Origin of the sequence: Bartonella bovis 91-4, assembly GCF_000384965.1 — a bacterium.
Lineage (GTDB): Bacteria > Pseudomonadota > Alphaproteobacteria > Rhizobiales > Rhizobiaceae > Bartonella > Bartonella bovis.
In genome coordinates, this window is the sequence record NZ_CM001844.1 from 788,911 (window position 1) to 969,941 (window position 181,031).

146 protein-coding genes, 7 tRNA genes and 2 pseudogenes (1 of these 155 running past the window's edge) are annotated in these 181,031 nt (G+C 36.0%); 70 read left to right on the top strand and 85 right to left on the bottom strand.

Translation table 11 applies throughout. The features are described 5' to 3' along the window. The 21 genes from BBBE_RS03435 to mfd all read left to right on the top strand — a co-directional run. Nucleotides 1-107, top strand: the final stretch of a protein-coding gene (locus BBBE_RS03435) for an NADH-quinone oxidoreductase subunit A (RefSeq protein ID WP_010701208.1). Its footprint begins 259 nt before the window's first position; the window shows 107 of its 366 coding nt (coding positions 260-366); its start codon lies beyond the left edge, outside the window; its stop codon occupies nt 105-107. Continuing rightward, the gene (locus tag BBBE_RS03440) at nt 98-679 is read left to right on the top strand and encodes a NuoB/complex I 20 kDa subunit family protein (RefSeq protein WP_010701209.1); all 582 of its coding nucleotides are present in this window, start codon (nt 98-100) and stop codon (nt 677-679) included. The genes BBBE_RS03435 and BBBE_RS03440 overlap by 10 nt, the downstream gene beginning before the upstream one ends. 11 nt (nt 680-690) lie before the next feature. Next, complete coding sequence (locus tag BBBE_RS03445; RefSeq protein ID WP_010701210.1) at nt 691-1,299, top strand: NADH-quinone oxidoreductase subunit C; 609 nt, start codon at nt 691-693, stop codon at nt 1,297-1,299. 179 nt (nt 1,300-1,478) lie between these two features. Continuing rightward, a complete protein-coding gene (locus tag BBBE_RS03450; RefSeq protein WP_010701211.1) occupies nt 1,479-2,669 on the top strand; it encodes an NADH-quinone oxidoreductase subunit D in 1,191 nt (396 codons plus the stop codon). Then, complete coding sequence (gene nuoE / locus BBBE_RS03455) at nt 2,669-3,322, top strand: NADH-quinone oxidoreductase subunit NuoE (RefSeq protein WP_010701212.1); 654 nt, start codon at nt 2,669-2,671, stop codon at nt 3,320-3,322. The genes BBBE_RS03450 and nuoE overlap by 1 nt, the downstream gene beginning before the upstream one ends. A gap of 163 nt (nt 3,323-3,485) precedes the next feature. Further along, nucleotides 3,486-4,793 (top strand): NADH-quinone oxidoreductase subunit NuoF, encoded by a 1,308-nt coding sequence (gene nuoF, locus BBBE_RS03460; protein ID WP_010701213.1) that lies wholly within the window; start codon nt 3,486-3,488, stop codon nt 4,791-4,793. A 64-nt stretch (nt 4,794-4,857) separates the two neighbouring features. Next, the gene (gene nuoG / locus BBBE_RS03465) at nt 4,858-6,927 is read left to right on the top strand and encodes an NADH-quinone oxidoreductase subunit NuoG (protein ID WP_035464650.1); all 2,070 of its coding nucleotides are present in this window, start codon (nt 4,858-4,860) and stop codon (nt 6,925-6,927) included. A 23-nt stretch (nt 6,928-6,950) separates the two neighbouring features. After that, the gene (gene nuoH / locus BBBE_RS03470) at nt 6,951-7,997 is read left to right on the top strand and encodes an NADH-quinone oxidoreductase subunit NuoH (RefSeq protein ID WP_010701215.1); all 1,047 of its coding nucleotides are present in this window, start codon (nt 6,951-6,953) and stop codon (nt 7,995-7,997) included. 16 nt (nt 7,998-8,013) lie between these two features. Then, complete coding sequence (gene nuoI, locus BBBE_RS03475) at nt 8,014-8,505, top strand: NADH-quinone oxidoreductase subunit NuoI (RefSeq protein WP_007477255.1); 492 nt, start codon at nt 8,014-8,016, stop codon at nt 8,503-8,505. Between the two features lie 97 nt (nt 8,506-8,602). Continuing rightward, nucleotides 8,603-9,223, top strand: a complete 621-nt coding sequence (locus BBBE_RS03480; protein WP_010701216.1) for an NADH-quinone oxidoreductase subunit J — start codon at nt 8,603-8,605, stop codon at nt 9,221-9,223. Between the two features lie 13 nt (nt 9,224-9,236). Beyond that, nucleotides 9,237-9,545, top strand: coding sequence for an NADH-quinone oxidoreductase subunit NuoK (gene nuoK, locus BBBE_RS03485; protein WP_010701217.1), 309 nt, complete (start codon nt 9,237-9,239; stop codon nt 9,543-9,545). Between the two features lie 6 nt (nt 9,546-9,551). Beyond that, complete coding sequence (gene nuoL / locus BBBE_RS03490) at nt 9,552-11,516, top strand: NADH-quinone oxidoreductase subunit L (protein WP_010701218.1); 1,965 nt, start codon at nt 9,552-9,554, stop codon at nt 11,514-11,516. Continuing rightward, nucleotides 11,516-12,985: an NADH-quinone oxidoreductase subunit M gene (locus BBBE_RS03495; RefSeq protein ID WP_010701219.1), complete on the top strand. Its 1,470-nt coding sequence runs from the start codon at nt 11,516-11,518 to the stop codon at nt 12,983-12,985. The genes nuoL and BBBE_RS03495 overlap by 1 nt, the downstream gene beginning before the upstream one ends. A gap of 17 nt (nt 12,986-13,002) precedes the next feature. After that, entirely contained in the window at nt 13,003-14,457 is a 1,455-nt protein-coding gene (gene nuoN / locus BBBE_RS03500) for an NADH-quinone oxidoreductase subunit NuoN (protein ID WP_010701220.1), read from the top strand. Next, nucleotides 14,457-15,260: a biotin--[acetyl-CoA-carboxylase] ligase gene (locus tag BBBE_RS03505; protein WP_152023181.1), complete on the top strand. Its 804-nt coding sequence runs from the start codon at nt 14,457-14,459 to the stop codon at nt 15,258-15,260. The genes nuoN and BBBE_RS03505 overlap by 1 nt, the downstream gene beginning before the upstream one ends. A gap of 53 nt (nt 15,261-15,313) precedes the next feature. Next, the gene (locus tag BBBE_RS03510) at nt 15,314-16,990 is read left to right on the top strand and encodes a ribonuclease J (RefSeq protein ID WP_010701222.1); all 1,677 of its coding nucleotides are present in this window, start codon (nt 15,314-15,316) and stop codon (nt 16,988-16,990) included. Nucleotides 16,991-17,229: 239 nt separating this feature from the next. Continuing rightward, nucleotides 17,230-18,555, top strand: a complete 1,326-nt coding sequence (gene proS, locus BBBE_RS03515; RefSeq protein ID WP_010701223.1) for a proline--tRNA ligase — start codon at nt 17,230-17,232, stop codon at nt 18,553-18,555. Between the two features lie 12 nt (nt 18,556-18,567). Continuing rightward, entirely contained in the window at nt 18,568-19,836 is a 1,269-nt protein-coding gene (locus BBBE_RS03520) for a lipoprotein-releasing ABC transporter permease subunit (RefSeq protein WP_035464653.1), read from the top strand. Beyond that, nucleotides 19,836-20,516 (top strand): ABC transporter ATP-binding protein, encoded by a 681-nt coding sequence (locus BBBE_RS03525; RefSeq protein ID WP_010701225.1) that lies wholly within the window; start codon nt 19,836-19,838, stop codon nt 20,514-20,516. The genes BBBE_RS03520 and BBBE_RS03525 overlap by 1 nt, the downstream gene beginning before the upstream one ends. A gap of 74 nt (nt 20,517-20,590) precedes the next feature. Further along, a complete protein-coding gene (locus BBBE_RS03530) occupies nt 20,591-20,881 on the top strand; it encodes an FAD assembly factor SdhE (protein WP_010701226.1) in 291 nt (96 codons plus the stop codon). Between the two features lie 5 nt (nt 20,882-20,886). Continuing rightward, entirely contained in the window at nt 20,887-24,387 is a 3,501-nt protein-coding gene (gene mfd, locus BBBE_RS03535) for a transcription-repair coupling factor (RefSeq protein WP_022708670.1), read from the top strand. A 662-nt stretch (nt 24,388-25,049) separates the two neighbouring features. On the opposite strand, the gene BBBE_RS03540 is transcribed toward mfd, so the two are convergent. After that, entirely contained in the window at nt 25,050-26,867 is a 1,818-nt protein-coding gene (locus BBBE_RS03540) for an extracellular solute-binding protein (protein WP_010701228.1), read from the bottom strand. Between the two features lie 308 nt (nt 26,868-27,175). Here BBBE_RS03540 and BBBE_RS03545 point away from each other — a divergent pair, with 308 nt between their 5' ends. After that, entirely contained in the window at nt 27,176-27,787 is a 612-nt protein-coding gene (locus tag BBBE_RS03545; protein WP_010701229.1) for an invasion associated locus B family protein, read from the top strand. Nucleotides 27,788-27,878: 91 nt separating this feature from the next. On the opposite strand, the gene BBBE_RS03550 is transcribed toward BBBE_RS03545, so the two are convergent. Next, nucleotides 27,879-30,473, bottom strand: coding sequence for an Rne/Rng family ribonuclease (locus tag BBBE_RS03550; RefSeq protein WP_010701230.1), 2,595 nt, complete (start codon nt 30,471-30,473; stop codon nt 27,879-27,881). 617 nt (nt 30,474-31,090) lie between these two features. Between BBBE_RS03550 and BBBE_RS03555 the strand changes: the two genes are divergently transcribed. The 3 genes from BBBE_RS03555 (at nt 31,091) to prfB (ending at nt 36,245) form a co-directional block, all read left to right on the top strand. Continuing rightward, nucleotides 31,091-32,320 (top strand): N-acetylmuramoyl-L-alanine amidase family protein, encoded by a 1,230-nt coding sequence (locus tag BBBE_RS03555; protein WP_010701231.1) that lies wholly within the window; start codon nt 31,091-31,093, stop codon nt 32,318-32,320. Nucleotides 32,321-32,530: 210 nt separating this feature from the next. Next, nucleotides 32,531-34,936 carry a penicillin-binding protein 1A gene (locus tag BBBE_RS03560; RefSeq protein ID WP_338024767.1) on the top strand — a complete coding sequence of 802 codons (2,406 nt, stop codon included), beginning with the start codon at nt 32,531-32,533 and terminating at the stop codon, nt 34,934-34,936. Between the two features lie 180 nt (nt 34,937-35,116). Next, a protein-coding gene (gene prfB / locus BBBE_RS03565) for a peptide chain release factor 2 (RefSeq protein ID WP_152023182.1) occupies nt 35,117-36,245 on the top strand; the annotation gives its coding sequence in 2 pieces (ribosomal slippage) (nt 35,117-35,185 and nt 35,187-36,245; 1,128 coding nt in all). A gap of 145 nt (nt 36,246-36,390) precedes the next feature. Here the strand turns inward: prfB and BBBE_RS03570 are convergent. The 3 genes from BBBE_RS03570 to BBBE_RS03580 form a co-directional block, all read right to left on the bottom strand. Beyond that, nucleotides 36,391-36,873, bottom strand: a complete 483-nt coding sequence (locus BBBE_RS03570; protein WP_010701234.1) for a peroxiredoxin — start codon at nt 36,871-36,873, stop codon at nt 36,391-36,393. 170 nt (nt 36,874-37,043) lie between these two features. Beyond that, a complete protein-coding gene (gene tyrS, locus BBBE_RS03575; RefSeq protein ID WP_010701235.1) occupies nt 37,044-38,297 on the bottom strand; it encodes a tyrosine--tRNA ligase in 1,254 nt (417 codons plus the stop codon). A gap of 297 nt (nt 38,298-38,594) precedes the next feature. Further along, on the bottom strand, nt 38,595-39,275 hold the full coding sequence (locus BBBE_RS03580) for an alpha/beta hydrolase (RefSeq protein WP_010701236.1): 681 nt from the start codon (nt 39,273-39,275) through the stop codon (nt 38,595-38,597). A 177-nt stretch (nt 39,276-39,452) separates the two neighbouring features. On the opposite strand from BBBE_RS03580, the gene BBBE_RS03585 reads away from it, so the two are divergent. The 6 genes from BBBE_RS03585 (at nt 39,453) to BBBE_RS03610 (ending at nt 46,009) form a co-directional block, all read left to right on the top strand. Beyond that, complete coding sequence (locus tag BBBE_RS03585; RefSeq protein ID WP_010701237.1) at nt 39,453-40,598, top strand: cysteine desulfurase family protein; 1,146 nt, start codon at nt 39,453-39,455, stop codon at nt 40,596-40,598. 155 nt (nt 40,599-40,753) lie between these two features. Continuing rightward, the gene (gene sufB, locus BBBE_RS03590) at nt 40,754-42,265 is read left to right on the top strand and encodes a Fe-S cluster assembly protein SufB (RefSeq protein WP_010701238.1); all 1,512 of its coding nucleotides are present in this window, start codon (nt 40,754-40,756) and stop codon (nt 42,263-42,265) included. 60 nt (nt 42,266-42,325) lie between these two features. Beyond that, on the top strand, nt 42,326-43,081 hold the full coding sequence (sufC, locus tag BBBE_RS03595) for a Fe-S cluster assembly ATPase SufC (protein ID WP_010701239.1): 756 nt from the start codon (nt 42,326-42,328) through the stop codon (nt 43,079-43,081). A gap of 11 nt (nt 43,082-43,092) precedes the next feature. Beyond that, a complete protein-coding gene (gene sufD, locus BBBE_RS03600; protein ID WP_010701240.1) occupies nt 43,093-44,361 on the top strand; it encodes a Fe-S cluster assembly protein SufD in 1,269 nt (422 codons plus the stop codon). 9 nt (nt 44,362-44,370) lie between these two features. Then, nucleotides 44,371-45,615, top strand: a complete 1,245-nt coding sequence (locus tag BBBE_RS03605; RefSeq protein ID WP_010701241.1) for a cysteine desulfurase — start codon at nt 44,371-44,373, stop codon at nt 45,613-45,615. Next, nucleotides 45,608-46,009, top strand: a complete 402-nt coding sequence (locus BBBE_RS03610) for an SUF system Fe-S cluster assembly protein (RefSeq protein WP_010701242.1) — start codon at nt 45,608-45,610, stop codon at nt 46,007-46,009. The genes BBBE_RS03605 and BBBE_RS03610 overlap by 8 nt, the downstream gene beginning before the upstream one ends. A 142-nt stretch (nt 46,010-46,151) precedes the next feature. On the opposite strand, the gene sodC is transcribed toward BBBE_RS03610, so the two are convergent. After that, complete coding sequence (gene sodC, locus BBBE_RS03615; protein WP_010701243.1) at nt 46,152-46,664, bottom strand: superoxide dismutase family protein; 513 nt, start codon at nt 46,662-46,664, stop codon at nt 46,152-46,154. A gap of 441 nt (nt 46,665-47,105) precedes the next feature. Here sodC and BBBE_RS03620 point away from each other — a divergent pair, with 441 nt between their 5' ends. Beyond that, nucleotides 47,106-48,341: an outer membrane protein gene (locus tag BBBE_RS03620; RefSeq protein WP_010701244.1), complete on the top strand. Its 1,236-nt coding sequence runs from the start codon at nt 47,106-47,108 to the stop codon at nt 48,339-48,341. Nucleotides 48,342-48,542: 201 nt separating this feature from the next. Here BBBE_RS03620 and BBBE_RS03625 read toward each other — a convergent pair. The 4 genes from BBBE_RS03625 to BBBE_RS03640 all read right to left on the bottom strand — a co-directional run bounded on the left by BBBE_RS03625 (nt 48,543) and on the right by BBBE_RS03640 (nt 51,460). Further along, nucleotides 48,543-48,632: transfer RNA gene (locus tag BBBE_RS03625), tRNA-Ser, on the bottom strand. Nucleotides 48,633-48,829: 197 nt separating this feature from the next. Continuing rightward, nucleotides 48,830-49,135: a hypothetical protein gene (locus BBBE_RS03630; protein WP_010701245.1), complete on the bottom strand. Its 306-nt coding sequence runs from the start codon at nt 49,133-49,135 to the stop codon at nt 48,830-48,832. Next, on the bottom strand, nt 49,132-49,473 hold the full coding sequence (locus BBBE_RS03635) for a hypothetical protein (RefSeq protein WP_010701246.1): 342 nt from the start codon (nt 49,471-49,473) through the stop codon (nt 49,132-49,134). The genes BBBE_RS03630 and BBBE_RS03635 overlap by 4 nt, the downstream gene beginning before the upstream one ends. A 796-nt stretch (nt 49,474-50,269) precedes the next feature. Continuing rightward, the gene (locus tag BBBE_RS03640) at nt 50,270-51,460 is read right to left on the bottom strand and encodes a UbiH/UbiF family hydroxylase (protein ID WP_010701247.1); all 1,191 of its coding nucleotides are present in this window, start codon (nt 51,458-51,460) and stop codon (nt 50,270-50,272) included. 163 nt (nt 51,461-51,623) lie between these two features. Here BBBE_RS03640 and pcsA point away from each other — a divergent pair, with 163 nt between their 5' ends. Further along, complete coding sequence (pcsA, locus tag BBBE_RS03645) at nt 51,624-52,433, top strand: phosphatidylcholine synthase (RefSeq protein ID WP_010701248.1); 810 nt, start codon at nt 51,624-51,626, stop codon at nt 52,431-52,433. A 572-nt stretch (nt 52,434-53,005) separates the two neighbouring features. Here the strand turns inward: pcsA and BBBE_RS03650 are convergent. The 5 genes from BBBE_RS03650 to BBBE_RS03670 all read right to left on the bottom strand — a co-directional run bounded on the left by BBBE_RS03650 (nt 53,006) and on the right by BBBE_RS03670 (nt 55,911). Continuing rightward, nucleotides 53,006-53,082, bottom strand: a tRNA-Arg gene (locus BBBE_RS03650). Nucleotides 53,083-53,112: 30 nt separating this feature from the next. Continuing rightward, nucleotides 53,113-53,421 (bottom strand): ETC complex I subunit, encoded by a 309-nt coding sequence (locus BBBE_RS03655; protein ID WP_010701249.1) that lies wholly within the window; start codon nt 53,419-53,421, stop codon nt 53,113-53,115. 93 nt (nt 53,422-53,514) lie between these two features. Further along, nucleotides 53,515-53,591 (bottom strand) — tRNA-Pro (locus BBBE_RS03660). A gap of 419 nt (nt 53,592-54,010) precedes the next feature. Then, the gene (gene hdaA / locus BBBE_RS03665) at nt 54,011-54,700 is read right to left on the bottom strand and encodes a DnaA regulatory inactivator HdaA (protein ID WP_010701250.1); all 690 of its coding nucleotides are present in this window, start codon (nt 54,698-54,700) and stop codon (nt 54,011-54,013) included. Next, entirely contained in the window at nt 54,697-55,911 is a 1,215-nt protein-coding gene (locus BBBE_RS03670) for an AI-2E family transporter (RefSeq protein WP_010701251.1), read from the bottom strand. The genes hdaA and BBBE_RS03670 overlap by 4 nt, the downstream gene beginning before the upstream one ends. A 169-nt stretch (nt 55,912-56,080) precedes the next feature. Between BBBE_RS03670 and purM the strand changes: the two genes are divergently transcribed. Both purM and purN read left to right on the top strand, forming a co-directional pair. Beyond that, on the top strand, nt 56,081-57,163 hold the full coding sequence (gene purM, locus BBBE_RS03675; protein ID WP_010701252.1) for a phosphoribosylformylglycinamidine cyclo-ligase: 1,083 nt from the start codon (nt 56,081-56,083) through the stop codon (nt 57,161-57,163). Continuing rightward, the gene (gene purN / locus BBBE_RS03680; protein ID WP_010701253.1) at nt 57,160-57,771 is read left to right on the top strand and encodes a phosphoribosylglycinamide formyltransferase; all 612 of its coding nucleotides are present in this window, start codon (nt 57,160-57,162) and stop codon (nt 57,769-57,771) included. The genes purM and purN overlap by 4 nt, the downstream gene beginning before the upstream one ends. Before the next feature lie 396 nt (nt 57,772-58,167). Here purN and BBBE_RS03685 read toward each other — a convergent pair whose 3' ends face one another. After that, nucleotides 58,168-60,708 (bottom strand): ATP-binding protein, encoded by a 2,541-nt coding sequence (locus tag BBBE_RS03685; RefSeq protein ID WP_010701254.1) that lies wholly within the window; start codon nt 60,706-60,708, stop codon nt 58,168-58,170. Between the two features lie 222 nt (nt 60,709-60,930). Here BBBE_RS03685 and BBBE_RS03690 point away from each other — a divergent pair, with 222 nt between their 5' ends. Next, a complete protein-coding gene (locus BBBE_RS03690) occupies nt 60,931-61,473 on the top strand; it encodes a flagellar biosynthetic protein FliO (protein ID WP_010701255.1) in 543 nt (180 codons plus the stop codon). Between the two features lie 51 nt (nt 61,474-61,524). On the opposite strand, the gene dksA is transcribed toward BBBE_RS03690, so the two are convergent. Continuing rightward, on the bottom strand, nt 61,525-61,941 hold the full coding sequence (gene dksA, locus BBBE_RS03695) for an RNA polymerase-binding protein DksA (RefSeq protein ID WP_010701256.1): 417 nt from the start codon (nt 61,939-61,941) through the stop codon (nt 61,525-61,527). Between the two features lie 1,182 nt (nt 61,942-63,123). Further along, nucleotides 63,124-63,657 (bottom strand): flavin reductase family protein, encoded by a 534-nt coding sequence (locus tag BBBE_RS03700; protein WP_010701257.1) that lies wholly within the window; start codon nt 63,655-63,657, stop codon nt 63,124-63,126. 158 nt (nt 63,658-63,815) lie between these two features. Between BBBE_RS03700 and rpe the strand changes: the two genes are divergently transcribed. The 10 genes from rpe (at nt 63,816) to BBBE_RS03750 (ending at nt 73,057) form a co-directional block, all read left to right on the top strand. After that, nucleotides 63,816-64,487: a ribulose-phosphate 3-epimerase gene (rpe, locus tag BBBE_RS03705; protein ID WP_010701258.1), complete on the top strand. Its 672-nt coding sequence runs from the start codon at nt 63,816-63,818 to the stop codon at nt 64,485-64,487. Nucleotides 64,488-64,500: 13 nt separating this feature from the next. Then, nucleotides 64,501-65,802: an adenylosuccinate lyase gene (purB, locus tag BBBE_RS03710; protein ID WP_010701259.1), complete on the top strand. Its 1,302-nt coding sequence runs from the start codon at nt 64,501-64,503 to the stop codon at nt 65,800-65,802. Nucleotides 65,803-65,878: 76 nt separating this feature from the next. Next, a complete protein-coding gene (locus tag BBBE_RS03715; RefSeq protein ID WP_010701260.1) occupies nt 65,879-66,427 on the top strand; it encodes an RBBP9/YdeN family alpha/beta hydrolase in 549 nt (182 codons plus the stop codon). Nucleotides 66,428-66,730: 303 nt separating this feature from the next. Continuing rightward, nucleotides 66,731-67,495 (top strand): phosphoribosylaminoimidazolesuccinocarboxamide synthase, encoded by a 765-nt coding sequence (gene purC / locus BBBE_RS03720; protein WP_010701261.1) that lies wholly within the window; start codon nt 66,731-66,733, stop codon nt 67,493-67,495. A gap of 83 nt (nt 67,496-67,578) precedes the next feature. Next, on the top strand, nt 67,579-67,818 hold the full coding sequence (purS, locus tag BBBE_RS03725) for a phosphoribosylformylglycinamidine synthase subunit PurS (RefSeq protein ID WP_010701262.1): 240 nt from the start codon (nt 67,579-67,581) through the stop codon (nt 67,816-67,818). Between the two features lie 12 nt (nt 67,819-67,830). Further along, nucleotides 67,831-68,499 (top strand): phosphoribosylformylglycinamidine synthase subunit PurQ, encoded by a 669-nt coding sequence (purQ, locus tag BBBE_RS03730; protein WP_010701263.1) that lies wholly within the window; start codon nt 67,831-67,833, stop codon nt 68,497-68,499. A 348-nt stretch (nt 68,500-68,847) separates the two neighbouring features. Continuing rightward, nucleotides 68,848-71,058 carry a phosphoribosylformylglycinamidine synthase subunit PurL gene (purL, locus tag BBBE_RS03735; RefSeq protein WP_010701264.1) on the top strand — a complete coding sequence of 737 codons (2,211 nt, stop codon included), beginning with the start codon at nt 68,848-68,850 and terminating at the stop codon, nt 71,056-71,058. A gap of 17 nt (nt 71,059-71,075) precedes the next feature. Continuing rightward, nucleotides 71,076-71,309, top strand: a complete 234-nt coding sequence (locus BBBE_RS03740; RefSeq protein WP_010701265.1) for a BolA/IbaG family iron-sulfur metabolism protein — start codon at nt 71,076-71,078, stop codon at nt 71,307-71,309. A 97-nt stretch (nt 71,310-71,406) separates the two neighbouring features. Then, a complete protein-coding gene (gene grxD / locus BBBE_RS03745) occupies nt 71,407-71,739 on the top strand; it encodes a Grx4 family monothiol glutaredoxin (RefSeq protein WP_010701266.1) in 333 nt (110 codons plus the stop codon). A gap of 73 nt (nt 71,740-71,812) precedes the next feature. After that, on the top strand, nt 71,813-73,057 hold the full coding sequence (locus BBBE_RS03750) for a multidrug effflux MFS transporter (protein WP_010701267.1): 1,245 nt from the start codon (nt 71,813-71,815) through the stop codon (nt 73,055-73,057). 117 nt (nt 73,058-73,174) lie between these two features. On the opposite strand, the gene parC is transcribed toward BBBE_RS03750, so the two are convergent. Further along, complete coding sequence (parC, locus tag BBBE_RS03755) at nt 73,175-75,424, bottom strand: DNA topoisomerase IV subunit A (protein WP_022708673.1); 2,250 nt, start codon at nt 75,422-75,424, stop codon at nt 73,175-73,177. A 178-nt stretch (nt 75,425-75,602) separates the two neighbouring features. Further along, nucleotides 75,603-77,393, bottom strand: a complete 1,791-nt coding sequence (aspS, locus tag BBBE_RS03760) for an aspartate--tRNA ligase (protein WP_010701269.1) — start codon at nt 77,391-77,393, stop codon at nt 75,603-75,605. A gap of 142 nt (nt 77,394-77,535) precedes the next feature. Here aspS and rnd point away from each other — a divergent pair, with 142 nt between their 5' ends. Further along, entirely contained in the window at nt 77,536-78,687 is a 1,152-nt protein-coding gene (rnd, locus tag BBBE_RS03765) for a ribonuclease D (RefSeq protein ID WP_010701270.1), read from the top strand. Nucleotides 78,688-78,793: 106 nt separating this feature from the next. Here the strand turns inward: rnd and ppx are convergent, their stop codons facing one another. Both ppx and BBBE_RS03775 read right to left on the bottom strand, forming a co-directional pair. Next, nucleotides 78,794-80,305 carry an exopolyphosphatase gene (gene ppx, locus BBBE_RS03770; RefSeq protein ID WP_010701271.1) on the bottom strand — a complete coding sequence of 504 codons (1,512 nt, stop codon included), beginning with the start codon at nt 80,303-80,305 and terminating at the stop codon, nt 78,794-78,796. A gap of 7 nt (nt 80,306-80,312) precedes the next feature. Next, nucleotides 80,313-82,496 carry an RNA degradosome polyphosphate kinase gene (locus BBBE_RS03775; protein ID WP_010701272.1) on the bottom strand — a complete coding sequence of 728 codons (2,184 nt, stop codon included), beginning with the start codon at nt 82,494-82,496 and terminating at the stop codon, nt 80,313-80,315. Nucleotides 82,497-82,682: 186 nt separating this feature from the next. On the opposite strand from BBBE_RS03775, the gene BBBE_RS03780 reads away from it, so the two are divergent. After that, nucleotides 82,683-82,931: a zinc-finger domain-containing protein gene (locus tag BBBE_RS03780; RefSeq protein WP_010701273.1), complete on the top strand. Its 249-nt coding sequence runs from the start codon at nt 82,683-82,685 to the stop codon at nt 82,929-82,931. A gap of 21 nt (nt 82,932-82,952) precedes the next feature. Beyond that, a complete protein-coding gene (locus BBBE_RS03785) occupies nt 82,953-84,179 on the top strand; it encodes an FAD-binding protein (protein WP_035464656.1) in 1,227 nt (408 codons plus the stop codon). Nucleotides 84,180-84,240: 61 nt separating this feature from the next. On the opposite strand, the gene dnaE is transcribed toward BBBE_RS03785, so the two are convergent. Then, complete coding sequence (gene dnaE / locus BBBE_RS03790) at nt 84,241-87,729, bottom strand: DNA polymerase III subunit alpha (RefSeq protein ID WP_010701275.1); 3,489 nt, start codon at nt 87,727-87,729, stop codon at nt 84,241-84,243. Between the two features lie 336 nt (nt 87,730-88,065). Here dnaE and recG point away from each other — a divergent pair, with 336 nt between their 5' ends. Beyond that, on the top strand, nt 88,066-90,174 hold the full coding sequence (gene recG, locus BBBE_RS03795) for an ATP-dependent DNA helicase RecG (protein WP_010701276.1): 2,109 nt from the start codon (nt 88,066-88,068) through the stop codon (nt 90,172-90,174). Nucleotides 90,175-90,533: 359 nt separating this feature from the next. Here recG and glmS read toward each other — a convergent pair whose 3' ends face one another. The 5 genes from glmS to BBBE_RS03820 all read right to left on the bottom strand — a co-directional run bounded on the left by glmS (nt 90,534) and on the right by BBBE_RS03820 (nt 96,080). Then, nucleotides 90,534-92,357, bottom strand: coding sequence for a glutamine--fructose-6-phosphate transaminase (isomerizing) (gene glmS, locus BBBE_RS03800; protein WP_010701277.1), 1,824 nt, complete (start codon nt 92,355-92,357; stop codon nt 90,534-90,536). 171 nt (nt 92,358-92,528) lie between these two features. Beyond that, the gene (gene glmU / locus BBBE_RS03805) at nt 92,529-93,878 is read right to left on the bottom strand and encodes a bifunctional UDP-N-acetylglucosamine diphosphorylase/glucosamine-1-phosphate N-acetyltransferase GlmU (RefSeq protein ID WP_010701278.1); all 1,350 of its coding nucleotides are present in this window, start codon (nt 93,876-93,878) and stop codon (nt 92,529-92,531) included. A 14-nt stretch (nt 93,879-93,892) separates the two neighbouring features. Beyond that, nucleotides 93,893-94,681 carry a cytochrome c biogenesis CcdA family protein gene (locus tag BBBE_RS03810; protein ID WP_010701279.1) on the bottom strand — a complete coding sequence of 263 codons (789 nt, stop codon included), beginning with the start codon at nt 94,679-94,681 and terminating at the stop codon, nt 93,893-93,895. A 47-nt stretch (nt 94,682-94,728) separates the two neighbouring features. Then, entirely contained in the window at nt 94,729-95,697 is a 969-nt protein-coding gene (locus BBBE_RS03815; RefSeq protein ID WP_192812756.1) for a carboxypeptidase regulatory-like domain-containing protein, read from the bottom strand. A gap of 59 nt (nt 95,698-95,756) precedes the next feature. Next, nucleotides 95,757-96,080 carry a HesB/IscA family protein gene (locus tag BBBE_RS03820; protein WP_010701281.1) on the bottom strand — a complete coding sequence of 108 codons (324 nt, stop codon included), beginning with the start codon at nt 96,078-96,080 and terminating at the stop codon, nt 95,757-95,759. Between the two features lie 107 nt (nt 96,081-96,187). Here BBBE_RS03820 and BBBE_RS03825 point away from each other — a divergent pair, with 107 nt between their 5' ends. From BBBE_RS03825 to BBBE_RS03840, 4 genes are all read left to right on the top strand, one after another. Next, nucleotides 96,188-97,390: a deoxyguanosinetriphosphate triphosphohydrolase gene (locus BBBE_RS03825; protein WP_010701282.1), complete on the top strand. Its 1,203-nt coding sequence runs from the start codon at nt 96,188-96,190 to the stop codon at nt 97,388-97,390. 30 nt (nt 97,391-97,420) lie between these two features. Then, nucleotides 97,421-99,178 carry an arginine--tRNA ligase gene (argS, locus tag BBBE_RS03830; RefSeq protein ID WP_010701283.1) on the top strand — a complete coding sequence of 586 codons (1,758 nt, stop codon included), beginning with the start codon at nt 97,421-97,423 and terminating at the stop codon, nt 99,176-99,178. Between the two features lie 172 nt (nt 99,179-99,350). Next, nucleotides 99,351-101,804 (top strand): SPOR domain-containing protein, encoded by a 2,454-nt coding sequence (locus BBBE_RS03835; RefSeq protein WP_010701284.1) that lies wholly within the window; start codon nt 99,351-99,353, stop codon nt 101,802-101,804. 746 nt (nt 101,805-102,550) lie between these two features. After that, a complete protein-coding gene (locus tag BBBE_RS03840) occupies nt 102,551-103,654 on the top strand; it encodes a branched-chain amino acid aminotransferase (RefSeq protein WP_010701285.1) in 1,104 nt (367 codons plus the stop codon). 115 nt (nt 103,655-103,769) lie between these two features. Here the strand turns inward: BBBE_RS03840 and glpX are convergent, their stop codons facing one another. Beyond that, nucleotides 103,770-104,759 carry a class II fructose-bisphosphatase gene (gene glpX / locus BBBE_RS03845; protein WP_010701286.1) on the bottom strand — a complete coding sequence of 330 codons (990 nt, stop codon included), beginning with the start codon at nt 104,757-104,759 and terminating at the stop codon, nt 103,770-103,772. Between the two features lie 167 nt (nt 104,760-104,926). Further along, nucleotides 104,927-106,243, bottom strand: coding sequence for a homoserine dehydrogenase (locus BBBE_RS03850; protein WP_010701287.1), 1,317 nt, complete (start codon nt 106,241-106,243; stop codon nt 104,927-104,929). Between the two features lie 1,014 nt (nt 106,244-107,257). On the opposite strand from BBBE_RS03850, the gene BBBE_RS03855 reads away from it, so the two are divergent. Next, nucleotides 107,258-107,332 (top strand) — tRNA-Glu (locus BBBE_RS03855). Between the two features lie 1,101 nt (nt 107,333-108,433). Next, nucleotides 108,434-113,413, top strand: coding sequence for a DEAD/DEAH box helicase (locus BBBE_RS03860; protein ID WP_010701288.1), 4,980 nt, complete (start codon nt 108,434-108,436; stop codon nt 113,411-113,413). Between the two features lie 614 nt (nt 113,414-114,027). Here BBBE_RS03860 and BBBE_RS03865 read toward each other — a convergent pair. After that, nucleotides 114,028-114,669 (bottom strand): hypothetical protein, encoded by a 642-nt coding sequence (locus BBBE_RS03865; RefSeq protein WP_244428343.1) that lies wholly within the window; start codon nt 114,667-114,669, stop codon nt 114,028-114,030. 273 nt (nt 114,670-114,942) lie between these two features. Between BBBE_RS03865 and BBBE_RS03870 the strand changes: the two genes are divergently transcribed. Next, nucleotides 114,943-116,157, top strand: coding sequence for an NADP-dependent isocitrate dehydrogenase (locus BBBE_RS03870; RefSeq protein ID WP_010701290.1), 1,215 nt, complete (start codon nt 114,943-114,945; stop codon nt 116,155-116,157). A gap of 899 nt (nt 116,158-117,056) precedes the next feature. On the opposite strand, the gene tgt is transcribed toward BBBE_RS03870, so the two are convergent. The 6 genes from tgt to ssb form a co-directional block, all read right to left on the bottom strand. Next, the gene (tgt, locus tag BBBE_RS03875; protein WP_010701291.1) at nt 117,057-118,190 is read right to left on the bottom strand and encodes a tRNA guanosine(34) transglycosylase Tgt; all 1,134 of its coding nucleotides are present in this window, start codon (nt 118,188-118,190) and stop codon (nt 117,057-117,059) included. Nucleotides 118,191-119,112: 922 nt separating this feature from the next. Further along, entirely contained in the window at nt 119,113-119,625 is a 513-nt protein-coding gene (locus tag BBBE_RS03880) for a peptidylprolyl isomerase (RefSeq protein ID WP_010701292.1), read from the bottom strand. Between the two features lie 16 nt (nt 119,626-119,641). Further along, the gene (locus BBBE_RS03885) at nt 119,642-120,223 is read right to left on the bottom strand and encodes a peptidylprolyl isomerase (RefSeq protein ID WP_022708675.1); all 582 of its coding nucleotides are present in this window, start codon (nt 120,221-120,223) and stop codon (nt 119,642-119,644) included. A gap of 7 nt (nt 120,224-120,230) precedes the next feature. Next, the gene (gene coaD, locus BBBE_RS03890) at nt 120,231-120,728 is read right to left on the bottom strand and encodes a pantetheine-phosphate adenylyltransferase (protein ID WP_035464512.1); all 498 of its coding nucleotides are present in this window, start codon (nt 120,726-120,728) and stop codon (nt 120,231-120,233) included. 27 nt (nt 120,729-120,755) lie between these two features. Then, entirely contained in the window at nt 120,756-123,533 is a 2,778-nt protein-coding gene (gyrA, locus tag BBBE_RS03895; protein ID WP_010701295.1) for a DNA gyrase subunit A, read from the bottom strand. Between the two features lie 518 nt (nt 123,534-124,051). Continuing rightward, nucleotides 124,052-124,561: a single-stranded DNA-binding protein gene (gene ssb, locus BBBE_RS03900; protein ID WP_010701296.1), complete on the bottom strand. Its 510-nt coding sequence runs from the start codon at nt 124,559-124,561 to the stop codon at nt 124,052-124,054. 227 nt (nt 124,562-124,788) lie between these two features. On the opposite strand from ssb, the gene uvrA reads away from it, so the two are divergent. From uvrA to BBBE_RS03920, 4 genes are all read left to right on the top strand, one after another. Then, nucleotides 124,789-127,704 carry an excinuclease ABC subunit UvrA gene (gene uvrA / locus BBBE_RS03905; RefSeq protein WP_010701297.1) on the top strand — a complete coding sequence of 972 codons (2,916 nt, stop codon included), beginning with the start codon at nt 124,789-124,791 and terminating at the stop codon, nt 127,702-127,704. Nucleotides 127,705-127,983: 279 nt separating this feature from the next. Continuing rightward, nucleotides 127,984-128,322, top strand: coding sequence for a P-II family nitrogen regulator (locus BBBE_RS03910; protein WP_010701298.1), 339 nt, complete (start codon nt 127,984-127,986; stop codon nt 128,320-128,322). Nucleotides 128,323-128,378: 56 nt separating this feature from the next. Beyond that, entirely contained in the window at nt 128,379-129,788 is a 1,410-nt protein-coding gene (gene glnA / locus BBBE_RS03915) for a type I glutamate--ammonia ligase (protein ID WP_010701299.1), read from the top strand. 151 nt (nt 129,789-129,939) lie between these two features. Continuing rightward, nucleotides 129,940-130,485 carry a hypothetical protein gene (locus tag BBBE_RS03920; RefSeq protein ID WP_010701300.1) on the top strand — a complete coding sequence of 182 codons (546 nt, stop codon included), beginning with the start codon at nt 129,940-129,942 and terminating at the stop codon, nt 130,483-130,485. 42 nt (nt 130,486-130,527) lie between these two features. On the opposite strand, the gene BBBE_RS03925 is transcribed toward BBBE_RS03920, so the two are convergent. Beyond that, the gene (locus BBBE_RS03925; protein ID WP_010701301.1) at nt 130,528-131,313 is read right to left on the bottom strand and encodes an ATP12 family chaperone protein; all 786 of its coding nucleotides are present in this window, start codon (nt 131,311-131,313) and stop codon (nt 130,528-130,530) included. 635 nt (nt 131,314-131,948) lie between these two features. Beyond that, the gene (locus BBBE_RS03930) at nt 131,949-132,887 is read right to left on the bottom strand and encodes an RluA family pseudouridine synthase (protein ID WP_051093587.1); all 939 of its coding nucleotides are present in this window, start codon (nt 132,885-132,887) and stop codon (nt 131,949-131,951) included. A gap of 274 nt (nt 132,888-133,161) precedes the next feature. Here BBBE_RS03930 and BBBE_RS03935 point away from each other — a divergent pair, with 274 nt between their 5' ends. After that, nucleotides 133,162-134,949 (top strand): glucan ABC transporter ATP-binding protein/ permease, encoded by a 1,788-nt coding sequence (locus tag BBBE_RS03935; RefSeq protein WP_010701303.1) that lies wholly within the window; start codon nt 133,162-133,164, stop codon nt 134,947-134,949. A gap of 102 nt (nt 134,950-135,051) precedes the next feature. Here BBBE_RS03935 and alaS read toward each other — a convergent pair whose 3' ends face one another. The 35 genes and pseudogenes from alaS to rpsL all read right to left on the bottom strand — a co-directional run bounded on the left by alaS (nt 135,052) and on the right by rpsL (nt 161,188). Beyond that, complete coding sequence (alaS, locus tag BBBE_RS03940) at nt 135,052-137,718, bottom strand: alanine--tRNA ligase (protein WP_010701304.1); 2,667 nt, start codon at nt 137,716-137,718, stop codon at nt 135,052-135,054. Nucleotides 137,719-137,919: 201 nt separating this feature from the next. Then, the gene (gene recA / locus BBBE_RS03945) at nt 137,920-138,963 is read right to left on the bottom strand and encodes a recombinase RecA (protein WP_010701305.1); all 1,044 of its coding nucleotides are present in this window, start codon (nt 138,961-138,963) and stop codon (nt 137,920-137,922) included. A 618-nt stretch (nt 138,964-139,581) separates the two neighbouring features. Beyond that, the gene (locus BBBE_RS03950; protein WP_010701306.1) at nt 139,582-140,913 is read right to left on the bottom strand and encodes a replication-associated recombination protein A; all 1,332 of its coding nucleotides are present in this window, start codon (nt 140,911-140,913) and stop codon (nt 139,582-139,584) included. Between the two features lie 8 nt (nt 140,914-140,921). Then, entirely contained in the window at nt 140,922-142,316 is a 1,395-nt protein-coding gene (locus BBBE_RS03955; RefSeq protein ID WP_010701307.1) for a DegQ family serine endoprotease, read from the bottom strand. Nucleotides 142,317-142,557: 241 nt separating this feature from the next. After that, nucleotides 142,558-142,986, bottom strand: coding sequence for a 50S ribosomal protein L17 (gene rplQ / locus BBBE_RS03960; protein WP_010701308.1), 429 nt, complete (start codon nt 142,984-142,986; stop codon nt 142,558-142,560). 24 nt (nt 142,987-143,010) lie between these two features. Beyond that, nucleotides 143,011-144,024: a DNA-directed RNA polymerase subunit alpha gene (locus tag BBBE_RS03965; protein WP_010701309.1), complete on the bottom strand. Its 1,014-nt coding sequence runs from the start codon at nt 144,022-144,024 to the stop codon at nt 143,011-143,013. Nucleotides 144,025-144,122: 98 nt separating this feature from the next. After that, nucleotides 144,123-144,512: a 30S ribosomal protein S11 gene (gene rpsK, locus BBBE_RS03970; RefSeq protein WP_010701310.1), complete on the bottom strand. Its 390-nt coding sequence runs from the start codon at nt 144,510-144,512 to the stop codon at nt 144,123-144,125. Between the two features lie 125 nt (nt 144,513-144,637). Further along, nucleotides 144,638-145,006 carry a 30S ribosomal protein S13 gene (gene rpsM / locus BBBE_RS03975; protein ID WP_010701311.1) on the bottom strand — a complete coding sequence of 123 codons (369 nt, stop codon included), beginning with the start codon at nt 145,004-145,006 and terminating at the stop codon, nt 144,638-144,640. A 180-nt stretch (nt 145,007-145,186) separates the two neighbouring features. Then, a complete protein-coding gene (locus BBBE_RS03980) occupies nt 145,187-145,765 on the bottom strand; it encodes an adenylate kinase (RefSeq protein WP_010701312.1) in 579 nt (192 codons plus the stop codon). After that, nucleotides 145,762-147,108: a preprotein translocase subunit SecY gene (secY, locus tag BBBE_RS03985; RefSeq protein WP_010701313.1), complete on the bottom strand. Its 1,347-nt coding sequence runs from the start codon at nt 147,106-147,108 to the stop codon at nt 145,762-145,764. Before secY ends, BBBE_RS03980 begins: the two co-directional genes overlap by 4 nt. A gap of 168 nt (nt 147,109-147,276) precedes the next feature. Next, entirely contained in the window at nt 147,277-147,744 is a 468-nt protein-coding gene (gene rplO, locus BBBE_RS03990) for a 50S ribosomal protein L15 (protein ID WP_010701314.1), read from the bottom strand. Between the two features lie 21 nt (nt 147,745-147,765). Next, entirely contained in the window at nt 147,766-147,972 is a 207-nt protein-coding gene (gene rpmD, locus BBBE_RS03995) for a 50S ribosomal protein L30 (protein WP_010701315.1), read from the bottom strand. A 31-nt stretch (nt 147,973-148,003) separates the two neighbouring features. Further along, a complete protein-coding gene (gene rpsE / locus BBBE_RS04000) occupies nt 148,004-148,564 on the bottom strand; it encodes a 30S ribosomal protein S5 (RefSeq protein ID WP_010701316.1) in 561 nt (186 codons plus the stop codon). A gap of 114 nt (nt 148,565-148,678) precedes the next feature. Next, nucleotides 148,679-149,041 (bottom strand): 50S ribosomal protein L18, encoded by a 363-nt coding sequence (gene rplR / locus BBBE_RS04005; RefSeq protein WP_010701317.1) that lies wholly within the window; start codon nt 149,039-149,041, stop codon nt 148,679-148,681. A 12-nt stretch (nt 149,042-149,053) separates the two neighbouring features. Beyond that, nucleotides 149,054-149,587 carry a 50S ribosomal protein L6 gene (gene rplF, locus BBBE_RS04010; RefSeq protein WP_010701318.1) on the bottom strand — a complete coding sequence of 178 codons (534 nt, stop codon included), beginning with the start codon at nt 149,585-149,587 and terminating at the stop codon, nt 149,054-149,056. A gap of 38 nt (nt 149,588-149,625) precedes the next feature. Beyond that, nucleotides 149,626-150,024 (bottom strand): 30S ribosomal protein S8, encoded by a 399-nt coding sequence (gene rpsH, locus BBBE_RS04015; protein WP_010701319.1) that lies wholly within the window; start codon nt 150,022-150,024, stop codon nt 149,626-149,628. 14 nt (nt 150,025-150,038) lie between these two features. After that, the gene (rpsN, locus tag BBBE_RS04020) at nt 150,039-150,344 is read right to left on the bottom strand and encodes a 30S ribosomal protein S14 (protein WP_010701320.1); all 306 of its coding nucleotides are present in this window, start codon (nt 150,342-150,344) and stop codon (nt 150,039-150,041) included. Nucleotides 150,345-150,368: 24 nt separating this feature from the next. Then, nucleotides 150,369-150,926, bottom strand: coding sequence for a 50S ribosomal protein L5 (gene rplE / locus BBBE_RS04025; protein ID WP_010701321.1), 558 nt, complete (start codon nt 150,924-150,926; stop codon nt 150,369-150,371). After that, entirely contained in the window at nt 150,919-151,233 is a 315-nt protein-coding gene (rplX, locus tag BBBE_RS04030) for a 50S ribosomal protein L24 (RefSeq protein WP_010701322.1), read from the bottom strand. The genes rplE and rplX overlap by 8 nt, the downstream gene beginning before the upstream one ends. 14 nt (nt 151,234-151,247) lie before the next feature. Next, entirely contained in the window at nt 151,248-151,616 is a 369-nt protein-coding gene (rplN, locus tag BBBE_RS04035) for a 50S ribosomal protein L14 (RefSeq protein WP_010701323.1), read from the bottom strand. 148 nt (nt 151,617-151,764) lie between these two features. After that, nucleotides 151,765-152,004, bottom strand: coding sequence for a 30S ribosomal protein S17 (rpsQ, locus tag BBBE_RS04040; protein ID WP_010701324.1), 240 nt, complete (start codon nt 152,002-152,004; stop codon nt 151,765-151,767). Nucleotides 152,005-152,015: 11 nt separating this feature from the next. Continuing rightward, a complete protein-coding gene (gene rpmC / locus BBBE_RS04045; RefSeq protein ID WP_010701325.1) occupies nt 152,016-152,216 on the bottom strand; it encodes a 50S ribosomal protein L29 in 201 nt (66 codons plus the stop codon). A gap of 12 nt (nt 152,217-152,228) precedes the next feature. Further along, nucleotides 152,229-152,642: a 50S ribosomal protein L16 gene (gene rplP / locus BBBE_RS04050; protein WP_007477072.1), complete on the bottom strand. Its 414-nt coding sequence runs from the start codon at nt 152,640-152,642 to the stop codon at nt 152,229-152,231. Between the two features lie 36 nt (nt 152,643-152,678). Next, a complete protein-coding gene (rpsC, locus tag BBBE_RS04055) occupies nt 152,679-153,389 on the bottom strand; it encodes a 30S ribosomal protein S3 (protein ID WP_010701326.1) in 711 nt (236 codons plus the stop codon). Next, a complete protein-coding gene (gene rplV, locus BBBE_RS04060) occupies nt 153,389-153,778 on the bottom strand; it encodes a 50S ribosomal protein L22 (protein WP_010701327.1) in 390 nt (129 codons plus the stop codon). The genes rpsC and rplV overlap by 1 nt, the downstream gene beginning before the upstream one ends. A 2-nt stretch (nt 153,779-153,780) precedes the next feature. After that, complete coding sequence (rpsS, locus tag BBBE_RS04065) at nt 153,781-154,059, bottom strand: 30S ribosomal protein S19 (protein ID WP_004855734.1); 279 nt, start codon at nt 154,057-154,059, stop codon at nt 153,781-153,783. A 15-nt stretch (nt 154,060-154,074) separates the two neighbouring features. After that, on the bottom strand, nt 154,075-154,908 hold the full coding sequence (gene rplB / locus BBBE_RS04070; RefSeq protein ID WP_010701328.1) for a 50S ribosomal protein L2: 834 nt from the start codon (nt 154,906-154,908) through the stop codon (nt 154,075-154,077). Nucleotides 154,909-154,929: 21 nt separating this feature from the next. Continuing rightward, complete coding sequence (locus BBBE_RS04075) at nt 154,930-155,223, bottom strand: 50S ribosomal protein L23 (RefSeq protein ID WP_010701329.1); 294 nt, start codon at nt 155,221-155,223, stop codon at nt 154,930-154,932. Then, nucleotides 155,220-155,840, bottom strand: a complete 621-nt coding sequence (gene rplD / locus BBBE_RS04080; protein ID WP_010701330.1) for a 50S ribosomal protein L4 — start codon at nt 155,838-155,840, stop codon at nt 155,220-155,222. The genes BBBE_RS04075 and rplD overlap by 4 nt, the downstream gene beginning before the upstream one ends. Further along, complete coding sequence (gene rplC, locus BBBE_RS04085; protein ID WP_010701331.1) at nt 155,840-156,580, bottom strand: 50S ribosomal protein L3; 741 nt, start codon at nt 156,578-156,580, stop codon at nt 155,840-155,842. Before rplC ends, rplD begins: the two co-directional genes overlap by 1 nt. A 27-nt stretch (nt 156,581-156,607) precedes the next feature. Next, the gene (rpsJ, locus tag BBBE_RS04090; protein WP_007477064.1) at nt 156,608-156,916 is read right to left on the bottom strand and encodes a 30S ribosomal protein S10; all 309 of its coding nucleotides are present in this window, start codon (nt 156,914-156,916) and stop codon (nt 156,608-156,610) included. A gap of 62 nt (nt 156,917-156,978) precedes the next feature. After that, a pseudogene (tuf, locus tag BBBE_RS04095) lies at nt 156,979-158,152 on the bottom strand (elongation factor Tu). A 62-nt stretch (nt 158,153-158,214) separates the two neighbouring features. Next, nucleotides 158,215-160,299, bottom strand: a complete 2,085-nt coding sequence (fusA, locus tag BBBE_RS04100; RefSeq protein WP_010701332.1) for an elongation factor G — start codon at nt 160,297-160,299, stop codon at nt 158,215-158,217. Between the two features lie 27 nt (nt 160,300-160,326). Then, nucleotides 160,327-160,797, bottom strand: a complete 471-nt coding sequence (gene rpsG / locus BBBE_RS04105; RefSeq protein ID WP_010701333.1) for a 30S ribosomal protein S7 — start codon at nt 160,795-160,797, stop codon at nt 160,327-160,329. 19 nt (nt 160,798-160,816) lie between these two features. Continuing rightward, nucleotides 160,817-161,188, bottom strand: coding sequence for a 30S ribosomal protein S12 (rpsL, locus tag BBBE_RS04110; protein WP_010701334.1), 372 nt, complete (start codon nt 161,186-161,188; stop codon nt 160,817-160,819). Between the two features lie 505 nt (nt 161,189-161,693). Here rpsL and xth point away from each other — a divergent pair. The 5 genes from xth (at nt 161,694) to BBBE_RS04135 (ending at nt 165,895) form a co-directional block, all read left to right on the top strand. Continuing rightward, entirely contained in the window at nt 161,694-162,485 is a 792-nt protein-coding gene (gene xth, locus BBBE_RS04115; protein ID WP_010701335.1) for an exodeoxyribonuclease III, read from the top strand. Nucleotides 162,486-162,611: 126 nt separating this feature from the next. Beyond that, complete coding sequence (locus tag BBBE_RS04120; RefSeq protein WP_010701336.1) at nt 162,612-163,520, top strand: transporter substrate-binding domain-containing protein; 909 nt, start codon at nt 162,612-162,614, stop codon at nt 163,518-163,520. Between the two features lie 144 nt (nt 163,521-163,664). Beyond that, the gene (locus BBBE_RS04125; protein ID WP_010701337.1) at nt 163,665-164,417 is read left to right on the top strand and encodes an amino acid ABC transporter permease; all 753 of its coding nucleotides are present in this window, start codon (nt 163,665-163,667) and stop codon (nt 164,415-164,417) included. A gap of 2 nt (nt 164,418-164,419) precedes the next feature. Next, complete coding sequence (locus BBBE_RS04130) at nt 164,420-165,136, top strand: amino acid ABC transporter permease (protein WP_010701338.1); 717 nt, start codon at nt 164,420-164,422, stop codon at nt 165,134-165,136. A gap of 12 nt (nt 165,137-165,148) precedes the next feature. Next, entirely contained in the window at nt 165,149-165,895 is a 747-nt protein-coding gene (locus BBBE_RS04135; protein ID WP_010701339.1) for an amino acid ABC transporter ATP-binding protein, read from the top strand. 99 nt (nt 165,896-165,994) lie between these two features. Here the strand turns inward: BBBE_RS04135 and BBBE_RS04140 are convergent, their stop codons facing one another. The 6 genes from BBBE_RS04140 to BBBE_RS04165 form a co-directional block, all read right to left on the bottom strand. Further along, nucleotides 165,995-166,786 (bottom strand): tetratricopeptide repeat protein, encoded by a 792-nt coding sequence (locus tag BBBE_RS04140; protein WP_010701340.1) that lies wholly within the window; start codon nt 166,784-166,786, stop codon nt 165,995-165,997. Nucleotides 166,787-166,979: 193 nt separating this feature from the next. Then, nucleotides 166,980-169,703: a valine--tRNA ligase gene (locus BBBE_RS04145; RefSeq protein ID WP_010701341.1), complete on the bottom strand. Its 2,724-nt coding sequence runs from the start codon at nt 169,701-169,703 to the stop codon at nt 166,980-166,982. A 166-nt stretch (nt 169,704-169,869) separates the two neighbouring features. Continuing rightward, nucleotides 169,870-170,433 (bottom strand): DUF2497 domain-containing protein, encoded by a 564-nt coding sequence (locus BBBE_RS04150; RefSeq protein ID WP_010701342.1) that lies wholly within the window; start codon nt 170,431-170,433, stop codon nt 169,870-169,872. A gap of 230 nt (nt 170,434-170,663) precedes the next feature. Further along, nucleotides 170,664-171,884: a TolC family outer membrane protein gene (locus BBBE_RS04155; protein ID WP_244428344.1), complete on the bottom strand. Its 1,221-nt coding sequence runs from the start codon at nt 171,882-171,884 to the stop codon at nt 170,664-170,666. Between the two features lie 114 nt (nt 171,885-171,998). Then, nucleotides 171,999-172,673, bottom strand: coding sequence for a protein-L-isoaspartate O-methyltransferase family protein (locus tag BBBE_RS04160; RefSeq protein WP_010701344.1), 675 nt, complete (start codon nt 172,671-172,673; stop codon nt 171,999-172,001). A 210-nt stretch (nt 172,674-172,883) separates the two neighbouring features. Continuing rightward, nucleotides 172,884-172,957 (bottom strand) — tRNA-Cys (locus BBBE_RS04165). A gap of 188 nt (nt 172,958-173,145) precedes the next feature. On the opposite strand from BBBE_RS04165, the gene BBBE_RS04170 reads away from it, so the two are divergent. Both BBBE_RS04170 and BBBE_RS04175 read left to right on the top strand, forming a co-directional pair. Further along, nucleotides 173,146-173,220 (top strand) — tRNA-Asn (locus BBBE_RS04170). A 558-nt stretch (nt 173,221-173,778) separates the two neighbouring features. After that, on the top strand, nt 173,779-174,603 hold the full coding sequence (locus BBBE_RS04175) for an outer membrane protein (protein ID WP_010701345.1): 825 nt from the start codon (nt 173,779-173,781) through the stop codon (nt 174,601-174,603). A 1,654-nt stretch (nt 174,604-176,257) separates the two neighbouring features. Here BBBE_RS04175 and BBBE_RS04180 read toward each other — a convergent pair. From BBBE_RS04180 to ilvA, 3 genes are all read right to left on the bottom strand, one after another. Next, entirely contained in the window at nt 176,258-177,652 is a 1,395-nt protein-coding gene (locus BBBE_RS04180) for a DEAD/DEAH box helicase (protein WP_010701346.1), read from the bottom strand. Between the two features lie 259 nt (nt 177,653-177,911). Beyond that, entirely contained in the window at nt 177,912-178,442 is a 531-nt protein-coding gene (locus BBBE_RS04185; RefSeq protein ID WP_010701347.1) for a hypothetical protein, read from the bottom strand. Between the two features lie 36 nt (nt 178,443-178,478). Beyond that, the gene (ilvA, locus tag BBBE_RS04190) at nt 178,479-179,744 is read right to left on the bottom strand and encodes a threonine ammonia-lyase IlvA (RefSeq protein ID WP_010701348.1); all 1,266 of its coding nucleotides are present in this window, start codon (nt 179,742-179,744) and stop codon (nt 178,479-178,481) included. Nucleotides 179,745-179,903: 159 nt separating this feature from the next. Between ilvA and BBBE_RS04195 the strand changes: the two genes are divergently transcribed. Continuing rightward, nucleotides 179,904-179,989: transfer RNA gene (locus BBBE_RS04195), tRNA-Leu, on the top strand. A gap of 116 nt (nt 179,990-180,105) precedes the next feature. Here the strand turns inward: BBBE_RS04195 and BBBE_RS04200 are convergent. Together BBBE_RS04200 and BBBE_RS04205 are read right to left on the bottom strand one after the other, a co-directional pair. Then, a complete protein-coding gene (locus tag BBBE_RS04200) occupies nt 180,106-180,291 on the bottom strand; it encodes a helix-turn-helix transcriptional regulator (RefSeq protein WP_010700825.1) in 186 nt (61 codons plus the stop codon). 80 nt (nt 180,292-180,371) lie between these two features. Beyond that, a pseudogene (locus BBBE_RS04205) lies at nt 180,372-180,993 on the bottom strand (lambda exonuclease family protein). Nucleotides 180,994-181,031: the final 38 nt, after the last annotated feature.

Genomic DNA, 181,031 nt, shown 5'->3' on the forward strand with positions numbered 1-181,031 from the left:
TTGGTTCAATAGGTATGTTGGGTTTTTGGTCAATGATGATATTTTTAGCAATTTTGACGATTGGATTTATATATGAGTGGAAAAAGGGGGCTCTTGAATGGGATTAATATTAAATAATTCAACAGTTGTAACTCCAAAGTCAAAAAAGGTGATAGGGTTGAATACTGGTGAGTTGATAGATTCTCATGATAAATTTTTTCATGATATAAATACTGAATTGTCTGATAAGGGTTTTTTAGTAACTTCAACAGATGCTTTGATAACTTGGGCGCGTACTGGCTCATTGATGTGGATGAGTTTTGGTTTAGCTTGTTGTGCTGTTGAGATGATGCAATGTTCGATGCCTCATTATGATAATGAGCGTTTTGGGTATGCACCGCGTGCTTCACCTCGTCAATCAGATGTGATGGTGGTTGCTGGTACTCTAACCAACAAAATGGCTCCTGCTTTACGTAAAGTTTATGATCAAATGCCTGAACCGCGTTATGTAATTTCCATGGGATCGTGTGCAAATGGTGGTGGCTATTACCATTATTCTTATTCAGTTGTGCGTGGATGTGATCGTATAGTACCGGTAGATATTTATATTCCGGGGTGTCCTCCTACAGCAGAAGCGTTGCTTTACGGTATATTGTTATTGCAAAAAAAAATCCGTCGTACTGGGTCTATAGAGCGATAGAGGTTTTGGAGATGTTTGAATCGTTAAATGAGCTTGCTGCCTATTTGAAAAATCAATTAGGAGATAAAGTGGAAGAAAGTGTGCTTGCGTTTGGCGAATTGACGATTGTGTCACGTCTTGATGCAATTACTGATGTCTTAATGTTTGTGCGTGATGATTCTCGCTGTCAGTTTGTTAATATTACAGACGTTAGCGGTGTTGATTATCCTTCTCGAAATAAGCGTTTTGATGTTTCTTATCAATTATTATCTCCTCGTCACAATTTGCGGTTGCGTATTAAAGTGCGGACTGATGAAAATGTGCCAGTTCCTTCTGCGTGCTCAATTTATCCTGGGGCAGAGTGGTATGAACGTGAAACATACGATATGTATGGTATTTTATTTTCTGGTCATCCCGATTTGAGGCGTATTTTGACTGATTATGGGTTTGAAGGGCATCCTTTACGTAAAGATTTTCCGGTGACAGGATTCGTTGAATGTCGTTATGATAATGAAGTTAAAAGAGTGATCTATGAGCCTGTTGTTTTGCGGCAAGAAATGCGTAATTTTGATTTTCTTTCACCTTGGGAAGGTACTGAATATATTTTGCCGGGTGATGAAAAGATAAGCAGTGAAAAATGATATTAAGACTGATAAGAATAACATTGGGGCAAGTAGATTTTTAGATGATTGAATGTTTTCAGTAGGGAGGGATAAGTGTTTGTATGTGGTAAATCGTTACCTTGTGCTTTGCGGTACGGTAAGCAAAACTTTATTGACGTTCAACTAGGAATGTATTTTGAAAAAGCAAGGAGTTGATTGTGGCTGAAGTCAATGTCCGAAACTTTAATATCAATTTTGGTCCTCAACATCCTGCCGCGCATGGTGTTTTGCGTATGGTTCTCGAGTTGGATGGTGAAGTTGTTGAACGTGTAGATCCGCATATTGGGTTATTGCATCGTGGTACTGAAAAGTTGATGGAAACAAAAACTTATCTTCAGGCGTGCCCTTATTTGGATCGTTTGGATTATGTTGCTCCTATGAATCAGGAGCATGCTTTTGTACTTGCTATTGAAAAATTATTAAGTGTTGAGGTTCCTAAACGAGGACAGCTAATCCGTGTTTTATTTTCTGAAATCGGACGCATTCTTAACCATTTACTTAATGTGACAACACAGGCGATGGATGTTGGTGCTTTAACACCACCACTTTGGGGATTTGAGCAGCGTGAACGTTTGATGATTTTTTATGAACGTGCATGCGGTGCACGTCTTCATGCCAATTATTTTCGTCCTGGTGGTGTGCATAGAGATTTGCCGGAATCTTTAATTGAAGATATTGGTAATTTTATTGATCCATTTCTTGTTGCTCTTGGTAATCTTGATGCGCTTATAACGCCAAATCGAATTTTTAAACAACGAAATGTAGATATTGGAGTAGTAACTAGTGATGAGGCTTGGGCGCGTGGTTTTTCTGGGGTAATGATTCGCGGTGCGGGTGTTGCGTGGGATTTGCGTAAAAGCCAGCCTTATGAATGTTATGATGAAATGGAATTTGATATTCCTGTTGGTAAAAATAGTGATTGTTATGATCGTTATCTCATTCGTATGGAAGAAATGCGTCAATCAGCAAAAATTATGTGCCAGTGTGTGAATCGTCTGCTTAGTACTGAAAGAAATGGGCCGGTTTCAAATTTGGATCATAAAATTGTGCCACCAAAACGTAATGAAATGAAAAATTCAATGGAGGCACTTATTCATCACTTTAAACTTTACACGGAAGGGTTTCATACTCCTCCTGGTGAAGTTTATGCTGCTGTAGAAGCTCCAAAGGGTGAATTTGGTGTCTATCTTGTTTCTGATGGTACAAATAAGCCTTATCGTGTTAAATTGCGTGCTCCTGGTTTTGCACATCTTCAAGCTATGGATTTTCTAACTCGGGGTCATATGCTTGCAGATGCAACAGCTATTTTAGGTTCAATTGATATTGTTTTTGGGGAGGTTGATCGCTAATGTCTGTACGTCGTCTCGCAGATGACGTCCACCAACCATCAAAGTTTTCTTTTACAAAAGAAAATCAAGTGTGGGCGCAAAATACTATAGCAAAATATCCTGTGGGTCGTGAGCAGTCAGCTGTAATTCCCCTCTTAATGCGCGCTCAAGAGCAAGAAGGTTGGGTAACACGTGCTGCAATTGAGTATATTGCTCAAATGCTTTCAATGGCTTATATCCGCGTTTTAGAAATTGCTACTTTTTATACTCAGTTTCAACTTAAACCAGTTGGAACAAAAGCTCATATTCAAGTTTGTGGTACTACTCCTTGTATGTTACGTGGTTCTGATGACTTAATTAAAGTTTGCCAAAAAAAAATTCACTCTGAGCCTTTTGTTACTAACAAAGATGGAACCTTATCGTGGGAAGAGGTAGAGTGTCTTGGTGCCTGTGTTAATGCCCCAATGGTTATGATTTTTAAGGATACTTATGAAGATCTTACAGCAGAACGTCTTGAAGAAATTATAGATGCATTTAAGGCAGGGAAAAATTCTGATATAGCTGTGGGGCCGCAGAATGGTCGTAAATCATCGGAACCTATAGATGGTTTAACTTCTTTAATTGATGAGAATGAGGGGAAGAAGAAGTCATCAAAACTTTCAAAGAAAAGATAATAAAAAATAAAAACAGAATAAATAACACTTTATTAATAAAGTGTTTAGTGCTTATTTATTTAGAAATATTTTAGTATAAGTAATAACTTTTTTAAATACTGAAAAATTATTGGATTTAGGGAAATGTTGAGAACACATTCAATGTTAGAGGAAAAGGTGGGGTATGCTAACTGATAAAGATCGCATTTTCACTAACATTTATGGTTTAAAAGATAAATCATTAAAAGGTGCAATGCTGCGTGGGCATTGGGATAATACTAAGACGATTATAGAAAAAGGCCGTGACTGGATTGTTGATGAGGTAAAAAAGTCGGGGTTGCGTGGTCGTGGTGGTGCTGGTTTTCCTACTGGCATGAAGTGGTCTTTTATGCCGAAACAGAGTGATGGTCGGCCACATTATTTAGTCGTGAATGCAGATGAATCAGAGCCTGGAACATGCAAAGACCGCGATATTTTGCGGCATGATCCTCATACTTTAATTGAAGGATGTGTTATTGCTACTTTTGCAATAGGGGCAAATGTTGCTTTTATTTATATTCGTGGTGAATATATTCGTGAGCGTGAAGCGCTTCAAGCTGCAATTGATGAATGTTATAATGCTGGTTTGCTCGGTAAAAGTACTAAATATGGGCATGCTTGCGATATTATTGTTCATCATGGTGCTGGGGCGTACATTTGTGGTGAGGAAACAGCTCTTTTAGAAAGTCTTGAAGGAAAAAAAGGGCAGCCTCGGCTTAAACCACCATTTCCTGCAAATATGGGGGTTTATGGTTGCCCGACGATCGTTAACAATGTGGAATCTATAGCAGTTATTCCAACGATTTTGCGTCGGGGTGCTTCATGGTTTTCATCAATCGGTCGTTTAAATAATGTTGGAACAAAATTGTTTATGATTTCTGGTCATGTCAACGCTCCTTGTACATTTGAAGAAGCTTTAGGTGTTTCGTTCCGTGAATTAATTGAAAAGCACACCGGAGGTATTCGTGGTGGATGGAGTAATCTTTTAGCGGTTATTCCAGGTGGGGCTTCTTGTCCGGTTGTTCGGGGTGAAGATATGATAGATGCAGTCATGGATTTTGATGGAATGCGTGATGTTGGGTCTTCTTTTGGCACAGGTGGTGTGATTGTTATGGATAAATCAACAGATATTATTAAGGCAATCTGGCGTATAGCAGCTTTTTTTAAACATGAAAGTTGTGGACAGTGTACACCGTGTCGTGAAGGTACTGGTTGGATGATGCGCCTTTTAGGGCGTATGGTTGAAGGAAGAGCTCAAAAACGTGAGATTGACCTTTTATTTGAAGTTTCTAAACAGGTTGAGGGGCATACTATTTGCGCACTTGGTGATGCTGCAGCATGGCCTGTACAAGGATTGATACGTAATTTTCGTTCAGAGATTGAGCGAAGAATTGATAATTATACGCGAAATGTGGTTCAGAGCAGAAATGTTGCTTTGGAAGTAGTAGAATGAAAATTTTATTCTAATGAACAATAAAATATAAATTTAGGTAAATTATCTGCGGACTAGATTAATGATGATAAGTATCAAAGTTGATGGTAAAGAGATTGAAGTTCCTGACTACTATACATTGCTTCAAGCCGCTGAAGCTGCTGGCGCTGAAGTGCCGCGTTTTTGTTTTCATGAAAGTCTGTCAATCGCTGGGAATTGTCGTATGTGCTTAGTTGAGGTCAAAGGTGCTCCTCCAAAACCTCAAGCTTCTTGTGCGATGGGAGTTCGCGATTTACGATTAGGACCTAATGGTGAAATACCTGAAATATTTACCAATAGCACGATGGTTAAAAAAGCTCGTGAAGGTGTTATGGAGTTTCTCCTCATTAATCATCCGCTAGATTGTCCTGTATGTGATCAAGGTGGGGAATGTGATCTTCAAGATCAGGCAATGTTTTATGGTCGTGATTGTTCTCGTTATTCGGAAAACAAACGTGCTGTAGAAGATAAATATATCGGTCCGCTTGTAAAAACTGTTATGACACGGTGTATTCATTGTACCCGTTGTGTTCGTTTTACAACAGAAGTTGCAGGTGTTTCAGAACTTGGTTTAATTGGTCGTGGTGAAGATGCTGAAATTACAACCTATCTTGAAAAAGCAATGACATCTGAATTGCAGGGGAACGTTATTGATCTTTGTCCGGTGGGTGCTTTAACCTCAAAGCCTTATGCATTTCACGCACGTTCATGGGAATTGGCTAAGACAGAATCAATTGATGTAATGGATGCACTTGGTAGTGCCATTCGAATTGATAGTCGGGGGCGTGAAGTTATGCGAATCATACCACGTACGAATCAGGACATAAATGAGGAATGGATTTCTGATAAGACCCGCTTTATTTGGGATGGATTACGCACTCAGCGACTTGATAAACCATATGTTCGTAAAAAAGGAAAACTTCAACCTGCAAGTTGGTCGGAAGCTTTTGCTAGTATTAAAACAGCAATATTTAAGACTCCAGCAGAAAAAATTGGTGCAATTGCAGGAGATCTAGCGTCTGTTGAAGAAATGTATGCGCTTAAAATATTGCTCACTTCATTGGGGTCAAAGGTATTTGATTGTCGTCAAAGAGGGATGGCATTATCACCTGAATTAGGTCGCTCAAGTTATATTTTTAATCCAACTATTGTGGGTATTGAGCAAGCCGATGCATTGCTCATTGTAGGGTCTAATCCGCGTACTGAAGCTGCTGTTTTAAATGCGCGTATTTTAAAGCGTCAACGGATGGGGCAATTTCCGATTGCATTAATTGGAGAACAAGTTGATTTACGTTATCCATATTCTTATCTTGGAGCTGGTACTGAAGCATTGAATGCACTTATTAGTGGAGAGAATGCGTTTTTTGATGTTCTGAAAAAAGCTAAAAGGCCACTTATTCTTATTGGGGAAGGTGCTGTTTCAGGTAAAGAGGGTTTATCTGTTTTAAAAAGTCTCGCAAAATTATCTGATATTGTTGGTGCTCTTAATAAAGAATGGAATGGTTTTGGTGTTCTTCATAATGCTGCCTCGACTGTTGGGGGGTTAGATATTGGTTTTGTTTCTAAGATTGGAACTGAAAATATTGTTAAAACTTGTGAAGTCTTATTTTTACTTGGTGCCGATGAAGTAGAATTAACTCATAAAAAGGCTTTTACAATTTATATTGGTAGTCATGGTGATAATGGTGCGCATGCTGCTGATGTAATTTTGCCAGCGTCAGCTTATACTGAAAAGTCAGGACTTTACGTTAATACGGAAGGTCGTGTTCAAATGACGAATCGAGCTGGTTTTGCTCCGGGTGAAGCGAAGGAGGATTGGGCAATTTTGCGTGCTTTATCTGATGTTTTAGGAAAAAAGCTTCCTTTTGATTCTTTATCACAATTAAGACAGAATTTATTCAATGATTTTCCACATCTTTGCGCCATTGATGATATAGCTCCTTCATGTGTAAATGATATCAAAGTGCTCGGTTCACAATTAATTGTTCTAAGTAAGCAAACATTTGCTTCTATAATTAAGGACTTCTATTTAACAAATCCAATAGCGCGTTCTTCTGCAGTTATGGCTGAGTGTTCTGCTCTTGCAAAAAGTTGTGCTGCTGGATTTGTAGAGTAAGAATAGAAGGGAAAAGGAATATTATGTATGATTTCTTTATGACCTGGCTATTACCATTGCTGATTATAGTAGGCAAAACACTTTTCCTTTTGGTTGTTCTTTTAGTTTTAATTGCCTATCTTCTTTATGCAGATAGAAAAATTTGGGCTGCTGTGCAATTGCGACGGGGGCCGAATGTTGTTGGCCCATGGGGGTTATTACAATCTTTTGCGGATTTAATTAAATTTGCTGTTAAAGAACCTATTATTCCTGCTGGTGCTAATAAAGGTGTTTTCCTTTTAGCTCCTTTTGTTTCTGCTACGCTTGCATTGTCAACTTGGGCTGTTGTGCCAGTTAATGAAAATTGGGAAGTTGCTAGTATCAATATTGGTTTGCTTTATATTTTAGCTATTTCATCTCTTGAAGTTTATGGCGTTATCATGGGGGGGTGGGCGTCAAATTCAAAATATCCTTTTCTAGGAGCTCTTCGTTCAGCGGCACAAATGGTTTCTTATGAGGTTTCAATTGGATTTGTTCTTGTAACTGTTGTTTTGATAAGTGGTTCATTAGACCTTACAACAATTGTTCGTGAACAAAGTAGGGGACTCGGAATGAATCTTGGTCTACCTTTTAACAGTTTTCTTGACTGGAATTGGTTAGTTCTTTTTCCAGTGTTTATTATATTTTTTATTTCTGCACTTGCTGAAACAAATCGTCCTCCCTTTGATTTAGTTGAAGCAGAATCTGAGCTTGTTGCTGGTCATATGGTAGAGTATTCCTCAACTCCTTATATGCTTTTTTTTCTTGGTGAATATGTTGCTATTGTTTTAATGTGTGCATTAACAACCATTTTATTTTTAGGTGGTTGGTTACCTCCTTTAGATGTTTGGTGGCTTAATTGGGTTCCAGGTGTTATTTGGTTTGTTTTAAAGGTTTGTTTTGTATTTTTTGGTTTTGCTATAGTTAAAGCATTTGTACCGCGTTATCGTTATGACCAATTAATGCGGCTTGGTTGGAAAGTGTTTCTTCCTATTTCATTGGCAATGGTTGTGATAACTGCTGCTGTTTTAAAATATATTAGTTTTGCTTAAAGAGGGGGTGTTTCTTATGTCAGGTCTTATTCAAGCGGCAAAATCACTGCTTCTATTAGAATTTATAAGTGCCTTTTTTTTGGCGATGCGTCAGTTTTTTTCGCCAAAACCTACAATTAATTACCCTTATGAAAAAGGTGTTGTTTCTCCACGTTTTCGTGGTGAACATGCTTTACGTCGTTATCCAAATGGTGAAGAACGGTGTATCGCATGTAAATTATGTGAAGCAATTTGTCCTGCACAAGCTATTACAATTGAGGCGGGACCACGCTGCAATGATGGTACACGTAGAACTATTCGTTATGATATTGATATGGTTAAGTGTATTTATTGTGGTTTTTGTCAGGAAGCTTGTCCAGTTGATGCTATTGTGGAGGGGCCAAATTTTGAGTTTGCAACAGAAATGCGTGAAGAACTTTATTATGATAAAGAAAAGCTTTTAAGTAATGGAGATCGTTGGGAAAGAGAAATTGCTCGTAATATATTGATGGATGCGCCTTATCGTTAAGTGTATCTTCAAATAAATAGCCGGATGATTCTATCTAGAAAATTGAGTCTGGTATGAATTTTATGCTAATTAGTGATTATTAATCGAAGGAAATCCTATGCTAACAGGTTCAGCAGCGGTATTTTTCTATATATTTTCTTTTATCATGCTTGTAAGTGCAGTTACTGTTGTTGCTGCACGTAATCCAGTGCATTCAGTGTTGTTTTTAATCTTGGCATTTTTTAATGCAGCGGCTTTGTTTGTGCTTTTAGGGGCCGAATTTTTGGGGCTTATTTTGCTTGTTGTTTATGTTGGTGCTGTAGCAGTTTTATTTTTATTTGTGGTTATGATGCTTGATGTGGACTTTGCTGAATTAAAAAGTGGGGTGCTCCGATATATCCCTATTGGTGCTTTTATTGGTGTTATTATTGTTGTAGAATTAATTTCCGTTTTTATTAGTAGCCATTTTTCTCCGACTTTAAGATCTTATGTTACACAACCAATGCCAGATTTAACGCGGCGAACAAATACGCAAGCGTTAGGAGATGTTCTTTATACAGATTATATTTTCTATTTCCAAATTGCTGGAATGATTTTATTAGTTGCAATGATTGGCGCTATTGTTTTAACACTTCGTCATAAATCTGGTGTAAAACGACAATCAATTGCAGTGCAAGTCGCTAGAACGGCAAAAAATGCAATTGAAATCAAAAAAGTTGAATCAGGTAAGGGTATTTAGCGGGGAAACGACTATGCATATTGATATTTCTCATTATCTCACTGTTTCTGCGGTAATGTTTACAATTGGCATTTTTGGCATTTTCCTAAATAGGAAAAATGTGATTATTATTCTCATGTCAATTGAACTCATATTACTTTCAGTCAACCTCAATTTTGTTGCGTTTTCAGCATTTCTTCATGATCTGGTTGGTCAAATATTCGCTTTATTTATCTTGACAGTCGCGGCTGCTGAAGCAGCAATTGGTTTAGCAATTCTTGTTGTTTTTTTCCGTAACCGCGGTTCTATCGCAGTTGAAGATGTTAATATGATGAAAGGCTGATAAGTAATGTATTATGCAATTGTCTTTCTGCCGCTTTTGGGCTTTTTAATTGCTGCTGTCGGCGGAAAAACTATAGGGTCTCGTGCAAGTGAGATTGTCACATCTAGTTTCATGATAATTGTTGCTGCATTATCATGGATAGCTTTTTTAAATATTACTATTGGTCATACTTCAGCAGTTAGTGTGCCGGTCTTACATTGGGTAACTGTTGGTAACTTGATTTTTGATTGGGCCTTATATATTGATACATTAACAGCCGTTATGCTTGTTGTAGTTAACAGTGTTTCAGCATTGGTGCATGTTTATTCAATTGGCTATATGCATCGTGATCCTTCAAAATCCCGTTTTTTTGCCTATCTTTCTTTGTTCACATTTATGATGCTTATGCTGGTGACAGCTGATAACCTAATCCAAATGTTTTTTGGTTGGGAAGGTGTTGGGCTTGCTTCTTATTTACTAATTGGTTTTTGGTTTCAGCGAGCTTCTGCTAACAAAGCAGCAATGAAAGCTTTTGTAGTTAACCGTGTTGGTGATTTTGGGTTTCTTTTAGGTATTTTTAATATTTTTGTTTTGTTTCAGTCAGTTAATTTTGCACATATTTTTGCAAAGGCTGTAGATGTTAACTTTGTACAAAATGCAACATTTTTAGGTTGGCAGCTTGATGGACAAACAGCAGTTACCGTAACGTGCCTTCTTTTGTTTATCGGTGCCATGGGTAAATCAGCACAATTTCTTCTGCATACATGGCTTCCTGATGCAATGGAAGGACCAACACCTGTGTCTGCTCTCATTCACGCAGCAACAATGGTGACTGCTGGCGTTTTTATGGTTGCACGTATGTCGCCAATTTTTGAACTTTCTTCAACAGCTTCTACCATGATTATTATTGTTGGAACAATGACTGCACTTTTTGCGGCCACTGTGGGGCTTGTGCAAAATGATATAAAGCGCGTTATTGCTTATTCAACATGTTCACAGCTTGGTTATATGTTTGTTGCTTTAGGTGTTGGAGCTTATGGAGCAGCTGTTTTTCATCTCTTTACACACGCTTTTTTTAAAGCTTTATTGTTTCTCGGTGCGGGTTCTGTAATTCACGCAGTATCTGATGAACAAGATATGCGAAAAATGGGGGGATTGCGCAAACATATACAAGCAACTTATTGGATGATGATTATAGGAACTATTTCATTAACAGGTGTTGGAATACCAGGCACATTTTTTGGTACAGCAGGTTTTTTCTCAAAAGATGCAATTATCGAATCCGCTTTTGCATCACATAATATTGCCTCAGGATATGCTTTTTGGCTTCTCGTTTTGTCTGCTTTATTAACAAGTTTTTATTCATGGCGACTTATATTTATGACATTTCATGGTAAGCCACGTGCAACTGTTGATGTTATGCATCATGTTCATGAATCACCTCCGGTTATGTTGATTCCTCTGCTTGTTTTGTCTGTTGGAGCGCTATTTGCAGGTATAGTTTTTCAGCCTTACTTTTTTGGTAATTTGTATGATACTTTTTGGAAAGGCGCGTTGTTTACAAATAGCCATAACCATATTCTTCATGAAGCGCACAATGTGCTAAATTGGGTAAAATGGTTACCATTTACAGCAATGGTTTTTGGATTTATTTTAGCTTGCCTATTCTATATTTTTGTTCCATCACTTCCTAAGAGACTTTCTGAGTTGATGCCTGCATTCTACCATTTCCTTTACAATAAATGGTATTTTGATGAACTTTATAATTTTTTATTTGTCCGTCCTGCTTTAAGAATTGGTCACTTTCTTTGGAAGGTATGTGATGGTAAAATTATTGATGGCTTGGGTCCAAATGGTATTGCTGCACGTGTTGTTGATATTACAAACAAAATTGTCCGACTGCAGACGGGGTATCTTTATCATTATGCGTTTGCGATGCTTATTGGTGTCACAGCGTTAATCACGTGGGTAATGATCGGGGGAATAAATTGATGAACGACTGGCCTATTCTCTCTACAGTTACATTTTTACCGCTTGTTGGTGTATTTTTGATTTTATTAATCAAAGATGATACTGAGGCTGAAAAACATAATATACGTAATGTAGCATTTTTTACATCTGTCTTTGTCTTTATTATCTCTTTAATTATCTGGATGGGATTTGATAATACAAATTCCAACTTCCAGATGATCGAGAAATTCGATTGGTTAGATGGTGGCATTAGTTATCATATGGGTGTTGATGGCATTTCTATCCTTTTTGTCGTCCTTTCAGCTTTTTTATTTCCGTTCTGCATTTTGGCAAGTTGGGAGAATATTAAAGACAGATTAAAAGCTTATATGATTGCTTTTCTTCTCCTTGAAGTTGCAATTATCGGAGTCTTCTGTGCTCTTGACGCAATATTATTTTATATTTTTTTTGAGGGTAGTCTCATTCCAATGTTTATTATTATTGGTGTTTGGGGTGGGGCGCACCGTGTTTATGCGAGTATGAAGTTTTTCCTATATACTTTGCTTGGTTCGGTGCTCATGTTAGTTGCTATTATGGCTATGTATTGGGAGGCGGGAACACTTGATATACCAACTTTATTGACCTATCAATTTTCTGCACATATGCAAATGTGGTTATGGCTTGCATTTTTTGCTTCTTTTGCAGTTAAAATGCCAATGTGGCCGGTCCACACATGGTTACCTGATGCGCACGTAGAAGCACCAACAGCAGGCTCTGTTATTTTGGCTGGAGTATTGCTCAAATTGGGTGGTTATGGTTTTCTCCGTTTTTCTTTACCAATGTTTCCTATTGCTTCAGCTGATTTTGCTCCTTTAGTTTTTGTATTATCGCTGATTGCAATTATTTATACATCGTTGGTTGCACTTGTTCAAAATGATATAAAAAAGCTTATTGCCTATTCGTCAGTCGCTCATATGGGTTACGTAACAATGGGCATTTTTGCTATTAACGAGCAAGGTATTCAAGGTGCTATTTACCAGATGTTATCACATGGGATTGTTTCTGCAGCTTTGTTTCTTTGTGTTGGAGTTATATATGATCGTTTACACACGCGTGAAATTTCGGCTTTTGGTGGTTTAGTAAATAATATGCCAAAATATGCGGTTGTATTTTTGGTCTTTACTATGGCGAATGTCGGTTTACCTGGAAGTTCAGGTTTTTTAGGTGAATTTTTAACTCTAATAGGTGTTTTTCAAATTAATAAACTAGTTGCAATTTTTGCTACAACGGGTGTTATTTTATCTGCCGCTTATGCACTTTATCTTTATCGACGTATGATTTTTGGTCCCTTAGATAAGGAAGGTTTGAAAGTGCTCCGTGATCTCTCTCTAAGAGAAAAAATTATCCTTTATCCAATGGTTATTCTTACAATATTTTTTGGTGTTTACCCAATGCCGATTCTTAAAACAACGGCGTTTACAGTAGAAACCCTTATTAACCAGCTGCACTAAATAAGAAATAAATGCTCATGCAAACTGATATAATAACTCAATTAATATTAATTTTTCCAGAAATTCTAATAGCACTGGGAGGCATAGTACTCCTTTTAATTGGTGTTTATTCCGGTGCACGTTCATATTTAACTATTACTGGTTTAGCAATTGCCCTACTTGTTGCAACTATTACTATTATGGTCATCTTTCCGCAAAATGGCCTTTTCTATACCAACACGCTCATTATTGATTCCTTTAGCCGCTATATGAAAGTGTTGACTCTTGTCGGTGCACTCTTTGCTCTCATTATGTTTGTTGGTTTTGCTTGTTCTCAGAAATTTGATATATTTGAATTTCCCGTATTAGTCCTTTTTGCGACTTTGGGTATGATGTTAATGATTTCAGCTGGGAATATACTGTCACTTTACATGGGGTTAGAATTACAATCTTTAGCTCTATATGTTCTCGCTGCAATTAATCGTGACAATATAAAGTCTTCTGAAGCTGGTATAAAATATTTTGTTTTAGGTGCGTTATCCTCAGGTTTTTTACTTTATGGTATTTCATTACTTTATGGTTTTACTGCTCAAATTGGTTTTCGCGAAATTGCTTTTGCTTTAAATAATGAAGTTTTACAATTGGGTGTTGTTTTAGGCATTGTTTTTATTCTAGCTGGTTTGGCTTTCAAGATTTCTGCAGTTCCATTTCACATGTGGACACCTGATGTTTATGAAGGAGCACCAACACCTATTACAGCATTTTTTGCTTGTGCTCCTAAAATTGCAGCAATGGCATTAATTATTCGTATCATTGTTGTTACTTTTATTCCATTAGGAAGTCTTGATAGTTCTATGCCTGCATGGCAGCAGATTTTAATATTCATGGCAATTGCGTCAATGGTATTGGGCGCATTTGCAGCAATTGGCCAGAGTAACATTAAGCGTTTAATGGCTTACTCATCCATCAGTCATATGGGGTATGCACTTGTTGGTCTAGCTGCTGGAAGTATGCTTGGGGTGAAAGGTGTTATTCTCTATATGACCATTTATCTTGGTATGACTCTTGGTTCATTTGCTTTTATTATTGGAATGCGGACCAGTGACGGAAATGTTGAAAATATTTATGACCTTGCAGGGTTGGTAAAAACTAATCCATTTATGGCTATTATGATGACGATACAGCTTTTTTCTTTAGCAAGTATACCTCCTATGGCCGGTTTTTTTGGTAAATGGTATACATTTTCTGCAGCTGTTCATGCAGGTCTTACCCCACTTGCCGTCATCGGTATGGTGGCTTCTGTTATTGGTGCATTTTACTATTTACGGATTATTAAAATTATGTGGTTTGACACTGCAAAAACTAGTTTCATTGTTTTATCAAACGAACTTAAGCTTTGTCTTGGGCTTTCTACATTATTCATTTTATTTTATGTATTTTTTGGAATTTGGTTTGCTGAATTTGCAGAAAAAGCAGCAACATCATTATTTTAATAAGCATGGTTTATGCATTATCAGATTTTGCCTTAAAACAAGGGTATGTTCTTGAATCATATGAAAGTGTAGATTCCACAAATCTTATTGCACAACAAAAAGCAGGTGCTGGTCATTGTGGTTATCTTTGGGTTGTTGCAGAAGAACAAACGCAAGGAAGAGCAAGAAGAGGTAGGACATGGTATAGCCCGAAAGGGAATCTGTATTCCAGCCTTCTGTTAGTCGATGAGATTGTCTGCCAAACTGCTGCTCAACTTGGTTTTGTTACTGGAATAAGTATGACAGAAGCCATAAAACATTTTATAAAAGATAGAGAAAGTAATATTGTTAGTTTAAAATGGCCAAATGATATTTTACTAAAAGGAATTAAAAGCTCTGGAATCTTACTTGAGCTCTTTACATTAACCCCACAAAAATATGCATTGGTTATTGGTATTGGCATGAATGTAAAACATCATTTTAAAGGTGCACCCTATTTAACATCAAGTATAAAGAATATTGGATTAGATATTGATAAAGAAGAATTATTTATGGTTCTAACAAGATGTTTTGCTGAAAATTATCTCCTTTGGAAACAGTCAGGAGGTTGTGATATAATCCGCAAAAAATGGCTTTCATATTCAGCTCATCTTGGACAACCTATCAAAATAGTCAATGGTAAAAAGCTTACCGAAGGTATTTTTGATGGTCTTGATCATGATTTCAGCTGCATTGTCAAACAAAAAGATGGTCAGAAAGCAATTATAACAGCTGGAGATGTTTATTTTGGTTTGGCTGCTTCTGCTAATACAAATCATTATTAACTTATAAAATTTTATTTCACCATGAGATTATCTTAATAGTTTAGGAGATATTTATGGTTTCTGCCAATGAAAGTGAATTGGTTTTTCTGCCTTTAGGAGGGGTAGGGGAAATAGGAATGAATTTGGCTGCTTATGGATTTGGTCCAAAGGATTGCCGAGAGTGGTTGCTTGTCGATATGGGGGTCAGTTTTGCAGGGCCTGAATTGCCAGGAGTCAATCTTATTTTGCCAGATATTCATTTTCTGGAAGATGAAAAACATAATGTGCGTGGTCTTGTTTTGACACATGCTCATGAAGATCACTATGGTGCTGTCCTTGATTTATGGCCAAAACTTCAGGTTCCTCTTTATTGTACTCCTTTTACAGCAGGGTTATTAGAGAGTAAAAAGCGATCAAATTTCAAATTTCATAAAATTCCATTAAATATTTTCCAAGCTGGCGATTGTTTTCAGATTGGGCCATTTACAATTGAAGCTATTGCGGTCAATCATTCAATTCCAGAGTCTGTTTCTTTAGCAATTACGACATCTTTAGGAAATTTGATTCATACTGGAGACTGGAAAATTGATCATACACCTTCGCTTGGCCCCATAACAGATGAAAAAAGATTACGGATTTTAGGGAACAAAGGTATTTTAGCGTTGATATGCGATTCTACTAATGCTCTTCAAGACGGTATAGCGCCATCAGAACAACAAATTCGGGAAAGTCTTTCTGAAATTATTTTGAAGGCCGAAGGCCGCGTTGTTATTGTGACTTTTTCGTCGAATATTGGTAGAATACGTTCAATTGCTCTTGCGGCAGAATCTGCTGGACGTCAAGTTCTTTTAGTCGGGCGCTCTATAAAACGTAGTGTTAGTGTAGCACAAGAGCTTGGTTATTTGAATAGTTTAGCGCCGTTTATAATGGAAGATGATTATAGTCATACTCCACGAAAAAACTTGGTTTTGGTAGTAACAGGAAGCCAAGGTGAACCGTGTTCTGCAGTAGCAAAACTTTCACGAAACGAAATGAAAAATATTGCACTCTCTCCTGGTGATACAATTATTTATTCATCACGCAGTATTCCAGGAAATGAAAAAGCTATTCTTGAAATACAAAATCGTTTTATTGATCAGGGTATTAAAGTAATTACAAATAATGATGCTCTTGTTCATGTTTCGGGCCATCCTCGCCGTTTAGAACTTCTACAAATGTATGATTGGGTAAAACCACAAATACTCGTTCCTGTGCATGGTGAAGCAGTACACCTTGTGGCTCAAGCAGCTTTAGCGCGTCAAGCTAATATTAAGACTATCGCTGAAATTAGAAATGGCGATATGCTCCGTCTTGCTCCCAAACCAATAGAGATTATTGAAAAAGTACCTGTCGGTCAAATTTACAAAGATGGTTACCTAATTGGTAATGAGGATGAAGTAGGGATTAATGAGCGTCGCAAATTAAGTTATGTTGGTCATGTTGCAATTTCTCTCCATATAAATAGCAAACACGATTTACTTGATGATATTGGTTTTACAGCATTTGGATTACCTAAAAACGACGGAAAAGGGAAATCATTAAATGATATCCTTTTAGCTGTTGTAGAAAATACTATTAATAATATTCCACAGATTAAAAGAAAAGATAATGAACTTATTCGGGAAGCAACACGTCGTGCTGTCAGAGCAGCTGTTAATGAAATTTGGGGCAAAAAGCCTGTCTGTACAATTTTCTTACATCGTTCAAAATAAAATTTATTCTTACAATTATTTCTTTTTAGTTAAATTAAGCTAAAAGAATTATCAAGTTAGCTTTAACTAGTGTATTCGTGCTTTACTGAAGATAAGTAAATTAGAAAATATAGCGCAATAAAACTTTTAATATGCTGGTTTGTTATATTTGCAAGCTTTCAGAATACAGCTATGATTAATGCGTAATATTATCTGAGTTGCTCTGATTTGATGAGCTTAATTAGGAGTTAATAATTTCAATGCGCCTTTCTCAATATTTCATACCTATTTTAAAAGAAAATCCTAAAGAAGCAGAAATTGTTTCACACCGACTTATGTTGCGTACAGGCATGATTCGTCAACAAACAGCAGGGATTTATTCTTGGTTACCATTAGGTAAAAAAGTACTTGATAAAATTTGTACGATTATTCGTGAAGAACAAGAACGAGCTGGTGCTTTAGAAATATTAATGCCCACAATTCAATCCGTTGATCTTTGGCGTGAAAGCGGTCGTTATGATGATTACGGTTTTGAAATGTTACGTATTAAAGATCGCCAAGAACGTGACTTGCTTTACGGCCCAACTAATGAAGAAATAGTAACGGATATTTTTCGTTCATATGTTCGTTCTTATAAAGATCTTCCTCTCAATCTCTATCAAATTCAATGGAAATTTCGTGATGAGATTCGTCCGCGTTTTGGTGTGATGCGTTCACGAGAGTTTTTAATGAAAGATGCATATTCTTTCGATCTTGATTATGAAAGTGCAAAAATATCCTATAATCGTATGTTTGTTGCTTATTTACGTACTTTTTCTCGCATGGGATTGAAAGTAATTCCGATGCGTGCTGATACCGGCCCAATTGGTGGCGAACGTAGCCATGAATTTATCATTCTAGCTGAAACGGGTGAAAGTGCTATATTCTGCGATAAACAATTTCTTGACATTACTGTTCCACTTGTTTCGATCGATTTTACTGATAAAACTGTTTTAGCTGATATCGTTAAGCAGTGGACAACTTTTTATGCTGCAACGGAGGAAATGTATAATGAGGAAGAGTGGAATAAAATTTCTAACTCTAACAAGCTTTCAGCACGCGGCATTGAAGTCGGGCATATTTTTTACTTTGGCACTAAATATTCTATACCAATGGAAGCAAAAGTAATGGGGAAAGACGGAAAAGAGCATCCAGTTTTTATGGGATCCTATGGAATTGGACCTTCACGTCTTGTTGCAGCAGCAATTGAAGCTTCTCATGATGAAAATGGTATCATTTGGCCAAAGCCAATAGCGCCATTTGATTTTGGTATCATCAACATGAAACCAGATGATGAAAAATGTAACCATATATGTGAAATACTTTATCAGGGGCTCATACGTGCTGGCTTTGACCCATTGTTAGATGACAGAAATGAGCGTCCTGGTGTAAAATTTGCAACAATGGATTTGATCGGCTTACCAACACAAATAATTGTTGGGCCCAAAAGTGTTGCACAAAATGAGGTTGAAATTAAAGATAGAAAAACAAGCGCTAAAGAATTTTTAACAATTGAATCTGTATTTAACCGATTTTCTACAACTTAGATGGGCAATGTTATGAATGGTTTGAGAAGAACATGGTTTTCATCTTATGAATGGATGATTTCATTTCGTTACATGATTCCTAATAAAAAACATATGTTTACATCAGTTGTTTCAATCATTTCTCTAATTGGAATTATGTTAGGGGTTTTTGCTTTAATTGTTGTTATGGCAGTAATGAATGGTTTTCGTACAGAACTTCTTAATCGCATTCTCGGCATGAATGGACATCTTATTGTTCAAACAACTGATTCTGGTTTTTCGGATTATAATACCTTTATTTCTTATTTGGAATCTATAGACGGTGTAAATTCTGCTTTGCCTGTTGTTGAAGGTCAAGCACTTGTTCAGGGTGATGTTGGTGCGGGAACTGGTGCTTTAATTCGTGGTATGCGTCAAGAAGACTTGGAAAAGCTTAAAATAGTAACCCAAAACATTAAGTCAGGTACACTTGCTCAATTTGAAGAAGAAGAAGGTATCGCGATTGGAAGTGGTCTGGCAGAAAAGTTGGAGCTAAAAATTGGAAGTGATCTGCGTATTATTACGCCAGATGGTGATGTAACACCTTTTGGAGTTATGCCACGTATCAAGGTTTATAAAATAATTGCTATTTTTGAAGTAGGTATGTCTGAATATGATTCAATATTTATTTTTATGCCTCTTTCTGAAGCACAAGCATTTTTTAATTTAGGACAAAAAATTCAATCACTAGAGCTATTTCTTAATGATCCCGATACTGTTGATCAAATAAAGCAGGTAATAGAAAAAGAAGTGGATCAACAAATTTATTTAATTGATTGGCGCATGCGCAATCAGGCTTTCTTTTCAGCTTTACAGATTGAGCGTAACGTCATGTTTTGTATTCTTTCTCTTATTATCCTCGTTGCTGCTTTGAATATTATTTCTGGGCTAATTATGCTCGTGAAAGATAAAAATCATGATATTGCAATTTTGCGCACTATGGGGGCACACCAGAACTCAATCATGCGTATATTTATCACTACCGGCATGATGATTGGGTGCATTGGAACAATATTGGGGGTAGTTTTAGGTATTATAGCTGCTACGAATATCAATTATATTCAGAATTTTGTATCTTGGCTTTTTAATGTTGATGTTTTTAATCCTCAACTTTATTTTTTAACAAAATTGCCAGCACGGATTGAATGGGAACAAACTGTTATAGTAGTGGCGATGGCTTTACTTTTATCGTTTTTTGCAACACTCATTCCAGCGTGGCAAGCTTCTAAGTTAGACCCTGTACAAGCTCTGAGGTATGAATAATGTCTGTTGTTTTAGAACTTGTCGAGATTGAGCGACGTTTTTTTGACAACGACAAACCTTTAATTATTTTAGATAAAGCTAATTTTATTCTTAATCGCGGAGAGCTTGTAGCACTTGTTGCACCATCTGGTGCTGGAAAATCAACGCTTCTTCATATTGCTGGCTTACTGGAAAAACCAACAGCTGGTGATGTTTTATTACATGGTGTTTCTTGTGCAAAATGCTCTGATAGCGAACGAACAGTTATGAGACGAAACAATATTGGTTTTGTTTATCAATTTCATCATTTGTTACCAGAGTTCACAGCTTTAGAAAATGTAATGATACCCCAAATGATAGCAGGATTGAAAAAATCGACTGCAGAAAATCGCGCACTTAAATTATTAACATATCTTCGGGTTTCCCATCGCGCTAAACATCGTCCATCAGAATTATCAGGCGGCGAACAACAGCGTGTTGCTATTGCGCGTGCAATAGCAAATGCTCCTTCTGTATTGTTAGCTGATGAGCCTACAGGAAATCTTGATCCTGTAACTTCAGTTTATGTATTTCAGGCTTTATCAGCACTTGTTCGTCAATCTGGGCTTGCTGCACTTATTGCAACACATAATTATAGTTTGGCCAAGTTGATGCACCGTCGAATTACACTAAAAGAGAGAAAAATTATTGAACTTCCTTAAAAATACAGTACACAATCTATTATAGAAAATTAATACTATAGCGTATGTCTATATTCACCTATTGAAGAGTTTTTATGACAAATTTTGTAATTGATAAAAATCAATTAAATGCACGGCGTCGGCGACTGATTTTTCGGGCGTGGCATAGAGGCATTCGTGAAATGGATTTAATTTTAGGACAATATGTTGATTCACATATCATTGAAATGAGCGATGAAACAATCTCTGAACTTGAATATATTATGTCTTTTGAAGATCGCGATTTACTTATGTGGATTACCGGGGAAATTTCTACACCATCTGATGTAGATAGCCCACTTTTTCGTGACATTGCAAATTATCGTATTTGCACAAATTTTAATTGATCAAAATGTCCATGTTTCAAAATATTATTATTCCTAAAAATGTACAGGATTTAATAATTCTTGATGGCATTATCGATGGATTTGAATCTTTCGCACTTACCCAATTGAGTTCAGAAATTTCTCAAGATAAGCCACTTGTCTATATTGTTCGTGATGGAACAAAGATTCCTCATTTACAACAAGTTTTAAATTTTATTGAACCCAATTTACCTGTTATTCAATTTCCTGCATGGGATTGTTTGCCTTATGACCGTGTATCGCCTGGAATAGCAATTACTGCGCGGCGCCTTTCAGCTTTGGCACATATATCACATTTACGTAAAAATCCACGTTCTGCAATTATATTGACAACAGCAAATGCGATTATTCAAAAATTACCACCTCATGCAATAATCGATGATCAAACTATTCATATAAGCATTGGTCAATGCGTTAATATGGATAATTTAATCCATTATTTAGAACGTAGCGGTTTTGAACGTGTTGCAATTGTACATGATATTGGTGAATTTGCTATCAGAGGGGGAATTATTGATATTTTCTCTCCCAGTGATAGTGAACCTTTGCGTCTTGATTTTTTTGGTGACACCTTAGAAACTATTCGCATATTTGATTCCGTTACGCAACGTACAACAGGCAATAAAACTGAATTTTTTTTACAACCAATGAGTGAGGTTATCCTCACACCTGAGCAGATTAGTCGATTTAAAAGTAATTATATTCGTACATTTAGTATATCACAAAGAAATGATATGCTTTATGAGGCTATTTCTCAAGGGCGACGTTTTGCTGGTATGGAACATTGGTTGCCATTTTTCTATGAGAATCTTGATAATTTCTTTGATTATTGCGGTAATGTACCTATTGTCTTTGAGCACCTTATAGAAGAAGTGCTGACTGAACGCTATCGTCTTATTGAAGATTTTTATAATGTTCGCAAAGAGCAAGAAAACGATCAAGAAAGTAATACTTCTTATCATCCAATAGAACCTAGCCTACTTTATCTAACACCAGAGAAAGTTTTAACACGTGTACAACAATCAGGACAACGTATTGATTTTATATCCTTCAATGTTCCACAAACCTCTGGACGGACAGTTATTCATACAAATGTTGTACCGGGATATGATTTTGTAAAAGAACGTAACGCACAGGAAAAAAATGTCTTTGCTAATGTGGTTGATTATATTCTTTCACTACAAGCATCTGGCAAAAAGGTACTCTTAGCCTGTTGGAGTGAAGGATCTATGAATCGCTTGTTGCAGATTCTTGATGAGTACGGATTAAAAAAAATAAAAGTTGCAAAGTCATTAAAAGCTGTACAAGCAACATCACGTGATCAGGTATCGGCAGCTATCATAGCAATCGAGCACGGTTTTGAAATTGGGGATTTTGTTATTATAGCAGAACAGGATATTCTTGGTGATCGATTAATAAGATCATCAAAACGGCGTAAGCATAATGCGCATTTTATTTCTGAAATTGCTACATTAAATTCTGGTGATATTGTTGTGCATGTTGATCATGGTATTGGACAGTTTATCGGTCTTAAAACCATCATGACAGCTGGAGTTTTACGTGATTGTCTTGAAATTAATTATGCTGAAGGCGATAGATTATTTTTACCTGTTGAAAATATCGAACTTTTATCACGTTATGGATCAGAGGATACACATGTAACGTTAGATAAATTGGGTGGTGTTGCTTGGCAAACACGTAAAGCGCGGCTAAAAAAACATTTGTTGAAAATTGCTGGCCAATTGATCCGTATAGCTGCAGAACGTGCCACACGTTCTGCGCCTGCGTTAATTCCACCGATTGGATCGTTTGACGAATTTGTTGCATGCTTTCCTTATGAAGAAACAGAAGATCAAATAGATGCAATTAATGCAGTTTTAGGTGATTTAGCAGCAGGAAAACCAATGGATCGCTTAATATGCGGTGATGTTGGTTTTGGAAAGACAGAAGTTGCCATTCGAAGTGCTTTTGTTGCAGCATTAAATGGTTATCAAGTTGCTGTTGTTGTGCCTACAACTTTGCTTTCACGGCAACATTACAAGACTTTTGTTTCACGTTTTCAAGGGTTACCTGTTAAAATCGGTCATGTTTCAAGGCTTGTAAAAGCTAAAGAATTAGCACAAGTGAAAAAAGATATTTCAAACGGTACAATTGATATTGCCATTGGAACACATGCCTTACTTAGTGAATCAATTAATTTTTCACGGTTGGGGCTACTTATCATTGATGAAGAACAACATTTTGGTGTTAAGCACAAAGAACGCTTAAAAGAAATTAAAAGTGATATTCATGTTCTTACGCTTTCAGCCACTCCCATACCACGAACCTTAGGACTTGCTTTATCGGGATTACGTGAACTTTCATTAATAGCAACTCCACCTATTGGTAGAACACCGGTTCGAACTTTTATTTCACCTTTCGATGCACTTGTTATACGTGAGGTATTGCTTCGCGAATATTATCGTGGTGGACAAAGTTTTTATGTTTGTCCTCGTATTTCTGATCTTCCCTATGTAGAAGAATACCTCAAAACGCATGTACCTGAAATTAAATTTGCCGTAGCCCATGGTCAAATGCCAATTACGCAATTTGATGATATTATGAATGCATTTTATGATAGGCAATACGACGTACTGCTTTCAACAACCATCATTGAATCAGGTCTTGATATTCCAACAGCAAATACATTAATTGTACACCGTGCTGATATGTTTGGCCTTTCTTCGCTTTACCAGTTACGCGGCAGGGTAGGGCGTTCAAGACAGCGCGCTTATGCACTTTTTACTTTTCCTGCTGGTAAAGTTTTAACACCCACTGCTGACCGCCGTTTTAAAGTCTTGCAATCTCTCGATACATTAGGTGCAGGTTTCCAATTAGCTAGTTATGATATGGACATTCGCGGTTCAGGTAATTTCTTAGGTGAAGAACAATCAGGGCACGTTAAAGAAGTCGGATTCGAGCTCTATCAAAAAATGCTCGAAGAAGCTATTGCTGAATTAAAGGATGGTAAATACAATGAATATGGTCAATGGTCACCTCAAATTTCACTTGGTATAACAGCAATAATACCAGAAAGTTTTGTGCCTGATTTATCATTGCGTATGAGTCTTTATCGCCGTTTAGTAGAACTTGATGATTTACAACAAATCAATCAATTAGGCGCTGAATTAGTGGATCGTTTTGGTTCTCTTCCAGCTGAAGTTCAACATCTTCTTAAGATTGTTCATATTAAAGCATTATGTAAAAAAGCGCATGTAGAAAAATTGGATGCTGGCCCAAAGGGTATTGTTGTGCAATTTCGTAATAATTATTTTGAAAACAGCTCTGATCTTATTAAATGGATTGGAGAACAAGGCTCTATGGCAAAAATCCGACCAGATCAAAGCATTATTTTTATTCGTGATTGGTCAACAGTTGATGAAAGACTTTCAGGTGCAGAAACTATTATGACACAACTTGCAACAATGAAAGAACAATGTCCTGCTTAAACAATTTTTGTATTTACTAGCTTTATTTAAAGCATGACTATGATTAATTTGTTGCGGTAATTCTGAAAAAAATCTGCTTGTTACTCTTTCAGGTAAATATTTTTGATCCACGATAAAAGCACAAAGCCTTTTCCAATATCTAATAGGTACGTGTTTGTATAATAGTATTATCTTTAAGTTTATACGATTTTATTTATAGTATGCTTTATAGTTTTAAAAACTGCTATAGAGATATTTTATATTCAAAATATTTCACTTTTTCTCGAAATAACATGAGAATAATGTAGTTAGTTTATGGTGTGCACTCTCTCATGATTTACATGGACACTCTTCAATAAGACTTAAAATAATATAGCAAATACCAAATGTATGAAACACTATTATAAACTGAGCAACTAGACCTTAATATTCTTCTTTTAAAGCAATTAATATGCTTTAAGATTTATATAAAGATTTTTATTTCGTATAATTGTTTCATTATGTATCTACTAAAGTTGTGTACTAATTTCTCTTTTTTATTAACCGAAATTGTGACCAAAGCAGCTAACAGCACAAATAGTTTGAACAATAAAATCTCTTTTTATAAATATTGTAACCTAGATAAAATCACGAACAAATGAAATAATAGAACAATTATAAAATTGTTTGCACTTGTTTTTCTTTTACTCACGCCACCAAGTTGGAAGATAATATCCATATAAGGATGTATAAATAGGGTGTTTAATATATGACCAACGTGCTACTCGTTGTTCAGGCAAGTGGTATAACGGTATATAATAACTACCAGAAATAAGAACTCTATCTAAAGCACGCACTGCCGCAATAAAGTGAGTATCTGAACGTGCATTGAGCATTGCAGTTATCATCGCATCTATGGCAGGATCAGCTGTTCCAGCAAAATTAAAACTTCCTTTCAAATTTTTAGAAGCAGAACCCCAGCGATTTATTTGTTCATTACCTGGTGATAGAGAATTTTTTAATTTTGCAATGATCATATCATAATCAAATGTACTTAAACGATTTTGATATTGGGTATCATCTACGGTTCTTATCTCAATATTAATACCAAAACGTGATAACGTACTCTGAAATGCAAGAGCAATCTTTTCTTCATCAAGTGATTGAGTCATGATCTCAAATTGAAAGGGCAAACCATTCGGGGCAAAAACCTTATTGTTTTTTCTGGTAAAGCCTGATTCTTGCAAAAGTTTCCAAGCTTTTTGCATGACATATCGATCCATACCCGAACCATTTGTCTTAAGAAGACGCCAGTTTCCATTCATTACTTCAGGAAGAACTGCATCAAAATAAGGTGCTAAGAGCGTCTTTTCTTCTTCGCTTGCTGGTTTTCCTACAGATGAAAGTATAGACCCTGCCCAATAACCTTCCGTTCTGGTATAAATATTATTAAAAAGATGGCGATTAACCCATTCAAAATCGAAAAGCATTGATAATGCTTGTCGTACTTTTTTATCTTTAAAAATAGTGCGACGCGTATTAAAGACAAAACCAACAATATCTGCAGGTGTCCCTTTTGAAAAAGATTCTTTGATAACGCGTCCCTCGCGAACAGCTGGAAAATTATAAGCAAGTCGCCAGCGATTTGGATTAGAAGATCCTTCAATAAAAATATCAACAATGCCTTTTTTAAAAGCTTCAAAGTGCGCTGTATCATTTCGAAAATATTCGATTTGAATAATATCAAAGTTATGTAATCCTTTATTAACGGGAAGATCTTTCCCCCAATAATTGGGATTACGTTTATAGATAATTCGTTCACCAGGATCGGTATGTTCAATAATATAGGGACCACTTCCTGGAATTTTAATTAAGCCGTTTTTTTCAAAATCATCAACATTGATAGCATGTTTAGGTAATATTGGCATTACACCAGCTAAAATAAGTGGAAACTCACGATCCTTTGATTGTGGAAAGCGCATCTTAATACCGTGATTATTAACTACTTCGATAGATTCTATACGCTTCATATACCTATCAAATGGAGGTCTTCCCTTATTTTTAAGAAGGTTAACCGTAAATAAAACATCTTCAACCGTTATGGGCTTTCCATCTGAAAAACGCGCTTTTGGATTTAAGAAAAAAGTAATCTCCGTACGTTCGTCATTTAATTCAACTTTTTCTGCCAAAAGAGGGTAAAGTGTAAAAGATTCATCACGGGAACGTATCATCATTGTTTCGTAAACAAGGCCAGAAAACTGCTCATCAGAAAAAAGTCCTCTTGCAGTTGTTCTAAAACTACGAATAACAAAAGGGTTTAATCCATCAAATGTTCCAACAACACCATAAGTGATTTTACCTTTATTATTTGCATTGGAAGAAGCGTAAGGAAAACAGTCAAACTTTTCTGGTAATTTTGGTATTCCACGCATTGCAATGCCATTTGCTATCACGTTATGGCACAAAAGAAAAATTATAAAAGTAAGAGAAAATTTTAAATAATACGAACTGTAGAATAGCATTTAACAATAGCGTAATAATAATTAATTTATATAAATTTAGTTTTGTTTATTATGCAAACAATTTTATTAATAAATTTTATCAAAAAATAAAGCAATTTAGAAAAAAATAAATTGTATAAATTGTATAAAAATTTAATTAATTATTTAATTGTTTTCTCTCTCTAGATTTTACTTCTCTCTTTGTATATAATGGAAAATACAAAGAAATGTTATTTTTTTGATTAATTCAAATACATTTGATAAAAAATCAATTTAATATCCTTATATTGGGATCATCATACAAGTACACTGAAAGGATTAACTTAATTATGTCGCATAAAAATACCTATACTGCTATTTCAGTATTGGCTGGAGCCGCTAGTTTTCTTCTCATGGCCTATACTTCAGCAGGTGCAGAGAATTTATCTCAAGGTTGGTACAAAGTTTGCAGTAAGCAGAATGATATTGATATTTGTAACACAATGAACTCTGTTATATCAGAGACTGGTCAACCTTTGATTGCTGTTAATTTAGTTGAAGTAAAAGGGAAAAAGAATGAAAAACGTATAGGTATTCAAGTACCTACGAATCGTCTTTTACCAGAAGGTGTTCATATTCAAATCGGAAATGACTTTTCTATGAAAATTCCTTACGTTGTTTGTAATCCAACAAGTTGTATTGCCAATGATGTTTTAAGTGATAAGTTAATTTCTGCCATGAAATCTGGTTCGAAAATGATTGTAACCACAACCAATATTAGAGGTGATACTAATCCTATCGAATTTTCTCTTAGCGGATTTAAAGCTGCATACACAGGTTCTGGTATAGATGAAAAAACTTTTCAACAAAAACAAATGAAGTTACAACAAACTATTCAAGCAAAGCAAAAAGAAATTGAAGATCGTATGCGAGCTGAGCAAGAGAAGGCTCAGAAAAAATAATAACAAGTAATATAAAAGACTTTGAAAGTTTTTTATATCTTTGTTTATACTAAAAAACGCTATAGAATATTCTATAGCGTTTTTTAATTGTTTAACTCTTAGAGAAAACTTTGCGTTTCCACCATCCAATACGCCCAGTTTTGCTTTCTCCCTCAGGTACTGAAGATGTAATAACAGGTCCGGTGGAAACTTGTTTGACAGCTTGTTTTGTTACGGGTTCTTTTTCTAATTTTTTAGTTGTTTGAACCGATTCTTTCATAACAGCTTTTTTTCGTATTTGAAGTGTTGTTTTTTTTGTATCTGTCGAGATTTCTTCAGTTATTTCACCAGTTGGTTTATTTATTTTTTTTGTTTTAGATTTATGAACAGAGTTGGTAGTATTTTTTTCTCCAACAAGTGTCGATGTTGTCACACTTTTATTATTTTCAAGATTTTTTTGGCCTTGAGATACTTTTGGGGAACGTACATTACGCCTTTTTTTAGATTTTAAAGCTGAATTTTGTTGCACACTTATATGATGTTTTGCATCACTGATTTGTTCATCAAACCCTACAGGTTCAGCAGCTGGAATAGAGTGTAGGCGATGCGCTGCTTTAATTTCTTCTAAAGCTTGTTTGGCAAATTCTCCGACTGGTTCAGCGTAAGGAACACGAGATGGATAAAAACCGTTATTTTGATTACGCCGCCCTCTACGGTGTCCACGACGACGTCCACGACGACGGGTATCCTCACTATTTTGAATATCATCTTTATGAGAAGATGTTGAAGAACTGTCGTGTAATTCATTTTGATGTTCTTTACGTCGACGCCGTCGATTATTTTCAACAGAGGTTTCGTCACGAGGCAATTCATTTTCTATCAAGATTACGTCTTCGGCTTCCTCTTTATTATCATCTTCAATAACTAATGGAAACTCGTGTTTTTTTTCTGCCATTGTTCCTTTAGAAATAATTAAATGCTGTACTCCAACACTTTCATCTGCTTCAATACTAATATTAAGCTTAAAGCGTGTTTCTAAATCAACAAGAATACTACGTTTATGATTGAGCACATAAAGCGCTATCACTGTAGATGTGCGCACAATGATATTATATTGCGAATTACTAAGAAGATATTTTTCAATTGAACGCATAACATGCAAAGCAATTGATGATTCTGAACGTACATTTCCAGTTCCAGCACAATGAGGGCAGGACTGCATTGTACTTTCTAGAACTGATATACGAATGCGTTGACGACTCATTTCCATAAGGCCAAAATGTGAGATACGACCAACTTGAATACGAGCACGATCATTTTTTAAACAATCTTTCAGTTTTTTTTCAACAAGCTTAATGTTACGATTTTCAAGCATATCAATGAAATCAATTACTATTAGGCCTGCTAGATCACGTAAACGTAATTGACGGGCTATTTCTTCAGCAGCTTCAAGATTGGTTTGTACAGCTGTTTTTTCAACAGAGTGTTCTTTGGTAGAACGACCAGAATTTACATCGATAGCGACAAGTGCTTCTGTCTGATTGATAACAAGATAACCACCAGATTTTAAAGCAACTTGTGGTTGCAGCATTTTATCGAGTTGAGCTTCAATATTATTACGCGTAAAAATAGGTATAGGATCACGATAAGGTTGAACAACTTTTGCGTGACTTGGCATCAACATGCGCATAAAATCTTTAGCTTCACGATATCCTTTATCACCAGACACGAGAATTTCATTAATGTCTTTATTATAAAGATCGCGAATAGAGCGTTTTATCAGGTTGCCTTCTTCATAAACTAGATATGGTGCAGTTGATTTGAGTGTTAAAGTACGGACAGTTTCCCATAACCGCATGAGATATTCATAATCACGTTTAATTTCAACTTTTGTTCTATTGGCTCCAGCAGTTCGTAAAATAACACCCATACCTTTTGGAACTGCTAATTCTTTTACAATTTCTTTAAGACGTTTACGATCTTGTATATTAGTAATTTTTCGTGAAATACCACCACCGCGCGCTGTGTTTGGCATTAAAACTGAATAGCGACCTGCTAATGATAAATAAGTTGTGAGTGCTGCACCTTTATTGCCACGCTCTTCTTTAATCACCTGTACTAATAAAATTTGACGTCGTTTGATAACTTCTTGAATTTTATATTGACGTATCGGTTTACGCTGATAAGTAGGAAGTTCTTCAAGAGCATCTTCCGCACCGACCATTTCAATATCATCGTTGAAAGCATTTTCATCAAGTACTTCTTCTCTATCATCACTTGCCATTGGTTCGGATATAATATTGTTTTCGCTATCCATAGCAAGAACACTAAGATTCTTATCTTTTTTTGTTTTTCTTGAACCTTTTTTATTTTGTTTTATTTCCTCAACAAGATCCTCTGCTTGATTTTCATCAATAGCAGCTTTTTCTTCTTCTTCAAGAAGAGCAAGACGATCAGCAATAGGAATCTGGTAATAATCAGGATGAATTTCTGAAAATGCTAAAAAACCATGGCGATTGCCACCATATTCTACAAAAGCTGCTTGAAGTGACGGCTCAACACGTGTGATACGTGCGAGATAAATATTTCCCTTAAGCTGTTTTTTATGCTCTGACTCAAAGTCAAGTTCTTCAATTTTGTTGCCGTGGACAACAACAACACGTGTTTCCTCCGGGTGAGAGGCATCGATAAGCATTTTGTTTGACATAAGTTAAAATCCTAAAGGTGACACGCACAATTTTATCTAAACAAACAGTATCATTATTTGCAAATATAAAAGGCTGTCTGCCATAAAAGGGGAGTGCCGACATAACATAATGGCTTTTTGTTCGCAAACACATTACAGTGTTTGCAATATTTATAATCATAAGCTCTATCTGTTTTGTATGACTCACGTTTTTATAAGTCTCCGGCAAAACAATTTCAAAAACAGTTCGGATATCCAAACCAGTGAATTTAAAATAACAAAATTCTGCTTTTTAAGGCATAAAAATTTATCACCTATAAAAAGCCTAAACGCACTATAATATGCGATAAACCTTCAAAGATAACTTAACAAAATTATTGATAATTTAAGTCAATAGTAGATGGTTGTATCGCTTAAGAAGCGTAAATATTCTTTTATGTTGATATCATGCTTTTGGCAAGTCACAACTATAAATACGCACTGTTAAATTAAATGCACTATTCTCTTAGTTTGATTTATTTTTAATATTTGTGATTAAAAGATTCAGCATTTATTTAAATAATATAACCTATATTTACGGTAGCAATTTTACACGATAAAACCATTTAATTAATATAGAAATAAAGTATTTTTCTTAAATGATTAAACAATTCCCCATCAGAATACTGAAAGAAGTTTATTGGAATATTATTTGGTATTTTATATGCTGTTTATTCTTTTTTTTGACATTTCAAACACACATTCAAGGTGCGGATACATTAAAACTTATTAACCTGCGGACTATTGGTGATAATACATCTACACGTATTATTGCAGTTTTTAATACCGAACCAAATTTTCATTTACAAATTTTAGATAGTCCCTCACGTTTAGTTATCAATTTACCTCTAGCTGATTTTTCAGCGCAAAATCTGTCTCCAAACAAACAGAATATATTATCAAACATGCTATCCAATGTGCATTATAGTTTTTCTGATACACAAGCCTCACACATCATTTTGACAAGCAAAAATACTTTTATTATTGAAAACAGTACAGTGCAAAAATTAGATAATGGTTTATGGCAGCTGCTGATTGATATTACTCAAAATACACAGAAAAAATCTAATGAAATTTTGATAAAACAACAAAAAGCCAACCAAAACACAAAAAAACAATTCAATCGAAAGCATTGTTTTCATGTTGTACTTGATCCTGGTCATGGTGGAATTGACAGTGGTGCACAAGGTATTACTGGAATTTTAGAAAAAAATATAACACTAGCTTTTGCGCGTGCATTGCAAGATGAATTAGAAAAAGACCCTTATATCAATGTGACTTTAACACGCAATTCTGATATCTTTTTAAGATTAAGCGAAAGAATTAAAAAAGCACAAAATTTTAATGCTGATCTTTTTATATCTATTCACGCAGATAGTATTAATATTCCTTCTCTTCGTGGCGCTACAATTTACACTTTATCTGATAAAGCATCTGATGCGATCGCAAAAACTTTAGCTGAAATTGAAAATAATGCAGATCTCCTTGGTGGATTGTCCGCAGAAGAATCACATGAAGTTACAGATATTTTGATAGATCTCGCTAAACGCGAAACTCATATACTTTCGCTTAATTTTGCTGATCGTATTATTTTAAATTTATCAAAGAGTAATATTAATCTGATCAAAAATCCTCATAGATACGCTGATTTTCAAGTTTTAAAAGCTCCAGATATACCTTCTGTGTTGATAGAAGTAGGTTATTTATCTAATAAAGAAGATGAAAAATTATTAAATAATTCTCAATGGCGAAATCAAATAGTTGGTTCCCTTGCTCATTCTATTCGTCAATTTGCCCAATATCGGAAAAAAATTATGCAATTTCCTTAAATATTTGAAAAAGTAGAGTATGATATTAAATTCTGATAATAAAATAATAGAAAATAATCTTGCATTTGTTTCAATTTAATAACACCTATTCATGATAAGAATAAAATATGTTTCTTTTGATTAATTTTAAAGAAAGCGATATTCGTTTCAATGATGATTTTTTTTAGATATCTGCTTAGTCCCTTCGTAGCTCTTGGAATTTTTGAAGTTATGGTATGGGCAGCAATAACGAGTAGTCAAGCTAACGAGCTTCCTGATTATGAAGTTCTTTCGTTGTATGAACCACCTGTGATGACGCGTGTTCATGCAGCTGATGGTAGTCTTATGGCAGAATTTGCCACGAAACATCGTCTCTATTTACCAATCGAATCAATTCCAAATCTTCTTAAAGAAGCTTTTATTTCAGCTGAAGATAAAAATTTTTATCACCATTTTGGTTTAGATCCTGAAGGTCTTTTTAGAGCTTTAATCAACAATATTATTAATATTGGTTCTGGTAGACGCCTAGAAGGGGCATCAACCATTACACAACAAGTTGCTAAAAATTTCCTTTTAAATTCAGAAGCAACACTTGAACGTAAGTTAAAAGAAGGTATTCTTGCGATACGTATTGAGAAGACTTACTCAAAAGATCATATTCTTGAGCTTTATCTTAATGAAATTTATCTTGGTCGTGGTACCTATGGTGTCGCAGCAGCTTCATTGACTTACTTTAATAAATCTGTCCATGAACTTACTTTAGAAGAATGTGCTTATCTAGCTGCTCTTCCTAAGGGGCCAGGAAATTATGATCCATTTAAAAATACACAACGTGCTATTGAACGGCGTAATTGGGTTATAGATCGGATGGTGGCAAATAAATATATAACACCAGAGCAAGGTAAACAGGCTAAAGAAAGACCTTTGGGAGTAAAAGTACGTGGCAGCGATAGTTATGTTTTTGCTGCTGATTATTTTACTGAAGAGGTACGTCGTTATTTAATGCATCACTATGGGGCTACAACACTTTATGAAGGTGGTCTTTCAGTTCGTACAACACTTGATCCGCATTTACAGCTTATTGCGCGGCGTTCCTTGCAAGATGGTTTAATTAAATTTGACCATTCGCAAGGATGGCGTGGAGCTTATAAACATATCGATGTTACAAATGATTGGGGTATAGAGCTTGCAAATATCACTGGACTAAGCGATGTTCCTGAATGGAATTTAGCAGTCGTTTTGTCTTCTAATGCTGATAAAGTAGAAATTGGTTTGCAACCACAGCGTGAAAATTCAGGTTTACTATCAAAAGAGCGGATAATTGCTGCATTATCTATAGAACAATCAAAATGGGCATTGAACGTTATTGGTGAAAATAACCATCGAACAACTGCTCATGATTTATCAGATGTTCTACATGTTGGTGATGTCATTTTCGTTGAAAAAATACCAAATACAAACAACATTTATCGTTTGCAACAAATACCAAAGATTGAAGGTGCGATTATAGCTATGGAGCCTCATACAGGGCGCGTTCTTGCAATGGTTGGAGGTTTTTCTTTCGCTGAATCTGAATTTAATCGTGCAACACAAGCTTATCGCCAATCTGGTTCTGCGTTTAAACCCTTTGTTTATGCAGCAGCGCTAGATAATGGGTATACACCAGCATCAGTAGTCTTAGATGGTCCTGTTGAAATTTTTCAAGGTAATGGTCAAATTTGGCAACCCAAAAATTATGGTGGTACTTTTGCAGGGCCTTCAACATTGCGTTACGGCATTGAACATTCTCGTAACCTTATGACCGTACGGCTTGCTCATCATATGGGAATGTCATTGGTAGCTGAATATGCAGAACGTTTTGGAATTACAGATAAATTGCCGCCTTATCTTTCCATGGCTTTAGGAGCTGACGAAACTACAGTTTTACGGATGGTAACAGCTTATTCAGTTATTGCAAATGGAGGACATTCGATTAAACCTTCTTTTATAGATCGAATTCAAGACCGTTATGGAAGAACTATTTACCATCATGATGATCGTCTTTGTGAAAATTGTAATGTTCAATCATGGAATAATCAAATTGAACCAACATTAATTGACAAACGAGAACAAGTTCTTGATCCTATGACAGCTTATCAAATTACATCAATGATGGAAGGGGTTGTCCAGCGTGGAACTGCTGCACGTTTGCGTTATCTTAATCGGCATATTGCTGGAAAAACAGGTACAACTAATGAATCGAAAGATGCTTGGTTTATAGGATTTACACCTGATCTTGTGGTTGGTGTTTTCATTGGTTATGATCAACCAGCTTCATTAGGACGCACTGGAACGGGAAGTTCATTGGGAGCACCTATTTTTGGTGAGTTTATGCAAGCTGCTCTGAAAGACAAACCAAATGTACCATTTAAGATACCAAAGGGTATGATTTTAATGAAAATTAATCGTAAAACTGGTATGCTCGCTAAAGCTGATGATAATGATGTTATTTTTGAAGCGTTCAAACCAGGAACTGGGCCTGCTGATGTATATCAAGTCATTGGTGAAACCAATTCTTTCCAAGAAGGTGTTCCCACAGTAACTACTTCTCCGCAGGTTAATAAAGCTCTTCAAAATGGTTCTGGTGGGTTATATTAATTGAAAATATTTTTTTATGGTAGATATATATGAATAATGTTCAATTATTTCTATGCTGCAATTATAATCAAACAAATTTATGAGAACGTAATATCCATTCTTACAACTATATAATGGGTATAAAACAAAAGAATCGTTTGTAACAAAAAATATTAAAATTAAAAACGAAGGGGTTTAATTGTGCGAGTAGAAATAGAGTCATTAGTTGATGAAATCCAACAAGCTATTAAATTGCTAAGGAGGCATCTTTGACTGGGATCAGTCATTAAAACGTCTCGAATATCTTAATCAAAAAGCTGAAAATCCGTCACTTTGGAATGATACACAGCAAGCACAAAATATGATGCGTGAGCGTCAATGTCTTGAAGATTCAATAAATGATATTCAATTATTTACGCAAACACTTGAGGAATGTATTGAATTAATCGCAATGGGTGAAGAGGAAAGTGATGAAGAAATTATCACTGATGCAGAAAATACAATACGTAAACTTAAAAGTGAGATAGATAAACGACAAATTGATCTTCTTCTTTCAGGAGAAGCAGATTCAAATGATACTTATTTAGAGATTCATGCTGGAGCAGGGGGGACAGAAAGCCAAGATTGGGCTTCTATGCTTTTACGCATGTATATCCGCTGGGCTGAACAGCATAAAATGAAAGTTGAGGTATTAGAAATTCATGATGGAGAAGAAGCTGGTATAAAATCAGCTACGATTCTTGTAAAAGGGCATAATGCTTATGGTATGTTAAAAACAGAATCAGGTGTTCATCGCCTGGTACGTATTTCACCTTTTGATTCGAATGCAAGACGTCATACTTCTTTTGCAAGTGTTTGGGTTTATTCCGTTGTTGATGATAATATTGAAATTGATATCTCAGAGTCAGATATTCGTATTGATACCTACCGTGCATCAGGAGCTGGAGGACAACATGTCAATACAACAGATTCTGCGGTCCGTATTACTCACATAAAAACGGGTATTGTTGTTCAATGTCAAATAGAGCGTTCTCAGCATAAAAATAGGGCAACAGCTTGGTCTATGTTGCGCGCACGTCTCTACGAGGAAGAACTTAAAAAGCGTGAAGCAGAAAACAATGCTATTGAAGCTTCTAAAACGGAAATTGGATGGGGGCATCAAATTAGATCTTATGTTCTTCAACCCTATCAGCTTGTTAAAGATTTACGTACAGGTATTGAAAATACTGATCCACAAACTGTCCTTAATGGTAATTTAGATATGTTTATAGAAGCAGCGCTTGCTCAACGGATTTACAAAAAAGAACCCATAATTGAAAAAACTGAGTAATGATCCAAGTCCATCATATTTAAATTTTACTTGGCATTATTACTCAATCTTTTAATTTTTAATCTACATATCAAATCATTAATTGATAAAACTGAATTAAATTCAGAATAATAATATTGAACTCTTATCAAAAATGTTAGCTCAATTAGCAATCATTATTACACAATGTACGTGCGGCGATTAAAACATTTTCGGCATGTCCAGGTACATTAACTTTACGCCATTCTTCTGCTATTTTTCCTGTTGAATCAATGAGAAAGGTGCTCCGTTCGACACCCATATATTTGCGTCCATACATGCTCTTTTCAACCCAAACACCGTAAGCTTCAAGTGCAACCTTTTGCTCATCTGAAACAAGGATGATATCAAGTCCATGTTTTGCTTTGAATTTATCATGTTTGCCAACATTATCTGGAGACATTCCAATAATGATAACCCCTATTTTATCAAATTCTATTTTTAATCGCGTAAAATCAATTGCTTCACTTGTACACCCACTTGTATCATCTTTTGGATAAAAATATAAGACAACTGGTTTGCCTCGAAAATCAGAAAGACATAACTGCCCTCCACCATCACGTGGCAAGTCAAAATCTGGGGCGATATCACCTTTTGTTGGTCTTGTCATTGCGCTTTCTTTCTTTTTTACACAAGTATCAAATCCTACATTACATAACAAAGTAACTCTATAATTATACACGATAGTGTTATTATATTATAATTGAAATAATAAAATGAATTACAAGAATTTGTTCAATATAAGAGATTACAAAAAGAGATTAAGAATCTAGAGACAGCCTATAGCGGCTTAACTAAAACATGTTTCTTCTTACCAAAGGAAAGCTTAATCATTCCTGTCGCGTTAACATCATTGTCCACAATAAGACGCGTTTCATCTTCAACAATTTTATCATTCACACGTACACCACCACCTTGAACATGTCGGCGTGCCTCACTATTGGATTTAGCTAATCCTGTTTGTACTAAAAGAGAAAGCAACCCAGTGCCTATTTTCAATTCTGTAGCACTGACTTTAATAGTTGGAAGATTATCTGCAAGTATTCTTTCTTCAAAAGTCTTACGTGCGGTTTCTGCAGCTGCATTGGCAAGAGCTTGCCCATGTAACATGGCTGTAATTTCTGTCGCAAGAATCTTTTTTGCTTCATTAATTTCGCTACCTTGTAACATGGAAAGTCTGGCAATTTCATTCATTGGCAATGTCGTATACAATTTTAAAAACGGTATAACATCAGCATCCTCTGTATTGCGCCAATATTGCCAAAATTGATAAGGCGAAAGCATATCTGAATTAAGCCATATTGCACCATTTAATGACTTACCCATCTTTACACCAGAAGAAGTTGTAAGTAGGGGTGAGGTTAATGCATATAACTGCGGTGCTCCCAAGCGATGTCCTAATTCAATGCCGTTAATGATATTACCCCATTGATCTGAACCACCCATTTGCACACGCAATCCATAACGCTTATTAAGTTCAACAAAATCATACGCTTGCAAAATCATATAGTTAAATTCGAGGAATGACAAAAAATTCTCACGTTCAAGTCTGAGTTTAACAGAATCAAATGATAACATACGGTTGACTGAAAAATGTTTTCCTATATCGCGCAAAAATTCTAGGTACTTTAAATCGCACAACCATTCAGCATTATTGACAATGCACGCACCAGTTTTTCCATCACCAAATGTCAAATAATTAGCAAAAACTTTCTCAATGCCAACGATATTTTTAGCAATATCATCTTGTGTTAAAAGACGTCGCGTTTCATCTTTAAAAGAGGGATCACCGATTATACCTGTTCCACCCCCCATTAAAACAATGGGACGATGACCTGTCTTTTGCAGCCAATGAAGCATCATAATTTGAAGAAGACTTCCGGCATGAAGACTTAAAGCAGTGGGATCAAATCCAATATAAGCAGTCACAATCTCTTTTGAAAAAAGATCATCTAAGCCTTTTTCATCGGAAATTTGATGGATAAAACCACGTTCGCTCATAATATGTAAAAACTCGGATTTAAAAGCAAACATGGATTTCTTTCCTAATAAACATTACATCCGCTTCTATCGCTTCTATAGCTGAAAAGCTCATCACTATCTTTATCATAATACATAGTACGTAATTCACAAGAGAACTAAAAATGTTAGCTATAAAAAATGCATGAAAAAAATTTCAAAAAATGACATTGCTATACTTTGTTTAACAATTGATGATGTTCGTACTATTAATTGCAAAACATAATTTTATATTTATAAAAATACACTAAAAATTCAAAATACTTCTTATGATACGTTGTTTAGCCATTAGAATGATCTTTTTTAACATTTTCAAGAAAGTGCCAATATTTCACGTGAACAACCTGACAACTCGTCCGTAAGATGATTGTCTAAATATTGTGAGCATCGTTCAATAAGCTCTTTATGACATCCACTAAAAAAGTGGTTAGCACCTTCTAGTGTTTCTTGTGTAATAGTAATACTTTTTTGTGTCTTCAGTTTATCTACAAGAGCTTGAACATCTTTTGGAGGAGCAACTTTATCGATATCACCATGAATTATAAGACCAGAAGAAGGACAAGGGGCAAGAAATGAAAAATCATAAATATTAGGTTGAGGAGCAACGGATATAAAGCTCTCAATTTCTGGTCGACGCATTAAAAGTTGCATACCAATCCACGCACCAAACGAATATCCCGCTACCCAACAATTTTTGGAATCAGGGTGTTGTGTTTGCACCCAATCAAGTGCCGCAGCAGCATCTGAAAGCTCTCCCGTTCCATAATCAAACTCACCTTGGCTTCGACCAATACCACGAAAATTGAAACGTAAAGTAATAAATCCGCGCTGTTGAAACATATAAAATAAATCATAAACGATTTTATTATTCATTGTTCCACCAAATTGAGGATGAGGATGCAGAATAATTGCAATTGGTGCATTTTTTTGTTGCGAAGGTTGATAACGCCCTTCAAGACGACCTGCAGGACCGTTAAAAATGATTTCTGGCATTTACTGCTCCTTAAGTTTAAAGAGGCTCTCATTGACCTTGATTAATTTTCAACATAAAATTTATTTATATGATTTTACTTCATTAATCGTTAGATATTCTGTTTTAGGTGCATTTTTCAAGAAAATTGCATTATTTTTCTTAAAATCAATTGATAAAATTAATAGTTGGAATTTAAAATGGCCGTAAAACGCCGGTATTTTGATCATAATGCAACAACACCGCTCACAAAAAAAGCGCAAATAGCATTACTTGAATCTTTAGAAATATTTGGTAATCCATCATCTGTTCATGCAGAAGGTCGCGCTGCTAAAGCTTTATTGCAAAAAGCACGTCGGCAAATTGCCAGTAGACTTCATGCAAACCCAAATCACATCATATTCACATCTGGTGCAAGTGAAGCAGCGATGACATTATTAACCCCTTTTTATAACATGGGGTATTCTAAAGTTCAATTTTCTCACCTTTATATTGGTGCAAGTGAACATCCATCTATTGCGCAAGGGGGGCGTTTTTCTAAAGAATTGATCAGTGTAGTTGCAGTTGATCACAATGGTTTAATTCAACAGGACAATTTAAAATTTTTATTGGCTTCTCACGATAATACAAAAGGTTTACCCCTTGTTGCTATTCAAGCAGCTAATGGTGAAACTGGTGTTGTTCAAAAAATGAAAGAAATAGCTGCTATTGTCCGAAATGCTGGAGGTATTCTTATCGTTGATTTGGTGCAATATGTGGATAAAAATCCTATTGAAATCAATCAGTTCGGTGGTGATTTTTTTATACTATCAGCCCATAAGATCGGTGGACCTAAAGGGATTGGTGCTTTTGTTTCATGCGGAAACCTTCTCATGCCTCAACCCCTTATTATTGCTGGTGGACAAGAAAAAGGACTGCGTGGTGGAACAGAAGCGTTACCGCTTGTTGCTTCTTTTGGAGCCGCAATGAGCGATCCCTTTACACAAGAAGAGATAGAAAAACTACTTTATTTACGTGATAAATTAGAAAATGGTCTCCAACAAATTAGTAATGATGTTAAGATTTTTGGTAAACACGTTCAACGTTTGCCTAATACCACTTATTTTTCTGTACAAAATATAAAAGCAGAAACAATGCAAATTAGTTTTGATTTGGCAGGATTTGCTGTATCAGCAGGTTCTGCTTGTTCTTCAGGGAAAGTCAAACAAAGTAAAATCTTAGAAGCAATGGGGCACCATATTCCTAACGGTGCAATTCGTGTTTCCACAGGACGCTGCACAACTTCTCAAGACATTGATGATTTTTTATTGGTTTTTTCTCAAATAATAAGTAATAGTAAAAATTAAAATTTGTCATTAAAAAAAACTAAAGCTAATTTTAAAGCTTGATTGAAATTTTCCTCTTTTGCATATAACCTAAAGACTGAAGTGCTCACTTTAGTCGTGTAAAAATAAAATCTTTAATCACCGGTCCTTGACGCCGGCAAGAATGGAGAAAATTGATGCCGGCAGTACAAGAGACGATACGCCAGGTACGTGAGATAGACGTTGACCAATATAAATATGGCTTTAAAACCAACATTAAAACAGATAAAGCACCAAAAGGCTTAAATGAAAATATTATTCGATTTATTTCTGCAAAAAAACATGAACCTGAATGGATGCTGACATGGCGTTTACAAGCTTTTCATCGCTGGATTGCAATGGAAGAGCCTCATTGGGCGCGTATTGAATATCCAAAAATTAATTTTCAAGAATTTTATTATTACGCTGCTCCTAAAAATCATACAGGACCAAAATCTTTAGATGAAGTTGATCCTGAGTTATTAGCAACGTACGAAAAGCTTGGTATTCCTCTCAAAGAACAGGAAATCTTGGCAGGAGTAAGAAAACAAGCTGATCGCTCTCCTCTTAATGACAATACTTACGGATCAGGACAAGTGGCCGTTGATGCAGTCTTTGACTCCGTTTCTATTGTGACGACATTTAAAAAAGAATTAGCACGTGCCGGTGTTATTTTTTGTTCTATTTCAGAAGCAATTATTGAACATCCTACCTTTATTAAAGAATATTTAGGGACAGTTGTGCCAACTGGTGATAATTATTATGCTGCTTTAAATTCTGCTGTCTTCACAGATGGTTCATTTGTTTACATTCCTAAAGGGGTTCGTTGCCCTATGGAACTTTCAACCTATTTTAGGATTAATGAACGCAATACAGGCCAATTTGAACGAACATTGATTATTGCAGATGAAGATTCCTATGTTTCTTATCTTGAAGGATGTACAGCACCTCAACGCGACGAAAATCAACTTCACGCTGCTGTTGTTGAACTTGTTGCACTTAAAAATGCGGAAATTAAATATTCTACAGTACAAAATTGGTACCCTGGTGATAAAGAAGGGAAGGGGGGTATTTACAACTTTGTAACTAAACGTGGAGATTGTCGGGAAGACAATTCCAAAATTTCATGGACACAGGTTGAGACTGGTTCCGCAATTACTTGGAAATATCCGTCTTGTTTGTTACGTGGTGACAATTCACGTGGAGAATTCTATTCTATTGCTGTTGCAAATGGTCATCAACAAATCGATTCCGGTACTAAAATGATCCATTTGGGCCAAAATACATCAAGTCGTATTATCTCTAAAGGCATCTCTGCCGGTTTTTCAAATAATACTTACCGGGGCCAAGTTACTGCGCATAGAAAAGCAAAAAATGCACGTAATTTTACTCAATGTGATAGCTTACTAATTGGAAACAACTGTGGTGCTCATACAGTCCCTTATATTGAAGCAAAAAATGCAACAGCTCAACTTGAACATGAAGCAACAACATCTAAAATTTCTGATGATCAGCTTTTTTACGTTATGCAGAGGGGAATTCTTGAAGAAGAAGCTATCGCATTAATTGTTAATGGTTTTGTAAAAGAAGTCATTCAAAAACTTCCAATGGAGTTTGCTGTTGAAGCGCAAAAACTCATCGCTATCAGCCTTGAAGGTAGTGTAGGCTAATTTGTGCATTTGGTAAAATTGATGGATTAGATTATAAAACAGCAAGACCAGGATTAAGTTATGTTAGAAATAAAAAATTTACATGCCCGTATTGTTGGAACCAATACAGAAATTATTCGCGGTTTAAACCTAACTGTTCAAAACGGTGAAGTTGCAGCCATTATGGGGCAAAATGGAGCAGGAAAATCTACTTTATCTTATGTGCTTGCTGGCCATAATGACTATGAAGTGACAGAAGGCGATATTCTTTATAATGGGCAATCTATTTTAGAAATGGACCCAGCAGAACGTGCAGTATATGGCATTTTTTTGGCATTCCAATATCCAATGGAAATACCTGGTGTTGCAACAATGGAATTTTTAAAAGTTGCAATAAACTCTCAGCGTAAAGCTCGTGGTGATGAAGAACTTAAAATTCCTGAATTTATCAAGCGCATAAAAGAAATTGCCTCTAAACTTGAAATAGATATGGCCATGCTCAAGCGCCCATTGAACGTTGGCTTTTCTGGTGGAGAAAAAAAGCGAGCTGAAATTCTTCAAATGGCTTTGCTTGAACCTACTCTTTGTATTCTAGATGAAACAGATTCTGGCTTAGATATTGACGCGCTAAAAATTGTTGCTAATGGCGTTAATAAATTTCGCAATTTAGAGCGCTCATTTTTGGTCATTACTCACTATCAGCGTTTGCTTGATTATATTGTTCCAGATACAGTACATGTCCTTTATCAAGGTCGCATTATTAAAAGTGGAGATAAAACACTAGCGCTTTATCTAGAACAAAATGGATATGCTGACATCATCAGTAAAACAGCTTGAGGCCATTGAATATGAGTATGAACGTACAGCAAAAATTGATAGCTGTCGAACAAGATATTATCAATAAGTTTATCCAGCGTATTGATCATTTACCTGGCAACAGGGCAGTACAAGCAATACGTAAGCAGGCCATTGAATTATTTCAAAAAATAGGGCTTCCTTCCCGTAAAATTGAAAATTGGCATTATACTAATTTGCGTACTTTATTAAAATCTATTAGTGACTTTTCAGAAATAAACAATGAACAACTGATTGATGCATTACTTTCAGAAAATGTTGTCTTTTCTATTGAAAATGGCAAAATACGTACGCCATCAAAAATAGCAGGTGTCACAGTAGAAAGTCTTGCAGATGCATTGAAAGAAAATCGTGCAAAAATAAATCAAGTCACGACAGATAAAGATTTTATTGCACAATTAAATACGGCTTTTGTCACAGATGGTTGGCTTTTTCAGATTCCTGAAAATACAAAATTAAATAATCCAATTGAATTACAAAATATTCAAATGGATGGACAGTCACATACTTTTTCAAAGATTAAAATTGGCAAAAATAGCCAAGCTATGATTATTGAGCGTCAAATTGGTGGCAATAAAGATACTTTCGTCAGCTCGATATTTTCATTACATGTTGCAGCACATAGTAATGTTGCGTGGATTCTTATCCGAGATCGAGGTTTTGATTCTACACAATTTAGTCAATTTCGTGCAGTGCTTGATAAAAATGCTCAATTAATGCTTTACGTGATTAATATAGGTAGCCAACTTAATCGCCAAGAAATTGATATTGAATTGCAAGGACAAGAATCTAATTTTCAACTACGGGCAATGAATTTATTATCAGAACAAACGCACAGCGATCTTACAATGACTGTTCGTCATATTGAAGAAAAATCAACTTCTACAGAAATTATACGTAATGTTGTCACAGATAAGGCGCATGGTGCTTTCCAAGGAATGATACATGTTGCACAAAAAGCCCAAAATACAGATGCACGCATGGCTTGCAATAGCCTTATTCTTTCTGATGATGCAGAATTTAATGCAAAGCCTGAACTAGAAATTTTTGCTGATAATGTTGCATGTGGTCACGGTGCGACAGTTGCTAAAATTAATCATGAATATCTTTTTTACCTAATGGCACGTGGTATCCCTCTTAAAATTGCTCGCGAACTTTTAGTTAAAGGATTCGTTTCTGAATTAATTGATGAAATTAAGCAAGATAATATTCGAGTTATTTTGGATGATATCATTGGTGAGTGGTTAAAAAAGAATATTTAAGGCACAAAAATGGAAAATCACGGACAAACATTGGATTATAATGTAGAGGCAATTCGGTGTGATTTTCCTATTTTACAACGTGACATTTATGGTAAGCGACTGGCTTATTTGGATAGTGGAGCATCTACTCAAAAACCTCAATCAGTTCTTAATGCAATGAATAATATCTATCAATGCCATTACGCCAATGTGCATCGAGGAATGCATTTTTTATCAAATACGATAACACAATCTTATGAAGATGCTCGTGAAACAGTTCGTACTTTTTTAAATGCTCAATCAGCTCAAGAAATTGTTTTTACGAAAAGCGCCACAGAGGCTATTAATACTGTAGCTTACGGCTGGGGTATGCCTAAATTGAGTGAAGGCGATGAGATTGTTCTCACAATTATGGAACATCACTCAAATATTATTCCTTGGCATTTTATCCGTGAACAAAAAGGTGTTAAACTTATTTTTGTGCCAGTCGATGAAAATGGTATTTTACATATTGAAAACTTCCAAAAAGCTTTAAGTGATAGAACGCGCCTTGTTGCAATTACGCATATGTCCAATATATTAGGAACTGTTCCTCCTATCAAAGAAATAGTTAAGCTAGCACACCAAAATTCTATTCCTATCCTTATTGATGGTTCTCAAGGGGCTGTACATCTAACGGTCGATATGCAAGATCTTGATTGTGATTGGTATGTTTTTACTGGTCATAAGATTTATGGCCCTACGGGTATCGGTGTTCTTTATGGCAAAAAATGTCGGCTAGAAGAAATGCATCCTTTTCAGGGAGGAGGGGAAATGATTAACGAAGTGACAGTTGATAAGGTTTCTTACAATAGTCCTCCATATCGTTTTGAAGCTGGCACTCCTCCTATAGTTGAAGCTATTGGATTAGCAGCTGCCATTGATTATATACAACAGAAAGGTAGAGACACTATTTACGCGCATGAAATGGCACTTTCAACATACGCACACAAAAGACTTGAAAACATCAAATCATTACATATTTATGGTCGTTCTCCCAATAAGGGCGCTATTATATCTTTTCAAATTGAAGGTATTCATGCACATGATATTGCGATGTTTATTGATCGGCAGGGGGTTGCCATACGTGCAGGAACACATTGTGCGCAACCTTTATTACAGCATTTTGGTTTAACATCTACTTGTCGTGCATCATTAGCTATGTATAATAATCATGAAGATATTGATCAATTAGTTGAAGCATTGGAAAAAGCGAGGAAATTTTTTAATGGTTAAACCAATTGAATCATGTCACTTTACTGAATCTGTTGACATACAAGACGAAAAAGAGAAAACTTGTATATCAACAATTCCAAAAGCTGAAATTGAGCGTATGACAAATGATATCGTCTCTGCTCTTAAAACGATTTATGATCCAGAAATACCTGCTAATATCTACGACTTAGGACTAATTTATCGCGTCGATATTGAAGATGATCGTTCAGTAAAAATTGAAATGACACTTACTGCACCTGGTTGCCCTGTAGCAGGTGAAATGCCGGGATGGGTAGAAAATGCTGTAAATGCAGTTGAAGGTGTTTCATACGTTGAGGTGATTATGACATTTGATCCACCATGGACACCTGATTGTATGTCAGAAGAAGCACAAGTTGCTACCGGATGGTACTAAAAAACATAAAAGAAGATGGCATTTTCTCCCTTAATTTATCTTTTGAAAGATAATAAACGAAATGCCATCTTTATAATTTCACCTATATCTCTTTAGAAAAAATATGGTAGAAAGCTAAAGTAAACAAAAGAACATTTTGAATTTATTTTATAACACCACACGCAAAACGCGCACCACCACCACCCAATGGCGAGAAAGTGTCTTCTCCTACATGAATCATTAACGAACGATTTCTAATTTCAATAAGTTTTTTTATACGTGGAGCAAGAACACTCATGGTTGCCCGGCCTTGTGCATCAACATAAAGCATAGGCAAATCACCAAGATGGCCATTTATATTGTAAGGTCCAAGATGTTTATTAGTGTTTTGTGGATCATAGTGCCCTCCTGCAGCGCCACCAATCACACCATCTTTCGTATCACATGAAGGATACATATGTACGTGAAAACCATGAAAACCTTCTGGTAATGAAGATAAATCTGGTATAAAAATCAAACCATATTCATTTTCTTGAATTGTAACCTTACCAATAGACTTCTTTACATCATTTTCTTCCAGCCTATAGATTGTTACTTGAGTTGATGCAGCTAAAGCAAAAATGCTAGAATATAAAAGCATGAGTAATGCTAATAAGGGAAAAAAGACTTTATTCATAAAGCACCTTTCATATCTAATTTAAATTAAACAAAAAAGCTTTCTTCTTAATAATTTATATATTAACTCCCCCATCTCATATTCTATCTGTTACAATATTTTTATAAATTTGTAAATTTTGTGATCCATTTTTCTTTTTCTACTATAAAATCAATATCTTAAATCCTATCTTTATTAGTCTTTAATTTTAAATACTTCCCAAGCATATAGAAAATCTCCTCACGCATTTCTTAAGCTAATCTACACTAGTAATCCACACCTGCTAAAAGCTAGCAGTCAATCTTAATCTCCCGACTTATAATCACAATTAATTGTTTAAGATACTATAGAATATATTTTTTTATGATTGTGTCATTTTTATTATAGCTCTTTTTGAAAAGATTCTGTAATGGAGATAAATGTATCATTATGTGGTTCTCAACATTATCTTCGGAGTAACTTATGAACACAAAATGTTTAATTAGCACATCTATTATCACTCTATTTACAGCTTCTGTAGCACAAGCAGCAGATATTATAGTACCTCAAGAATCGAGGCCTGTCGTTTCACCTCCTGCTAAAATGTCAAAACAAGTTTTACCACCAGTTGAAATGAATCCGAATTCTGATGCTCCACCAGTTATCTCTGCACCTACTTTCTCTTGGAATGGTTTTTATCTTGGAGGGCAGATTGGTGGCTTCTCAGGTAAAACTGGCATCAGTGTATACGCTAAAAAAGAGACCGGCACGAGAGAATGGACTCCTGTTGAAAAAGATAAATTACCTCAACTTTCTGGTTTCATGGGTGGTCTTTATGCAGGAGCCAATGTCGATCTAGGAAATAGCCTTGTTCTAGGTGTTGATACGGATATAGTTTGGTCCAATAAACAGGATACAAAAATTGTTGCTAAAGGGCAATTTGAAAAACCAGAGCTACCAGAAAAGCCAGGAGAAACGGAAGAGAGAGAATTAAATGAAAGAAGGGAAAGAACAATAAATCTAAAACGTGTACTTTCACCACAGCGGATACAACATGAAGATAATCACCTCCCTCAACAAGAGCTATATTCTAGCCAAACTCTTATGAGAGAATCACATTCCTCCCGCTCATCCTCACAACAACACTTATCCACCACATCAGGATTGGGGAGTAATTTGAGACAAAAGAGGAGTGCGCGAAACTCTTCAGAGGAACTCCAGAGACAGCAACGTTCACAACCAGAAGTAAGTGATTTTCCAATTTTAAGATCTGATAGAGAATCTTCGCCTGTAAGGCGGCGGCATGTAAGAGAAGTGGAGTCAGTAGATGAAGATGAACTGGTGGGATCTATCAAAAAAACTGATAGTAACACTTTAAAACAAAAATGGTCTGGTGCTACACGGGTACGTATAGGTTTTGCAGCTGATCGTATTTTGCCTTATATCGCTGGTGGTATTGCTTATACACAGCTTCAAAATACCTATTCACGATCAATTGAAATATTTGGTAGAGAAATACGTTCTTCTAGCGTATCAGATACAAAAATGATGGTAGGTTATACTCTTGGTGGTGGTGTTGATTTTGCAATGGTTGATAATGTTATCTTACGTGCGGAATATCGTTATTCAAATTTTGGTAAACAGAAATTCGCTAAGGATAAACTAGAAATTGATTATCAAACCAATGATTTTCGTGTTGGTGTTGCTTATAAATTCTAATTTATTATACAGTACTCAAATCACTTAAAAAGCTCTATCAAAGGGTAGGGCTTTTATTTTTATTTGTTCCAGATCAAGAGAGAGAAATTATCAAGTTATATTTGATAAAAAATAAGTCAGAAAATTCTCTTTCCTAACTTTACACTTAGCCTATAATACAAAATATACTAATAAAATTAATCATTATAACCAAAAATTTAGTGGCGGAGGGGGTGGGATTCGAACCCACGGTACAGTTCCCTGCACGCCGGTTTTCAAGACCGGTGCCTTAAACCGCTCGACCACCCCTCCAAAAAAATATGCTTTTTAAAACAATATATTTTTTATAAATTTCTTGCAAAAGGTCAATCACTTAAATGCGATTTCAAGTGTTTTAATTAATTACTTTAGTAGCTTAATTAAACTTAATCTGTGAACTATATACTTTTCTATAACGCATTTCAATTAAAACTAACAATTCCACTGCCTTTATTAATGGTTTGGTAAAATCAAAATTGCCAGCTATTCATAAAACTAAAAACTATACCAATAATAGTACCTATTATTAACCCTATCATTGCACCAGTTATCATACCAATAGAAAGCGCTATACCTATACCCATTGCAATAATTGGGCCAAATCCCGGTAGGGCAATATAACCATAAGTAGCAAGAATTGCTGCAATTGCTCCTGAAATGCTACCATTTAAACTTCCAATGAGTGCAGATTTTTTAATAAAATGACAAATCTTCTTTAGAGAAATTCTTCCATGGTTATTTGGATTAACACCATTATAAATTTTAAAATCAATCATACTTTTCTTCTTTCACTTTGAATGCTAATTATCCCAGAATAATCGATTGATATGAGAAGATTACAATTTTTAAATTCTACTAAAGCACGCCAAATACCCTTGTCATCTAAATATAATTGTTTAATATGCTGAAAACCATTTTTCATGAGGAGGTTTTTAACTTGTGAAACAGTAAATGAATTTTGACCTGCTTTAGTGACCTGTTGAATCACAACATACTTTGAAGTTTGATAATAAGGGTCATAGAAAATTTTATGTGATGAAGCTATAGCTATAGATGAAATACAAATAATTATTACAAAAAAAGTAATTAATCTAAAATCTTTACCTAATCTCATCTTGTCACCATTTATTTAAACGATGCTTTTCTATTTTGCACGCATAATTAACCCTCGTATTGCTGACAAGTTCCAATCTATTTTATTTTTAATAGTTACGCTTAATAAAGAAGTATAAGTTTTTTAAAATTTAAATGACTTTACTATCCAAACTACTTTTCTCGTTTATTATTTTGAGGGCATAAATTATATGAGCACCAACTTTAAATAGTTTGTATTTTTATATATTCTATCAAATTAGAATTTATAGAATATATATTGGCAAATGAAACCAATAAAAAAATGTATATGGTCATGCACTAAGTTAAACATGGTTTATAGCGCAGTAAGATTTTTTTAGTTGCGGTTCATTAACATGTTTTACCGCTTCCGAAGCTATACATGCGTTGATTTTATTCTGGCCATTTTTTTCTTGATAAGAATAAAGTATAACAAAAACACAAATACAGAATTTACTTTTTTCTACTGATAAATCTAATTTTTCATATTCTTACGTCCTCATAGAAATGTCTTCACGACACCTTGTACTCCAACTTCTTCAAAAGCTTCTTGTAATACTGATTGTAAAAAGACTTTTTTGGAATTGGCTATCCTTTTGGTATAAACTACCGATCAGATTCTCTGCTGGTAATAAGAAGAAATTCAAAACTTCCATTCTTTATGCGACAAACCTAATGCACCAACTTGCAAAAAACGTGTATCGTCTATCAAATATATTGACTATAAACTATATCAGCACCGTTCATTTTTTCTTAATCTAATAGTCACTCTTGAGAATTAATTGTATTGTAAATATTTACATTATTGCTTTTAATCCATCACCAGGATGCATTCCTTCCCGCATCAATAAATTACGTAACGGTGAGAAATTACATAATAATTCAAGTCCAACGCTTCGTATAATATGAACAGGCAGCATATTGGAAAGTAAAGTATGATTAAGTGTATGAACAAATCCGCTGCGAATAAATACATCAGGTTTGCGACGTCGGTTATATTGTGCAATAATTGTCTTAGAATTAGAATTGGATATCTGTTTAGGTAAAATATCAACCAAAGTTTGGACATCACGAAACCCTAAATTAAATCCTTGTGCCCCAATAGGGGGGAAAACGTGAGCTGCTTCACCCACCAAAATTGTTCTGTTTGCAGCAAAACAGTAAGGGATAAGACCAAAAAGAGGCCATGTTTGAACCGCTGTTTCTACTGTTATTTCACCAAGCATTGATTGCATTTGATCTTCAATCACTTCTGCTATCATCTTCGGTTTCATATTTAATAGCTCTTTAGCACGCAAAGGATTAGTAACCCATACAAGACTAGATGTATTTCCTGGTAACGGAACCTGTGTAAAAGGGCCACTCTCTGTGTGAAATTCAGTTGATATATTTTGATGAGGCAACTTATGTGCAAAATTTAAAACAAGTGTTGTTTGCGGATAATTCCACCGTTTAACTTTAATTCCAGCCGCCGCTCGTGTTGGAGAATGACAACCGTCAGCTGCAACAACAAACGATGCTTGAATAATTTTACCATCCGAAAGAGTAATATTCACATGATCTTGCTGGTGATGAAAGGATTTTGCTAAAGAAAAAAATCTTATAATACCTGATGTGCGCTCAATGGCATTCATTAAAGCATTGTTTAGTTTTAAATTAGGAATATTATAACCAAAAGCCTTTTCACCAATTTCAGAAGAACAAAAATTTACAGTAGGAGCACGTACAATCCTAGAGGTTGCATCAATGATTCTCATTAAAGATAAAGCTGCAGCATGAGATTTGATAGTTTCCCAAATATTTAATTTTTGAAGCGCATGAATTGCCGGCATCATAAGAGCAGTTGTTCGTAATTCATCTGCACGAGTAGGGGGGCCAATGAGAAAAATAGTGTAACCTTTATGAGCAAGACTAAGAGCTGCTAACATACCAACAGGACCTGCACCAATAACAGCTACATCTCTGCGTTCATTTTCTTCAAATATCACAACAGTTTAAATCTCTCTAATTTACTAATTGCTTTAACGATTTTAAATAAAGAAATTCTTTTCTTATTACATAATGTAATAAATATTGCGATACAAAAAAGTGGTAATCTTGTACTCTTTTTACAGATTAATCATATAATATAAACAGAAAAATAATACACGAATGAAGCGAACAAAGATTAAAAATGAGGATAGAAAAACATTGAAACGTAAACTAACAAGAAAAATCAAAACCAACGCTGATCAATTGCGATCCAAAACAGTAACAATGCCACAGGCAAGGGCTTTTTCTGTCCATTTGCTAACAGCTTCAGGTTCGTTTTTAGCATTTCTTTCTTTAATAGCTGCATCTAAAAAAGAATGGATAGCTATGTTTTATTGGCTTGGACTTGCACTTCTTGTTGATGGTATTGATGGACCAATAGCACGTAAACTTAATGTAAAATCTATACTTCCAACATGGTCTGGCGAATTGCTAGACAATATTATTGATTATGTGACTTATGTTTTAATTCCAGCATTTGCGCTTTATCAAAGCGGTTTTATGGGGCCAGGATTATCATTTTTCTTAAGCGCTGTTATCGTTATTTCATCAGCTATTTATTATGCAGATACAGGAATGAAAACTAAAGAAAATTTCTTTAAAGGATTTCCTGTTGTTTGGAATATGATAATTTTTACACTTTTTGTGGTAAGACCTGAAGAGTGGATTGCCCTCATTATTATTTTCTTATCGGCAATTTTATCCTTTTTACCAATTTATTTTATCCACCCAGTAAGAGTTATTCGTTTACGTATGCTCAATCTTTCAGTTTTTCTCACATGGTGTTCCTTTGGTATTGCGGCATTTTTCTATCAACTCAACGCTCCATATTGGATTAAAATAGGAATTTCAATCACTGGTATTTATATTTATTGTATTGGTGCCATCATGCAGTTATTTCCTACATTAGGGGAACAAAAAAATAATTAAAAGTAATTTATAAATATTGTCAGAAAATATAGAATAGAATGTAAAAACACCTAAAATCTTCGATAAGTGTTTTTGTCATCAGTTATTATCAGTAGATTTTAAAATCAGGTTATTTTCCTATTATATTTATTTATGAAACATTGATTATTTTAACTTCTTTTTGTTTGTTATAGTCTAAAAAGTTCCATAATATATATTATGCGATTTTAGTATATTTACTTATATTTTTCTTTTGAAGTTTTTCTCTTTATTAAGCCACAAAAAAACTTTGATAATTTATTCAGAGATGCTTGATTGCAGCGGAAGTAAAAAATCAGCCCCTGAATTGGGAAAATTGGTGGCAACAAGAACTATCAATGCAAATCGCTCTACGTTTCTATAACTCAAAGCAATTCTTGGATGAACTGAAAACCGTAGCCATTACTCTTTACTCTATACAAAAGGCACCTGATCATAAAAGTTGACTTTTGAATCAATCGAAAAATTCAAAAGGCACGAGATAGCAAAAAATAAGATAATAAAATCAACGGAATAAAAGACCCCTAACCTCTATACATAACATATTGATTTTTTGGTGATCCCGACAGGATTCGAACCTGTGACCCACGGCTTAGAAGGCCGTTGCTCTATCCAGCTGAGCTACGGGACCAACTGATCATCTTGAAAAAACATCTTTTTGTTAGTGCGTCCAAGATTGTTGCCGATCACTGCGAAAATTATCAGAATAAGAAATAGCACGACGAAAAAAAGATTTACATGAATTCTCTACACGGTAAGGAATAGAATTTTTGAGAGCAAAGGCAATGGCTTCTTCTTTCATCTTAAACCGGATTTTTATCTGACTATTCATATCCGATGTCGCTGTATATCCCATAAGAGGCTCAAGCATTTTTGCTTGCTCCGGCTCATATTGAAGAATCCAAAAACCAATATTCGCCTTGCCCGACTGCATTGATGCTTTTGCCGGACTATAAATACGTGCAACCATATTCTCTTCCCTTTAGATGACACAACATTTGAATAACAATTTTTATTGTATGTTATTCAATGAATCCATTATCTTACATCAAATAAAACACAATGGTCGGAGCGATAGGATTCGAACCTACGACCCCCTGATCCCAAATCAGGTGCGCTACCAGACTGCGCTACGCTCCGCGATTTATATTTGATGTCCCTTCCCTAAAATTTTCACAATAGAAGTGCAAGTATAAAACACATTTTTTTAAATTTTGTTCTCTTTTTTTATGGATAATAACTTTTTTCAAACATTTCCTTTGCCGATAACATATCATGAGCAGAAAAAAAATGATATTTCTTAAAAAGTTTAATCTGTGCAAATTAAAAACTTCCATACATAATTTTTTAGCTAATCTTCCCACTTATCCATAAAATGTTGGTTAATACAACTTAAAACACAAAAAATTTAAACACAATAAAGATTGCCCCCTACTTTCACAATTTACAAATAATTCTACCTAACAAAGTTTACAAACTTCTTTCCCGCATTTATGTAATTTAAGATCCGTAACATAACCATACTTTTTATTAAATACCTGACATCATCAAAGTAATATTTATTGCATTTGCATATTGATGACTTCACCAATGACAGCACGCGTTATTTTGCTTTTTCTTTGTAATGCCAATTTGTCAACAGAATCAATAACACGTCTTAATGAAAATAAGGAACGTTCACAACGACTCACAAGATAGCGGACAATATCTGGATGAACAGTAATCTGCCGATCTGAAAAAAGTTTAAATGCGGTAGCTATTAACAGTGCATCATCAGGTTGATCAATTTCAACTAACATAACTGAATTAAGACGACTTTTTAGATCATTTAACTTTAAATCCCATGTAGACGGTAATGTACAAGCAGTTATCAATAAAGTAGCTTGACATACATTGAGATTTGCTTGTTTAACACTATTGATCAAATGAAAAAGCCCAGTTTCATTGATTTTCCCCGCATCAATATCCTCAATTAAAAATGATCTACCTGAAGAAGCTACAGTAATTACTTGGTCAATTTCATCACGATGAACAATTAAAGCATTAGCTTTTTGTACCCACACACTAGAAAAATGCGTTTTTCCAGATCCTTCTTTTCCCACCAAAACAGCTACAGGCAATGCCCAATTTGGCCAATGATCAACCAACTGAAAAGCCATACGATTACTATCCGTAACCACCAAATCATCCACTCGGAAAACCGACTCATAGGAAAAGTTTAAAGGTAATTGTATTTCATGTTCATTCATTCTACAGACCCCGAATTCCCACTTTGTGAATACATCTGAGAATTAAGATAAGTATGAAGAGCAAAACGAACCAAAACACCAATAGCAGCAGCAGCAGGAACAGCAACCAACATGCCCGTGAAACCAAACAACGAACCAAAAGCAAAAAGAGCAAACATCAACCATACCGGATGAAGCCCCACTGATGAACCTACAAGTTTTGGTTGAAGAATATAGCCTTCAATAAATTGGCCAATGAAAAAAACAGTCATAACAATAATAATCCGACCCCAATTATCTGGATAAAACTGGACCCACGCAACACCACCAGATAAAATAAAACCACTCATTGTACCAATATAAGGAATAAAACTGATGAGGCCAACAAACATACCAATTAAAAGACCAAAGTTAAGTCCTGTAATAGTCAGACCAATAGCATAATACCCCCCCAATATCAAACAAACCGTTCCCTGCCCACGAACAAAGCCCGCAATAGCTCTATCCATTTCGTAAAAAATACTGCGAACAGTTTCAAGATGATCCCGCGGTATCCAAGAATCAACGGCTTCAACCATACGCTGCCAATCCAGTAACATATAAAACGCTACCACAGGTGCTATCACGAACAGACTGATAATATTAACAATAGATTTGCCTGATCTTAAAAGTGAATTTAAAAGAGATGTAATAAAATCAGAGCTTTGCCCCAAAAGAGTTTTAATATTGGTTTGTAATTCATTTGGATCACTACCAAAATAACGCCCTATCCAATCAAAATTAGATTCAGTTAAAAAATTTTGAATGCGACTAATATAAACTGGTAAACCACTACTCACAAATTGTTGTATTTGCCAACCGATAACAGGAATTAAAATTGTTAAAGCAACAACAAAAATGATAACAATAAATAAAGTAATGAGAATCGTACCAAAAACACGACAAATACCAACTTTTTCAAGCAATTGTACAATTGGATTAAGAAAATAAGCCAATACAATCCCTGCTACAAAAGGAAGTAAAATCGATCCAAAAACAAACATAAAGATAACGAAAAAAATTAATGTCCCAAGCCAGAAAAAAACTTGCTTTTTCATACTATTTGGTAATGTCACCTGAGCATAAGCTGGAATATAAGAAGTATAACGGCCTTCAAGGCTACTTTCTTTGATTTTCTCTTTCATTGACTGTAAAGTAGTAGGGTTATTATGACTATCTGATATTTTATTCATCGATATCCTCAAAAATCCTTTATAAAAGATTATGCAACTTCTTTCGTTTAGGTCAAGGTAAACAATCATTTATTTCTGGATATTAAATATCAATATTTCTTGCAGAGATAGCGTTATCATGGCATTGTTTAAACAACATTAAAATTGATTTTTCATAAAGAAGGCTCCAATGAGCAACAAAAATCCGGCAAATAATAAATCCAATAATCTTACTTATGCAGAAGCTGGTGTCGATATTGATATGGGCAACACCATGGTAGAAAATATCAAACCCTATATACGCTCAACAAAACGGGCAGGTGCAGATGCAGAAATTGGCGGTTTTGGTGGCTTATTTGATTTAAAAGCAGCAGGTTTTATAGATCCCATTCTCGTGGCAGCTAACGATGGTGTGGGTACAAAATTAAAAATTGCTATTGAAATAGGCATTCACAATACTGTTGGTATTGATCTTGTTGCCATGTGCGTTAATGATTTAATTGTCCAAGGCGCTGAACCTCTTTTTTTCTTAGATTATTTTGCAACTGGGAAACTTGATGCTACACAAGGTGCTGAAATCGTTTCAGGTATTGCAATAGGATGTCAGCAAGCAAACGCTGCTCTTATTGGAGGAGAAACTGCAGAAATGCCCGGAATGTATGCAAATGGAGATTATGATTTAGCAGGTTTTGCTGTAGGAGCTGTTGAACGCAATTCATTGTTGCCTTCAAAAGATCTTACAGAAGGTGATATTATTTTAGGTCTCAGTTCATCGGGTATTCATTCTAATGGTTTCTCTCTTGTCAGGCGAATTGTTAAACAAAGTGGTTTAAAATGGAATAGCCCTGCTCCTTTTAACCCTAAAATAAACCTTGGGGAAGCACTTCTCACACCGACTCGCATTTATGTCAAATCACTATTGCCAATTATACGAAATTATAAAGGAATCAAAGCTCTTGCCCATATCACAGGTGGTGGCTTTTCAGAAAATATTCCACGCATACTTCCCCCCTCCCTTTGCGCTGAAATTAATCTTTCTGCTATTAATGTTTCGTCAGTATTTTCATGGATTTTTAGACAAGGTGAAATACAGAAAACAGAAATGCTACGAACATTTAATTGTGGTATTGGTATGGTTATTATTGTAGCACAAAATTCAGTTGAAGCTATTATACAAGCACTCAAATCGCAAGGAGAAACAGTTACCTCACTCGGTGTTTTAACAAAATGCCAAAATAAAAGAATTGCTTATAAAGGTGAGCTTCATTTATGAAAAAAAAAGTAATTATTTTTATTTCCGGTAATGGTTCCAATATGGTTTCCCTTGCTAAAGCAAGCAAACAAACTGATTACCCTGCTGAAATCATTGCAGTTATTTGTGATAGACCCCATGCTGCTGGTATTGAAAAGGCACGTGACAATGGCATACCTACTCATATTGTAGATCGTAAAAATTACCCAACTAAAGAAGCCCATGAAGAATCTATTCTCACTACTTTGGCCCAATATCAACCAGATGTTATTTGCTTAGCTGGTTATATGCGACTCATTTCATCGCATTTTATAAAATCCTATGAAGGACGAATCCTTAACATCCACCCTTCCCTTTTACCTTCATTTAAAGGTTTAAACACCCATGAAAGAGTTCTACAAGCAGGCGTTAAAATTACTGGTTGTACAGTTCATCTTGTTACAGAAGAAATGGATGAAGGAAAGATACTTGCCCAAGCTGCTGTTCCAGTATGCTTTAATGACACCCCTGAAATGTTAGCGCAAAGAGTCCTTCAAGTTGAGCATAAACTCTACCCACATGCTTTAAAAGCATTCATAAAAGATAATGATAAAATAATAGATTCCCAACAACAACTTTTATCATTTTAAAACAATATCTTATATCAAATATTTCTTCTAAATTCACTTATCTATTTTTCTACATTAATGAGTACAAATTTTGATATAAAATTATTGTTTTCATCAATTATTTTGCAAATATTAGAATGCTTTTTTATTTTTTATTTGTAAGTTCTTATTCATTTTCATTTGATCATTAAATGAATTATCTTTTCTTATTTGCTGTAAAATAAGAGAATAATCTATAAACTGATTTTAGCTTCTTGTATATTTGAAACCACACTATTTATCTCACATTCAAATTTTTAGGTTCTGATCGCTTTGTGGCGATTACCTTCATTTACAATCTTTTACTTTTAATTAGATAAAATGTGTAAGATTTGCGCTTTATTTCTTTTTCATAGATTGCGTATGACCAACTGTTTTTTACTGCGCTAACATTTCTTTAACTACTAGAGCTAGCTGTTTAAGTGTAAACGGCTTAGATAAAAATCCGAAAACAGCATCTTTTGGAAGATTCTTAGTAAAAGCGTCTTTTGCATATCCCGAAACAAAAATAAATTTGATGTCAGGATATTTTTTACGCACTTCCTTAAGCAAAGTAGGCCCATCCATTTCCGGCATAACTACATCGGAAACAATAATATCAACAGCCCCTTTATTTTCTTCAAGTACAAAAAGCGCCTCTACCCCACTTGCAGCTTCTAAAACGGTATATCCTCTCATTTGAAGAGCTTTTACTCCACCTATTCTAACAGCGTCTTCATCTTCAACCAATAAAACAGTTGCAAAACCTGTTAAATCTGCATCTTTTTCCTGCTCTTCTACTTTTTTAATTTGTGGAGAAATATCATTATTGATATCAGAAATATAACGAGGTAGAAAAATATGAAATGTCGTTCCTTTTCCTTCCTGGCTATCACAGTAAATATAACCGCCTGTTTGCTTAACAATGCCATAAACCATTGATAAGCCAAGTCCTGTTCCTTTCCCAACTTCTTTTGTTGTAAAAAATGGCTCAAACATTTTTTCTTGCACAAAAGCAGATATACCTTCTCCTGTATCTGAAATAGTCAATTGCACATACTCACCACTCACAAAGCCAACATAATTAAATTCAGCACTTTGTTGTTTTGTAATATTGTTTGTTTTAATTGTTATCAGACCTCCATTCGGCATAGCATCACGCGCATTAATCACCAAATTCATAATAACACGCTGAAAAGAAGCTTGATCAACTTTAACGCTCCACAGATCTCTTCCATGAATAATTTTCAATTGAATATTATTTCCTAAAAGAGGCAAAATAAGATTGCGAATATCGGATAAAAGTTCTGTAAAATCAACTTTCTCAGGTTTAAGTGTTTGCTTTCTAGAAAAGGCTAATAATTGCTGCACAAGTGCAGCAGCACGATTAGCATTATTTTTGATATTGATGAGATCAGCATGCGCTGGATCAGAACTACGGTGTGTGTTTAAAAGGAGGTCACACGACATTAAAATTGCTGTTAAAACATTATTAAAATCATGAGCAATACCACCAGCTAACTGCCCAACAGCTTGCATCTTTTGATTTTGTACCATTTTATCTTCAAGTGTTTTTTGTTCTGTTGTTTCTATGACAGATACAACCACCAAATCTTGTAATATATCATTATGATATTGTATTATAGGCATAAGATGAAGACGAAAATGGCGCTCTTTATTATTTTCCAACACTGTGTCTATTGAAATTGGATTATTTTTATTCTCCCTAAACTTCTGAAATGCATGCTCTAACTGAACACAACCTTGGCGAGATATAATATCGTAGAAATTGATAGTCTTACTAGAACACCCCATCAACACTGAAAAAGAGTTATTAATATGAATAAATTGCCCTTTCTGATCAACTACAGCTATTGCAAAAGGGCTTGCATCAAAATACTTTAATGTATTTGGCAATTTTAATTGATAATCGCTTTTGCTCTTTTGTATCGATTGCGGCATCATAACAATGCGATAGATAGCGTCATCTTTTAAGAAAGAAGAAATACACATAAAACAATCCAATATTTTCTTATCACCAGTCTGTGAAGTTAAAAACAAAGAAAACGTATAAGGTGTAGTACAATTTGAATTATAATGTTTGTGACTTTGTAAATAGATATCACTCCATACACTATTAACTCCAGAAACATCAAAGAACTGATCAAAACTATATTGACCAATAGTAAAATTTGCCAAATCGATTGAAAACCATTCAGCAAAAACCGCATTGGCATAGATAATAGCTCCTTGTACATTGACAGATAAAAAGCCAACAGGAGCTTGATCTAAATGATTAATAGCTTCTTGAAGGTTCAAGCAAAAAGCTTCACGGCATTCCTCCAAATGTGAAATATCAGCGATACGCCAAAATAAAAATCTTTTTCTCCACTGTAGTATTGGTTGAACAGAAATATTATACCATACAATGTCTTTCTGATTAGAATGAATAAAAATTGATCGATCTATCTTTAATGTTTCTTGAGCTGCAAGATTATTAAATGCTGCAACTTTTAAACGATATAAAAGTGCACTAGCACCCGGAAGATCAGCAATAACTGCATAACAAGAAGCCTCAGGTTTATAGGTAAAAATTTTCTGATAATTCTGATTAGAATAATAAACAAAACCTGATAAATCAGATATTATAATTGCATCATCTATCTCATTAAAGACACTAAAATCTAAGCTTTTATGCAATGGCCCGATATCATATCTCAAAAAACCCATTCCTATCAGAAAAAGTGCAGCAATGCCTATAATTGCTAACACTAAAAAAGATATCAAAGCAGCTTTATGAAAATAGCTTTGCGGATAAAAAATACCCAAAAACCCCACAATGAACAAAAAAACTATAACAAAAAAGAGCCCCCAAACCATACCCCCCCATCGCATGGAAGGAGGCAATATTTTGTCCACGCCATTAAAACCTTTATTCATCTCTATCTGTCTCAATTGCAGATGCTTCATGAAGCTTATAAAATATTTTCAATAATCACTATTATGAAGAATGTGCTATAATCCCTCTATTATACATAACATAAGTATATTTGCTCAATGAAAATGACTCAACACTTTACATTTTATTGAACTTCTTAAAATGATTTATAAACTTACATAATAAAAAAATAATGATCTCATTATGAAATAGGAGAAAACAATATGAATATTTGGTTATCAAACTATATTGGAACATCTGCAGCAAATATAATTACAAGCCTTGTGTTTCTTATAATAATAATCACAGCAATTGTTATAGTCATAACGCTTTTGCGCTATTTAAATAAAGGAGGATTCAATTTTAATAGAAAAAAACACCCATTGCGATTAATCATATCTGACATAATTGCTATTGATCGTACACGCCGCCTTGTTCTAATACGTCGCGATGATGTAGAACATTTAATTCTCATCGGTGGAGCGGCAGATACAGTTATAGAATCTAATATTGTCAAAACACAGATCTCATACGAAAATTATAACAGACCACAAAAAGACATACAGCCAACATCAAAAATGGCAGAAACTAATTTCAATGCTGCCTTTACTGAACAAACCTCTCTACACACCAATACAATTAAACCTGCACAAGACAATATCCCCTCCCCCTCCTCTCAACAAAATCAGCATTTAAAAGATTCGGCAATTACAGCTGAAATTGAAGGGCGGCAAGAACCGTCTTTCTTTATTCCTAGCTCAAAATAAAGTATTTCATTCTGATATCGAGTATCTTGCTTTTATGATAATAAATCGATTTTAATCATCACGATAGACTTTTTCTCGTCGTTCATGGCGTTCTTGCGCTTCTAATGATAAAACTGCAATTGGTCGTGCTTCAAGACGTTTTATACTAATAGGTTCTCCAGTTTCTTCACAAAACCCGTAAGTACCATTATCAATACGCTCCAAGGCTGCATCTATTTTTGCAATGAGTTTTCTCTGACGAGCACGAGCACGCAATTCGATTGCACGATCAGTTTCATAAGATGCTCGGTCAGTCAAATCAGATTGATTAGTATTTTCTCTTTGCAAACTTTCTAAAGTTTCACGAGTTTCTTTCAATATATCGCATTTCCAAGAAATTAATTTAGCGCGAAAATATGCTTTTTGTCGCTCGTTCATAAAAGGTTCATCTTCACTAGGACGATACTGACCACTAACGACTTTATTCATGCCACAAAATCTCCACATATGGTATGGGTGGTCTATATATTGTGCAATACCAATTAAAACAAGTGTAAAACATAATCTCTATAAAAATAAGAACATATTGAATTCATTATTCAAATTTTTAGCTCATTTTTTGTGTAGTATGTTGAAACTTTATAATATTTTCATTTAAAGAAGCTTTATAAATTTTTTTATTCCAGCATAAACCATAAAATCTGCCATATTAACTCTAAAAAAATAATTTTCTTAATTGAATGTAAAAAGTTCTCCGCAGAAATAAAAGGATAGTTTTTTAGTTTTCTATTATCTTCAAAAATGAAGCTTCAAGTGCCCTTAAATCATTAGAGAGAGTTGTATCCTCCACTCTGCAATTAAGTCTCATCACCTTATTCAAAACTAAAAAACAATTTTCCTAAGCAATATACAAAACACACAAGAATTGCGTAATGGATATATTAATCTGCCTTTCTTTTAGTAAAAACTTAAGACTAAAAAACCTTATAAAAAATTTGGCACGCTTTATTTATTCATACAAAAATCAAACACCAATACAATACAAAAACTTGAATGCCATATAAAGCATTAATTATTTTCTTATATAATTTCTGTAGGAAAAAGTTGGTGTAGAAAATATTGAACACTCTATATTACTTAACGTAAAGCGGGATCTGAAATAAGAATCTATTATACCTACGTTTCATATTTTTATTGTCAATTTTGATAAAAATTACAAAATAAAAATTTTTTATCCAGTCTCTTGTATATAGTTAGATTTGACGAAAATGCATCTGCAATATAAAAAGACGCTTTACCCATTTCTTTTCTGGAAAGAGCTACCTTTAAAACCTATTAATACCTGATTAAACGGTAAATATTATATTAATATTTTTTCCAACCCGTAAAAACAGACATTTTTCAAAAAGAATTAAGTTTCACAAATATATACAAATCGTAGCTTAAAAATCAGTAACAGTAGAATATTTTTATTTTAAATTACCCCAAATTATATAGCTATCGCGATTAAAAAAAACAGACTAATTAAGCATTTACATTAAAAATTTTAAATAGAAACTTGATAAATATTATTATTTTAATTTAAAGTTTACGCTAACTTAAGACTGATCATTAAAAATTTAAACATGATAAAAATAAATAACCAAAATTCACCTAATAATAAAACAGCAATTATAAAGACAAAACATGATAGTCACGATTAAAATACATTAAAGCGTCTTTTTCTTGATTGCGGTTTATCGCAACAACTTCACCAATCAAAATATAATGAGTCGCGTGTTGGTGCCAACAAATCAAACGGCAGTCAAATGAAGCCAAAGCACCTGATAAGCTAGGTGCGCCAGTCTGTAAAACATTCCATTGAGCTGTATTAAAGCGTTCAGTTTGTGTAAAACCACAACGTCCAGAAAAAATTTCCGACAATGAACGATGTTTCCCTGCTAAGCTATTGACACAAAAATTTCCATTTTCCACAAATAACTTATTTTTAGAATTATGTCGCATTAAGCAAACAAGAAGCATTGGAGGATCATCTGATAAAGAACAACAAGCCGAAACTGTTACCCCACGTCTTCCTTTAGCACCATTTGTCGTTACAATATGCACAGCTCCTCCTAAACGACTCATAGTATCGCGATATTCTTGTGAAGAAACCGTAGCAATTTTTTGAAATTTAGGCATTAAATCTTTTGTACGATTTTGCATATTTTTCACTTATAGATAGCTTTCAAAAATTCAATGGATATTTCAATAAATTGATTTATTACGTATTCTTATTCTTTTATATCATATATGAACAACAAAAATGTATATTTTATCACACAATATTATACGCTAAAAGGGCTTAAACTTAGGAGATCTTAATGCCCCGTCCCCATTTCATTTCACCTTCACTTTTGGCTGCTGATTTTTCTAAACTCGGTCAAGAAGTATCAGATGTTGTTGATGCTGGTGCAGATTGGCTTCACCTTGATATTATGGATGGCCACTTTGTCCCTAATATTACCTTTGGCCCTGATATTGTTAAAGCACTGCGCCCACTAACCAAAACAATATTTGATGTTCACCTCATGATAGCACCTGTAGATCCTTATCTTGAAGCCTTTGCGCAAGCCGGTTCAGATATTATAACCATTCATGCAGAAGCAGGTCCTCATATTCATCGCTCACTGCAAACAATTAAAGCAATGGGAAAAAAGGCAGGAGTTTCAATCAATCCAAGCACACCAGAGCATGTGCTTGAATATTTTCTTGATCAACTAGATCTCATTCTTATTATGACTGTCAACCCAGGTTTTGGTGGACAAAACTTTATCTCAGAAATGAAAAATAAAATCGAACGAGTAAAAAATATGATTGCCAATCGGCCTATTGATCTTGAAGTTGATGGTGGCATTACAGTTGATACAATTGGAATAGCTGCAAAAGCTGGTGCAAATGTATTTGTTGCAGGATCTGCAGTTTATAAAAATGGTAACAAAGATCTTTATAAAACACGCATTAACGCACTGCGCCAAGCCGCAAAACTCTCATAATAAGGAAAAAATCATGATCGAGCGTTATTCTCGCCCTGAAATGGTAACAATTTGGTCACCAAAGACTAAATATCGTATCTGGTTTGAAATTGAAGCACATGCCTGTGATGCGTTAGCTCAGCTCGGTGTTATTCCAGAAAAATCAGCTAAAATTATTTGGGAAAAAGGTGAAGCTGCTGAATTTGATGTTAATCGTATTAATGAAATTGAAGCGACTACAAAGCATGATGTCATAGCATTTTTAACCCACTTAGCTGAATTTATTGGACCAGAATCTCGTTTTATTCACCAAGGCATGACATCATCAGATGTTTTGGATACAGCATTTAATGTTCAATTAATGCGCGCTAGTGATATTCTTCTAAAAGACATAAATCAACTTCTTGAAGTATTAAAAAAACGTGCCTTTGAACATAAAGAGACGATTACTATTGGACGTAGTCATGGCATTCATGCCGAACCTACAACATTTGGAGCTAAACTTGCCCTTGCATATGCCGAATTTCTGCGTTGTCACAAACGTCTTCTTGCTGCGCGAGAAGAAATTGCCACTTGTGCCATTTCAGGAGCTGTTGGCACTTTTGCTAATATTGATCCCCGTGTTGAAGAACATGTAGCACAAGCACTAGGTATGCGTGTTGAACCTGTTTCCACCCAAGTAATACCACGTGATCGTCATGCTATGTTCTTTGCAACACTTGGAGTTATTGCTTCATCTGTTGAAAGGCTAGCCATAGAAATACGCCACCTGCATAGAACAGAAGTTCTTGAAGTAGAAGAATATTTCTCACCTGGGCAAAAAGGCTCATCTGCTATGCCTCACAAACGCAATCCAGTTTTAACAGAAAATCTCACTGGATTGGCACGTATGGTGCGCACATTTGTAATGCCTGCTATGGAAAATGTTGCGCTTTGGCATGAACGTGACATTTCACATTCATCTGTTGAACGTTATATTGGCCCTGATGCTACCATTACCCTTGATTTTGCGCTTTCTCGATTAACATCTGTGATTGAAAATTTAATTGTTTATCCAGAAAATATGCAAAAAAACCTCAATAAATTTCGTGGTCTTATTCACTCACAACGCGTGCTTTTAGCACTCACACAAGCTGGTATAAGCCGTGAGAATGCTTATCACCTTGTTCAACGAAACGCGATGAAAGTTTGGGAACAAGGAAAAGATTTTTTAGAAGAATTGCTAAAAGATGAAGATGTCACAAAAGCTTTAAATGAAGCAGATCTTCGTGAAAAATTTGACCTTGCTTACCATACTAAACATGTTGAGACAATTTTTAGACGTGTATTTGGATAATAGCAAAAATTGTACAAAAAATAAAAATTTTCTGTTTTTGTTAATTCAAAACACGTTTTCATAAAGAAAGACATTCATGAAAGCAAATCAACTCGATATTCTTATTGTCCCCGGCTACAAAGGATCTGGTCCAGATCATTGGCAAACACGTTGGGAACAAAAACTATCTACTGCCCGCCGTGTCCAACAAACTCATTGGTCAAAACCCGTATGCGAAGAATGGATTAATGCAGTAAAAAATGCCATTGCACAAGCCAATAAACCTGTTGTTATCATTGCTCACTCATTGGGAGTGCCAACCGTTATTCACGCAACTGCTCAAAATGCAGAAAAAGTTTGTGGTGCTTTCCTTGTTGCCCCACCAGATGTAGAAAATGAAAAAATACGCCCCAAGCATCTAATGACATTTGGTCCATATCATCGCAAAAAACTCCCCTTTCCTTCAGTGCTCATAGCAAGCCGCAATGATGAATTCTGCCAATTCTCAGTAGCAGAAAATCTTGCTAAAGATTGGAATGCACTTTTCGTTGATACTGGACAGTCTGGGCACATTAATGTAGAATCTGGTCATGGTCCTTGGCCTGAAGGGCTTATAATTTTCTCCCATTTTCTTGCAAAACTTTAAAGATAATATGAACCACTTTCAAAAATACATTCTATATTACTCTACCCTACATTATTAATGCATACCCTATAAGAGGATTAAATATTTTTACCGTGCACTAGTCATGCTGAAAAACTGAACAAATTATTCACTTTGCCTGATTGCATTAATGTTTTTGCCAGACTATAAAAGTTTAAATTTCATTTATATGCTTTAGATAACAAAAATTGTAATAAACATATAGCAATTCATTGAGAATTGTTGCTAATTAAGATAATACTTTCATCAACAATATTAAGACTTTTCAACGAATAGAGAATTATGATGAACCGTCGTCACCGCATTTATGAAGGTAAGGCCAAAATCCTATATGAAGGGCCTGAACCAGGTACTTATATTCAGTTTTTTAAAGATGACGCAACTGCATTTAATGCTAAAAAACATGAAATCATTGATGGTAAAGGAGTTTTAAATAACCGTATTTCAGAGCATATTTTTACTCAGCTTGGCCGTTTAGGTATCCCAACACATTTTATCAAACGTATCAATATGCGTGAACAGCTTATCAAAGCAGTTGAAATTATTCCGCTGGAAGTTGTTGTACGTAACGTTGCTGCAGGTTCCCTTTCTAAGCGCTTAGGATTAGAAGAAGGAACAGTTCTTCCTCAGTCTATTATTGAGTTTTACTACAAAAACGATTCCCTTGACGATCCAATGGTGACGGAAGAGCATATCACTGCTTTTGGGTGGTCTGCCCCACAAGAAATAGAAGAAATTATGCAACTTTCAATTCGTATTAATGATTTTCTTTCTGGGCTTTTTGCAGGTGTTGGTATTCAATTGATTGACTTTAAAATGGAATTTGGCCGTTTATGGGAAAGTGAAACAATGCGTATCGTTCTTGCTGATGAAATCTCACCTGACTCTGCCCGCTTATGGGACATGCAAACGCGAGAAAAAATGGATAAAGATCGTTTCCGCCGCGATATGGGTGGGCTTATTAACGCTTATCAAAATGTTGCAAAACGCCTTGGTATTATGAACGAAAATGATCCTCCACGACCAAGTGGTCCAGTTTTAGTTAAATAAGAAACAAAGTAATGCAACGTTGCCTTGCTTTAAAAAGAGAGAGTTAATTCTTCAAAAAAATGTTTTAAAAACAGGAAATAAAAATGAAAGCACGCGTTATAGTTACCTTTAAAAGCGGCGTTCTTGACCCTCAAGGAGAGGCGATTACTAGCGCTTTAAATAGCTTAGCTTTTACCGGCATTCAATCTATTCGCCAAGGAAAAGTGTTTGATATTATTCTCGATGACATACCCACTGAAACAGCAAAACAAAAACTTGAACAAATGTGTAAACAATTACTTGTAAATACTGTTATTGAAAATTACACCATAGAACTTCTGTGAGCGGATCACTCGATGAAAACTGCTATCATTCAATTACCCGGATTAAATCGCGATCAAGATATGATTACAGCATTATATCAAATAACAGGTATTCAACCGCTTAAAATTTGGCAAACAGAAACAACAATTCCTCAAGTTGATATGATTGTTATCCCTGGTGGTTTTTCCTATGGTGACTACTTAAGATGTGGTGCTATTGGTGCGCGAATGCCAGTTATGCAAGCTGTGCGTGAAAAAGCACAAAAAGGTGTTATGATTATGGGGGTATGTAATGGTTTTCAAATTTTGCTAGAATCTGGATTGTTACCAGGCGCTTTAATGCGCAATACTTCATTAAAATTTGTTTGTCGTGAAATAAAACTTGAAATCATTAACGCTGATACAAAATTTTCTCGATGCTATTCCAAAGGACAAATCATTCGCTGTCCTGTTGCTCATCATGATGGAAATTACTTCGTTGACAATAATACATTGAAACAAATGGAAGACAATAAGCAAATTATTTTCCGTTATGCAGAAAATACAAATCCCAATGGTTCGATTAATGACATTGCTGGTATTGTCAATAAAGCTGGCAATGTTCTTGGTATAATGCCTCATCCTGAAAATTTCATTGAGGCCGCACATGGTGGTGATGACGGCCGTTTATTGTTTCAAAGTATTTTAGCTTCGAAAAATTAATGTGTGAAGTGAACTTTGCCAAGAAAATTTTTACACTTACAATAATAAATTATGTTATCCTAAACACATCAAGTGTGGTTTAAAAGTTCAAAGTCTTACTATAAATTTGTTTGTCTTGCTTTTAAATTTTATGCTTATTATTCAAGTTCAAATCATTTTCATATTTTAATCGCGCTTTATAATATTTTAAAAAATTGACCACTAGAATCTAAAGCATAACTAACCAAAGCCTCAATTTTCAGTTCTTTAATAGCTTTATTATCAAATAATGAAAATACCAATATATTAAACAGCTTGGATTAAAAGTGATAACAAAATTAAAATCTGATCAATACAACGGAAATACTAATGAACTTTTGCAATAACATTGCCATTACACCAGAATTAATCGCACAACATGGCCTAAAACCCGATGAATACCAACGTATCTTGGAGTTAATCGGTAGAAAACCAACACTAACTGAGCTTGGAATTTTTTCTGCGATGTGGAACGAGCATTGTTCTTATAAATCTTCTAAAAAATGGCTCAAAACTTTACCGACAAAAGGAAAGTGTGTCATTCAAGGCCCAGGTGAAAATGCTGGTGTTGTTGATATAGGCAACAACCAGTGTGTTGTTTTCAAAATGGAAAGTCATAACCACCCCTCTTACATTGAACCTTATCAAGGTGCAGCAACAGGTGTTGGTGGTATTCTGCGTGATGTTTTTACAATGGGTGCTCGCCCTGTCGCAAGTATGAATGCATTACGATTTGGATCTCCTGATCATCCCCGAACGCGTTATCTGGTTTCAGGGGTTGTTTCTGGAATTGGTGGTTATGGCAACGCTTTTGGTGTTCCCACTGTTGGTGGAGAAGTCAATTTTGACAAACGTTATAATGGTAATATTCTTGTCAACGCTTTTGCAGCTGGCATTGCAAAAACAGATTCTATTTTTTATTCCAAAGCGCAAGGTGTAGGACTTCCTATTGTTTATCTTGGTGCCAAAACAGGGCGTGACGGTGTTGGTGGAGCTACAATGGCTTCTGCTGAATTTGACGACACAATCAGTGAAAAACGTCCAACTGTTCAAGTTGGTGATCCTTTTACTGAAAAGTGCCTGCTTGAAGCTTGTTTAGAATTAATGGCATTAGGAGCCGTTATTGGTATTCAAGATATGGGAGCAGCAGGATTAACATGTTCTGCAGTTGAAATGGGTGCAAAAGGAAATCTAGGAATAGAACTCAATCTTGATAAAGTGCCTGTTCGCGAAGAAAACATGACAGCCTATGAAATGATGCTTTCTGAAAGTCAAGAGCGTATGCTTATGGTTCTAAAACCAGAACTCGAAAAACAAGCATCTGAAATCTTTAATAAATGGGGACTTCATTTTGCCATCATTGGAAAAACAACGGATGATTTACGTTTCCGCGTATTACATCAAGGGAAAGAAGTAGCTAACCTGCCGATCAAAGAACTTGGCGATAAAGCCCCAGCTTATGATCGCCCTTGGATAGAGCCTCCCCAAAAAACAACTCTTAGAGTAGAAGAAGTTAAAAAAGTTGAAAATCTCGGTGATGCATTACTTGCCTTACTAAACTCTGCCAATCAAAGTTCACGGCGATGGGTTTATGAACAATATGATACAATTATCCAGAGTAATACTCTTATTTGCCCAGGGGGTGATGCAGGTGTTATCCGCATAGATAATAGTGACAAACGTGCTCTTGCTTTTTCTTCTGATGTAACACCTCGCTATTGTGAAGCTGATCCTTATGAAGGAGGGAAACAAGCCGTCGCAGAGTGTTGGCGTAATATTAGTACCACGGGTGCAACACCACTAGCTGCTACTGATAATCTCAATTTTGGCAATCCTGAAAAACCTGAAATTATGGGGCAGCTAATTTTTGCCATTAAAGGTATAAGTGAAGCTTGCAGAGTACTCGATTTTCCAATCGTTTCAGGAAATGTTTCCCTTTACAATGAAACTAATGGAGTAGAAATTCTTCCTACGCCTACAATCGCTGGTGTTGGTATCCTTAATGATTGGTCAAAAATGGCTACAATAAATAATATGCAAAATGGAGATATTATAGTTTTAGTTGGCCCTTGTGGTTCACATTTAGGGCAATCAATTTATGCACGCGATATTTTAAATATTGAAGCCGGCGCGCCGCCTTATGTGGATTTACAGCTTGAAAAAAAGAATGGTCAATTTGTTCGCAACGCTATTAATTGTGGTTTTATTCATGCTGCTCATGATATTTCCGATGGAGGATTAGCCATTGCTCTTGCAGAAATGGTAATTAAAGCAAATAAAGGAATTAGAGCAAAATTAAGTAACAAATTACCACATCATGCTGAACTTTTCGGTGAAGATCAAGGGCGTTATTTATTAGCAGTTACCCCCAATAAACTTAATGACCTTAAAACACTTGCTCAAACAAGCGAAGTTTCTTTAATGGAGCTTGGTATAGTTGAAGGCGACACGCTTGACATAAAAGACGTATTAACACTTTCAATATCTAAGCTAACACAAGCTTATGAAAGCTGGTTTCCAAAATTTATGGAAGAAAAATAAATAGAGGAGAATAACTCATGGCAATGAATGCTCATGCAATTGAAACTCTTATTCGTGAAAGTATCCCCGATGCAAAAGTGACAATCCATGACCTTGCGGGAGATGGTGAGCATTATGCTGCAGAAGTTATTTCAGAAAGTTTTCGGGGTAAAAGCCGTGTTCAACAACACAAGATGGTTTATGATGCTCTTAAAGGCAATATGGGAAATGCACTTCATGCTTTAGCTCTTCAAACAAGTGTACCTAAATAATTAAAAAATTTCTTCTTGCATTCACTTTGCTAATACGATTTAAAATAAAACCAATACACTATAATCCCTAAAATGTCACCAATATAAAGGAATAAAAATGACTATTGCTTACGATTTTATTGATAATGAAATTAAAACAAATGATGTCGTTTTATTCATGAAAGGAACACCTAATGCTCCGCAATGCGGATTCTCTGGTCAAGTTGTTCAGATCCTTGAGTATTTAGGAATAAACTATAAAGGAATTAATGTTTTAACTTCTGATGAATTGCGTCAGGGAATAAAAGATTATTCAAATTGGCCAACAATTCCACAACTTTATATCAAAGGTGAATTTATTGGTGGTTGCGATATTATTAAAGAAATGTTTCAAAATGATGAGTTACAAGAACTGCTCAAAGAAAAAAACATCACCTTTAATATATCATAAAATTAACTTTAATCTTATTAAGCCTTTTATAGACTGTTATTTAGTCAGATTTTTTTTATTTTAAAGGGTGTATATGTCATATTCGGTTGACGAACAAAAGCATATAGATGCAATCAAAAAAAGAATTGGATATAAAGAATTTGTCATTATCATTGCAGCACTGATGGCAATTAATTCTATAGCCATTGATATTATGCTGCCAGCTATGCCCAATATTTTAAATAGCTTTCATATTATTAACGAAAATGATCAGCATTATATCATTTCTTGTTATCTTATCAGCTTTGGTCTTACTCAAATATTTTTTGGGCCAATAAGTGACCGTTTTGGGCGGCGTAAACTTGTTCTCATAGGCCTTACCCTTTATTCATTAACAGCACTTGGTTGTGCATATGTAACAAGTTTTCCCTTATTACTTATTTTACGTATTTTGCAAGGCATTGGGGGCGCTGCAATGCGTGTGCTTACAATTTCCATGGTACGAGATCTCTACAACGGTCGAGAAATGGCAGAAGTCATGTCCATAGTCATGATGGTTTTTCTCATTGCCACAATGCTTGGACCAATAATAGGACAAACAATTTTATTTCTCGAGCATTGGCAACTTATCTTTATATTCATGGCATTTGTTGGTTTTGGATTGATGATTTGGATTTACCTGCGCCTACCTGAAACTCTTCATACACAGCGTTCTCTTTCCTTTTCTTCTATTAAAGATGGTTTATGCCTTGTCATTACCAACCGGACTGCACTTTGTTACACGCTTGCTACTTCCATTATGTTAGGATGCATCTTTATTGCTGTTAACACATCGCAACAAATATATGAAGGAATCTATAACTTAGGTTTTTTATTCCCTGTAGCTTTTGCAGCTAGTGCTGCATTTCAAGCGGTATCAGCTTTCTTAAATTCTCGACTTGTTCATCGTCTTGGGATGCGATGCATTGGTCACAGTATGCTTCTACTATTTTGTACCACTTCATGTATCTGGTTTATTGCATCAATTTTAACAGGTGGTATCATCTCTTTTTCTTTTTATATGCTATTGTATTCTATATTAATGTTTACGTGCGGTGGTATCATGGCTAATTTCAATACACTCGCTCTTGAACCTTTAGGAAAAATTGCTGGAACAGCAGCTTCTGTATCCGGTTTTCTTCAAATATCCATTGCTACAGGTCTCGGTTTTTTCATCGCACAACGCTTTGACGAAACAATGATTCCGAATTCAGCAGGATTTTTCTTTCTCAGTCTCATCGCTATCTTTCTTGTATTATGGGCTGAGCGTGGAAATCTTTTTAAAGATCACTCTAAATAAACATAGCTCTCAAAGGGATTTTATAATAATCCTTTTAAATTATACTGCCGATAAATCTAAATTTAAAAGAGCTTTTTGTTGTGCACTTTAAGTTAATAATTTAATATATTTACCATATTAATTAGTAAATCTTCCTGATTTTGGAAATCCTTTTGGAACCAAGCGTCCTACTCCAGCACGTGTTCCTATCCACTCAACAAGCTCATCAGCCTGGCGATTAAAACTGCGTTCAGCTGTATCTTGCCAACTTAAACCTTCTGATAAATTAAAGGTTTTGGCATCAACGATGCCACCATCTTTGTAACGCTGTAAACGAACACCTTTACCACGGCTCATTTCTGGTATTTGCTCTATGGCAAAGACAAGCATTTTGCGGTTTTCCCCCACTACTGCAACATAATCACCCTTTACCGGAACGCAAAGTTTTACCTTATCAGGAGATTTTACATGCATAATTTGCTTTCCTTTTCGTGTATTGGCAATCACTTCATTTTCAGAGACAATAAAACCATTTCCATATGCTGAAACCAAAAGCCGCTTTTCTTGCACATTATGCACAAAAGCCGTCAAAATATCGTGTTCACCATCCATATCCACCAAAATCCGAATTGGTTCACCGTGCCCTCTTCCTCCAGGTAAAACATTCGCATTAATAGTAAAAAATTTTCCACCAGTACTTACCACCACAATTTTATCTGTAGTAAACGCTGGCAATGCTAATTTTAAGCAATCACCTTCTTTAAAAGAAAGCATTTTGTAATCATTCAAATGACCCTTTAAAGCTCGCATCCAACCTTTTTCGGAAATAACAATAGTTACCGGTTCTTTTTCAATCATTGCTTGCTGAATATCATTAACATCGTGCTTTGGAGCATCCTCAAATGTTGTACGTCTTTTACCTAAAATAGTTTCAGGCCCAAAAATTTTTCGAACTTTTGTGATTTCATCTGAAATCACTTTCCACTGTTTTATATTGGAGGCTAATAAGGCTTGTAATTGCGCTTCTTCAGTCTTAAGAGACTCAAATTCTTTACGAATTTCAAACTCTTCAAGTTTTCGTAAAGAACGTAGCCGCATATTAAGAACAGCTTCAGCTTGATTATCCGTTAATCTGAAATGTTCAATCAATTCCTTTTTGGGTTCATCCTCTTCACGAAGAATTTTGATCACTTTATCAAGATTCAAATATGCGATAAGATATCCATTAAGAATTTCCAATCGATGATTAATCTCATTAAGTCGATAACTTGAGCGACGAACAAGAACTTCTTTACGATGGTCAAGCCATTGTTGTAAACTTTCACGCAAAGAAAGAACATTAGGTACTTTACCTAAAGTCAAAACATTGAGATTAAGGGGAAATCTCACTTCAAAATCAGTCAATTTAAAAAGTGACTCCATTAAGAGTTCAGCATCAACTGTACGATTTTTGGGAATAAGGACAATACGGATATCTTCTGCAGATTCATCATGAATGTCTTCAAGCATCGGCAAACGCCGTGCAAGTAATAATTCTGCCGTTTTTTCAATAAGGCGTGATTTTTGCACTTGATATGGAATTTCAGTAACAACAATGACATAAGAACCACGGCTACTTTGTTCTTGATGCCAACGCGAACGTAACCTAAATAATCCACGCCCCGTACAATATGATTCTTTAATGCTCTTTTTAGGTTCAACTAAAATACCACCTGTTGGAAAATCAGGCCCAAGTACAAACTGATTTAAATCCTCATTATTTGCAGTGGGATGAGCAATCAAATGCAATGCCGCATCACATAATTCAGCAACATTATGCGGTGGGATAGATGTCGCCATACCAACAGCAATCCCTGATGAACCATTGGCTAAAAGATTAGGAAAAGCTCCTGGTAAAACAACAGGTTCTTCATCTTCTTCATTATAAGTCAAACGAAAATCAATAGCATTTTCATTAATCCCTTCAAGTAACAACGCTGCAACTTCAGTCATACGTGCTTCTGTATAACGCATAGCTGCAGCATTATCACCGTCAATATTACCAAAATTGCCCTGCCCATCAATTAATGGGTAACGAACAGCAAAATCCTGAGCTAAGCGCACTAACGCATCATAAATAGATGCATCACCATGAGGATGAAATTTACCCATAACATCACCCACAATCCGCGCACATTTAGCATAAGACTGTCCCGGATTAAGCTTTAATAAACGCATTGCGTGGATAATACGTCGATGTACTGGCTTCAATCCATCTCGTACATCAGGTAATGCACGGTGTGTAATGGTAGAAAGCGCATAGGCCAAATAGCGTTCCTGCAAAGCAGAACGTAACTCTATTGGCTCAACACATTCTTTATCAAAAGACTCATTCATTTTAGTTGACATAGTACATGAATAAAAATTTTCAAAATAACAAATAAGTATGCCATAAGGCCTATAAGTGCAAATTTTTAATATCTGAATATTTTAAAATTATATTATGTAAATAGCTATTGTGAGTAAAAATAATAAGGAAATATATTAATCCTAAAAATTTAGAAAAAAATGTTTACTATTTATTTTATCAATCATTTTTAGCACTACGAGCAATTCTAATTCCTAAATCAGATAGCTGTACAGCAGAAACTTGAGATGGAGCACTCATTAAAAGGTCAAGCGCTTGTTGATTCATAGGAAATAAAGAAATTTCACGTAGATTTTTTACACCTTGTAAAAGCATTACAATACGGTCAATACCAGCCGCCATACCACCATGAGGTGGAGCACCATAATGAAATGCACGATAAAGACCACCAAAACGTTCTTCGACCACCTCTTCACAAAGACCTGCAAGCTTAAAAATCTTCAACATCATTTCTGGTGAATGATTACGGATTCCACCTGACGCAATCTCATAACCATTACAAACAAGATCATACTGAAAAGCTTTGATAGTGAGAGGATCTTGACAATCAATAGCCTCTTCTCCTCCCTGAGGCATTGAAAAAGGATTATGTGCAAAATCAATCTTTTTCTCATCCTCATTCCATTCAAAAAATGGGAAATCAACAATCCATGCTAAAGAAAAACATTCACGATCAATAAGATCTAACTCCTCTCCTACTCGTGTCCGCGCAGCACCAGCAAAAGATGCAAATTTTTTCGGATTTCCTGCAACAAAAAAACAGGCATCACCACTTTCAAGTCCAAGTTGCACACGAATAGCTTCAGTTCTCTGCTCACCAATATTTTTAGCGATAGGGCCAGCTCCCTCAAAGATTCCATTTTCTTGACGCCAAAAAATATAGCCGAGACCAGGCTGCCCCTCACCTTGCGCCCACGTATTCATACGATCACAAAAAGCACGACTACCACCTGTTTTAGCGGGAATAGCCCATACCTGTGCATGTTTGTCATTAGCTAAAATCTGAGCAAAAACCTTAAAATCAGAATCGTAAAAATGTTGAGAAACAATTTCCATAATAATTGGATTACGTAAATCAGGCTTATCCGAACCATATTTTTGAATTGCTTCATCGTATGAAATACGAGGAAAATTTTGCGTCACAGACTTTCCATCTGCAAACTTTTCAAAAACAGAACGTATAATGGGTTCCATCGTTGCAAGAACATCTTCCTGCTCAACAAAACTCATTTCAATATCTAATTGATAAAACTCACCTGGCAAACGATCTGCACGTGGATCTTCATCTCTAAAACATGGAGCTATTTGAAAATAACGATCAAAACCAGAAACCATCAATAATTGTTTATACTGCTGAGGTGCTTGAGGTAGTGCATAAAACTTTCCTTGATGTATACGACTTGGAACCAAAAAATCACGTGCTCCTTCTGGTGATGATGCTGTTAAAAGTGGAGTCGTAAATTCTGTAAAGGCACAATCTTGCATATGCTTTCTTATGGAAGCAATAATTTCAGTGCGACGCATTATATTCTTGTGCATAGTTGTTCGACGCAAATCAAGAAAACGATATTTCAATCGAATATCTTCTGGGTAATCAGGTTCGCCAAAAACTGGTAAAGGAAGTTCATCAGATTTTGAAAGAATTTCCACCTCACTCGCAAAAACTTCAACCTCACCCGTTGGTAAAGCGGCATTAATAACCTCATCAGCACGTACACGTACTTCTCCATCCACGCGAATAACTGATTCAGCACGTACCTTCTCAACAGTTTTTAAAGCAGGTGAGTGAGGATCAACAACAATCTGTGTAATTCCAAAATGGTCTCGTAGATCAATAAAAAGAATTCCGCCATGGTCACGAACACGATAAACCCACCCTGAAAGACGGACTTGTATTCCTACATCACATTTACGAAGTGCGGCGCAATTATGACTGCGATAACGGTGCATAGTTTTCTGCCTTTAAATTATAATTGTTGTCATACGCGTTACAAACGATTTTTGGCAGCTACTTGTCAAGATATCCCCCCAAAAACCTAGAAAAAAAATACAATAAAAGACAAATTTAACCTATTTATGCTATAATGAAGTAATGAAACTTATTACACAAACAACAGAACTTGAAATTGCAATTGCCACTTTAAGTAATTCTGATTTTGTAACCGTAGATACTGAATTTATCCGCGAAACAACTTTCTGGCCTCAACTGTGCTTGATTCAGCTTGCATCTCTAAATACTACAATACTTATTGACCCAATGGTACCAGATATTAATCTACAATCATTTTTTAACCTGATGGTAGATGAAAAAATTGTTAAAGTTTTTCACGCTGCACGCCAAGATATAGAAACTATTTATCATCTCGGAGGAATCATTCCCTACCCTCTATTTGATACTCAAATAGCAGGATCAATTTGTGGATTTGGTGATTCTATCTCCTATGATCAAATTGTACAACGCTGCACCGGACATCATATTGACAAATCATCTCGCTTTACAGATTGGAGCCACCGCCCCCTTTCTGAAAAACAATTGCTTTATGCACTTGCTGATGTAACTTATTTAAGAGACGTTTATCTTTCATTAAAAAAGAAATTAGAAAAAAACAAACGAACCCACTGGATGAATGATGAACTTGAGATTCTTTTAACACCGACAACCTACGATATACCAGAAGAAGACGCATGGAAAAAAGTGAAAGGAAAAGTTAAAGCCCCTCGTGAACTGGCTGTGTTACAAAAAGTCGCTGCTTGGCGTGAACGTGAAGCACGTAAACATAATGTTCCGCGCCGTCATATTATGAAAGATGAATGCCTTATAGAACTTGCTATTCAACAACCAAAAGACGAACTTGAACTAAAACGTTTACGCAGCTTAAAAAAAAGCGGACATCACCCCTCAACCACACAGACATTAATTAAAGCTATCCACGAAAGTTTTGAAGTTGACATTGCTTCTTTACCTGACCTTCCCAAGCATAATCCCATTCATGATAAAACAGCTGCTGCAATTGACCTACTTAAAGTATTATTAAAACTTGTTGCAAATGAAAACAATATTGCTCCTAAGGTTATCGCAACTTCCAATGATTTAGAAAAAATCGTTCATGGTGGTATAACAGAAAATATCCCTGCTATGAATGGTTGGCGTTATGAAATATTTGGCCAAAAAGCAGAACAAATGCTAAAAGGCCAACTAGCATTTTATTTTCATAATGGAGAAATAACAACTAAGCAGCTTTAATTTGAAAAAGGTATATCTATATAGAGATACACCCATTAAACAATATAATAAGTCTGAATGTATTATAATTTTATCAAAGACAAAACTCATTCTATCTATAAAAGAATCATGAAATTTCAAATGTCAGAGGTAATTTTGTTATTTTCGATAATTGTTTCAATCGCCCCAAAGGCCGTTCTCCTATTAAATCAGCATGACGCATTGGAATGCGCAATATAACATGATCTTGTTTTTTCTGCCATAATAGATCAAGTAAAATACCTGTAGTAAAAGCGCTAAAAAGATTAGCAATACGCATAACCCCCCCAAGAATACGTGCCTTTTCAACCATATCACAAGTCGCTAATTTAAGAACATCTGGAATTTCTTTATCGGCAAATAAACCCGCATTACGAAAAAAAATAGCTAATGCAGCATAAATGCGCCCTTCATGAGAAATCCCTGGGTAGGATCCTAACGCTATCTGGTTAGCTGCTTCATTACCTCGATAATCTGGATGTATACGCCAACCAATATCAGAAAGAAGACAAGAAGCTTTACGATAACGATATTCATCTTCAGTTTCTGAAATTCCAAAAGTTTCAAATGCATTTGTAGTAAAACTAATAAGTTCATCTGCCTGCTTTGGTGAGCGTGCCCGTAAAATAGCCATCTCTTTACACGCTACAATTAAAGGATCAGAAATGCGAACTTCTTGCAATAATTGTGAATAGAGAAAACCTTCACGAACTCCAGCGCCAGAAAAAACTATTTTTTTAAAACCTATATACTGGATAAGTTCAATAAGAACGACCGCTCCATAAGCTAAAAGTTGACGACGATTTTTTGAAATAGCTGAAATACCTTTCAAGTTATCAATATTATCGCTAACTACACGGTACAAAAAATCTTTCATCTCAAGTGCATCAACTTCATAGCCGTGAACAACAGGTAACAAATAATGTTTAGCTGCCATATGAAGTTTTGCTAGATTACGCCATGTACCACCTATTGCATAAAAATAAGATGGCATACTTTTATGCATAAAAGAAGCTTCATAAAGTTTTTCATGAGCGATCTTTGCTGCTGCAGCAATATTGTTATTAGACATATACTGCAGCCGCAAACTACCCAATGGTAGTGTTATCCCTTCACCTAAGTTAGAATCACAGACATTAATAAGTTCAAGACTTCCACCACCAAGATCACCAGAAACACCATTTGGCCGATAAAAGGTGGAAATAACTCCATAAGCGGAATAAACCGCCTCTTCATTTCCTGAAAGAATGCGTACTCTATCGTGTAAGATTTTTTCAGCACTTTGAATAAAAGCTTCCCCATTTTTAGCCTCTCGCACTGCTGCTGTTGCTAAAGCGTGAATCTTATCTACACCAATTTGTTGGCAAAGTGCACAAAATCGTTTTAATGTGTGCAACACCATTTCAGTTGATTTTTCTTCTAAAAAGCCAGTTTTTGTAACACCTTGACCAAGGCCACAAAGAATTTTTTCATTAAATAAAACTGTTGGTGAGCGTACAAGACCTTCATAAACAACAAGCCGAACAGAGTTTGAACCAATATCGATCACAGCAACGGGTTTACGCCTTTTAAGCCGACCTTGAGCATTTGTATATGTCATTGATATCTCAGTCTTTATCTATCTTTTTTTTCTGCCGACGCAATGCAATTAAACGTAAAGCAGAAGACTTAAAAGATTTGCCCCCCTCAAAAAGACTTGCATTGGTCATAAAATACTCCTGCGCATTAAATGGTTTTTCACCTTTTAACGGTATTATACGTTTTGATGTTCCATCACTCAATATATCAAAGCTTTGTTGGTTATCAATAATATTAGCCAACATAATTTGTAAAAGAATTTGTTGATGAACTGCCTTATTAAAAATTGGAATCAATACTTCAATACGATGATCAAGATTACGTGTCATCATATCGGCTGAACCAAAATAAACTATGGTATTTTCACTCGGTAAATCTTCACCATTACCAAAACAGAAAATACGGCTATGTTCAAGAAATCGCCCTATTATTGATTTTACACGAATATTATTCGAAATTCCTGGAATACCAGGTCTTAAACAACATATACTACGGACAACTAAATCAATCTCTACACCGGCTTGACTGGCGTGATATAAAGCATCAATAATTTCAGGATCAACCAACGAATTTACTTTCATCCAAATAGCAGCAGGTCGCCCTTGTTGCGCATTGATAGTTTCCTCTTCGATATGCTCAAGAATACGATTGCGCAATGTTAATGGAGAAAAAGCAATTTTCATTGCTTCCTTTGGTTGTTTATATTGAGTAATATAATCAAAAAGTAATGCAACATCATGACCAATGCCATCATCAGTGGTAAAAAAAGAAAGATCAGTGTAAATTTTAGCGGTAACTGGATGATAATTACCCGTTCCAAGGTGCACATAAAAGCGAAGACGATTATTCTCTTCACGTCTCACTACTAAAGACATTTTAGCATGTGTTTTAAGCTCAATAAAACCAAAAACAACTTTAACACCCGCACGTTCAAGATCACGTGCCCAACGAATATTAGCTTCTTCATCAAAACGTGCTTTAAGTTCCACCAAAGCGATCACTGATTTACCCTGTTTGGCAGCATCAATCAAAGCACCAATAATCGGACTATCATTCGATGTACGATAAAGAGTTTGCTTGATCTCAATAACATCAGGATCTTGAGCAGCTTGACGTAAAAAATGCACAACAAAATTAAATGACTCATAAGGATGGTGAATAATAATATCACTTTCACGAATAACTGCAAAACAATCACCATTATACTTACGAATACGTTCAGGAAAATAAGGATTATAAGGAACAAACTTCAAATCATCACGTGGGATAGAAGCAATTTCTGATATCATATCAAGCGCTAACAACCCATTTAAAGTACTGATACAATTATCAGGAACTGCAAGTTCATTTGTTATAAATTGACGCAAATCTTCAGGTGTTTTTACATCAAATTCAATTCGAATGACTTGCCCACGATGACGTTTTTTAAGTGCAGTTTCAAAAAGGTGAACAAGATCTTCAGCCTCTTCTTCTACCTCTATATCACTATCACGGATAATTCTAAATATACCTTTTCCCTTAACTTCATAACCAGGAAATAAATGGCTAACAAAAAGACCAATAACATCTTCAAACGCAATAAAACGAAAACTATTTTTCTCTTGGGGAAGTAGAATAAAACGTTTCAGATCAGTCGGTATATACAATAATGCTGTTACAAGGCGTTGATCAACATGACGCGATAATTGGAATACAATAGAAAGCCTTAAATTAGGAATAAACGGAAAAGAGCAAGAAGAATCAATGAATAAGGGCATTAAAATAGGAAGAATCGTGTTAAGAAAATGTTTTTCAAGCCATAATTTTTCAATTTTTGAAAGGCTATCAGAGCAAATAATTTCAATATTATTTTGTTTTAATTCATGACGTAAAATGCAAAATTTTTGTTGTTGATTAGTTTGCAGATATGAAATCTCAGCTAATATAAAATCAAGTTGTTCCTGCGGGGTGCGTCCATCTGCACTGCACTCTACAATCCCTGCACAAATTTGACCAACAAGACCAGCAACACGGACCATAAAAAACTCATCAAGATTAGTCGCTGAAATCGCAAGAAAACGTAGGCGCTCTAATAAAGGATGCTTCGAATTAGCAGCCTCCATTAACACACGATTATTAAATTCTAACCACGAAAATTCTCGATTAATAAATCGTGCTGGATCTTGCATTGTTATATTTTGAGTAGCAATTTGATCCGTTACCGTCTGTTTCATATACCTCAGATAATCCGCCTTTATATTAATTTAAAATAATTAGAAGAATCCTCATTTGCAAATTGTCCTAAAAAGCATCTTGCATTATAGTGGATTTGATTACAAACTAATAAAGTTAACGTGTGATTTAAAATATTTAATCCCAATCACGTCTTATCAGACAATTTATCTGGAGGCTTGTACACAATGTCCGACCACAATATTCCCTATTTCCAAAATGACCGTGGATATAAAATAATTGAAATTGGTGTAAAAGAATTCATGTGCGTAGGTGCTACAGAACCATTTGATCATCCTCATATTTTTATTGATATGGGAGCAGATGACGAAAAAATTTGTCCTTATTGCTCAACACTTTACCGTTATAATCATTCATTGTCTTTTGACCAAACAAATCCTGTAGGATGCATATATCACGTAAATAATCCTCTATAACTTTTAATGCAAATGGCTATTATTGATCAACCGCCAATCATTATCGGAGCAGGAATTGCTGGTTTAAGTTCTGCCTTAGCACTCGCTCAGAAGGGAATTGCAAGTACTCTTATTGAAAAATGTAAACAACTCGATAGTGCAGGCGCTGGTATTCAACTCACCCCAAATGCAACACGCATTCTTGCCCGCTGGGGAGTTCTAAAAAAATTAATCGAATTAGGTCTTAAACCGCATTTTCTTGAGCTAAAAGACGGTATATCTTTAAAAACGTATTTTCATGTTGATCTTATCAATTTATCTGAAAAACGCTGGAAAGCTCCTTATATTACGATTCATCGAGCTAATTTGCAGAAAGTTTTATACAATGCTGTTCTTGAAAACCCTCTTATCACATGCAAATTAGGTGAAAATATCGTATCGTCTACTCCAACTACAAATCACAGTATTAATATAGAAACTATAAAAGTAAAAGAATTAACTAAGCAATTTTATTCAACATCACTTCTTATTGGGTGCGATGGCGTTTGGTCAAAATTACGCCAACTTGCCCCTTTTTATGAAATGGCAGATTTTAGTGGTTTAATTGCTTGGCGTGCAACGGCAACATTCGAAAATCTTCCTCAAAATTTTTGTTCTTTATTACAAAATATCAAAACAATTACTGCATGGATGGGACCTAAAAACCATCTTGTTGTCTACCCCATTCAATCAGCAAAAATTTTTAACTTTGTAGCTATCACTCATGGAGATAATTCACAAAAAGAATGGAATCAAAAAGGAGATAAAGAAAAGCTCAAAGCCCTTTTCAATAACTGGAATCTTAAAATCCTTGAAATTTTTGATCATATTGACAATTGGAATTATTGGCCACTGTTTCAAATGAATTATGATCGTTTTGTAGGTTTAAAACATCAAATATTCGTTGGTGATTGTGCGCACGCCGCCTTACCTTTTGCAGCACAAGGCGCTGCTATGGCAATAGAAGACGCTGCCACATTAGCAGAAGTACTCTCAATCAGTGACCTTTCACTCACTGAAGCCATTTCACTTTATGAAAAAATACGCAAGCCCCGCGTTACAGCCATAAAAAAACGTGGAGATTTTAATAGACTAGTCTATCACGCAACTGGTCCTTTAGCAGTTGCACGCAACTTTATAATGAAAATTCGTTCATCAGAAAATATTATATCCGACCTTGACTGGCTTTACACTTATGATGCCATGAATCTGGCAAAAAATAACATTTAAAAATAATATAGTAAAAAATTACAAAATCTGCACTCTAAATAACAGTCACTTCACTGTTTTTTTAACTCAACTCTACATTGATCACACCATGAATTGCTTTTATAGCATTCGCTACTTGTAAATTCACCTTGTATCGCTTTGGAAGCATAACTTCAACTTCCCGTAACCCATCTTCTTGAATTAGAATAAACGCTACTTCTCCATTGCCACCAAATTTTAAATATTGCTCAATTTGTGGAAGAATATCTGCTGCTTTTACAAAAACGCGCATTGTTTTACGATCCCTTATTGATTCTTTTTCTAAGGACTGAACAGTTTCAATACGTAAACCAATTCCTTCAGAGCGATCTTCTGCAATCACTGTAACAATAAAAGATTTTCCCGGTTTTAACATATCCTCATAAATAGAAAGCCCCTCAGAAAATATAACTGCCTCATAGTGCCCACTTGTATCAGAAAATTGGATAACACCCATTTTCTTACCAGATTTTGTTTTACGAATTTGTTTTGCCACAACAGTCCCAGCAAGCCGAGCAGCAGTTGCACCTTTTTTAACTGCATCAGCAAAATCACTCCAAATTTGAACGCGTTTTTTCGTAAGAATAGTTTGATACTCATCCAAAGGATGAGCAGAAAAATAAAAACCTATTACCTGAAATTCATGATGAAGTTTTTCGGCCAAAGACCATGGAGATGCTTGCGATAAAATCAAAGGTTCTTTCGGCCCACCCATCATTCCAAATATATCAGTCTGCCCACTAGAATTATTATCCAGAATACGAATAGCACGCGCATTAAGAGTTCCAAGACTTGCCAATAAGACCTCACGTGTAACCTGAAAACAATCAAGAGCACCTGCATAAATCAAACTTTCCATCGCACGTTTATTAACAATACGAGGATCAATACGCTCACAAAAATCTTCCAGATCTTTAAAAGGCTTATCTCCCCGACAAGCAACAATATGATCAACCACTAAATCCCCTATACCTTTAATTGCAGCAAGGGAATAATAAATACATTCTTCACCAATTTCAAAAACACGACACGATGTTTGTACGCAAGGTGCAATAACCTCAATTCCTAGCCTTAATGCTTCGCGTCGAAAATCATTCAATTTATCCGTATTTGTCATATCACATGTCATGGAAGCAGCTAAAAATTCAACTGGATAGTGTGCTTTCATATAAGCTGTTTGATATGAAACAATTGCATAAGCGGCAGCATGCGATTTATTAAAACCATAGTCTGCAAATTTTGCCAAAAGGTCGAAAATAATATCAGCCTGATCTTTATCAATACCGCCATCAACAGCACCACTTACAAAACGTGTACGCTGTTTTTGCATTTCCTTGTGGATCTTTTTACCCATAGCTCGGCGCAATAAATCTGCTTCTCCAAGAGAATAACCAGAAAGTACCTGCGCAATCTGCATAACCTGTTCTTGATAAACAATAACACCTTGTGTCTCTTTAACCAGGTGATCTATTTTAGGGTGAATAGAAATAATTTCCTCTTTCCCATGTTTTCGTGCATTATATGTTGGAATATTCTCCATTGGACCAGGGCGATAAAGTGCTACAAGTGCAATAATATCTTCAATGCGGTCTGGCTTCATCCCAATAAGTGCCTTACGCATACCAGAACTTTCAACTTGAAATACACCAACTGTCTCACCACGTGCTAACATAGTATAAGTCGTTTCATCATTAAGAGAGATATTCGACAAATCTATTTTTACACCTTTTCGTGCAACAAAATCCGTAACCATTTTTAAAACAGTAAGTGTTTTTAAACCAAGAAAATCAAATTTTACCAAACCAGCTTGCTCAACACATTTCATATTAAATTGGGTAACTGGCATATCAGAACGTGGATCACGATACATTGGTACGAGCTCTGACAACGGTCTATCGCCGATAACAATTCCTGCAGCATGAGTTGATGCATGGCGATAAAGCCCTTCAAGCTGAAGCGCTATATCCAACATACGCCCAATAACAGGATTCTTCTTCTTTTCTTCCTTAAATTTAGGTTCATCTCGAATAGCCACCGCTAATTCAACATTACTACCAGGCATAGCAGGAACCAATTTGGTAAGGTAATCAACCTGACTATAAGGCACTTCCAAAACACGTCCAACATCACGTAACACCGCACGTGCCTGTAATTTACCAAATGTAATAATTTGAGCTACTTGATCACGACCATATTTTTCCTGAACGTAATGAATAACCTCCTCCCGTCGATCTTGACAAAAGTCGATATCAAAATCTGGCATGGAAATACGATCTGGATTGAGAAAACGCTCAAACAAGAGAGAAAAGCGTAAAGGATCAACATCGGTGATAGTTAAAGCATAAGCAACAAGTGAACCAGCGCCAGAGCCACGCCCTGGACCGACAGGAATATCATGGATTTTTGCCCATTTTATAAAATCCGAAACGATAAGAAAATAACCCGGAAACTGCATACGTGTAATAACTGAAATTTCATAATCCAGTCGTTGCTCATAATCTTCAACTGTATAACCTTCAGCCAAACCAATTGTTTCAAGACGCATTTTTAAACCAGCTTTAGCCTGATTTAATAATTCCTTAGCTTCTTCCTCTAAAGCAGAATCTGGATCTACAGATCGCTCTGTAAAACGGGGTAAAATAGGCTTTCGAGTTGGTACAAAAGTATGACAACGTAACGCAATTTCAACGCTATTTTCTAAAGCTTCCGGAAGATCAGAAAATAATGAAATCATTTCATCTTGTGACTTCAAATAATGATCTGGCGTTACACGCCTGCGATTTGGATTAGAAACAATCTGCCCCTCTGCTACGGCCATCAACGCATCATGAGCCTCGTACCCTTCTTTATTCAGAAAAAAAGCTTCATTAGTTGCAACAAGAGGAATTTCATGCGCATAAGCTAATTCAACAAGTGCAGCTTCAACTTTCCGATCGTAAGAACTATGTCGTTGTAATTCAACATAAAGACGATCACCAAAAATTTGCTTCAAATAAGTTAAATACTCAACAGCCCGCTCTTTTTTATTTTCTGTTAAAGCCAAATTAATAGGGCCACTGCCCCCCCCAGTTAATGCAATAATTCCTTCATTTTGTGATAATAGCCAATCAGCCTTAATATGAGGAGGATCCGTATCATGCTTATCAAGATAAGCGCGACTAACAAGGCGAATTAAATGAGCATAACCTACTTCGCTAGCAGCAAATAATACAATAGAAGCAAAATCAGAAGGGTGACGAGGTTTGGTTAAACGTGGATCATAATTTTCACGGTCAAAATCAATCGCAAGCTGACAACCAATGATAGGTTGAATACCATCTGTAAAACAATACTGAGAAAATTCTAAAGCACCAAATAAATTATTCGTATCTGTAATAGCTATTGCTGGTGCATTATCAGAAATTGCATGCTGAATAATTTGCCTAATTTTCAAAGCCCCTTCAAGAAGCGAATAAGCTGAATGCACCCTCAAATGAATAAAGCGAGGAAGAGAATTTTTATCTTTTAGTATTTTTCTTTCTTTTGCTGGCATTTTCACAATTTCCCATTACAACATAAATGCCAAATTGTAACTATTATTTGTCTCATAATAAAAAGTGCTCTAGTTCCCCCATATTCAATTTATAGTTTTAGCATTATCGCATCCGGAAAGTACTCCAATTTTCTTCATATCAATATATAATATTACCAATATTAGCTACCCTTCTTGCTCTGTTCTTATCGTATTTGTTAATTTATTTTTTTATTCTTTCTATCCAAGGCTTAAAATTAAAAATAATGCAATTTATTCTCACAAACTAAGTAATTTATCCCCAAAAAGCTCTTTTAAAGTACTAGAAAAAATAAAAAGAGAAGGCTAAATTTCCTTATGTATTCAAACCTCTTTAATCTTCTTTCAACCTCCATTCGCACTCTTCCAGGAGTGAACCCCAAAATATATGCCTTACTGGCTAAAGTTTTAAACGTCAATCTCTCACAACGTGAACCGACCATAATTGAACTGCTCCAACTCATGCCTCATTCTGTTATAGACCGAAGAATGCGGCCTGATATTGCTTTTGCACCAACAGGAAAAATTGTTACTCTTGAAATCATAATTGATCAACACCGACCGCCACCAAATAGCAATAACCGATCACCTTATCGTGTCATTGGTCATGATAAAACAGGAAACATAAATTTAGTGTTTTTTCACGCTCAACATTCTTGGTTAGAAAAACAGCTTCCTGAAGGAAAAAAAGTAATTGTATCAGGGAAAGTTGAACGGTTTAATGGACAGCTTTCAATAGTTCACCCTGATCATATAGCACCCAGCGAAAAGCTAAATCAGATGCCACTAATCGAACCTATTTATCCTTCTACCGCTGGACTATCGGCAAGAGCACTAAAACGTGCAATGCAAGGTGCTCTTGAGCGTATTCCTCTTTTGCCAGAATGGATAGAGGAAAACTTTAAAAAACAGCAACAATTTTCTTCTTTCTCTGATTCTTTGCATCGTATTCATGCACCCACAGACCCTAACGATTTAGCTTTAAAAAGTGAAGCACGTCAACGTCTTGCCTACGATGAACTTCTTGCTGGTCAGCTAGCTCTTGGTCTTGTACGTTTAAAAACAAAATCTCTTTCAGGTGCCTCTCGCCCACCAACAGGCATTTATACAGAAAAACTGCTTGAAGCCTTACCCTTTCAACTGACAAATACACAAAAGCAAGCAATACAAGATATTGCAAACGATTTAGCCTCACCTGAACCTATGTTAAGACTTCTCCAAGGTGACGTAGGAACAGGAAAAACTGTGGTTGCACTAATAGCAATGGCGCAAATTGCTGAAAATTCAGGTCAGTCTGCCTTAATGGCACCTACAGAAGTGCTTGCACAACAACATTTTACTATGATTGCCCCTCTTGCTGAAAAAATTGGTTTACAAACAGTTCTTTTAACTGGGCGAGAAAAAGGAAAATCGCGCATCAATATCCTTGGGGACATTTTGTCAGGAAAAACTTCTATTATCATCGGCACCCACGCCTTGATACAAAAAAATGTTACTTATAATAATCTTGCTTTAACCATTATTGATGAGCAGCATCGTTTTGGAGTAAATCAACGTCTTGCCCTTACAGAAAAAGGTCATAAACCTGATATATTAGTAATGACAGCTACCCCTATTCCACGCACGCTGGTATTAACAACCTTTGGTGATATGGATGTATCAAAAATTACAGAAAAGCCAATTGGACGAAAACCAATCACTACAGCAATCCTTCCCTTGGAACGGATCGATGAACTTATAGAGCGAATTGCAGTTGCATTAGAAAAAGGAGAAAAACTTTATTGGATCTGCCCCTTGGTAGAAGAATCAGAAAACTTTCAACTTACTTCGATTGAAAACCGTTTTGCCATTCTCCATAAACGATTTGGTGCACGTGTTGGTATGATACATGGAAAAATGTCCACCGCTAAAAAAAATGCAGCAATAGCATCTTTTAAATGTGGAGAAACATGTATTTTAGTTGCAACTACAGTTATTGAAGTGGGAGTAGATATTCCTGATGCCTCAATCATCATAATTGAACATGCAGAGCATTTTGGTCTTTCTCAATTACACCAACTGCGCGGACGTGTTGGACGAGGAGAAAAAAAATCTTCCTGTATTTTATTATATAAAGCTCCACTTACAAAAATGGCTGCAACACGTCTTAATATTATACGTAATACAGAAGATGGTTTTAAAATTGCTGAAGAAGATTTGCGTTTGCGAGGAGAAGGTGAGCTTTTAGGAACACGACAATCTGGTATGCCTGAGTTTCACATAGCAAACCTTACAGTGCACCATAAGCTTTTGTTAATGGCAAGAAAGGATGCACAGTTATTCCTGCAACACGATTCTGATTTTTCCTCACCACGAGGACAAGCTTTACGCTTACTTCTCTACCTTTTTGGACACGATGACGCTATTCAGCTTTTACGTTCAGGCTAATTTTTAAACATATTTACAAAAAAATCATCTAAAATTCTATTGCTGAACAAATTTAAATTATCCTAACAAGAGCATTTTTGCAAAAGCCTACGTGTAGATTAAATAAATATCTGAGTTTTAAAGAACAAAAAATTGGAAAATGAAATATATTATTTTACTCACACCTTTTTAAAAGAACTATCCTATTCCTTCTTAATAACCCAAACAGTAAATTGATAAATATTCTTATAGTAAAACAGACTTTAATTAGAAAATAAAACGCTCATTTTTGATAATGAATGCCAATTTTAAGCTATTATTGTATTATGACTTTTATTTTTAAGCAATTCTAACGCCTCTCAAAGAGATAAAATCATTTTTTATTCGACTGTTACTGATTTTGCCAAATTACGAGGTTGATCAACGTCTGTTCCCAATAAAACAGCTGTATGATAAGCGATTAATTGAATAGGCAAAGTATAAATAATAGGTGCAATAAATTCTGGAATCTCTGGCAAAATAATAGTCGACGAAGAACTAAAACGTGCGGCTTCCATTCCTCTTTTATCCGTTATCAAAATAATACGACCATTGCGCGCTACCACTTCTTGCATATTAGAAAAAGTTTTTTCAAACCATTTATCATAAGGTGCAATAACAATAACTGGTATTGTATTATCAACTAATGCAATCGGCCCATGTTTCAATTCACCTGCTGCATAACCTTCAGCGTGAATATAAGAAAGTTCTTTCAGTTTGAGTGCTCCCTCCAAAGCAATTGGGTAAGAAATACCACGCCCAAGATAAAGAACACTTTTTACATTCACTAAATCATGACAAATGCGTTCAATTGTGTTATCGAGTTTTAGAACCTCATTTAAAATTCGTGGCACCTCTGCTAACTGTTGAACTAACTGCTGTTCTACAGTTTCTAAAAGATGTCCACGTTGCTTAGCTGCACACAGAGCCATTGAAGCAAGTGTAGATAATTGACAGATAAAAGCTTTTGTTGAAGCAACACCAATTTCTGGACCAGCTAATGTTGGTAAAACAAAATCAGCTTCCCGTGCCATTGTTGATTGCTCAACATTCACAACTGTCGCTGTTTTGACACCGCAATCTCTACAATAACGCAAAGATGCTAATGTATCTGCTGTTTCACCAGACTGAGAAACAAATACCGACAATGTATCAGTTGTCATAGGTGGTTCCCGATAACGAAATTCAGAAGCCACATCATTATCAACACTTAAAGCAGCAAGGCTTTCAAACCAATAACGTGCAACTAAGGTTGAATAATAAGCAGTTCCACAACCTGCAAATAATAATCGGTTAACATTTTTCCAATCAATTGAATTTTCAAGTGGGCGAACCGTATAATTTCCAAGGTTAAGATAACGCGCTAAATTATGAGAAATAACATCAGGTTGTTCAAATATTTCTTTGCGCATAAAATGACGATGAGTACCTTTGGAAACCAACAAAGTTCCGTCATACAGTGTTGTAATAGGGCGTTTTGTCTGCTGACCATCTGCATTATAAATTGTTACCCCTTCACGCGTGAGAACAGCCAAATCCCCATTTTCCATATAACTTATACGATTTGTAAATGAAGCTAAAGCAATTGCATCTGATCCTACAAAAAATTCATCCTCACTATAGCCAATCACTAAAGGGGGGCCTGAACGAATAGCAATCATCAAATTATCTTCACCTTCGAAAATAAGAGCAATTGCAAAAGCACCTTTTAATTTTTTCCAACTTGTGCGCGACGCTTCTTGCGGAGAAAGCCCATCTTTTAATGCACGGGTAATTAAATGAGCAATAACTTCGGTATCAGTTTCCGTTTCAAAGGTATAACCATCTTCGATAAGTTCTTTTCGCAATTCTATAAAATTTTCAATAATACCATTATGCACAATTGCAAGCCGATCAGTCATATGGGGATGAGCATTGCGTTCTACAGGAATGCCATGTGTAGCCCAACGTGTATGACCAATCCCTAAATTACCTTTCAAAGGTGTGCCTTTTAGCTTTTCTTCTAAATGAGCTAACTTACCTTCAGCTCGAATACGATAAAGGTTCCTATTATAGACCGTTGCTAAACCAGATGAATCATAACCTCTATATTCAAGACGCTTCAAACCATCAATTAGATAGGATGCAACAGGTTTATTTCCAACAATTCCGATAATTCCGCACATTAGAAAACTCCAATCTACATCCTTAGATTTATAACAGTCCCAATAAATATTAGACTAACCCCATTTAAAATTTTAAGCGACCATATGAAATAGAATATGCCAATAATAAAAGGATAAATTTTTATCACAATTGTTTAGATCACCATAAAACCAAAAAAGAAATTGAAATATTTACTTTTTTTGTTTGTCTATTGATAAATGCGCACGCAATTTTGTTGCACGATTTTCTTTTATTACCTGGCGTGCACGTCCCAAAGCCAAACTGTTTACAGGAACATCTTCAGTGATAACACTTCCTGAAGCGATATAGGAATCTTTCCCGATAATCAATGGAGCAACAAGCGCTGAATTAGATCCAATAAAAACATTGTCATCAATCATAGTTTTATATTTATGAAAGCCATCATAATTGCACGTAATCGTACCCGCTCCGATATTAGTATGCGCACCAATTTCTGCATCACCAATATAACTCAAATGGTTAATTTTAGCACCTTCCCCCACTTTTGCTTGCTTAATCTCACAAAAATTCCCAACCTTAACTGATTGTGCTAACTCTGTTCCAGGACGTAAACGTGCATAAGGACCAATTTGCGTATCTGCACCAACAAAAACCCCTTCTAAATAACTAAATGCACGAATAACTGCACCAGACTGCACTTTTACCCCCGGCCCAAAATAAACATTTGGCTCAATCAGAACATCTGGTTCAATTTCTGTATCATAAGAAAAATAAACACTTTCTGGTTTCAATATTATCACACCAGATAACATGAAATCACGTGCTTTACGTTTCTGCCATAAAGTATCAACTTCAAAAAGCTCAAAACAGTTATTAACCCCTATAACATTATCAAAAGGTACTTCAATGACTTGAACATTTAATCCTTCACGTGATGCAATAGAAACAATATCTGTTAGATAATATTCTCGCTGCGCATTATTATTACTAATTTTATCTAAGAGAGAAAGTGCATACTTTCCATTAATAGCCATTATTCCGCCATTACAAAAAGAATTCTTTTTCTCTTCATTACTTGCATCTTTTTCTTCTACAATAGCTATAAATTTACCATTTTTTTCGATAAGACGGCCATATCCCATTGGATCAGGAGCATAAAAGCCAGCAACAACAACATCTGTTCCCATAGCAAGAGGAGCACGAATCCGTGTCAATGAAGTATGTTCAATCAAAGGAGTATCACCAAAGATAATTAGGACATCATCCACCCCTTTTTGTAAAGCTAATCGAGCAGATAAAACAGCATGAGCAGTTCCTAAACGCTCTTTTTGCTCAAAAATCATGACATCTTTTACACATGATTGAACAACCTTAGTAACATCTTCACCACCAGCTCCCACAATAACCGCTATTTGTGAAAAACCTGCCAACTCTATTTGCTTTATCACATGGCATATAAGTGGTAATCCTGCTATCTTATGAAGTACCTTAGGGAGAAACGACTTCATGCGTGTTCCCTCCCCTGCCGCAAGAATAATAGAAAGACAACTTCTAACCATAAAACACACAAAAATTAACGAAAAAAGCTAAACCAACGAGAAATATCATGCCAACTGATAGCTTCGATATTACTCAGTAAAGGATAACTTTCCAAAAGCCAAAATGAAAAATTCTGAATATAGCCTGTCAAAAATAAAATACCTGTGATAACTAAAAAAATACCAATAATTTTTTCAACTTTCCCTAAATGAACACGAAAAGTTCCCAAAAATTTCATAAAGCTGCTTGAAAATAAAGCTGCCAATACAAAAGGTACTGCAAGACCTAACGAATAAAATCCTAAAAGGATGGCCCCTTCTCCCACAGTTTCTTTTGTTCCTGCAAGTGTTATAATAGGCCCTAAGATTGGGCCAATACATGGTGTCCAACCAAACGCAAAAGCTAAACCTATAACATAAGCCCCCAAAGGGCCTGTAGGAATTTTACGTGTTTGAAAGCGTGCCTCTCGAGATAATAAATTAATTTTAAAAACATGCAAAAAATTTAAACCAAAAATAATGATAATAATTCCAGCAACAATAGCAAACCAATCACGATAATAACCAATGAATTTACCAATTGTGCTTGCACTTGCCCCTAAAGCAACAAAAATGGTTGTAAACCCAAATACAAAAGCAAAAACAGAAGATAAAAGTGCCAAGCGTACAGATCCTTTTTCATTCTCCTTTTCTGAACGAAAATCCTCAACACTAATACCCGCCATATAGCATAAATATGGAGGAACTAACGGCAAAACACACGGTGATAAAAAAGATAATGCACCGGCAAAAAACACACTTAATATTGAAAATTCCAAGACCAAAATTTTATACCTATTCTCAAATTATAATTTATATTCACAAATGATAATCAATTCATCGACTCATCAAATTTCTGTATATTTTGAGTATTTGCTATAATATTTATATCTTCATCTCGACCAGAAACTACCGAAAAAACCTTTTGATAAATTTGATCTTTATTTTTAGCAATCGCAATATAATCACCTTCGGCCAATACAAGCGAAACATAAGCCCCGGCTGTTTCATAAACAATATCACCAGACTCATTAGTAATCGACCAACTTGTATCTGCCAATGCCTCTCCCCCTTCTTGACGAACCAACTTTAATACAATTTGAGCTGCTTGATGTTGAAAGGTTACCTCAATAATTTTGCCCGCATCTACTTGAATATCTGAACGTGTTATAGCATTCACTGAACCATAATGAGAAACAACGTGGTAATGACCATTTTTCAAGCGCACAATCGACTGAGGTTTCACATTTGATAAGATAATGCCTGTATCATCATTTTCCTCTGCATCTTTATAGATAGTAAAATACAAATCCTTTTCGTTAACCGTTCCATTAAGTAATGTACTATTAAAAACAATACCACCAGCATTAAGATTAAAATCTTTGACGAGCTCTTGTCCATTTTCTAAATTTATCCGATCTACCATACTTGCATGACCAAATGAAACATGAACAAGATAACTCCCCGCCTCTAAATCAAAATGTGCAGTACCACCCTCAAAAATCGCAATCAGAGGTAATTTATTATCAATTCCCAAAACAGGTGCATAAATACGCCATACTAATCCTTTTGTAATATTTTTACTATTACGAGTTAACCGAGCATAGAGTGTTAATTTGGCCTGAGAATGCAAAATTTCTTGTTCATGATTTTCAGAATGTATAACGGAAGTTATTGGCTCCTCATGTTGATAGTTTTGGAGCTCTTTTTCCTCAGAAAATGCACTACCATCCCAAATCAACAAAATAAGTATTATAGCCAACCAGAAAGTCTGACGTAATATTTTTGTAAATATGCTCATCTCTCCATTGTTGACTAAAGCAACAATCTTTTCAAGAAGCAATGTCAGAGAAAACTAGTCTAAATTGAAAAACTAATTCCACAACCACATGATGAAGCAGCATTGGGATTATGAATTTGAAAAGATTGCTCCATGAGATTATCAACAAAATCAATTTCTGCCCCTTTCATGAAAGGAAGAGAAAGTGAATCAATCAATATAACTGCACCATCTTTTTTTACAACGAGATCATCCTCCCTACTTTCAGAAACTAAATCATATTTATATGAAAAGCCCGAACATCCACCGCCTTCAACAGAAATTCGTAATGCTATTTTATCGGGTTTACTCGAAAGTATCTGTGCAATCCGTTTAGCAGCAAAATCTGATATTTTTACACTCATTTTTATACACTCTTGCATTAAACTGTCGAGGAAGCGTATCCTAAACAGATAAAAGCCTGTTAATAACAAACTGATTTTAAATTTAAGGTGAGAATGGATAACTTGCAATGGATATTAATAATACCAATTTCAATTACCAATCTCGAGCAATATATAGCACAAATCCACAAAAAAGCCGTGGCAGATTATTTAATGAGACTGTAAGCGCCACACGCACATCTTTTCAACGAGATCGAGATCGTATTATCCATTCTAATGCATTTCGACGTCTTAAACATAAAACTCAAGTGTTTATTGCCGATGAAAGTGATCATTATCGCACTCGCCTTACCCATTCGATCGAAGTTTCCCAAATCGCGCGTACATTAGCTCGTGCATTATATCTCGATGAAGATCTTGCCGAAGCCATTGCTCTTGTGCATGACTTTGGGCATACACCTTTTGGGCATGCAGGAGAAGATGCCCTTAATGAGGCAATGGCACCTTATGGTGGTTTTGATCATAATGCACAAGCATTACGTATTGTTACAAAGCTTGAACACCGTTACGCAAACTTTGATGGACTAAATCTCACCTGGGAAACACTTGAAGGACTTGTGAAGCATAATGGACCTCTTTTCGGCCCTCATTCTTCAAATAAAAATGTCCCTATAGATATTTTGCAATATAATGCACAACAAGATCTTGAACTTGACTGTTTTGCTGGATTAGAGGCGCAATGTGCTGCTATTGCTGATGACATTGCTTACAACGCTCATGATATTGATGATGGTTTACGGGCACATTTTTTAACAATTAATCAATTCGAAAATATTGCGCTAACTGCTTCATTATTACACAATATCGAACAAGAATACCCACAGCTTGATCAAACTCAGCGTGGCTATGAACTAGTGCGCAGACAGATAACAGTTATGGTTGAGGATGTTATTGAACAATCACAAAAAAACTTAGCATTTATAAAACCTGAAAGCGTAAATGACATTTATCAAGCAGGACAAACTATTGTTACCTTTTCTCCCACAATGGTTATCCAAGAAAAACAGTTAAAGGATTTTTTATTTAAAAATCTTTACTATCATGACCAAGTCCTCACACGCCGAAATGCAGCAAAACGCATTATACAAAAATTATTTGATTGTTATTATAAAAATCCAGAACTTATGCCTGAAAACTGGTGCAACAAAATAACTCATTTAACAAATCAGGAATTGGCACGTCTCATTGCTGATTTTTTATCAGGTATGACCGATCACTACGCTTTGCGTGAATACCACCGATTATTTGACCATACAGATGATTTCGTTTAATTGATTTCGAATGTAATATGGAATTAGAACATGAATATCTTTAAAAGTTTCGAAAAAAAAATTAAAGAATTAATTGAATTATCTGATATAAAAGGAAAAAATAGAGAAACTTTAGATTTATCAAAAGTTACCGTTGATCCCCCACGAGATTCTTCGCATGGTCATTTGTCAACAAATGCAGCTATGGTGCTTGCAAAAGCTGTCGGGCTTAACCCACGTATACTCGCAGAAAAAATTATAGAACTTCTAAAAAATGATCAATCTATTAAATGTATTAATGTTGCTGGTCCTGGATTTATCAATATCAAATTGACCAAATCATTTTGGCAAGATGTACTAAAATCAATAATTGAAGGAGGTATAGCTTACGGTCGTAGCCAAATAGGGCAAGGTAAACGAATCAATGTTGAGTATGTTTCTGCAAACCCAACAGGACCAATGCATGTAGGGCACTGCAGAGGTGCTGTTATTGGAGATGTTCTTTCTAATTTGCTTCAATTTGTTGGCTATAATGTCACTAAAGAATATTATATTAACGATGCTGGTGGGCAAGTTGAAGTACTAGCGCATTCTGTTTTGTTGCGCTACCGCCAAGCGCTTGGGCAAACAATTAATGAAATTCCAGAAGGGCTGTATCCTGGTGAGTATCTGATACCATTAGGGCAATCACTTGCTCAAGAATTTGGTGAACAATTACTTACTATAGATAAGTCTGAAGCTTTATCTATAGTAAAAGAGCGTGCAATTGACGCAATGATGACTATGATTCGCAATGATTTATCTGCATTGAATATTCATCATGACGTTTTTTTTTCCGAACGAATGCTCTATGCTGATAATGCACAAGCCATTCGCAGTGCAATTAATGACCTCACTTTAAATGGTTATATCTATAAAGGTATACTGTCTTCACCAAAAGGAAAAGTCATAGAAGATTGGGAGCCACGTGAACAAACCTTGTTCCGTTCAACTGATGTTGGTGATGACCAAGACCGTGTTTTGATTAAATCTGATGGTTCTTATACTTATTTCGCCGCTGATATTGCTTACTTTCGCGATAAATTCAATCGTCATTTCGACGAAATGATTTATATTCTAGGTGCAGATCACTCCGGATATGTAAAACGATTAGAAGCAGTAGCAAAAGCAATTTCTGGCGACAAAGCTAAACTAGCTGTATTTTTATGTCAATTAGTGAAACTCTATCGTAATGGTCAACCTGTACGTATGTCTAAAAGAGAGGGGGCGTTTATTACCTTGCGCGATGTTGTAGAAGAAGTTGGTCGTGATCCAGTGCGTTTTATGATGCTTTACCGTAAATGTGAAGCACCTCTTGATTTTGACTTCACAAAAGTAACAGAACAATCAAAAGATAATCCTATTTTTTATGTGCAATACGCAAGTGCACGTTGTCACTCAGTCTTTCGTCAAGCACTAGAAAGCCTGCATATCGATAATCTTTCAAATAAGATAATGATTCCCTATCTTGACAAATTAATAAACGATAGTGAAATATCATTAATACGTAAACTTGCTGAATATCCACGTATTATTGAACAAGCAGTAATTCATAAAGAGCCACATCGATTAGCATTTTATCTTTATGATCTTGCTTCAAACTTCCACGGACATTGGAATAAAGGTAATGATAATCCTGAGTTACGCTTTACCAAACTTAAAGATAAAGAATTATCGTTGGCCAGATTGGGTTTGATTCAAGCTGTCATAAATGTTTTATCATCAGGACTTCAAATTGTGGGAATAAAAGCATCAACAGAAATGCGTTGAAAAAGTTCTACAAAGATATAAAATGGATTTTTTATTAAAAATATTTTTTGTATACTTCTGTTATAAAATGCATTTTTTTGATCGAAAGATGAAAATTTTATAATTCCAAACATAATAAATCTAAATTAACAGTTCACTGCATTCAATTGCAGATCATCACGTGAGAAAACCTATGAGCGATAATAATCGCAAAAATTTGCAGGAAGAAAAACAAGATCATGAACAACATGATTTTGTGGAGGAGTTTACGCAAATTTTTAATTCAAACACACAAAACATAAATCAAAATTCTCATCATACTCACTCTTCGGTAGAATCTGATTATTCAATACCTCAAACTCCATTCCAAAATGATGATTTTGATCTTTCCTTTTTAGAAGATAATTTTGAAAATGATTCAGTGGGTGAATTGCTATTTGACAGTCAAAATGAGTCATGGAATTTACAATCAAATGTTAACAATCCAACTTCAATGGATACACCCCCCTTTACTCCTGATCGCTCAGAAAAAAACAGTTCTTTTTCTGAAGGAATGTATGCTTATCCCCCCCATAATGACGAAGAACAAATCTTAGAAGCGCTTTCCCCATTACCCATCCCCAAAAATGAAGGAATGCAAGATAAAGCGGCATCAACTAATAATGATCCTTTTTTTGAAACAGATGATTTTAACACTAACTTAGAAAATTTTTTTCTTGATGAAATAGATAAACAAAATAAGAATACAGTTACTAGAAAAGCGCATGAAGACACTGAAGTTTTTTTACAAAAAAATGCACAACAAAAAACTAATGATACACAATCAAATTATGATGGTAAGCAAAGCGCCTACCACACACCTACAAATTCTCCTTATGAGCTGCGGGTTAATCAACAAAATTTAGATAATAATCATTATGATGATGGATTCTTAAAACAAGAAGAAAACACTTTAAAAACTGTAGAATATAAAGATGCTCAAACTCAATATACTCAAAACAATATAAACACTACTGAAGATATCTCATATAAAAACAGTATGAATGAGATACAGCATAATCAAAATAATTTAAATGACACACAAACCTCATCAGAACCCCTTAGTACTACACAAACAGAGAATTTTTTTGTACACGGTTATCCTCACACTGATAATCCTCCTCCAGAAGTTGACACTTATAAATTCGCAGATGAAATCGTAGAAAAAACTGAGTTAATTATGGCTTCAAAAGTTCTCTATGAGGCTCCCAAATACGATGTATCTGCTGATAGTCTTCAAAAAGAATTCTCTGAGGTATTCAATGTAGGAAATATCTCTTCAGAAGATTTTTTGCAGCAACAACAAAATGATTCTTTCAACGAAATTTCTCATCATACTAAGCAAGACTCAGAGGAAAATTCATCCATAAACACCTCGCAACACAGTGCTAATTATTCTCCTGTTGGAAACAAAGAACAATCTTCCTCTCTTCCTGCCAATAATTCGCAACATAAATCTGCAGGCGAAGTGCCCACTCACGTATTGGTAACTTCATCTTCGAAAAATTTTATTAGAAAAAACTTCACTAGAGGTATTATTCTTTTTGTTCTAATTGCAATTAGTGTTTTTGGTTATTCTCGCTTTTTTACATCACCAAGTGAAAATAACAGTCCGCTCATTATCCATGCTGATAACACACCTTTTAAAGTCAAACCAGAAACAACTGAAACTGAAAATAATGTCACTCATGATTTAACTATTTATAATCAAAAAACCAATAAAAATGAAATACAAGAAAGTACACAACAGCCTCTTGTTGACAGTTCTGAAATGCCTGAAAATTTAACAGCATTAAATAAGAAGGCATCTGAAAATGAGAAAGAACCCAAAAATGAGGAAATACTTAAAAATACCTCTCTTGCTTCTTCTCATGAAGAACCTAATATTGAAATTGAAGATGCAATCACAGAAGCTCTCGACCATACTGTACCAACACGAGAAGTTCAAACTGTTATTGTAAAAGCAGATGGTACAATGGTACTTACTCCAGCTCATCAGGCAAATGAAAAGCTCACAGACCATTCTGAAGCCCCTACTAATCAACCTGAAATAATTAATCAGTCTGCTGATCAACATCAAGATCAAGATGACATCGCAGATTCCGTGCAATCGTCTAACATCAATGATAATCAAACAGAAGGTGACATCACAACAAATATTGATGCAATTATCGCAGAAAATGCTTCTATCCCTGATAATGAAGATTCTTTTATTCCTGATGAAAGCCCTTCTATTCCTAGAACTGAAGAAAAAACTGAAAAATCATTTATACCAGTGCCTTTATCTGTAAAACCTAATTCAACTACGCAAACACATAGTGGTGATCATTCAAATCTATCAGCACAAGTAACGACACAAAATTCAGAAAGCTATTATGTACAACTTGCATCGCATCCAACGTCTGCATTAGCTGAAGATTCTTTAAGAAAATTAAAGTCTAAATTTGGTTCTCTTATTGGTGAACGTCCTTTCAATGTTCAATCTATTTTTATACCAGAAAAAGGGACCTATTATCGTATCCGTGTTCAAACTCAAAATCGCAATGAAGCTATAAGCCTTTGCGAAAACATCAAAAACTCTGGTGGAAATTGTCTTGTCACACGCTAAATAAATATAGTAATAGCTTTAAAATCATCGCTATGTTTTTTTATTTTTTGCTAATTTAATTATTAATTAATTTTAGATACTAACCTTGTATGAGGCGATAATTTATTATCTGTTAAATAATATTTATTTTTTAGTTATAGTAGGTTAAGTTATTTCATTTAAGGGATTTTTCATCGTAAAATATGATGGCGATATATACTTCTTAAAATATTAGAGATGTTATATTTTAATACTCTTTTTAACTCTTTTCCTTAATTTAATTCCATAGCATTACTTTATAAAGGCTCGTTTCTGTGATTTTGTAAAAAATTTAAAAGTAAAAACAAGAAAATAACAAATACAAAAACAGCCAAAAACCTCTATTAAGTAAAATTCCTACTATTTATTTTTCATTTAATTTACAGTTCTACACTTTCTTCAAATATATAAATGAATTCAATTAATCATTATAAATTCTTTTCTTTATTTTTCTATGTTAAACTATTTAAAGAATATGCGTACGTATAGTTATTCAGTTTCTTATTTCAGAAGGACAATAAATACTTACTAAAAATTTTAAACCTTTTGACAAATCCTTAAATTAAAAACTCCGACATAGTCAAAAGGCATTTAAGAATAATCTCACATCTACAATAAAAACATTGACACTAAAGAATTGCTAATCATAATGTTGTAATTGAAGTATCTCGTTATCTTCTCAGTAAAAATATATACAAATAAAACATAAATCTCAGAATGTTTCATTTATGACTTCTTTCACATCGTCTCTCCCGTTTAAAATAGAACAACATCCGTCACCTCTATCAAATGAAAGACGAGAAGAAATTCTAAAAAATCCTGGTTTTGGTCAATTTTTTACAGATCATATGGGTGTTATTCAATGGACTGAAGAAAAAGGTTGGCACAATGCCATTATTTCTCAGTACAAATCTCTAGAGATTAATCCTGCAAGTACCGTTTTGCACTATGCTCAAGGAATTTTTGAAGGCTTGAAAGCATACCGTGCAAAAGATGGACGTATTTTATTATTTCGTCCTGATGCCAATGCACAACGTTTTGCAGAATCTGCCAAACGATTAGCTATGCCTGAACTACCAAAAGATATCTTTCTAGATGCCATTAATCAATTGGTGAAGATTGATCAAAAGTGGGTTTCTGGCCATCCAAATGGTAGTCTCTATTTACGTCCATTCATGTTTGGTAATGAAAGCTTCTTAAAAGTCCGTCCTTCTCGAGAATATATTTTTTGTATCATAGCATCTCCAGTTGAGTCATATTTTACAGGAGAAAAAGCCGTTAGCGTATGGCTTGAAACAGAATATAGCCGCGCTGGTCCAGGTGGTACGGGATCTGCCAAATGTAGTGGAAATTATGCAGCAGGTTTACTTGCACAAAATAATGCAATTAAAAATAATTGTAGTCAAGTATTGTTCCTTGATATGGTTGAGCATAAGTGGATTGAAGAACTTGGTGGTATGAATATCTGCTTTATTATGGAAAATAATACTCTTATAACACCGGCACTAAATGGCACCATTCTTCCAGGAATAACGCGTGATTCAATTTTGAAGTTAGCACAACAAATGAATTTAACAATAGAAGAGCGCCCTTATTCTTTTGAAGCTTTAAAACAAGACGCTAAAAATGGTAAACTTAAAGAAGCTTTTGCTTGTGGTACTGCTGCCGTTATCACATCAATTGGACGATTTAAATATAAAGGGGGAGAATTTGCCATTGGGAATGAAACAATTGGTAATATTACAGCAAAACTTCACGCACAATTAATTAACATTCAAAAAGGAAATATAGAAGATAAAAATGGTTGGGTGCACCCTGTTCAACTTATTTAAAAATTCATAAAAACTAGAGAATATATTTAACATTCACTCTTAAAATTTTATAAGAATGTACCTCCTAAAAAGCTTGCTTTATTTCTTAAAAACAACAATGAAAAAGGACAAAAAATCAGTTAAATTTTAATTGGTTTTTATGTTGTGTCTTGATATTACGGATTGTGCCTGTACATGAACGCATTACGATAGTCTCTGTCTGAATATAATTGCGTGTAAATTTAACACCAGAAAGCATATTGCCATCAGTCACACCCGTTGCAGCAAATAAGACATCACCCTTTGCCATCTCTTCCATTGTATAAGCTTTATTCGGATCACTAATTCCCATTTTGGCAGCGCGTGCAATTTTTTCTTCTGTATCAAGTTTTAAACGCCCTTGCATTTGCCCACCAATACAACGCAAAGCCGCCGCAGCTAACACACCTTCTGGTGCTCCACCAATACCCATGTAAATATCAATACCCGTTTCATCTGGATCAGTTGTATGAATAACGCCAGCAACATCACCATCACCAATCAAATAGATCGACGCACCAGTTGCACGTACTTTATCAATCAATTCGTTGTGACGAGGTCTATCCATAATGCAGACAGTAATTTGATCAACATTCACTCCTTTAGCTTTTGCAAGAGCGTAAATATTGTCTGCAGGCTCAGCGTCTATATCAACTAAACCCTTCGGATAGCCAGGACCAATAGCAATTTTTTGCATATAAACATCCGGAGCGTAAAGCAAATTACCTTTTTCAGCAATCGCAATTACTGCAAGCGAATTAGCTAAATTTTTAGCGCAAATTGTAGTTCCCTCAAGTGGATCAAGTGCAATATCAACTTCCGGCCCAGTGCGAAGCCCTACTTTTTCTCCAATATAAAGCATAGGAGCTTCATCGCGTTCACCTTCACCAATCACAACCGTACCATCAATAGGTAAACGATTAAGTTCGTGACGCATCGCATCCACAGCAGCTTGATCAGCTGCTTTTTCATCACCACGCCCTCGTAAGCGCGCAGCTGCAACAGCAGCGCATTCCGTCACACGAACTAATTCAAGCGTTAAAATACGATCAAATCCAGTTAAGATATTTTGAGTCACTTTGGGCATATAAAGAATCCTACCAATTAGTATTAGCTAAAAACATTAGCATCCACTATTAAATATTAACAATAAAACTTTTTCGTAAAAATAAAAGTCTTCTACAAAAAATAATCAAATTTTCGCTTTAATTATTATAAAGTAAATAGGGTCATATAAAATAAACCTTCGCAATTTTATGTCATACGTTCAATGCGAATGAATTGAGATCTCGCAACAAGATGACCATCTTTTGCAATTCCTGCAAGCGCTTGTTGTATGTTTGTTTCTGTTGTTTCATGTGTGACTAAAATAATTGTTTTTGTTCCCCCAATTTGACCTTCTACAAAAGACCTCTGAACAATTGACTCCAATGAGATGTCATGATCAGCCATATGCTTTGCAACCGTCGCAAAAACACCAGCACGATCATGAACACTCAAACGAATAAAGTAACCACCTGCATGGGTAGCAATGCATGCTTTTTTATAAGGAGTAAGCGCTAATGCTGGCCGTCCCAAAACAGATCCATATTGAAAACCAGGATGAGCTTTTGCTATGTCAGCTAAATCCCCAATAACCGCTGAAGCTGTTGCTGCCCCTCCAGCACCAGGACCAGAAAAAAGTAACTCACCCAATAAATCACTTTGAATAGCAAGTGCATTAGTGACGCCATGAATCTGTGCAATCACCGATGATGTGGGCACCATTGCCGGATGAACACGTTGCTCGATTCCTGTATCAGTTTTTAACGCAACTCCTAAAAGTTTAATACGATAACCCAATTCATCAGCTGCACGGATATCAACTTGCGAGATATTACTAATTCCTTCAACATAAATATCATCCAACGAAATGGCAGTTCCAAATGCTAAACTTGTTAATAAAGCTAACTTATGAGCGGTATCGTGACCTTCAATATCAAAAATCGGATCAGCCTCAGCATAACCAAGTTTTTGTGCATCTGCCAAGCAATCCTTAAATGAAAGACCTTCAGTAAACATACGCGTTAATATATAGTTACAGGTCCCATTAAGAATTCCATAAATTCGCGATACATAATTACTGGAAAGAGATTCTTTCATTACTTTAATAACAGGAATTCCACCTGCGACAGCAGCTTCAAAATTAAGAAAAACGCCTTTTTCTTCTGCATGAACAGCAAGCGCCACCCCATGTCGGGCCAACAGCGCCTTATTGGCAGTAACAACATGGTGTCCTGCCTTAAGTGCTGCTTCAACTGAAGCATGCGCGACATCTAACTCACCACCAATCAACTCAACGAAAACATCAATTTCATTAGAGGAAGCCATCTGAATAGGTGAATCGAACCATTTAACATGACTCAAATCAATCCCACGATCACGATTTTTATCGCGTGCACTAACTGCAACAACTTCTATTGGTCGTCTGCAATGACAAATTAAAGTATCTGCCTTTTCGTGTAAAATTCGAACAACTGAAGCACCGACTGTTCCAAGGCCTCCAATTCCAACCCTCAAAGCTTCCGCCATTATTTAAACTGCCTGCTGATTTTTTATCTTTATTGAAAAATATTTGACATAACATTTGCTCTTGATGCAAATTACGTTCCTTCGCAACGAATACATACGTACTATTACACTCCTACCTTCAAAATGACAACAACATCCGCTCATTTAATCAAACATTGAAAAACTATGAGAAATACAAAATTAGCATCTTCAAAGAATAAATTTAAAAACCATAATTTGCATAGACGCACAAATGCTGTATAATTTAAGTAAGGTCACACATATAAAGCAGTTGTTATTTATATATCCAAGATTAAAATTCCGCCCTGCGCTCTAATACTTAAAAGGCTTTAAATCCTGATATAAATTTAACATTTATATACCGCGTTAAATATCTGAAAGCTTGAAATTAATAAATAAATTACCCCCAAAATAATGCTCTGGGTTTAAATAATTATCGATTTCCGATCGTACAATTTGATGTAATTTTTTTCAACTTCATAACATCGCATTTTCTTATTTTTATTAGATTTAATAAATCTACGATTTGTATTTTAAAAAGTAGCTTTCGTATGTATACATCTTTTTTAGTTAATTAATAAGAAGTTGTCGTCGCATCTTAATTAATTGCTCCCTAATAACTTTGATTTTATCAAAAAGTACGGATATCCATCGTTTTGTGAAGCTTTTTTGCAAGTAAAGGAAATCTTCATTATGTCACCTTCCCTAGCCACTCAATAAAATAACACTAAAAAATTTAGGTATCAAAATTACTGATCTTCACTATTCTCATTTATTTACCGAAATTGGAAATAACAAAATTTCATTTGGTTATTATTGCTGCTAATGCTAAGGTTTTTACCAATTTTTTAATTATTTTATCAGATTTTCTCATTTAATATTTTGTGGAATAACTTAAATTACGCCAACATATATATTTCAAAATAATTCAATAAAATGTGTTTTTTTTAAAAAATCACTCATAGAGGGGTTGCGAAGTAAAAAGATCCTCTCTATAAGCCTCATCACTGGTTTGCGCCCATCGTCTAGCGGTTAGGACATCGCCCTTTCACGGCGGAAACAGGGGTTCGATTCCCCTTGGGCGTACCATTTATTCTTAACCTTACCTATATCTATCTAATTCTATTATTCTTTTTTTAAGATAGGGATAAAATAATACGATTAGGGAGTGGAATTTTCCAACTTAACTTTACAAAATGTACCAAAATCACCTCGAACTCTTGATTGGTTTTCTACTTATACAAATATTCCTCATTCTCATCATACTTAAAAATGTCTCTTGTTAAGCTTAAATTGATCTCATTATGATCCTACCTATCTAAATACACTTGCAACCATCCAACACAAAAAACATCTTCATTTGTCACGCACTCAGTTAGAAAGATCAGAGCGCGCATCAGCATTACTCTTCTTTTAATCTGATCTTTTATTTTCAGTCTTTTTGTTACTACCTTTAAAGCTTCCTCTGTCTGTTTTGTGTTGTTCAACTTTTTTCCAAATCTGACAAATATTCATTAAAATCTCCAAAAGAGTAGCGAATACATCAAGTATAATCGCAAGGTATTTTTACACCCATTACTCTGCCTTTTTTGTAAGCTTTCAGATAAATTCTTGACACGATATGATACGATCACAATAACCAAACTTATAAAGATAGCACCTAATCCACCAGTGATCTAAAATTGCTTTACCAATACAAGCAAGCGAATCTATAATGGCGTTATTTTTCTTATTGAGAGTTTGAGACTATCGAATGCTCCCATTTGTCTTGCTTCTATGAAAGCTGAAGTGGCAATAACAGCTCCACCTTTTACCCTTATACTCCAGAGCAACGATGCATTAAAAGTGTCAAACATAGTTGGATACAGAAAATGATTATACAATAAGTATAGAATGTAAATTGTTTAATGAAACGCAAAAAAAATATAGCCGACGTATGCACAATGCTATAGAATTTTAAGCTATTTAAATCATCTTCGTCAAAAAGATATAGCCAACAGTATAATTTTTTACCGTTTTATTATAAAAATAATAGAAATTTATAGATTTATTCCGCCTATAAATAACACATCTCATTTGTTAAGAAATTTTTATGTCTTTTGTGCAGAACAAAATATTGCCAGGTTGACGAATTTGTCTAGACACGATAGTTGAAAATATTTTTATGCGGGATAATGAGCGGGGAATATTATGGCAGAGAAAACGCTGCAGTCGCTTTTGCAGACATATCGTGATGAAGCGCGTACCCAACGGGACAAAGGAACATATTTTGAACGGTTTGCTCTTGCTTATCTCACGCATGATCCTCTTCAGCGCAGGGAATATGAAAATATTCAAACCTTTAAAGATTGGGCTAAAGAAAATGGTTGGGATGCTCGTGACACCGGTATAGATCTTGTCGCAAAGCTTTGTAAAGAAGATGGCTTTGCAGCTATTCAATGTAAATTCTATGATGCAGACTATAGAATTAGAAAAAGAGATATCGATAGCTTTATTTCAGCATCAGGGAAAGATCTATTCAAGCGACGTGTCGTTATAGATAGCACTGAAAAACCTTGGAGTGACAATGCCGAAACAATGAAAGAAGGGCAAAGTATCCCTGTTATACGAATTAATCTTTCTGATATGCAAGAAAGTCCTATTCGTTGGGAAACCTTTGCAGCTAAAAATCAAATTGTTTTAGCACCCAAAAAAGATTTACGTAAACACCAAGAGGAAGCATTGCATGCTGTGCGTGCTGGACTTACTGAAGCAGACCGTGGCAAGCTTATCATGGCCTGTGGTACAGGTAAGACATTTACCAGTCTCAAAATCGCTGAGGATTTGGCAGGTAAAGGCAAGCGTGTCTTATTTCTTGTTCCCTCCCTTGCTCTTATGTCACAAACGGTGCGTGAATGGGCAAATGATACACAAATCTATTTAAGATCTTTTGCAGTGTGTTCAGATACACAAGTTGGTAAGCGTCGTAAAAGTAATGACGATATTGCTGAAATTGATGTATCAGATCTTGTTTTTCCGGCAACAACCGACGCCGCTCAACTTGCAAAAAATGCTAGCGATGTTGTGGCAGATGAAATGACTGTTGTGTTTGCAACCTATCAATCCATTCAAGTTATTTCTGATGCCCAAAACAAATATGGCTTGCCCGTATTTGATCTTATTATTTGTGATGAGGCTCATCGTACAACAGGCGCAACACTGAGTGGAGAAAATGAATCTAATTTCGTTAAGGTGCACTTTAATGAATGTATTCGTGCAAAAAAACGCCTTTATATGACAGCGACACCTCGTATTTTTGGTGATAACGCAAAAAGTCGAGCCAACGAAGTTGATGCAGTTCTTGCTTCAATGGATGATGAAAAGCTCTTTGGTAAAACACTTTTTTATCGCGGTTTTTCATGGGCAGTGCAAAATGGTCTTTTAACGGACTACAAAGTCATTGTGTTGGCAATGGACGAAGGACTTGTGAGTTCAGCTGTACAAAAACGTCTTAGTGATAGTGAATCTGAACTTATCCTTGATGATGCAACAAAAATCATCGGATGTTATAAAGCCCTAATCAAAACCGACATGAAAGTCGACGTTAACTTTGACCCTGCCCCCATGCAGCGTGTTTTAGCATTTTGTAAAGATATCAAAAGCTCTGAATTACTCCGTGATGAGTTTTCAGCAGTCGTTGAAGAATATTTTGATTATATCAACAAAAAGGATACTGAAAACGAACCATTTCTGAAATGTGAAGTTGAACATGTTGATGGCACGTTCAATGCTAAAGAACGTAGTATATTGCTTGATTGGCTGAAAGCTGATGCCGGGGATAATGTTTGCCGTGTCTTGACGAATGCACGTTGTTTATCTGAGGGAGTGGATGTTCCAGCTCTGGACGCTATTATATTTTTACACCCGCGTAAGAGCCTGATAGATGTTGTTCAGGCGGTTGGGCGTGTGATGCGTCGGTCTGAGGGCAAAAAAATGGGTTATATCATTCTACCAATTGGAATTCCTTTTGGTATTCCAGTGAAACAAGCTTTAAACAACAACGAAAAGTATCGCGTTATCTGGCAAATTTTGAATGCTTTGCGTGCTCATGATGACTATTTTGATGCGACAATTAATCAAGCATCACTGGGGCAAGACGTAAGTAGTAAAATTGAAATTATCGGCATTACCCAGAGCACTGAGCTGCAGGCTGTTACTGCTATTGTAGACGACCTTCCAACACAGTTAAAGTCTGCACAATTGAACATAGGGACACCGGGGCAAGATTTTATTGCCACACATGAAGTTCAAGGGGAGCTTTCATTTTGTGTTGATGAACTTTCTCGTGCGATCAAAGCAAAGATGGTCGACAAATGTGGTACACGTAATTATTGGGAGGATTGGGCTAGCAATATTGCTGAAATTGCCAAAAATCATATCACACGTTTAACAGGTATTTTGGCAGCACCAGATACTGAAGTGCGACAGACCTTTGACAAATTCTTGGCAGAACTGCGTAACGATTTAAATAACGCTATCACAGAAAGTGACGCGATTGAAATGCTTGCACAGCATATTATCACGCGCCCTGTATTTGAAGCGTTGTTTGAAGGGCATCAGTTTGTTCGTGAGAACCCTGTATCGCGTGCCATGCAGCGTATGCTTGATGTGTTGAATGAAGCTAACCTTGAGAAGGAATCCAAAAATCTTAAAAAATTTTACGATAATGTGAAATCACGAGCCAGTGGCATTACCGATCCACAAGCAAAACAAAGTTTAATTTTAGAGCTTTATGATAAGTTTTTCCGTTATGCTTTTCCACGCACTGTGGAAAAACTGGGGATTGTTTATACTCCCGTTGAAGTTGTAGATTTTATTCTCCATTCAGTTAATGAAGTATTAAAAACTGAATTTGGGCAAACACTTGGTTCGCCAGGTGTTAACATCATGGATCCCTTTACGGGAACGGGAACTTTTATCACACGACTTTTACAATCTGGTTTGATTAAACCAGAAGAAATGGAACACAAGTTCCGTCATGAAATTCACGCCAACGAAATAGTATTGTTGGCATACTATATCGCGGGCATTAATATTGAGGCAACATATCACAGCATTATGGGTGGGGACTATGTTCCATTCAGGGGGATTTGTTTAACCGATACATTCCAGCTTTATGAGCACGGACAGGAGAAAGAACAAGAAAAAGATCTGCTTGATCTAATGGAGAATAATAGTACACGTCGGTCACATCAGCAAAATTTGAATATTCGTGTTATTGTTGGTAACCCTCCTTATTCTATAGGACAAAAGAGTGAAAACGACAATGCAAAGAATATCAATTATCCTAAATTAGACAGTCGCATCCATGAAACTTATGCAGCTCAATCTGAAGGAAGTACTCTATTACGGTCACTGTATGACAGTTACATTCGGGCAATTTGTTGGGCGAGTAATCGTATAAAAGACTGTGGTGTTATTGGTTTTGTCACAAATGCAGGTTTTATTAATGCGCGCTCTATGAACGGTTTACGAAAATGCCTGGTTGAAGAATTTAGCAGCCTTTATATTTTTCATTTACGAGGTGATCAACGAACTTCTGGAGAACTTTCTCGAAAAGAAGGTGGAAAAATTTTTGGTTCGGGAAGCCGAGCCCCCATTACTATCTCTATGCTTATCAAAAATCCAGAAGCAAAACAATGTGGAAAAATTTATTATTATGATATTGGAGATTATCTCACGAAAAAAGAGAAACTTTCTGAAATTCAGCGTTTTGGCAGTATTGGTGGGATCAAGCGTGAAAATGGTTGGCAAGCTATTATACCAGATAAACACGGCGATTGGCTCAATCAACGCAACAATGATTTTGAAACATTTTTAGTCTTGGGAGATAAAAAAAATAACAACTTAAAACTATTCAATACTTTTTCTTGTGGCGTCGTAACTAACCGTGACGCTTGGACATACAATTCAAGCCGCGAAGCCTTAGCAGAGAATATGAGTAATATGATTACCTTCTATAATAATGAAGTGGAACGTTTTAATACTACATATCTACATTCTGACCACAAAGTACATACAAATTCTGTAGATGATTTTATCAACACGGACGCTAGAAAGATCAGTTGGAGCCATTCTATCAAACAACAACTAATTAAAGGAACTATTTTAACATTTGAGAGTGACTGTCTTACCCTGAGCCTTTATAGACCTTTTACACGCCTGTGGCTTTATTATAATCGTGCCCTTAACGAAAGAGTATATCAAATGCCGTTCATATTTCCTATGAAAAAGGTGGTAGAAAATAAAGTGATACAAATCACAGGAATTGGAGTCAAAAAGGATTTTTCTGTTATCATGACTAAGGATTTACCTAACCTTGATGCACTAGAGAAAGGTCAATGTTTTCCACGGTACATTTACAAAAGTGTCGCATCTTTAAAAGATGAAGATGAGAAGCAGATCCATTTATTTGCAAATTGTGCAAAAGAAACCAAAGAAGATGGCTTGCAGTGGCATGATGCTATTACTAATGAAGGGTTAGCATATTTTAAAGCGGCTTATCTTGGCGAAACAATTACAAAGGATGATCTTTTCTTTTACGTTTATGGGATTTTACATTCTGAGGATTATCGTGCCCGTTACGCTCATAATCTTTCCAAACAATTGCCTCGTATCCCAACGGTTAAAAAAGTAGAGGATTTTTGGGCTTTTGTTGAAGCTGGTCGAAAACTTGGTGATTTGCATACAAATTATGAAGATGTAGAACCATACCACGTTACATATAAACAGGGCGATCCAAGCACTTGGGTTATTGATGATGAGGTTAATTTCTACCGTGTTGAAAAGATGAAGTTTGCTGGTAAACGTGGTACTATTGATAAAAGTACCGTGATTTATAATACACAAATTACTATGCAAAATATCCCATTGGAAGCTTATGACTATATAGTGAATGGTAGATCTGCTCTTGAATGGGTTATGGATAGGCAAATTGTGAAAACCGATAAAGCAAGTGGTATTGTTAATGATGCTAATCGCTATGCTGTGGAGACTGTTGGCAATCCTGCTTACCCTTTAGAATTATTTCAACGGATTATTACTGTGAGTTTAGAAACAATGAAAATTGTTCATAATCTCCCAAAATTAGAAATAAGAGAAATTGAAGATACTCAAAAAACTGTACACTAAAAAAATTTAAGTACAGTTTGGAGTTATCTCCTTAAATAAAAAGAGCGTTGTTAAATTTTCAAAGTGAAAAAGAATAATTTAAAAGTAGTCTGTATCTTTTGAAATTTCAATTATCAAGGATCTTGCGCTTACAGTTTGTCAAAGAAATTTGTATTATCTTTATGTCATTACTCAAGAGTACAGAAACTCAAATACTGGTATAAAAGCGTTCATTATTACTTGTATGATCTAAGTGGTTTTCACAAATTTAAGGGAGAATTTTAGAATTAGAATTTTTCCATCTATTAATGTTGCACTACATTTCCTAAGTGCAACATTAAGAACATTCATACTATTAAAAAATCTACATAAGATTTACGTTAAAAACTTTTAATACTTTCTACGTTTTTTCAAAAAACTAGCCCCGAGTTAAGCTTAGTGAGTTTATTGTAGAGTCACTGCTCTTTTTTATAGTATTGATTTTTATCCAAACCAATAAATCATAATAGGAAAGTAAAATGGCCACAAAAGCTTTATAAACTCGTTGTTTAATTTACTTACAAGATGCAATATTCTAAGAAATTATTGCAAAATCTAAACAAATTTATAAATGAATCAAATAATTTTATAAGATATTAATACACAATAGAAAAATGTATAGATCCTATAGCCCCAGTAAATATCTGCTTACCTTCTTGTTGAAACTGTTGAATTAATTTTTCATCAATCATGCGGCGATCCCACATTGTGCCAAACATATAGCCTTTCTTCCAATCAACAGGTCTTCCAGTAAAGTTTTCCATAGTCGATTGACTGTATATTTTGGCAGTATCATGATCTAAAGCTTTAAATAAAGCCTGTGATCCCCCACCAAGCAATTTACCTTCTTTTGCAAAAAAATGTATAAGATCTTTTAACTGATTATCACTTACTACCAAAGGAGCATAAATCTGAAAGTGACCATTTGGAACATCATCATAACCCTGAAATTGCGAAGAATCAGCATCAATTAAATCTCCCCAAAAAGAAACAGAGTGAGTGTAATCCATTAGAGAAGAAATTTCAGCAGCCTGAATTTCATTATCAGATATCTCTTTAATATGTGACAATGCATCATAGAATTTTAAAGGAAAAATATCTTTAGTACCAATAGATACAGATGGCGTCTGAACAGTGTCCTGAAGCGTCTCATCAAAATGCTGTTCCATAGGTAAACTATGCTTTTGATATTCATCAATTTTTATATTGAACTGAAATGAATCAATAAAAACCATCATTCCTCCATCCGAGCTGATATACTTCAATAACACTTTTATAAGTGTTTTATATAACACAAATAAATATTAAAACAAAAGTTATTTTAGAAAGTTTATTTTTACCCATTATAAGTTTATTATTAAAAAATAAAAATTACAAAACAGCTTATTAATATACTCAATAACTCTTTTCTTATAAAATTTAATACTCTTCTATTATCACTTATTTTTACTTTTCATCATAGACCTGAAAGTGCTATAGAAAAAATATTACTTAAAGAAAAAGGACTTCTAATGGAAAAGATCAAAGTAGAAAATCCCGTCGTTGAAATTGACGGCGATGAAATGACCCGTATTATTTGGAAGCATATAAAAGACAAACTGATCCACCCTTATCTTGATATTAATCTCAAATATTATGATCTTTCCATCAAAAATCGAGATGAAACCAATGACCAAGTTACTGTTGATTCTGCCAATGCTATTAAACAATATGGGGTTGGTGTAAAATGTGCAACTATTACACCTGATGAATTACGCGTTAAAGAATTTAACTTAAAAAAAATGTGGAAGTCGCCAAATGGCACAATCCGTAACATTTTAGGCGGAGTCATTTTCCGTGAACCCATTATCTGTAAAAATGTCCCACGCCTCGTTCCTAGTTGGACAAAACCTATTATCATTGGGCGTCACGCTTTTGGTGACCAATATAAAGCAACTGATTTTAAATTCCCTGGTAAAGGGAAACTAAGCATCAAATTTATTGGTGATGACGGCCAAGTTATAGAACACGATGTTTTTGATGCCCCAAGTGCGGGGGTTGCTATGGCCATGTACAATATTGATGAATCAATCCGTGATTTTGCCCGCGCATCTTTCAATTACGGCCTACAACGAAATGTTCCAGTCTATCTTTCGACAAAAAATACTATTTTAAAAGCTTATGATGGTCGTTTCAAAGACATTTTTCAAGAAATATTTAATACAGAATTTAAAACTGAATTTGAGAGCCGTAAATTACATTATGAGCATCGCTTGATTGATGATATGGTCGCTTCAGCGCTCAAATGGTCAGGTGGATATGTTTGGGCATGTAAAAACTATGATGGTGATGTTCAATCAGATATCGTTGCTCAAGGTTTTGGTTCCCTTGGCCTTATGACTTCTGTTCTCATGACACCAGACGGTAAAATCGTTGAAGCAGAAGCTGCGCATGGTACAGTAACACGTCATTACCGTCAGCATCAAAAAGGTGAAGAAACATCAACAAATTCTATCGCCTCTATTTTTGCGTGGACACGTGGGCTGATTCATCGTGCCAAACTTGATAACAATGAAAAGTTGAAAAACTTTGCCACTACGTTAGAAAAAGTTTGTATTCACACTGTTGAAGAAGGTTTTATGACAAAAGATCTTGCACTTTTGATCGGACCAGAACAAAAATGGCTTTCTACAACAGGATTCCTCGATAAAATTGATACAAACCTGAAAAAAGAAATGACCAATTAATATAATTGAAATCCCAAGTTCTGCAGAAGGAGAGCTTGGGATTTTTAAACAAAACTAAATAACTATATTCTAAGAAAAACAGGTAATTCCTTTATCAATAGTAAAAATAGTGAAACAACAACTATTGTTTCATAAAGATAATTTGGCACCTTAGTATTAGTATACTCACATTTGCTAATGTTAATATTACAAAATAAAAAAAGATACCTTGAGTATCTTTTAGCTCTATTTATTCAAACAGCTTTTATTATAAAGCCCATAAAATAACAGCAGCCACAAAATAAAAGAAACTTACTCCCCCAATAGCTATTCAATCTAAGGTGCATTAATGCTTTCAACAATAATCATAACCATCAAAGCAAGTAATAATACTATTAAACAGCTTTCAGACGCTATTCTTTTTAACATCTAATAACCATAGTTATGATTTGGAATTAAATGCTATCAAGCAACTGTTTACAAACTGTCATACTGCTAATTAAGAAAAACTAAAAAATGGGTGTTAATAATATTGGTTGAAACATAATAAACAACACATGCCAATATATTGGCGTGCATACCTAAAATCATCTTGTATAAAAAATGAAATTTTCATACTTCTTTAATAAATCACTAACCTGTAATTAACATTGTTAATCTAAACAGTTATCAGAAACAGAAAACAAACTGTTTTTCTCCGGATCAGGTAGTGCGTACCGGAGCAACAATCTCTGTTAAATTGACAGTACAGAGAAAATGTTATCAATAAAACTGCGCGTCCATTCCTTATGACAGCGCAGTTTTATACTTTTCCAAAAAGTTAATTTAGTCAATCAACGCTATTAAGAAAAACTCTCTTCACGAGAAAATAAACCTAACACAATGAAAAACAAATCAAATACCGTCAAAAATAGACACACCTAATGTGCTAATGCTTTTTTACTTTGTTTCCATAAAGCACTCGTTTCAGCACAAAAATCAGCGTAACATCCTGTCTTAATGGAAGCGCGAATCCCTTGCATAAGCTGTTGATAATAAGAAAGATTATTCCAAGTTAATAACATGCCACCAAGAGCTTCATTAGATTTGACTAAATGGTGCAAATAAGCACGACTATAATCACGTGCAGCAGGGCAAGGTGATTGTGGATCAAGAGGGCGAGAATCTTCTGCGTAACGCGCATTGCGCAAATTTACCCTACCAAAGCGAGTAAAAGCTAAACCATGACGCCCAGCACGCGTTGGTAGAACACAATCAAACATATCAATACCTCGAGCGACACTTTTTAAAATATCATCTGGAGTGCCCACTCCCATGAGATAACGTGGTTTATTCTCTGGTAAAATAGAACAAGTAGTATCCAATACAGCCATCATAATATCCTGAGATTCACCAACCGCAAGTCCTCCAATAGCATAACCCTTTAAATCCATCTCTTTTAATGCCTGAACAGAACGTTCACGCAACCTCATATTATCACCGCCTTGAACAATACCAAACATAGCTTTATCTGGTTGATTACCAAAAGCTGTTTTACAACGCTGCGCCCAACGCAATGAAAGTTCCATAGCAGCTTCTATTTTTTTCTCACTTGCAGGTAATGCAATACACTGATCAAGCTGCATTTGAATATCAGAATCAAGCAGTCCTTGTATTTCAATAGAACGTTCTGGACTCATTTCATAATACGCTCCATTAATATGAGAGCGGAAAATCACACATTTCTCTGTGATTTTACAAATCCCTGAAAGCGACATAACTTGAAAACCGCCAGAATCTGTTAAAATAGGTTCAGGCCAACGTGCAAATTCATGTAAGCCTCCTAAGCGTGCAACCCGCTCAGCTCCAGGCCGAAGCATTAAATGATACGTATTACCTAAGATAACATCTGCCCCAATAGAACGCAGCTGATCCATATACATAGCCTTAACGGTCCCTGCCGTTCCAACAGGCATGAATGCCGGTGTGCGAATACGTCCACGTCCTGTTATAATTTCACCCAAACGTGCCTGTCCATCTTGAGCAATTTTGTTATAGTGAAACATCTTAATCATTATTTTCGTCTTTTCGATTAAATAAATTTATATAGCCTTACTAACTAAGAACAATTTCCTTTTTTGATTGCACATATTACTAAATGTTATAAATCATTTTACTCTATTAAACACTGAAACCAGCCTTAAGAGAATTGAGCAAAATAAATGAGAATTTATTATCAAACAATCAACACAATAAAGGTGACAAACTTTACCGAATAAAAATATCCGTAATGCCTAGCTATATACCTCAAAATACTAACAGTTATTTATTTACAGTCTTAGATACCCTTAAGGATTGTATTCCGATAGCAACAACTTTATTTTTGTATGTTTTTAGTGCCATAAGTGTTTGAATAATTTTAGTATGAATACAATCAATTTCTCTGAATCTATTTTATTAATTAATATATATCTTTTATGTCCAGAGTAAAAAATTATACACTTTCTACATTATGAAATGAAATAGTATTCTATTTTATAATTTTGAAGCCTATCTTAAAATTTCTCGCTAAAATGTAAACTGCTAATCGGAGTTATTATTTTTTTTAAAAATAAAAATAGTTTAGCAATTTTATCCTTCTCAATAGCTTTTCAACATTTTAAACACAACAATAAGATAAGAATAGTATTCTACCTGAATAAATCAGAGCAAAAGAACCAAAACAAAAATAAATACCTTTTAAATTATACTGAAATAATGCTTCACTTTATTATGAATAACTAATACATTCTTTTCACTAAAAAGCTTAGAAAATTACAGAACATAATATAAAGAAACCTGCATTGTAATATAGACAAGCCAATTTCAATAGGATCCGTTATCTCGAAAATTCAAAACCGAAAAGCTCTATTTATACAAAAATATACAAAGTCACACTAACCTTAATAAAATTCCAAATTAAACCATAAACAGAAATTATCTGCACAATATTCTATACTACTTTGTATCCGCAGCAATTCTGGCCTTGATAATCGTATCAGGCTCTACAACAGGCTCACCACGCTTGATCCTATCGACATTTTCCATACCCTCCATAACTTGTCCCCATATAGAATATTGACGATCAAGCCAAGGAGCATCTTCAAAGCATATAAAAAACTGCGAATTAGCAGAGTTTGGATTCTGGCTGCGCGCCATAGAAACGGTACCACGTTTATGAGAAATATTCGAAAACTCTGCTTTTAAATCAGGCTTATCCGAACCACCCATACCTACACGTGATAAATCAAATTTCTCGCCATCTTTTTTTCCAAATTTCACATCACCAGTTTGAGCCATAAAACCATCAATAACACGATGAAAAACAACATTATCATAAGCACCTTCACGCACTAATTCTTTAATACGTACCACGTGACCAGGAGCTAAATCAGCAAATAACTCAATCACTACATTACCTTTTGTTGTTTCAAGAATTAAAGTATTTTCTGGATCTTTAATTTCAGCCATATAATTATCCTTTGATTTACTGATTACCTTGCAAATGAGCAGAATCGATAACATCAGGATCTATTACAGATCCGTTATTACTTACAGTGCCCTTTTTAATTTTATCGACAATATCCATTCCTTTTACAACTTCTCCAATAACAGTATATTGCTCATTTAAAAAAGTAGCATCATCAAAACAAATGAAGAATTGAGAATTTGCTGAATGAGGATCTTGTGAACGTGCCATACCAACAGTACCACGTTTAAATGGCTGTTTTGAAAACTCTGCTACTAAATTAGGATAATTTGAACCACCCATACCAACGCGCTTAGGATCAAAATCAGCACTACCTTTTTTTCCAAATTTTACATCGCCTGTCTGTGCCATAAAACCAGGGATAACACGATGAAATATTACATTATTATAAGCACCCTCTTCTGTTAATTTTTTGATTCTAGCAACATGTTTTGGTGCAAGATCAGGACGTAAACGAATAAAAATATCACCATTTTTAATAGATAAAACAAGGGTATTACGCTCATTTGATGAAGCATTAAATGAAAAAAGATAAACAATACATGTTAAAATAGTAAAAATTTTAAGATACACAATCATTTTTCCTTTAAGGTTTAAATTTTAAGCGTAAAGCTTGCGTAACATTTTGAGGAACAAAAGGTGTAACGTCCCCCCCCATAGCAGCAATCTGGCGCACTAATGTAGAGGTTATTGGGCGGCTAGAAACGCTTGCCGGCAAAAAAACAGTTTGTAATTCAGGAGCCATAATCTTGTTCATCCCTGCCATTTGCATTTCGTAATCAAGATCAGTACCATCACGCAAACCACGAATAAGAAACGAAGCGCGAATTTCACGCGCCTTATTAATTAAAAGATTATCAAATGCAATAATCCGTAACCGATCAGAACCTATATTTAATAAGTCTTTCCCGACTTGTGTAATTAAATCAACACGCTCTTCAAAACTAAAAAGTGACTGTTTTCCACTCTGTATACCAATAGCCACCACCACTTCATCAGCTAACAATAAACTGCCTCGCAAAACATCAAGGTGACCATTTGTAATAGGATCAAATGAACCTGCATAAAGAGCAATGGTCATCATTTTGCTCCTATATTTTCAGAGTTATATTTATTTGTTAACCTCAACCACATTGCAATGTTGTCCACTTTCTTTCTCATCTGGATCGCTAGCATTAACTTCAGGCTCAGAAATACGTTCAACTGATACGACCTTCTCACCTTTTGCTGTATTAAAGATCGTTACCCCCTTGGTTGAACGACCAGATATGCGAATACCATTAACAGGAACACGAATAAGCTGCCCTTTATCTGAAACCAACATAATTTGATCTTGTGCTTCCACCGGAAAGGCTGCTACTAATTTACCAATTTCAGCTGTTTTAGATGGATCAGTTGCACGAATCCCTTTTCCACCACGTCCTGAAATACGAAAGTCATAGGAGGAAGACCGTTTTCCATAACCAAATTCACTAACTGTTAAGAGCATTTGCTCATGGTTACTAAGCTCCATATAACGCTCATCCGTCAACTCTGTTGCTACTGCTTCTACCTCTTCATCACCAATTACAATATCTTCATCATCTGCGCCTGCTGCACGCCGCTCACTGAGCACACGCTTAATATAAGCAGAACGCTCAATCGATGTAGCTTCAACATGCTTTAAAATAGTCATAGAAATGACTTTATCATTATCACCCATGTTAATACCACGTACCCCCATTGAATGACGTCCAACAAATACACGAACATCACTCACAGGAAAACGTATACATTGTCCATTCGCTGTTGTAAGGACAACATCATTATGCTCTGTGCAGGTCTCTACGGAAAGAATTTCATCTCCTTCTTCACCAAATTTCATTGCAATTTTACCATTACGATTAACTTGAACAAAATCTGATAATTTATTGCGGCGTACAGTCCCACGCATTGTTGCAAACATAACATCAAGTTTGCTCCAACTTTCCTCATCCTCTGGTAAAGGCATAATTGTTGTTATACGCTCACCCTGTTGTAAGGGAAGCATATTAATTAAAGCCCGTCCACGCGATTGCGGCGTACCAATAGGCAAACGCCAAACCTTTTCTTTATAGACAATTCCACGCGATGAAAAGAAAAGAACCGGTGTATGTGTATTAGCTATAAATAAACGAGTTACAAAATCCTCATCTTTTGTAGCCATACCAGAACGCCCCTTACCTCCACGACGTTGGGCACGGTACGTATTCAAAGGTACACGTTTAATATAACCACTATGACTAACCGTCACCACCATCTCTTCTGGTGCGATCAGATCTTCACTATCCATCTCAGCACTACCAAAACCAAAAACAGTACGCCGAGGAGTTGCAAATGCCTCACGAAGAGCGTTCAGTTCATCTTTAACAATGCCCATAATTCGTGAACGCGATGCTAAAATATCAAGATAATCAGTAATATCTACACCAATTTTATTTAATTCGTCAGCAATCTCATCGCGACCAAGTGCTGTTAACCTCTGCAAACGCAACTCTAAAATAGCGCGCGCTTGTTCTTCTGATAAATGATATGTATTATCCTCGTGAATAATATGGCGAGGATCATCAATAAGCTTAATTAAGGCTGCTATATCAGTAGCCAACCAACGTCGCTCCATTAATTGTGCACGCGCTATTTGTGGATCAGATGCTTTGCGAATTAACGCTATAATTTCATCAATATTAGCAACAGCAATAGCAAGCCCAACTAAAACATGCGCACGTTCACGCGCCCTACGTAAAAGATATTTTGTTCTCCGACTCACTACTTCTTCACGAAAAGAAACAAATGCACGAAGTATATCAAGTAATGTCATTTGCTCAGGTTTGCCGCCATTTAATGCAACCATATTACAACCGAAAGAGGCCTGCAAAGGTGTATAACGATACAGTTGATTTAAAACAACATCTGCAACAGCTTCTCTCTTAAGCTCAATAACAACCCGATACCCATCACGATCAGATTCATCACGTAAATCAGAAACTCCATCAATGCGTTTATCACGAACTAATTCAGCTATCTTTTCAATCATCGCTGCTTTATTAATCTGGTAAGGTATCTCGCTTACGATAATTGCCTGTCGATTATTACGAATTTCTTCGATATCAACCTTAGCACGCATAATAATCGAACCCCGCCCCGTTTCATAAGCTGAACGAATACCCGAAGAGCCAAGAATAATACCACCTGTAGGAAAATCAGGACCAGGAATGATTTTAATCATCTCATCTAGCGTTATACCGGGATTATCAATTAAAGCGATACACCCATCAACAACTTCACCAAGATTATGTGGAGGAATATTGGTTGCCATTCCTACAGCAATACCACCCGATCCATTCACCAAAAGGTTAGGAAAACGTGCTGGCAAAACCATAGGCTCACGCTCACGTCCATCATAATTATCTTGAAAATCAACAGTATCCTTATCAATATCAGCTAAAAGCTCTTCTGAAATTTTTTCTAAACGACATTCTGTATAACGCATCGCTGCAGGCGGATCACCGTCAATAGAACCAAAATTCCCCTGTCCGTTAATCAACGGATTTCGCAAAGAAAAATCCTGTGCCATACGCACCAATGCATCATAAATCGAAGCATCACCGTGGGGATGAAATTTCCCCATCACTTCACCAATAACGCCTGCTGATTTACGATACGATTTGTTGAAAGAAAGACCCATTTCATTCATCGCATGAAGAATACGACGATGAACAGGTTTCAATCCATCACGTACATCAGGTAATGCACGTGATACAATTACGCTCATCGCATAATCGAGATAGGAGCGTTGCATTTCTTCAATAATGCTAACTGGTTCAATACCGGTCAGCACATCACGTTCTGGCAGTGGAGTAAGATCGGTCACAGTTTTAATACTTTCAAAAAAGAATCACTTTGATCTTTTATATCGAAAAATACTTTAAAATGCTAACTCCCCTCCCAGTAAGAAAGTAAGAATTGAACAATAATTTCCAATATATTACTTGTTCATATGAAGAATCAGAAATGAAATGAACATAACTCGCTCCCCTGAATAAAAAACAATGCCCAATGCAACCTCCTCTAGCTTCCCCGTGTTGCTTTAGACAATCTTCTCAATAAAAACATTGAAATAAAGATTTTAAGAAAATAAACTATTGCCTTTGCAATAATTATAGTCATTCTCAATTTACTTATTATATTTTATGATATGAGTGTACTTTTATTGCATCCTATGCTAATATACCTGCCACAATATCCCCTTAACGCATTTATCGGCCCGTTTAACTGCGTGATGTAAAATAAGCCTCTTTTATTTTTCTTGTAAGAAAATAAGCTTTAAATTAGAAATTTACCCTTCTTGCTCAAAAATAAAAAGTAATAATAGCATTATTTTATAAACCATCAAAATGGTACATCATCATCCAATTGATGTGAAAAATTTTCTTCCAAGTAATTATTGCTCTGATTAAAATCCTCTTTCCGATCCAAACTACTATCACCAAAACCATCACTGCCTAATGGATTTGCGCTTTGCATTCTCTCCCCATCATCCATAGCACCACGCCCCTCGAGCATTTGTAATTCACCGCGGTATTTTTGCAAAACAATCTCTGTCGTATAACGATCATTACCATTTTGATCTTGCCATTTGCGTGTTTGCAATTGACCTTCAATATAAATTTTGCTGCCTTTTTTTAGATATTGCTCTGCAATCTTTACAAGGTTTTCATTAAAAATAACAATGCTATGCCATTCAGTGCGTTCTTTACGTTCATTTGTATTTCGGTCACGCCAGCTTTCCGAGGTAGCAATACGTAGATTTGCCACTTGATCACCAGAATTTAAACGACGGATTTCAGGATCCGCACCAAGATTACCAATCAAAATAACTTTATTAAGGCTACCAGCCATTATATAAACTCCAAAATTCTAAACTATCTTATTATAGTACAAATACTGTAAAAATATATAGCTCATATCCATAATAAAGGAAAAAAGCTGTACCTTTACTCCTCTTTTCCAAAAGAATTTACACTATTTTCTTTCCCATTATAATAATGGGACACATTGTAATTTCAAAAAAAAGACCTTATTTCAGACGATAGTGTAAAATTTTTGTTCATACGCCAAGGATCAACATGTCTCACCAGAAATATATCTCCATTCGCGGTGCACGTGAACATAATCTTAAAAATATCGATCTCGACCTTCCTCGTAATAAACTAATTATTATAACAGGGCTCTCCGGTTCAGGTAAATCATCCTTAGCTTTTGATACAATTTACGCTGAAGGTCAACGCCGTTATGTTGAAAGCCTTTCTGCTTATGCACGCCAATTTTTGGAAATGATGCAAAAACCAGACGTGGATCAAATAGACGGCCTTTCTCCCGCCATCTCCATTGAACAAAAAACCACTAGCCGTAATCCTCGTTCAACAGTTGGTACTGTAACTGAAATTTACGATTATATGCGCCTTCTCTTTGCTCGTATTGGTACTCCTTATTCACCTGTTACGGGTCTTCCTATTGAAAATCAAACAATCAGCCAAATGGTTGACCAAATTATGGCCTTACCAGAGGGTATGCGAATTTTTATTATGGCGCCTTTAGTACGAGGAAGAAAAGGCGAATATAAAAAAGAACTAGCAGAACTTTTAAGAAAAGGATTTCAACGTGCCAAAGTTGATGGCACATTCTATGAAATTCCTGATATTCCTCCTCTTAATAAAAAATATAAACACGATATAGACATAGTGGTAGACCGCCTTGTTGTGCGTCATGACATTACTTCTCGTTTGGCTGATAGTATAGAAACCTGTCTGCAGCTTGCAAATGGACTTGCAATTGCTGAAATGGCAGATCAACCTTTGACAATAAAGGAAACTTCAAAGGAAACTGTTAATAAATCAAAAAATGAAACACACAAACGACTCATTTTTTCAGAAAAATTTGCCTGCCCTATATCTGGATTCTCTATTCCTGAAATTGAACCTCGCCTTTTTTCATTCAATAACCCTTTTGGTGCTTGTCCTGTTTGTGATGGGCTTGGTATTCAAAAAGCAATCGACCCAGCGAAAATTGTGCCCAATGAAAATCTCACTTTAAAATCTGGAGCCATTGCTCCTTGGTTTAAATCACCCTCACCTTACCATGACCAAATACTAAAAGCATTAGGCAAAGTCTATGAATTTAAACTCACAGATAAATGGTGTGAACTTTCAGATGGAGCCAGGTGTGCTATTTTATACGGTACAAAAACAAAAGAAATCCCTCTTAGTCATGAAAATGAAGACTGCTCTAATACAACAACCCAATGTTTTGAAGGTATTATTCCAAATATGGAACGGCAATGGAAAGAGACCGATTCCGCTGGCTCATATAAAGAAATCGAATATTATATGTCTTCCTCACCTTGTCGAGCTTGTAATGGTTATCGATTAAAACCAGAAGCACTTTGTGTTAAAATTCACGGAATGCACATTGGGCAAGTATCAGAACTCTCTATCCTAAAAGCAAATGATTGGTTTGCTAATATTGATCAATATCTTAATAAAAAACAACGTAGTATTGCAGCGCGTATTTTAAAAGAAATTCGTAAACGTTTAGAATTTTTAAACCATGTAGGACTTGAATATCTTACCTTATCTCGAAATTCAGGAACACTTTCAGGTGGAGAAAGTCAACGAATTCGACTAGCATCTCAAATTGGTTCTGGTCTCACAGGTGTCCTTTATGTTTTAGATGAACCATCTATTGGCTTACACCAGCGCGATAATGAACTTCTTTTAAAAACGTTGTGCCATTTACGTGATCTTGGCAACACAGTTATTGTAGTTGAACATGATGAAGATGCTATTCTTACAGCAGATTATGTAGTGGATATTGGCCCTGCTGCAGGTGTTCACGGTGGAGAAGTCATTGCTCAAGGTACACCGCAGGAAATCATGAATAATCCATCCTCGCTTACTGGACAATATCTTTCAGGAAAAATGGCAGTTACCATGCCTGCCAAGCGACGTGAAATATCAAAATCAAAAGTACTCAAAGTGATCGGTGCCCAAGGTAATAACCTTAAAAATATAAATGTCGATATCCCTCTTGGAACTTTTACTTGCGTAACTGGTGTTTCAGGTGGAGGAAAATCAACATTTCTCATTGAAACTCTCTTTAAAGCTGCATCGCACCACATCATGGGAAGTCATCAAAATCCAGCAACTTATACCAAAATTGAAGGACTAGAATTCCTTGATAAGGTTATTGATATTAATCAATCGCCTATTGGGCGCACTCCACGCTCCAATCCAGCAACCTATACTGGTGCTTTTACCTCAATTCGCGATTGGTTTGCTGAACTTCCTGAATCAAAAGCTCGTGGTTACCAAGCAGGACGTTTTTCATTTAATGTCAAAGGGGGGCGGTGTGAAGCATGCCAAGGCGATGGTGTTATCAAAATTGAAATGCACTTTCTACCTGACATCTATGTTACATGTGATATATGCCAAGGAAAACGCTATAATAGAGAAACGTTAGAAGTAAAATTTAAAGGAAAATCCATTGCTGATGTACTTGATATGACAGTCGAAAAGGCTGAAAAATTTTTCCAAGCTGTCCCCGCCATTCACAACACAATGAAAACTCTTGTCAAAACTGGCCTTGGCTATATCAAAGTCGGACAACAAGCTACAACACTTTCTGGTGGTGAAGCTCAACGTGTAAAACTTGCCAAAGAACTCTCACGCAAAACAACAGGCCGCACGCTTTATATTTTAGATGAACCAACAACTGGTTTACATTTTCACGATGTTGCAAAACTTCTTGAAGTTTTGCATCAACTTGTCGAACAAGGCAATACAGTTGTAGTTATTGAGCATAATCTTGAAGTCATTAAAACAGCCGATTGGATTATTGATTTAGGACCAGAAGGTGGAGATGGCGGTGGTCAAATCGTTGCAATCGGCCGCCCTGAAGATATTATAAATGTTCCTGAATCCTACACTGGAAAATTTCTAAAAGAGCTTTTGTTACGTCGGCCTTTACATAATTCAGACTCTTAAAACAAGGTCGTAAATAATTTAAACATCCAATAATATAACAACGAAACAAAATAAAGTTTGTACTTTATAATTGTGCCGTTTTTATTCTTTACAAGCCTTTCTTAAACTATAATACAATAATATTTCATTCCATATATTGAGTCGGAATTGTTTGCCCCCAAAATATATAATTATATTTTTGATTTTTTCGTACAGAAACTATTTGTTGGCACATCTCGTATTTGCCAATATAATGTATAGTACCCTAAAAAGATGAATAACGTTGGAGATCATTTCAGCATGAAAAAAATTGAAGCTATTATAAAACCTTTTAAACTGGATGAAGTGAAAGAAGCACTTCAAAAAGTTGGCTTACAGGAAATTACTGTAACAGAAGCAAAAGGTTTTGGTAATCAAGAGGAGTATACAGAACTTTACCGTGGTGCTCAATATGTTGTTGATTTTCTACCTAAAGTAAAAATTGAAATTGTTGTTGCAGACGAAACTCTAGAACAAGCTATTGAAGCAATACGTAAAGCAGCTCAAACAAAACATAGCGGCGATGGAAAAATATTTGTTTCATCCATTGATGATGCTATCCGTATTCGTACTGGTGAATCTGGCATTGATGTTCTTTAAAATTTACAAAAATTTTCACTTTTTCTATCTATTTCAGTCCAATAAGGAAATTGCATATGACAACCATATCAGACATACTTAAACAGATTGCAGATAATGACATACGCTTTGTCGATTTACGTTTCACCGACCCGTGGAGTAAATTACATCATGTCACAATAGATGTTACCGCAATCACTAAAGATACATTCACCGATGGCATTATGTTTGATGGTTCTTCAATTGCTGGATGGAAAACAATCAATGAATCTGATATGATATTGATGCCAGATTTAGAAACAGCTCATATGGATCCTTTTTTTGCTCAATCTACTTTAGTCATACTTTGTGACGTACTCGATCCTATTTCTGGAGAATTGTATAGTAGAGATCCGCGTTCCATTGCAAAAAGAGCAGAAGCTTACATGAAATCTTTAGGTATAGGCGATACAGTTAATATAGGCCCAGAAGCAGAGTTCTTTATTTTTGACGACGTACGTTATAAAAATGACCCGTATAATACAGGCTTTAAGCTCGATTCAAGTGAACTTCCATCAAATGATGATACTGAATATGAAATGGGCAACCTGGGGCACCGACCACGTATGAAGTGCGGTTATTTCCCAGTTCCTCCTATCGACTCTTGCCAAGACATGCGTTCTGAAATGCTCACTGCACTAAAAGATATGGGTGTAAATGTTGAAAAACATCATCATGAAGTAGCTGCAGCTCAACACGAATTAGGTATTCGATACGACACATTAGTTCGCGAAGCTGATAAAATGCAAATTTTTAAATATGCTGTGCATCAAATTGCAAATAGTTATGGAAAAACAGCAACTTTTATGCCAAAACCAATTTTTGGTGATAATGGTTCAGGCATGCATGTTCACATATCAATTTGGAAAGATGGAAAACCAACCTTTGCAGGAAATGAATATGCCGGACTATCAGAAACTTGCTTATTTTTTATTGGTGGCATCATTAAACATGCAAAAGCAATCAACGCTTTCACAAACCCATCTACTAACTCTTATAAGCGTTTAGTTCCTGGATTTGAAGCGCCTGTTCTTCTTGCTTATTCTGCGCGTAATCGTTCGGCATCTTGTCGTATTCCATTTAGCTCTTCACCAAATTCAAAACGTGTGGAAATCCGTTTCCCAGATCTAACAGCAAATCCATATCTAGCGTTTGCAGCACTCTTAATGGCTGGCCTTGATGGTATTAAAAACAAAATTCATCCTGGACAAGCTATGGATAAAGACCTTTATGACCTGCCTCCTAAAGAACTTAAAGATATCCCTACAGTTTCAAGTAGCTTGCGTGAAGCGCTTGAAGCTCTTGATAAAGATCGTAGCTTTCTTAAAGCAGGAGATGTTTTTGATGACGACCAAATCAATTCTTTCATTGAATTGAAAATGCAAGAAGTCTTGCGTTATGAAATGACTCCACATCCTATTGAATTTGATATGTATTATTCTGTTTAAAGAATAAGTTATCGTTGTTTAATTAAAAATGGGGGTTTTAACCTCCATTTTTTGTAATATTTTTTTAAGATAGCATAATGACCTTTTTGCTGAGATATTTTTCCTTTATAAGAGAAATTGAATCTTTTCGAATCAATAATCAAGGTTCCTAATGCTGCAAATTTATCGATTTTTCCTTATTCTTTTATGCTTTGTTTCCATTATATCAGTAGCGCAAGCCAATGGAATAACCGATGAAGAATTGACAAGTCTACAAAAAGCAATTTCTATTTATAATAAAGCACTTAAAGAAGTTGATTCAAATGCTATCTTAAGTGCTATTCCTCCCCAAATCATCGAGAGTTTAGCCACTAAAAAAAATCTCAATAAAGTACAATTTCAACAAATAATAAAAAACCAAATAGAACAGCTGGCAAAAAATTATAAAATTGAAAATATAAAAATCGGCCAAACACAAAAACGTGAAGGAAAACTCGACAATGGTATTCCTTATTTTATTATGCCTTTAGAATTTGCAATTACGATAAACAGTGGAAAAAAATGTTATATTAAAACTGAGATTATTGCCCTTCTCGAAAATAATCAGTGGTATTTTATTCGTGGCAATGACGACACAACCTTAAACATAACCAGCGAAGCATTTCCTGGACTTGAAAAAATAAAAATTAATTCAATGAAAATCGTAAAAATATCGTAATTGGAAATTTCACGTTTACGTGTACGCAGAAGAAAGTTCTACTTATGTACAAGCAGTAATGATTGCAGCTGCTGCATTAAACTCAGCCCTCCTGTAAGCTTGCCGCATCATCGCTTCCTCATCAACACCCCATTGTTTCTTCGTCCAGTTCTCATCTAAATGAGCAATATCCCAAGCATTATCCAAATTGATTTTCTTCTCAGCTACAGCAAAAGCAATAAGAGCAGATCCCGTTAAAGTAGTCATTACATGAAGTGCAGCAAGTACATAAGGAGACTCTATCTTGCGTAAATAATTGCTTACCGCTTGAATAGCTTCCCATGGTTGTTCAATATGCATAAGCCCTTCTGCTATATTAAAACGTGCACCAAGTTTTTCTTCTGCCCAATCAAGTAAAAAATCCCATTGTTCACATTGCTGCTCTACAAGTTCTTTCGGTGTTTGTGCACGATAAAAAATCATATCACATGCAACAAAACGCAATAAATCTTCAAAAATAACTTGCATATTATCAGCTATACCATCAACAACAGTGTTAACAAGACGCGTGATTGGCATTCTTCCTGGGTCAATGTTTTTTTCCTGCACAGTAAATTCTTGTGCGACTAATGCAGCAAGTGCTTCTGTTGGCATACGAAGATAGTGCCTCGCAGGTGTTTTTACTGGATTTCCATCCAACAATACGGAAAAACCTCCCTCTCCATGCCTGCTGATACTTACTTCTTTATAAAATCGTTTAGGTAGTGACTGACATGAAAGCTTATGTACTTTGTAAACAGGATTGTCCTCATTTAACGGCATATTAAAATCATCTAAAATTTTACGCATATTATGCTATTTCTAACATTTTCAATTAATCCACTGAATTTTCTAGAATAGAATTCACATAGTTTCTCCACATTAGATACCATGTGATAAATTTAAGAAAAATCAATTGTACCCGTGTTAACTGATTTCGCTATCAATATCCAAGATTGAATTCTTAAAGTAATATTCTTTTACTTTCACACCAATCTCGAATGAGACTCAAATAAAATTATAGAAATGCCATTAGGAAGATAATTATTGTTTGTATTACCAACAAAATAATTAAACAATAAAATTGAAAATACAGCATAATTTCCAAATTATTATACCAAAAAATAGGATACTCAGCTATTGAATTTTAAAGTTGTTAAACCTTTCATTCTTAAATAAAGTAAAATTTTAAATGCTTTTTTCTTACAGATTAAGATAATATCTGCCTATAAGCTTAAACCATTTCTTACATCTTACTAATGACTGCTTATTTTATAAAGTTGCTATCGTCCTTCACTAAATAAAACCCTAGTAATATTTTGACTCTTTCATAATTTGGCAACATATTGAGCAAATTTTTAAATGTCTTTTATATAATGGCAAGTAATTAAATACATTAATAAATATGTTACCACAATTAATAAAATTAAACTAAAATTTTCTTATTACTCTGTATCTCTATCGTTTTCATTAAAAGCCAAAAGATTAAAACTTTGTACCATATGAGGTGGTAAAGGCGCTACAACATCCAATATGCCTCCTGAAGGATGAGGAATACGAATACGGCGCGCATGAAGATGAAGACGATTTTGAATTCCACCAGGTAATTCCCAATGACCATCAGAAAAAAAATATTTTGAATCGCCAATAATTGGATGATTCATATAAGCTGCGTGAACACGTAGCTGATGTGTTCTACCAGTATAAGGCTCCATTTCTAACCAAGACAGAACCCGTCCTCGCGTATCTAAAACACGATAATAAGAAACCGCGTGACTAGAATCTGGTTCTCCATGTTCACAAACACGCATTTTATCGCCTTGTGCAGTTGTTTCCTTTACCATCCATGTTGAAATTTTATCTTGCTTTTTTCGAGGTACTCCCCTTACTAACGCCCAATAAGTTTTTTTTGTTTCTCGCGCTCTAAAAGCGGCAGTCAAAGCCTGTGCAGCCCCCCTTGATCGAGCAATAATAAGCACACCTGAAGTCTCACGATCAAGACGATGAACTAACCTCGGTTTTTCCCCTTTTTTATTACGCCATACATCAAGCATACCATCAATATGGCACGTTAAACCAGAGCCACCTTGTACAGCCAAACCTGTAGGTTTGTTCAATACAAAGATTTTTGGATCTTTATAGAGAAGCATTTTTTCCAAAATGGCCAATTTGTTTTGATCATGAATGGTCTTATCCGTTGCAGAAAGATTCCTCTTGTTATCAACAGATAAAAACGGCACACGAATAGACTGCCCTACAACAAGACGTATATCAGTTTTAACACGCCTACCGTCAACACGTACCTGGCCAGAACGTAACAGTTTTTGTAGATACCCAAATGCAAGTCCTGGATAATGCATCTTAAACCAACGGTCTAAGCGCATTCCACTCTCATCTTCCTCAACCTTTTTGATTTCTACACCCACTGTAATAGACCCTTTTTTTATATAATTTTTTTGTTTACCAACTGTATTTCTTCATCTTTATAAACGCAAAAACTACATCCTTTAGAATTAGACTTTATCACATTGCATTACAATCAGTATCTAAAATTGCATTCCCTTGCAGTATAAATTTCGTTACTTCAAAGCAAATTATTACATAAAAAATTATGTAATCCTAATTTTGTGATTGCGATAGCTATTGGAGAACCACCCCGTGCTTTTATTAAAAACATACGCGCGTGTTCTTTCTTATCTAGATAGAGAAAAAAGTGCATTTTTTTTAATCTGTTCTGCTAACGTTATACTGGCTATCATCACGATAGCTGAACCTATTTTATTTGGTCATGTCATTGACTCAATTGCAGATAAATCGGGTATTGTCTTTAATCTCACACTCTGGGTGTGTTTTGGTGTTTTCAACATTATTGCTTATATTCTTGTAGCTCGTGGCGCAGATCGCTTAGCCCACAGACGCCGTTTAAGTGTTTTAACAGAATCTTTTGAGCGTATTATCACCATGCCATTAATTTGGCATCAACAACGTGGAACTTCTAATGCCCTTCATACATTATTGCGTGCTACAGATTCCATGTCAGCTATATGGCTTGATTTTATGCGCCAACACCTCTCTACTTTTGTAGCATTATTCGTTCTGGTGCCCATAGCTTTTAATATGAACTGGCGTCTTTCAATAGTCTTAATAGTTCTTGCCATTATCTATACATTAATTGCACGCTTAGTAATGCAAAAAACAAAAGACGGGCAAGCCGCTGTAGAACGTTATCATCATAGTGTCTTTAAACATATCAGTGATTCAATTTCTAACGTTTCCATTGTACAAAGCTATAACCGAATAGCAGAAGAAACCTTAGCACTTCATCAGCATACAAGTGATCTTCTTAAAGCACAAAATCCTGTTTTAAATTGGTGGGCACTTGCCAGTGGTTTAAATCGAATGGCTTCAACTATTTCAATAGTATGTGTACTTCTTCTTGGTGCTTTTTTTGTGACAAAAGGCCAATTAAGTGTAGGTGAAGTCGTCTCTTTTGTTGGATTTGCTCAACTAATGATTGGCCGTCTTGATCAAATTAGTGGCTTTATTAATTTAGCTGTATCTTCACAAGCAAAATTACAAGAATTCTTTGAAATGGAAGATTCAACTTTTAATATGAAAGAACCTGACAACCTTCCTTGTCTCCAAAATGTTAAAGGTGAGATTCAATTTCATCACGTGACTTATGCATTTCCAAATTCATCTCAAGGTGTCTTTGACATTTCATTTGAAGTCAAAACAGGACAAACTGTTGCTATTGTAGGGCCAACAGGCGCAGGAAAAACGACGCTCATCAATTTGCTGCAACGCGTGTACGATCCTACGGTTGGGCATATCAAAATTGATGGAATAGATATACGTTCCATTAACCGTGAATCCTTACGCAAAGCTCTAGCAACAGTATTTCAAGATGCTGGTCTTTTTAACCGTAGCATTCGTGATAACATTGCAATAGGTAGAACAACTGCAACAAATAAAGAACTTTATGAGGCAGCAAAAACAGCTGCTGCCCATGACTTTATTTTAAATAAAAACAATCGTTACGATACATTGGTTGGCGAACGGGGCTCCCAATTATCAGGTGGAGAAAGGCAAAGATTAGCCATTGCACGTGCTGTTTTAAAAAATGCACCTATTCTTATTCTAGATGAAGCAACCAGTGCTCTTGATATTGAAACAGAAGCACGTGTCAAAGACGCTATCGATTACGTAAGCCAAAATCGTACAACTTTTATTATAGCGCATCGTCTTTCAACAATCCGCAATGCTGATCTTATACTTTTTCTAGATCACGGTCGCTTAATTGAAAAAGGTAGTTTTCAAGAATTGACTAAAAAAGGTGGCCGTTTCTATAAACTACTAAAAGCCGGCGGGTTAACAAACGATCAACCAATAATAAGAATAGAACATGAAAATGTGATTCCACTGCGTGAATCCATTGCATCATGAAATTAGTGTTTCTTTTTCTATATCTTCAAACGGCAAACTTAATCTAAGCTACAGTTTTCTAACTCCTTACAAAGCTTAAATTTAAGTATAACATGAAGAAAATCATAAGTTTTCAAGAAAAACTTCTAATGCTGCAATAGCATCATAAGCTTTATCCCCTTGCGGACCACCAGCTTGTGCCATATCAAGCCGCCCGCCACCACCTTTGCCACCAAGAGTAACAGATATAATACGTACTAAATCAACAGCATTTAGTCTATCAATCAAATCATTAGTTACGCCAACAACAACACTTCCTTTACCATCTTCTGAGACACCGATGAAAGCTACAACACCAGATCTAATCTGTTTTTTTCCAGAATCCACTAATGCTTTAAGATCCCTTGGTAAAATATTTTGAATGACACGCCCCATAAAAGAAATACCATTAATAACTTTAATATCTGCTTTATCGTTCTTTGTAATTCCACCATTAAGAGCAATTTTCCCGCGTAAATCACTTAATTCTTTTTCAAGCTTACGACGATCATCTAGTAAGGCTTGAATACGTTCTTGTACATTAACAGGGGAAATTTTTAAAAGAGCAGCAATTTCATAAATTCGCTCATCCTGACTATGAAGGTAAAGACGCGCAGCTGTGGCCGTTAATGCTTCAATACGACGAACTCCAGCCGCTACAGAACTTTCAGAAACAATATGAATCAAACCAATTTCACCTGTTCTGTGCACATGTGTGCCCCCACAAAGCTCAATTGACCAAGAATCTTCTGATTCTATCTGTCCAGGCTTTTTCCCCATAGAAACAACACGAACTTCATCACCATATTTTTCACCAAATAACGCTATTGCGCCTTCAAAAATCGCATCATCCACTGTCATAAGGCGCGTTATTACTTTGCTATTTTGCAACACAATTTCATTGGCTAAATCTTCTACTTTTTTCAATTCTTCAGGTGAAATTGATCGTGGATGAGAAAAATCAAAACGTAACCGATCGGGCGACACAAAAGAACCCTTTTGTACAACATGATCTCCTAATATTTGACGCAAAGCCTTATGTAATAAGTGGGTAGCAGAATGGTTTGCACGAATTTTTCTACGGCGAATAGAATCAACTATTAATTTCACGTAATCACATGTTTTTGCTTGACCACTTTTAACCTCACCAATATGAACAAAAACGCCTTTAACCTTTTTCTGGGTATCATGTACTTCAAAAACAAAATTCTCACCAGAAATTATACCGCTATCCCCCATTTGCCCACCAGATTCACCATAAAAAGGCGTCTGATTAACGACAAGCATAGCTTTTTGCCCTGAAGAAACATGATCAACGATCTGGCCATCACAAATAAGAGCAGTAATAATACCTTCTGCCTTTTCTGTTTCATAACCCAAAAATTCTGTAGCACTTACTTGATCACGAACAGAAAACCAAACCGTTTCCGTTACAGACTCACCAGAACCAGACCAATTAGCACGAGCTTCCGCTTTTTGGTGTTCCATCGCTTTGTTAAAAGCGTTAACATCAACAGATATTCCACGATGCCGAAGAGCATCTTGTGTCAAATCAAGCGGAAAACCGTATGTATCATAAAGTTTAAAAGCAACTTCACCATTAAAACAATCACCTTCCTTAAGATGAACGCTTTCTTCATTCAACAAACGAAGACCCCGTTCAAGAGTTTTACGAAAACGCGTTTCCTCCAACTTTAAAATTTCTGAAATTAAAGATTCGGCACGTACTAATTCAGGATAGGCTTTCCCCATTTCGTGTATCAAAGCAGGCACAAGACGCCACATCAATAACTCTTTAGAATCAAGAAAATGAGCATAACGCATAGCACGACGCATAATACGACGTAGAACATATCCCCGACCTTCATTAGAAGGCAGAACACCATCTGCAATCAAAAATGCAGAGGAACGTAGATGATCAGCAATAATACGATGACTAACAACAAAATCACCGGTCGCCTCAACTCCTGTTATCTTTTGTGACTCACGAATTAACGCACCAAAAAGATCAATATCATAATTATCGTGCACACCTTGCAAAACAGCAGCAATACGCTCTAATCCCATCCCAGTATCAATGGAAGGATGAGGTAGTTCAATTCGCTCATCTTTGTTCAATTGCTCATACTGCATGAAGACTAGATTCCAAATTTCAACAAAGCGATCGCCATCTTCATCAGCACTTCCAGGAGGCCCCCCCAAAATTTTATCACCATGATCATAAAAAATCTCTGAACATGGACCACAAGGCCCTGTATCTCCCATCATCCAAAAATTATCATTTGTTGTAATGCGGATAATTTTTTCATCTGGAAGACCTGAAATTTTATGCCATAATTGAGCAGCTACATCATCGCTATGATAAACTGTAACCAACAATTTATCTTTCGAAAGACAAAATTCTTTTGTTAGAAGGTTCCATGCAAAAAAAATTGCCTCTTCTTTGAAATAATCGCTAAAAGAAAAATTACCAAGCATTTCAAAGAAAGTATGGTGGCGTGCAGTATAACCAACATTATCAAGATCATTATGCTTTCCACCTGCACGTACACATTTTTGTGCAGTTGTTGCCCGGCTACAGGAGAGCTGTTCAAGTCCAGTAAAAACATTTTTAAACTGCACCATTCCTGCATTTGTAAACATTAATGTAGGATCATTGCGCGGAACAAGTGGACTAGAAGAAAAAATTTTATGTCCATTACGCTGAAAATAATCCAGAAATGTTGACCGGATCTTATTAACGCTATTCATATTTACACCCGCACAATACAGCACAAAACTGCAAAGATAAAATCCAATTTTTAATTAAATACTCTCTTTATCATTTTTAGAGTAACTTAATTAAAATAGAAATATTTTTTCAGAGAAATTTGAAAATAAAAGATTTTACACTTAAAAAAATCTAACAAATAAAAACAGAAAGAACTAAACTGCAATCTAAATGATCATTTATCAAATTGATTCATCGCTTTCTGTATTCTCTAATGCTGCATTTTCTAACAATTCAATTGCAAGCAAACCAGCATTTTGACGCAAAGCCGATTCAATCTCCGTTGCTATTTCTGCATGTTCATGTAAAAATTGCTTTGCATTTTCACGCCCCTGCCCTAAACGTTGAGAATTATAAGAGAACCATGAACCAGATTTCTCTACAATACCGGCTTTAACACCCAAATCAATCAATTCCCCCATTTTGGAAATACCTTCACCATAGATAATGTCAAACTCTACCTGTTTAAATGGAGGTGCTAATTTATTTTTCACCACTTTAACACGCGTTTGATTACCAATTACCATATCCCGATCTTTAATCGCACCAACACGACGAATATCTAAACGGACAGAAGCATAAAACTTTAAAGCATTTCCACCTGTTGTAGTTTCAGGAGAACCAAACATTACGCCAATTTTCATGCGAATCTGATTGATGAAAATAACCATACAGTTAGAACGAAAAATTGATGCCGTTAATTTACGCAAAGCTTTACTCATTAATCGAGCTTGCAATCCAGGTACAGAATCATTCATTTCACCATCAATTTCCGCACGTGGTGTCAAAGCTGCTACTGAATCAACAACAAGTACATCAATTGCACCAGAACGAACAAGCGTTTCTGCAATTTCCAAAGCCTGTTCACCGGTATCTGGTTGAGAAATGAGCAGATCTTCTAATTTTACACCAAGTTTACGTGCATAAATAGGATCAAGAGCATGTTCTGCATCAACAAAAGCACAAACTCCACCATTTTTCTGAGCTTCAGCAATAGCGTGAAGAGCCAGTGTCGTTTTCCCGGAGCTTTCTGGGCCATAAATCTCAATAATACGCCCTTTTGGTAATCCACCTACACCCAAAGCAATATCTAAGGATAATGAGCCAGTTGGAATTGTTTCAATTTCAACAACCTGCTCTTTTTGCCCAAGGCGCATAATTGAGCCTTTACCGAAAGAACGCTCGATTTGTGATAGAGCAGAATCTAGAGCTTTTGTTTTATCCACAATCATATCCTTAGTAAGTCAGAATAATTTTCCACACAATATATACTGCTCTATTAACTTAATTAAAGTCTGGAGTTTAGATTTTCACAGACTATTTCATCTCTATCTTCGTTGTATCAACAATTTTTAATCAATGTTATAAAAAAAATTACATTTTCTTTTGCTAACACAAAGCATATTTCAAAAAAGGCATCGAAAAAATAGCAGCTTGCTGCATTAATTTATACTGTTAACCTATCTCATCCATAAAGGAGACACTTTAAATTTCAATGCAATGTTTGGTTACACATTTCCTAATATAACACAAATGAACACCTGAAGACACAGATCCATGGTTACCAATCTACCGCCCAATAGCCCGACCAAAATTATATAGTATTTGCGAAATAATTTGAAGTTAGTAATCAACAAATCATTACATACGCTAACAACCACACTTAATACAACTCCACCAACAGTTCTTAAAACTTAATTGTCACCTAGATCTAAATTTGCTTTTATCCAAAAAAGAAAATTCCTAATATGTTAGGAATGGTAAATTTTTGCGCATGATCTAGCTTATTAATAAAGCTATAATGATTATGATTGGATCGAAATTTATTGAAAAATAAAAATGATTTAGTCACAATCTTGTTTTTGACTACCCCGTTTTTGTCGTAACTTTTTCCACCATTCAAGACGTTTCACAATTTCACGCTCAAAACCACGTTCTTGTGGTTGATAATAAATCTGACGTCCAAGCTTCTCAGGAAAATATTCCTGCCCTGAAAAAGCATCTGGTTCAGAGTGGTCATAAAGATAACCTTCCCCGTATCCATCTTCTTTCATAAGTTTTGTAGGTGCATTAAGAATATGCTTAGGGGGAGGTAAAGAACCATTTTTACGCGCACAATGCATTGCCGCTTTATAAGCAAGATAAACTGCATTCGACTTCGGTGCCGTAGCAATATAAAGACATGCCTGAGCCAAAGCCAATTCACCTTCAGGCGATCCTAAATAATCATAAGCATCCTTTGCTGCATTACAAATGATAAGAGCCTGCGGATCTGCTAAACCAATATCTTCAACAGCTATACGTACCAATCTGCGTCCAATATACAGAGGATCTTCACCCGCATCAAACATACGCGCAAGATAATAAAGAGCAGCATCAGGATCAGACCCACGAATTGATTTATGCAATGCTGAAATAAGATTATAGTGACTATCTTGGCCTTTATCATAAATTGGAGCTCGGCGCTGAATAATTTCTTGTAAAGCTTTGGCATTAAATATCTCTTCCGGGCGTGCAGCACACCAGATTTCTTCTGCGAGTGTTAGTGCCGCTCGCGCATCACCATCAGACATTCTTATCAAGAGGTTTCTAGCCTGATCATCTAAAGGCAAAGTTTTGCCTTCCACTTCCTCCGCACGCTTCAAAAGCGTACTCAAACTTTTACCATCATGTAAGCGAAACTTCAAAACACGTGCACGCGAAAGAAGGGCGTTATTAAGTTCAAATGAAGGATTTTCAGTCGTTGCCCCTACAAGAACCACTGTACCATCTTCCATAAAAGGAAGAAAAATATCCTGCTGAGCACGATTAAACCGATGAATTTCATCAACAAATAAAAGCGTTCGTCCCCCAGACATAAAACGAGCCTGAGCTACTTCAAAAATTTTCTTTAATTCTGTAACGCCAGTACAAATAGCAGAAACTTGCTCAAAAATGAAATTCGTCTGCAATGCCAATAAACGTGCAATTGTTGTTTTACCTGTCCCTGGAGGCCCCCAAAAAATCATCGAACCAAACGAACCAGCTGCTATCATACGTGAAAGAAAGCCTTCCGTTCCAATCAAATGATCTTGCCCAATCACCTCACTCAAAGAGCGGGGGCGCATTCTCTCAGCAAGTGGACGATTTTTACTGACATGAGAATCAAAAGATAAAGTAAAAAAATCTTTATTCAAAATACCCCTCAGCGAATAAATTGGCGAATATAGACACCATTGCGTTCATATTCCAGTTGCCAAATACGCGGATGTTTCTGCAGAAGAATCTTTTTTAATTGACTTACAGTTTGAATTTCATGACCATTAACAGCACGCAAAATATCTCCTGAGCGGAAAATCTCGGCAGCATTACTCATGTTATCCAGATTGGCAATCACAACACCCTTTACAGTTGCAGGAAGGTGAAAACGCTGGCTATTTTGTGGTGTTAAATCAAGTACTTCAGCTCCAGAAAGAGGACTTTTATCAATAATTTTTTCAGATTTCACAAATGCAGAGTTAGACATTGATGAGGCAGTTATCTTTGTTTTTAAAGTCTTTCCATCCCGTAAATATTCTAAATTAAGGTTGTGCCCAATACTAGTTGTCATCAAACGATATATAAGGCCATCTGGACTATCAACTTGCACATCTTGCACACTTAAAATAACATCACCCACTTTTAAACCAGCTTTTGCAGCAGGGCTATCTTCAATAATTTCAATAACAAGAGCTCCATAAGGACGTTCTAAACCCAAACCATTTGCAACATCAGGTGTAACTCTTTGAAAGGATGCACCAATATAAGGCGGCACAAAAAACTTTTCACCACGTTTAACTGTATCAATAACTACTTTAATAAGATTGGCTGGAATCGCAAAACCAATTCCTACAGAACCGCCGGAGCGTGAATAAATAGCTGTATTAATCCCAATCAATTGGCCATTCACATCAATTAAAGCTCCACCAGAATTACCTGGATTGATAGCTGCATCTGTTTGAATAAAAAAATCAAAATCAGAAATACCAACACGTGTACGCGCTTGCGCTGAAACAATACCACTTGTAACTGTTTGACCAACACCAAAAGGATTACCAATCGCAAGAACGAGATCACCAACTTCAACTGCATCAGAATTTCCTAAAGGAAGGATAGGAAATTGAGCATCTTTTGAATTAATTTCAAGTACTGCAATATCAGTTGCTTCATCTTTTAATATAACTGTGCTTTCAAATTCTCTTCCATCAGAAAGAGCAATTTTAATCTCGTGAGCATCTTTAATAACGTGATAACTAGTAACAACCAAACCACGTGCATCAATAATTACCCCAGATCCCAATGATGATTGCGTACGTAAAGGCCTGTTACCTTGATAACGACCAAAAAATTGCTCAAAAAATGGATCATCCTCAAAAAGAGAACGTACTTTAACCTGTCGAGCAGCATAAATATTTACAACAGATGGAACAGCTTTTTTTACTAAAGGAGCAAATGACAAAGTAATTTCTGATTGTGTTTGCGGAACTTGAGCACTCGTAGAATGAAACGATATTAACGCCATAACCACAAAAAAAAGCCCTATAAAAATAGAACGCTTCATTATCCACTCCCTAAAAACTAAAATAACCCCTATTAAATAGAACGAAAAATTTTCTCATTCATCTCCATCTATTTGATATTTAAATCAAAAATGTCTCACTTTGGCAAGTAATATTGCAAAATCAACAATGAAAACAATCTACTTTTTTCACTCATCTATTGAACAACGTGTATTTTAAATACACAAATAAAAAAAACGCCTCAGAAAGGCGTTTTTTTATCTCCAAAAAAGAAAAAACTCCTTATAAAGAAGCCTCTTTTTCATTGGCAACCCCCTCTATGCTCTTATGATCTACAGATTTTTTTGCATTAACATCCCGGTCAACAAATTCTATAACAGCCATAGGTGCATTATCACCAGTACGAAAACCTGCTTTCATAATGCGCAAATAACCACCGTTGCGTGATGCATAACGCGGTGCAAGTGTATTAAATAACTTTGCGACCTTTTTGGTGTCACGAATAGCTGAAATTGCTTGCCGGCGCGCATGCAAATCTCCGCGTTTGCCAAGTGTAACCAATTTCTCAACAATAGGGCGAATTTCTTTAGCCTTTGGAAGCGTTGTCACGATCTGCTCATACCCGATCAACGAAGCTGCCATATTGGCAAACATCGCTTTACGGTGACTGGCAGTCCGGTTTAGCTTGCGACCTGATTTACCATGGCGCATGAGCTTTCTCCTTAAATTTAACTCTTAATACTGATCTTCATAACGTTTAGCAAGATCATCAATATTTTCAGGCGGCCATGCAGGAATCTCCATACCAAGATGAAGCCCCATACACGCAAGAACTTCTTTAATCTCGTTTAATGACTTACGTCCAAAATTTGGTGTCCGAAGCATTTCAGCTTCAGTTTTTTGAATAAGATCACCAATATAAACAATATTATCATTCTTAAGACAATTTGCAGAACGAACTGAAAGCTCCAATTCATCCACTTTCTTAAGAAGCGCAAGATTAAAGGAAAGCTCCGAAGCTGGCTCTTCAACAAGTTCTTTTTGTGGCTCTTCAAAATTGACAAATACCGATAGTTGATCCTGAAGAATACGTGCTGCAAAAGCGACAGCATCTTCACCATTAACAGCACCATTAGTTTCAATCGTTAACGTCAATTTATCGTAATCAAGAACCTGCCCTTCACGTGTATTTTCTACTTTATAAGACACCTTACGAACCGGCGAATAAAGACTATCAATTGGGATAAGACCTATAACCGCATCATCTACACAATTACGATCAGATGGAATGTAACCTTTCCCTGTATTCACAATAAATTCCATACGAATTTCCGCACCCTCATCTAGTGTACAAATAACATGCTCGGGATTAAGAATTTCCATATCTCCAACAGTGCGTATATCTCCAGCTCTAACAACACCAGGCCCCTCTTTACAAATGATAACATGCTTAGGGCCTTCTTCCTCCATACGGATGGCTATTTCTTTGATATTTAAAATAATATCTGTAACATCTTCACGAACACCTGCAATTGATGAGAATTCATGCAACACACCATCAATTTGCACAGCAGTAACAGCAGCACCACGCAGCGATGACAATAATACACGACGCAGTGCATTCCCTAATGTTAAACCAAAACCACGCTCAAGCGGCTCTGCAACTACACTTACAACGTTTGAATTACCATCTGTATGAAACTCAACCTTACTAGGTTTTATTAGCTCCTGCCAGTTTTTCTGGATCATATTTATATTCCTGTTCTTTAGTTCCGCTACCATTCAATCGCAACGGCCAGTGTGAACACCGGAGAAAACTTCCGATTATGAAAAAAAACAATACCTAATCAAACACGCCGTCTTTTTCGTGGACGACACCCATTATGAGGAATTGGCGTTACATCCCGAATGGAAGTAATAACAAAACCAACAGACTGCAATGCACGCAAAGCAGATTCGCGACCTGACCCAGGACCACAAACTTCAACTTCTAATGAGCGCATACCATGTTCTTGTGCTTTTTTAGCACAATCTTCCGCTGCAACCTGCGCAGCAAAAGGCGTAGATTTACGAGAACCTTTAAATCCCTGAGCACCAGCAGATGACCATGCAACCGCATTCCCCTGAGCATCAGTAATAGTAATCATCGTATTATTAAATGTTGAATTGATATGCACAACACCTGATGAAATATTTTTACGCTCGCGACGGCGAACACGTGTGGCTTCCTTGGCCATAACTTTCCTTTCAATGATCTCTTCACTGCCGTAACACCAGCAGCTCCACCTTATTCACCTTTATTCAAAACTCTCCATAAAAAGAAGAATAATAAAAATAAAATTTTAAAACAAAAATATCACTATTACTTCTTCTTACCAGCAATTGCTTTAGCTGGACCTTTACGCGTACGCGCATTGGTATGTGTACGCTGCCCACGTACGGGTAAAGAACGACGATGACGCAGCCCCCTATAACAACCAAGATCCATTAAACGTTTAACATTCATCGCAACTTCACGACGAAGATCTCCTTCAACTTGATAATTTTGATCTATCGTTTCACGAATTTGCAACACTTCCGCATCCAAAAGTTCATGCACACGACGGTCCGAAGGAATACCAACTTTCTCAACAATCTCTTGAGCAAATTTCCGCCCAATCCCATGGATATACTGAAGCGCAATAACTACACGCTTATTTGTTGGGATATTGACGCCAGCAATACGAGCCACACTTATTCTCCTTGATTACGTTAACAGTGAACCATAAAATACTTGAAGCATCTCATAAAACAAAGAAATGATCTCGGCTCAAACATACCCCAAATCCCATTATTTTAATGAAATAAAGCAGCTTTTGATAGATTTTACTATAAAAGTCAACTCTTTTTCATTTACTTTTTAAAAATTTTCTTATTCAAGAAACTCTCTAATAGCACGTGATACATCAGTAATACTAGCCATTCCATCAACTACTCTTAACAAACCTGTTTTCAAGTAAAATTCTAATAAAGGAGCCGTTTTTTCACGATATTCAACTAGCCGTTTTGCAAAAGAATCAGAATTATCATCTGAACGGACCTGCCCACCAACAGCAATTGTTTCTTCGACACGCCTCTTCATACGCTCGACTAAAGTCTTTTCATCAATAACAAACTCAATAATGGCATTAAGCTGTATATCTTTTGATTGCAAAATTTGTTGTAATGCTTCCGCTTGGCCCACAGTACGCGGATATCCATCTAATATAAAACCGTTTACACAATCATTCCCATTAATACGATCTGACACAATTTGATTAACAATATCATCAGATACCAAAGCACCACTTTCTATAATAGCTTTAGCTTTTTTACCAATTTCTTTTTCTTCTATAACGGCTTCACGCAGCATATCGCCTGTTGATAATTGAGGAATGTTATAGTATTCACTCAATATTTTAGCTTGAGTACCTTTACCAGATCCAGGAGGCCCTAAAAAAATAATTCTCATCGATTTCTTTTGCCTCCACGAAGCTTAGATTTTTTAATCAACCCTTCATATTGGTGTGCAACGAGATGCCCCTGAATTTGAGCAACTGTATCAAGTGTAACAGTAACAACAATAAGTAAGGACGTACCTCCAAGATAAAAAGGAACATGCAGTGCTGATATCATAAACTCCGGCAACAAACAAACTAGAATAATATAAATCGCACCTACAACAGTAATACGTGTCAAAACATAATCAATATACTCAGCGGTACGCTCACCAGGGCGAATTCCAGGAATAAAACCCGAATGCTTTTTTAATTGATCCGCTGTATCAATAGGATTAAATACAATAGCCGTATAGAAAAAACAAAAAAACGCCATCAAAGCTGCATAAATAATCATATAAACTGGTTGCCCGTGGCCAAGAGAAAAAGAAATAGTCTGAATCCATTGCGGCATTTTATCAGAAAAATTATTAATAGTCGCAGGCAACAATAACAAAGACGAAGCAAAAATTGGTGGAATAATCCCCGCAGTATTTAACTTTAAAGGAAGGTGTGACATATCACTTTGAAACATTTGATTACCAACTTGGCGTTTGGGATATTGAATAAGAATTCGTCGCTGTGCACGTTCTATAAAAACAATAAATCCAACAACAATAATAATAATCAGAACAATTCCTATTAATAAAAAAGTTGATAAATCAGCTTGACTATGTGCAGTTAAAAGTTGAGCAAAAGTAGAAGGGAAATTAGCTACAATACCTGTAAAAATAATAAGAGAAACTCCATTACCAACACCACGTGATGTAATCTGCTCGCCAAGCCACATTAAAAACATTGTTCCACCAACCAGTGTAATCACGGCAGAAACACGAAACATTATACCCGGCTCCAAAACAATTTGAAGCCCCGTTCCTATACCAGTTTCAAGGGCAACCGCAACACCAAAAGCCTGCAGAATAGCTAATATTACCGTTACATAACGAGTATATTGATTGATAATTTTACGGCCCAATTCACCTTCTTTTTTGAGAGACTCTAATGAAGGAATAATTGAAGTTAGCAACTGCACAATAATTGACGCTGATATATAAGGCATAATTCCTAGCGCAAAAATTGCCATACGCCCAACAGCACCTCCAGCAAACATATTTACCAATCCCAACACACCGGACGCATGCTGTTCAAACGTTTGCCGTAAAGCATCAATATTAATGCCGGGCAAAGAAATATAAGTACCAAAACGATACACAAAAAGCGCAGCTAGAGTAAACCAAATACGTTTTTTCAATTCAGTTGCACGTGAAAAAGTGCCAAAATTTATATTGGAAGCAAGTTGTTCTGCAGCCGATGCCATAAAATTTCTCCAGTTTATACCCCAACTCGTTACTTACACAACAATAACCCTAACCATTTAATATGTCATATAAAATAAATACAAAACTTAAATAGTTTCTCATAAATAATGGCCTAGAATGAGTCATCACACTCCTTTCCAGGCCAGCCATTATTTATCAAAATGAATTTACTGGGCAGATTCAAGAAAATTAATCCGACCACCAACTTTTTCAATCTTCACACAAGCAACCTTAGAAGCACCAGAAACATTAAACACAATCTTAGCTTTTAACTCACCACCAGAAAGAAGACGAACACCATCTTTTACACGACGAACAATACCGGCTTCTTTTAATACAAAAACATCAACCGGCTTTTCAATATTTAACTTTCCTGCATCAATCGCTTGCTGAATTCGACCTAATGAAACTTCGTTATAAGTTTTTGCAGAGAAATTTTTAAATCCACGCTTTGGTAAACGACGATAGATAGGCATCTGCCCACCTTCAAAACCATTAAGCGATACACCAGAACGCGACTTTTGCCCTTTAACACCGCGACCACCAGTTTTACCAATGCCTGAACCAACACCGCGTCCAATACGCTTACGATTCTTTGTTGCGCCTTCACGATCACGCAGTTCGTTGAGTTTCATATTCTATACTCCTGCGACCTTCTAACCTTCATCTACAACCCGAACAAGATGCGAAACCTTAGCAATCATACCTCGCACACAAAGAGTATCTTCTAAAGTGCGACGACGACCCATCTTATTTAATCCAAGCCCCTTTAATGTCGCACGTTGAATTTGTGGTCTTCGAATCGGACTTCCAATTTGTTTCACCGTTATAGTCTTGCCAACCTGAGACTTTTTCTGAACCATTTTAAATTCCTTTTCTGACAAACCTCAGAAATTATTCCTCTGAACCAATTAAATGCTGGCGACGTGTCTGCAAAGTTGAATATTTAATACCCCGTTGCGCTGCAACATCTTTAGGATGCACCTGACGTTTTAAAGCATCAAAAGTTGCACGCACCATATTATAAGGGTTTGACGAACCCAATGATTTTGCAACAACATCTTGCACACCAAGAGTTTCAAAAATAGCACGCATTGGCCCACCAGCAATAATACCAGTACCCGAAGAAGCTGAACGCAATAATACACGACCAGCTCCATGACAGCCTTCAACATCATGATGTAACGTACGCCCAGATCGAAGCGGAACATAAATCATTTCACGCCTTGCAGATTCTGTAGCCTTACGAATTGCTTCAGGCACTTCACGTGCCTTACCATGACCAAAACCCACACGTCCTTTTTGGTCTCCAACAACAACAAGAGCAGCGAAACCAAAACGTCGCCCACCCTTTACAACTTTAGCAACACGATTAATGTGAACAAGCTTATCAACAAATTCACTACCGCTTTCATTTCGACGCTCATCACGATCATTACGCTCTTTTTGTGCCATTCCTCATTCCTTTTTCTTTTCCGGAAGCACGCTAAAAAATCCCTAATATTAAATTAAGGAACTCACACGAAACACCAAAAACATCTTTTCAACAAAATCTCTAAGCAAGATACTTTAAAAATTCAAACCACCCTCACGCGCAGCTTCAGCTAAAACTTTCACTCGACCATGATAAACATACGCTCCACGATCAAAAACAACTTCATTGACACCAACCTTTTTTGCACGCTCAGCAATCAATTTACCAACAGCAAAAGCAGCTGTTTTATCAGAACCGCTTTTTAAAGATTTTTTCAATTCCCCTTCAAGAGTGCATGCAGAAACAAGTGTACACCCACGTAAATCATCAATAATTTGTGCATAAATATTCTGATTTGAACGATAAACACTAAGTCTCGGACGACCATTAGCAACAGCTTTAATTTGACGACGAACACGCTGCGCACGACGTTTAATAACCTTTTTAGATGAAACCATAACGCAAAACCTTTATTTCTTTTTACCTTCTTTACGAACGATACACTCATCTACATATTTAATACCCTTACCTTTATAAGGCTCAGGCCCACGATATTCACGAATTTCTGCCGCAACTTGCCCCACTTGCTGTTTATCAATTCCAGAAACAACAATTTCTGTCGGCTTAGGAACTGTTACAGTAACACCAAAGGGTACTTTATAAATAACATCATGAGAAAAACCTAATGATAACTGAATATCTTTACCCTGTAAAGCAGCACGATAACCAATACCGTTGATCTCAAGCTTCTTTTCAAAACCATCTTTCACACCGCAAAAAATATTCTCAATCATTGAACGTGACATACCCCATTTAGAGCGTGCATTCTTTGATTGATCACGCGGTAAAACTGACACAACATTTTCCTCAAGCTTAACCAAAACTTCATCATTAACGATGTAGCTCAGTTCACCTTTTGGGCCTTTTGCCTTAATCAACTGACCTTCAACAGTAGCAGTAACCCCAAGAGGAACCGGAATAGGCTTTTTTCCAATACGAGACATTGTTTTAACCTGTTTTACTTTCGTTTGCTTATAATCGATCAGAAAACACGACAGAGAATTTCTCCACCGACATTTTGTTCACGCGCCTCATGATCTGCCATTACCCCTTTAGGAGTCGATAAAATTGAAATGCCAAGACCATTTGCCACCTGAGGAATAGATTTAGCAGAAACATACACACGACGACCAGGTTTTGAAACACGTGAAATCTCACGAATAACAGCTGAACCTTCAAAATACTTCAATTCAATTTCGATTTCAGACTTCCCTTCACCAAAATCAACTTGATTGTACCCACGAATATAACCTTCGGATTGCAAAACATCGAGCACCCGCCTACGAAGCTTAGAAGCAGGCGTAACCACTTTACCTTTTTTACGACTAAGCGCATTACGAATACGTGTTAACATATCACCAAGAGGATCTGACATAGACATCTTGTTATCTCCTCTTACCAACTAGACTTAACAATACCGGGAATATGGCCTAAAGAGCCAAGCTCACGCAACGCAATCCGCGACATTTTTAATTTACGATAATAAGCCCTTGGACGCCCCGAAACTTCACAACGATTACGAATACGAACCTTTGCAGAATTACGTGGTAGCTCCGCCAACCGAATAGAAGCTTTAAAACGCTCTTCAAGCGAAACCTTCTGATCCATTACAATTGCTTTCAAACGTGCACGACGCGCAGTATAACGCTTCGCCATCACAACGCGACGTTTATTTTTCTCAACGGCACTTACTTTGGCCATAACTTCACCTCACTACGTCTGCCGTTACGAACGAAATGGAAAATTAAAAGCACGCAGTAATTCACGCGCCTCATCATCCGTCTTCGCTGTCGTACAAACGACAATATCCATACCCCAAATCTGATCAACTTTATCATAATTGATTTCTGGAAACACAATGTGCTCCTTAATACCCATAGCAAAATTACCATGACCATCAAAGCTTTTTGGATTCAAACCACGAAAATCACGAACCCGTGGAAGAGCAATTGTAACAAGACGATCCAAAAACTCAAACATACGATCTTTACGCAACGTAACCTTAGCCCCAAGTGGCATTTTCTCACGAACCTTAAAACTCGCAATAGAATTACGAGCATAGGTAACTACAGCTTTCTGACCTGTTATCAATGTCAAATCCTCAGCCGCAATAGACGGTTTTTTGGAATCAGCAGTTGCTTCACCAATACCCATATTAATCACAATTTTATCAATGCGCGGAATTTGCATTTCGTTTTTATAATTAAACTTCTCTTGAAGCATTTTACGAACAACTTCAAGATAATGCGTCCTCATGCGCGGATTTTGCTTTTCTTTAGCCATTAATCAGTTCTCCCGACCGTTTGGCAACACGAACCTTATTACCATCCGCATTTACACGAAAACCTACACGTGTAGGCTTACCATCTTTAGGATCAGCAATCGCCAAATTAGACAAATGAATAGGCGCTTCCTTAGAAATAATTCCAGCCTCTTGTGTTTGTGTTTGACGCTGATGACGTTTAATTATATTAACCCCAAGAACAAGAGCACTGCTATTTTTGGGATTTACCTTAATAACTTCACCACTGCGCCCTTTATCTTTCCCTGATAAAACGATAACTTTATCACCTTTTCGAATCTTTTGCACGATATCTACACTCCTTATAACACTTCAGGAGCAAGCGAAATGATCTTCATATGGTTTTTACCACGAAGTTCGCGAGGAACAGGCCCAAAGATACGTGTACCGATTGGCTCTTTTTTATTATCCACCAAAACAGCAGCATTTCTATCAAAACGAATTACGCTACCATCTGCACGACGAATATCTTTGGCAGTACGAACTACCACAGCTTTCATCACATCACCTTTTTTAACACGGCCACGGGGAATAACATCCTTAACCGAAACAACGACAATATCACCGACCGAAGCATATTTTCGCTTTGAACCGCCCAGCACCTTGATGCACATGACACGACGAGCGCCCGAATTATCAGCAACGTCGAGGTTTGTTTGCATCTGAATCATGACTGGCCACCACCTTTTCTTAATGTCTAAATCCGATGATGTCTTTGACACATCCGGACTTGCCTGTCAAACAACAATGAAGCTATAGTTATTAAAATTTACCAATGAAAAAACCAATGTTAAATTTTAAAACAATTAGCCTGGTTAATTACGTTACATTGTTTACAACAACAATCCAACGCTTATCTTTCGAAATCGGTTTAGATTCTTGAATAGAAATTTGATCTCCGATTTTGAATTGATTATTCTCGTCATGCGCCTTGTATTTTTTAGACTGCCGAACCGTCTTTTGGAGAAGCGGATGAGAATAACGACGCTCCACCTTGACAACTACGGTTTTATCACTCTTGTCGCTAACGACAACGCCTTGCAAAATGCGTTTAGGCATCTCTTATTTCCTTAAACCTTGTTTCCATCTATCTTCTGACGAAGAAAAGTTTTAATACGCGCAATGTTACGACGAACCTGCTTAACACGTGCGGTTTTTTCTAATTGACCTGTCGCTTTCTGAAAACGCAGATTAAATTGCTCTTTCTTTAACTTAGTCAACTCATCTTTCATTTGGTCGAGCGTTTGCGCCCGTAATTCTTCGGCTTTCATCGCTTAACCTCTTTATTCAGCAATTCGTTGAACAAAACGAGTCTTAACAGGTAACTTTGCAGCACCCAATCTAAGTGCTTCACGCGCCACATCCTCAGGAATCCCGTCAAGCTCAAACATAACACGCCCAGGAGAAACACGCGCTGCCCAATAGTCAACACTTCCTTTACCTTTACCCATACGAACTTCAGTCGGCTTAGATGTAACCGGAAGATCTGGAAAAATCCGAATCCACACACGACCAGAACGCTTCATGTAACGTGTAATCGCACGACGCGCTGCTTCAATTTGGCGCGCAGTAATACGTTCCGGCTCAATAGCTTTCAGACCGTAAGCACCGAAGTTTAAATCCGTACCACCTTTCGCAACACCGTGAATACGGCCTTTGAATTGTTTCCGAAATTTTGTGCGCTTTGGCTGCAACATTATTCTCTACTCCAAATCTCAATTCAACCAGAAAAATTAAGTATTTTCACGGCGGCGATTTGACGATCCCCCTGGATGATCACTTTCCATAGCACGACACTCCGAAGCCATTGGATTATGTTCAAGGATCTCACCTTTAAAAACCCAAACTTTAACACCACAAATACCATACGCCGTCTTAGCCTCTGCTGTACCGTAATCCACATCAGCACGCAAGGTATGAAGTGGAACACGACCTTCACGATACCACTCCATACGAGCAATTTCAGCCCCACCAAGACGACCAGAACAATTAATGCGAATACCTTCAGCCCCAAGACGCATAGCAGATTGAACAGCACGTTTCATTGCACGCCGAAAAGCAACACGACGCTCAAGTTGCTGAGCAATTGATTGTGCAATGATTGTTGCATCAATTTCCGGCTTACGAATTTCAACGATATTTAGTGAAGTCTCAGCATTCGTCATTTCTGAAAGTTTACAACGAAGCTTTTCAATATCAGCACCTTTTTTACCAATAATAAGACCAGGACGCGCTGAGTAAATTATAATACGACACTTTTTATGAGGACGCTCAATAACAACCTTAGAAATAGCCGCTTGCTTCAACTCTTTAATCACATATAAACGAATTTTTAAATCTTCATGAAGGAGACGGCCATATTCACCACTATCGGCATACCAACGCGAATCCCAAGTCCGATTAACTCCAAGACGAAGCCCTATTGGATTGATCTTCTGCCCCATTACGCAGCCTCCTCTTTTTCGGTAACTTCACGAACAACAATAGTAAGATGCGAAAATGGACGTTCAATCCGACTAGAACGCCCACGACCACGAACGTGAAAACGTTTCATTACTATAGATTTACCAACATGTGCTTCCGAAACAATCAACGAATCAATATCAAGATCATGATTATTTTCCGCATTTGCGATCGCCGATTCAAGAGTTTTTCTAACTGTCTGAGCGATACGTTTACGTGAAAATGTTAAATCAGCCAACGCCGTATTAACCTTTTTACCACGAATCATCGCAACAACCAGATTAAGCTTTTGCGGACTAACACGAATCATTCGAACAACAGCCTTCGCTTCATTGTCCTTAAGTTGGCGCGGAACTTTAGCCTTGCCCATCACTACTTCCTCTTTGCTTTCTTATCCGCACCATGACCATAATAAGTCCGAGTAGGAGCGAACTCGCCAAATTTATGCCCAACCATTTCCTCAGAAACAGAAACAGGAATATGTTTATTGCCGTTATAAACACCAAAAGTCAAACCAACAAATTGCGGCAGAATGGTAGAACGACGACTCCATATTTTTATAACTTCATTACGCCCACTTGCACGCACCTTCTCTGCTTTTCCGAGAAGATAGCCGTCAACAAACGGACCTTTCCAAACTGAACGAACCACTTTAGACTACCTCTCTTACTTTTTACGTTGATGACGTGAACGCATAATAAATTTACTAGTAGCTTTATTGGAGCGTGTACGCTTACCCTTCGTAGGCTTACCCCAAGGAGATACAGGGTGACGACCACCTGATGTACGCCCCTCACCACCACCATGTGGATGATCAACCGGATTCATAGCAACACCACGAACATGTGGGCGCTTTCCACGCCAACGTGACCGACCAGCTTTACCATCATTAATATTCCCATGATCAGGATTTGAAACAGCACCAACGGTTGCAAAACAACCACCCGGAATCAAACGTTGTTCCCCAGAATTAAGCCGAAGGATAGCCATCCCCTGATCTCGCCCAACCAGCTGTGCATAAGCCCCTGCCGAACGTGCAATCTGACCACCTTTGCCAGGCTTCATTTCAACATTATGGATAATCGTACCCACTGGCATATTACAAAGAGGCATTGCATTACCTGGTTTAATATCAGCGTTCGAACCAGTAACAACAAAATCACCAACACCAAGACGTTGCGGCGCAAGAATATAACTTAACTGCCCATCTTCATAACGAATCAATGCAATAAAAGCAGTGCGATTTGGATCATATTCTAAACGCTCAACCTTCGCAGACATATCACGCTTAAGACGTTTAAAATCAATAAACCGATAGCTACGCTTATGCCCCCCACCCTGAAAACGAGCTGTAATTTTACCATGATTATTACGCCCACCCTTTGACGACAACCCTCCCGTCAACGTCTTTACAGACTTACCCTTATGAAGATCAGAACGCTCCACAATAACAAGCTGACGTTGCCCAGGTGTTGTTGGATTAAAGTGCTTAAGTGCCATTATTCTTATCTCCGAGCCTTATTAAAGACCTGTCGAAAGGTCAATTGAGTAACCTTTAGCCAATGTCACAATCGCTTTTTTGACATCACTCTGTCGACCAACAACACCTTTGAAACGCTTCACTTTACCCTTACGGATCGTCGTGTTAACCGCTTTAACCTTAACATTAAAAAGCGCTTCAACCGCTGCCTTAATTTCAGGCTTCATTGCTTTTGGTGCAACATTAAAAATAACTTGATTATATTCAGAAATCATTGTCGATTTCTCAGTAATAACCGGACTGACAATTACATCATAGTGGCGAAGATCCGTCATCTGAAGCGCTCCTCAAGAGCCTCAACAGCTGCTTTTGATAAAACAAGCTTATTGCGACGTAAAATATCATAAACATTAATCCCCTGAACCGGTAAAACATCAATATTAGGGATATTAGATGCTGCACGAAAAAAATTCATATTTATTTCTTTTCCACCAATTAACAGAGCATTATTAAAACCCAGCTTAGAAAAATTTTTAGCAAGCACCTTGGTTTTAGCGTCTCGAACATCAAGCTCATCAACTATAATCAAATCATTTGTCTTTAGTTTTACCGACAAAGCAAGACACAACCCCAGCGCACGACTCTTTTTAGGAAGAGCATGCGCATGACTACGAACCACTGGACCATGCGCTTTACCACCACCTCGAAACTGCGGTGCACGAGCAGATGAATGCCGCGCACGCCCAGTTCCTTTTTGTTTAAACATCTTTGCCCCTGTTCGAGCCACATCAGAGCGCCCTTGTGACTGATGTGTTCCTTGCTGACGACGCGCAAGCTGCCACCGAACAACACGCTGGAGAATATCTTCACGCGGAGCAAGACCAAAAATGTGTTCAGAAACTTTTAACTTACCAGCTTCACTGCCGTCAAGAGTTTTAATTATAAGATCCATTATTCAGCCCCCTCAACTTTAGAGGCCCCTACCACCGGAGTAGCTGATTCAATCTTTTTCTCTACAGAACGACGAATCCCAGCAGGCTTTGGCGCATTATCAGGAAGACGCTTCTTTACAGCATCACGCACTAAAATCCAAGCCCCCTTAGAACCAGAGACAGAACCACGTACCAAAATCAAACCACGATCAACATCTGTAGAAACAACTTCAATGTTTTGTGTCGTCACACGTACTTGCCCCATATGACCAGCCATTTTTTTGCCTTTAAATACTTTACCAGGATCTTGGCATTGTCCTGTTGAACCATGAGCACGATGTGTAATTGAATTACCATGTGAAGCCCGATGCCCACCAAAATTATGCCGTTTCATAACACCAGCAAAACCTTTACCGATACTTGTACCCGTTACATCAACTCTTTGCCCTGGAACAAAATGTTCCACTGTAATTTCAGTACCTACATCAAGTAAATTATCGGGACTAACACGAAATTCCGCCACCTTAGCTTTTGGCTCAACCATAGCCTTAGCAAAATGTCCACGAAGAGCTCGCGAAACATTTTTAACTTTCGCAAACCCCACACCTAATTGAACAGCAGTATAACCGTTCTTCTCGACTGTACGCTGAGCAATAACCTGACAATTCTCCAAACGAAGTACTGTTACTGGTACATGCTCACCAGCCTCATTATAAATACGGGTCATACCCAGTTTTTGTGCTATTACACCTGAACGCATCGGGTTTGTTCCTTCTGTCTTCAAACCTCAGAGCTTAATTTCTACATCCACACCAGCAGAAAGGTCGAGCTTCATAAGAGCATCCACTGTCTGCGGCGTAGGGTCAACAATATCAAGAAGACGTTTATGTGTACGCATCTCAAATTGCTCACGACTTTTCTTATCAATGTGTGGCCCACGATTGACCGTAAACTTCTCAATCCGCGTCGGTAGCGGAATGGGACCACGGACATTGGCGCCAGTACGCTTGGCGGTCGACACAATCTCACGTGTCGACGCATCAAGAATCCGGTGATCAAACGCTTTTAAGCGAATGCGGATATTCTGACCATTCATATTCTCATTTCCCTGCCATATGGAGCAACTCTAACACTAAAGATACTTTTCAATTATTGATATTATTCAATGATCTTAGAAACGATACCAGCTCCGACAGTACGCCCCCCTTCACGGATAGCAAAACGAAGCTTTTCTTCCATTGCAATCGGAACAATTAAAGAAACATCCATTGCAACATTATCACCTGGCATAACCATTTCCGTACCTTCTGGAAGCGTAACAATCCCTGTCACATCCGTAGTGCGGAAATAAAACTGTGGACGATAATTCGTGAAAAACGGTGTATGACGACCACCCTCATCTTTCGTCAAAATATAAGCCTCAGCTTTAAACTTGGTATGCGGTGTAACAGAACCAGGCTTTGCCAAAACTTGTCCACGTTCAATCCCTTCACGATCAATACCACGAAGCAATGCACCTATATTATCACCTGCCTGACCTTGATCTAAAAGCTTACGGAACATCTCAACACCTGTAACCGTCGTTTTAGAAGTCGGACGAATACCTATAATCTCGATTTCTTCACCAACTTTAATAATTCCACGTTCAACACGACCCGTGACAACCGTTCCACGCCCAGATATCGAAAAACATCCTCTATAGGCATCAAAATGGTTGATCAACCGGACGTTCAGGTGTTGGAATATAATTATCAACTTCACTCATCAAACGACGAACTGCATCTTCACCTATACTTTTATCTGAATCCTCAAGAGCCGCCAACGCAGAACCCTTAACAATCGGTATATCATCTCCTGGGAAGTCGTATTTCGAAAGAAGCTCCCGAACTTCAAGCTCAACAAGCTCTAAAAGCTCAGCATCATCAACCTGATCAACCTTATTAAGAAAAACTACAATCGCAGGAACACCAACCTGACGTGCTAACAAAATATGCTCACGCGTCTGAGGCATCGGTCCATCAGCTGCTGAAACAACCAAAATCGCTCCATCCATTTGCGCCGCTCCTGTGATCATGTTCTTCACATAATCCGCATGTCCAGGACAATCAACGTGCGCATAGTGACGTTGCTCTGTTTCATATTCAACATGCGCTGTCGAAATGGTAATTCCACGCGCACGCTCCTCAGGAGCAGCATCAATTTGGTCATACGCTTTAAATTCACCAAAATACTTCGTAATCGCTGCTGTCAATGACGTCTTCCCATGGTCAACGTGACCTATCGTACCTATATTAACATGCGGCTTCGTACGTTCAAATTTGCTCTTTGCCATTTGAGCTCTCCATTTTCTGTCCAAACCATGAACTAAGTTAAAGTTAATACGTAATCAAAAGATTACGCGTATTTTTTCTGAATCTCCTGAGCCACAGCCAAAGGAACAGGCTCATAATGATTAAATTGCATTGTATATTGAGCACGCCCCTGACTCATTGAGCGAAGCGTATTCACATAGCCAAACATATTCGCCAAAGGAACCATAGCATTTACCACTGTTGCAATACCACGTACCTCAGTACCTGAAATTTGACCTCGACGAGAATTTAAATCACCAATTACATCTCCCATATAATCTTCCGGCGTTACAACCTCCACTTTCATGATTGGCTCAAGAAGTTGTGCGCCTGCTTTTTGCGCCCCTTCCCGAAACGCTGCACGCGCAGCAATTTCAAAAGCTAAAACAGAAGAATCAACATCATGATAACCACCATCAATCAGAGTGGCCTTCACACCAAGCATGGGGAAACCTGCAAGAGGTCCTGACCCCATAACACTTTCAATACCCTTCTGAACGCCTGGAATATATTCCTTAGGAATAGCACCACCAACAATTTTTGATTCAAACACAAAATCATCACTATCATGAGGTTCAAAAATAATTTTCACACGAGCAAATTGCCCAGCACCACCAGACTGCTTTTTGTGAGTATAGTCAATTTCTGCAACTTTCGTAATTGTTTCACGATAAGCAACCTGTGGCTGACCTACATTAGCCTCAACCTTAAATTCACGACGCATACGATCAACAATAATATCAAGATGTAACTCCCCCATTCCAGCTATAATTGTTTGACCAGACTCCGAATCTGATTTAACACGAAATGAAGGATCTTCCGCAGCTAAACGATTAAGTGCAATACCCATTTTTTCTTGATCTGCTTTTGTTTTTGGCTCAATCGCAATCTCAATAACAGGCTCAGGAAATTCCATTCTCTCTAGAATAACAGGTTTCAAAGGATCACAAAGAGTATCACCTGTCGTCGTCTCTTTAAGACCCGCAAGAGCAACAATATCACCTGCAAACGCCTCCTCAATATCTTCACGAGAATTCGAGTGCATCTGAAGCATACGCCCTAAACGTTCTTTTTTTCTCTTCACTGTATTTTCAAGAGAAATACCTTTTTGAACCTTACCAGAATAAATACGACAGAAAGTTAATGACCCAACAAATGGATCATTCATAATCTTAAAAGCAAGCATAGAAAGTGGAGCATCATCTGAAGACTCACGCGTTGTTTCAGTTTCAGTTTTAACATCAATACCACTAATAGCCGGAACATCAACCGGAGAAGGAAGATAAGAAACAACAGCATCTAATAACGGTTGAATCCCTTTGTTCTTAAAAGCCGTACCACAAAGAACTGGATGAAACTGAACCTCTATTGTCCCCTTACGAATAAGCGCCATAAGCTGTTCATTAGTTGGCATAACACCATCCAAATAAGCTTCCATAGCAGCCTCGTCAACCTCAACTGCCATCTCAACTAATTTTTCACGATATTCTTCTGCCTTCTCTTTAAGTTCAACTGGAATTTCACTTACTGTAGCCGAAGCACCAATAGAACCATCCCATACAAGAGCTTTCATTTCAACAAGATCAACAACGCCTTCAAAATCATTCTCAGAACCAATTGGCAACTGAATAACAAGCGCCTTAGCACCCAATCGCAAACCAACCATTTCTACGCTACGATAGAAGTCAGCTCCAATTTTATCCATTTTATTCACAAAAACCATACGCGGCACATGATATTTCTCAGCTTGCCGCCAAACAGTTTCCGTTTGAGGTTCTACGCCAGCATTCGCATCCAATAAAGCTATCGCACCATCAAGAACACGTAAAGAACGCTCAACCTCAATTGTAAAGTCAACGTGCCCAGGCGTATCAATAATATTAAAACGTCGAATCCGCCCATCATGCCCTTTCCAAAAAGTTGTCGTCGCAGCGGACGTAATTGTAATACCACGTTCCTGCTCTTGCTCCATCCAATCCATTGTAGAAGCACCATCATGAGTTTCGCCAATTTTATGATTTTTACCGGTATAGAATAAAATACGCTCAGTCATCGTAGTCTTACCCGCATCAATATGCGCCATAATACCAAAATTACGATAATCTTCGATTTTATATTCGCGAGCCATTCTATTTGCCTTAGATTTATAATATACCTACCAGCGATAATGAGAAAATGCACGATTAGCCTCAGCCATACGGTGCACATCTTCACGCTTTTTCACTGCAGAACCACGATTATTAGCCGCATCCACCAACTCTCCAGAAAGACGATCAATCATCGTCGTCTCATTACGCCCACGCGCCGCCACAATTAACCAACGAATAGCAAGGGCCTGACGACGGTCAGGACGAACATCAATTGGAACCTGATAAGTAGCACCACCAACACGGCGCGAGCGAACCTCAATATGTGGAGCAACATTTTCTAATGCCTGATGAAACAAAGCTACAGGATCTGTTTTTACTTTACCCTCAACCGCATCAAGCGCACCATAAACAATGCGCTCAGCAACAGATTTTTTACCATCAAACATAATGGCATTCATAAATTTTGTAATGACCACATCACCAAATTTAGGATCTGGATTAATTTCACGTTTTTCTGCTCTATGACGACGGGACATTGGCCTTGTCTCTCAATATTTATTTCGGACGTTTCGCACCATATTTTGAACGGCGCTGTTTACGATTTTTAACACCCTGCGTATCAAGTAAACCACGAATAATGTGATAACGAACCCCAGGTAAATCCTTTACACGACCACCACGAATCATCACAACAGAGTGTTCTTGAAGATTATGCCCCTCACCAGGAATATAACCAATAACCTCAAACCCATTTGTTAAACGAACTTTAGCAACCTTACGAAGAGCAGAATTAGGCTTCTTCGGTGTTGTTGTATAAACACGAGTACAAACACCACGCTTTTGCGGATTCGCCTGAAGAGCAGGAACCTTATTACGCTTAACCGGCGCTATACGTGGCTTGCGAATCAACTGGTTTACGGTAGGCATACAACCTTCCTCTTTCAATCTATGTTCATCTCACCCATTCGGGCTTCTGTACTTTAATGTCTATCCCGATGCAATTGGAATAAAGACTTAAGCTTACACACCAAGTCGGGCACGCTTACACAGATAGCTTACCCGACTAAAAGCAGAGGAGGCACCTGCCTCTTGCACTAGTATTGGTTTTTATTTTTTTAAACAAACTCTGTTTGATATGAATTTCAGGGCAAAACCCTCAAATATTAATCACTCTCACATCGGTTATGATGATTTTTAATAGCGAGAACATATACATTCGTCAAGTATTAAACAGCAGAAAGTTTGTAAAAATGAAAATAAAGTAACATTACGACACTTTTTTAATTTGGTTTTCAAAGAAATTACTGCAAAGCAAATTACTTTCTGTAATAATTCCACCCAACAAAAACAACTGCAATATATTATAGAGTTTTCAACATACTACTCTGTAATCACTTGCTAATTATATATATAATGCTTAAAAGTTAATGTCATGAAAATTGCAACATGGAATATCGCTGGAATCAAAGCACGACATGAAACACTATGTAAATGGCTACAGAAAAATCAGCCTGATATAGTTTGCTTACAAGAGATTAAAAGCATTGACGCAAATTTTCCACGTGATGAAATCGAAACTCTAGGCTATCATATAGAGACACATGGACAAAAAAGTTTCAATGGTGTTGCGATTCTTTCCAAAAAAAGACCTGATGAGCTTATTCGTCGATTACCAGGTGATGATAGTGATGAACAAGCACGTTATATTGAAGCTGTTTATTCAACAAATAAAGGGGTTGTCCGTGTTGCTTCTCTTTATCTTCCGAATGGTAACCCTATCAATAGCGAAAAATATCTTTATAAAATGAAATGGATGGAGAGATTGTACACACATGCAAAATCATTGCTTGCATATGAAGATCCCCTTATTCTAGCTGGTGATTATAATGTTATTCCAACCCCCTTGGATGCAAAAAAACCTGAAGAATGGAAAAATGACGCTTTATTTTTTCCACAAACACGACAAGCGTTCCAGCGTATTGTTTATTTAGGTTTTTATGATTCTATCCGTAGTGTTACAGATGACTCTTCTTTTAGTTTTTGGGACTTTCAGGCTGGTGCATGGCCTAAAAATAACGGTATTCGCATTGATCATTTATTATTATCCCCAGAAGCTGTAGACCAACTTGTTTATGCTTACAGTCAAACAGAAGTAAGAGGATATGAAAAACCATCAGATCACGTTCCTGTTTGGATTGAGCTCAATTCTAATTTAAAAATTTAACCTTGTTATGAGGATAATTTTAAAAAAAATACTCACTTTAAATAATAAACGTGCTACATTGTTTGCGAAAGATATCCTAAAATATAATAACTAAGAACAAAAATTATAAAGTAAATGGAGGAAATAATGAAAAAATCATTATTAGCATTTAGTGCAGCGATTGTTATTGGGTTAACAAGTATGGCACAAGCTCAAAGCGATACACTGGAGAAAATTAAAACAACAGGAACAATCACTTTAGGTGTTCGCGAATCATCTATAGGTTTAGCCTATGCTATTGGTGATGGTAAATACACAGGTTTTCATACAGAAATGGCAGAATATATCATCGATGATATTTCAAAAAAAATTGGACAATCAATTAAAATCCATTATCTTCCTATTACATCACAGAATCGAATTCCCCTGTTGCAAAATGGAACCTATGATTTCGAATGTGGTTCTACAACAAATGATTCTTCCCGCAATAAAGTGGCAGCATTTGCTTATACCACCTATGTTGAAGAAGTTCGAATTGCTGTGAAGAAAAATTCTGGTATTAAATCTATTGAAGATTTAAATGGTAAAACAGTTGTAACCACCACCGGTACAACATCTGTTCAGCTTATCCGTAAAAATAAACGCGCAAAAAACGTTAACTTCAAAGTTGTAACAGGTAAAGATCATGGGGATAGCTTTCTATTATTGGAATCTGGCCGTGCTGATGCGTTTGTAATGGATGTTTCAATTCTCTCTGGACATATTTCTAAATCAAAAAAACCATCCGATTATATAATTCTTGATACCGTTCTTTCAATTGAACCTATTGCCTGTATGCTTCGATTAAATGATAAAAAATTCGAACAAGAAATCAATAATAGTATCATGCGGCAAATCAAAGATGGTTCACTTGAAAAACTTTACAATAAATGGTTTATGGAACCAATTCCTCCTACAAACACCGTTATCAATCTTCCCCTATCTCAATCAACAAAAACTGCTTGGGAAAATCCCAATAATAAACCTCGGGAACATTATATAGAAAACAACCTGTAGCATTTTAAATTAAAGAATAACCACACTCTCTAAAAATTGAGTGTGGTTGTATTTTTGTTAACTCTTCAATAAATTTAGCATGTGTAATGTAGCTGATTTATCCTCCCTAGCTAAGGGTGGAACAACTTTAGGAAATATTGACTAATGGACTTTTCTTTCCTTTGCATAGATGATCTTAATCAAACACCAGTGATTGGATGTCTTGGAACTCCTGGTATAAGTCATACCTATTTGGATACGCTGCTCGAGGGCTTTAAAAATACCGCTATACTATCCATCTCTTCATTAATATTAGCTGTATTTGTTGGTATTATTATAGGGACGATACGCACGCTGCCCCATACTTCCATTATCAATCGCGTACTTCGCGCTATTGGTCGTATCTGGGTAGAAGTTATGCGCAATATCCCCCTGCTTGTGCAGGTATTTTTATGGTATTTTGTTGTTCCTAAAATTTATCCACCAGCAATAAATTTTTCACCTATTGTATTAATAACTTGTGCTTTAGGATTCTTCACATCTGCACGTGTCGCAGAGCAGGTTCGTTCAGCTATTGAATCTATCTCTTCTGGACAACGTTATGCAGCCATGGCAATGGGATTTACCACTGGTCAAAGTTATCGCTATATCTTACTACCACGTGCTATTCATACAATCATGCCCCCACTAACTTCAGAGGCAATGGGTATTGTAAAAAATTCATCTATAGCATTTGCCGTCTCTATTAATGAATTAATGCAGTTCCAATATCAAACAATTGAAGAAGTAAGTCATGTTTATGAAAACTATTTGATTGTTACTGTTCTTTATATTGCCATAGCCTTATTCATTTTCGTTATAATGACAATTATTGAGAAAATGCTTAAAATTCCTAATTTTCAAACGGGGGGGTGTTAAATATGACAGATTTTATGAATTCTTATTTTTGGCCCTATTTCTCTTTCAATTTTTCAGGTTTTGATTTTTCATTTTTTACTTTTGATATATTCCTCTCTTATATTTTACCGGGTCTGCTTTTTAGTGTTTTTCTAACACTTTTTGCAACGGTATTTGGACTTATCTTCGGCATATTATTAGCAATGACGCGGCTTTCTTCCATTAAGCTTCTCTCTTCGCTTGCTGTAATTTATATAACTGCTATGCGCTCAATACCACTTGTTATGGTTATCTTATGGTTTTTTATACTCTTACCTTTTCTAACGGGAACATCAATTGGCGCGAATAAATCAGCATTAATTACTTTTACTGCATTTGAAGCTGCTTATTTTGCTGAAATCATACGTGCTGGCCTTTCTTCAATACCGCAAGGGCAAAAATATGCAGGACAAGCTCTCGGAATGACATATTGGCAAAATATGTATATTGTACTTCTCCCTCAAGCCTTTAGAAACATGCTTCCTGTTTTTTTGACACAGGTTATCATCCTATTTCAAGACACAACACTTGTTTATGCAATTAGTGGTAACAGCCTTTTAAACGGTTTTGATATTGTTTCTAACAATTTTGGCGTAAAACAAGAAGCTTATATTTTAGCAGCCATTTTCTATTTTGCCATCTGCTTTACATTGTCGCAGATAATTTTATACCTACAGAAAAAAATATCCATTATTCGCTAATAGGGGAAAAAAATGTCTACTCATATGATCGAAATGAAAAATGTTTCCAACTGGTACGGCGAAGTTAATATTCTTAAAAACTGCACAACTAATATTAATAAAGGAGAGGTTGTTGTAGTTTGTGGACCATCAGGTTCAGGAAAATCAACTTTCATTAAAACCATCAACGCTTTAGTGCCTTTTCAAAAAGGAGAAATTTGGATTAATGGTATACCAGTACACTCAAAACAAACAAATTTACCTAAATTGCGCAGCCACGTAGGAATGGTATTTCAACATTTTGAGCTTTTCCCACATTTATCTGTCACGGAAAATTTAACAATTGCGCAAATTAAAGTTCTAAAACGCAGTAAAAAAGAAGCACTTGAACGTGGTTTATTATATCTTGAACGCGTTGGTCTTATCGAGCACAAAGATAAATACCCCGGTCAACTTTCAGGAGGCCAACAGCAACGTGTTGCTATCGCACGTGCCTTAACAATGGATCCACTTGTTATGCTTTTTGATGAGCCAACTTCTGCTTTGGATCCTGAAATGGTAGGCGAAGTACTAGATGTTATGATCAACTTAGCGGAAGAAGGTATGACAATGATTTGTGTGACTCATGAAATGAGTTTTGCACAAAAAGTATCAAAACGCGTAATCTTTATGGATCAAGGAACAATTTTTGAAGATTGTTCGTCAGAAGAATTCTTCTCTGACCCAAAAGCTAGAACACCACGTGCACAAGAATTTTTATCAAAAATTCTCAATCATTAATTATTAGTGTGATGCGAAGCTATTTTTATTACAAGCCAATACATAAAACCAAAATTTTATGTATTGGCATTAGAGGTGTATTATCGCAAATAAAATTTCTTAAGAATTACCTTTTTCAAGAATATCAATAGCTAATGACATCGCTGTACGTCGTTCAAATTCATTGCAAATAGCAAAAGCCCGTTCTTGCATAGGACGAATCCAATTTTGATCCTCTACGTTCGCTTTTTCATAAGCTGCAGTTAACATCGCTACACCACGAACCGTTTCCCCTACCTGAAACAACATGTTTCCAAGCATAGCCTGAGCAGGAGAGTTTCCTTTCTTCGCTGCAAGCTGAAACCATCGCGCTGCTTGTATAGGATTTCTTTCCCCACCTTCACCATTTAAAAGCATTCTACCTAGATAATACTGAGCTTGAGGATTCCTATAATTCGTCGCAGCCTGCATATAAAGATTAACTGCATAAAAAGGATCAGCTTTTACAGGTGAATCAGGAAGACCTTTTTTAATATAGCCCGCAAGCTTAACTAGTGCATCAGAAACATAACTTTCATTCTCCGAGCCAGGATCAGCGCCTTTTTCAACAATATGCGCAAAATAATTATATGCTTTATAGTGATTTTCAGGCACACCATCACCATTCGCATAAATATAACCAAGTTTCCAATTTGCGCCAATATGGCCCATATTAGCAGCACAACGTAAGGCTGAAATCGCTTGATCTGTTTGCCCATTTTTATAAGCAGACATACCACGCTTAAAGAAATCAGATGAACGATTAATTACTTTTTGGTCAACATTCACATTTATTGCGTAAGCAGTAGAAAAACACACTCCTAAAGTAACAGTAATTGTAGTTATCTTGAATACTTTAAATCTATTTATCATTAAAAATGATCCAATCTCATTACGCTATTGTGCCACCACAAATTTTTAAACATATATTTAAAACACTTTACCTTTTTACTATAAAATAAAGTATTATATAATCTCAATTGAAAAATACGTAATGAAAAAAATTATGGAATATACTTTTAAAATAATTTTTGACTCTCATAAAAACGAACAAGCTAAAAATTTTTTAAACCAGCCGTCCTAAAGCAAGTGATGTTTTACTTTTTGCTGCATGTAGTTCTATGATTTTTTTACGTTCAGCTTCAACAACTTCTAGTTTTGCATTCTCTATAAACTTTGGATTATTTAATCTAACTGATATTTTTTCAATATCTTGTTTAATTTTATTGATATCTTTCATCAAACGGGTACGTTCAGCATTTAAATCAATCAACTGCTCCAATGACAAACAAAAGGTCACCTCTCCTAAAACAATTTGCGCAGATCCGGACGGAATTTTATCAGAGAAACAAATCGTTTCAAGACGTGCTAATCTTTTAAGAACAGCACCATAACGCTGCACACGTTCTTGTATTATCCTTCCCCCCTCTATAATAACAAGAGGTGCTTGTGCAGCCGCTGGAACATTCATTTCAGAGCGCACAGAACGAATTTCACTAATAATGTCAATAAGCCAATTAACATCGATTGCAGCTTCTTTATCTATAAATGTTATCTGCGGCCATTGTGTCAATGCCAACATATTTTCACGCTTTATGCCCGACATTGCTGTAAGAGACCACAACTTTTCCGTTATATGCGGCATAAAAGGATGCAGTAACTTATAAACTTCATCAAGAACCCAAGCAGTACATGCTTGTGCTTCTTTCTTAGAATCCTCATCTAAACCTTGAAACACAGGTTTAAGAAATTCAAGGTACCAATCGCATAACGTATTCCAAACGAATCGATAAAGCGCGCTAGCAGCCTCATTAAATTTATAATTTTCAATACCCGCAGTCACTGCTGAAACAGTTTTGGATAATTCTGTTACAATCCAACGATTAAAAGCAAGTTTCGCTTCTTCCGGTTTAAAAGCCAAACCATGCTTAACTCCATTCATTTCTGCGAATCGAGTAGCATTCCATAATTTTGTAGCAAAATTGCGATAGCCTGCAACACGCGAAGGATCAAGTTTTACATCACGGCCCTGTGCCGCCATAATAGCTAAGGTGAAACGTAATGCATCTGCACTATATTGATCAATGAGTTCCAATGGATTAATAACATTTCCCTTCGATTTTGACATTTTTGCGCCGGTTTGATCCCGCACAAGAGCATGCACATAAACAGTTGGAAAAGGTACCTCACCCATAAAGTGAATACCCATCATCATCATACGAGCAACCCAGAAAAAAATAATATCAAACCCTGTAACCGATAGAGATGTTGGATAAAAATTCTTTAATTCAATAGTTTTTTGAGGCCAACCTAACGTTGAAAAAGGCCAAAGAGCTGATGAAAACCAAGTATCTAAAACATCCTGATCACGCGTTAACTGAACTTCTCTACCATAATGAGATAAAGCTGAAATTAAAGCTTCTTCTTCACTTTTTTCAACAAAAATCATACCATCAGGGCCATACCAAGCTGGAATCTGATGTCCCCACCATAATTGGCGAGAAATACACCAAGGTTGAATATTCTCCATCCAATTGAAATAGGTTTTTTCCCAACTAGCTGGAACAAATTGTGTTCTACCCTGACGAACAGCCTCTATTGCCGGCTTTGCTAATTCTGCAGCATTGACATACCATTGATCTGTTAAGAATGGTTCAATAGGTACTCCACTCCTATCACCATGAGGAACGGTGTGCGGATGATCATCAACACTTACCAAATACCCTCTCTCCTTCATTAAAGATACAATCCGATTTCGTGCAACAAAACGATCACATCGATCTAAATTCTCCACTAATGCTTTCAATTCATTTGATAAAATCAAACCATCAAAAAACGCTTCATTATTACGCAAAAAAATTTCAGCTTTTTGTGTTAAAATATTAATTAAGCGTAAGCCATTTCTTTGCCCTACTTCAAAATCATTAAAATCATGTGCTGGTGTAATTTTTACAGCACCACTTCCCTCTTCAGGATCGGCATAAGAATCACCAACAATCAATAATTTGCGACCAATAAGTGGTAAAATAGCATTTTGACCTATAAAATTCTTATAACGATCATCTTCCGGATTAACTGCAATACCTGTATCACCAAGCATTGTTTCAGGCCGCGTTGTCGCAACTGTTATAAATGTTGTTGAGTCATTTGGATCAAAAACTTTACCCTCAAGCGGATATCTAAAATGCCACAAATGACCCTTTATTTCTTTCGAATCAACCTCAAGATCTGAAATAGCTGTTAATAACTTCGGATCCCAATTAACCAAACGCTTGTCTTTATAAATCAATCCTTGCTTATAAAGTGCAACAAATACCTCACAAACAGCTTGAGACAAACCTTCATCCATTGTAAATCGTTCACGCGACCAATCACATGAAACACCAAGACGCCGTAGTTGATTAACAATAATGCCACCCGTCTCACGACGCCATTTCCAAACACACTCAACAAATTTTTCCCTACCCATCTCTTGGCGTGTTGGTTCTTGATGTTCCGCCAATTGGCGCTCAACAACCATTTGCGTCGCAATCCCGGCATGATCCAAACCAGGTTGCCATAATACGTTTTTACCCTTCATTCGCTGAAAACGTACCACAATATCTTGGATTGTTGTATTTAAAGCATGCCCCATATGAAGTGAGCCTGTTACATTCGGTGGGGGAAGCATAACACAAAAAGGCTCTGCTCTTAGTTTTGAACCAGCCCCCACCTTAAAAACACCATGAACCTCCCATTCTTTTGCGATCTGTGGTTCTATAGAAGCGGCGTCATAGTTTTTTTCTATCATTCTTTTACCCACTTATTCATAATACCACTAGAAAAAGCAACTTATAACCTAATATCCACCAACACCATTTGCACATACCACCTATTTAAAATGGTCGCGCAAAATTACAAACTAGTTTTTATAATAAAAGGAAAATGCCAAATGGCTAAAAGTAATAAAAAAATACTTAAGGTAAATTCTTAATTGTCTTAACAATCTCTTCACGCAAAATCTTTTTAAGAAAAACAGGCAACTGACTCTGCAACCACTTTGCTACAGCCGGGCGTAAGATGTCCTCTGCAATTCTCTCAGCAGAAGAAACAAAATACGGAGATAGCTTTACATAATCAGAAACTGTATTTTCTTGCTGCGATACAAATGCCTCAGTATCATATTGTTTTTCATGAACAGAGGCCTGTTTTTCCGGAGAAAGTCTCGTTGCCTGCACACCCATACTAACTGTATTATCTTCTATATTTGTGTTATCTTGCACTTGAGTCAGAGCAAAATTTTGGTCATCAGAAGAAAAACCAATACGATCAGCCAAAGCCTTCATTGCATCATCAACTGATAAAGTCGTTTCAGAACCATCTTCTGAAGATACCTCTGACTGCTTTTCAGAAGAAGCATCAGTAACAACTTCATCTGCAAAATGATCAGCCTGAACGGCATTTTCTTCGATGATTTCACGAATAGACGTCAAAATCTCATCCATACTTGGCTCACGTAACGCATTTGAACTCTGTACCATATTAAAAACCTCTCAAAGACACAAAAACACTGCATCACTGTAATAAAAGAATTATAAGATTGCTATTCTCTTCATACTAAATACGACGCTACACACAACTTTCTTTCCTCAATTATGACCTTCCCCGTTTAGAAATGAAATTACATGTAAATCATATATTTTTCAATATCATTAGAAATTTGATTTATTTATCCCTTGAATGCTAATCACTATATGCATATTTTACAGCTTTAGCGAGTATATTTAACCGTCTTTAAACCCAAATAATTTGCAGTTAGTTTTCCAATAGAAGACTGAACACTATAACTTGCAATTACAACATCTCGTTCTGCGATTGCTAAGGCAATTTGAGCATTAATCAACTGAGTTCGAGAATTTAAAACATCCAATGTAGTCGCTTGCCCTACTCGGTTTTCTTGAATACGACCTTTAAGAGCAATTTCAGCAGCACGAACACTCTCGCGATAAGCAACAACAGATGCACGTGCACCCTCTAGCTGAAACCAAGCAGCAGTTAATGCCTGTCTTACATCATTTTGAGCTAGAGTGAGTTGGAGACGAGCCTGCTCAAACTGTTCTTTTGACTGACGAATCTGTGCAGATGTACGCCCACCTTCAAAAATTGGAACACTCAGTGAAACTCCGACCGACTGAGAAATCCCATCTTCACCAGGACCACTATAAATCCGATTATAGGAAACTGTTGTGGAAAAATCTACTTTAGGAAGCAAAGCTCCCTCTTTCGCTTTTACATTATAAGAACTGGCATCAGTCAAATATTTTGCGTAAAGAATCGCTGGATGCATGATATCACCAACTTGATAACCAATATCAAGATCCTTCGGAAGTTCTGTTGCCACTGGTGGACGCTCTAACTGTGTAGGATCTGAACCAATGATTTTACGATAAATAGCTTCCATTGCCTTCACATCAGCACACGCAAGACTAAACTCAGAAACAGCTACAGAACGCGCTGCTTGAGCTTGAGCAAAATCTACATGAGCCCCTTCCCCTACATTCAGTCTTGCTTCATCCGAACGAACTTGTTCCTCAAGAGCAGCCAAATTTTCTCGACGAAGATCAGCAATACGACGCGCTTTATATACATTAGCATACGCTGTTATAGCATCTAAAAACATATTTTGTTCAGCATTGCGAAGATACTCACGTTGTGCTTGCGTTTTAACTTGAGCTGAAAAAAACATGTTTTGTGTAACAAAACCATCAAATAATCTTTGATTTAACTTTATCCCTATAGATCCACCTGTCACGGTATTATTTCGACCATAGTTTCCAATCCCTTCAATTTGTGGCAAAAAATTCGAGCGCGCAATAACCATATCATCATCTGATATACGTACAGCAGCACGCTCGCTATTTAATTTAGCATTATACATATAAGCTTCAGCCAAAGCATCTTTTAGCGTACCAGCATGAGCTGATCCTGACATAAAAATACCCACCGTTAGCAATAAACATGCCTGAAGCTTTTTATTTATTTTAAACACACTATAAACCCTAAACTTACCACACTACTTTTTGCTATTTATGAATGAAATTAAATATTAAAATACAAAATCAAATGTTTTTAAAAAACCAGGAAGAGGTTTAATAGCAAGGTTAAAACTACGACGAACCGAAATAACCTTACCTTCTTTTATATAAATTTGCGCAACACCTGCACCTCCATGGCCCTCAACCACAACAAGACGCCCACCTTCTTTCATTTGATCAAAAATACCATCAGGAATAAAATCAACTGCACCTTCTATAAAAACCACATCATAAGGCCCCTTAGCAGCATACCCCTGTTCTAACGGTCCATGAACAACAACCACATTATCACACTGATGATATTTTAAAAGCTTATCTGCTTGCTCTACAAGTCTTTTATTGCTTTCCAATGCAACCACAAACGCAGCAATCTTTGAAAATAATGCTGCACAATAACCACTATTTGCACCAATATTTAACACACTATCTGAAGGTTTTATAGCTGCAAGTTGTAACAATTTTGCTAAAGACGCAGGCTTCATCAAATAACATGCACGCAAATTATCTTGCGCCGGAAATACAACAATATCTCCATCATGATAACTTAAATCTTTAACATCTTCTGACACAAAATCTTCACGCGGTATTGTCAAAAATGCTTCAAGAATCGCTAAATCCGTCACATCTACTGTACGAATTTGATTATCAACCATTTTGCGGCGAAGTTCTGCAAAATCTGCAACCATAACTAGTTTTTCTCCTAATGCATAACAAAAACTATAATCAAAATGGTGATAGTAAGAACATAATATCTTTCATCGCGAGTGTGACAAAAAAGCACGTTACAGTCAACAACAAGATTCTAATTGCACTAATTTTCCATGTAAAGGTGACTTTATTCAAAATTCAAAAAAATAAGAGCATTACTCAAAAAAATTATTTTAATCGAAATTAGTTGGAGGCCTCGCCCGGAATCGAACCGGGATACAAGGATTTGCAGTCCTCTGCGTAACCATTCCGCCACGAGGCCTCATCAGTAAACAGCAAAATTGTCAATAAGGGAAGGTAATGCATCCGTCAAGATACAGTAATCTTTCTTAGATCTTTTTTATTCTTTTTATACAATTTCTGAATTTTTTTTTTTAAAAAAGTAATTTTACCCTTTGCAAATGAATATTGCTTTGCTATAGCCCTTGCACTAAAATAAATTGGTGTTATTCCTCGGTAGCTCAGTGGTAGAGCAACCGGCTGTTAACCGGTTGGTCGCTGGTTCGAATCCGGCCCGGGGAGCCATTTTTTCTTAGGCAGTTATTCGCCTCTTATTGTACAGAGTGTTGAATTGTACATTCGATCAGTGGTCAGGAATATCATCAATTAAACAAGATTTTCTAACTTGCTTCCATAAGATATATAAGATTACCCTAAAATCTTCCGAATACGTTTTCACCGACACAAACGTTCTTTATCTTATCATGTTTTTAAAAATGCCTCTGTTAAACTTAAACTGATGCTACCTTTAAGCACTTTATAATGTATAATTATGCCTTTAAATGAAATATCAAAGTAAATGTCTATCTCTCTTGCATGGATTAGAAAAACATTCCAGGAAGAAAAAGCCTTAACTTTAAGACAAATCACAATAGAGTTTTGCTCATCATGTTAACGTGGTACAATAAACAAATTTTGAGCAAATAGAAAAATACAAAACATTTAATGTTTTCTTTATTTTTGAAGTGGTTGCTTTTTGTGTGGAATTTCCATTTTTGCCTATATTTGTATCATTTTTACTACAGATTTTTTACGAAAAAAATGTATCATTATGTGGTTTAGTGTGTAACTTTGGAGTAATATATGAATACTAAATGTTTAATTACCGCATCTATTCTTACTTTGGTTACATCTTCTGTAGTTCAAGCAGAAAATAGTACAATTTCCCAAGAATCAACATCCGTTTCTTTATCAAACGTTGCTCCTACTTTTTCTTGGACAGGTTTTTATTTCGGTGGTCAAATTGGTGGTTTTTCGAGTAAGACTTCTCTAAATTTGAATTATTTTAAGGGGATTAATTCCAAAAAATTATCATCAATTGAGAAGGATCTATTACCCAAACTTTCGGGCTTTATAGGTGGTCTTTATGCAGGAGCTAATTTTGACCTTAATAATAGCCTTGTTCTAGGTGTTGATACTGATATAATTTGGTCTGATAAAAAAGATACAAAAGTTATCAAACGTAGCGCATATAGAATGCAAGATGGGCCTAAATTACAGAGAGAAAACAATAAAGTTGAAGCGGTGGATATTAAGCACTTATTAGAAAAATTTACTGTAACATATAGTCATACTTTAAAGCAAAAGTGGGCTGGTGCTACACGGGTACGTATAGGTTTTGCAGCTGATCGTATCATGCCCTATATTGCTGGTGGGGTCGCTTATACGCAATTGCAAGACATATTTTTGGCTTCAATTGAAGCAAAAGAAGATAAAGTGGTGGATGAGACCAAAGCAATGATCGGTTACACTTTTGGTGGTGGTATTGATTTCGCAATGACCGATGATTTCATTTTACGTGCAGAGTACCGTTTCTCAAATTTTGGTAAAAAGAAATTTGTTAAAGATAAATTTGAAATTGATTATAAAACCAATGATTTCCGTGTTGGTGTGTCTTATAAATTCTGATTTCTTATAAGATAATTAATTTAAAGGAAGGTGTTAAATTCTTTTTGCTAGGGGGGTACAAATTGTCTTTTGAAGATTTGCGTAATTTTATTTTTGCAAAAATTGTGTTCTAATTACAAATGTGATTTTTAAAATTAGAATAAATTTATGCTGAACTGAGTAAAGTAAAAGCCGTAATATAAGAGGTTTGTAATATTATTTCTTCTCGTAGAATGAAAGTTTTATTTGGCCTTTTGTAGTGAAGTTAAATTTATTTTAATACCTTTTTCTTTTCTGATTGTTTTTATTATCTATTTTAAGTTTGTAATTGATATTTAATATAAAATTCAAGGCTTTTATAAGAAAAGCTTTAAGTTTAGTTTAAAAATTTATATTAAATATCAATATTGAGTAAGCGGTTAGTAAATTACAATTGAGTACTTTATTTGTTGATTAAAAATTTTTCAGTATAATCTCAAAGAATAGCTATAATAAAATTATTTATTTCTGCTCTCTAATTAGTTATCATCTTTAAACTTTAAACATTTTTACCCCTGAGAAGCGTTTATGAACTAAAATATTTTTGTTAAGATGTCTTTGTATCCCTTTTGAAGATAAAATTGATAATAATATTAAAGTTAATGCACAAATTAAAATTAATTTTAATATACGTCGTGTTATAAACATAATTTATTCATATTTTTAATTAAAAAAAATTTATAACTTATTGAAATAAAATATATAATTTAAAAATTATAACTCTCAATCTTTTAATAACACAATGCAATTCATATTTTAAAATAAAAATACTTTATAACAAATTGAAAATATATCATTTATTATGGTAATAATTAGTTTTTATGCTTTTTGTAACATTTTTTTGATTACTATGCCTTGAATGTTTTTATCCGGAATTAATATCTTCTATAATATGAAATATTTAAACCTTCTGTGAAAAAATTTACTGCAATCCTTTCCATATTAAAGGTAAAAAAGTAATAATATTAATAGCAAGAGCAAGCAGTTTCAGCGACCAAAATTTCCAACATTGCTTCATTTTTCTATATTAACTCACAGCACTTAAATTTTTTTCGAATTCATCTTTTTTTATCAAATAAATGAAAACGACACTCATAAACTGAAGTAAATAATCTAAGGTATGCTGAAAAAATCATTTTTAAACATATTTTTTGTTTTTGAAGCAAAGCGTGTGCTTATTATTGAAATTCAAGTAATTTAGTTGATCAATATTTTAAACACATAACACTCGAGCTATGACATATTTGTGATTAAAATGAAGCAATTATACTTGAGAAAATCATAAAAAAACTGTCTTTTTATCAAGCTTGATTACCACTAAAATTAATTGATAAATTTTTAAATTAATTATAAATTGCTTCAAACATTTAATTTGTTAACTATTATATATTACGTAAACATATTGCTTCGTAGTGTACAATTTCATAATCTCACAGTTAGAATAGCGCTATTTTTGTGTGTTTTTAATACTCCATTATATTTTCCAACAGGCAATTAGTATATAATTAGGTACCTAAAAGAACCAAACGCGCAATTAAAATATAACCATCAATCTTGCTGTTATAGTTGAAGGTTTTTGCCAAAATTGCCCTTAATTATGATCTAGTTATTTTTACTATCCTTCCAGATATTTTATTTAAGCCACCTGCTTTATTGACTTACGAAAACGAAATGATTTAGCGCGTTTTGCTGTTGTGTTTGCTTTTTTATATCTTTTACTTTTAGATGAAGAATTCATGTTATGTGATTGTTTAATTTTATCTATATGATCAAAATTCTTCTTCTGATATTGAGTTTTTTTTAAACAATGTTTCTTACCATTTTCTGGTATAAACGATATTTCTGGAAATGCTGCAAACTGTGGTGGAATATCTTCATGCGTTAATTTCATTCGAATCACACGCTCTACAGCACGTAAACGTGCTCGTTCTACCTTTTCATCAAAAAGTATAACAGCGTTGCCAGATGTACCATTTCGTCCTGTACGGCCAATACGATGTACATAATTGTCAGCTTCATCTGGTAAATCATAATTAATAACGTGGCTGACTCCAGGTACATCAATACCACGTGCAGCAATATCAGTTGCAACAAGAATCCTCACCGACCCTTCACGAAAAGCTTTTAACGCACGCTGTCGTGCAGCATGTGATTTATTCCCATGAATTGTTGCAACAGAATATCCCGTTCTCGTCAAATTACGTGCAACAGCATCAGCACCATGTTTAGTTCGTGTAAAAACAATAACCAAAGCTAAAGCCGGATTTGTTAAAAGCTTATTCAAAACACTCTTTTTTTCATTTGTAGGAACACAATATAATTTTTGAGTAATTTCTGTAGCAACAGTCCCTTGAGGAACAACTTCTATTTTCATTGGTTCATTCAGCAAACTCTTTGCAAGCGTAACTATTTCTTTCGGCATTGTCGCCGAAAAAAGTGCTGTTTGACGCTTCTCATGTAAAAGTTTTGCAATACGTCGCACATCATGAATAAAGCCCATATCTAACATACGGTCAGCTTCATCCAACACAAAAAAACAGGTTTGAGAAAGATCAATACATTTTTCACAAACAAGGTCCATTAAACGTCCTGGTGTCGCAATTAAAATATCCACACCTGTTTTCATACGTTTGATTTGTGCAAACCGAGACATTCCTCCTAAAATCAAACATGTTGAAAGGTGAGATCCTTTTGCAATCATACGAATTGATTCTTCAACCTGAACTGCAAGTTCACGAGTTGGAACCAAGATCAAAGCGCGTGCAGTCTTAGGATATCTTTTATCACCTAAAGCCAAAACTTGGCTCAAAATAGGTAAACCAAATGCCAGTGTTTTTCCAGAACCAGTTTGTGCAATACCTAAAATATCGCGCTTCTTTAGCATTATTGGAATAGCTTGTTTTTGAATAGGTTTAGGTTTGTTTATACCAGCAATAGATAGATTTTGAGTTAAAAACGCAGGTATACCCAATTTTACAAAAGTATTTTCTTTTATATTCACAATAAAATCTCTCTTCAGCTCAAAAACCATAAACAGCTTACAAGCTACAATTACATCACTTTAAATCCCGCACAATCGAGATCTGACATTGAACATTTAAAATACCGCTTAAATAGAAATAAGCAATTTGAGCAGTTCATAAGTACCTTAAAATTTAAAGAGAAAATATAAAATTACTTTGTAAAACGCCATATTCAAGCTTAAATGCCTCAGTTTACACTATTGTTGGGTTAAAATAAAAAAGCAAGCACTTTCTGAAGGTATTTACTATAAATACTACCTTCATTGTTTATTTTTTTATTACCGTTTCCTTTGGAAGATTGATTCCATTAAAATCAGGATAAATTTCAAGAAAAACTGGATTTTGTATTGTTTTCTGCCCCCCATAAACTAAACACCATCTGTTATTGTCAAAAATCGCCAACGTCTTATAGTGAATAATGTTATCTTCTGTTTTCAGCGTAGTTGGAATTAAAGCGTAAAAAGTACCATTATTTGTTTGCCGATAATCTATTTTTATTTCATCTAAATAATAAGCATCAGAAGACAAATTTTCAAACTGAACATGGAGCTGTTTTAAAAAATTGTTGCGTAAATCATCTTCTGTTGTATTTAATCGACGTGCCATTTCTCTATAAAGCCGGTCAGGCATATGAGCAGAGACAATTGCAAAATTTCTGTCTTTTATAGCATTATTGATATCAACAATTAGGTTTAAAAGCTCTGTCTTTTGTATTGTTATTTGTTTGGCTGCTAAACTTTGTCCACCAGTACTTAACAACAACAACACTCCCAGCGTAAAATAACGAAAAAATCTCATTTTTATAACTTTCATTCCAGTAAAACGCTTAAACTCTTAGATTACAAAATCAAATAATACTTGATCATCAGTAATATCACGATAAGACCAACCTAACGCTTGAAAATTTTTCTCTAAGATATAAAAATTATCATACTTTTTTGTTTCAATTGCAATCAAAACAGAGCCAAAATTTCTAGCTGATTTTTTGAGATATTCAAACCGCACAATGTCATCATCTGGTGTTAATTGCGCAAGGAAACTACGCAAGGCACCAGGATATTGTGGAAAGCTAATAATAAAATATTTTTTTAATCCCTGAAAACGTAAAGAACGCTCTTTAATGTCTGGCAAACGTTCAAAATCAAAATTACCGCCCGAAATAACTAAAAGAATTTTTTTGCCTCTCAATTCCTGAGGAGAAATACTTTTAAGAGCATCAATAGATAAAGCGCCAGCCGGCTCAAGAACCACACCTTCAACATTGAGCATTTCAACCATTGTAGAACAAACTCTGTTCTCAGGAACTGTAATGACACAATCGGGTGAAAATTGCTGCAACATAGCATAATTTAATGCGCCAATTTCAGCCACAGCAGCACCATCTACAAATGTATTAATATTTTCAAGCTTGACACGTTTTTTGTTCTTTAAACATGCAAGTAAACTCGCCGCCCCTTCCGGTTCAACAAAACGGAGCTTTGTTTTCCAATTATATTCATGTAAAAAATTGCTCACACCACTAGCCAAACCACCACCACCCACGGGTACTATAATCAAATCTGGCTCACTCTCTCCATTAAGTTTTTTCCATTGTAAAGCAGCCTCACATAAAACTGTTGCTTGCCCTGTAATAATGCGAATATCGTCAAAAGGTGGTGCCATCACACCTCCCCCCTCAGCTACAAAAGATTGTGCAGCCTCATAACATTGGTCAAATGTATCACCAACCAAACGGATTTCAATAAATTCCTTACCGAAAATGCGCGTCTTGTCAATTTTTTGCTGTGGTGTTGTCACAGGCATAAAAATAATGCCTTTACGTTTAAAATAGCGACAAACAAAAGAAACCCCTTGTGCGTGATTACCTGCTGACGCACAAACAAATGCCGCATCCTGAGATACCTTATCAAGCATTTCTGAAACAAAATTGAAAGCACCACGAATTTTATACGACCGTACAGGTGTTAAATCCTCACGCTTCAAATAAATTTCTGCATCATATTTTTTACTAAGAAAGTCATTGCGTTGAAGTGGTGTTTCCGTAAAAACGCTACGTAAAGCTACCATAGCTTTGGTCACATCTTGAACAAATTCACTCATAGCACCACTTATTTTCCTGCTTTATTGATAATGTATAGATTTCTTCTAACTGTAAAAACAATTATTGTCAGTCAAAAATTTAATAAAAAAATGCAAGAAGTCTCTTTTGTTATTAATTCTTGATTAAATAAAAGATATAGCTTATGAAAAGCCGTTATCGCGGACGTGATGAAATAGGTAAACATAGCAGACTTAAAATCTGCCGGTCGAAGACCTTGCGGGTTCAAGTCCCGCCGTCCGCACCATTGTATATCTTTAACATATTGAAATATATAGATTTTTACTTAATTAGATAATTTTCAGTCCACCTTTTAGTCCACCCTTTAGAGTTTATATAATTTTATCTAAATTTGTGTTATTTTTAGCTTATTTCCTTTGGGGTGAATGCCAAAACCTCTTTTTTTCTCCATCTAACTGACTTACCAAGCTTATATGGTTGGGGAAATACTCCTCGTATCACCCAATTGCGAATCGTTGTTGTTGACACATTAAAAAGCTGTGCACATTCACGTGTCGTGACATATTTATCGCCATCATCAAATATCATCTTATTACCTTTCTTTTTTGGATTACATAAATGGTTGGGGGCGCTAAAGAGAATGCAATGAAAGAGCGCCCCCTATGGGTTTAAGCAGCTTGTGTAAAGATTCGCGTTTCTTGTTCTATTTCTTCTAAAAAAGTTTCGACAGCTTTATTGATGAGCTCAATTTGTTCATCATCGCGTTGAACGCGTTGAATCTTTACACGAAAACCAATTAATTTCTTTTTGAGCAAAGGATCATAACTGACAAAATCACACCATTTTCGCCCTGTACAAGCCATTTGGAATTGCATTTGTAAGATATATTCAGGTTTGATTTTGCCAGTTCGCAAAAAAAACATATGTGTTCCCGGTTGAGGACATTTGACTTCTACAAGGCCATCATCTCCAACGAGACCATCAGGACTAGCCCCTGCCATTTCAATTGTTGGGTGAGGAATAAATCCGCATCGGGTGACAATGACCCCACGTCTAAAGCTGTATTCTTCAATTGCCTTGTCTTCATGTTCACGTCCCCATCGCATGGCTGACGTTTCATAAGATGGTATTATTTCATCTTCTAAAACGTTCCCTGATAAGTTTATTTTTATATTCTTCATATTTACTTGTCGGTGAGCCCTTATTTGTTTTACTGACAATGCTGTCAATGTTTGAAGCTGTTACTTTACCTAAACGAGCTTGAAACCACTCTGGTGTTCTTTGTTCCATCTCACACCCCTATTAAATCTTGTTGAGTTGGTGTGTGT

Excerpts from the sequence above, each read along its gene's own strand:
- BBBE_RS03440 (WP_010701209.1), top strand. The coding sequence starts at position 98 with ATGGGATTAATATTAAATAATTCAACAGTTGTAACTCCAAAGTCAAAA.
- BBBE_RS03445 (WP_010701210.1), top strand. The coding sequence starts at position 691 with ATGTTTGAATCGTTAAATGAGCTTGCTGCCTATTTGAAAAATCAATTA.
- nuoE (WP_010701212.1), top strand. The coding sequence starts at position 2,669 with ATGTCTGTACGTCGTCTCGCAGATGACGTCCACCAACCATCAAAGTTT.
- nuoF (WP_010701213.1), top strand. The coding sequence starts at position 3,486 with ATGCTAACTGATAAAGATCGCATTTTCACTAACATTTATGGTTTAAAA.
- nuoG (WP_035464650.1), top strand. The coding sequence starts at position 4,858 with ATGATAAGTATCAAAGTTGATGGTAAAGAGATTGAAGTTCCTGACTAC.
- nuoH (WP_010701215.1), top strand. The coding sequence starts at position 6,951 with ATGTATGATTTCTTTATGACCTGGCTATTACCATTGCTGATTATAGTA.
- nuoI (WP_007477255.1), top strand. The coding sequence starts at position 8,014 with ATGTCAGGTCTTATTCAAGCGGCAAAATCACTGCTTCTATTAGAATTT.
- BBBE_RS03480 (WP_010701216.1), top strand. The coding sequence starts at position 8,603 with ATGCTAACAGGTTCAGCAGCGGTATTTTTCTATATATTTTCTTTTATC.
- nuoK (WP_010701217.1), top strand. The coding sequence starts at position 9,237 with ATGCATATTGATATTTCTCATTATCTCACTGTTTCTGCGGTAATGTTT.
- nuoL (WP_010701218.1), top strand. The coding sequence starts at position 9,552 with ATGTATTATGCAATTGTCTTTCTGCCGCTTTTGGGCTTTTTAATTGCT.
- BBBE_RS03495 (WP_010701219.1), top strand. The coding sequence starts at position 11,516 with ATGAACGACTGGCCTATTCTCTCTACAGTTACATTTTTACCGCTTGTT.
- nuoN (WP_010701220.1), top strand. The coding sequence starts at position 13,003 with ATGCAAACTGATATAATAACTCAATTAATATTAATTTTTCCAGAAATT.
- BBBE_RS03510 (WP_010701222.1), top strand. The coding sequence starts at position 15,314 with ATGGTTTCTGCCAATGAAAGTGAATTGGTTTTTCTGCCTTTAGGAGGG.
- proS (WP_010701223.1), top strand. The coding sequence starts at position 17,230 with ATGCGCCTTTCTCAATATTTCATACCTATTTTAAAAGAAAATCCTAAA.
- BBBE_RS03520 (WP_035464653.1), top strand. The coding sequence starts at position 18,568 with ATGAATGGTTTGAGAAGAACATGGTTTTCATCTTATGAATGGATGATT.
- BBBE_RS03525 (WP_010701225.1), top strand. The coding sequence starts at position 19,836 with ATGTCTGTTGTTTTAGAACTTGTCGAGATTGAGCGACGTTTTTTTGAC.
- BBBE_RS03530 (WP_010701226.1), top strand. The coding sequence starts at position 20,591 with ATGACAAATTTTGTAATTGATAAAAATCAATTAAATGCACGGCGTCGG.
- mfd (WP_022708670.1), top strand. The coding sequence starts at position 20,887 with ATGTCCATGTTTCAAAATATTATTATTCCTAAAAATGTACAGGATTTA.
- BBBE_RS03540 (WP_010701228.1), bottom strand. The coding sequence starts at position 26,867 with ATGCTATTCTACAGTTCGTATTATTTAAAATTTTCTCTTACTTTTATA.
- BBBE_RS03545 (WP_010701229.1), top strand. The coding sequence starts at position 27,176 with ATGTCGCATAAAAATACCTATACTGCTATTTCAGTATTGGCTGGAGCC.
- BBBE_RS03550 (WP_010701230.1), bottom strand. The coding sequence starts at position 30,473 with ATGTCAAACAAAATGCTTATCGATGCCTCTCACCCGGAGGAAACACGT.
- BBBE_RS03555 (WP_010701231.1), top strand. The coding sequence starts at position 31,091 with ATGATTAAACAATTCCCCATCAGAATACTGAAAGAAGTTTATTGGAAT.
- BBBE_RS03560 (WP_338024767.1), top strand. The coding sequence starts at position 32,531 with ATGGTATGGGCAGCAATAACGAGTAGTCAAGCTAACGAGCTTCCTGAT.
- BBBE_RS03570 (WP_010701234.1), bottom strand. The coding sequence starts at position 36,873 with ATGACAAGACCAACAAAAGGTGATATCGCCCCAGATTTTGACTTGCCA.
- tyrS (WP_010701235.1), bottom strand. The coding sequence starts at position 38,297 with ATGTTTGCTTTTAAATCCGAGTTTTTACATATTATGAGCGAACGTGGT.
- BBBE_RS03580 (WP_010701236.1), bottom strand. The coding sequence starts at position 39,275 with ATGCCAGAAATCATTTTTAACGGTCCTGCAGGTCGTCTTGAAGGGCGT.
- BBBE_RS03585 (WP_010701237.1), top strand. The coding sequence starts at position 39,453 with ATGGCCGTAAAACGCCGGTATTTTGATCATAATGCAACAACACCGCTC.
- sufB (WP_010701238.1), top strand. The coding sequence starts at position 40,754 with ATGCCGGCAGTACAAGAGACGATACGCCAGGTACGTGAGATAGACGTT.
- sufC (WP_010701239.1), top strand. The coding sequence starts at position 42,326 with ATGTTAGAAATAAAAAATTTACATGCCCGTATTGTTGGAACCAATACA.
- sufD (WP_010701240.1), top strand. The coding sequence starts at position 43,093 with ATGAGTATGAACGTACAGCAAAAATTGATAGCTGTCGAACAAGATATT.
- BBBE_RS03605 (WP_010701241.1), top strand. The coding sequence starts at position 44,371 with ATGGAAAATCACGGACAAACATTGGATTATAATGTAGAGGCAATTCGG.
- BBBE_RS03610 (WP_010701242.1), top strand. The coding sequence starts at position 45,608 with ATGGTTAAACCAATTGAATCATGTCACTTTACTGAATCTGTTGACATA.
- sodC (WP_010701243.1), bottom strand. The coding sequence starts at position 46,664 with ATGAATAAAGTCTTTTTTCCCTTATTAGCATTACTCATGCTTTTATAT.
- BBBE_RS03620 (WP_010701244.1), top strand. The coding sequence starts at position 47,106 with ATGAACACAAAATGTTTAATTAGCACATCTATTATCACTCTATTTACA.
- BBBE_RS03630 (WP_010701245.1), bottom strand. The coding sequence starts at position 49,135 with ATGATTGATTTTAAAATTTATAATGGTGTTAATCCAAATAACCATGGA.
- BBBE_RS03635 (WP_010701246.1), bottom strand. The coding sequence starts at position 49,473 with ATGAGATTAGGTAAAGATTTTAGATTAATTACTTTTTTTGTAATAATT.
- pcsA (WP_010701248.1), top strand. The coding sequence starts at position 51,624 with ATGAAGCGAACAAAGATTAAAAATGAGGATAGAAAAACATTGAAACGT.
- BBBE_RS03655 (WP_010701249.1), bottom strand. The coding sequence starts at position 53,421 with ATGGTTGCACGTATTTATAGTCCGGCAAAAGCATCAATGCAGTCGGGC.
- hdaA (WP_010701250.1), bottom strand. The coding sequence starts at position 54,700 with ATGAATGAACATGAAATACAATTACCTTTAAACTTTTCCTATGAGTCG.
- BBBE_RS03670 (WP_010701251.1), bottom strand. The coding sequence starts at position 55,911 with ATGAATAAAATATCAGATAGTCATAATAACCCTACTACTTTACAGTCA.
- purM (WP_010701252.1), top strand. The coding sequence starts at position 56,081 with ATGAGCAACAAAAATCCGGCAAATAATAAATCCAATAATCTTACTTAT.
- purN (WP_010701253.1), top strand. The coding sequence starts at position 57,160 with ATGAAAAAAAAAGTAATTATTTTTATTTCCGGTAATGGTTCCAATATG.
- BBBE_RS03685 (WP_010701254.1), bottom strand. The coding sequence starts at position 60,708 with ATGAATAAAGGTTTTAATGGCGTGGACAAAATATTGCCTCCTTCCATG.
- BBBE_RS03690 (WP_010701255.1), top strand. The coding sequence starts at position 60,931 with ATGAATATTTGGTTATCAAACTATATTGGAACATCTGCAGCAAATATA.
- dksA (WP_010701256.1), bottom strand. The coding sequence starts at position 61,941 with ATGAATAAAGTCGTTAGTGGTCAGTATCGTCCTAGTGAAGATGAACCT.
- BBBE_RS03700 (WP_010701257.1), bottom strand. The coding sequence starts at position 63,657 with ATGCAAAATCGTACAAAAGATTTAATGCCTAAATTTCAAAAAATTGCT.
- rpe (WP_010701258.1), top strand. The coding sequence starts at position 63,816 with ATGCCCCGTCCCCATTTCATTTCACCTTCACTTTTGGCTGCTGATTTT.
- purB (WP_010701259.1), top strand. The coding sequence starts at position 64,501 with ATGATCGAGCGTTATTCTCGCCCTGAAATGGTAACAATTTGGTCACCA.
- BBBE_RS03715 (WP_010701260.1), top strand. The coding sequence starts at position 65,879 with ATGAAAGCAAATCAACTCGATATTCTTATTGTCCCCGGCTACAAAGGA.
- purC (WP_010701261.1), top strand. The coding sequence starts at position 66,731 with ATGAACCGTCGTCACCGCATTTATGAAGGTAAGGCCAAAATCCTATAT.
- purS (WP_010701262.1), top strand. The coding sequence starts at position 67,579 with ATGAAAGCACGCGTTATAGTTACCTTTAAAAGCGGCGTTCTTGACCCT.
- purQ (WP_010701263.1), top strand. The coding sequence starts at position 67,831 with ATGAAAACTGCTATCATTCAATTACCCGGATTAAATCGCGATCAAGAT.
- purL (WP_010701264.1), top strand. The coding sequence starts at position 68,848 with ATGAACTTTTGCAATAACATTGCCATTACACCAGAATTAATCGCACAA.
- BBBE_RS03740 (WP_010701265.1), top strand. The coding sequence starts at position 71,076 with ATGGCAATGAATGCTCATGCAATTGAAACTCTTATTCGTGAAAGTATC.
- grxD (WP_010701266.1), top strand. The coding sequence starts at position 71,407 with ATGACTATTGCTTACGATTTTATTGATAATGAAATTAAAACAAATGAT.
- BBBE_RS03750 (WP_010701267.1), top strand. The coding sequence starts at position 71,813 with ATGTCATATTCGGTTGACGAACAAAAGCATATAGATGCAATCAAAAAA.
- parC (WP_022708673.1), bottom strand. The coding sequence starts at position 75,424 with ATGTCAACTAAAATGAATGAGTCTTTTGATAAAGAATGTGTTGAGCCA.
- aspS (WP_010701269.1), bottom strand. The coding sequence starts at position 77,393 with ATGCACCGTTATCGCAGTCATAATTGCGCCGCACTTCGTAAATGTGAT.
- rnd (WP_010701270.1), top strand. The coding sequence starts at position 77,536 with ATGAAACTTATTACACAAACAACAGAACTTGAAATTGCAATTGCCACT.
- ppx (WP_010701271.1), bottom strand. The coding sequence starts at position 80,305 with ATGACATATACAAATGCTCAAGGTCGGCTTAAAAGGCGTAAACCCGTT.
- BBBE_RS03775 (WP_010701272.1), bottom strand. The coding sequence starts at position 82,496 with ATGAAACAGACGGTAACGGATCAAATTGCTACTCAAAATATAACAATG.
- BBBE_RS03780 (WP_010701273.1), top strand. The coding sequence starts at position 82,683 with ATGTCCGACCACAATATTCCCTATTTCCAAAATGACCGTGGATATAAA.
- dnaE (WP_010701275.1), bottom strand. The coding sequence starts at position 87,729 with ATGCCAGCAAAAGAAAGAAAAATACTAAAAGATAAAAATTCTCTTCCT.
- recG (WP_010701276.1), top strand. The coding sequence starts at position 88,066 with ATGTATTCAAACCTCTTTAATCTTCTTTCAACCTCCATTCGCACTCTT.
- glmS (WP_010701277.1), bottom strand. The coding sequence starts at position 92,357 with ATGTGCGGAATTATCGGAATTGTTGGAAATAAACCTGTTGCATCCTAT.
- glmU (WP_010701278.1), bottom strand. The coding sequence starts at position 93,878 with ATGGTTAGAAGTTGTCTTTCTATTATTCTTGCGGCAGGGGAGGGAACA.
- BBBE_RS03815 (WP_192812756.1), bottom strand. The coding sequence starts at position 95,697 with ATGAGCATATTTACAAAAATATTACGTCAGACTTTCTGGTTGGCTATA.
- BBBE_RS03820 (WP_010701281.1), bottom strand. The coding sequence starts at position 96,080 with ATGAGTGTAAAAATATCAGATTTTGCTGCTAAACGGATTGCACAGATA.
- BBBE_RS03825 (WP_010701282.1), top strand. The coding sequence starts at position 96,188 with ATGGATATTAATAATACCAATTTCAATTACCAATCTCGAGCAATATAT.
- argS (WP_010701283.1), top strand. The coding sequence starts at position 97,421 with ATGAATATCTTTAAAAGTTTCGAAAAAAAAATTAAAGAATTAATTGAA.
- BBBE_RS03835 (WP_010701284.1), top strand. The coding sequence starts at position 99,351 with ATGAGCGATAATAATCGCAAAAATTTGCAGGAAGAAAAACAAGATCAT.
- BBBE_RS03840 (WP_010701285.1), top strand. The coding sequence starts at position 102,551 with ATGACTTCTTTCACATCGTCTCTCCCGTTTAAAATAGAACAACATCCG.
- glpX (WP_010701286.1), bottom strand. The coding sequence starts at position 104,759 with ATGCCCAAAGTGACTCAAAATATCTTAACTGGATTTGATCGTATTTTA.
- BBBE_RS03850 (WP_010701287.1), bottom strand. The coding sequence starts at position 106,243 with ATGGCGGAAGCTTTGAGGGTTGGAATTGGAGGCCTTGGAACAGTCGGT.
- BBBE_RS03860 (WP_010701288.1), top strand. The coding sequence starts at position 108,434 with ATGGCAGAGAAAACGCTGCAGTCGCTTTTGCAGACATATCGTGATGAA.
- BBBE_RS03865 (WP_244428343.1), bottom strand. The coding sequence starts at position 114,669 with ATGATGGTTTTTATTGATTCATTTCAGTTCAATATAAAAATTGATGAA.
- BBBE_RS03870 (WP_010701290.1), top strand. The coding sequence starts at position 114,943 with ATGGAAAAGATCAAAGTAGAAAATCCCGTCGTTGAAATTGACGGCGAT.
- tgt (WP_010701291.1), bottom strand. The coding sequence starts at position 118,190 with ATGATTAAGATGTTTCACTATAACAAAATTGCTCAAGATGGACAGGCA.
- BBBE_RS03880 (WP_010701292.1), bottom strand. The coding sequence starts at position 119,625 with ATGGCTGAAATTAAAGATCCAGAAAATACTTTAATTCTTGAAACAACA.
- BBBE_RS03885 (WP_022708675.1), bottom strand. The coding sequence starts at position 120,223 with ATGATTGTGTATCTTAAAATTTTTACTATTTTAACATGTATTGTTTAT.
- coaD (WP_035464512.1), bottom strand. The coding sequence starts at position 120,728 with ATGATGACCATTGCTCTTTATGCAGGTTCATTTGATCCTATTACAAAT.
- ssb (WP_010701296.1), bottom strand. The coding sequence starts at position 124,561 with ATGGCTGGTAGCCTTAATAAAGTTATTTTGATTGGTAATCTTGGTGCG.
- uvrA (WP_010701297.1), top strand. The coding sequence starts at position 124,789 with ATGTCTCACCAGAAATATATCTCCATTCGCGGTGCACGTGAACATAAT.
- BBBE_RS03910 (WP_010701298.1), top strand. The coding sequence starts at position 127,984 with ATGAAAAAAATTGAAGCTATTATAAAACCTTTTAAACTGGATGAAGTG.
- glnA (WP_010701299.1), top strand. The coding sequence starts at position 128,379 with ATGACAACCATATCAGACATACTTAAACAGATTGCAGATAATGACATA.
- BBBE_RS03920 (WP_010701300.1), top strand. The coding sequence starts at position 129,940 with ATGCTGCAAATTTATCGATTTTTCCTTATTCTTTTATGCTTTGTTTCC.
- BBBE_RS03925 (WP_010701301.1), bottom strand. The coding sequence starts at position 131,313 with ATGCGTAAAATTTTAGATGATTTTAATATGCCGTTAAATGAGGACAAT.
- BBBE_RS03930 (WP_051093587.1), bottom strand. The coding sequence starts at position 132,887 with ATGCGCTTAGACCGTTGGTTTAAGATGCATTATCCAGGACTTGCATTT.
- alaS (WP_010701304.1), bottom strand. The coding sequence starts at position 137,718 with ATGAATAGCGTTAATAAGATCCGGTCAACATTTCTGGATTATTTTCAG.
- BBBE_RS03955 (WP_010701307.1), bottom strand. The coding sequence starts at position 142,316 with ATGAAGCGTTCTATTTTTATAGGGCTTTTTTTTGTGGTTATGGCGTTA.
- rplQ (WP_010701308.1), bottom strand. The coding sequence starts at position 142,986 with ATGCGCCATGGTAAATCAGGTCGCAAGCTAAACCGGACTGCCAGTCAC.
- BBBE_RS03965 (WP_010701309.1), bottom strand. The coding sequence starts at position 144,024 with ATGATCCAGAAAAACTGGCAGGAGCTAATAAAACCTAGTAAGGTTGAG.
- rpsK (WP_010701310.1), bottom strand. The coding sequence starts at position 144,512 with ATGGCCAAGGAAGCCACACGTGTTCGCCGTCGCGAGCGTAAAAATATT.
- BBBE_RS03980 (WP_010701312.1), bottom strand. The coding sequence starts at position 145,765 with ATGAGAATTATTTTTTTAGGGCCTCCTGGATCTGGTAAAGGTACTCAA.
- secY (WP_010701313.1), bottom strand. The coding sequence starts at position 147,108 with ATGGCATCGGCTGCAGAACAACTTGCTTCCAATATAAATTTTGGCACT.
- rplO (WP_010701314.1), bottom strand. The coding sequence starts at position 147,744 with ATGAAACTCAACGAACTGCGTGATCGTGAAGGCGCAACAAAGAATCGT.
- rpmD (WP_010701315.1), bottom strand. The coding sequence starts at position 147,972 with ATGGTTCAGAAAAAGTCTCAGGTTGGCAAGACTATAACGGTGAAACAA.
- rpsE (WP_010701316.1), bottom strand. The coding sequence starts at position 148,564 with ATGGCACAAAAAGAGCGTAATGATCGTGATGAGCGTCGAAATGAAAGC.
- rplR (WP_010701317.1), bottom strand. The coding sequence starts at position 149,041 with ATGGTTTCATCTAAAAAGGTTATTAAACGTCGTGCGCAGCGTGTTCGT.
- rplF (WP_010701318.1), bottom strand. The coding sequence starts at position 149,587 with ATGTCTCGTATTGGAAAAAAGCCTATTCCGGTTCCTCTTGGGGTTACT.
- rpsH (WP_010701319.1), bottom strand. The coding sequence starts at position 150,024 with ATGTCTATGTCAGATCCTCTTGGTGATATGTTAACACGTATTCGTAAT.
- rpsN (WP_010701320.1), bottom strand. The coding sequence starts at position 150,344 with ATGGCCAAAGTAAGTGCCGTTGAGAAAAATAAACGTCGCGTTGTGATG.
- rplE (WP_010701321.1), bottom strand. The coding sequence starts at position 150,926 with ATGGCTAAAGAAAAGCAAAATCCGCGCATGAGGACGCATTATCTTGAA.
- rplN (WP_010701323.1), bottom strand. The coding sequence starts at position 151,616 with ATGATTCAGATGCAAACAAACCTCGACGTTGCTGATAATTCGGGCGCT.
- rpsQ (WP_010701324.1), bottom strand. The coding sequence starts at position 152,004 with ATGCCTAAACGCATTTTGCAAGGCGTTGTCGTTAGCGACAAGAGTGAT.
- rpmC (WP_010701325.1), bottom strand. The coding sequence starts at position 152,216 with ATGAAAGCCGAAGAATTACGGGCGCAAACGCTCGACCAAATGAAAGAT.
- rplP (WP_007477072.1), bottom strand. The coding sequence starts at position 152,642 with ATGTTGCAGCCAAAGCGCACAAAATTTCGGAAACAATTCAAAGGCCGT.
- rpsC (WP_010701326.1), bottom strand. The coding sequence starts at position 153,389 with ATGGGGCAGAAGATCAATCCAATAGGGCTTCGTCTTGGAGTTAATCGG.
- rplV (WP_010701327.1), bottom strand. The coding sequence starts at position 153,778 with ATGGGCAAGGCTAAAGTTCCGCGCCAACTTAAGGACAATGAAGCGAAG.
- rplB (WP_010701328.1), bottom strand. The coding sequence starts at position 154,908 with ATGGCACTTAAGCACTTTAATCCAACAACACCTGGGCAACGTCAGCTT.
- BBBE_RS04075 (WP_010701329.1), bottom strand. The coding sequence starts at position 155,223 with ATGACGGATCTTCGCCACTATGATGTAATTGTCAGTCCGGTTATTACT.
- rplD (WP_010701330.1), bottom strand. The coding sequence starts at position 155,840 with ATGGATCTTATAATTAAAACTCTTGACGGCAGTGAAGCTGGTAAGTTA.
- rplC (WP_010701331.1), bottom strand. The coding sequence starts at position 156,580 with ATGCGTTCAGGTGTAATAGCACAAAAACTGGGTATGACCCGTATTTAT.
- rpsJ (WP_007477064.1), bottom strand. The coding sequence starts at position 156,916 with ATGAATGGTCAGAATATCCGCATTCGCTTAAAAGCGTTTGATCACCGG.
- fusA (WP_010701332.1), bottom strand. The coding sequence starts at position 160,299 with ATGGCTCGCGAATATAAAATCGAAGATTATCGTAATTTTGGTATTATG.
- rpsG (WP_010701333.1), bottom strand. The coding sequence starts at position 160,797 with ATGTCCCGTCGTCATAGAGCAGAAAAACGTGAAATTAATCCAGATCCT.
- rpsL (WP_010701334.1), bottom strand. The coding sequence starts at position 161,188 with ATGCCTACCGTAAACCAGTTGATTCGCAAGCCACGTATAGCGCCGGTT.
- xth (WP_010701335.1), top strand. The coding sequence starts at position 161,694 with ATGAAAATTGCAACATGGAATATCGCTGGAATCAAAGCACGACATGAA.
- BBBE_RS04120 (WP_010701336.1), top strand. The coding sequence starts at position 162,612 with ATGAAAAAATCATTATTAGCATTTAGTGCAGCGATTGTTATTGGGTTA.
- BBBE_RS04125 (WP_010701337.1), top strand. The coding sequence starts at position 163,665 with ATGGACTTTTCTTTCCTTTGCATAGATGATCTTAATCAAACACCAGTG.
- BBBE_RS04130 (WP_010701338.1), top strand. The coding sequence starts at position 164,420 with ATGACAGATTTTATGAATTCTTATTTTTGGCCCTATTTCTCTTTCAAT.
- BBBE_RS04135 (WP_010701339.1), top strand. The coding sequence starts at position 165,149 with ATGTCTACTCATATGATCGAAATGAAAAATGTTTCCAACTGGTACGGC.
- BBBE_RS04140 (WP_010701340.1), bottom strand. The coding sequence starts at position 166,786 with ATGATAAATAGATTTAAAGTATTCAAGATAACTACAATTACTGTTACT.
- BBBE_RS04145 (WP_010701341.1), bottom strand. The coding sequence starts at position 169,703 with ATGATAGAAAAAAACTATGACGCCGCTTCTATAGAACCACAGATCGCA.
- BBBE_RS04150 (WP_010701342.1), bottom strand. The coding sequence starts at position 170,433 with ATGGTACAGAGTTCAAATGCGTTACGTGAGCCAAGTATGGATGAGATT.
- BBBE_RS04155 (WP_244428344.1), bottom strand. The coding sequence starts at position 171,884 with ATGTCAGGATCAGCTCATGCTGGTACGCTAAAAGATGCTTTGGCTGAA.
- BBBE_RS04160 (WP_010701344.1), bottom strand. The coding sequence starts at position 172,673 with ATGGTTGCAGATTTTGCAGAACTTCGCCGCAAAATGGTTGATAATCAA.
- BBBE_RS04175 (WP_010701345.1), top strand. The coding sequence starts at position 173,779 with ATGAATACTAAATGTTTAATTACCGCATCTATTCTTACTTTGGTTACA.
- BBBE_RS04180 (WP_010701346.1), bottom strand. The coding sequence starts at position 177,652 with ATGGTTTTTGAGCTGAAGAGAGATTTTATTGTGAATATAAAAGAAAAT.
- BBBE_RS04185 (WP_010701347.1), bottom strand. The coding sequence starts at position 178,442 with ATGAGATTTTTTCGTTATTTTACGCTGGGAGTGTTGTTGTTGTTAAGT.
- ilvA (WP_010701348.1), bottom strand. The coding sequence starts at position 179,744 with ATGAGTGAATTTGTTCAAGATGTGACCAAAGCTATGGTAGCTTTACGT.
- BBBE_RS04200 (WP_010700825.1), bottom strand. The coding sequence starts at position 180,291 with ATGATATTTGATGATGGCGATAAATATGTCACGACACGTGAATGTGCA.